Genomic DNA, 224,901 nt, shown 5'->3' with positions numbered 1-224,901 from the left:
GTCAAATGGTAAGGGGCGACGGATGCCCGTGGTTTGAATTTTTTGAAACCTTTGGGTGCAAAAAATTAGTCGACAAAGAAGTTCACGGGTAAACCCGCTACCTCCATGCGCATCGAAAACACGCAGCCCGACAGGGGATAGGTCAGGAGCTCTGATGCACTGCGCTTGTGGCGCGCGCTGGTAATGTACAAGGTTTGCAAATCGGCGCCGCCAAAACACGGCATGGTGGGGCAGCGCACCGGCGTCGAGAATTCGGCCAGCAGGGTGCCACCGGGTGAAAACTTGCAGACGCGGCGTCCTTCGTACATGGCGACGTAGTAGTTGCCCTGCACGTCCACCGCTGCGCCATCCGGACGGCCCCGGTAGGGGGCGAGCCCGTCGGCGGGCTTGGGCTCAAACTGTTGAAAAATGCGCTGCGCGCCCAGGGTGTTGGTTTGCACGTCAAAGTCCCAGGCGTACACCACGTGGCGGGCTGTATCGGCCCAATACAGGGTGCGCCCGTCGGGGCTCCATGCCAGACCGTTGGCCGTGGTGGCCTGGTCGGCCTTGCGTTCGATCAGCGGCGTGCGGCCATGACGGCAATCCAGCGAATACAGTGCCGCATTGTGGGCCAGTTTGGTTTCGTCCAGGGTGCCGATCCAGAAGCGCCCCACGGCGTCGCACTTGCCATCATTGGCGCGCATGTGCGTTGGGTCGTAATCCAGTTGGGCAATGCGTTGCAGCGGCCCCTGCCACCCGGGTGTCCGAAACACGCCGTGGCGCATGGCAATCACAAGTCCACCGCCGGCCGCAGGGGCTATGCAGCCGGGCTCTTCGGGCATGTCCCAGGTGTCGACGGAGGTGGCCCCTGCTTGGGTACGAAGAATCTGCCGGCCCGCAATATCCACCCAGTACAGTCTTTGCTCCTGCGGGTGCCAGAACGGTGACTCACCCAGCGCGCAGGGTTGGGTGGTGACGCTTTGCCACGCCAAACAGTCCTCGCTCATTCAGACTTTTCCACATGGATGCTCATTTCTGCCGACATGGATTCGCCAGGCTGCAACACCCTCACGCCCAGTGCATCGGCACTGGCGCTGCCGGCCCCCATCAGGTTGATCGCATTGTTGACATGGCTGACCGGCTCCATCGTGATGCAGTCGCTGCCGGCATGGGTGAACACCACCAGCCGCTGCAGGCTGGAGGTGACGCGGGTGCTCAGTTGGGCATCGCGCAGACTCGCTGCACCAGCCCAGCCATCAAAACAATGGTCGACGTCGAGTGCTGCGCAATCGGCATCCAGGCCTTGCACTGCTACGCGGTGTGTCGGCAGCTTATCGGCATTCATTTCCCAGCGGCCGCTGGCTTCAAAGGCGATATGGCTGTGGGGCCGTTTGACGAAGCAGGGATGCCAGCCCAGTCCGACCGGTGTCGCCACAGCGGACTGGTTGGTGATGCTCAGCGTCAGTTCCAGTTCATTGGCCCTCAGACGGAAGGCCTGCGAGGTATCGAATGCGAAGGGCCAAGTGTCGTCCGGCTTGTGTTCATAGGCGAGAAGGGCAAATTGAGGGTCCGCTTCCAGAACCGTCCACGGTCGCAGCCAGCCTACGCCGTGAATGGCATGGGGTTCGTCGGCGGTGGTGCGTACCAGCGGGTGGCTGGTGCCTGCCCATTTGAGGGTGGCGTGGCCCATCCGGTTTGAAAAAGGAACCAGCGGGTAGCTTCCCGCTTGTCGCACTGTGGTCAGGAGCCCGGCGGCTGTGGAGCGAAGCACCGGGATGTCGCCCAGCCACAAGCCGGCAATGGAGCCACCCAGGGCAGGGGCAATCTCACATCGAAAAGTATTGCACGATAGTTGGATAGCGGATGTCATGGTTTGGCGGCCTCCTTGACGCCATTGTGCACCCACCGTGAGGCGTAAAAAAGCCCACCGGAGCCTGAGGCTCGGGTGGGCAAAGTCCCTGGAGTAATTCGTGCTTAACGGTTGTAAGCAGTTTCGCCGTGTGACGTGATGTCAAGGCCTTCGCGTTCGTCTTCTTCGCTCACACGCAGCCCGATGGTCAGGTCAACGATCTTGAAAGCAAGGAAGGACACGACGCCGGACCAGATCACGGTGGTCAGCACCGCCTTGGCTTGCACCAGCACTTGCGCACCAATGGAGAAGTCGGCACCGGTCACCATGGTTGCTGTGACCCAGTCGGCCACATAGCCTGGGCCGCCCAGGGCTGGCGAGTTGAACACGCCGGTCAGCAGTGCGCCGACGATACCGCCGATGCCGTGCACGCCAAACACATCCAGCGAGTCATCAGCGCCCAGCAATTTCTTCAGACCGTTCACGCCCCACAAGCAGGCAAAACCGGCGATGGCGCCAATGGCAAGAGCACCACCGATGCCCACATTGCCGGCTGCTGGCGTGATGGCCACCAGGCCTGCAACGGCACCCGAGGCGGCACCCAGCATGGAGGCTTTGCCACGCATCAGTGCTTCACCCACGCACCATGCCAGTACGGCAGCAGCCGTTGCACCAAAGGTGTTGATGAAGGCCAGCGCAGCGAAGCCATTGGCTTCCAGCGCCGAGCCGGCATTGAAACCGAACCAGCCCACCCACAGCAGGGATGCGCCGACCATGGTCAATGTCAGGCTGTGCGGTGCCATGGCTTCCTTGCCGTAGCCGATGCGCTTGCCAACCATGTAGGCGCCAACCAGGCCCGCCACAGCGGCATTGATGTGCACCACAGTGCCGCCAGCAAAGTCCAGCGCGCCGGTCTGCCACAGATAACCCGCCTTGGCGTTCATGGCGTCAACCACTTCCTTGGTGCCGTAAGCGTCTGGACCCATCCAGAACCACACCATGTGGGCGATAGGCGCATAGCTGAAAGTGAACCACAGCACCATGAACATCAGCACCGCGGAGAATTTCATGCGTTCGGCAAAGGCGCCGACGATCAGTGCGCAAGTGATGCCGGCGAATGTGGCCTGGAAGGCGGCAAACACGATTTCGGGAATGACCACGCCCTTGCTGAAGGTCGCCGCGTTGGCAAAGGTGCCCGCTGCGTTGTCCCAGATGTCTTTCATGAACAGCCGGTCAAAGCCGCCAATGAAGGCGTTGCCCTCGGTGAACGCCAGGCTGTAGCCATAGATGAACCACAGCACCACGATCATCGAGAACGTCACCATCACCTGCATCAGGACCGACAGCATGTTCTTGGAGCGAACCAGGCCGCCATAGAACAGTGCCAGGCCCGGCACGGTCATGAGGATCACCAGCAGGGTGGAGACCATCATCCAGGCCGTGTCGCCCTTGTTGGGGACCGGTGCGGGCGCTGCCGCAGCGGTTGTGGCCGGTGCCGCAGGGGCTGCTGAGGCTGCAGCAGGTGCGGCGGGAGCCGCCGCCGCAGGAGCTGCTTCAGCGGGCTTGGCTTCGACCGTTGTGGCAGCAACGGGCGTCGCCGCCGGAGCTTGTGCCAGTGCGGCAGCGCCGCCTGCCAAAAGACTTAAACCGAGCGTAAGAGAGGCTAATAGTTTTTTCATGTCAGTGTTCTCATGTCTGTTGTACGAGGCCTTACAGCGCTTCTTTGCCGGTTTCGCCGGTGCGGATGCGTACGACTTGTTCAAGGTTATAGACAAAAATCTTGCCGTCGCCGATTTTGCCGGTGCGTGCTGCGGCCTCAACCGCTTCAATGACACGGTCAACCAGCTCATCGGCAATGGCGGCCTCGATCTTGACTTTGGGCAAAAAGTCGACGACGTACTCTGCGCCGCGGTACAGCTCGGTGTGACCCTTTTGGCGTCCAAAACCTTTGACTTCGGTCACGGTAATGCCCTGCACACCGATGGCGGAAAGCGCTTCACGCACCTCGTCCAGCTTGAAGGGTTTGATGATGGCGGTTACGAGTTTCATGGGTTCTCCTCAAATTGAAGCGGTGATCAGAAGCTGTACTTCAAACCGACAACCACGGTGCTTTTGCCCAGGTTGTCACGGGGTGCAACCTTGTAGAAGGCGTCTTTGGCGTCGGTGCCAATCGCGGCCACAGAGGCGCTCAGGCCGTTGCCGAAGTCCTTGGTCAGCGTCAGCGAATAGTCTGTGTAATCACCGGCGTTGTTGGCAACATTCGGGATGGTCTGGCGGCCCACGTGTGGTGTCAGCGCAAAGCCATTGCCCAGGTCAAAGGTGGCGGCCAATTCAAAGTAGGCGCTGCCCGCACTGCTGTTGTTGGCGATGAAGTTGCTGGTGGCCTGGCTGTATTTCGCGGTCACGGGGCCGTAGGTCAGGGCGCCATAGACTTCGGTCGTGTTGGCGTTCGTTGTCACGCGTGATGCGGTGTTGCCTGGATACTGGTACATGATGACGCCGACGTCGAAAGACAGGTCCTTGGTTATGGAACCTTTGTAGCCGCCGTACAGGTCGATTTCCAATCCGCCATCGGCCGGGGTACCTACATAGTCCTTGATCCAGCTGATATTGGAACCCCAGACGCCGGCATAGAAGCCGCTCTTGTGGGCAAAGTCGACGCCAGCTTGGACCGCAGGGTCGAATGAGGTCTGCGCAATGCCGCGGAAGCGGTACTCACTGACAACGCCTACGTTATAGGACAGCGTGTAGTCAGGCTCTGGTGCCTTGGTTTGTGCAAACGTGGCGGTGCTGGCAAGCAGGACTGTCAGAGCAAGTGAGGATTTCGATTTTAGGTTCATGAAGTTCTCCAACGGGGTTAAGGAATACAGGTCATACGCATAGACCGTGCCAGCCCGTACTCCAAATGTTGCCTCGCCCCTGTACTTTGCCGTATCGAGATTGCGGTAAGATAGCTGTATAAAAATACAGCTTGCACCGGCGTGGTGCATTTAAGACGGCGTGGGGATGTTTCTCCCGCACCCTTTTGGAGAGGAATCCTTATGAGTCTGTCTTTGGTGCAGAGCCGCGCGTTGATTGGCCTGGGTGCGGCGGCCGTCGCGGTGGAAGTCCATCTGGCCAATGGCTTGCCCAGCTTCACGCTGGTCGGTTTGGCCGATGTGGAGGTCAAGGAAGCTCGCGAACGGGTGCGCTCGGCCATCCAGAATTCCGGGCTGGAATTCCCTGGCAATAAGCGGATTACAGTGAATCTCGCCCCGGCTGACCTGCCCAAGGACTCCGGGCGCTTCGATTTGCCGATTGCGCTGGGCATCCTGGCGGCCAGTGGTCAAATTGATGCGGCCCGGCTGGCGGGCCATGAGTTTGCGGGGGAGTTATCCCTCTCCGGTGAACTGCGCCCGGTGCGTGGTGCACTGGCCATGAGCCTGGCCTTGCATGCGGGTCAGGTCGTGACTCGCTTGGTATTGCCCCCCGATAGTGCAGAAGAGGCCGCTTTGGTGCCTGATGCCCAGGTGTACCGCGCCCGTCATTTGCTGGACGTGGTCCAGCATTTTTTACCGCAAGGGGCCGATGCGCCGCCGCCGGAACCCGTCTCCGGGTGGTCTCGCGTCACCACAATGCCCCAGTCAAGTGCAATGCAGTACCCCGATCTGGCCGATGTGAAGGGCCAATTGGGTGCCAAACGTGCACTGGAAATTGCCGCTGCGGGCGGGCACAGCCTGTTGCTGATGGGGCCACCGGGCTCCGGCAAGTCGATGCTGGCGCAGCGTTTTGCGGGCCTGTTGCCCGCCATGACGACCGACGAAGCACTGCAAACTGCGGCGGTGGCTTCCTTGTGCGGGCGCTTTGCGTTGGGACGCTGGGCGCAGCGGCCTACCTGCAGTCCGCATCACACGGCCAGCGCCGTCGCTTTGGTGGGTGGGGGCTCACCTCCGCGCCCCGGAGAAATTTCGCTGGCGCACCATGGGGTCTTGTTCCTGGACGAAATGCCCGAGTTTCCCCGCGCGGCCCTCGAGGCCCTGCGCGAGCCGCTGGAATCGGGCACCATCACGATTTCGCGCGCGGCCAGGCGGGCCGAGTTTCCAGCACGCTTTCAGCTGATTGGCGCCATGAATCCATGCCCCTGCGGCTATCTGGGATCTGCCCAAAAGTCCTGTCGTTGCACCCCTGACCAGGTGGCGCGTTACCAGGGCAAGCTCAGCGGCCCCCTGATCGACCGGATTGATCTGCATGTTGAAGTGCCCGCGCTGCTGCCTGCTGATTTGATGCAGGCCAGTCCGGGAGAATCTACGGCACTGATCCGCGAGCGTTGCACGCTTGCCCGGGAGCGCGCCTTTGCGCGGCAGGGCAAGTCGAATCAGGCCCTGCAGGGTCGGGAAATCGATACCCACTTATTGCTCGACGATGCGGCCATCAAGTTTTTGAACATTGCTGCGGCCCGTTTGGGCTGGTCAGCCCGAAGCACCCATCGCGCCCTGAAGGTGGCCCGCACCATTGCCGATCTGGCAGGTGCCCGCAACACCCAGGTTACGCATGTGGCAGAAGCCATGCAATACCGCCGCTCACTTGCAAAGGCGGGTGGGGCGTGATTTCTGGGCTGACGGCAGCAACCCTTTGAACATGCCGGTGATGGCATGCACGCGCGTGCGGGCAATGGATTCGCCAAGCCGGCTGGCCAGCAAGGTCATCACGTCACTGCGCAGATACCAAAGTGCCTGGATGTCCGGCGCATAAAGCACGCGCCCCCAGACTCTTGCGATGTCCTCGCTCTCTCCCAAATCCGCGCAGCAGTCCAGCATCGCCTGACGAATATCCTTGATTCGGCCTTCAGTCTTCAAATCCGGTGCGGACTCTCCAAACAGGCTCATCAGGCTGGATGCAAACTTTGACTTTTTCCAACTCATGTATTCAAGGGCTCAAGGATTGTGGGTCTGCGAATTCCCTGCAACCCGAAGCGCCGGGTAGGGCTGGAAAATGGAGGTGACTTCCGCGTGGCAAAGCTCTAGCGCTAAGGATTTCACCATTAAAGCGAAGGTTATTCCGTAATATTTGGTGTTAACTTGTAACAGTGCCTGCTCCGTCGATCTGCGTGCTCTTAAATCAATAGCTGATTGCGTAGATTGGACGAGGGGTGAAGACTGAATTTGCTGTCGAGGTTTGACATAATCCCGTCATGAAAAGTTCTGCTCATTACGATCGGCGTCTCGTTGGCTGGTTGTCGCTTGCACAGCTGATCGGCTGGGGCAGTATTTTTTACACCTTCTCGCTGATCATGGAGCCCGTGGAACGCGAACTGGGTTTGAGTCGCGCCGAGTCCTCACTGGCTTTCAGCATCGCCTTGCTGGTCGAGGGTTTGTTGGCGTATCCGGTTGGCCGCTTGATTGATCGGGGGTATGAGCGCATCGTCATGACCACGGGCTCGGTACTTGCCGGTGTTTGCCTGGCCATGCAGGGTACGGTCAGTGGCGCGGCCGGTTTCTATCTGGCTTGGGCCGGGCTGGGTGCGGCCATGGCTGGCGTGTTGTACTCGCCAGCGTTTGCGGTGGTCACCCGCCGGTTTCCCGGCGATTTTCGCCGCGCCATCATCACGATGACATTTCTTGGCGGCTTGGCCAGCACAGTGTTCATCCCGCTGACGGCTGCTGCCATTGAGGCCTGGGGCTGGCGCCAGGCGCTGATGGGTCTGGGTGTGCTGCATCTGCTGGTGTGTGCGCCCTTGCACGCCATCACCTTGCGCAGGGCGCCGCGAGCCCCGGCCACACCTAAGCCATCGGGCGGCAGGATCGTCCCTCAAGGGGTGTTCGGCATTATTCGGGGTGCTCCGTTTTTGCTGATCGGGTTGTTCGTGATGCTGATGACAGCCGTGTCGGTCGCTTTGCCGGCACATATGGTGAGCCTGCTGCGCGAACATGGAATGAGTGAGCGTTGGGTGATTGCCATCCCGGCCAGTATTGGCGTGATTCAGGTGTTTGGACGCTTGCTGCTGTTTTTCTTTGAGCATCACTTTGATTTGCACCTGGCCAATCGTCTGATTCCCGGCCTTATTCCGATTGGACTGGTCGCATTGCTGGCAGCCCCGCTGCTTGTTGACGGCCAGATGTGGGCCGTACTGCTGTTTGTCCTGATGTTTGGCATGGGCAACGGTATGCTGACCATTGTCAAGGGCACGGCGATGGCACAGTATGTCAATCGCGATCACGTCGCAACCCTCAATGGCGTGATGGGCTTGCCGCTGGCTTTGGCCAGGGCGGCAGCACCGCTTGCCCTCGGACTGATGTGGACAGCTCAATCGGGCTACACCTACGGCTTGTGGATGTTGCTGGCCTTCAGCCTGGTGGGTGTGGGTGCGCTGATGCTGGCGCAGCGGGTTTCCCCGGCCCGTCACGGCTAGGGGCCCGGCGCGCCATCAACGGCTGGCTGGTTGCAGGCTCGTGCCTTCGACAATCACCTTGGCGCCCACCGTTGGGGCGGTGGCTTGCTCCAGGGTGCGTGTGCTGCCGTCTTCCATGTGTACCTGTACCTGAAACACGGTTTCCTTTTTCATCTTCTTCTCGACGGCATTGCCCGCAACCCCACCGCCTACGGCGCCCAGGATCGTGGCCAGGGTTTTGCCTGTGCCGCCACCGACCTGATTGCCCACCACCGCGCCAAGTACACCGCCGGCCACAACCCCCACGCCACTGCCAGCACCGTCGCGCTGGATGGGTGTGACGGACTCAATCGTGCCGCAGTTGCCGCAAATGGCCTTGGGCACGCTTGCCATGGTTTGGTGCCCTGCAACGGACGTGTCAGAAGACGTGGGTGCGGCAACTGGCGTCTGTGATGAACTGGTTGAGGAACCGGTTGTGGCATGGGCAGTTTGGGCGACCGACCTGGCTGCGACGGGCGAATGATTCGCCGAGCCGGCAGGCTTTTTTGATACCTCCGTCTTGACGCTCTGGACGGACATGGCCGGGGCTGACGCTGAAGCAGGTCCTGCCGGCAGGTTGGCGGCCGCAGTCGGTGCCGTTGCGGGCAGTACCGCCAAGTGGGGCTCGCCAGGCGGGGTCTGGATGTAAATCAGTGTTGCACCCATGGCCAAAACGGCGACCGAGAGTACCCCCACAGCGGCCCACAGGCCCTTGGTGGCGGATGTTCCGGTTGGTGAGGTTTGAAGAGTGGCGCTCATCGTGTTTTCCTTGGTAAAGACCCGAAACGGGTGCGGACACATCGCAGTTCTTGCTCATCTGCCAGCAAGTAACGTTCGACAGCGCCAAAGGTAAACCAGACATGGCATGCCAGCATGTCTGGTTTGTAACGATGCGTAAAGCGCCGGGGTCGACGCCATCAGCCAGCCTACAGGTTCGGGGCTAACAGACGCTGCAGTGTGCGCTCGTCCATGCGCCGGCGAGTGGCCAGGTCCTTCAGCTGGTCATCACCAATCTTGCCCACGTTGAAATACACGCTGTCCGGGTGCCCGATATAGAAGCCGCTCACGCTCGCTGCCGGCGTCATGGCCAAACTCTCGGTCAAACCCATTCCGATGTCTTCGCATTGCAGCAAGTCAAACAGGTCTTTCTTCACGCTGTGGTCAGGGCAAGCCGGATAGCCGGGTGCCGGGCGAATGCCTTTGTACTTTTCTGCAATCAGCTCATCAGGGCCCAGCGCCTCCTGTGCGGCGTAGCCCCACAGATCGGTACGCACGCGGTGGTGCAGGTACTCGGCAAACGCCTCTGCCAGTCGGTCGGCCAATGACTTGAGCATGATGGACGAGTAGTCGTCGTGAGCCTCTGCAAAGAGTTTTTCCCGTTTGTCCACGCCGATGCCTGCGGTAACGGCGAATACGCCAGCGTAGTCCGCAATGCCCGTCGGCTTGCCAGCGGCATCGAACTTGGGCGCGACAAAATCGGCCAGGCAGCGGCTGGGCCGCATGACGCCATCGATGACCTGCTTCTCGGTTTGCTGGCGCAGGCCATACCAGGTCATGGCGACCTCGGTGCGGGTTTCGTCGGTGTAAAACTCGATGTCGTCGTCATTGACCGAGTTGGCCGGGTACAGACCCATCACCGCGTTGGCCGTCAGCCAGCGGCCCTCCATCAGGCGCTTGAGCATGCTCTGGGCGTCGGCATAAACGCGCGTCGCTTCGGTGCCGACGACCTCGTCCTTGAGGATGGCGGGGAAGGGTCCGGCCAGATCCCAGGTCTGGAAGAATGGCCCCCAGTCGATGAAGCGGGCCAGCTCGCCCAGATCAAAATTCTTGAAGACCCGACGGCCCAGAAATTTAGGTCGTGTGGGGGTGTAGTGCGCCCAGTCAACCGGCGTTTTGTTGGTGCGGGCCTTGGCCAGCGGCCACATGGGCGTTTGCTTCTTGTTGGCGTGTTGATGCCGCACCCGATCGTAGTCCGCGTTGAGTTCGTCCAGGTACTGCCCCACTTGTTCGCCCAGCAGGCTCTGGGCCACGCTCACACTGCGTGAGGCATCGGGTACATAGACCACAGGGCCTTCGTAGTGCGGCGAGATCTTGACGGCGGTGTGTACGCGACTGGTGGTGGCTCCGCCGATGAGCAGGGGGATTTTCTTGACGCGGAAGTAATCGTCCTTCTGCATTTCGCCAGCCACATACTGCATCTCCTCCAGGCTGGGTGTGATCAGGCCCGACAAGCCGATGATGTCGGCCTCCTCGAGCTTGGCGCGGGCCAGGATTTCGTGGCAGGGCACCATCACACCCATGTTGACCACGTCAAAGTTGTTGCACTGCAAGACCACGGTGACGATGTTCTTGCCAATGTCATGCACGTCGCCCTTGACTGTGGCAATCACGATTTTGCCTTTGGCTTTCGCTTCGCCGCCGGCTTCCACCATCGCGGCCTTCTCGGCCTCGATGTAGGGCAGCAGATGCGCCACGGCGCTCTTCATCACGCGCGCACTCTTCACCACCTGGGGCAGGAACATCTTGCCCTGGCCAAACAGGTCGCCGACCACGTTCATGCCGTCCATCAGCGGGCCTTCGATGACGTGCAGCGGACGGCCGCCCCTGGCCAGAATTTCGCGGTAGGCTTCTTCGGTATCCTGGGTAATGAAGTCGGTGATGCCGTGCACCAGCGCATGGCTCAGACGCGCGCCCACCGATGCAGGGGCTTCGGACGTGCCGCGCCACTCCAGTTTCTTGCTCTCGTCCTTGGCGCCGCTTTTTGCGGTTTCGGCGATCTCCACCAGGCGCTCGCCCGCATCGGGACGGCGGTTGAGCACCACGTCTTCCACGCGCTCGCGCAGCACCGGCTCCAGATCGTCGTACACACCGACCATGCCGGCATTGACAATGCCCATGTCCATGCCCGCCTGGATGGCGTGGTACAGAAACACAGTGTGGATGGCCTCGCGTACCGGGTCGTTGCCGCGAAAGCTGAATGAGACGTTGGATACGCCACCGCTCACCTTGGCGCCGGGCAGGTGTTGCTTAATCCAGCGCGTGGCTTCGATGAAGTCCACCGCGTAGTTGTTGTGCTCCTCAATGCCGGTGGCAATGGCAAAGATGTTGGGGTCGAAGATGATGTCTTCGGCCGGAAAGTCCACCTCGTCCACCAGAATGCGGTAGGCGCGCTCGCAGATTTCGATCTTGCGCTGGTAGGTGTCGGCCTGTCCTTTTTCGTCAAAAGCCATCACCACGGCGGCGGCACCATAGCGGCGCAGCAGTTTGGCCTGGTGCTTGAACTGCTCCACGCCTTCCTTCATGCTGATCGAGTTGACGATGCCTTTGCCCTGTACACAACGCAGTCCCGCCTCAATGACGCTCCATTTGCTGGAGTCGATCATGATCGGTACGCGTGAAATATCGGGCTCGCTGGCAATCAGATTCAGGAAGCGCACCATGGCGGCCTGGCTGTCCAGCATGGCTTCATCCATGTTGATGTCGATGATCTGCGCACCGTTTTCCACCTGCTGGCGCGCTACGGCCAGCGCCTGTTCAAACTCGCCGTTCAAAATCATGCGGGCAAAGGCTTTGGAACCCGTCACATTGGTGCGCTCACCAATGTTGATGAACAGCGAACTGGCATCCACGGTGACCGGCTCCAGACCGGACAGCATCATGGGTGGTAAAGAACTAGAAAACATGGATCTCACCTGTAAAAACAGCAATCAGGTGAGCGTCGTTGGAACATCCAAGCCTGACGGGCAATAAGCTTCCCGCTGCAACGCTCCTTGGATACGGCAGATTTTAAAGCGTTTGCGGCCGATTCCTTCGACCTCTCGCCAAACCCCGAGCTAACGGGGCGGTCCTACGCGGCTTCTTTGTAAAAAAAACTGCGCTGCAGCGATCGTGCGGCCAGTGGCGAGACCGCCTGGCCGATGGCGGCGATGTGTTCGGGCGTGGTGCCGCAGCAACCACCCACGATATTGACCAGACCTTCTGCTGCAAACTCGCGCACCAGACGCGAGGTCACATCCGGGGTCTCGTCAAACCCGGTGTCCGACATCGGGTTGGGCAGACCTGCGTTGGGGTAGCAGCTGATGAAGGTGTCAGGCGCAACGCGGTTCAGTTCCTGGATGTAGGGGCGCATCAGGGCGGCACCCAGGGCGCAATTCAGCCCGATAGCCAGCGGCTGAGCGTGGCGCACGCTGTACCAGAAGGCGGTCACGGTCTGGCCACTCAAAATGCGCCCGGACGCGTCAGTCACTGTGCCGCTGATGATCAGGGGCAGGCGTTCGCCGGAGGCTTCGAAGTATTCATCGATGGCATACAGCGCCGCCTTGGCGTTCAGGGTGTCGAAAATCGTTTCCACCAGCAGCACATCACTGCCGCCTTCGACCAAAGCCTGGACTTGCTCGTAATAGGCGGCACGCAGCTCTTCAAAGCTGACGTTGCGCGCCCCCGGGTCATTGACGTCAGGGCTGATGCTGGCGGTCTTGGGCGTTGGCCCCACAGCACCGGCCACAAAGCGGGGTTTGTCAGGGGTGGAGTATTTATCGCAGGCGGCGCGTGCCAGCCTGGCCGATGCCAGGTTCATCTCGCGGGCGAGGTCGGCCATGTCGTAGTCGGCTTGTGCAACGGTGGTGGCGCCAAAAGTGTTGGTCTCGATCAGGTCCGCACCGGCGGCCAGATAACGCTCATGGATACTGGAGATGACGTCCGGGCGGGTGAGTGACAGCAGCTCATTGTTGCCTTTCACATCCTTGTGGAAATCCTTGAAGCGCTCACCCCTGTACTGCGCTTCGTCCAGCTTGAAGCGCTGAATCATGGTGCCCATGGCCCCGTCCAGAATGGCAATGCGGTTGGCCAGAATTTCCGGCAGGGCTTGGGCGCGGGTGTAATGGATGGGTTTCATAATTAGTCGATTGTAGGGAGCCGGGCCTTGGTGTTCCTGCGACAGGGACATTGAGCCGGAACGCCCGCAGCCAATTTCCCCGGACAATAGGGGGTATGAAAAATCTTCTCCCCAAAGAGACCTGGGCCCTGATCCAGCAGCAGCCCGACGCCCTGTTTGTAGACGTGCGCATGGAAATCGAGTCCCTGTACGTAGGGCGCCCACCGGGTGTTCACACCATTGCCTGGTACGAATACCCCGATTTACACCCCGATCCAGCCGGTTTTGTGGCAGCGGTCGAGCGTGAAGCGGGGGACAAGGCGCGCACGGTCATCCTGATTTGTCGCAGCGGCAAGCGCACTGTTGATGCCGGGCGAGCTCTGGAGGCCGCAGGTTTTACCGACGTTGTCAACGTGATCCATGGTTTTGAAGGCGAACTTGACGACCACTTTCACCGCTCCACCCTGAATGGCTGGCGTTTTGACGGTTTGCCCTGGGAGCAGATGTAGATTGGGTGCATCTTCGACCCTGCCGGCTTGTCACGCCATTCTGCGGGAGGTCTTTGGCTACGGCGATTTCCGCGGTCCGCAACAGGCCATCATTGAACATGTGGTGGAGGGCTGCGATGCCCTGGTGCTGATGCCCACCGGCGGCGGAAAATCCCTTTGTTACCAGATCCCCGCCATTGCCCGCCAGCAAGCTGGCCATGGCATCACCGTGGTGATTTCCCCGCTGATCGCCCTGATGCACGATCAGGTGGGCGCCCTGCACGAGGCGGGGGTGAGCGCAGCGTTTCTCAATTCCACCTTGAGCGGCGAGGAAGCCACACAAGTTGAAAAACGATTGATGCGTGGTGACATCACGCTGCTGTACGCTGCGCCCGAACGCGTGACGACGCCGCGGTTTTTAGCGCAGCTGGATTTTCTGCATGAGCGCGGGCAGTTGAGCCTGTTTGCCATTGACGAGGCCCACTGCGTGAGCCAGTGGGGCCATGATTTTCGGCCCGAGTACCGCGCACTCACCGTGCTGCATGAGCGCTATGGCAGCGTGCCGCGCATTGCGCTCACCGCCACCGCTGACGCGCTCACGCGGGAAGACATTCTGGAACGGCTGCAGCTGCAGGAGGCGCGTCAGTTTGTCAGCAGTTTTGATCGCCCCAATATCAGCTACACCATTGTTGAGAAAAAGGATGCCACGCAACAGCTGCTGCGTTTCATTTCGCGTGAACACATGGGCGACGCGGGCATTGTCTACTGCCAGTCCCGAAAGCGTGTGGAAGATATTGCCAATGTGCTGTGCGATGAGGGCATTGCCGCATTGCCGTACCACGCCGGGCTCGATGCCAAGGTTCGCCAGGCCAATCAGGATCAGTTTCTGCGCAGTGAAGGTGTGGTGATGGTTGCCACCATTGCCTTTGGCATGGGCATCGACAAGCCGGATGTGCGCTTTGTCGCGCATCTCGACATGCCCAAGAATATTGAAGGCTATTACCAGGAAACCGGCCGTGCCGGGCGCGATGGCGAGGCCGCCGATGCCTGGATGTGCTACGGCCTGCAGGACGTGGTGAATCAGCGCCGCATGATCGATGAGAGCCCCGCCGGTGAAGAATTCAAGCAGGGCTTGCGGGGCAAGCTGGACGCCTTGCTGGGCCTGGCCGAGGCGACCGATTGCCGCCGCGTGCGCCTGCTGGCCTATTTTGGCGAGGCCAGCCAGCCCTGTGGCAATTGCGACAACTGCCTGAGTCCGCCTGAGGTGTGGGATGGCACCGAGGCCGCCCGCAAACTGCTCAGCACCATTTACCGCGTCCAGCAGATGGGGGGCATCAGCTACGGCGCAGGTCATATCATGGACATCCTGCGTGGCAAAAGCACAGAGAAGGTGGCGCAGCGTGGTCATGAAGCGCTAAGCACCTTTGGCATTGGCGCTGATTTGAGTGAAGTGCAGTTGCGCGGCGTGCTGCGCCAGCTTATCGCCATCGGTGCGGTCACGGTAGATGCCGAGGCTTTCAATACGCTGCAGCTGACCGATGCGTCGCGTGCCGTGCTCAAGGGCGAGGTGCCGGTTCAGTTGCGTGCGTCAGTCTCCAGTCCGGCCGAGCGCAAGGCCAGGCGCGGCAGTTCCGTTATCGGTGCCGCCGCCAAAGTGCCGGCCTCATTGGATACCGAAGGGCAGGACCGTTACATGGCCCTGAAAGCCTGGCGCGCCGAAGTAGCTCGTGAACACAATCTGCCCGCTTACGTGATTTTCCATGACGCCACACTGGCTGCGATTGCAGAACGTGCGCCGCAATCGCTGGGTGATTTACAGGGTATCAGCGGTATTGGTGCCAAGAAATTGGAAGCCTACGGTGACGAAGTTCTGCGCGTGGTCGGGGGTGCCTGAGCCCGCCAGGCGTTATCACCTGCCTGGCGGGCTATTTTCCCAGTATGGGGAATAGCTTGACCAAGCCATCGGACATCACTTCGACCGCGAGCGCGGCCAGAATCAAACCCATCAGGCGCGTCATCACGTTGATGCCGGTTTTACCCAAGCCGCGGGCAATCGGCTGCGCCAGCGAAAAACACAGCGCAGTGGCCAAGGCGATCACGACACCATAGCCAACCAGGGTGCCCAACTGCAAAATCGAGTTGGCCTTGTCGGCATAAATCACCACGGTGGACATGGTGGCCGGGCCGGTCAGCAAGGGAATGGTCAGCGGCACCACTGCAATGCTGGCACGGGCGGCGGCATCGTGCATCTCTTCTTCATTGGACTTGGCCTCCGCCGGCTGCGCGTTGAGCATGGCCAGCGCCGAGGTGAGCAGCAGCATTCCTCCGCCGACCTGAAAACTTGCCAGAGAGATGCCAAAGAACTTGAGAATGTGCAAGCCCATCAGGGCGCTGATGGCAATCACCACAAAGGCACTGAACGATGAAATCCAGATTGTGCGTCGACGCTGCTCCCGCGTGAAGTCCTGCGTGTAGTGAATGAAAAACGGCACGATCGCCAGTGGGTTGACGATGGCCAGCAGGGTGACGAGCGGTTTGAAGTCCATGGATGCTTTCTACGAGGCTGAAGTCGGCAGTTACACTTATGAAACAAAACGCTGAAACGATTGAGGAGACATTTGGTGCTTCAAAAATTCCGAATTCCTGGCGCATTTGCGCTGCTCATGGCGAGTCTAGTCCTCATCTTGTCGGGCTGTGCCGCCACCGGTCCGAAACATGCGGAAATGGAGCAGCAGCTGGCAACTGTGCCACCCGCCAAAGGCAGGATTTTCTTTTACCGGGAAAGCTCCATGTTGGGCGCTGCGATTCAGCCAAAAATTTATCTCAATGGCAGTCCTGTTGGTGAATCCAAGCCCGGGGGCTTTTTCTACGCGGACGTCGCAGGCGGCACGGTCGAGATCACAGCACAAACCGAGGCAAGCAGCACCATTTCATTTGAATTGCGCGAAGGCGAAGTCTGGTATGTGCGCTCCGCCATCACGATGGGTTTGATGGTCGGGCGTATTCAGTTCACGCTGGTGCATGGGCGGGAGGCTCGGCCAGCGATGGCGGGCCTGAGTTACACCGGACCTGCAGTCCCGGCAAATGGATCACCGGGCACAGGTCGACTGCCCATCATCCCCCCTTCGTCTGATTCAAAGGGCAAGGCACGATCCAATGAGGCGGCCCAGGACCTCACGCTGGATGACCTCGACGCGTTGTTACCGAAGGCTCAATAATCCATGAATTACCAGCAATTCGCGAAAGTTCGCCGGTCATCCGTGAAGCTCCTGGGGCTGTGCATCAGCACCCTGTTCAGCGGCATGGTGTGTGCGCAGAGCATGGAGCCGGACAAATTGTTTGCAAAGATATCACCCAGCATTTGGGTGGTTGCCACATATGACGGTGCTGAAAAGCGATTGGGGCAGGGAAGTGCCGTTGTGATCGGGCCGGGAACGCTGATTACGAATTGCCATGTTCTGGCCAAAGCCAAGGGCTTCGTGATCAAGCAGGACAATGTCCTGTTTGGCGCAAGTTTGGCCTACGCGGATGTGGAGCGCGATCTGTGCCAGATACAGGTCAAGAATTTCACGGCCCCCGCGGTTGAAATGGCGGCAACAGCCAACTTGCGTGTCGGGCAGAAGGTCTACGCCATTGGCAATCCACGCGGGCTGGAGATTACGTTCAGCGACGGGATGATTTCGGGTCTGCGCAAGGGCGAGGACGACAAGACGGTTGTGCGTGTGCAGACTACGGCGCCAATTTCTCCTGGCTCAAGCGGTGGTGGCCTGTTCGATGGACAAGGTCGTTTGGTGGGCATCACCACTTCCATGTTCAGGGATTCACAGAACCTTAATTTTGCAATCCCCGCAGATTGGCTCAGTGAAGTACCCGCCCGGGCCAAGGAAGCGTTGGCGAAGCGATCTGCTGGTGGAAACAGAGTCGCAGCGACGGGTCAGCCGGGGCCACGACAAGGCAACTATTTCCCTGGTCAGATGTGGACCTATTTGGTGGTGGATCGGACCACAAACCTGCGACAACCGGTTGAGCTTCGGGTCGACCGTATCGATGGTGACAGCATCGTTTTCAATGGAGGGCGCCGGGTAGAGAATCCCAGTGGACGCGTGGTACGCGCACAGGATCGATTGTTGTCCGAACTTGATGCGGTGAATGTCATTGGCGGCTGGATTCATGGTGAAAACGTGGCTGCACGATCTTGGTCAGTCGATGCAGCGATGGAGTCATATCGACTCGATCTCAAAGGAGTCTATTCTGGCGATTCGAAAATCACGACCCCGGCGGGTCAATTTGATGTCCAGGTCTTTCGTTTTTCGGGGTATCGCATCAGTCATCCACGAGCCCTGGCATCCACAGCCTATGAGGCCGTGGCCTGGTTCGCTCCATCGATCAATCGAATTGTGAAGTTCTCTGCGAGCAGTCCTGGGGCAAATATGAGCGGGATTGCCAGAATTGACGAAGAAGTGATTCTGGAGCGATACGACAGATAGACCCCAGGCGGGCTACCGCCCACCCGCCACATCCAGCAACGTCCCCGTCGTGTAGCTCGATGCATCAGACAGCAGCCACATGATCGCCTGGGCTACTTCCAGCGCACTGCCAGCGCGTTGCATGGGCACCAGGGGTGCCATCTGGCGCACCCGGTCGGGCTGGCCGCCGGATGCATGGATCTCGGTTTCAATGATTCCGGGTCGCACCGCATTCACCCGGATACCCTCCGTGGCCACTTCCCTGGCCAATCCGGCCGTGAAGGTGTCAATCGCCCCTTTGCTGGCGGCATAGTCGACGTACTGGCCTGCGCCACCCAGGCGTGCGGCCACGCTGGAAACATTGACGATGGCGCCACCCGATCCGCCATGGCGGGTGCTCATGCGCTGGATGGCTTCCCGTGCACACCAGAAGCTGCCCAGCACGTTGATGTCGAACATGCGCCGCAGCCGTTCCCCGCTCATCTCATCGACGCGCGCCGCCACATCCACCACGCCCGCGTTGTTGACCAGCGCGGCGAGCCGTCCCAGCTTGGCGTCGATCCTTTCAAACATGGCTATCACCTGCGCCTCCACGCCCACGTCGGCTTGCACGGTGATCGCGTTGCCGCCGGTCGCCCGGATTTGTCGCACCACCTCGTCGGCAGCCAGGGAGTTGGCGGTGTAGTTCACCGCCACGGCATAGCCTTTTTGTGCGGCCAGCAGGGCAGTGGCTGCGCCAATGCCGCGTGAGGCACCGGTGATCAAGAGAATGGGGTTCAAGGTGACTCCTGCGGGTTTGGAGGATTTGGGGTACAAACAAAGATTCGCGTCGTGCCATGTTAGCCGCAGCTTCAGAAAAATACCAAGAAGGAGATGAATTGAACAAGGTGGTGGATTACTACTTTGCCCCGCAAAGCCCGTGGGCCTATTTCGGACATGCCCGTTTGGCCGCCATCGCCAAGGCATCGCATGCGGTGATCCGCGTGCTGCCTGCGGATTTCGGCAAAGTCTTTGCGATGTCCGGTGGTCTGCCGCTGCCCAAGCGCGCGCCGCAGCGCCGAGCCTACCGTCTTCTTGAGTTGACCCGATTTCGCGATGCTTTGCACGTCCCTTTGGTTGTGCAGCCCCGCTATTTTCCGGTGAGCTCTGACGATGCGGGCAAACTGATCGTGGCGGTGGATCTGCACGACGGTGCCGAGGCTGCCATGCGTTTGAGTGGCGCGGTGTTTGCCGCCGTGTGGGTGCAGGAGCGCGACATTGCCAGCGCGCAGACGCTGGCTGAATTGCTGACCGAGTGCGGCTTGCCGGTCGAACGACTGGCGCAGTCGCGCGGCCAAGCGGTGCTGGACCGATATGAGGCCAACACCCAGGCCGCCATTGTGGCGGGCGTATTCGGTGCGCCCAGCTACTGCATTGATGGTGAAATATTCTGGGGGCAGGACCGGCTTGACTTCGTGGAGCGCGCGCTCCAGGCAGACTGAACACCTATACGAAAGGTACACAAATGGCTTCCTTCATTGAGTTGACCGCCGCTGACGGCTTCAAATTTCCCGCCTATGAGGCCCGACCAAGCGGGCCAGTCAAAGGGGCGGTGGTCGTGCTCCAGGAAATTTTTGGTGTCAACGCGCACATTCGCGCGATCGCTGAAGGCTTTGCGGCAGACGGTTATCTGGCGCTGGCGCCAGCGACCTTTCACCGGGTGAAAGCCCATGTCGAACTGGGCTACACCGCAGACGACATTGCGGCGGGTGTTACCTTGAAGGCGGCGGTGGAGGGGCTGCCAGCGCCTGGTGTGATGCCCGATATTCAGGCTGCAATTGACCATGCGTCCAGTTTTGGCAAGGTGGGCGTGGTGGGCTATTGCTGGGGTGGATTGCTGACGTGGCGCGCCGCTTCGCTGCTGTCAGGCATCAGTGCAGCGGTGCCCTATTACGGTGGTGGCATGACCAGTGCGACCGAGCTGGCCCGCAAGCCAAAGTGTCCTGTGCTGGTGCATTTTGGCGACAACGATCAGTCCATCCCCATGGATGGCGTCAAGGCATTCCAGCAGGCGCAAGCACAGTCAACGGTCGAGGTGAACATCTACGCGGCGGGTCATGGCTTCAATTGCGACCATCGTGGTGCCTATGAAGCTTCCGCGGCGGCATTGGCGCGTCAGCGCACCTTGTCCTTTTTTGCCAAGCATCTGGCCTGACGGCCGGTTCAGCGGCTGGAGCGTTCCAGGTAGTGTTTTCGCCAGAAAAAAATCACCAGACCCAGTGCTGTCAGTCCCATCAGAATCATGGCCAGCCAAAAACCGTTGGAACGATGAAGCAAGGGAATGAACTCGAAGTTCATGCCGAAGATGCCGGCGATCAGGTTCAGGGGCAGGAAGATGGCAGTGAGCACGGTGAGTGTGCGCATGATCTCGTTGGTGCGGTGGCTCTGGGCATTGAAGTGCATCTGAACCGCTGTTTCGGCACTTTGTTCCAAGCGGCGTACGTGGTGAACCACGCGCTCAATGTGCTCCAGTACGTCGCGGCTGCGTACGTGCAGCAGGTCGCGGTCACGCTGCCCGGCCGGCGTGCTGGCGTCAGGCCAGGTTTTGATGGCCTCGATCCAGTCTTGCAGGGCTGCACGCTGGTCCTCGCAGATTTCATCCAGGTGGTGCAGCGACAGCCGGGCGTCCAGCAGAGAACCCCAGTTGTTGAATCTGGTTTTGGGATTCAGCAATTCGGTCTGCCAGTGGTCAAGCTGATGGGTCAGTTCGCGGCGAAGCTCCAGAAAGCCATCCACCATCTGGTTGATGATGCGCAACATCAGGTCCGCCGGGCTGTTTGGCAGGCGAGTGCCGGCGGCGCGTGATTCCACCGATGCGGCATTGATCAATTTGGAAGCATAGGCATCTCGTACCGCGCAGTCAGTAGGGTGCACGGTCAGCAGGATTTGATCGAACACGGCAAACCCGACCGGGCTGGTGTCGATACGCCTCAGGATAGGCGGGCCGCCGCGCGTGGGTCGATGGCGCAGTGGCGTGCCAGGTTCTGAAAGATCGGTCTCGGTGCCGCCCGCGGCCAGCCGGCGAAACACCAGCACATCGTATTGAGATGTGTAGTCGTAGTGCGATGGCAACTGGTTATTCAGCAGATCGGAAATATGCAAGTCGACCAACTGCATGCCACACAGGGTCTGCAATGCAGACTGAATTTGCGCCTGCATCACTTCAAACTCCCGGCGCGCGCAGGCAATCCACAAAACGCCCTGCTCCGGTGGTCCTGCTGTGAGCAGGGTCGCCAAGTCGTCGGTCTCGGTGACGTTCACCCCATTGATGGTGAAAATGCGCATGGCTTGTTTCTTTTCACCAGTTTAGGGACGAAAAATAGGTTTGGCCCTCGTCGATTCAGGGCGATATGCTATCATTTTTGTAGTAATCGGGCGGCATCCCGTGCAAAGTAGGTCAGCACGCCGTCGGCCCCGGCGCGCTTGAAAGCCAGCAGGCTTTCCATCATGACCGCATCATGGTCGAGCCAGCCATTGAGGGCTGCCGCCTTGAGCATGGCGTACTCGCCACTGACCTGATAGGCAAAGGTGGGTACCTTGAATTCATCTTTGACGCGACGCACAATGTCCAGATAAGGCATGCCGGGCTTGACCATCACCATGTCAGCACCTTCGGCGATGTCCAGTGCCACTTCGCGCAGGGCCTCGTCGGAATTGCCCGGGTCCATCTGGTATTCCTTCTTGTTGCTCTTGCCGAGATTGGCGGCTGAGCCTACGGCATCCCGAAACGGGCCATAAAAGGCGCTCGCGTACTTGGCGCTGTAGGCCATGATGCGGGTGTGGATGAAGCGATTGGTTTCCAGAGCCTGACGAATGGCGCCAATGCGGCCATCCATCATGTCGCTGGGAGCCACAATGTCCACGCCGGCGGCTGCTTGCGTAAGCGCCTGCTTCACCAGGACTTCAATGGTTTCATCGTTCATGATGTAGCCGTTTGCCGTCGGGTTGGGGTCCGGCAGGCCGTCCTGCCCGTGGCTGGTGAAGGGGTCCAGGGCCACGTCGGTCATCACGCCAAGTTCGGGAAACTCCCTTTTCAATGCCTGGACCACGCGGGGAACAAGACCGTCCGGGTTCAGGGCCTCGCGTCCGTCGGGGGTCTTGAGCGCCGGATCGATGACCGGAAACAGGGCCATGACGGGAATGCCCAGCTTGACGCAATCTTCTGCCACTGGCAGCAGCAGATCCAGGCTCAGACGCTCCACGCCGGGCATCGACCTGATGGCTTCCCGGTGTTGCTTTCCGTCAACAACAAAGACCGGATAAATCAGGTCATGGGTGCTCAGTGCGTTCTCACGGACCAGGTTGCGTGTGAACGTATCGCGTCGCAAGCGGCGTGGCCGGCCGAAGGGATAAGGGGCATGGTGTGTCATGGAGAAAAGTGTACCGGGGGATGGGTTCTGGTTATGCAACATAATAAATATTTCGTTCAAAAACTTGAAACTGGGCTCTATTTTTGCTAAATTACACACGGGCAGTTCGCTGCTCCCCGCTTTACCTCCCTGAGCGGGGCCTTGATGTGTGACAGCAAATAGGCTTACCACCCCAGCCCTCGTGCTGGGGTTTTTTTTGACTTAGACTGCGCGCATGCTCTGGGTCAAATCCTTCCACATCGTTTTCGTCGCCAGTTGGTTTGCCGGCCTGTTCTACCTGCCGCGCATTTTTGTCAATCTGGCCATGGTGCCGCCGCAATCGGTGGCGGAACGTGAGCGGCTGCTGCTGATGGCGCGCAAGCTGATGCGTTTCACCACCATCCTGGCCGTGCCCGCTCTTGTTTTGGGACTCTGGCTGTGGCTTGGCTACGGCATTGGACGAGGTCCGGGCAACGGATGGCTGCATGCCAAGCTGTTGGTTGTTATCCTAGCTTTGGGTTACCACCATGCCTGCGGTGCAATGCTGAGATCATTTGTGCGTGGTGACAGTCGGCACAGCCACGTCTGGTACCGCTGGTTCAATGAGGTTCCGGTTCTGCTGTTGCTGCTGGCGGTAATTCTGGTGGTGGTCAAGCCGTTCTGACGGGCTGGCTCGCATGCACAAGACTTCAGCCTGGCCCCTGGCACTGATCTATACCGGGCTGATCGTCTACGCCAGCCTGTACCCCTTTGCCGACTGGCGTTACCAGGGCATCGTGCCGTGGGCTTTTCTGAGTAGTCCCCTGCCCAAATACTGGACCGGTTTTGATGTCGCATCCAATGTGGTGGGCTATGTGCCGCTGGGGTTTTTGTTGGTTCTCAGTGCGCTTCGCACTGGCAATGACCGTTACGCCATCGTACTGGCGACGCTGGCCGCGGGGCTTTTGTCGTTGACCATGGAATCACTCCAAAGCTATCTGCCTGTCCGTGTGCCCTCCAATGCGGATCTTGCGTTCAATGTCATGGGGGCGTGGTTGGGCGCGCTATGGGCCTGGGCGATGGAGAGGTTGGGCGTGCTGGATCGTTGGAGTCGCTTTCGTGCGCGCTGGTTTGTTTCTGACGCACGGGGCGGCCTGGTACTGCTGGCCTTGTGGCCACTGGCTTTGTTATTCCCCGCAGCTGTGCCTTTCGGGTTGGGTCAGGTCCTGGAGCGGCTGGAAGCGGCTTTGGCAGATGTCTTGCACGACACGCCCTTCCTGGATTGGCTGCCTGTGCGCGATATTGAACTGCAACCTCTGGTGCCGGGTGCTGAACTGGTCTGCGTCATGCTGGGCGTGCTGATCCCATGCCTGCTGGGCTTTTGCATCATCCGTTCGGTCATGCGCCGAACGCTATTTGTGATGGTGATATTTATCCTTGGCACTGCTGTCACCGCGTTGTCTGCCGCATTGAGTTATGGTCCTGAGCACGCATGGGCATGGTTTGGCTTGCCGGTCAAAGTTGGCATGGTCGCGGCGTTGGTGCTGGTGATCTTGCTGCTCTGGCTACCCAGACGTGCCAGCGCGGCACTGGTGTTGCTGGTTTTGGGGGTCTATCTCAGCTTGCTGAACCAGGCGCCGGCCAACCCCTACTTTGCGCAAACCCTGTCCACATGGGAGCAAGGTCAGTTCATCCGTTTCCATGGATTGGTGCAATGGCTTGGATGGCTCTGGCCCTACGCCGCGCTGGTCTATGTGCTGAGTCAGGTTTGGGGCCCCGAGGTGAAAAACTAGAATCGCCTGTATGACTGAAAACAAACCTGACGCAATGGCGGGCAGCGGCATTCATGCCGCGCCAGAAAAATCCTATTACGAGCGCCATATCTTCTTCTGCCTCAATGAGCGGAAAAATGGCGAGGAGTGCTGTGCTCAGCATCGGGCGCAGGCGGGATTTGATCGCTGCAAGATTCAGATCAAGGCTGCTGGCCTGGCTGGCCCCGGCAAGGTTCGGGTCAACAAGGCAGGCTGCCTGGATCGCTGTGCAGCCGGCCCGGTAGCTGTGGTTTACCCCGAAGCCGTGTGGTACACCTATGTGGACGATCATGACATCGACGAAATCGTGGAGTCGCACCTGAAAAATGGTCAAGTGGTGGAGCGCTTGCGTACACCGCCAACCTTGGGTCGGTAAGCCTCTTTTCTCACGGTCCTTTTAAAATCAGGCTATGGGCTGTCCATGCGACAGCCCATAGTCGCTCAATTATTTCTTGTCCGCTGTCCAGCGGTCTTCTTCCCGATGAAAAAATTTCTCCTCGCTCTCTTTGCCGCCCTGTGTCTTCCGGTTGTTGCCCAAACGCTGCAGCCGCCCGAAATCGCGGCTCGTTCCTACCTTTTGTTTGATGTCACGGCCAATCAGTTGCTTGCGGAAAAGGACATTGATGTACCTGTGGAACAAGCGTCTCTGACCAAGCTGATGACCGCCTATCTGGTGTTTGATGCTTTGCGCAGCAAAAAAATCGACATCCAACAGACGCTGCCTGTGAGCGAGCGTGCCTGGAAAATGCCGGGTTCGCGCATGTTTATCGATCCCAAGATGATGGTGCCGGTCGAAGACCTTATCAAAGGGATGATTGTGCAGAGTGGTAACGATGCCACCATGGCGCTGGCCGAAGGTGTTGGCGGCACCGTCGAGCGCTTTGTGCAACTCATGAATGAGCAGGCCAAGGCACTGGGCATGAAGTCCACCAGCTACAAAAACCCCGAAGGTTTGACGGAGGCCGGCCACACGACCACGGCGCGCGACCTCAGTATACTGTCTGTCCGCCTGATGCGTGACTTTCCTGATTACGTGGCCTATTACGCTATCAAAAAATACCGCTATGCGGGTACCCCGGCAGCCAATGACAGCAATCGAAATCTCCTCTTGTTTCGCGACCCATCTGTCGACGGTTTGAAAACCGGCCATACGGACGCTGCGGGCTACTGCCTCATCGCCACGGCAAAGCGTGATATTGTCAGCCTGGGCACCCCTGGTGCTGCCCCGGGTTCGCCAGGCGCAACCGGAAGCCGGCGCCTCCTCTCCATCGTGTTGGGTGCGGCCAGCGAAAATTCACGTGCCAACGAGTCCCAGAAGCTTTTGAACTGGGGTTACACCGCGTACGAAGCGGTCAAGCTGTTTGATGCCAATCAACCGGTTGTATCGCCAACGGTCTGGAAGGGCAAGGAGGCTACGGTCAAGCTGGGTCGCCCGCAGGCGATTGTGGTGGCTGTGCCCGCTGGCAGCGCGGGTCAGATCAAAACCCAGATAGTTCGCCCGGACCCGCTGGTAGCCCCCTTTGTGAAGGGTCAGCAGATCGCCGTCCTGAAGGTTAGCAGTGGCGAGCGCGCATTGCTTGATGTGCCTTTGCTTGCCCTGGAGGGCGTGGAGCAGGCAGGTGTGCTCGGACGCGCCTGGGATGCCATTCGTTTGTGGATCAAGTAGTTCCATTGTATTTTCGATAGTAAGCGCACGCAAACAAATCAAATTGTGTATGGGTGTGAAAAGAGGATTGCAGGCAAACCCTTGTCCTGCTATAGTTGAAGGCTTTTCGGAAATTCCGAAGGGATTCACGTTTTCGTAGTTTTATAAACGTTTAGGGACGTTTTTTTCTTAGGAGGCTTAAGTGCCAACCATCAATCAGCTAGTACGTCAGGGGCGCGAGGTCGAAACGATCAAGTCCAAGAGCCCTGCGATGCAAAACTCTCCACAGCGTCGTGGTGTGTGCACCCGTGTGTACACCACAACGCCTAAAAAGCCTAACTCCGCTCTGCGTAAAGTTGCCAAAGTGCGCTTGACCAACGGTTTTGAGGTGATCTCCTACATCGGCGGTGAAGGCCACAACCTGCAGGAACACAGCGTGGTGCTGGTTCGTGGCGGTCGTGTCAAGGATTTGCCCGGTGTGCGTTACCACATCGTTCGTGGTTCGCTTGACCTGCAGGGCGTGAAAGATCGCAAGCAGTCGCGTTCCAAATACGGTGCAAAGCGTCCAAAGGCTAAGTAAGCTGCTGGTTCGTTTGAATAACAGGTGTTTGTTTGCTGCGTGGCGCGGTAAATGAGCGTAGTGACCCGCTGTCTGGGTCGAGTAAGTGAGAGTCTTATTGATTAACTCTCCCGGTGTTTGAAAAAACGCCAACTGAAGCAAAGAGGTGAAAAAATGCCACGTCGTCGCGAAGTCCCTAAACGTGAAATCCTGCCGGATCCTAAGTTCGGCAATGTAGAGCTGTCCAAATTCATGAACGTGATCATGGAAGGCGGCAAAAAAGCGGTTGCTGAGCGCATTATTTATGGTGCTCTGGAGCAGATCGAAAAGAAGAATCCGGGTAAAGACCCGGTTGAAGCCTTTACCATGGCTATCAACAATGTCAAGCCAATGGTTGAGGTGAAATCCCGCCGTGTCGGCGGCGCCAACTACCAGGTTCCTGTTGAAGTGCGTCCCGTTCGTCGCCTGGCTTTGTCCATGCGCTGGATCAAGGAAGCCGCTCGCAAGCGTGGCGAAAAGTCCATGGCCCTGCGTTTGGCCAATGAGCTGATGGAAGCCACCGAAGGCCGTGGCGGCGCCATGAAAAAGCGTGATGAAGTTCACCGCATGGCTGAAGCCAACAAGGCTTTCTCCCACTTCCGCTTCTAAGGCGGCTACTGCGCAACGTTTATGCGTCCTTGCATGGGCTTGCCGTGCTAATAGCACTGGCCGCGCCCATGCGCCTAGCCTAAACATTGCTCGCTACGCCGCTGGGGTCACAAGCCTCCGCGGCGTCGTAGTTTGAAATTTACAGATCAACCAAGGATCCATCATGGCTCGCCATACTCCCATTGAGCGTTACCGCAATATCGGTATTTCGGCTCACATTGACGCCGGTAAAACTACCACGACCGAGCGTATTCTTTTTTATACCGGTGTGAACCACAAGATTGGTGAAGTGCATGATGGCGCTGCCACCATGGACTGGATGGAGCAAGAGCAGGAGCGTGGCATCACGATTACCTCTGCGGCCACCACCTGTTTCTGGAAGGGAATGGACACGTCCCTGCCTGAGCACCGCATCAACATCATTGATACCCCTGGACACGTTGACTTCACGATTGAAGTAGAGCGCTCGATGCGCGTGCTGGACGGCGCCTGTATGGTTTACTGTGCTGTGGGCGGCGTGCAGCCTCAGTCGGAAACCGTTTGGCGTCAGGCGAACAAATACAAAGTGCCGCGCTTGGCCTTTGTGAACAAGATGGACCGTACCGGTGCCAACTTCTTCAAAGTCGTGGACCAGATGAAACTGCGCCTGAAGGCCAGCCCTGTGCCGATGGTGATTCCAATTGGTGCTGAGGAAAACTTCACTGGCGTCGTTGACCTGATCAAAATGAAGGCCATCATCTGGGATGAGGCTTCGCAAGGCATGAAGTTCGACTACCGTGACATTCCTGCTGAACTCGTGGAGTTGGCTAAAGAGTGGCGCGAGAAGATGGTTGAAGCCGCTGCTGAAGCCTCTGAAGAACTCATGAACAAGTACCTGGAAGAGGGTGAGTTGACGGAAGCCGAGATCAAATTCGGTATCCGTACTCGTACCATTGCCAGCGAAATCCAGCCGATGTACTGCGGCTCTGCGTTCAAGAACAAGGGTGTGCAGCGTATGCTGGATGCCGTGATTGAATTCATGCCGTCGCCTGTGGACATTCCTCCTGTGAATGGCATGGACGAAGATGAAAAGCCCGTTGTGCGTCAAGCCGATGACAGCGAGAAATTTTCTGCACTCGCATTCAAGCTGATGACGGACCCGTTCGTCGGTCAGTTGACCTTTGTGCGCGTTTATTCAGGCGTGCTGCAAAAAGGTGACAGCGTTTACAACCCGATTCGCGGCAAGAAAGAGCGTATTGGTCGTATTGTGCAAATGCACGCGAATAACCGCGAGGAAGTCAGTGAAATTCGCGCGGGCGATATCGCTGCCTGCGTTGGTTTGAAGGACGTTACCACCGGTGAAACGCTGTGTGATCCGTCTGCCATCGTCATGCTGGAGCGCATGGTGTTCCCTGAGCCGGTGATCACACAGGCTGTGGAACCCAAGACCAAGGTCGACCAGGAAAAAATGGGTATTGCCCTGCAGCGTCTGGCTCAGGAAGATCCTTCTTTCCGTGTCAAGACCGACGAAGAGTCCGGCCAAACCCTGATCGCGGGTATGGGTGAGTTGCACTTGGAAATTATTGTTGACCGTATGAAGCGTGAGTTTGGCGTGGAAGCCAACGTCGGCAAGCCCCAGGTGGCTTACCGCGAAACCATTCGCAAGACGGTTGAAGACGCTGAAGGCAAATTCGTTCGCCAGTCAGGTGGTAAGGGTCAGTACGGTCACGTCGTGCTCAAGATTGAACCCAATGAGCCGGGCAAGGGCATTGAGTTTGTTGACGCGATCAAGGGTGGTGTCGTTCCTCGCGAATACATTCCTGCGGTGGAGAAGGGTATCAACGAGGCGGTCACGCAGGGCGTGATGGCTGGCTACCCCGTGGTGGATGTCAAGGTGACCTTGCATTTCGGTTCTTACCACGATGTGGACTCCAATGAGTTGGCGTTCAAGATGGCTGCAATCTTTGGTTTCAAGGAAGGCTGCCGTAAAGCCAGCCCCGTGATCCTTGAGCCGATGATGGCTGTTGAAGTCGAGACGCCCGAGGACTACGCCGGCAACGTGATGGGCGATCTGTCCTCGCGTCGCGGCATGGTGCAGGGTATGGAAGACATGGTGGGTGGCGGTAAAGCCATCAAGGCGGAAGTTCCTTTGTCGGAAATGTTCGGTTACTCCACCACATTGCGTTCCATGTCGCAGGGTCGTGCAACTTACACGATGGAATTCAAGCACTACTCGGAAGCTCCGCGTAACGTGTCTGAAGCCATCATGGCAGCTCGCGCCAAATAATTTTTGTTGTCTGCGACGGTGTGCCGCCCTGTTCCCGTGCGGGGCGAATCAGCAACATCGTGCAAACATTAAACCAATACACGGGAACCTGCTCTTTGGAGAATTGAAAAATGGGAAAAGAAAAATTCACACGTACCAAGCCCCACGTCAATGTGGGCACGATTGGTCACGTCGACCACGGTAAAACGACGCTGACAGCGGCCATCACCACGATCCTGGCGGCCAAGTTCGGCGGTCAGGCCAAGGCCTATGACCAGATCGACGCGGCTCCTGAAGAAAAAGCACGCGGCATTACCATCAACACCGCCCACGTCGAGTACGAAACGGCCAACCGCCACTACGCTCACGTCGACTGCCCCGGGCACGCCGACTATGTGAAGAACATGATCACCGGCGCAGCCCAGATGGACGGCGCCATTCTGGTCTGCTCCGCAGCTGACGGCCCCATGCCCCAGACCCGCGAGCACATCCTGCTGGCGCGCCAGGTCGGCGTGCCTTACATCATCGTGTTCCTGAACAAGTGCGACATGGTGGACGACGCCGAACTGCTCGAACTCGTTGAAATGGAAGTGCGCGAGCTCCTCGACAAATACGATTTCCCTGGTGACGACACCCCCATCATCCATGGCTCCGCCAAACTCGCCCTCGAAGGCGACAAAGGTCCCCTGGGTGAAGAAGCCATCATGAAGCTGGCGGATGCCCTGGACACCTACATCCCCCTGCCCGAGCGTGCAGTGGACGGTGCCTTCCTGATGCCTGTGGAAGACGTCTTCTCCATCTCTGGTCGTGGTACCGTGGTGACCGGTCGCGTTGAGCGCGGCATCGTCAAAGTCGGCGAAGAAATCGAAATCGTCGGTATCGCTGACACCCAGAAGACCACCTGCACCGGCGTGGAAATGTTCCGCAAGCTGCTGGACCAAGGTCAAGCGGGCGACAACGTCGGCATCCTGCTGCGCGGCACCAAGCGCGAAGACGTGCAGCGCGGCCAAGTGCTGTGCAAGCCCGGCTCCATCAAGCCCCACACCCACTTCACCGGTGAGATCTACGTTTTGTCGAAAGACGAAGGCGGCCGTCACACCCCGTTCTTCAACAACTACCGTCCCCAGTTCTACTTCCGTACCACGGACGTGACCGGAGCGATCGAGTTGCCAGAAGGCAAAGAGATGGTGATGCCTGGTGACAACGTGTCGATCACTGTGAAGCTGATCAACCCGATCGCCATGGAAGAAGGTCTGCGCTTCGCGATCCGCGAAGGCGGCAAGACTGTCGGCGCTGGTGTGGTTGCCAAAATCATCGCGTAATTCGCGCTAATTAACCGAATTACAAGGAATCAACATGGCTACCAAACAAAAAATCCGCATTCGTCTGAAGGCTTTTGACTACAAACTCATCGACCAGTCGGCCGCTGAGATTGTGGATACGGCCAAGCGCACTGGCGCGATTGTCAAAGGTCCCGTGCCTTTGCCAACCCGCATGAAGCGTTTCGACATTCTGCGTTCACCCCACGTCAACAAGACGAGTCGCGACCAGTTTGAAATCCGTACACACCAGCGTCTGATGGACATCGTTGACCCAACAGATAAAACTGTTGATGCGTTGATGAAGCTTGATTTGCCAGCTGGCGTTGATGTTGAGATCAAGCTGCAGTAAGTCCCAAGGGGTTCCGGCGCAAGTCGGGGCTCTTTAAATCGTCGAGTATCGATCGACTTGCGCGAAAGCGCGGTTCGGGATATACTCGCAGGCTCTGTGGAGGATGCCTTGCATTTTCCATGGGGTTTTATTAACAGTCTCTCACATCAAAACGTCGTAGCCAATTGAAGTTGCGGCGGTGGGAGTTACGGAGAAAATAATGAGTCTTAGCAATCGCTTAGGGTTGCTGGGCCGCAAGGTGGGCATGATGCGCCTATTCACCGATGAGGGGGATGCAATCCCTGTCACGGTGGTAGATGTGTCTAACAACCGAGTGACCCAGGTCAAAACTCAAGAGAATGACGGCTATGTTGCCTTGCAGGTAACATTTGGCGCGCGCAAAGCTTCGCGTGTCACAAAGCCAATCGCCGGACACCTTGCCAAAGCAGGTGTCGAGGCAGGTGAAATCATTTCTGAATTCCGCATTACCGCTGACGCAGCTGCGCAGTACAAAGCTGGCGCAACAGTGCCAGTTTCTGCTGTATTTGCTGTGGGTCAAAAGGTGGATGTGCAGGGTACGACCATTGGTAAGGGCTATGCCGGTACCATCAAGCGTCACCATATGAGTTCGCAGCGGGCATCGCACGGTAACAGCCGTTCGCACAATGTTCCTGGTTCCATTGGTATGGCGCAAGATCCTGGTCGTGTGTTTCCTGGCAAACGCATGACGGGGCATTTGGGTGATGACTTGGTCACGACCCAGAATCTTGACGTGATTCGTATTGATGAAGCGCGTCAACTCCTTCTCATCAAGGGTGCAATCCCGGGGTCGGCTGGCGGTTTTGTGACCGTTCGCCCGGCAGTCAAAGTCAAGGCTAAAAATGCCGACACGAAAGGAGCGAACTGATGCAGCTCGAACTCCTGAATGACCAAGGTCAGGCTACTTCGAAATACGAGGCTCCTGAGACCGTTTTTGGTCGTGCTTACAACGAAGATCTGGTGCACCAGGTTGTGGTTGCCTTCCAGGCGAATGCTCGCCAAGGCACCCGTGCGCAGAAAGATCGTGAACAGGTCAAGCACTCGACCAAGAAGCCTTTTAAACAAAAGGGAACTGGTCGCGCTCGTGCGGGTATGACTTCCTCGCCTTTGTGGCGTGGAGGCGGTCGGATTTTCCCGAATATGCCTGATGAGAACTTCACTCAGAAAATCAACAAGAAAATGTACCGTGCCGGTATGGCCTCCATTTTCTCGCAATTGGCTCGCGAAGGCCGTTTGGCAGTGGTTGACTCCCTCAAGGTTGAGTCACCCAAAACCAAGCCGCTTGCCGCCAAGTTCAAGGCGATGAATCTTGATTCAGTGTTGGTGATTGCAGACGAGGTGGATGAGAATCTGTACCTGGCGTCCCGCAATCTGGTGAACATCCTGGTGGTTGAGCCGCGTTATGCTGATCCGGTTTCCCTGGTTCACTATCGCAAAGTGCTGGTTACCAAGGCTGCCATGGATCAACTCAAGGAGATGTTCGCATGAGTCACGGACCAAATCTTTCCAAGTTTGACGAAGGTCGCTTGATGCAGGTGCTCGTGGCGCCTATCGTGTCTGAAAAGGCAACGATGGTTGCTGAAAAGAGCAATGCGGTGACTTTTAAGGTGCTGCAAGATGCGACCAAATATGAAATCAAAGCCGCAGTGGAGTTGATGTTCAAGGTCGAAGTCAAGGGCGTGTCAGTGGTAAACACAAAAGGCAAGACCAAGCGTTTCGGCAAATCGGTGGGTCGTCGCGACAATGTTCGCAAGGCCTATGTGACGCTGAAGCCTGGCCAAGAGCTTAACCTCGGTGGGGAGGCTGCGTAATCATGGCTGTTATCAAAATGAAACCAACTTCCCCAGGCCGTCGTGGCGTGGTGAAGATTTCGCGTGACCATCTGTTCAAGGGTGAGCCCTACGCGCCATTGCTGGAACCCCAGTTCCAGCATGCTGGGCGCAACAACAATGGTCACATCACGACCCGTCACAAAGGTGGTGGCCATAAGCATCACTACCGTGTTGTGGATTTCAAGCGCAACAAGGATGGCATTCCGGCCAAGGTCGAGCGTATTGAGTACGACCCTAACCGTTCGGCTCATATTGCCTTGGTGTGCTACGCCGACGGCGAGCGTACCTACATCATTGCCCCCCGTGGTCTTGAGGTAGGTGCAACCATCATGAGTGGCGCGGAAGCTCCGATTCGTGTTGGCAACACATTGCCAATTCGCAACATCCCGGTGGGCTCCATCGTGCACTGCATTGAGCTGCAAATCGGCAAGGGCGCACAAATTGTGCGTTCCGCTGGTACGTCGGCCACCTTGCTGGCGCGCGAAGGCATCTACGCTCAGGTGCGTATGCGCTCTGGTGAGGTTCGCAAGATCCACATCGAATGCCGTGCGACCCTTGGCCAAGTTGCCAACGAAGAGCACAGCCTGCGCCGGCTCGGCAAGGCTGGCGCCAAGCGCTGGAAGGGCATTCGTCCGACAGTTCGTGGTGTGGTCATGAATCCGGTGGATCACCCTCATGGCGGCGGCGAAGGCAAGACAGGCGAAGGCCGTCATCCAGTCGATCCTTGGGGTAATCTGACCAAGGGTTACCGTACCCGTAACAACAAGCGCACGCAGGTCATGATCGTGTCGCGTCGCAAGAAGTAAGGGGAAGGTAAATGACTCGTTCTCTCAAAAAAGGTCCATTTGTTGACCAACATTTGGTAGTGAAGGCTGATAAAGCCGTTGCCACCAAAGACAAAAAGCCGATTAAGACCTGGTCGCGTCGCTCTATGATCCTGCCCGAGTTCATCGGCTTGACCATCGCGGTGCACAACGGCAAACAGCACGTGCCGGTCTATATCACCGATCAAATGGTTGGCCATAAGTTGGGAGAGTTCGCGCTCACCCGTACTTTCAAGGGCCATCCAGCGGACAAAAAAGTCCAAAAGAAATAAGGAGGTGATCATGGAAACACGTGCAACCCTTCGTGGCGTTCGTTTGTCGGTCGATAAAGGCCGTTTGGTCGCGGATTTGATTCGCGGCAAGAAAGTGGATCAAGCCCTGAACATTTTGCAATTCACACAGAAAAAAGCTGCTGTGATCATCAAGAAGGTTCTGGAGTCCGCTATCGCCAACGCTGAGCATAACGACGGTGCTGATATCGACGAGCTGAAGGTGAAAACCATCTTTGTCGAACAGGGCGCCTCGCTCAAGCGCTTCACGGCCCGCGCAAAAGGTCGCGGCAACCAAATCAGAAAACCCACGTGCCATGTGTACGTGACGGTTGGTAACTGAAAGAGGCCTGGAAGATATGGGACAAAAAATCCACCCAACCGGTTTTCGCCTGTCGATTAGCCGCAACTGGTCCTCTCGCTGGTACGCCAATGACCGTGATTTCGCGGGCATGCTGGCTGAAGACATCAAGGTGCGTGAGTACCTGAAAGCCAAGCTGAAAAACGCCTCTGTGTCGCGTATTCTCATCGAGCGTCCTGCCAAGAATGCCCGTATTACGATTTTCTCGGCACGTCCGGGCGTTGTGATCGGCAAAAAAGGCGAGGATATCGAGAACTTGAAGCGTGAACTGGGCCGTCAATTGGGCGTTCCGGTAGCCGTCAACATCGAAGAAGTGCGCAAGCCTGAAATCGATGCCAAGCTGATCGCCGACAGCATCACGCAGCAATTGGAAAAGCGGATCATGTTCCGTCGTGCCATGAAGCGTGCCATGCAAAACGCCATGCGTCTGGGTGCCCTGGGCATCAAGATCATGTCGTCCGGTCGTCTGAACGGTATCGAAATTGCGCGTTGTGAATGGTATCGCGAAGGTCGCGTGCCGCTTCATACACTGCGTGCCGATATCGATTACGGTACTTCCGAAGCCAAAACAACCTACGGCATCATTGGTGTCAAGGTCTGGGTCTACAAAGGCGATACTTTGGGTCGTAACGACCTGCCTGCCGCCGTTGAGCCCCGTGCTGAAGAAGACCGTCGTCCACGTGGACCGCGTCGTGATGCCCGTCCTGGTACGGATCGTCCTGCGCCTCGTGGTGCACGTCGTCCGCCCTTGGGTGGAAACACGGCACCTGCCGATGGCAGCGACAAGCCCGCCGAGGCCATTGGTGCCGACGCAAATAAACCCGCCGTTAAGCGCGTCCGCAAGGTAGCCGCGCCAGCTGCAGCAGCTGACGGCAAAGGAGAATAATTATGTTGCAACCCGCTCGTCGCAAATATCGCAAAGAGCAAAAAGGCCGTAACACCGGTATCGCGACCCGAGGCAGCTCGGTCGCATTCGGTGACTTCGGTCTCAAATGCACAGACCGTGGTCGCTTGACGGCCCGTCAGATTGAAGCCGCACGTCGTGCGATTTCCCGTCACGTGAAGCGTGGTGGTCGTATCTGGATCCGTGTGTTCCCCGACAAGCCGATTTCCCAAAAGCCTGCTGAAGTGCGTATGGGTAACGGTAAAGGCAATCCCGAATACTACGTGGCTGAAATCCAGCCAGGCAAGATCGTGTTTGAGATCGTGGGAGTGCCGGAAGAGCTGGCTCGTGAAGCGTTTCGTTTGGCAGCTGCCAAACTGCCTTTGCGAACCACATTCGTTGCCCGCATGATCGGCCAGTAATCAGGAGAAAATGATATGAAAACTACTGAACTACGCCAAAAAGACGTTGCAGGCCTGCAAGCTGAAGTCAAAGAACTGCAAAAAGCACACTTTGGCCTGCGCATGCAAAAAGCCACGCAACAACTCACTAACACCGCTACGCTGCGCTCTGCGCGCCGCGATATTGCTCGCGCCAAGACGATTCTTGTCGAGAAGCAAAGCGCTGAAAAATCCGCCAAATAAGGAGCGATAAATGACGGAAGCTAAAAAATCCCTCAAGCGCACCTTGGTTGGCAAGGTGGTCAGCGACAAGCGTGCCAAGACAGTCACAGTGCTGATCGAGCGCCGTGTCAAGCATGAGCTTTACGGCAAGATCGTTGGCAAGTCCAGCAAGTACCACGCCCATGACGAAAAGGGCGAGTACAAGTTGGGTGATGTCATCGAAATCACCGAAAGCCGACCCATCTCCAAAACCAAGAACTGGGTTGCTACCCGCTTGGTTCAAAAGGCGGCAGCGGTTTAAGTCTTTGCAGTCCCAAGACTGCAGGATTCGCAAAAACGGCTCACAATGTGAGCCGTTTTCATTGGTGAATTCAAATCAACTATTTCAGGAGCATTAAATGATCAAAGTAGGCGACAGCGTTCCCGCAACCACCCTGATGGAGTTCTCGGAAGTCGAAGGTGGTGGCTGCAGCATTGGCCCCAACCCGGTTGACGTCGCGAAAGCCAGCGCGGGAAAAACCATTGCCTTGTTTGCGCTTCCAGGCGCCTTCACGCCAACATGTTCAGCCAAGCACGTTCCTGGGTACATTCAAAACTATGACGAACTGAAAGCCGCTGGCGTTGATGAAATCTGGTGTGTGAGTGTCAATGACGCGTTCGTCATGGGCGCCTGGGCTAGGGATCAAAAAACCGATGGCAAGGTCCGCATGCTTGGTGACGGCGATGCCGCCTTCACCAAGGCCACAGGCCTGACGCTGGACCTGACGGGTCGTGGAATGGGATTGCGTAGTAATCGCTATTCCATGTTGATCAAGGATGGCAAAGTTGCAGCCCTTAACATTGAAGGCCCGGGAAAATTCGAGGTTAGTGACGCCGCTACCTTGCTCGCGCAAGCGAAAGCCTAAGCACTGAGGCACCTTGGATCAAGGTTGCCGTTGTCGTCCTGGTGGCGACAACGGCTAAAGATCCACTTTGAGATAGTGCGCACCCTCAATCGGGTTGTGATAGTAGGGGGGGATTTCTGAAAAGCCCAATTCCTCATAGAGTGCCCGAGCGCTTTCCATGTCGTCCAGTGTGTCCAGTAAAACGCTGTTGTAGCCCGCAAGACGTGCCTGATCCAGAATGGCCTCAGCCAACTGTCGTCCGAGGCCTGATTTGCGAAACAAGGGGCGTACATAAAGTCTTTTCATCTCGCAAGCGTTGATGTAGTCGACGTTATCCAGTGGGCGCAAAGCGCAGCACCCCGCCACTTCTTCATTGACCAGCGCCATCAACAAGGCGCCACGTGGCTCTGCATATTCGCCAGGCAATGAGGCGAGTTCAGCCTCGAAGCCCTGAAAGCACAAATCGACTGCCAGACTGTCAGCATATTCGCGAAAAATACCGCGCAGGGCATCGAGTTCCGACGAGGAAGTTGGGGTTAAGAACCGAACCGATGGACTTTTCAATATCGAAGGCTGCGAAGACAAGGTGCGAACAGTCTATCGGAAGATTTCACAAACCGTGCATCGCGGCATGTTTGAAGGCCTTGTGCCTTCTAGACTTCGGTCAACAACTTCTCAATGAGTGCGTGCAGCTCGACGAAGTTAGGCTCGCCGACATACCGTTTGACGATATTTCCTTGCTTGTTAACAAGATAGGTCGTCGGGGTGAGTTGTACTTCACCCCAAGCCTTGGCGACATTGCCCGTATTGTCAATGGCCACCTGGAAAGGAAGTTTGCGGGTCTGTGCAAAATTCACGACATAGCTGGGTGGGTCGTAACGCATGGCGACGGCGATCGTGTCAAAGCCACGAGACTTGAATTTTTCGTGCGTCTTGACTATGTTGGGCATCTCGGCCACGCAGGTGGTGCAACTGGTTGCCCAGAAGTTCACCAGCATCACCTTCCCTTTGAAATCTGAGGTATTTTTTTGCGATCCATCAAGCATGACGAAAGTGGATTGCGGTGCCGTGGAGACGCCCGAGTTAAGGTACACGCCTAAACTGATTGCCAAAACCGTCACGGCTACGGCAAGATAGAGACTTCGTTTCATTTCAAAGGTGCGTCCATGGATCGTCGACAGTTTAATTCCATTCCGGTGCCCCTGCTGGCGACCGTGATCATGTTTGCGCAACAGCAAGCCCTTGCACTTTCGATCAATGATCTGAGCAATGCCGAAGCCTCACAAGGCTTGAAGGCTGCGCTGGAGAAGGGAGCTATCGCAGCGGTCAACCTGTTGGGCAAAACAGATGGATTCCTTGGCAACGAAAAAGTTCGAATTCCTTTGCCCCGGTATCTGGAGGATGCTTCCAAATTGCTCAGGACCTTGGGGCAGGGTGCTCGCATCGACGAGCTTGTAACCTCTATGAACCGTGCCGCAGAGGCCGCTGTACCGATGGCGAAAGATTTGTTGGTGGGTGCCGTCAAGTCCATGAATGTGACTGATGCTAAGAAAATCCTGGCGGGTGGTGAGACCTCCGTGACCAACTTTTTTTCCGAGAAAACGCGCGCGCCTCTCGGCGTCAAGTTCTTGCCGATCGTCACCAAGGCCACGGCCAAGGTTGGGCTGGCGGAAAAATACAACCAGGTGGCTGGGCGGGCCGTTGAGTTCGGCATGATGAAAAAGGAAGACGCCAACATCCAGCAGTACGTGACAGGCAAATCACTGGACGGTCTCTACCTGATGATTGGCGAGGAAGAGAAGAAAATCCGCCAGGATCCTGTAGGTACCGGCAGCGCCCTGCTGAAAAAAGTGTTTGGAGCTTTGGGCAATTAGCGCTGCGTCTGTATTGGCCCGAGGTGTGCGAGCGCTGCTCGGGCTCTCAAATAATCTTGGCAAGCTCCAGGGTAAGGGCTTGCGGCAATTGCGCACTCAGGTCGTCCCGGCTGACCCGGGTCATGTTTTCACTCATCCAGCTCGCCATGGACAGGGTGTTGTTGTCGTAGCCAATCTCGACAAATGGGAAATTCGGCTCGATGCGCAACAGGTCTTTGCGCAGTTCGTCAAATTTTTCATCCTTGAATCTCTCGTCGACGATGATCAATTGCGGCCTCTCCATTTCGCAAAAGCGCACCGCCATCATGGACGATGGCACCGTGTCCACGATCAGGCCCATGCCTTTGCAGATCAGTTTGATATCTTCGCGCAGGGGGATGTCGCTGGTGACGATCAGAGCCCGGTGACCTGCCAGTGCGCGTGACTGGCTGCTCATCCATGACTCGGCGCCCAGGTCGACCTCGGTGGCGGTCAGGCCATCTATTTCACGAACGGTGCGCGGAAATTCGATCATGACCAGCGTCTCTTCTGCTGACTTGAGTCGATCCACCGTGACGCCAATGGCTTTTGCAATCTCGATCACCAGATGCCATTCCAGGGGCTCTGGTGCAAGTTCCGCATCAGGTTTGCTGTGACCCGATACCACGGCACGTGTGGTTTTGAGCATCAAGACAGCGTGGGCCGGCCAGTTCTTCACGTCAAGCGACACCAGAAGATGTCTGCCGGGGGCCGCGGCATAGTCGATCGCGGCGCCGACCAGGCTGGTGACGAGGTCCAGGTCAACAATCACGGCCACGGACTTGATGCTTCTGAAAACCTCGACACCACGTTGTTTGAGCAGCGCGGCGTGTTCCTCCAGGGCCCGCTTGACGACCGAATCCAGGTTCAACTGTTCATGCGACTGGCGCAATCGCCCGCCCGCTACTTTCAGCAGCAACTGGCTTTGCAGTGCAATTTTGTGGGCAGCATCCAGTGCGTCGCTGATGGGCTTTACCTGCAGCGGCGTGAGCGTACCCGATGCCGTAAAGGCATTGATGGCCCGGCGCATGACGGTCAGGGGCGCATCGAGTTGTGCCCCAATGGCTCCTGCCACTGCGTAGTCGGCGCTGGCCCCTTCTTCGGACGCTGAACGGGGGTCCTTGCCAGACCTGTCCTGATCCAGGGCAGAAGGCAGGGTGCTGGAGTAACGGCTGTCTGATGTCACGGTAACCTCTGTCAACGTTGTGTGCCTTCGGATTAAAACCCATACTTACCGTTGTGCACAGCCCTTTTGATCAAAACTGATAATCGATCCATGCGCTATTACCGGTTCCTTGTCCTGTCCTGCATTTCTTACCTCCTGTGGGCCTGCAGTCCGACCTTCAATTGGCGGGACATCCCGCCCGGCAGCGTACCCCTGGCCTCCCTGTTTCCGTGCAAACCCGATCAGGCATCGCGCGTGGTGCGTATGGCTGATCGGGAAACCACGATTGCCATGCTGGGATGCGAGGCCGGTGGGGCCATGTTTGCCCTGGCCTACGCCGATGTCAAGGACGCAGCCAGCGCTGGTGCCGCGCTGGCCCAGTGGAGAATCGCCACACTGGCCACGATGCGGGCGCAGTCATCAAGCGAAGCCCCCTTTGTGATCAAAGGTGCCAACCCTTGGCCCCAGTCGGTACAGGTTCAGGCCCGCGGCAGCCGGGCCGATGGGTCGCCTGTAGCTGTACAACTGGTATGGTTCGCTGCGGGTACGCTGGTTTTTCAGGCGCTGGTGTATGCTGACGTTGCCAAGCCGGCTGAGTCAGACACCTTCTTTTCGGGTCTGCGATTTCCATGAATACTTTGTCCCGGCGTGACTGCATTGTGGTGTTTCTCGCTTTTGCATTCGCTTACTTCCTCTCCGCCCTGATCCGGGCGATCACCGCCACCTTATCCCCCACGCTGACCGCCGAATTTGCACTCAATGCGCGCGATCTGGGCTTGTTGGCGGGCGGGTATTTTTTGGGATTCGCCGCGACCCAGCTGCCCTTGGGCACGTGGCTGGACCGTCATGGCCCCAGGAAAGTCATTCTTTATTTCCTGGCCGCCGCAGTGCTGGGCTGTGTGGCATTCTCTTTGGCCACCAGTTTTTCAGGTCTCCTGGCGGCACGAATTTTGTGTGGCGTGGGTGTCAGTGCCTGCCTGATGGCGCCCTTGACCGGCTACCGGCGCTGGTTTGCGGCCACCGCACAGATGCGAGCGAACTCCTGGATGCTGATGACCGGTTCCCTGGGCATGGTGGCTTCCACCTTGCCCGTGCAGTGGTTGATGCCCCTCGTGGGCTGGCGAGCCTTGTTTGTGGCCTTGGCGGTGCTGGTGCTGGGCGCCATGGTGCTGATAGCCTGGAAGGTGCCCCAATGGCATGCCACGGTGCCTGCGACGCAGGATGAGGCCCCGGTCAATGCCAGTTATGCCGAGGTCTGGCGGCACCCCTATTTCCGCAAAATGGCCCCGCTGGGATTTTTTTGCTATGGCGGATTGGTCGCCATGCAGACGCTGTGGGCGGCGCCCTGGATGATCAAAGTGGCGGGCTACAGTCCGCTTCAGGCGGCCACCGGTTTGTTCTGGATCAATGTGGCCATGTTGCTTACTTTCTGGACCTGGGGCATGGTGAACCCGTGGCTGACCCGGCGCGGCATTCATGCGGATCGCCTCATCGCGCTGGGTCTGCCAGTCAGTTTTGTCTTGCTTGCTATTATTATAGGAGCATCCGATGATTTGTCGACGGGGTCGGGGGCCCTGTGGGCCTTGTATTGTGTGAGTTGCACCTTTGTTTCCCTGGCGCAGCCGGCGGTGGGCATGGCCTTTTCACCTTCACTGGCCGGTCGCGCGCTTTCGGCTTACAACCTGCTGATATTTGCCGGGGTTTTTACAGTCCAGTGGGGTATTGGTCTGGCGATCGATGGCGCCAAGGCATTGGGCTGTACGGAGATTGCGGCCTTCCAGTTGGCGATGGGGGTATTTTTACTGTGCTGCATCGCGGCGTATGCCTATTTTCTGACAGCAAAAAGCCATAATGCGTCGAAGTGCTAAGGACCTTATGAACAACGGCATTCTCATCATCGCTCATGCTCCATTGGCCAGTGCTCTGCGCCAGTGTGTGTTGCATGTCTTTCCCGATGATGCGCCGGGCGTGGCTGCGTTTGATGTACAGCCCAACGTACCGCCCGAAGAGACGCTGGCCAGCGTGGCGCAGGCCCTGGCCTTGCTCAACACGCCTCAGACGCTGGTGCTGACCGACGTCTTTGGCGCCACCCCCTGCAATGTGGCGCAGAAGCTGGTTGACGGCTTGAATTCAAAATTGATCGCAGGGGTCAATTTGCCCATGCTGCTGCGTACAGTCACCTATCGACGCGAGTCGCTGGATGCGCTGATCGCACGGGCCTTGGCTGGTGGTACGCAGGGAGTTATGCAGGTGGCGGTCACAGCCCCTCAAAATCAGGTAAAAAGAAGCAATGATCAAGACAACCACTACCATCAACAATAAGCTGGGCCTGCATGCGCGGGCGTCTGCCAAGCTGACCAAGCTGGCCGGGAGTTTCCCGTGCGAGATCTGGATCGCCAAGGGCGAGCGGCGCGTCAACGCCAAGAGCATTATGGGCGTGATGATGCTGGCGGCAGGCATTGGCACGACGGTTGAGATTGACACGGATGGTGAGCGCGAGCAGGAAGCCATGGAGGCCCTGCTGGCACTGATTGCCGACAAGTTTGGAGAAGGTGAGTGACATTCGCCATCCACGGTCTTGCGGTTGCCCGCGGCATCGCCATCGGGCGTGCCGTGCTGGTGGCTTCAAGCCGGGTTGATGTTGCGCACTATTTCATCGAACCCTCGCGGGTGGACGCCGAGATCGACCGGGTTCGCCTGGGGCGCAATACGGTGGTGGAGGAAATCCAGCGGCTGCAAGCCAGCATTGCACATATGGGGCCGAAGGAGGCACCCCATGAACTGAGCGCCTTGCTGGACGTGCACCTGATGCTGTTGCAGGATGAGGAACTGGTGGGTGGCGTCAAGCACTGGATTACCGATCGGCTGTACAACGCCGAGTGGGCGCTGACCACGCAGCTGGAGGTGATCGCGCGCCAGTTTGACGAAATGGAGGATGAGTACCTGCGGGAGCGCAAGGCCGACCTGGAACAAATCGTTGAGAAGGTGCTGCGTGCCATGAAGGGCGTTGCCTCCCCGGTGGTGGCGCCAGTCCGTGCCAGCCGGACCTCACAGCAAGACCTGCTGCTTGATGACACGGTGGATGTCCCGTTGATCCTGATTGCGCATGACCTGTCGCCGGCCGACATGCTGCAGTTCAAGAAAAGCGTGTTTGCCGGTTTTATCACCGATGTGGGGGGCAAGACCTCGCACACGGCCATTGTGGCGCGCAGCATGGACATCCCGGCTGTCGTGGGCGCCCGCGTGAGCAGCCAGCTGGTGCGTCAGGACGATTGGGTCATTATTGACGGAGATGCGGGCGTGGTGGTGGTGGATCCTTCCCCCATCATTCTGGCGGAGTACGGTTTCAAGCAGCGTCAGCTTGAATTGGAGCGCGGGCGTCTGACCCGGCTGCTACACACCCCGGCGGTCACCATGGACGGGCAAAAGATTGAATTGCTGGCCAACATCGAGATGCCTGAAGACGCCTTGAGTGCGGTCAAGGCCGGCGCGGTGGGCGTGGGTCTGTTTCGCAGCGAATTTCTGTTCATGGGGCGCCAGGGCAAGCTGCCCAATGAAGAGGAGCAGTACCAGGCCTACAAGCGCGCCATCGAAGGCATGCAGGGCTTGCCGGTGACGATTCGCACGGTGGATGTGGGGGCGGACAAGCCGCTGGACAAATCCCTGCAGGACGAAGCACACTTGAACCCGGCCCTGGGCTTGCGCGCCATTCGCTGGAGCCTGGCCGACCCGGCCATGTTCCTCACTCAGTTGCGCGCCATTTTGCGTGCTGCGGCCCACGGGCAGGCCAAGTTGCTGATTCCCATGCTGGTCCATGCCAGTGAAATACGCCAGACGCTGGCCCTGATTGACCATGCCCGGGCTGAGCTGGACAACCGCGGCATTGCCTACGGCGCGGTCAAGATCGGCGCCATGATCGAGATTCCCGCCGCCGCGCTCACGCTCAAGGTGTTTTTGAAATATTTCGATTTCCTGTCCATTGGCACCAACGACCTGATCCAGTACACCCTGGCCATCGATCGTGCCGATGAATCCGTGGCGCACCTGTACGATCCCCTGCACCCTGCCGTGCTTCGCCTGGTGGCGGGCACCATTGCCGAAGCGCAGGCCCAGGGCAAGGAGGTCAGCGTGTGTGGCGAAATGGCGGGTGACACCACCCTGACCCGCTTGCTGCTGGGCATGGGCTTGCGCAGCTTTTCCATGCATCCGGCGCAAATCCTGGCGGTTAAGCAGGAAGTGCTGCGTGCCGATGCGGGCAAGCTGGCGGTGTGGGCCGAAGAAGTGATGGCTGATGACGAGCCGGGTCAACGCATGACGCGGCACTAGCGTCTAAAGCCATCGAAACACCAGCGGAATCAGCAGCGAGGCCAGCACCACTTGCAGACCCAGCGCCAGCCCGGCGTAGGCGCCTGCATCCGCATTGACTTGCAGCGCCCGCGCTGCCCCAAGGCCGTGGGAGGCCGTACCCAGGGCAAAGCCGCGAGCCATCCAGCCGGACGATGTGGTCGGGATTTTGAGTGCGCTGAACAGGTATTTGCCGCTCAGTGCGCCCACCAGGCCGGTGATCACCGCAAACACCGCGGCCAGGGCGGGAATGCCGCCAATCTTGTCGGCAATGCCCATGGCCACCGGCGCGGTAACCGATTTGGGCGCGAGCGATAGCACCACATCGGTAGGCAATCCGATCATCCAACCCAAGGCCAGGGCCGTGCCGCTTGCGGCAGTGCCGCCTAGAAGCGCTGCCACGAGCAGCAAACGCCAGCGCTCGCGCAGTTCGGCGCGGCGCTCCCACAGCGGCCAGGCCAGCGCCACCACGGCGGGGCCGAGTAAAAAGTGGATGAACTGCGCGCCTGCAAAGTAGGTGGGGTAGTCCACTTTGGTGGCCAGCAACATGCCGGCCAGCACGATCACGGTCCACAGTACCGGGTTGGCCCAGGGTGCCTTCTGCAACTGGGCATAGACGGCTTGGGCCAGCACATAAACCACCAGCGTGGCGGTCAGGCCAAACAAAGGCGTGGCCGAAAGGTAGACCCAGAGTTCAACGAACTTGGGCATCGTCTTTTCTTCGGAGCAGGTGCAGCGTCAAGGCTGTAACGGCCAAGCCGATCCAGGTGGACAGGATGACGACCATCAACATGCGCCCGCCATATTGACCTAACAGCCCCAGATGGGTAATTACCCCCACGCCCACCGGAACAAACAGCAGGGAGAGGTGCGACAGCAGGAAGTTGGCGCAGGCCGCGACCGGCTCGCGCACACCGGGCCACCGCAGGGCGAACAACAACAGGATCATGCCGATTACCGGGCCCGGAAACGGGAGGGCCAGGCCACGGGCCAGCAGCTCACCGATAGACTGCAGTGCCAGCAGCCAGGCCAGTCCGCGCAATCCGTTCATACCGCGTCAAAACCGGGGCAAATCCGGGTGCGACTGGGCCCCGCCACGCACCAGCTTTTTGCCATATTCGACGCAGCGCTGCAGGGTTGGAATCACCTTGCCGGGGTTGAGCAGGCCCTTGGGGTCAAACGCCCGCTTGATGGCAAACATTTGCTCGTTTTCCGCGGCAGAAAATTGCACGCACATGGAGTTGAGTTTCTCCACGCCCACGCCGTGCTCGCCGGTGACGGTACCGCCCATGGCCACGCTCGTTTCCAGAATCTCGGCACCAAACAGTTCGCAGCGGTGCAGCTGGTCGGGGTCGTTGGCATCGAACAGAATCAGTGGGTGCAGGTTGCCGTCGCCGGCATGGAATACGTTGGCGCAGCGCAGTTGGTACTTCTTTTCCATTTCCTGGATGGCCAGCAGGATGTCGGCCACGCGCTTGCGCGGAATGGTGGAATCCATGCACATGTAGTCCGGGCTGATACGGCCGCTGGCGGGAAAGGCGTTTTTGCGCCCGCTCCAGAACTTCAGCCGCTCGGCTTCGTCCCGGCTGACAGCGATGGCGGTGGCGCCGTGATGGCGCAGCACATCGGTCATACGGCCAATTTCTTCTTCCACCTCTTCCGGCGTGCCGTCGCTCTCACACAGCAGAATGGCTTCGGCGTTCAGGTCATAGCCTGCGTGCACGTAGTCCTCCACGGCGGCAGTCATGGGCTTGTCCATCATTTCCAGACCGGCGGGGATGATGCCGGCGGCAATCACGGCCGCTACTGCGTCACCGGCTTTGCGAACGTCGTCAAAGCTGGCCATGATGCAGCGCGCCAGCTGCGGTTGGGGCACCAGCTTGACCGTCACTTCTGTGGTCACGGCCAGCATGCCCTCAGAGCCGATGACGATGCTCAGGCAATCAAAACCGGGGGCATCCAGCGCGTCGGAGCCGAACTCGATGGCCTCGCCCTCCATCGTGAAGCCCTTGACCTTGAGCACGTTGTGCAGGGTCAGCCCATATTTAAGGCAGTGCACGCCGCCCGAGTTCTCGGCTACGTTGCCGCCAATGGTGCAGGCGATCTGACTGGAAGGGTCGGGTGCGTAGTACAGACCATGGGTTGCGGCGGCTTCGCTGATGGCCAGGTTGCGCACGCCGCATTGCACCACAGCGGTACGGCTTGCGGGGTCGACCTTCAGGATTTTGTTGAACTTGGCCAGCGACAGCGTGACACCCAGGCGGTGTGGCATGGCCCCGCCCGACAAGCCCGTGCCAGCGCCGCGCGCCACGACCGGCACATCCAGGGCGTGGCAGGTGCGCAGCACGGCCTGCACTTGCTCCAGGGTTTCCGGCAAGGCCACCACCAGCGGTCGCTGCCGGTAGGCCGTCAGCCCGTCGCATTCGTAGGGCGTCGTGTCTTCTTTGTTCCAGAGTAATGCATGTGAAGGCAAAATGGCCTCCAGCCCTTTGACTATCTGGGCTTGTCGCTCTGTTCTTTGTAGCAATTCCTGCTGTTCAGGAGAAGCGGGTGCGTTCATGGGCGTATCCGGCGTGCGTGATGGGAGTAGGTCAACTGTAGGGCGAAGCGGCGCTGGCTGGCGTGAGGAATTTTGCAAGCACACGTGAAAAGCGGTGACCTACAGAACGCTCTTTTTCAGCCATTCCGCAAATGCCGCGCATTCCCAGCGGTCCATCATGCCGGTGCGCCAGCACAGGTAATGCGCATGGGGACTGGGCACATTGAGGTCGTACAGCCGTACAAGGGAGCCATCCTCCAGCCAGGGGGCACCCAGCTTCAGACGCACCAGCGCCACGCCCATGCCTGCCGCTGCACCGTCGCAAAGCAGGCCGATGTCATTGAACTGCGAGCCGTCCACAGGCTCGGGCCAGTCCAGCTGGTTGGCAGCAAACCAGGTGCGCCAAGGCTCCAGCGGGCTGCGCAGGAAGCTTTCGCCCTCCAGGTCTTGCGGTACCACAAAAGGGCCGTGTTCGCGCACGTAGGCGGGCGATGCCAGCGGTGTGACCTCGTCCTTGATCAGGCATACGTGTTCCATGTCGGCATAGCGGCCGCTGCCAAAACGGATGATCAGGTCGGCGTCTTCCGCCACCACGTCCAGCAAGGGGATGGACACCTGCAGGGTGAGATCGATCTCGGGGTAGGCGTCGGTGAATTGGCGCAGGCGCGGCAGCAGGATGGAGCGTGCAAACGTGGGCGTGACGGCCAGACGCAGCTTGCGCTTGCCCGGTGCCATGGCCGAGGTCGGGAATTTTTCCAGCATGGCGAGCCCCTCGCGCACATGGGCCAGGTACTCGATGCCCTCGGTGGTGAGCGAGAAATCGGCCCGCCCGAACAGCTTGGTGCCAATGATCTGTTCGAGCTGCTTGACGCGGTGGCTCACGGCACTGGGGGTGACGCACAGTTCTTCGGAGGTCTGGGTCACGCTTCGCAGGCGCGCCAGGGCCTCGAAAGTCAGCAGGCATTGAATCGGGGGGATGCGGGCGGCGGTCATGCTGACATTGTTACACCGCAGGCACCGCGATGCGCTGGGTACAATCCCGCCCATTCTCAACTCAGGTAGCCATCCATGTCCGACCGTCTTGCCGTGCTGCCGCAATATGTGATTCCCAAGCAGGCCTTGACGGCCCTGGCCGGGCGGATTGCCTCGGCCCGTGGCGGACACCTGACCACGCGCCTGATTGAATGGTTTGTGCGACGCTACGGCGTCAACATGGCGGAAGCGGCCAATCCGGACCCTGCCAGTTACCCCACCTTCAACGAATTTTTCACACGTGCTTTGAAGCAGGGTGCCCGGCCCTTGGCGCGCGCCGACCTGATTTGCCCCGTTGATGGTGCGATCAGCCAGTTTGGCCTGATTGAACAGGACCAGATATTCCAGGCCAAAGGGCACAGTTATTCCACTGCCGCATTGGTGGGTGGTGATACGGCACTGGCGGCCCGCTTTCAGAATGGAAGCTTTGCCACGCTGTATTTGAGCCCCAAGGATTACCACCGCATCCACATGCCTTGCGACGGACGCCTGACCCGGATGATCTATGTGCCGGGCGCCTTGTTTTCAGTCAACCCGACCACCGCGCGCGGCGTGCCCGGTCTGTTTGCGCGCAATGAACGCGTGGTGTGCGTTTTTGAGTCAGCGCGCGGTCCGTTCGTGCTGGTGCTGGTGGGGGCCACCATCGTGGGCAGCATGGCCACTGCGTGGCATGGCGTGGTGAACCCGCCGCGCAGCCGTGCGGTGCGGGAGTGGCGCTATGACGAAACACCCCTGCTGTTGGCGCAGGGCCAGGAGATGGGACGCTTTTTGCTGGGCTCCACGGTGGTGATGCTGTTCCCGAAGGGGCCGGTGCAATTCAATCCGGCATGGGCGCCTGGCGGAGCCATTCAGCTGGGCGAGGAAATGGCCAGTCAGCGCTAGGCTGGGCGCATCTGCCACAATATTTGGATGAACTACGAACACCTGTTGATTTCGTCCAATGGTGCGATAAGCACCATCACCTTGAATCGCCCGGAAAAGCGCAATGCCTTGGCCATGCCCATGATGCTGGAGCTGACGCAGGCTCTTCGCGAGGTGGGCCGGAGCGACGCCCTGGGGGTGATCCTGGCGGCCAATGGCCCGGTGTTCAGTGCAGGGCATAACTTTGGCGACATGGTGGATGCTACGCTGGAGCAAGCGCGTGAGCTGTTCGGTGCCTGCACCGAGATGATGAATGCCGTGCAGGCCATGCCGCAGCCGGTGATTGCGAAAGTGCATGCGTTGGCCACGGCGGCGGGTTGCCAGCTGGTGGCCTCCTGCGATCTGGCCATTGCGGCCGATACCGCTTCTTTTGCCATTCCGGGTGGCAAGGCCGGTCTGTTTTGTCACACGCCGCTGGTGGCCGTGGCGCGCAGCCTGAGCCGCAAACGGGCGTTGGAAATGGCCCTCACGGGGGATGCCATTGATGCCGCCACCGCCGCCGACTGGGGCTTGATCAACCGGGCCGTGCCGGCGGACCAGCTGGATGCCGCGACGCTGGATCTGATCACCCGCGCCACCCGTGGCAGCGCCTTGTCCAAAGCCATGGGCAAACAGGGTTTCTATCAGCAGATCGGCTTGCCGCAGGACCAGGCCTATGCGGTCGCGGGGGAATTGATGGCGCAGGCAGCCATGACGTCCGATGCGCAGGAAGCCTTCAAGGCGTTCCTGGAAAAACGCCCGGCCAAGTACAAGCAGCGGCCGTCCGCTACTTGAAAATAACGGTCTTGTGGCCGTTGATCAGCACACGGTGTTCGCCGTGCCATTTCACCGCGCGGGCCAGTACCTGGCTCTCGGTATCACGGCCTAAGGTGGTCAGGTCTTCCACGGTTTTGCTGTGATCCACTCGCGCCACGTCCTGCTCGATGATGGGGCCTTCGTCGAGGTCGGCGGTCACGTAATGGGCCGTGGCGCCAATCAGCTTCACGCCCCGGTCATGTGCCTGGTAGTAGGGCTTGGCCCCCTTGAAACTGGGTAGAAACGAGTGGTGGATGTTGATGGCGCGGCCCGACAGTTTTTTGCACAGGTCGTCGCTCAGGACTTGCATATAACGGGCTAGCACCACCAGTTCAGCTTCTTCGGCCTGAATGATCTCGTACTGCTTGGCCTCGGCTTGCGCCTTGGTGGCGGCTGTCACCGGCAGGTGGTGAAAGGGGACGTTGTAGCTGGCGGCCAGCTGGTAAAACTCGCGGTGGTTGGAGATGATGGCGCGGATGTCCAGCGGCAGCAGGCCGCTTTTCCAGCGAAACAGCAGGTCATTGAGGCAATGGCCTTCCTTGCTGACCATGATCACGGTGCGCATCGGCTGCGCCCGGGCGTGCAGGCTCCACTGCATCTCGAAGGGTTGCGCAAACCAGGTGAGTTGTGTCGTCAGATCCTCGTGCGTCAGCTGCGAGCAGGCAAACTGCACGCGCATGAAAAACAGGCCGGTATCCACGTCGTTGTACTGGGCTGCTTCTTCGATGTTGCCCCCGCGCTCCAGCAAAAACCCCGATACCGCGTGGACCAGACCCAGTCGGTCCGGGCACGACAAAGTCAAAATGTAAGTAGGCTTCATAGGGTGTGGATTGTCGCAGGCCCAGGTGGACTTCTGCGGGGCAGTGTTTTGAGCTTTGTCATCGCAAAGGCTTGTCGAATTGCCGGGCTTGGAGCTTGGCGCAGTAGTCCGTTGCAGGCGCTGCGTCGGCGCGCCAGCGGTGATCAAACCCGGTGGCGCTCGGGTTGGTATCCAGGGATGGTGTGGTGTGCAGCAGGACCGTTCTGACCTTCAAGCCCGGTGGCAAGTGCAGTGGCACGCCCAGGGTGCGATCCACATGGGCACTGCCGGCCAGAAGCAGAACGGTTTTCCCGGGCCGAGTCGCTGCGGCCAGGACTTGGGCCATGGAGACGTCGCGTGCGATCTGGATGCGGGTCATGGGTGAAATCTGGCGCTGCGGCAGCAAATCGCAGTGGCCCAGGCGAATTTGCTGTTGCTGGGCCTTCAATGCCGGGCCCGAAAGGAGTCGGTCCAGGTTGGTATCTGCCATGGCCTCGCGCAGACGCGCCGTGGGCAGGTTGGCGCCGATCACCGGCACACCGGCGCGCACTGCGGCCATCACCACCGGGCCATAGGCCGACCAGGGCCACAGGTCGTTGTTCCATTGCAGGGTGGCTTGCACTTGTGTCTCGCTGGCCGTGGATGCCAGTTTTTCCGTGGATTGGCCGGCGCTGACCATTTCAATCGCTACCGCAGCGAGCAATTGCTGGCTCGCCAGGGTTTCGACGGCGAGGCGGTGAATGCGTTGATGGTCCGGTGCGTCGTGTTGTTCACCCAGCAAAATGGCATCGGCCGGCAGCAACTGCTGCAACTGGCTGAGGCGCTCGGCCTGGGCCGGGTCAGGAGGCGGGGCGGGTGTGGCACAGCCCCACAAGGCCAAGAAGGCGGCGAAGGCCCAAAGACGATTGACCATCATCAATAGGCCCGGGGTGGGTGCACCGGGCTGTCTTAGTGAACGACGACCGGGTTTTGCGCCAGTTCGGCGTACTGCTCCAGCGTGTCTTCAACTTCTTCCTGGGTTGGCGTGTTTTGCTGCCAGGCCGAAATGTGCTGTTGAAACAACTCCGCCCAAGACCCGTCCAGATAGACCTCTTTGTTGGCTCGTTTGTCCACAATCTCAAAACCGTGGCGCGCCAATGTGGGCACTGGCTTCGCTGCTTCTGCCTGCGCACCTTTGATGCCGGAGGCCTCAACTTTCGGTTCGGCATTGGCCAGCATGTGCGTCACAGAGTAGGTGTCAGAGTCGTAAAGCGTGTGCATGTTTCAATTATCCCTTAATCGTCCTTTGCCTGCAGGTGGCAGCGCGCGGTGTCATTTCAAGGGGCAAGTGTTTCCCGGTTGCGGTGATTGGTTCAGGCTTGGGGCTCGAAAGTCAGCAGCTTTTGATCGATGAAGTCCCCATTGGACTCAGTGATGCGAAGGCGGGCTGGCAAATACCCCAGATTGGGGGCCAGCCACAACTCAACCTTCTGATCGAACTCCTTGCGCGGATTGCGAATCAGTTTCACGGTGGAGAGTTCGCCACCCGGCAGTGCAATTTTGTCTTCGCCCTCGACGGTGAATATCCAGGTGTCTGCATCGCGTGGACCGATGGTTTGAATGGCGATGGTGGTGGCGGTCGGGAAATGGGTGGGGGCGCCTGCGATCATGGTCCCGAGCTGTATCAGGACGCTCAAACGGTCTTGCGCGCCAGGTAGCAGGGGGGCATCCGGCGTGTTGGCGCTGAAGGTGACCTTGCCTTGTTCCCGATTGAAGTGGGCCGCGACTTCACTGCGAAATTTGTCGGAAAACCGGATGGGCAGCAAGCCCTGGGGGCCGATGTCCCCGCGGCTGGTTTGTGCGCGGCTTTGTCCGAATGCACTGATTTCGAGTCGCGCGTCGTAAGTTTTTCCATCCTGTTTCCACAGCAGCTCTGCATGGAGGCTGAATGGGAATTTGTTGGTTTCCACTTTGTATTTGAAACGCATGGAATCGGGCACGGTGTAGGCCATGACGGGAAGCGCCGGATCGCGTGGAACGGGGTCCAGTTTGGCCACTTCGGTTGCCGGTGTGCTGGGCGGTATCAGCGCGGGGGCTGCTGCGGGGAGGGGCTCAGGCACTGTCGCTACCGGCTGAGCCCCGGCGTCTGGCCCGTGGGGTGTTTCGCCGGGCTCGCTGCGTTCCTGTCGGGCTGGCGTGGGGTGTGGCCGTGTCGTTTGCGCGGCTGGTGTCACTGGCGGTTGTGCCGGGGGCCGTGCGATGGGTGTTGCTTCAATGGTGCGGGTATTGAATGCCAGATTCGGTTGGGGTTGGTCCAGTCCCAGAGTCATGGGGGTACCTTGCAACAGTGCCAGGTGCGCAAGCAGCACGACGGCCGTCAGGGCCAGGAGGGTCCTGAGTGGCAAGGTGAAGGAACTCGGCGCGGGCATCAGGCCGTCTGCCCCAGGTCCCGTGACAATTGCGAGGCGGCCGCGCGCAGGGCGGTGGCCACGGTACCGTCCCACGCAGCGTCGATGGTGGCGACCGAACCCATGGCGACGATGCCCAGCACCATGTGACCATCAAAATCGAACACCGGGGCACAAAAGCCCGCAACGCCCGGCAACAGCGTGTTTTCCACCCGTGCCAGACCGCGTTGACGCACCTCGTCCAGCACGTCGGCGAATTCGCGCTGTGTGCGCGGCAAGTTGCCCTGCCCCGCCTTTTGAGCCTGTGCCAGTTCAACCGCCAACATGGGGGCAATCGCTTCTCTGGGCATGTGCGCAGCAAAGCAGCGCCCCGTCGCCGAGGACAGCAGGGGCATGACATCGCCCAGCCGCAGGTTGACGGTGACGGCGCGCGGGGACTCTTCCCAGTGCACGATGGTGGGGCCCTGATTGCCCCAGACGGCCAGTGCCAGTGTGTGGCCGATCTGAAGCATGAGCGGGCCCACGCGTTCGCGCGCCAGTTTCACCGCGTCGAGCCGGGCCAGCGAAGCCAGCCCGAGCTGGAGTGCGGCGGGTCCCAGGTCATAAAGCGTTGTGGCGGCGTCTTGCACCACCAGGCCAAGGCGTTGAAAGCTCACCAGATAGCGATGCGCCTTGGCCGCACTCATGCCTGCGGTGGCGGCAAGGTCGCGCAGCATCAGAGGGCCGCCCGCCCGGGCCAGCACATCGAGCAGCCCGAAGCCGACTTCAACCGACTGGATACCTGCGCGAGTCTTTTCGGTGGCCATTAGAATTTCACGCATTATGTTTAGGTAAACTAGTTTAACAATACGTAATTGCTTCAACCGGCTTTTGAACTGCCATTTTCCAGGATTTGATATGAAACTTGCCACTTACAAAGACGGGTCCCGTGACGGGCAACTGGTCGTCGTTTCGCGTGACCTGAGCACCGCGCATTATGCGACGGGTATTGCCAGCACGATGCAGCAGGTGCTGGATGACTGGAACTTCATTTCCCCTCAGCTCCAGGATCTTTACGAGACGCTCAATCGCACTGCTGAAGGCTCGTCCAGCGCCAGTCGAGCCCGCCATGCCTTTCCCTTTGATCCCAAGCAATGCATGGCGCCACTGCCGCGCGCCTACCAGTGGGCCGATGGCTCAGCCTATATCAACCACGTGGAGCTGGTGCGCAAGGCCCGCGATTCGGAAGTTCCCGCCAGTTTCTACACCGACCCCTTGATGTACCAGGGTGGCAGTGATGATTTCATCGGTCCCTGCGACGATGTGGTCTGCGCCAGTGAAGCCTTTGGCATTGACTTTGAAGCCGAGGTTGCGGTCATCACCGGGGATGTGCGCATGGGCGCTACGCCTGAGCAGGCGCTGGATGGCATCCGTCTGGTGATGCTGGCCAACGATGTGAGTTTGCGTAACCTGATTCCGGCGGAGTTGGCCAAGGGCTTTGGATTTCTGCAGAGCAAACCGGCCACGGCCTTCAGCCCGGTTGCCGTCACGCTGGATGAGCTGGGTGAATCCTGGGATAAGGGGCGTTTGCACCTGACCCTGCAAAGCACCTGGAATGGCCGCAAGGTGGGGATGTGCGATGCCGGCCCCGAGATGACCTTCCATTTCGGTCAGTTGATTGCGCACATCTGTAAAACGCGCAATGTCCGTGCCGGTTCCATCATCGGCTCAGGCACGGTCAGCAACAAGGACTGGACGCATGGCTACAGTTGCATCGCTGAAAAGCGTGCGATCGAAACCATTCAGGATGGCAAGCCTGCCACCGAATTCATGAAATACGGCGACACGATCCGGCTTGAGATGAAAGGCCGCGATGGCCTGAGCATGTTTGGCACGATCGAGCAGGAAATCGTCGCGCCCGATACGCCCGCTGCACGGGCCAAACGCTAGGCCTTGACGTGGTCTGAGCCGCCCTGGATCGCTTTACTCTGTCTTCTCCTGGCAACTGATGCAGCGGGGCGCTTCTGGCGCCGCATGCAGGCGCGCCGCAGGAATTTGCACGCCGCAGTCGGTGCATTGACCATAGGTTCCGGCTTCGATGCGGCTCAAGGCAGCCTCGACGAGATCAAGCTCGGCTTTTTCACGCTCGTCCAGGGCGAATTCCAGTTCGCGCGCCGTGGTCACCTGTGCGGTGGAATCCTGCTGTCTTTCAAAATGATCTGCCGAGGCCTCGGCGCGGCTGACATCGCCACCGCGCAGGGTGTGCAATTGCTCCAGCAGGCTGGCTCGTTGGGCGAGCAATTGTTCCTTGAAGGGAGCGGTCAATTGTGTTGTCATGGGGGAGCCTCCGGGTAAAAGATGCCTCATCATGCGCTGGCCCACGGCACTCGTCTTTGATCAAAGTCAAGACTCTGGCGCAAACGGGAGGCGACATCTCTGCACAAAGCGGGGAAAATGAACCGTCCGGAACCCCCACAATTGAGAGAGACTGTCATGGACTATTCACGCTATAAAACACTGAACATCACCCGCCGCGGTGTGAATGACGCAGTCCTTGACATCCAGATGCGCGCCGAGAATGGCAAGCTGCCGACCTCGGGGCACAAGGGGCATTGGGAATTGAGTGAAATCTGGCGCGATGTCGGGGCGGACGATACGGTGCGCTGCGCCGTGCTCCGTGGGGAAGGCATGGGCTTTTCGGGCGGCGGTGATCTGGCGCTGGTGCAGGACATGGCCAGTGACTTCGAGATCCGCAGCCGCGTCTGGAAAGAGGCGCGCGACCTGGTCTACAACGTCATCAACTGCGACAAACCCATCGTGAGTGCCATGCATGGCCCGGCGGTGGGCGCGGGCCTGGTGGCGGGCTTGCTGGCCGACATTTCCATTGCTACCAAAACGGCCAAAATTGTCGATGGCCATACCCGTCTGGGCGTTGCCGCCGGTGATCATGCGGCGATCGTCTGGCCCCTGTTGTGCAGCATGGCCAAGGCCAAGTACTACCTGCTGCTGTGCGAGCCCATCAGCGGGGAAGAGGCTGAACGCATCGGACTGGTTTCGCTGGCCGTGGAAGAAGATCAGTTGTTGCCCAAAGCCTATGAAGTGGCCGACAGGCTGGCTGGCGGAAGCCAGACCGCCATTCGCTGGACCAAATATGCGCTCAACAACTGGTTGCGCCAGGCTGGCCCATCGTTTGACACCTCACTGGCGCTCGAATTCATGGGTTTTGGCGGACCCGATGTGCACGAGGGGCTGGCCAGCCTGCGCGAGCGCAGGGCGCCGGAGTTTTAAGACATGGCCGACGCGCCTGGCTTTGACCCCGGTGATCCTCGTCTGCCCGAGCGCTTGTGGCGCAAGGGCTTGCAGTGGCTGTCAATGGGCGGAGAACACACACTGGTGTCGAGCCAGCAACGCAAGATCACGCAGGTCAACCTGGTGGCCTTGCTGGGCGCAGCCCTTGCGTTGGTGACCAGTTTGGCGTTCTGGAGCAGCGGCAACGCCGCGCTCCTGAGGGGGGGCTGGCTGCACAGTCCATTCGCCGTGCTGTACCCGCTGGTGTGGCTGCTCAACCGGCAGGGGCGGCCGTTCCTGGCGCAGTGGGTGTTCTTTTTGCTGGCAATGGCACAGATCCTGCTCAACATTTTCTGTGTTCAAGGCACGGCGCTTGCGCTTCATTACTATTTGCTGGCGCTGGCCATCATGACGCCCCTGATCTTCCCTGCCGGCCAATGGCGCTCCGGCGCTATCCTGTTCATCGTCAACGTCAGCTTGTTCATCTATATGGATCTGCGAGGCGTGGCGGCATTGCCTGCGTTGACACTCATTGACCTTGGCACCCAGGCCCTCTTGCGTGAGGTGGTCGTGGGGAGTTGTCTGATTCTTTTCGTCCTCTTGCTCAGTGTCAGCGAGTACGCCGCCGCCATGAGCGAGTGGCGACTACAGCAGCTGGCCAGCTCAGATGCCTTGACGGGTCTGCCCAATCGCCTGGCCTTGCGCGAGGCGTTTGCCCGCGAAGTAGCCCGGCGCAAGCGCGAGTCGGGGGCGATGAGTTTTGCCACGGCCGACATTGACTTCTTCAAGCGTGTGAACGACGAATGGGGGCACGACGCGGGCGACCGCGCCCTGTGCCATGTTTCATCCATCCTGCGCGCGCAGGTCCGGGCGGGGGAACTCGTCGCCCGCACCGGGGGCGAAGAGTTTGGAATTATTTTGCTTGCCGAGCCGGAGCTGGCGGAGCGGGCGGCCGAACGGATGTGCCGCGCGGTCGAGGCAAGTCCTTTTGAATACGACGGCAAAAAACGCACCATCACGATCAGCATCGGGCTGGTTCATATGGATCTCGCGGATGACGAGCGCTCGGCATCGCGCAGGGCTGATGCTGCGCTGTACGACGCCAAGCACCGTGGTCGAAACCGCGTGATTGTGGCCCCTGCCGAACCGCCTGCGCAGGCCTGAACCAGTCATCACGCATAATCCAGCCCATGCAAACTTTGCGCAACGCCCACCTGATCGCCCGCTTCGTGCTGGTGTGGTTTGCGTTGTCCATTGGGGTGGCCATCGCCTCGCCCATCGTCAAGCCGCAGGCCATGGAGCTGATCTGCTCGGGTTCGGGCGTGATGAAGTTGCTGGTTAAAACCGACGACGGCACCAAGGAAGTCTCCAGTCGCTCCATGGATTGTCCGCTCTGTGTTTCTGTGAGTGCCCCACCCCCAGCGGTGCGCTTGAGCGTAGAACCGGTGCAGCCCCTGGCCTATGTGCTGCAAAGCATTCCGGCGGCCCATCTTGCTTCCCTCATTGCCCCGCCCTTGCCGGCGCGCGGCCCTCCTGCTTTCTCCTGAGCTATTGAATTCATAGCGCCTTAAACCCCTTGCAAAAGGGCTGGCGGCTCGCTTCTTTGGTTTTCTGGAGATCTTTCGTGCGGAAAATTCGTCTTGCCCTGGCGCTTGCCGTGGCCTTTCCTGTCTCGTTTCTCGCGGCATTTTCTGCTGCTGCGCAAGCGCAATCGAACCCTGTTGACCACGCTTTCGCCAATGCGCCAGCGAAGTCTTTGGGCGTTGTCACTATCAACAGCGGCCAACCGACCTCGCTGCCGACCCAGATACCCACCACCATTGAAGGCATCACGCGTGAACAGATCGAGCAGACCATCAACGCCACCGACAGCGAAGACGCGCTCAAGTACTTTCCCAGCCTGTTGGTGCGCAAGCGCTACATCGGTGACTACAACCACGCGATCCTTTCCAGTCGCGCCTCGGGTACCGGCAACAGCGCGCGTTCTGCGGTGTATGCGGACGGTATTTTGCTGTCCAACTTCCTGGGCAATGGCGTCGGGGGTTTGAGTTTTCCGCCGCGCTGGGGGTTGGTGACGCCAGAGGAAATTGAGCGGGTGGATGTGATGTACGGCCCCTTCTCTGCGGCCTACGCAGGCAATTCGGTGGGGGCGGTGGTGGACTATGTCACCCGCATGCCGACGAAATTCGAGGCTCATGCCAAGATGGGCTATGTGTCACAGCCCTTCGACCTGTACCACACCAACACTACCTACAGCGCCACGCAGGCTAGCGTCTCCTTGGGCAACATGCATGGCGACTGGGCCTGGTTTGTGAACCTGAACCATACCGACAGCCATGGACAGCCGCTGACTTTTCCGACGCGACTGCTGAGTGCCGGTGTGGCGGGCTCGGCTGGGACGGCCGTCAAGGGCGCGGTGGCTGAGCGCAACAATGCCAACGCGCCGATCTACATCATGGGCACCGGCACCGAGTACCACACCCTGCAGGACCATGCCAAGCTCAAGCTGGCTTACCACATCACGCCCAGTGTGCGGGCCAGCTACACCCTGGGTATCTGGCAAAACACGTCAGAGGGGCGCCCGGTTTCGTACCTGCGCAATGCCGCCGGACAGCCGGTGTACAGCGGCAGCATCAACATCAACGGCCTTGCCTTCACCGCCGCCCAGGCTTTGACAGGGGCTGATTTTCCGCTGACCAACGAAAGCCTCATGCACACCATGCACGGCCTGTCGGTCAAGAGCCACACCCAGGGCGTGTGGGACTGGGAAGTTGCCGCCAGCCTGTACGACTACGGCAAAGATACCAAGCGCCAGAACGCCGCCGCCAACCCCTTGCCGACTGCCGCGACAGGGGGTGCCGGCACGATCGCCGATGGCAGCGGCACCGGCTGGAGCACGCTGGCGCTCAAGGGCATCTGGCGTCCCCAGGGGGCCAGGGGTGAGCACGTTGTTGATCTGGGTGTCCAGCAGGACAGCTATGTTTTGAAGTACCTCACGTCCAGCATCACGGGCAATTGGCTCAATGACGCCCCCGGCACACTGGCCAGCGAGGTGGGGGGTCGAACGGCTTTGCGCAGCCTGTATGCGCAAGACGCCTGGGCGTTCGCTCCCCGCTGGAAAACTGTATGGGGTGCCCGGCTGGAAAACTGGACCGCCTCCAACGGCTTCACCACCTTTGGCATTGGCAATCCCGCCAATGCAGCCTACGCCAGACGCAGCGAAAACTTCCTGTCGCCCAAGGCGGCCTTGTCTTACCAATGGGCGAGCGACACGGTGCTGAAGGGCTCGCTGGGGCGGGCCGTGCGCATGCCTACGGTGGCTGAGCTGTATGGCGCCACTTCCACCACGAACTCGCAGTACCTCAACGATCCCAACCTGAAGCCGGAGAAATCGTGGACCACCGAACTCAGCGTCGAGAAAGACCTCGGGCACGGCGTATGGCGCTTCACCTTCTTTGCCGAAGACACGCGGGATTCGCTGTATTCGCAAACCACGTTTGACCCGCTGGCCAACAAGAACATCAGTCGTGTGCAAAACATCGGGCGCATCCGGACGAATGGCCTGGAAGTGGCGTACAGCGGCAATGACGTCTTCAAAAAAGGTTTGGACCTGTCGGGTAGCGTCACCTACGCCGATTCCCTCATCAAGGAAAACACCGGGTTTGTAGCGGTGGCAGGTGACACCCTGGGCAAACAGCAGCCCAATATTCCGACCTGGCGCGCCACTGCGCTGGCCAGCTACCGCTTCGATGACCATTGGAGTGCGTCGCTGGGCGTACGCTACAGCGGGCCGCAGTTCCGCACCCTGAACAACGCGGACGTGAATGGCAGCACTTACCAGGGTGTGAGCGCGTATTGCACTGCCGATGTGCGGCTGCGCTACGTGGTGAGCAAACAGTGGACCGCCTCCTTGGGGATCGACAACGTGAACAACGACGCCTACTGGAACTTCCATCCCTATCCGCAGCGCAGCTACGTGGCTGAGTTGAAGTTTGATTTGTAAGGCTGATCGCGCACGCCTGTCCTCCCCCCGTTTAAATTCCTACCCATGAAAGACATGATGAAAACTTCAATTGCTACGAAAATAATAGCTGCCAGCGCCATTTTGATGGGAGGCCCCGCTGCTTTTTCCCACGTGGTTCTGGATGAGCCCGCGGCCTTGGCCGGGCGCGGCTACAAGGCTGCATTGCGCATCAGCCACGGTTGCGAGGGCTCGCCCACCACGGCTGTCAAAGTGATCATTCCCGCTGGATTTCAGGGTGCCAAGCCGATGCCCAAGGCCGGGTGGACCCTGAGCACGAGCATCGCCAGGCTGGACAAGCCCTACGACAGCCACGGCAAACGCATCAGCGAAGATGTGGCAGAGATCACCTGGAGCGCCAACAGCCCAGACAACTGGTTGCCCGATGCCTGGTTTGATGAATTCGTGTTGCGTGGCACCCTGCCGGCCCAAGCTGGCCCGATGTGGTTCAAGGTGTTGCAAACATGCGAGAAGGGGCGCCTGAGCTGGACGGAGGTGCCGGTGAGCGGAACTTCTGCTGCGGGCCTGAAATCACCCGCTGCCCTGCTGGAGATCATTGAATCCGCGACCGTGGGGCATCAGCACTGAATGGTTTTGTCAGTTTGTTAATTTTTTAGGAGAAACATATGAAATTGAAGACATTGGCCTTGATGGCTACGTTGGCTTGCGGCACTGCCCATGCCCAAACCGTGGAAGTCAGGGATGCCTGGGTTCGCGCATCGGTGCAGGGCCAGATGGCTACCGGCGCCTTCATGAAAATCACCGCCAGGGATGGCGCCAGGCTGGTGGGTGTGACGTCCCCGGTGGCCGGCGTGGCCGAGGTTCATGAAATGAAAATGGAGGGCGACATCATGAAGATGCGCGCGATGCCTGCGCTGGACTTGCCAGCGGGCAAGACCGTGGAGCTCAAACCCGGTGGCTACCACCTGATGCTGATGGACTTGAAGGCGGCTTTGCCCAAGGACAGCACCGTGCCCCTGACCCTCGTGTTCAAGGATGGCAAAGGAGCAGAGAGCAAGGTGGATCTCAAGGTGCCCGTGTCAGTGACGGCGCCCAACGCCAAGGCCGAGGGCAAAGCCGCCATGGAAGCGCACAAGCATTAGTCGGGCCGGGGCTCAAAAGGGCATCGCCATTCGCTTCACATTGCGGTAAGCTGTCGGCAGTTCAATGTCGGCAACCCCTTTGGAGACAATATGAGTGATTCAAAAGACTCTGGTTTCGGTAAATTCGTTCCCGGTTTTGACTTTCTCCAGAATCTGGCCAAGGGGGCGTCGCAGAACATTCCGCAGATGCCCAATCTGTCCAACTGGGTGGCCCCCACGTTCAATGTGGAAGAACTGGAAAAGCGCATTGAGGAGTTGAAAGCGGTGCATTTCTGGCTTGATGCCAATGCCAAAGCCCTGGGCGCCACGGTACAGGCGCTGGAAGTGCAGAAGATGACGCTGGCCACGCTCAAGGGCATGAATTTCAACATGGGCGATGTGGCCAACGCACTGAAGCTCAAGGCCGCGGATTCGGTGGCAACCGGCGTGCAGCGCGTCACTGAAAAAGCGGCTTCGACTGCCAAGACTATTTCGGGTGTGGCCAGCGGCGCGGGCGATATTGCCAAATCCGTGCGCAATGCGGCCAAGCCGGCGGGCGTGTCCGGGATGATTGATCCCATGCAGTTGTGGGGTTCCCTGACACAGCAGTTCCAGCAAATCGCCGCCAGCGCCATGAAAGACGCGGGCAAGAATACGGCGATGGACGTCACCAAGAACATGGCCACAGGCTTTGCCAAGGAAGCGGTCAAGGCGACCAAGCGGGCCGCCGGTGGTGCGGTCAAGGCACGCGCCCCAGCCAAAAAAGCAGCGCGCAAAACTGGTAGCCGCAACGGCTGAAGGCCGACCTGCGAGCCCCGCCGATGAAGCTGTTTCCCTACGGGCACGCTACGCACCCGCAGTGGCGCATGGCGGCTGGTCTGGTTTTGGCGCAACTGCGCGCCCAGATGGCGCTGCACGGCTACGCCAGCAACCCCACACTGGCGCTGCTGTACATCACTGACCATTACGCCGCACAGGCCCAGGACATTCTGGATCACCTCAGCGCCGAGTTGCCGGAAATCACCGATTGGTCCGGTACCGTGGGGGTGGGCATCGCGTCTAACAACGTTGAGTATTTTGATGAGCCGGCGCTGGCCGTGATGTTGTGCGAACTGCCCAGTGACCAATATCGGGTGTTCTCCGGCGTGGCGCCGCTGGGGCTGGGGTTTGAGGCGCATACGGCCTTGATTCATGCGGACGCTGCGACGCAGGACCTGCCTGAACTCATCGTGGAGATGGCTGCTCGCACCTCCTCGGGCTATCTGTTTGGGGGACTGTCCGCCAGCCGGTCCCGATCGGTTCAGTTTGCCATCGGCGGCAATGGCAACATCAGCGGGCAAGGCGCTGCGGGTGGTGTATTTACCGGTGGTCTGAGCGGGGTCGCGTTTGGCGAAGGTGTGAACCTTGTGTCCCGAGTCACGCAGGGGTGCCTGCCGGTTTCCAGGGCCTATACGGTGACCGCAGCCGAAAACAATGTGGTGACTTCATTGGATGGCCAGCCGGCGCTGGATGTGATGTTGCGCGATCTGGGCGTGTCTCTGGATCAACCCGAACAGGCACTGATGGTGGTGCGCGCTACCCTGGTGGGCCTGATGCAACCGGCTGACAGTGGGGGGCTGGCCAGTGATGGTGTTGCGGTGGGGCGCACGGGCAATTTTGGCGCTGACGTGACCGTGCGCCACATCATCGGTCTGGACCCGGCACGTCGTGGCGTTGCGGTATCCGAACAGCTGACAGTGGGCATGCAACTGGCGTTTTGCCAGCGCAACGCCCAGGCTGCCAAGGCAGACTTGATGCGGGTGTGTGCCGAGATTCGGGAAGAACTGGAACCCGAAGAACTGCCGGTCGAGGCTGCCATGGCACTGGCCGCCTCGGAGGCTGAGTCTGCGCCGCATCCGGCGCGCGGTATTGCGGGCGCTATTTATGTCAGTTGCTCGGGCCGGGGTGGGGCGCATTTTGGTGGGCCCAGTGCGGAGTTGCAAATTGTGCGCCGGGCGCTGGGCGATGTCCCCCTGGTTGGCTTTTTTGCCGGCGGCGAGATCGCCCGCAATCACCTGTATGGATATACCGGCGTATTGACGGTATTTACAACACAGGATTAGTATGAGTTCGATTTTCATTTTTAATTCGTCTGGGGAGAGACTGCCATGAAAATTTCTACGCGATTGATGCTTTTGGTGGGGTTGATGTCCGTCTTGCTCATTGCTGTCGGCGGATTGGGCTTGCGCGGAATCTCTGCCAGCAATGCGGCACTGCAGACGGTTTACGAAGACCGCACCGTGGCGTTGGGGCAATTGGCCGAGATCCAGCGCCGCATGCTGACCAATGGCTTTCTGGTAGCCGCTGCGACCCTGGACGGTACGCCTGAGGTGGTCGCCAAGAACGGTGCGGGTGTGGAAGCCAATATTGCCGGCATCACCAAGATCTGGGAGGCCTACATGGCGACCCAACTGACCGCGGACGAAGAACAAACTGCCAAGCAGTTTGCCGTGGCGCGGGGTCGTTTTGTTGCTGAAGGTCTGCGTCCGGCCCTGGTTGCCCTGCGCGCCAATGACTTGAAAGAGGCACAACGCATTGCCAATGTGGTGCTTCCCGCGCTGTACGGTCCGACGTTCGAGAAAATGACAGCCTTGATCAAGATCCAGCTCGACGAGGCCAAGGCCGAGTATGGCGGCGCACTGAGTCGCTATGACACCATCCGGCTGGCGTCGTTTGTATCCATCGTGCTGGGTGTGTTGTTGGCCGGAATTGCCGGGTTTTACCTGATCCGCGGGATCAGCCGGGCCTTGGCGCAGGCGAACGAACTGTCGCATGCCATTGCGCAAGGCGACCTCACTACGCAAGTGAACGCGACGGGCAAGGATGAGATCGCAGAACTGCTGAACTCACTGGTTGAGATGAAGGACAGTCTGACCAGGGTGGTGTCCAATGTGCGGGAGGGCTCGGAGAGCGTTGCCACGGCCAGTGCGGAAATTGCGCAGGGTAACAACGACCTGTCCGCCCGGACCGAGCAACAAGCCAGCGCACTGGAAGAAACCGCTGCCTCGATGGAGGAGCTCAGCTCCACCGTCAAACAAAATGCCGACAGTGCGCGTCAGGCCAACCAGTTGGCCATGAGCGCGTCCACCGTGGCGATCCAGGGGGGTGAAGTGGTCGGCCAGGTGGTGGAAACCATGAAAGGCATCAATGAGTCTTCCCGCAAGATCTCTGACATCATCAGCGTGATTGACGGTATTGCGTTCCAGACCAATATCCTGGCCTTGAATGCCGCGGTGGAAGCAGCCCGCGCCGGTGAGCAAGGCCGGGGCTTTGCCGTGGTGGCCTCGGAAGTGCGAAGCCTGGCGGGACGCTCGGCCGATGCCGCCAAGGAGATCAAGTCCCTGATCAATGCCAGTGTGGAGCGGGTCGAGCACGGCACCACGCTGGTGGACCAGGCCGGCAGCACCATGACCGAGGTGGTGACCAGCATTCGCCGCGTGACCGACATCATGGGCGAGATCAGTGCGGCCAGCAATGAGCAGGCCTTGGGCGTGGCCCAGGTCGGTGAGGCGGTCACCCAGATGGACCAGGCGACACAGCAAAATGCGGCGCTGGTGGAGGAGATGGCGGCAGCGGCCAGCAGCCTGAAATCGCAGGCGCAGGATCTGGTGGGTACGGTGGCGGTGTTCAAGTTGTCGCCGGCACAGGGCAGCAGTGGCTTGCGTCGCTCGGCACCGCCTGCGCAGAGCGCCGCTCCAAGGGTTGCTGCACCAGCGGCTGCTCGCTCCAGCCTGGCACCTGCCAAGAAGCCGGCCATCGCAGGCAAGCCACAGGCCTTGGCCGCACCGGCCAAGTCTGCTGCGCCGCCAGCGGCCAAACCCTCACCCAAGCCAGCAGCCAAGGCCGCTGCCGCAGGTGGCGACGACGACTGGGAAACTTTTTAGTCAGGACGGCGCGTTCAGACGCCGCGCGCCCGGTCCGCCTTGAATTGCTGGCGGAACTGGCCAAAGGTGCCGGTGTCCAGCGCGGCGCGTACCTCGCGCATCAGGTTCAGGTAGTAGTGCAGGTTGTGGATGCTGGCCAGCATCGGGCCCAGCATTTCCCCACAGCGGTCCAGATGGTGCAGGTAGGCGCGGCTGAAGCCACCGCGACCGCCCTGCGCCCAGTTGGTGCCGCTGTCACTGGAGGATCTTCCCGCGGGGCTGCCCGCGCAGGCGTAGCAGGTGCAGGTGGCGTCCAGCGGCTGTTCGTCGGTTTTGTGGCGCGAGTTGCGAATTTTCAAATCCCCGAAGCGGGTGAACAGGGTGCCGTTGCGCGCGTTGCGCGTGGGCATGACGCAATCAAACATGTCCACCCCCTGTGCCACACCTTCCACCAGGTCTTCCGGTGTGCCCACGCCCATCAGGTAGCGGGGCTTGTGGATGGGGAGCTGGTGCGGCGTGTGCGCCATGATGCGCAGCATCTCGTCTTTGGGTTCACCCACGCTCACGCCACCCACGGCGTAGCCAGGAAAGTCCATCGCCACCAGTTGTTCCAGTGACTCCTGACGCAGGTGCTCGAACATGCCACCTTGCACAATGCCAAACAAGGCGTTGGGATTCTCCAGCCGGGCAAACTCGGTGCGGCAGCGCTGCGCCCAGCGCAGGCTGAGTTCCATGGAGTAGCGTGCCTCGGCCTCGGTGGTGAGCTGGCCCTTGGTCTTGGGCTCGACCGATATGTAGGGCGTGCACTCGTCGAACTGCATGACGATATCGCTGTTGAGCGTGGTCTGGATCTGCATCGAGATTTCGGGCGTCAAAAACAGCTTGTCGCCGTTCACGGGTGAGGAGAACTTGACGCCTTCCTCGGAAATCTTGCGCATCTCGCCCAGGCTCCAGACCTGAAAGCCGCCCGAGTCGGTGAGGATGGGCTTGTCCCATTTCTCAAACTTGTGCAGGCCGCCAAAGCTTTGCATCACATCCAGGCCCGGGCGCATCCACAGGTGAAAGGTGTTGCCCAGGATGATCTGCGCACCCATGTCTTCCAGGCTTTGCGGCGTGACGCCCTTGACCGTGCCGTAGGTGCCCACCGGCATGAAGACCGGCGTTTCGACCACGCCATGGTTGAGGGTGAGCTGGCCGCGGCGGGCGTAACTGGCGGGGTCGGTGTTGAGCAGGTCGAATTTCAGCATGGGGGGTTCCGGAGTGGCCCGTGTGGGCAAGCGTCGATTTTAGAAGGCTGCCTGAGCCCCCATGGATGTGGGACTGCTCCCCTCGGCACCAAAAGTGCTGGCAATGAGGCCGCGCAGCCACTGGCAGCCCGGGTCGCGGTGCAGACGGGCGTGCCAAAGCTGGTGAATGGCGGTCTCGGGCAGGCTGGCTGGCAGCGCCCGGGTGCTCAGGCCGAAAGGTTGGGTGGCCTGCTGTGCAAAGCGCTCAGGCACGGTGGCGATCAGGTCGGTGCTGGCCAGCACATGGCCCAGCGCCACATAGTGCGGTACCGTCAGGCGGATGCGCCGGTGCAGGCCCTGTCGGGTCAATGCCTCGTTGACCTGGCCGTGTCCGGTGCCGGAAGACAGCACATGCACATGGTCGGCCAGGCTGAAGCTCTCGCGACTCAACAGGGGCTGGCTGGCCAGCATATGGCTCTGGCGCATCAGGCAGACATAGCCCTGGCGAAACAGCACTTGCTGAAAAAAACCGGCCTGCAGTTGTGGCAGCAGGCCCAGCGCCAAATCGACCTGCCCTGAGGCCATATCGTCCTTGAGCAAGGTGTCCGTCACGCGCACCGTGCGCACCGTGACGCCGGGTGCCCCATGGGCCAGGATGCCCATGAGCCGCGGCAGGAAATAGATTTCGCCCACGTCTGTCATGGCCAGCGTGAAGGTGCGCTTGCTGGTGTGGGGGTCGAAAGAGGCACGCACGTTCAGCGCGCTGTGCAGCGTGCCCATGGCCAGCGTCACAGGTTCGGCCAGTTGCAGGGCGTAGGGCGTGGGCTCCATGCCTCGGGGGGTGCGCAAAAACAGCTCGTCATTGAGCAACTGGCGCAGGCGGCGCAGCGCGTTGCTGGTGGCGGGCTGGCTCAGGCCCAGGGAGGCGGCGGCCCGAGAGGCGCTGCGGTCGATCAACAGCTGGTTGAAGACCACCAGCAGGTTCAGGTCAATCTCGGACAGTTCCATGGCGGCTCATTATTTATGTGGTGAATACAGATTATCCGGTTTGCTTGATTTACAAATATAGCCATCCTGGTCATGATGGCCTTCGAACAATGAGGAGACTTTCATGACCCTGGCATCCACCCCGGAGGCAGAAACGCAAGCCGCACCGGACGCCTTGCAGTGGGAAGCGGGCGGCACCAGCCGCATTCCGTTTGCGGTGTACACCGACGAAGCGCGCCACAAAAAAGAGCTGGAGCGCTTTTTTTATAAAAACCACTGGTGCTATGTGGGGCTGGAAGCCGAGATTCCTGAATCCGGTGACTTCAAGCGCACGGTGGTTGGCGAACGCTCGGTCATCATGACGCGCGGCACGGACGGCACGATCCACGTGGTGGAAAACGTCTGTGCCCACCGCGGCATGCAGTTTTGCCGCGAGCGCCATGGCAACAAGAAGGAATTTGTCTGCCCCTACCACCAGTGGAGCTACACGCTGCAAGGCGATTTGCAGGGTGTGCCCTTTCGCCGTGGCGTGCGCCAGGACGGCAAGGTCAACGGTGGCATGCCGGCTGATTTTGACCCCAAGGACCATGGCCTGACGCCTCTGAAGGTGGCGGTGCGCGGTGGCGTGGTGTTCGCCTCGTTCGATCACGCTGTGGAGTCGCTGGAGGACTTCATGGGCCCCACCATTCTGGGCTATTTTGACCGGCTGTTCAGTGGCCGCAAGCTCACCATTCTGGGCTACAACCGCCAGCGCATTCCCGGCAACTGGAAGCTGATGCAGGAGAACATCAAGGACCCCTACCACCCCGGCCTGCTGCACACCTGGTTCGTGACTTTTGGCCTCTGGCGGGCCGACAACAAGTCGGAGCTGCGCATGGATGCCCACCATCGCCATGCGGCCATGATTTCCACGCGGGGTGCCGCCGGGCAGGGCGGGCAGGTGACGCAGGTCAGCAGTTTCAAGGAAAGCATGCAGCTCGAAGACCCGCGCTTCCTCGATATCGTGCCTGAGCCCTGGTGGGGTGGCCCCACGGCGGTGATGACCACCTTGTTTCCGAGCGTGATCTTTCAGCAGCAGGTCAACAGTGTGTCCACGCGCCACATTCAGCCCGATGGGCATGGCGCGTTCGACTTTGTCTGGACGCACTTTGGCTTTGAAGATGACAGCCCCGAGATGACGGAGCGCCGTCTGCGCCAGGCCAACCTGTTTGGCCCGGCCGGCTTTGTGTCAGCGGATGACGGCGAGGTGATCGAGTTCTCGCAGCAGGGCTTTGAGCAAAAGCCCTTTCACCGCGCACTGGCCGAGTTGGGTGGGCGCGATGTCGGCGAGACCGACCACATGGTCACCGAAACCTTGATCCGAGGCATGTACGAATACTGGCGCAAGGTGATGGAGGCGTGATGATGAAGCACCCGATGGACTTTTCAGAATACCTTGAGTTGACCCAGTTGCAGGCCGACTACGCCAGCGCCGTGGACTCGGGCAACTGGGACCTGTGGCCCGAGTTCTTTACCGACAAGGCCATCTACAAACTGCAGCCACGCGAAAACCATGAACGCGGTTTCCCCTTGGCCACACTGGCGTTCGACAGCAAGGCGATGCTCAGAGACCGCGTGTACGGTATCAAGGAAACCCTGTTTCACGACCCCTACTACCAGCGCCATGTGGTCGGCGCGCCGGTGATCCGCCAGCGGGACGAGGCCGGCATCCACTGCGAGTCCAACTACGCGGTCTTTCGCACCAAGCTCAATGGGCTCAGCACAGTGTTCAATGTGGGCCGCTATCTGGACATCATCGTGCGCACCCCGCAGGGGCTCAAGTTTGCGCAAAGGCTGTGCATCTACGACAGCGAAATGATCCCGAACTCCATCATTTACCCGATTTGAAAGCCAACTGATGAGCACCACCTGGACCGATGTGGCCGCCGAGACCGACCTGTTCGATGGCGCCGCCATTGCCGTGACGCCCGCTGGCCACGACATTGCCCTCTACAGCCTGGACGGCGCGGTGTACGCCACGGACAACCTGTGTACCCACGGCCACGCCAAACTGTGCGATGGCTTTCTCGAAGGGCATGAAATTGAGTGCCCGTTCCACCAGGGGCGCTTCGACATCCGTACCGGCGCCGCGACCTGCGCCCCTGCCACCGAGGCGGTCAAAACCTGGCCGGTGAAGATGGAGGCCGGACGGGTCTACCTGGATCTGGGCGGCTGAGGCAGGTTCAGACCTGGCGTGCCAAAAGCATGGCGTCGCCATAGCTGAAAAACCGGTACTGCTGTGCAATCGCGTGGCGGTACAAGGCCATGATGTGCTCGTAGCCGGCAAAGGCGCTGACCAGCATCATCAGGCTGGATTTGGGCAGGTGAAAGTTCGTCACCAGCATGTCGATCAGCTGGAACTGAAACCCCGGCGTGATGAAGATGCGGGTGTCGCCCGATGCCTGGCCGCTCTGTGCCCATGACTCCAGGGTGCGCACGGTGGTCGTACCCACCGCCACAATGCGGCCGCCACGCGCCCGGCACTCGGCGATAGCCTGCTGGGTCGCAGCAGGCACCTCGTACCACTCGCTGTGCATCTGGTGTTCGGCCAGGTTCTCGGTCTTGACCGGCTGAAAGGTGCCGGCGCCCACATGCAGGGTCACACTGGCGCGTTGCACACCCATGGCGTCGATGCGCTGCAGCAGGGCTTCGTCAAAATGCAGCGCTGCTGTCGGCGCAGCGACGGCGCCGGGGTTTTTGGCGAAAACGGTTTGGTAGCGTGCCGCATCTTCTGCCGAATCGGTGTGGGTGATGTAGGGCGGCAGCGGCACATGGCCATGGCGCTCCATCAGCGTGTGCGGGTCATCGCCGGCATCGTTGGACAGCACAAAACGAAACAGCGGGCTGTCGGCATCAGGCCAGCGGCCCAGCAGCGTGGCGCTGAGGTTGTCGTGGGTGCCCGGTGCTCCGACCAGGGCCAGGGTGGTGCCGACTTCGGGCTTCTTGCTCACGCGCATGTGGGCGGCCACCTGATTGCCACCCAGCACCCGCTCGATCAGCAGTTCCAGCTTGCCGCCGGTGGGCTTTTCGCCAAACAGGCGCGCTTTCACCACCTTGGTGTCGTTGAACACCAGCAGGTCGCCGCTGCGCAGCTGGGTGGGCAGGTCGCGGAAAGTCCGATCGACGGGAGTGTTTTGAGTGCCGTCCAGCAGGCGCGAGCCACTGCGCTCGGGGGCCGGATGCTGGGCGATCAGGGTCTCGGGCAATACGAAGTCGAAATCGCTGAGCGTGAAGGCGCGCGTGGCGCCGATGGAAGTCGTGGACATGGTGTGGGCGGGTTCAGATCGGCTGCTTGTCGCCGGCGTGCACTTCGGCCCAGCAGTTCGGTGTTTCGTACAGGGTGATTTTGCTCAGGGACAGGCCGGTGCCGTAGGTGTCCTGGTACACATTCTTCAGGATATCGAAGGCGGTGCTGGCCAGGTTCTCGACCGTGGGGATGCAGTCCAGCACCACGGTCTTGTGATCGGGCAGGCTGTCCAGAAAGGTGCGGATCACGCTGTCATGGCGGTAGACCAGAAAGGCATGGTCCCAGAGGTCAACCAGATGGGCCTTGGCCAGCGCCTTGATGTCAGAGAAGTCCATCACCATGCCGGCATCCGAGGCGCCGTCTTTTTCAATCACCGCGCCGGTCAGCGTGATCAGCAGGGTGTACCGGTGTCCGTGCAGGTTGCGACACTGGCTTTTGTGGTCGGGAATGCGGTGGCCGGCGTCGAATTCAAGCTTGCGGGTAATCGTCAACATGGTGTGGATTTCAATCAGCGGATAGGTAACAGGTCATCGGTCGGCAGGTCTGGATCGCCCATCGGGGTTGGCGACAATTGCTGGCCTCTGCTCGGCGGGGAAAAAGCGGTGTGTTCGCGGTGTGCATGGCACGCCAGTGCTGCGGATTTCCGGGTCCGGGGGGTGTCTGCCGCAATCGTGCAATTGTATCGGTGGCGTGTAAACGGGCAAAATCGGCGCATGACCCCGCCACCCGTCAAGCCGCCCGCCAAAGCATTGTCCGGCCCGCAAAAAGCCCTGCACAAGCTGGGCCTGGCGCGCGATATCGACCTGGCACTGCATTTGCCCCTGCGCTACGAGGACGAAACCCGCATCACCCGCCTGGCCGATGCGCGCGAAGGCAGCGTGGTGCAGATTGAGGCCCGGATAACGGCGTGTGAGGTCAGTCCGGGCGGGCGGCGCCAGTTGCTGGTCACGGTAGACGATGGGTCGGACACCTGCACCCTGCGGTTTTTCACTTTTTACCCGGCGCTGAAAAAAGCGCTGGCCGTGGGCAACACCATCCTGGCGCGTGGCGAAATCAAAGGCGGCTTCATGGGTTGGACCATGATGCACCCCAGCTTTCACGCCGCAGGCGGTGATTTGCCCACGGCGCTGACGCCGGTGTACCCCACGGTGGCGGGTTTGCCGCAAGCCTATCTGCGCAAAGCGGTGATGGGGGCTTTGAAGCGCACCGATCTGTCGGAGACCATTCCTGCGGATATTTTGGATAAAAATAGCCCCTGGCCCTCGTGGAATCTGCGCAGTTCGCTATCATTTTTGCATCACCCGACACCAGCGGTAGCGCTGGCCACGCTGGAGGACCACAGCCATCCCGCATGGCAGCGCCTCAAAGGTGAAGAGCTGCTGGCCCAGCAGTTGTCTCAGTTGCAGGCCAAGCGCGAACGCGAGCGTCTGCGCGCGCCGGTGCTGCACAGCCTGCGTGACACGACCCAGCCCGCGCAGCGACGGCCGCTGCATGAACAACTGCTGGCTGCGCTGCCCTTCACCCTCACGGCGGCGCAGCAGCGCGTGAGCGAGGAAATCGCACGCGATCTGGCGCGGCATATTCCGATGCACCGCCTGCTGCAAGGCGACGTGGGCTCGGGCAAGACCGTGGTGGCCGCGCTGGCTGCGGCGATTTGCATCGACGCCGGGTGGCAGTGCGCCCTGATGGCCCCCACCGAGATTCTGGCGGCGCAGCACTTCACCAAGCTGGTCGACTGGTTGAAGCCCCTGGGCGTCAAAACCGCTTGGCTCACCGGCGGGCAAAAAGCCAAAGAGCGGCGCGAAACGCTGGCGCTGATTGAAAGCGGCGAGGCCGGACTGGTGATTGGCACGCACGCCATCATCCAGGACAAGGTGGTTTTCAAAAACCTGGCGTTGGCCATCATTGACGAGCAGCACCGGTTTGGTGTGGCCCAAAGGCTGGCCCTGCGCAGCAAGCTCGCCGATGCCGAGCAGGAGCCCCACTTGCTGATGATGACGGCCACCCCGATTCCCCGCACCCTGGCCATGAGCTACTACGCCGATCTGGATGTATCCACCATCGACGAGCTTCCGCCGGGGCGCACCCCCATCATCACCAAGGTGGTGAACGACGCCCGTCGTGACGAAGTCATTCAGCGCATCCGCGCGCAACTGGCCGAGGGCCGACAGATCTACTGGGTCTGCCCCTTGATTGAGGAGAGTGAGGCGCTGGACCTGACCAACGCCACCGAAACCCATGCGCACCTGAGCGCCGCCTTGCCTGGCGTGCTGGTGGGCTTGCTGCACTCGCGTATGCCCGCGGCTGAAAAGAAAGCGGTGATGGCGCTGTTTTCCAGCGGACAGATGGGTGTGCTGGTCAGCACCACGGTGATTGAGGTGGGGGTGGACGTGCCCAATGCCTCGCTGATGGTGATCGAGCACGCCGAACGCTTTGGCCTGTCGCAGTTGCACCAGTTGCGGGGTCGGGTCGGGCGCGGTGCCGCCGCGTCGGCTTGTGTGCTCTTGTATTCCACCGGCGATGCCCCGCGCCTGGGCGAAACCGCCCGTGCCCGCCTCAAGGCCATGGCGGACACGAATGACGGCTTTGAGATCGCCCGTCGCGACCTCGAGATTCGCGGCCCCGGCGAGTTTCTGGGCGCCCGTCAGTCGGGGGCGGCCATGCTGCGCTTTGCCGATCTGGCCACCGACACCGCCTTGTTGGAGTGGGCGCGAGAGGCGGCGCCGCGCATGCTGGACCAGCACCCCGCGCTGGCGGATCAGCATGTGCAGCGCTGGCTGGGCGGGCGGGCGGCGTATTTGAAGGCCTAGTTGGTAGGGGCATACAAAGTCGTCGAGACCGCATTCAAGAATGCCATGGTCATATGGCATCTGGGAGAACCGTGGCATTGATTGCGTTGAGCCGGTTGCGACCCCAGAGAACTGTGGCGATTGACCAAAATAATTGACTCTTTTCGCCCTCAACACCAAGACATGATCTCAACCGTTGCCTGCCGGGCGTCAGAGCAGGCCAACATGCCGATCAGTTCGAGCAGCTTGGCGCGGTGATTTCAACGGTTACGATTGCCGTGATTTCCCCCTTCTGTTTAACAAGTGAGCTGATGAAAAGATTTGCCTCTCCGTCTTGGCACTCTGTTGCCATAAACCGCAACCCCCACCGGTCGCGGCTCGCCGGGGACGGGGAACTCCCTTTCATTCGTTAAGACTTATATGGTGCGGATGCTTTTTATATCTGTCCTTGCTGTACTCCTTGCGGCTGGTTGCGAAAGCGCCGATAGCAACCGCACTGAAGAGACCCGTAACAAGCTAGTTGGTACCTGGCTTCGAGAGGATAGTGCCGAAAGTGAAAAGTTTCATCGCGTGCTTACGCTAGGCGCCGACGGAAAATTTTTTGATCGCATTTTGACTTCGTCGTCCGAGGGGCGATCTGAGCGCAGCGAATTCTCTGGAGAGTGGTCGTATGACGGCACAAATCTCAAGCGCCGCTTTTTGCAAGAGAACGGTCGCCAATTCTCTGGCGGAAGCATGCGGTACGCGACCTTTGCGCTCGTCTCAGTGGGGGTATCCGAGTTCGTAGTCAACGACAACCTCGTTGGTCGCAAAGTCAGGTATCGAAGGATCACCGAGGGCACGTAGCCGTGAATCCGAGTCTTAACATTGCAGTTGACCGGACCGCCTTCGGAGTCCGGTCAACTAAACGCTAGAGATTAATAAATGCGTCGTTTGCTACCGCTTCTGGCTCTCTTCGCGATGTCGTTCTCGCTAAATGCCGAGTCCGTCCGTCCGCCGACTGGTGTGGATATCAATGAAACATACACGGTACCCTTGCGGACCGAGTTGCCATCGAGTTGTATCTTGCTTCCATTAAATGGCGTCGAGGTCATTCTTGCACGAAAGGAGCTCGTCCGTATCGTCGACGCGAAGCCAAGCTCGTGGAATTCCGAATCTGAACGGCTTGCGCTAATTGCCGGTAACCGTGCCGCTTCGATTCTCGAATCCGCTGCACCCGCCAACACACACACCGATTGCGTTCAGCTTCGACAACCGCTAAAGGACGATTCCCTTTACCTGATTATTAACTTGCTGGAAAAGGGGACTGCCGCGGTGCGGAATCTCCGGACTGGCCAACTCGTCTCCGCCGTTGAGGTCCGTTACGTCGGCGTGCGTTGTGGACCAACTTGTGGAAATGGCGCAATTCTCGTCTACTTGCCACAGCATAATGGGCCGTTTCTATCGGTGGCGTGGTGGTCATCGTGACCGCTAACCGTTCCTATATGGACTCACCCACAAGCGCAAGAGACTGACTGATGTTTTGGCTGTTGGGAATGCGCCTGCTTCTCGTTTTTCGGCATCTAAAGTGGATTCTCCTGAGGTCCGTGTCGACATGGAATCTGCGTCACCGATACGCCAGTTGCTGCGACACAAAATTGTCGAACGCAGCGAGCAAAGGGGCGTATCGCTCAGTACAGCCCTCCAATTGTGTCAATGCAGCACAGGTCGCCTCCAGCGTAGAGAGTTGATCGGGGCGGTGCGCTTGGCGAATCAGGTAGCGCGAGGTTCCGGTGTCTTGCAGCGACAGGCGTGGCAAGCTCTGCAGCAGTGGATTGCGGTACAGCATCTTGCGACTTTTGCGCCAGGTGCCGTCCAGTACGATCAGGCGCAACTGCGAGGGCTCCCGCAGCAGTTCAGGGGGCAGCCTGGGCGGCGCTGGCAGGCCCATGGCCTGGTCTTGCGGCGTCTGCGGGTACAGCAAGACAGGGTGCCTGGCCTGGCGCGTCGGCGCCGGATGCGGAAGTGGATCGGTCAGCAGTGCCTGCAGGGCCTGCGGGGCAAACACTTCACCCGTGACCAGGCGGCTGTGCGGCAGGCTCAAATGCAATAAGCGCGCGCTGCCTTTGGCATGGCTTTCTTCCATGGGGTGCTGCAAAATGAGCACTTCAACGAGGTGCGGCGTCGGCACAACCCAGTGACAGATGCACGCACTCTGCGCTCGCAAACAGCATGCGCAGTGCGGGCGTTTGGTGTGTGGGGCGGCTGTCATGCACGGATTCTAGGAAGATAATTGTGCGTAGCGCCCACCCCGTTCTGATAGGACAATAGCGCCATGACTCTCACCGAACTCAAATACATCGTGGCTGTGGCGCGCGAGCGGCACTTCGGCCGGGCTGCCGAGGCCTGCTATGTGTCGCAGCCGACCCTGTCGGTCGCCGTGAAGAAGCTCGAAGAAGAGCTGGACGTCAAACTGTTCGAACGCAGCGCCAATGAGGTGACGGTCACGCATCTGGGCGAAGAAATCGTGCGCCAGGCGCAGTCGGTGCTGGAGCAGGCGGCCAACATCAAGGAGCTGGCCAAGCGCGGCAAGGACCCGCTGGTCGGGCCGCTCACGCTGGGGGTGATCTACACCATCGGGCCCTATCTTCTGCCTGATCTGGTGCGCCAGATGATCACGCACACGCCGCAAATGCCGCTGATGCTGCAGGAAAATTTCACGGTCAAGCTGCTGGAGATGTTGCGCACCGGCGAGATCGACTGCGCCATTCTGGCCGAGCCCTTCCCGGATGCGGGCCTGGCGGTGGCGCCGCTGTATGACGAGCCTTTCCTGGCAGCCGTGCCCGCCAACCATGCGCTGGCGGCGCAGGACGAAGTGACCACCGAAGAACTCAAGAGCGAGACCATGTTGCTGCTGGGCAGCGGCCATTGTTTTCGCGACCACGTGCTGGAGGTTTGTCCGGAATTTGCCCGCTTTTCCAGCAACGCCGAAGGCATTCGCAAGAGTTTTGAGGGCTCGTCGCTGGAAACCATCCGGCACATGGTGGCCGCCGGGATGGGGGTCACGCTGGTGCCGCGCCTGAGCGTGCCCAAGGAAGCGATGGAGGCCAAGCCCCGGCGCAAGCGCGACGAAGATGCCCTGGTGAAATACCTGCCATTCGCGGGCGATCCGCCCACGCGCCGGGTGGTACTGGTCTGGCGCCGCAGCTTCACCCGGTACGAGGCCATTGCCGCGCTGCGCAATGCGATTTACTCCTGTGGGCTGCCGGGTGTAGCCCGCCTGTCCTGAGGTGCTTGCCATGGAAGTGCACAGCCGCCGCCTCGCGGTTTACCTTGATCTCATCCGCTGGAATCGCCCCGCCGGATGGCTGCTGCTGCTGTGGCCCACCTTGAGTGCCTTGTGGATTGCCGCGCATGGATTCCCCGGCTGGCATTTGGTGGCGGTCTTCACGCTGGGCACGGTCCTGATGCGCAGCGCCGGTTGCTGCACCAATGATGTGGCCGACCGCGAGTTCGACCGGCACGTCAAGCGCACTGCGGGCCGTCCTGTGACCACCGGGGCCGTGACCGTGCGGGAGGCGCTGTTGTTGGGCGCCGTGCTGGCGTTGCTGGCCTTCGTGCTGGTGCTGAGTACCAACAACGTCACCATCGCCTGGTCGTTTGCGGCGCTGGCGGTGACGCTGGTCTACCCCTATGCCAAGCGTTATGTGTCCATGCCACAAGCCGTGCTCGGGGTGGCGTTCAGTTTCGGCATTCCCATGGCGTTTGCCGCCGTGCAGTCCCGGGTGCCGTTGCTGGCCTGGGTCTTGATGCTGGGCAATTTGTTTTGGGTGCTGGCCTATGACACGGAATACGCCATGGTCGACCGGGATGACGACCTGCGCATTGGCATGAAGACTTCGGCCATCACGCTGGGGCGGCTGGATGTGCCGGCCATCATGGCTTTTTACCTTGTTTATGTGGCTATTTGGGCTTTGGCCCTCGCAGAATATGCGCTGGGCGCTATGTTTTATGTGGCGGTTGGTGTGGCGTTGGGGCAGGTGGCCTGGCACTACACCCTGATTCGCACGCGTTCACGGGATGGCTGTTTCAAGGCGTTTCGCCTGAATCACTGGCTCGGATTCACGGTGTTTGCCGGGATTGCTGTCAGCTATGCCCTGAAATAAAAAAACCGCCGGGGTGTCGGCGGTTTTTTTGGGGGTGCACGGTATTCAGCGCGTGCTGTGCCAGCTTATTGGCTAACGGCTTTCTTTTTCTTGGCGGCTGTCTTTTTGTGTTTTGCCTTGGCTTTGGCCTTGGCCTTGGTTTTGGCGCTGCCAGCTTTTTTCTCGCTCTTGACCTGGGTGGCGGTCTTGGCAGCGGCGGGTGTGGAGATCACGGCCAGAGGCATGGCAATCAGGGCGGCGCTGATCAGCGCGGAGAGCAGTTTTTTCATGGATAGGTCCGGTGGAGTGAAGGTGAATGTACCGACATATAACGCTCTTTGATGGGCCCCCGTTGACACTCAGGAGCCCCCAAACTCATCGCCCAATTCCTTGGCCCTTCGGTTGGCGGCGTGCATGGCCCGGATGAATTGGGTTTTGACATGGTCATCTTCCATGGAGGAAATGGCGGCATAGGTGGTACCGCCCTTGGAGGTGACGCGTTGGCGCAGAATTTCGGGGGGCTCGCCGGAACTGCGGGCTAGTTCGCCCGCGCCAATGAAGGTCGCCATGGCCAGGCGGTAAGCCTGCTCGCGGGTCAGGCCCATATCGGCACCGGCTTCCGTCATCGCTTCCATGAAATAAAACATGTAGGCCGGCCCTGAACCTGACAGGGCCGTGACGGCGTCCAACTGCGGCTCCTGGTCCATCCAGAGAAACTCACCGGTGCTGGAGATCACCTGACTGACCCAGTCCCGGTCCTCCGTTGTGACCGCCGGGCGCGCAAACAAGGCGGTGATGCCCTTGCCAATCAGTGCCGGGGTGTTGGGCATGGCGCGCACGACGCGCTCGGAACCCAGCCAGCGCGCAATGCTGTCACTGCGAATGCCAGCGGCCACACTCAGGTGCAGGGCGTTCTTGGTGTGAAACCTGACTTGCAGGGCCGCTTCCTTGAAAGTTTGCGGCTTGACGGCCCAGATCACCAGGGCGGCCTGTGTCAAAAATGCACCGGGCTGCGCCTGGGCCACGATGCCGTAGAGTGACTTGAGCTTGTCCTGGGCTTCGGGGAAGGGCTCCACCACGTCGATGTTTGGGGCGGTAAAGCCCTGGCTGATCAAGCCGCCGATGATGGCGCTGGCCATATTGCCGCCGCCGATGAATGCAATGCGCTTGCTCATGGATGTTCCTGCAGTTTGGGGGATGCCACAAGCAAGGTGGCCAAGCGCTTGAGTCTACTCAAAAAGTCGGGCGGCCCCCCGTCAAAGCACGGTCTGGCGCACCGCATGTTCCCACTTCTCCATGAGCTCCCTGGCGCGATGGGTTTCCAGCGTGGGCAGGAAGCGGCGCTCGGAACGCCACAACTGGCTGAGCTCATCGGTGCTTTGGTACACGCCGGTCGACAGCCCTGCCAGGTACGCCGCGCCCAGCGCCGTGGTTTCCGTTACGGCCGGACGAACGACCGGGATGCCCAGCAGATCGGCCTGGAACTGCATCAGCAGGTCGTTGATGCAGGCGCCGCCATCCACCCGGAGTTCCGCCACTGACGCGCCGCCTGCTTCCACCGCATCGCGGCTCATGGCCTGTAGCAGTGCGGCACTTTGGTAGGCAATGCTTTCCAGCGCCGCACGCGCGATGTGCGCCACCGTGCTGCCACGTGTGAGTCCGGTGATCGTGCCGCGCGCATCCGGTTTCCAGTAGGGCGCGCCCAGCCCGGTGAAGGCCGGAACCACGATCACGCCCCCGGAGTCGGGCACGCTTTGGGCCAGGGCCTGAACTTCGCCGCTGCCCTTGATGGCGTGCAAGCCATCGCGCAACCATTGCACGACCGCGCCACCGACAAACACGCTGCCTTCCATGGCGAATTCGGTCTGCGTCGTGGCTTGTGCCGCACTGGTGGTGATCAGCCCGTTGTGCGAGGTCTGAAACTTGGTGCCGGTGTGCATCAGCATGAAGCAGCCCGTGCCATAGGTGTTTTTGACCATCCCCGCCTTGAAGCAGGCCTGGCCAAACAGGGCGCTTTGCTGGTCACCGGCCACGCCGCCAATGGCCACGGCATGCCCCAGCCACTCGGGCTTGATCTCGCCGTAAATGGCGCTGGAGGGCTTGACCGAGGGCATCAGGTTGACCGGAATGTCCAGCGCCTTCAGCAGTTCGGCGTCCCACTGGTTGGTATGCACATTGAACAGCATGGTGCGCGAGGCGTTGCTGACATCGGTGGCATGTACGGCGCCGCCGGTCAAGCGCCAGATCAGCCAGCTGTCCACGGTGCCAAAAGCCAGTTCTCCATTGGCAGCCTGTTCGCGGGCGTTGGGCACATGGTCGAGGATCCACTTCAGTTTGGTGCCGGAAAAATAGGCGTCGACCAGCAAGCCGGTTTTGGCTTGAATCGTTTCGGCCAGCCCCTGCTCGCGCAGCTGGATGCAAGTGGGTTCTGCGCGCCGGTCCTGCCAAACGATGGCGTGGTGTATGGGCAGGCCGGTCGCACGGTTCCAGACGACGGTGGTTTCCCGCTGGTTGGTGATGCCGACGGCACGCACTTGATGGGCCTTGATGCCTGCCTTTTCCAGGGCCTCGCGGGCCGTGGCGAGCTGGGTGCGCCAGATCTCCTCGGGGTCATGTTCCACCCAGCCTGGCTGCGGATAGATTTGTGTCAACTCCCGCTGCGCCAGGGCAACGGTTTGACCGTCGGCGTCAAAAACAATGCTTCTGGAGCTGGAAGTGCCCTGGTCCAGGGCTAGCAGATAGGTCATGGGGTCACCATAGAAATAAGAATGGGATACGAAAACAGGCGTTTGTGCATGGGTCAGCCCAACGCGGCATGCCCGTCAACTGGGCGCAACCTCGTAGCGTACCTGGGCCTCGGCCAGCAGGGCCGGAAAGGGCTCGGGGGGTGGTGCGTCTGTGAACAGGCGGTCAATCTGCGACAGGGTGGCGACTTCCACCATCGCGGGGCGATTGAACTTGCTGATGTCGGCAGCCAGCCATACCTCCCGTGAATGGGCAATGATGGTTTGGGAAACCTTGACTTCGCGGTAATCGTAGTCGCGCAAGGTGCCGTCGGCTTCAATCCCGGAAATGCCGATCACGGCGATGTCCACTCTGAAACGTCGAATGAAATCGACTGCCGCTTCACCCACGATGCCGCGATCCCGGCCCCGTACGACGCCACCGGCCACGATCACCTCACTGGTGGGACTGGCGCTCAGGATGGTCGCCACATTCAGGTTGTTGGTAATGACACGCAGCCCCGTGTGATGCAGAAGTGCCCGGGCAATGGCCTCGGTGGTGGTGCCGATGTTCAGGATCAGCGAGCAGTCGTTGGGTATGGCTGCAGCCACCGCGCGGGCAATGCGGGATTTGCCTTCTGCGTTTAGGTTTTCGCGTTGCTGATGGGCAATGTTTTCGATGGTCGAGCTCGGAACACGCACGCCGCCATGAAAGCGTGCGAGCAGGCCTTCATCTGCCAGGCGTTGCACGTCGCGGCGCACGGTCTGCAGGGTAACGCCCAATTTTTCTGCCAATTGTTCGACCGTGACGGAGCCTTGAGCGCGCACGAAAGTCAGCAAAGTGAGTTGTCGGGGGTTGGGGTTCATGCTTCTATTTTCAACCTGAATTCGGGATGCTGCGACTTTAAAACGAACAAAAAAGAACATCCATAGGGTTATTACTGACGATAAAGGAATAAAAACGAACAATAATAACGGCCGTTGGAATCAAATCCGACTCCAAGTACATCTGAACAAAGGTAGCGTGATGCAACTCAGCCTTGAAGGCATCAACAAGAAGGTGGGGCCACAGACCTGGCTCTATGACATGAGTCTGGCCCCGCGCAGCGGTGCCGTGACCGTGCTGCTGGGTGCCACCCAGGCCGGCAAGACCAGTCTTATGCGCATCATGGCGGGGCTCGATGTTCCGTCGGGTGGCCGGGTGCTGGTGGATGGCCAAAATGTGGTGGGCATGCCCGTGCGCGAGCGCAATGTGGCCATGGTGTACCAGCAGTTCATCAATTACCCGTCCCTGAAGGTGCGCGACAACATCGCGTCCCCCTTGAAGCTGCGTGGAGAAAAGAATATCGACCAACGCGTGCGCGAACTGGCTGAAAAGCTCCATATCGACATGTTTCTGGACCGCTTGCCAGCGGAGCTCTCGGGTGGTCAACAGCAGCGCGTAGCCCTGGCACGCGCGCTGGCCAAGGGCGCGCCCCTGATGCTGCTCGATGAGCCGCTGGTCAACCTGGACTACAAGCTGCGCGAAGAATTGCGGGATGAACTGAGCGCCTTGTTTGCAGCCGGTGACTCCACGGTGATTTATGCCACCACCGAGCCCGGCGAAGCACTGCTGCTGGGTGGCTACACCGCCGTCATGGATGCGGGTGAGCTGCTTCAATACGGCCCCACTGCGGACGTGTTTCACAAACCGGCATCGCTGCGGGTGGCGCGCGCGTTCAGCGATCCGCCCATGAACCTGTTGCCTGCCATGGCCGGCGCCGAAGGCGTGCAGCTTGACGGCGGGCCACTGTTAAAAATAACCCTGCCTGCCAGATCGTCAGGGAAATTGACGGTTGGTATGCGCGCCAGCGCCTTGCATGTGAGTGCCAGAGACGGTGATGTGGCATTGCCGGGCAAGGTGGAACTGGCCGAGATATCCGGCTCTGACACCTTTGTTCACGTGCACACCCTAGTGGGCGAATTGGTGGCGCAACTCACGGGTGTGCATCACTTTGACCTGGGTGCGCTGGTGACCTTGTATTTCAACCCTGCACAGGTTTATGTGTTTGACGCCGAGGGGACGCTTGCACTGTCTCCGGTGCGGGGCGGAGGACGCTGACATGGCACGCATTGAACTTGATCTGGCCCACGCTTACAAGCGGGACCCCAAGCAGGACAGCGACTACGCCTTGCTGCCCTTGAAGATGACATTTGAAGATGGCGGCGCGTATGCCCTGCTCGGACCCTCGGGCTGTGGCAAGACCACCCTGCTCAACATCATGTCGGGGCTGGTCACTCCCTCGCAGGGCAATGTCCTGTTTGATGGCCGTGACGTCACCAAGGCATCGCCGCAGCAGCGCAACATTGCCCAGGTGTTCCAGTTCCCGGTGATCTACGACACCATGACAGTGGCGGAAAACCTGGGCTTTCCCCTGCGCAACCGCAAACTCCCCAAAGAGCAGATCAAAAAGCGGGTGGGCGAAATCGCTGAAATGCTGGAGATGAGTGGGCAGTTGAACCAGCGCGCCGCAGGGCTGGCCGCTGACGCCAAGCAAAAAATATCGCTGGGTCGCGGCCTGGTTCGCCCTGACGTGTCGGCCGTCCTGTTTGATGAGCCGCTGACCGTCATTGACCCTCACCTCAAGTGGCAATTGCGCCGCAAGCTCAAGCAGATTCACCACGAACTCAAGCTCACGCTGATCTATGTGACACACGACCAGGTTGAAGCGCTGACCTTTGCCGACCAGGTGGTCGTGATGACCCGGGGCCGCGCGGTACAGGTTGGTTCCGCTGCCGATTTGTTCGAACGGCCAAGCCACACTTTTGTGGGTCACTTTATCGGTTCTCCGGGCATGAATTTTCTGCCGGGTCAGGTGGATCAGGACGGTTTTCATCTGGCGGGTCGTACGCTGCCATTGCCTGCGGGGCGCATTCTGTCATCCGGGGATATCAAGTTGGGGATACGCCCGGAGTACGTGGCGCTGTCATCAGCCCATGACGCCGGCGCCCTGGAGATGAAGGTGTCGCAGGTTCAGGACGTTGGAACCCATGTCATGTTGACTGCCGGCGTTGGTGGTCACACGCTCAAAGCCCGCTTGTCCGCCGATGCCGCGCAGTTGCTGCCAGGTGACCTGGTCTGGCTCAAGGTCATGGGCGAGCACAGCTGTTTCTATAAAAACGAGGAGATCGTGGCATGAGCACCACCACCAAACCGGTGAACCAAAAAGCCTGGTTTTTGATTCTGCCCATGTTGATCTGCGTGGCGTTCTCGGCCATTTTGCCCTTGATGGTCGTGGTCAACTATTCCGTGCAGGACATCATCTCGCCGGAGCGCCGGGTTTTTGTCGGCACCGAATGGTTCGCTGCCATCATGCGCGATGAGGAGCTGCATGGAGCCTTGTGGCGACAGCTCATTTATTCTTTCTCGGTGCTTGCCGTCGAGCTGCCCCTGGGCATTCTTCTGGCGCTGTCCATGCCGGCCCACGGCTGGAAGTCCTCTGCCGCTTTGGTGATTGTTTCCCTGTCCTTGCTGATTCCCTGGAACGTGGTGGGCACGATTTGGCAAATCTTTGGGCGCACCGATATCGGCTTGATGGGTGCGGCGCTTCTGGGCCTGGGTATCGACTACAGCTACACCGGCAATCCGATCCACGCCTGGCTCACTGTGCTGCTGATGGATGTGTGGCACTGGACGCCTCTGGTTGCCCTTCTGGGGTATGCGGGTCTGCGCTCCATCCCGGACGCCTACTACCAGGCCGCCAGCATTGACGGCGCCAGCAAGCTCGATGTGTTCTGGTACGTGCAGCTGCCCAAGATGCGCGGCGTGTTGATGATTGCTGTGCTCCTGCGCTTCATGGACAGCTTCATGATCTACACCGAGCCCTTTGTGCTGACCGGTGGCGGACCGGGCAACTCGACGACCTTCCTGTCGCAGTTCCTGACGCAAAAAGCCGTGGGGCAATTTGATCTGGGCCCTGCAGCGGCGTTCTCCCTGATCTATTTCCTGATCATCTTGCTGATGTGTTTTATCTTGTACAACTGGATGCAGCGCGTAGGCACCCAGGAGAAGGAGGGTGGCCATGAATAAGCCCAAATTTCAGAAGCGCTCGCTGTTCATGCTGGCGTATGTGGTTTTCGCCCTGTTGCCCATCTACTGGATGGTCAACATGTCTTTCAAGACCAACAACGAGATCCTGGCCGGGTTCTCCCTGTTTCCCGAGCACTTCACCTGGGACAACTACAAGACGATCCTGACTGACCCCGCGTGGTACTCGGGCTACATCAACAGCCTGATCTATGTCGGCATCAATACCGTGATTTCCCTGACCGTGGCCTTGCCAGCGGCGTATGCGTTTTCGCGCTACAGCTTCCTTGGCGACAAGCATGTGTTTTTCTGGTTGCTGACCAATCGCATGACGCCACCCGCCGTGTTCCTGTTGCCATTTTTTCAGCTCTACACCTCGGTGGGTCTGATGGATACCCATATCGCTGTGGCCCTCGTGCACCTGTTGTTCAACGTGCCTCTGGCGGTCTGGATTCTGGAAGGATTCATGAGTGGCATCCCGAGGGAAATTGATGAAACCGCCTACATCGATGGCTATTCATTCCCCCGGTTTTTTCTCACGATCTTCCTGCCTTTGATCAAGGCCGGTGTTGGCGTCGCGGCATTTTTCTGCTTCATGTTCAGCTGGGTCGAATTGCTCCTGGCCCGTACCCTGACCAGTGTGAACGCCAAGCCGATTGCCGCCACCATGACCCGCACGGTATCCGCTTCAGGCATGGACTGGGCCACCCTGGCTGCAGCCGGTGTTCTGACCATTGTGCCGGGCGCGATCGTGATCTGGTTTGTTCGTAACTACATCGCGAAGGGTTTCGCGATGGGACGCGTTTGAGAGGAGATCAACATGTTCGATTGGATGGCGTGGACCACCCCTGTGGCTGTATTTTTTTCCTGCATCGTGCTGATGCTGTTCGGTATGACCGTCTGGGAGATGAAATCCCCCACCACGCTACGCCGGGGATTTCTTCCCATGGAAACCACCCGTGGTGACCGGCTGTTCATTGGTTTGCTGGCAGCCGCCTACGTCAACCTGACGTTTGTCGGGCTCAGTGGAAAGCTGATGCAGTGGATGAGCCTGGAGACGGAACCGTCGATCTGGATCAGTTTTCCGATCTCCATGGCCCTGCTCGCGCTGATCATGCGCAAAGGCTAGCGCGATTTCACTTTTATTAACAAGGACCGGCTTGTTTCCCCTGGAGCCGTAGCAGCCTTTCACACAGGGGTTTATTAGACCTGAGGAGATTGACAATGAAATTGAGATATTCCGTATTGGCGGTGGCTGTCGCCTGCGCCGTGGGCAGTCAGGGTTGGGCTGATGAAGCCGCTGCGAAGAAATGGATCGATAGCGAGTTCCAGCCTTCGACCCTGTCCAAGACCCAGCAGGCCGCAGAGATGAAATGGTTTATCGATGCTGCGAAAAAGTTGCAGGCCAAAGGCGTGAAGGAAATCTCGGTGGTGTCCGAGACCATCACCACGCACGAATACGAGTCCAAGACACTTGCCAAGGCGTTTGAAGAGATCACCGGCATCAAGGTCAAGCATGACCTGATTGGCGAGGGCGACGTGGTCGAGAAGCTGCAGACTTCCATGCAATCCGGCAAGTCCATCTATGACGGCTGGATCACGGACTCTGATCTGATTGGAACCCACTACCGCTACGGCAAGATACTGAACCTGACCGACTACATGACCGGCGCAGGCAAGGAGTGGACAAATCCTGGGATTGATATCAAGGATTTCATCGGCACCAGCTTCACGACCGCACCCGACGGAAAACTGTACCAGTTGCCTGACCAGCAGTTCGCCAATTTGTACTGGTTCCGTGCCGACTTGTTTGATCGCGCCGACCTGAAAGCCAAATTCAAGGCCAAATTCGGATACGACCTGGGCGTCCCCTTGAACTGGAGTGCCTACGAAGACATCGCTGAGTTCTTCACCAATGACGTCAAGAACATTGACGGCAAGCCAATCTATGGCCACATGGACTACGGCAAGAAAGATCCATCGCTGGGCTGGCGTTTTACCGATGCCTGGCTGTCCATGGCCGGCTCTGCCGATATCGGCATCCCGAATGGCAAGCCGGTTGACGAGTGGGGCATCCGTGCCTCGGCTGACGGCTGCACCCCACAGGGCGCTTCGGTTGCACGTGGTGGCGCAACCAACTCGCCGGCAGCCGTCTATGCCCTGACCAAGTACATCGACTGGATGAAGAAGTACTCGCCCAAGGAAGCCATTGGCATGACCTTTGGTGAAGCGGGTCCCGTGCCGGCACAGGGGCAAATTGCCCAGCAGATCTTCTGGTACACCGCGTTCACGGCCGACATGGTCAAGCCAGGCCTGCCCGTGGTCAATGCAGACGGCACACCCAAGTGGCGCATGGCACCGGGCCCGAACGGCCCGTACTGGAAACAAGGCATGCAAAACGGTTACCAGGACGTGGGCTCATGGACTTTCTTCAAGGACCACGACGCCAACAAGGTGGCTGCGGCATGGCTGTACGCCCAGTTCGTGACGGCCAAGACCACCTCGCTCAAGAAAACCACCGTGGGCCTGACCCCGATCCGCGAAAGCGACATCAAGTCCGCCGCCATGACCGCCATGGCTCCCAAATTGGGTGGACTGGTGGAGTTCTACCGCAGCCCGGCCCGTGTGGCCTGGACCCCTACCGGAACCAACGTGCCTGACTATCCCAAGTTGGCACAGCTGTGGTGGAAAAATGTGGCGGTGGCTGTCACGGGCGAAAAAACTCCCCAGGCGGCCATGGACAACCTGGCCAACGAAATGGACGACGTGATGGGTCGCCTGGAGCGCTCAGGTATGGCCGTGTGCCCACCCAAACTCAATGCCAAGTCGGACCCCAGCAAATGGCTGAGCGACAAGGGTGCACCATGGAAGAAGTTGGCGAACGAAAAGCCCAAGGGCGAAACCATTGCCTACGACACACTGCTGAACGCGTGGAAAAACGGTAAAACACGTTAATCGGCTCTGTGAAAACTTAAATGCTCTAAAGGTCGGCCGTGTGAGCAAATCTGCCACACGGCCTTTTCTTTTACAAGACAAATGGCTACAAAAATGCTGCCCCAATTGACCCGTCGTGAAGACCTTATCTCCCAGTTGGCAAAGGGAGAAACCTATGACATCGCCGTTGTCGGGGGCGGGGCGACGGGCCTTGGCGTGGCTTTGGATGCCGCTGCTCGCGGCTTCAGGGTGATATTGGTCGAGTCCCATGATTTCGCCAAAGGTACCTCCTCACGTGCAACCAAGCTGGTTCACGGCGGTGTGCGCTACCTTGCCCAAGGGAACATTTCGCTGGTGCGCGAGGCCTTGCACGAACGAACGACCTTGCTGAATAACGCGCCACACCTGGCGCAACCGCTTCCTTTCATCATGCCCTCCTACAAGTGGTGGGAAACCCCCTTCTATGGCATTGGCCTGAAGATGTATGACGCTCTGGCAGGCAAGGCCGGCTTGGGCAAAACCGAATTCTTAAATCGCGATGAGACCCTGGATTTGTTGCCTACCGCGCGCCCCTTGGGCCTGCAGGGTGGCGTCAAATACTGGGATGGGCAGTTCAACGATGCCCGGTTGGCATTGGCGTTGGCGCGCACAGCGGCGTCCAAAGGTGCTTTGCTGGTCAACTATTGCCGTGCCGAAGATCTTCTCTACGAGGCGGGCAAGGTAGCGGGGCTGGTCTGCGAAGATACGCAGACGGGCCAGCAATACCCCGTCAAGGCACGTTGTGTTGTCAATGCCGCTGGCGTCTGGGTCGATGAACTCCGTCAGAAGGATGGCGCGGTCAGTGGCGCCATGGGCAATCGCCCCACCAAACCGATGGTGGCGCCCAGCCAGGGCGTCCACATCGTGGTGGACCGCGAGTTTCTGGGGGGCGATGTCGCCCTGATGGTGCCGAAAACAGCTGACGGACGAGTCTTGTTCGCAGTTCCCTGGTTGGGCAAGGTCATCCTGGGAACGACCGATACACCGCGCAACGATTTGGCCCGCGAGCCACTTCCATTCAAGGAGGAGGTGGAGTTCATTCTGACTGAATCGGCTCGCTATCTGAGTCGAGCCCCCAAGCGTGCCGATGTCAAAAGTGTCTGGGTGGGCCTGCGCCCGCTCGTCAAGCCGCAGGACGACGACGGTGACAGCACCAAAGGCATCAGCCGCGAGCACACGGTGTTGGTCAGCCGCAGTGGGCTGGTGACGGTGACCGGTGGCAAGTGGACCACCTACCGCGCCATGGCCGAGGATGTACTGGACAAGTGCGCAGAAAAATCATTGCTCGAAAAACGCAGGAAAGGCGTCACCACCCATTTGAAGCTGATCGGCGCCAACATTCCCCAGGCGCAGATCCGCTCCATCTGCATGCCGCCAGGCCTGCATTCTTATGGAGATGAGCAGCCGAAGGTGATGGAGATGCCGGGCTCGCGCAATACCTTATGTGAGGGCTTGACCGAGGGAATGGTCCGTTTTGCCGCCCGCTATGAATACGCCATCAAGGTCGAAGACGTTTTGGCGCGCCGCTCACGGTTGTTGTTTCTAGACGCCCGCCTGGCCAGTTCAGTCGCAGCCAAAGTGGGTGAAATACTTTTGCAGGAAACCGGCATAGACCCTGAGGTGAATCCGTTTCTGGCGCTGTCCGAGCACTATTTGCGCCTTCCGGAATAGTCGAGGCGACGCGTTTTTGAACGAATTTCCTAGAAAAATCCCTCAATTCGCCCGATGGCGGAGTCCATGAGGCTCAAATATCCACATATTTCGGTCTCTGGTGCGTTTTATTTGCAAATGCCGCACTAAATCTTGTTGACGAGGGATTTAAAGTTCGGCATAATCGTGGGCTTCGCTTGAAAAAGTATGAAGTATCTGCCCAAAGGATGCAATGTGAGTGGTTCATGTTGCGGACGACGGGCCCAAGACTGATTGGGAATTTTGATCGCCGGCTTAATGCGGGTGGGTTGATCTTCCTGGTGCAAGTTGGGAATAATTGAAATGATCCAAGCTGAATCTCGATTAGAAGTTGCCGACAATACTGGCGCAAAGTCCGTCCTGTGCATCAAGGTGCTGGGTGGGTCCAAGCGTCGCTATGCAAGTGTTGGCGATCTCATTAAAGTGAGTATTAAAGAGGCTGCTCCGCGTGGTCGCGTCAAAAAAGGCGAGATCTACAGTGCGGTAGTGGTTCGTACGGCCAAGGGAATTCGCCGTGGCGATGGCTCTTTGGTTAAATTTGACGGCAATGCGGCAGTGTTGCTGAATGCCAAATTGGAGCCGATTGGCACCCGTATCTTTGGACCGGTTACGCGTGAATTGCGTACTGAAAAGTTCATGAAGATCGTGTCTTTGGCTCCTGAAGTTTTGTAAGGACGCGCCATGAACAAGATTCGCAAAGGCGACGACATCATCGTGCTGACTGGGCGCGACAAGGGAAAGCGCGGCAAAATTGCCTTGCGCAAGGATGATTCCTATGTGCTCGTCGAGGGTGTCAATGTTGTAAAAAAACATACCAAACCAAATCCTCTCAAGGGTGCGGTTGGTGGCATCGTTGAAAAATCCATGCCGATTCATCAGTCCAATGTGGCCATTTTTAATGCTGCTACTGGCAAGGCTGATCGTGTGGGCATCAAGTTGCTGGCTGATGGTAAGCGCGTGCGCGTTTACAAATCCAGCGGTGAAGAAATCAAGGTGGCATAAGCATGGCTCGTTTGCAACAACACTATCGCGAAAAAGTCGCGCCAGATCTGATGGCCAAGTTTGGCTACACCTCTGTGATGCAGGTTCCGCGTCTTACCAAGATCACCCTGAACATGGGTGTCAGTGAGGCCGTTGCCGACAAGAAGGTTATGGATCACGCTGTGGGTGATCTGACCAAAATTGCGGGCCAGAAGCCTGTGGTTACCAAATCCAAGAAGGCTATTGCGGGTTTCAAGATCCGTGAAGATCAGGCCATTGGTTGCATGGTAACTTTGCGTGGCGTGCAAATGTTCGAGTTTCTCGATCGTTTTGTGACGGTTGCGTTGCCGCGTGTTCGCGACTTCCGTGGTATTTCCGGTCGTGCGTTTGATGGCCGTGGTAACTACAATATCGGCGTCAAAGAGCAGATTATTTTCCCTGAAATTGAATATGACAAGGTGGATGCCTTGCGTGGTCTCAATATCAGTATCACCACAACGGCCAAGACCGATGAAGAGTGCAAGGCACTGCTCGCGGGTTTCCGTTTCCCGTTCAAGAACTGAGGTGACCCGTGGCTAAAATGGCTTTAATTCAGCGCGAACTCAAGCGCGACAATCTGGTTGCCAAGTACGCGAAAAAACACGCGGAGCTCAAAGGCATTGCCAATGACGCAAAGCGTAGCGATGAAGAGCGTGCCGCAGCCCGTTTGGGCTTGCAAAAGCTCCCGCGCAATGCAAATCCGACGCGTCAGCGTAACCGTTGTGCAATCACTGGTCGCCCTCGCGGCACGTTCCAGCACTTTGGTCTGGCGCGCGCAAAAATTCGTGAAATGGCTTTTGCAGGGGAAATCCCCGGCATAGTCAAGGCCAGCTGGTAAGCGGTAGGAGACATATATATGAGCATGAGTGATCCCATCGCCGACCTGTTGACACGCATCCGCAATGCGCAAATGGTGGCAAAAACTACTGTGAGCGTGCCCTCTTCCAAAGTGAAGGTGGCGATTGCGCAAGTGTTGAAAGACGAAGGCTACATTGATGGCTACAAAGTGAAAACCGAAGGCGGAAAGCCTGAGCTTGAAATCGCTTTGAAGTACTACGCTGGTCGCCCTGTTATTGAGCGTATTGAGCGTGTGAGCCGTCCAGGCCTGCGTGTATACCGTGGCAGTGATGCCATTCCCCAAGTTCAAAACGGTCTTGGTGTGGCAATTGTCACAACACCCAAGGGCGTCATGACTGATCGCAAAGCGCGCGCATCCGGTGTCGGTGGCGAAGTGCTCTGCTACGTCGCCTAAAGCGTGACATTGAGGAGAAACTGAAAATGTCACGTATTGGAAAAATGCCCGTTGCCGTCCCCGCAGGTGTGGACGTGTCGATCAAGGATGATCAGATCAGTGTGAAAGGTACCGGCGGTACTTTGCAACTGACCCAGAACTCCTTGGTGAAGGTGAGCAGTGATGCAGGCAAGCTGAGCTTCTTGCCTGCCAATGACTCCCGTGAAGCCAATGCCATGAGCGGCACCATGCGTCAGCTGGTGAATAACATGGTTATCGGTGTCACCAAGGGCTTCGAGAAAAAGTTGAGCCTCATTGGCGTGGGTTACAAGGCCCAGGCGCAAGGTGCAAAGCTGAACCTCACCGTTGGTTACTCCCATCCTGTCAATAAAGACATGCCGGCCGGAATCACTGTCGCAACCCCCACCCCCACGGAAATCGTGATCAAAGGTGCGGATCGTCAGCGTGTGGGTCAGGTGGCTGCCGAGATTCGTGCAATTCGTCCTCCCGAGCCTTACAAGGGCAAGGGTATCCGCTACGCGGACGAAAAAATCACGATCAAAGAAACCAAGAAGAAATAAGGAGCTGCAAAATGTTGACCAAAAAAGAGCAGCGTCTTCGCAGAGCGCGTCAAACCCGAATTCGGATCGCCACTCAAGGCGTTGCCCGCTTGACGGTAAATCGTACCAATTTGCACATTTATGCCAGCGTGATTTCTGGCGATGGTGGCAAGGTCCTCGCAAGTGCATCGACGGCAGAAGTCGAAGTGCGCAAGGCTTTGGGTGGTTCGGGCAAGGGCGGCAACGTCGCTGCAGCCCAGGCCATCGGCAAACGCCTGGCTGAAAAAGCGAAGGCAGTTGGCGTAGAAAAAGTCGCATTTGATCGAGCAGGTTTTGCGTACCATGGCCGCGTTAAAGCGTTGGCTGATGCGGCACGTGAAGCTGGCTTGCAGTTCTAAGCAGATCGGAAATAAAGATGGCTAAAGTACAAGCGAAAATGCAGGGTAAGGCTGAAGGGCCTGAAGACGGTCTGCGTGAGAAAATGATCGCGATCAATCGCGTTACCAAGGTGGTCAAGGGTGGCCGTATTCTTGGTTTCGCCGCATTGACTGTGGTGGGTGATGGCGAAGGCCGCGTTGGCATGGGTAAAGGCAAATCGAAAGAAGTGCCTGCAGCTGTGCAAAAGGCGATGGAAGAAGCCCGCCGCAACATGACCAAGGTGTCGCTCAAAAATGGTTCGATTCACCACAAGGTGATGGGTCAGCATGGTGCTGCTGCTGTCATGATGGCGCCGGCCCCCAAAGGTACGGGCATCATTGCTGGCGGTCCAATGCGCGCAGTCTTTGAAGTCATCGGCATCACAGACATCGTGGCGAAAAGCCATGGTTCAACTAATCCCTACAACATGGTTCGTGCCACTCTGGATGCGCTTTCCCATGCTACGACTCCGTCGCATGTGGCAGCCAAGCGTGGCAAGACGGTTGAAGAGCTCTTCGTTTAAGCGGGAGTTTGAAAATGACGACACAACAAACAGTCAAAGTGCAATTGGTTCGTAGCCCCATCGGCTGCAAGGAATCGCACCGTGCCACAGTTCGTGGCCTTGGTCTTCGCAAGATTCGCAGCACAAGCGAACTCGTGGATACGCCCGAGGTCCGCGGCATGATTAACAAGATCAGTTACCTGGTCAAAGTGCTCTAAGAGGTTGATGATGGAACTCAATGGCATCAAGCCCGCTGATGGTGCAAAGCACTACAAGCGTCGCGTCGGTCGTGGTATCGGCTCTGGCATCGGTAAGACAGCTGGTCGTGGCCACAAAGGTCAAAAGTCCCGCGCCGGTGGTTATCACAAGGTTGGTTTTGAGGGCGGTCAAATGCCCATGCAGCGTCGTCTGCCAAAGCGTGGCTTCAAATCCCATTTGCTGAAGTTCAATGCAGAGGTAACTCTGACGGCATTGGAGAAGCTGGGCGCTGCTGAGGTGAATCTGGTGAGCCTTAAACAAGCTGGCTTGGTTGGTGAAATCGCGAAAGTCGTGAAGATCATCAATACAGGGGCTATCACCAAAGCGGTGAAACTTACGGGTATTGGTGCAACGGCTGGTGCTAAAGCTGCTGTTGAAGCGGCTGGCGGAAGCTTCGCCTGAACTGCGAACTGAAAGACTTTAAAAGTGGCAACTAACACGGCACAACTGGCAAAAACTGGAAAATTCGGTGATCTTCGTCGCCGTCTTGTCTTTTTGTTGCTCGCGCTGGTCGTGTACCGTGTGGGTGCGCATATTCCGGTTCCTGGAATTGACCCTGCACAGTTGCAGCAGTTTTTCAAAGGTCAGCAAGGCGGTATCTTGGGCATGTTCAACATGTTCTCCGGTGGTGCCTTGTCCCGTTTCACAATTTTTGCATTGGGAATCATGCCGTACATATCGGCGTCGATCATCATGCAGTTATTGACCTATGTCCTCCCTGCTTTTGAGCAGTTGAAGAAGGAGGGCGAGGGTGGTCGTCGCAAGATTACGCAATACACGCGTTACGGAACTTTGGGTTTGGCTTTGTTTCAGTCCATGGGTATCGCTCTTGCGTTGGAAAGCTCGGCTGGACTGGTGATTGCTCCGGGATTTGGATTTCGCATGACTGCGGTCGTGACCTTGACGGCAGGCACACTGTTTTTGATGTGGTTGGGCGAGCAGATTACCGAACGTGGTTTGGGTAATGGAATCTCGATCCTGATTTTTGGTGGTATCGCTGCTGGCTTGCCGAATGCGATTGGTGGTTTGCTGGAGTTGGTGCGCACCGGTGCAATGAGCATCATTGTTGCGCTGTTCATTGTGATCGTTGTGGCGTTGGTTACCTACATAGTTGTTTTTGTAGAGCGCGGGCAGCGAAAGATTTTGGTGAATTACGCCAGGCGTCAGGTTGGGAACAAGGTTTATGGTGGGCAGTCTTCCCATCTGCCTTTGAAGCTGAATATGGCAGGCGTCATTCCTCCCATCTTTGCATCTTCCATCATCCTTTTGCCGGCGACCGTTGTAGGTTGGTTCAGTACAGGTGAGTCAATGCGTTGGTTGAACGACATTGCCAGCTCCTTGTCGCCAGGACAGCCGATTTACGTGATGTTTTATGCGGCCGCGATCATATTTTTCTGCTTTTTTTATACCGCCCTGGTGTTCAATAGCCGCGAAACGGCAGACAACTTGAAGAAAAGCGGTGCTTTTATTCCAGGCATTCGTCCGGGTGATCAGACGGCCAAATACATTGACAAAATTTTGCTTCGCCTCACATTTGCTGGTGCGATTTATATAACGCTGGTTTGCTTGCTGCCCGAGTTTTTGATTCTGAAATACAACGTTCCGTTTTACTTCGGTGGTACCTCTCTTTTGATCATTGTGGTCGTGACCATGGATTTCATGGCGCAAGTGCAGAACTACATGATGTCGCAGCAGTATGAATCGCTGTTGAAGAAGGCAAATTTCAAGTCTTCATAAGGCGGTTTATTAAAAGTATGTCAAAAGACGATGTTATTCAGATGCAGGGAGAGGTGGTCGAAAACCTGCCAAACGCGACATTTCGCGTGAAGCTTGAAAACGGCCATGTTGTGTTGGGTCATATTTCCGGAAAGATGCGCATGCATTACATCCGTATTCTTCCTGGTGACAAGGTCACCGTAGAATTGACCCCCTACGATTTGACCCGGGCACGGATTGTATTCAGGGCTAAGTAACAGTAATGGCTTGTGTTCCTCGCGATGTAATGCAGAGGACGCAGCGAACAGTTTTAGGAGAATGAAATGAAGGTTTCGGCTTCGGTCAAGAAAATTTGCCGTAACTGCAAGGTAATTCGGCGCAAGGGCGTTGTGCGCGTGATCTGTACAGATCCGCGTCACAAACAGCGCCAGGGTTAATTGCAAGAGTTTTAGAGGACGAAAATGGCACGTATCGCTGGCATCAATATTCCGCCGCAACAGCATTCCGAAATTGGCCTGACAGCCATCTTTGGAATCGGTCGCACCCGCGCACGCAAAATTTGCGAAGCTTGTGGCATCGCTTATTCCAAGAAGGTCAAAGATTTGACTGACGGGGATCTGGAAAAAATTCGCGACCAAATCGCGCAGTTCACTATCGAAGGTGACTTGCGTCGTGAAACAACAATGAACATCAAGCGTTTGATGGACATTGGTTGTTATCGCGGGTTCCGTCACCGTCGTGGGCTGCCCATGCGTGGTCAACGCACGCGTACGAATGCCCGCACCCGCAAAGGCCCCCGTAAGGCTGCTGCTTCACTGAAGAAATAACAGGCATTGAAAGACGACTATGGCAAAAGCTCCCGCCAATAACGCGGCCCAACGTGTCCGTAAGAAAGTTCGCAAGAATGTTGCAGATGGCGTAGCGCACGTCCACGCATCATTCAACAACACCATCATCACGATTACGGACCGTCAGGGCAACGCTTTGTCGTGGGCCTCATCGGGTGGTCAAGGTTTCAAGGGTTCACGCAAATCCACACCATTCGCAGCCCAAGTGGCTTCGGAAGTTGCTGGTCGCGCCGCCATTGAACAGGGTATCAAAAACCTTGATGTTGAAATCAAAGGTCCTGGCCCCGGTCGTGAATCTTCGGTTCGCGCCTTGGCAGCCTTGGGTATCCGTATCAACATGATTGCAGATGTGACGCCGGTGCCGCACAACGGTTGCCGTCCACAGAAGCGTCGTCGCATCTAATTTTTAACAAGCCCACCGCCACTGGTTCTGCGCCGGTGGCTCCCGCATTAATGTGCGGCAGATGACATAAAGGAAGTTCAAGTGGCACGCTATCTAGGCCCCAAAGCCAAATTATCCCGCCGTGAAGGCACTGACCTGTTTCTGAAGAGCGCCCGTCGCGCCATCGGAGACAAGGCCAAGTTCGATTCGAAGCCAGGCCAACACGGCCGGACTTCTGGTGCTCGTACATCTGACTACGGTCTGCAGCTTCGCGAGAAGCAAAAGGTCAAGCGCATGTATGGCGTTTTGGAGAAACAGTTCCGACGTTACTTTGAAGAGGCTGATCGCCGCAAAGGAAACACTGGTGCGAACTTGTTGTCTTTGCTGGAATCCCGTTTTGACAACGTTGTCTATCGTATGGGTTTCGGTTCTACCCGTGCTGAAGCGCGTCAGCTGGTTTCCCACAAGGCCATGACGGTGAATGGAAAGAGCGTGAATATTCCGTCCTACATGGTTAAAGCCGGTGATGTCATTGCTGTTCGTGATAAGTCGAAGAAGCAAAATCGTATTGCCGAGGCGCTTCAATTGGCTCAACAAGTCGGTATGCCGGCATGGGTTGAGGTAAGCATCGACAAGGCCGAAGGTACATTCAAGTCCGTTCCGGATCGTGACCAGTTCGCAGCTGACGTCAACGAGTCCCTGATCGTTGAGTTGTACTCGCGTTAATCGCTGGTCGCACGTTTTTTCAATCGAAATCGTTCCTGAGGCGTGGGGCACTGCGACTCAGGTGCTTCACCAGCCTTACCGGTGTAACGAGCCGGGGGTATTGAGAGGAAGTCTGCATGCAAAATAGTCTACTGAAACCTAAAGCAATCAATGTAGAGCAGTTGGCACCTAATCGCGCCAAAGTTGCTCTGGAGCCGTTCGAGCGCGGCTACGGCCATACGTTGGGTAATGCATTGCGTCGGGTTTTGCTGTCGTCAATGTCGGGTTACGCCGCTACTGAGGTCACGATTGCGGGTGTGCTTCACGAATACTCTTCGATCGACGGCGTGCAGGAAGATGTCGTCAACATCTTGCTGAATCTCAAGGGTGTGGTGTTCAAGCTCCACAACCGTGATGAAGTCACGCTGAGCCTGCGCAAGGATGGCGATGGTATCGTCACCGCCAGTGACATCCAGACCCCCCATGATGTCGAGATCATCAACCCTGATCATGTTATTGCTCATTTGTCGCAAGGCGGCAAGCTTGACATGCAAATCAAGGTTGAAAAAGGCCGTGGCTATGTTCCTGGCACCATGCGCCGTCACGCCGATGAGCCAACCAAGTCAATTGGTCGTATCGTATTGGACGCCTCGTTTTCTCCCGTGAAGCGTGTTAGCTACACCGTCGAGAGTGCACGCGTCGAGCAGCGTACCGATCTGGACAAGCTGGTGGTTGAAATTGAAACCAACGGCGCAATTTCGGCTGAAGATGCAGTTCGTGCATCTGCGCGAATTTTGGTGGAGCAACTGGCTGTGTTCGCGCAGTTGGAAGGCAGCGAGCTTGCCGCATTTGATGCGCCAGCACCTCGCGGCAATACGCAGTTTGATCCAATCCTGCTGCGTCCTGTTGACGAACTCGAATTGACAGTTCGTTCTGCGAACTGTTTAAAAGCCGAAAACATCTATTACATTGGTGACCTCATCCAGCGTACAGAGAACGAGTTGTTGAAGACTCCAAATCTGGGGCGCAAGTCACTCAATGAAATCAAGGAAGTTCTTGCTTCCCGCGGTCTGACTTTGGGCATGAAGCTCGAAAGCTGGCCTCCAGCAGCGCTCGAAAAGCGTTGATTTTTCAGAGTCTCCCAAAGAGGGACTCAGTGCCACGGGCAGTACCTGATACGGCTGCCTGTTAAATATCTAAAGGAAAGCACCATGCGTCACGGACACGGACTACGTAAACTCAATCGCACAAGCTCGCATCGCTTGGCGATGCTTCGCAACATGATGAACTCGCTCATCGAGCATGAAGTCATCAAGACTACAGTTCCAAAAGCCAAGGAACTACGTCGTGTCATCGAGCCGATGATCACTTTGGCTAAAGAGGCTACTGTAGCTAATCGTCGCCTGGCTTTTGATCGTCTGCGTGACCGCGATAGCGTGGTCAAGTTGTTCGACAATCTGGGCCCACGTTTTAAAACTCGCCCAGGTGGCTACACCCGCATTTTGAAAATGGGTTTCCGCGTTGGTGACAATGCGCCGATGGCTTTGGTGGAATTGGTTGATCGTCCTGTTGCAAATGAAATTGCAGCGGATTCTGCACCAGCAGCATAAGTAGGTTATAATTCAAAGCTTGACGCGGAGTGGAGCAGCCTGGTAGCTCGTTGGGCTCATAACCCAAAGGTCGTTAGTTCAAATCTAGCCTCCGCAACCAACAAGTAAGCGGTTTCCGCTGACAGCAAACGCCCACTTAATGTGGGCGTTTCGCTTTCTGGCCCAGACTTGGCCCAAAACTGGCCCATATTTGGCCCATACATTTCAGACCCTTTGAATTTTGACCATTGGGTAATGGCCCACGATGTCGAACGCAAGAATGATCCATAAAAGATGGGTTTACTCCATCTGACGCAAAAAGCGTAACCTTGCTCGGCAGCCAGCGCTCCAAGCCATCGGACCGAGCAGTGCCCTGGGATCAATTTAAGCTCTAGCCACCGGAATATCCTCCCACTTGGTCGTGTACCCCGGCGTTCTGCGCTCTTGCTTCACCGACCAAACCCGTCGATCACCCTCCAATCCAGCACTGCCCATCAGCACGGTGCCCTTGCCGTACGTTGGTTCAGTCCATCCAGCGCCGTCATCAGCTGGGGGCGGTCCTCGCCATGGTCATCCTCCAAGTCGAGTTCACCCTGTTGTTGATGATCCGCTTGCAGGTCCAGCAATATGACACCCGCCTTGGCGTACTTGAACCCATCCCGGTAGATGCTCTTCAAGGCGTTCAGGGCCGCATGGACGATGGCTGCGGTATCTGCACTGGGGCGTCGCAGCGGTAGCACCGCCGAGCGGCTGTATTGAGGTTCCGACCTGAATGGGCTGGTGCGGATAAATACCAATACCTGGCCGGTCTGGCTGTGCTGCTTGCGAACCTTCTCTGCCGCTCGGGACGCAAACTCGGTGACCGCCTCGCAAAAACGATTTGTAGGACCTAAAACCAAACGTGTAAAACGTCTGGTTTGTAGTCTCATAACCCAGCATCATAGAAATTCAAGACAAGGGAAGTGGGAAAAAATACTTGAGACAATAGCGCACTGGTGAAATTTTGAAACCAGTGACATAAAAAGGAAATTTGAAAATGGCAATTGCGAAAAAAACGGCCGCCCCCAAGGCTGCAACAGCGTCCAAAAAAATAACGACTCCTGCGAAAGCAATGAAGCCAGTTGCCAAAGCGTTGGTGAAGAAGGCTCCTGTCTCCAAGTCGGCCAAGGCGATTGCAAAACTCAGTGCAAGCATCGCCAAGCTGACTGAGCGCAAAGACAAAATCAATGCAGAAATCCAGGCTTTGCGTGATCAGCGTGCTGCCTTGAAAGCTGTGCCAGTGACCACCGCACCAGTGGCCCCAAAGGCCAAAGCTGCTGCGCCCAAGAAAGCGGCCAAGGTTGCCAAGAAGAAATAACTTTCTTTGGCGTCGCTGCTTCGCTACAGAAAAGACCCTTCGGGGTCTTTTTCAATTGAGGGATCCATGGTGAGTTGTTGAGCTGCGCAAACACCTCCAGAATGAAGCGGCATGAGCCGTACGGCGCATATTTTTGGGATCAGGCTGCAATAGCTATGAAACACTGACTTGATATCGTTGTCCACGTTAGCTGCTTGAATTCGGTACAGGCGCAACTTATTCACGTTAAAGGATCTTGTTCATGAAGTTAAAGAAATTGTCGCTCGTCATGGCTATGGCGCTAATCGGTTCGGCCGCCTTCGCGGACGGCACCGCATTTGGTAATTTCAAACCGATGACTGGCGATGTTGGAGCCGGCACTCTGCCTGAAGCCGCGCCTTACAAATTGTCATCCCCTCACTTCAGTCAAATGACCATCGTGGCCCGCGATGTGAACCAGACGGATCGGTTCGACAGCGGCAACTACGACATGCACACCGCGAACGAGAACGGCCCCGATGCCGGCCGCTACCTGTTCACCGTGTACGAGACCGGCCAAGCTGGCATTCAGCGCACCGATTTGCGCACCATGCTCACTACCACCATCTGGTCAGCACCCGCACCGGGCAGCCACGTGGCCTTCGATGCCTCCCGTTGGACTCCATGGGGCAGCTTCCTCACGGCGGAGGAGTCCTGGAGCGATGCGGGTGGCCCCGTGAGCAAGTACGGCCGCTTGTTTGAAGTGACCAATCCGCTTGCCAATCCGGCGGATATCAACATGGTGCATCGGGACATCTTGCCGCGTGTATCGCACGAAGGCTTGGCATTCGACAAAAAGAACAATCTGTACTTCATCGACGAGCGCAACAACAGCCACATTTTCAAGTTCACATCTGCCAACCCCCATGCATCCAACGGGGACGACTTCTTCGCGGCTGGCCAGACCTTCGTGCTGCGCGTTGGTGACGGATCGGTTAAGGAGGCCACCGGCGCTGCCACCTGGATTGCGCTGACCAATGCCAACGGTGTCGCTCTGCCCGGTGCGGTGATCGTGACCGATCCAAACGGACTGACTGCCATCGACGGCCGTGCCACTCCGAAACTGCCAGCCTTTCTGGGTACCAAGTTTGATCGTCCTGAAGACATTGAAATCAAGACCTTGAAAAACGGCAAGCAGATGCTGTTCGTGGCGACGACCACCAACAACAAGGTATTTTCCATTGATCTGGGCAATGACATGGTCAAGCTGTTCGTCAGCCGTGACACGAAGGACATGGCCACCGGCCAGCCGGTTGGCAGCGCCTTCAGTAGCCCCGACAACCTGGCAATCGATGCCGATGGCAATATGTACATCGTCGAAGACCAACCCGGTGGCGTAGAAGACATCTGGTTTGTGAAAGATGACGACAATGACGGTGTGGCCGAAGCCGTTGGCAAGTGGGCCAGTCTATCGACCGTCGGGGCGGAAAGCACCGGTTTGTACTTCGACAAATTCAAGCCGAATGTCGCTTACATCAACGTGCAGCATCCTGACAGCGGGGTTGATCGAACTATCATGATCACTGCGCCGTGCCCGGATAAAAAAGGCAATAACGGCCACCATTCTGGCCATGACAAGGGTCACGACAAGGACTGAATGAGCCCCTCAGTTCAGAGTATTCCCTTCGTCGTCGCCAGGACTGATGGCGCATGAAACCAAGCCCTGCAGGCGCAAACTTGCAGGGCTTCTTTTTTGACTACACCCAGCTCAGGCGCCAGCCGCGCCTGCCTGTTGATGTCGGGCGGCCATCAGTCGGGAGGATTGTCACACTGTTGACACAAATAAGGCGAATAATCGACTGTATTTTTCGACGATTGAAACTAGTTTTGTTGATTCCCGCGTCACCCTCCTCGTCGTCTGCCGCTCCTCCGATAGTCAAACTTCTTGACCGCGACCATAGCATCCTTGCGTTCAATGAGCGGGTGCTGGATTGGGGCTATCGCAAGGAAGTTCCTCTTCTGGAGAGACTGCGCTTCCTGTCGATTGTGTCTTCCAATCTGGATGAGTTTTTCGAAGTTCGAGCCGAGCCGCACCTGGTGGCTAACCAGCGCAGAGATGACAAAGGGCTTTTCACTGCCGAATCGTTTGACCGGCTTGCACGCGCTGCGCACAATTTGGTTGCACGCCAGTATGCGCTGTACAACGATGATCTGCTGCCCGCCCTTGAAAAACAGGGCATCAGGATCATTTCTCACGGTGAGCGCAATTCGTCACAGCGGCGTTGGGTCAAACAGTATTTCGAACGTGAAGTGCGTCCCTTGTTAATTCCTGTTGGACTGGATCCCTCCCATCCGTTCCCGCAGGTGGCCAACAAGTCGCTCAACTTCATTGTGCGCCTGGGTGGCAGGGATGCGTTTGGGCGCGAAAACGACATTGCCATTGTCAAAGTCCCGCGTGTACTGCCGCGAATGATTGGCATGCCGGCCCATGTTGTTGGGAGTGGCAATGCGTTCGTTTCATTGTCCAGTGTGATTCGCGCCCATCTGTCTGAACTATTTCCCGGTCGCGAAGTGGGGCAGTTCTCGCAGTTTCGGGTTACCCGCCATTCTGACTTGGCTGTGGACGAGGACGATGTGAAGAATTTGCGCACGGCATTGCGACAAGGTCTGGAGCACCGCCATTTTGGTCAGGCGGTGCGGCTTGAGGTGTCTGCCGGGTGTTCTGAGCACCTGTCGGCTTTTCTTCGCAAGCAATTTGATTTGCCAGAGCAGGCCCTGTTTCGTGTTCCCGGACCGGTGAATCTGGTCCGCTTGGCGCAATTGCTGGACCTGGTGCATGCTCCGCACCTTTGTTTTCCTTCCTATCGTTCATGCTACCCGACGCAACTCACGCCGGGGCTATCGGTCTTTGATCAACTGAAACGTGGCGATGTATTGATTCATCAGCCTTTTGAGAGTTTCGGTGGGGTATTGGCGTTTTTGCGTGAAGCGGTGAACGACCCCCAGGTGCTGGCGATCAAGCAGACCATTTACCGCACAGGTCGTGACTCCGAGCTCATGGACCTTCTCCGGGAGGCTGTGCGTCGCGGGAAAGAAGTGACCGTGGTTGTGGAGTTGAAGGCCCGGTTTGATGAGGAGGCCAACATTAACTGGGCTGAGATGCTGGAGTCGATTGGGGCGCAGGTCCTCTACGGCGTGGTGGGACTAAAAACCCACGCCAAGATGATGGTGATTACCCGCCGCGAGGGGCATCAGCTTAAGCGCTACGCTCACCTTTCCACCGGCAATTACAACCCCAGCACCGCGCGCCTATACACGGACTGGAGTCACCTGACGGCTGATGCAGCACTCACTGCTGATCTGGAGAATGTATTCGTTCATTTGGCCAGTCACAGCCGCTTGCCCAGACTGAACCGGGTGCTTCTGGCGCCGTTTTACCTGCATCGCAAGTTGGTCGAAAAGATCGGAAGTCTGGCCGCTGCAGCAGCTTCTGGCGGGGTGGGACGCATTGTTGCAAAGATGAATGCGTTAACGGATGAGGCACTCATTCATGCACTGATTCGTGCCGGCCAGAGCGGCGTCAAAATTGACCTCATCGTGCGGGGTGCCTGTATGTTGCCGGCGCAAGTGCCGGGGGTCACAGACAACATCCGTGTGCGATCGGTGATTGGCCGTTTCCTGGAACACTCGCGCGTTTTTTACTTCCGGCGTGATGATGTGGAAGAGCTCTATCTCTCCAGTGCAGACTGGATGAATCGCAACATGATGCGTCGGGTCGAACTCGCCTGGCCGGTGACGGACCCGATGCAGCGCCAGCGCATCGTGGATGAGGAGCTGGTTGCGTATCTGCATGATGGCGTGGACGCCTGGGATTTATTGCCCGATGGAACCTATGCACGTGTCAAGCCCGATGGCGGTCGACCGTCGCATGGTGCGCAAGCGGCTTTGATGGCGCGTTACACCGCGCAAGATGATGATGGGCAATTCGGTGGGCGAGGGAGTTGATATGGACCTCATCTTGTGGCGACACGCCGAGGCGCACACATTGCTTGAGGGTGGCAATGAAATGGCGCGCTCGCTTACCTCACGCGGAGAAAAGCAGGCCGCACGCATGGCGAGTTGGCTTGATCGCCAGTTGCCTGAATCGACGCGTATTTTGGTTAGTCCGGCTCGTCGTACCGAGCTGACTGCTATGGCGCTGAGCCGAAAATACAAAATATGCCCCGAACTGGCGCCTGATGGCAGTGTTGCCCAATTGCTTGAGTTGGTGCAATGGCCTGAGGCGAAAGGGTGTGTACTGGTTGTGGGCCATCAGCCCACGACAGGCCAGACCATTGCCCAGTTGCTGGGCTTGAACAGCTCCGAATGCACGGTGAAAAAAGGAGCTGTCTGGTGGCTGCGCCATCGGGAGCGAGAGGCGCACTCACAAACAGTGGTAGTCACCGTGCAGACGCCGGAAATGCTTTAACCCCGATGTGTTTGATCAGTTCGCTTTGGTTTTTGTAGGGCGACCGGTCTTGATCACTGGCACGGCCTTTAACGCGGCTTCAAACGCCGAGTCCGACATCGCAGCCAATGCCTTGATTCCTGCCCGGATCAACTCACTTTTTTTCGCGGAACTGGCCAGCTTGCCTGCGCGTTGTTTGAGCTCATCCAGCACCGCGTATTCAGCCTTTGGGATGGTGAAGCTGTCGCGGACCAGCTTCGGCTTTTTCACCTTGATTGGTTTTTCGGTTTTGGGCTGTACGGCAACCGCGATTGCCCGTTTGGCGGGCACTTTAACGACCACAGGTCCCGCAGGCGCAGTCCCGCTTCGGGATGAAGCGGGGGTGGGTGCAACTGCCTTTTTTGCCTTGGCAACGGCGACTGATTTTGCTGTTGTAACCATAAGAGATACCTTTCAAAATAAACTGTATATACAGTTTATATCGTTTATCCGAGTGTCGTCAAGGCGTGCTGTCGACGCGCATCTCAGACAACCCCAATCGCGCGCCATCCAATCCGTTACTTTGCCGCCGCGATGGGCTTGAAAGGTGTGTCAAATCGCTCGCGCAGCGGCTCATGGCCAAGCGGCGGGAAATCAATGCGAATCTCTGGAACCTGCCGCTCCGGGATCTGATCGAGCAGGTGGCGGATCAGCGTGAGTCGACCACGCCGCTGATCGTTAAAGTCAACCAGCGCCCAGGGCGCGCCCTCTTTATGTGTGGCTTCCAGCATGGTGTCTCGGGCAAGGCCGTATTCCGCGTATTTCTCACGCGCCTGCACGTCAATGGGACTGAGTTTCCAGCGCTTGAGCGGGTCGGCCAATCGTTCAGCGAAACGTTCTTCCTGATGCACTTGGTCGACGGTCAACCAATACTTGAAGAGAAGAATACCGTCGTCGAGCAGCATCTTTTCAAATACCGGGGCTTGCGCCAGGAAGACCTTGGCTTCGTCTTCCGAGCAGAAGCCCATGACCCGTTCGACACCGGCGCGGTTGTACCAGCTCCGGTCGAAAAGTACGATCTCACCGGCCGACGGCAAGTGTGGCACGTAGCGCTGGAAATACCATTGTTTTTCCTCTCGGTCGCTTGGTTTTGCGAGCGCCACGATACGGCACTGGCGTGGGTTCAGCGTCTCAGCCATTGCCGTGATGACACCACCTTTGCCGGCGGTATCACGCCCCTCAAACACCACTACAAGGCGCTTGCCTGTGTGCTGCAGCCAGCGTGCCAAGTCATTGAGCTCAAGCTGCAACGCGGCGAGCTTCTCGTAGTATTCATTCTTGCCGAGCTTGTCGGACTTGTCATTTTTCGACTTTGTCATCGACCAATCGTACCGGAGTCGGATAGTTTCAACAATCTCTGACGTGTCCAGCATGCGCCACACTCGGCATGCGTTGGCGATGAGATGAGCACCAATCGAATAGATCCGCAGCTGGCATGGGGCGAGCGTGAAAGTATCCCTGTATTTCATCGCATTCACATGCACTTGTCTGCGCATGCTCGGCTGCAGTCTCAACGCCCTCGGCAGTGACTTCCAGCGAGAGACTTCTTGCAAGCGATACGATAGCTTGCACGATGGATTTATTCGCGGGCATATTTTCGATTTCGCGAACAAAGGACTGATCAATTTTCAGGCGATCAAAAGGAAAGCGTTGCAGGTAGCTGAGGTTTGAAAAACCTGTCCCGAAATCGTCGATGGACAGTTTGACCCCGATTCGCTTGAGTTCGCGCAGCGTGTTCAAAACACCGTCTGCATGATGCATGGCTATGTTCTCTGTCAACTCAAGCTCGATGCAGCTCGGATCAACTTCTGTTTGTTGAATCGTCGTGCGGACTATGTCGATGAAATCATCGCGTCTAAACTGCATGGCAGAAATATTGATTGCCATGCGTAGCGGCGGCTCCCGGCGCAAAGACCAGGCGCGTTGCTGGCGGCAAGCCTCATGCATGACCCAGTTGCCAATGTCCACAATCATCCCGGTATCTTCAGCTATGCCAATAAAGGCCGAAGGTAGCAGCAGGCCGCGTGTTGGATGTTGCCAGCGTACCAGTGCTTCAACGCCGACAATATTCCCGTTTGCCACGCTGATTTGCGGTTGGTAGTGCAAGACCAGTTCCTGGCGTTGAACGGCTTGTCGCAGGTCTGCCTCAAGCGACAAGTGGTCCATGGAATGCATGGAAAGTCCTGGTCTATAGGCTTTGTATGAATTCCGACCAGTTGTTTTCGCTTCATACATCGCAGCATCAGCTTTTGCCAGTAGATTGCCACTTTCCTGCTCATCGCGGGGATATATAACAATGCCAATGCTGGCCGTGATGAACAGCTCCCGATCAAGAATTCTGAAGGGGATTGCAAAGGATTCAACGACTCTTTGTGCGGTAATGTCAGCGTCGCCGGGATGATCCAGCTTCTGCAAAAGAACCGCGAACTCATCGCCGCCCAGTCTCGCCACGGTGTCATTGCCACGAATACAGGATTCCAGGCGCTCCGCTACTGCTTGGAGGAGGATGTCGCCAAAGCTGTGCCCCATGGTGTCGTTGATTTGCTTGAAGCGATCCAGATCGATAAACATCACTCCGACCAGGTGTTCGCCGCGATCGGAATGGCGGCAAGCCATTTGCAAGCGATCGTTCAGCAGCATGCGATTCGGAAGGCGCGTGAGCTGATCGTAGTGCGCCAAGTAATAAAGTTCTGCCTGTTTGCGTTGCGTAATTAGATTGAGCAAGCCATGTCCATTACCAACACCCAGGTACTTTCCATCCTCGGTAACAATAAATCCGCTGACCATGTGCTGCATACCCGCATCAATGATGATCGCCGCCACGTCATCTATGCTGGTAGCGGAGTCAACCACGATGGGTTGCTTGTTGATTCCCGCTGTCGACTCGCCCAATTGATCGAGCCGCTTTCTTCCAAATAGCTCATTGGAATACAGGCGACTGAAGTATTCCGTATACGCATGCCGTTCGATCAGTGCGCATGGCGAACCAGCCGAATCGATTACCGGGAGGGCGCGAAGATTCGCGTCCTCCAGAAACAAAGTCAAAACGTCGCCGCACAGCATGCTGCCAAGCACCGGTATCAGAACCTGATGCAACTGCCTCACAGAGGTTGCGGTGTGCATATCTCTGGACTCTAAAAAGGCGGATTTCGAAAAGACGGGTCTTTTGGGGTGAACCCCAGATGGCGACGTCGCCGGCTCATTGAGCAATTGCACGAGATCGGATTCTTTTATAGACATGGGTGAATGGAGCATGAGGGGAAAGTATTGCAGGCCAATCATGAGGACGACCCGATGCTCTGTGCTGCTGTCCAGCACTTTAGTTCTTTCAAGTGACATGAAGATGAACCACCACATTAATTTTCGTAGGCCGTTTGGATGTTGATGAGTGCAGATCGCTTTGGGGTGACTTCGGGAATAGGCGTCTGCGTGTGCGCAGCAAGTGCAATGTGACAGTTGATGCCCTGCGCGATACGCGTCCATTCGGACTACCAGATTTTCATTTTTAGATGAATTGATTTAACTTTCCCGGGTTAACTTCAGTCGACAGGCAAGCGCATTGAAAAGCGGCGTTCTTCTCAATCACCAATTTTTCGGCTCAACTTCAAGGATCGATCATGGGTAAAGAAACTATGAGTGTTGCAGCCTCTGTCGCTGCTGCTGTATTGGCCCTTTTCAGCGGCGACTCCTTTGCGGCCAATCCTGTGGCAACGCTGCACATTCAGCAGTCGGATGGACGGAGTTGGACGGAGAACGTCACGGGTCTGCTGGTGGTGGATGCGCAGAATAATTTTTCCTTGAAACAAGGGGGCGGTACAACAGATTTTTTCCAGAATGGGCAGTTTGTGAATGCCGTCGACACGGCGAGTCATCCCGACTACTGGCAATGGAAATCCGATGCCGCAACGGGTGTCAATTACTGGGGGTGGCACAGTGCTGAAACGCTCAACGGCAGCACGCCTGTCAGCACCGACGCAAGCAACCCATGGATGTCGGTTTTGCGCCTGAACAACGTCAGTGGCCATGGGGACCCGGATCTGTCTTATGCAGTTTCGGCGGTAAACAACAACACATACACCCAGACATACACATTCGCCGTGGGGGAGGAAATTTTCCCAACCGTCAATTCGGCAAACATTGTGCATGCGGACATTGCGGGGGGGCTGACGACCAAAGACGGCAACGTTACGATTTCTCCGTTTGGCAGCAGCACGGCCATTCAACAGTTTCAACTCTCAGCTGACAACGGTGCCACATTTTTCACTGCAGGTGTGGATGTAGGGCCTCAGGCTTCTGCGGCCGGTACAGCGACTTACGGAACCTATGCCGCTGATGCGTCTGGCCCCACGGGGCAAACATGGAATTACATGCAGATCGTCAGCAAATTTACTTTGACGGGAAAGGATAGTGCCAGCCTGGTTGGGTTTGCCTCAATCACCCCCGTGCCGGAACCAGAATCCTACTCCATGCTACTGGTTGGCCTGGGACTGATGGGCTTTATGGCGCGCCGCTGCAAGAGAGCGTGAATTTGACGTTGGCTTGTAAAGGGGCATATGCGATTTTCAATGGAAAAATATCCACATTCGATCTGGCGATGCATTTTGCTTGCCACCCTCGCGGCGCCGTTGAGCGCATTCGCTCTTGTGGGAGGGGCTGGCGTGGCGCCCAATACGACGGGTTCGCCGTGGTCCGGTGTAGGCAGCTTGAGTGTTGGTGGCAGCACGTTCACGGGTACGCTCATTGCGCCTGGTTACGTACTGACCGCAGCACACGTGACTGCAGGTGCCGATATTTCAAGCATCAGCTTTCAGGTCAATGCGGGCACCAGTTATGCCATTGCCGCGAGTCAGGTTTTCGTCAATCCCGGCTACACCGGCAATGCATCGGGAAATGTTGCGGGTGACCCCAGCGTTCACGCCGATTTGGCCATCATCAAATTGGCCTCAGTGGTGTCTGCCGATGTGCCCGTCTACAGCCTCTACACAGGCAATCTTCAAAGCAAAGACCTGACGTTTGTCAGTTTTGCGGGCAGCGTCGCTACCAAAAAAACAGGAGAGAATCGCGCCGACGTTCTGTTCTCTGACGCAGCGGGCATCAAGCAAACCTATCTTTTCGACTACGACGGACCGGACCTTGCGACCAACCGTATCGGTGCCAATATTGCCGTCAACGGCACGCTCGGTGCAAACCGGGAAGCCTCTCTTGTCAGTGGAGACTCAGGCAGTTCCGCATTCATCAAAGTCGGTGGGCAATGGCAACTGGCGGGGATCAATACTTTTGAGGCTATGTTCTCAGCAGGACCGACCATCAGTGGTCAATACGGAACGGGCGGGGGCGGGATTGTTCTGTCTTCGTATTCATCGTGGATCAACAGCGTTGTCGCCACGCCAGTTCCTGAGCCGGAAACCTGGCTTATGTTTCTTGTCGGGCTAGGTTTACTGGGCGGTCTTCGTGGTCGTAAAGAGCTTGCCCCGACGACGCCCCAGGGCGCAAACGACGCCTAAACCAGCAAGCAGCATTGCAAAGGTCTCAGGCTCTGGGACGGGGGTGACTGTGTACTGGGCGCCAATGAAGTTGCTTCCCATCAGGGATCCGCTTGCCATGAACTTGTAAAGGCCTGAAGATAGACCAGAAAACACAAACGCGTCTCCAGCCAGCAATCCAACTGTTGTGACTGCCTGCGCCGAGTTGTACGCTGAGATGGCACTAAAACTCACCGACGGCAAGGCAATTTGAAAGCCGGGTGCGATTAAAACGTAAGGTGCAAAACCCAGGGTGCCCACCACGTCAGACGTCCCAGTCAGGTTGAACGAGCCCAGCTCGATATCGGCGAATGCAGGCCCCGCCACCTGGACGGGGCTGGTGCTCGCTGCGTTGGCTGTAAATGAACTCAGCGCAATCAGTACCGCGCCCGTGATTTTTTTGATACCCATGGTTTACCCTGATGAATTTAACGTGTGACGTATGGATGCTGATGGTATTCATGGACTCAGCGCACGTCCATAGTCCGTTCGGCCCAGTGGGATGTCATGTTTTTGAAACAAGGCAACTCATGCCCTGGCATCACCCCAGCGCAACTGGGCGGTGTCGTCGCCGCGGTAAAGGGTGTCGCCGTGGCGGTCAACACAGTACTCGGGGGAAACAATCATCTCGCTGAAACGCATATCGGCGGCGATGCGGGTGTACTCAAACAGAATGCTGCGTACCACTTTGGCGCCGGTGCGGATATGGCTGCCATGCCCGATCCAGGCCGGCCCTGTGATGGTGGCTCCGGGTTCAATGCGTACGCTCGAACCAATGTAAACCGGTCCTTCAATCTTGACCTTGTCCCAGGGGATGGCGGTGTTGAGTCCCACCCAAATGCCAGGTTTGACCTGGTTCCCCGGCATTTTGATCTCTGCAACTTCGCCCCGCAACACACGCTGCAAGACCGACCAGTAGTCGCTGACCCGACCGATGTCGATCCAGTTGAAGGGGCGGCTCTGGGCGTAGAAAGGCAGATTCTTTTCCACCAACTGGGGAAACAACTGCGAGCCAATGTCATAGATGGTGGCGGGCGGTATCAGGTCCAGCACCGCAGGCTCAAAAATGTAAATGCCGGTACTGGCCAGAGTGGACTTGGCCGCTGCCGGTTCAGGTTTTTCCTGAAACGATTGAATCCGCCCATCCGGTGCAGCGACAACGATGCCGTAGTTCGGCACATCGGCCAGCGGTACATCCAGTGCCACGACACTGGCAATCGCGCCTTTTGCGTGATGTTCGGCCAGTGCCGCCGTGATGTCCAGGTCAATCAAGGCATCGCCGCACAGCACCAGGGTCGTTTCATCAAAGAAACCGCTGAAGTCCTGAATGCGGCGCATACCGCCAGCCGAGCCTTTGGGGCGGGGCAGGATGTCGCCATGGTCACGAATGCCTTCGTAGGAGTAACCAATCTGCACGCCCCAGCGCCGACCATCGCCAAAATACTTTTCAATCTTTTGGTGGTAATAAGCCACGTTAACCATGATCTCCGTGACACCGTGGCGCGCAAGATGTTCAATCAGGTACTCCATCACCGGTTTGCCCAGGATCGGCACCATCGGCTTGGGCAGGTCTTTCGTGAGGGGCCGTACCCGGGTCCCTTGCCCCGCCGCCAGAATCATCCCTTTTGCCATTTCTAGTGCACTCCGTTTTTGCTACGTTTGTTGTCGATCATTTCAAACTCGCTTTCCAGGGAAAGCTTCTTTGATAAGCAGCCAGAAAAACGCCATGTCATCTATAAAGTAGCGTTTGAACATGCGGCGGGGCTCCTGCAAGAACCGATAAAACCACTCCAGGCCAGACTTCTGCATCCAGAGCGGAGCCCGCTTGACCTTGCCCACGGCCACGTCAAAAGTGCCACCCACGCCCATGGCAAAGGGAATCTTCATTTCTGCCTGATATCGTCCCAGAAAGTGTTCTTTTTTTGGAGAACTGATGGCTACAAACAGCAAGTCCGCCTGCGCCGCCTTGATTTGCTCCACCACGCCAGCCTCCTCGCTGGGAGTCCAGTAGCCATTGCGGTAGCCCGCCACCACCAAGCCAGGATATTTGCGTTCGTAGACGGCCTTCACCCCCAGAACAACTTCTTCCCGGGCGCCCAGCAGATAAACGCGCCAGCCCCTATCGGCGGCACGCCGCATCAGTGATTCAAAAAGATCCACGCCAGCCACGCGCTCCTTCAATGGCTTGCCAAGGAGGCGCGAGGCCCATACGACCGGCATGCCGTCCACATTGATCAGCGCACAGTCATTGATGATGCGGCGTAACTCCGGGTCCTCATTGGCCTTGACCAGCTTGTCCACGTTAACCACCACATGCTGATGCGGTTGGCCTGAGTGGATGAAGCCCTCCACAGTCTGCAGGGTCTCTTCCATCGTCAGGTTGTCGATCTGGCAGCCCATCATCTCGATGCGGCTTCTTTTGTTCATGACAGCTCCCTTGCCAGCACCGCAACAATTCGCTCTGCGGCCATGCCGTCCCACAAGTGAGGCCTGCGGCCCTCTTTGCTTTCGCCACGCAGTACCTTGCGGGCCTCGGCAACGATGCGCGACGGATCAGTACCTGCCAAGACATTGGTGCCTTCTTCTACGGTGACCGGGCGCTCGGTGTTCTCGCGTATCGTGATGCACGGCACGCCAAGTGCGGTGGTCTCTTCCTGCAAGCCACCGCTGTCGGTCAGCACCATCGCAGCGTCTTTCCACAAATTGAGGAACGCCATGTAGGCCTGAGGTCCCACCAGTGTGATGTTGGGCCCCAGATCGATGCCGAACTTCTCCAGATTGCCCCGTGTGCGAGGGTGTACCGGGAAGATCAAGGGCAGATCGGTCGCGATATCCTTCAGCGCGCCGCCAATGCGCGTCATCATTTCAGCGCTGTCCACATTGCTCGGCCGGTGCAGCGTGATGACGCCGTAGCGTGCACCGTTGGCCGTATTCGCCGCCTTGAAGGCGCTTGTTTCAAAACCTGAGGTATCGGTGCGGGTCAGTTTCTCTGCCTGAAACAGCGCGTTGTCCACCATGACATGCCCGACATAATGAATCGCCGAGTCCGCCTTGCCCTCACGCTGCAAGTGCGCAACCGCACTTGGCTCCGTCACAAAGAACCAATCTGAAATGCTGTCGGTGACCAGTCGGTTGATCTCCTCCGGCATGTTCATGTCGCCACTGCGCAAACCGGCCTCCACATGTGCCACAGGAATGTTCAGTTTCTTGGCCACAATCGAGCAGGCCAGGGTCGAATTCACATCGCCGACCACCAATACAGCGTCAGGGCGTTGGGCTTTGCAGAGATCTTCAAATGCGATCATGATCCTGGCCGTTTGTTGCGAGTGGCTGCCGCCACCGGCCGCCATGAACACATCGGGCGCTGGAATCCCCAGTTCCTCAAAAAAAACATCGTTCATCTCGCGGTCGTAATGCTGACCGGTATGAATGATCTTGAAGGCCAGGCCACCATGCGCCTGCAAGGCACGCACGATCGGGGCGATCTTCATGAAGTTGGGGCGCGCACCGGCGACCAGATAAATTGTTTTCATTTCTCTTCCAGGAAGAAGTCGTTCAAAGGACGCGTCAGGATCATGCTGATGTCAGCTTGGGAAGAGATCAAGATAAGCACCATACCCGACGAATTTTTCAGTTTTATGTCTTTCCAAAAAGTTTTCCAACATTTGCAGTGAATAGCGTGAAAGAGCTTTGGGGTGGCCAATCACGACAAAGTCAGTTTTCTCTTCCTTCTTGTATTGCGCAAAGGCGTGCTCAAGGAAACTCGCTTTATAGCCATCCATGGAAACGACGCTGGTCGTCCAGCGACTCATCTTGCGCAGCATGTCATTGCGACTGAGCGCGATGGCCTTCCCATCACCGATGCTGTGATGCAAGGCACCTCCCAACTTCTTCGCAAGGGCAAGGCGCCAATAGAAAAGGGGAGACAGTTGAATGCTTGCGATCGGTACTTCCAGCAGGTCGCCGGCTGGGGTTGGTACTAGCGGGTCATCCTTGAAAAACCATCGACTGTCATTGGGGCAGCGCGAGAAATCGAATTGATGTGTTTCGCTATCCGACGTACCACCGGCAAACACTGTGCTGTCAATGCAAATCCCCACTTCACGCAATTGGGTGCCAATTTGGGTAAACGGCTGGATAACCCAGCCACCCGCCCGAAACGCAAAGACATCTCTGCCGCCCGTCAACTCACGCAAGCCATGGGTGTAACGGCGAAGAATGTCGAGAACTCCAGCGCTATCAAAATCATGCAAGCGATAGCGCCGAGTATCAACATCCCAGTTTTCACCGTTCCATCGCGAGTCTTCCCAGTGGGAATGAACATGCAATTGCAACTCGTGCCCGGAGGCCACGAAGTCCTCAAGTTGTTTCATTACGGCATCGTATTGCCGCATCAGCGGCGGAAACCTTTGGCCTTCCTCATAAAGGCGCAACACAAAGCCAATGTCTACAAAAAAAACCAGTGGCACGCCATACCGGCGGGCAATCCGACAAAGCGCGTCAGACGGTTGCAGCAGCGTGCGTTCGATGGTGCCGGTATTTCGGCCAAAGAAGACTTCATAGTCCAGCGTTAAGAGAATGTTCAACTCAGTCTCTCCAGGCATTCATGAATGCGTTTTTTCTGCGCAGCATTTACCACAACAGGGCCGTAAATTGATTTGCCGCTTGCCAACATATTCAGCAGCGTTACTGTGAAGCGTTTTGCATCAATGATCGATAGTTCCGATTCGCCCAAGGGGTAGCTCACAATCGCGCCAGCGTCAATCAGTGCGCTTCGCGCCCGCTCGCATTCTCGAATCGCGGAAAAACTCGGGTTGTGACAAGTTGTTGTCACACTCAGTGTGTTGCCACTCCTTCCAATGCATGAAACATCGAAGCTTTGACCAAGGTACACGGATAGCGGCATGAATTCCTCCAACATGTCCTCGTAGACATGGAAACAGGTAACGGAGTTAAGACCCACACCAAACATCAAAATCTTTCCGTGGCGCTCTGTCAGTTTTCGATAGGGGCTGTTGGGCCCAAAAGGAGTGCGATCAAGCTCGTGCCCATTCACGTAAAAATCCGCGTTTGCGCCGAGCGCCACAACCGAATGCGTCGGATGAATGCTGCGTCTAGCTTCTGGAATTGCCATGACGATGTTGGAGATGGCGCCCATTGCATTCTTTGCGGAACGTACGTCAAAGTTCGGCTTGCCTTCAAGGTATTCGCGCATGGTCGTGTTGTAAGGCAGTGCCGGTACCAATAAGGTTTGGTTCTGCAGATCAAGTTGTTCAATCCATGCGCTCACCAACACGCCTACGGGTTTGTCGAATTTCCCAATGTTGGAGATCGAGCCGTGGACCATGAGATCGCCGCTCAGTCTCAAGTTCGCCAGGCGTGCCAGGACATCCGCAATTTCAACTTGGGTGCGCTCCTTGCGAGCAGCCGTTTGCTGTTCACGTCGCAAGGCAGCCCTGGCTCGCAAAAACCGTTGAACATAGGGGGGCAGCAGCGGAAGTAGCCGCTTGAGCGTGGTCTTGAGCTTCATGGTGTTCACTCGCTCACATCGAAAGTGAAATCTTGAACTTCGCCTGGATACGCGCCTCGGTTGCAAGACATGAAATTCTGAGAACAGAACATGCTTGCTTCGATTCATACGCGCTGGAATACCAGCCGAGGGGTGGATTTTCATGGCCCCGGATCAATTCGAGCTTCAGGTCACCGCCAGTAAAAAGCAGATTAACCGAAAAGGTCTTTCCCTTGATTTTCGCGCTCAGCGCGTGTTCGGCGACTTCAACTTGGATATCTGGCGCGAAGTGCCAAAACTGTTCAATCTGATGGGCAACGCGGCCAGAAACCGTGTCGTCAACTGTCAAAAGCATATTCTGCTCTTCGAAAGTGACCGCACGAGCGTGCTGAACCGGATCCTTTAAGCGGAGATACCCGTCGTGATTTCCTTCGAAGTCGAACTGCCCAGTCGATAGCGGCATTTTCACAAGGCGCGTATTCGCTTTGCGTGTCCACATAAAACGACCACCGCTGCTTGACTGATCAAGTCCATCTACGCGGATCGTATTGTGAGCCGAGGTTCCGCGGAAATAGTCACGCCACTTCAACTCGCTCCGATAGGAATAGGTTCCGGGATCGACCAGGCACTCTTCACCGCCAATAGACAGTGTCAGAGATAGTGCGTCAGCGTGTCCATGTGCTGCAATTCCAAGGTATCCGAGAGGCCCACAGTCGACCTGCCCCTTGATTTCCTGATCGTTACCGAAATTGGTGCCGAAAAGGAAATAGCCACCTTGCGGAAACTGCCAGCTTGGCTTTTGACAACGAGTCTTAAAGGGGCAGAAAGACCTTAGATCAGCCAAGAGCCACTGTGCTGTCAGCGGTAACGGCTGCTGTTCATCAGCATTTTCCAGTGTGGAGCCAAGGGCGAGCAATAGCGCGTGCCGGTCGGGCCCCGCGCCTGGCTCAAGAAGGAAAACGGCGCCATCGTCGGCGTCCCCCACCATTGGAATTTTCCCGCTGGAATTCTGAATGGCATGAACGAAGTTGATGGCGCGTTGCAATGTTTCCCAAAACGCTGTTGAGAAAGGATCCCGAGCGCGTTGTCCGGTGATTCCTGCAATGATGAGAAATTCTGAAACGAAAACATGGTACGAGAATGCCTGCTCACGGTTGACGCCATCTGTAGAGAATTGCAGTTCTGCCTGGCATTCCAATTCTGATTTGGCCTGTTCGCCCCATTGAGCGGATTGGTGCCAGCAAGGCCAGGTCAATGCCGCCACGTAGAGGCCCGACAGCTCCCCAATCAAATGATTATTTGCAGAGGAGTAACGCGATAAATGCAAATTGACATACGTGCAGTGGAAAAAAATACTCTCTAGCCACCTGCTCCGAAAAAGTGCGCCGTCTTTCGTGGTGAATGCCGCACTGCTCCAGCCGCCAATCATGTTCCATATGAGGCTCCAGTTGATCAAACGGATTGATGCCTCAAGTGAGCTCGCCCAGTTGGGGCCCATGAATGGCGGACATTGCGCCAGCCATGAGTCAAGTTGACGGATCAGAGCATCAAGATAGTGCTGGCTACCGCTCAGGGCAAAAGCCTGTGCCAATCTCACCAGGTGCAATTGCCGGTTCAATTCCCAGACGTATTTGATATCACCAACTACGGCCCGGTCCGTGAGCATGATATCGCCCGAAAATGTATCCGGACCCACGACACCTGTTAGCGGATCCCGGTTCCAGTTGGGAATAGATCCAAGCTCAAACCTGTGACTCGTGAACAGCTTGACTGTCCCTGCAATGACTTCATCGGCCTCGTGAAGATATTGTTGGCGAACCCGGTCGGAGACACGGATTGATGGAAGCGGGACGCCAGCCAGCACACGTGGTTTTTCGGATGACCGCACTGAAAGCAAACCATATTTGACGCGACGCTTCGTAAGTACTTGTCGTGCGCGATACAGCACTTCTCCCGCTGACATGCAACTTAGCCTATTCAAGAGCCAGGTCAATTTTCCAGTTGATTCAATACTGCTCATCGCTGCGGGTGCTTAAAACTTGTCACCCATTGCAAGATAACTTCCGTACAGAAAGAGCGGGAATTTGCTACCCAAATACCGGGTGACCTTGCCGCTACCGTACACTTTTACTCTGGAGAAGCCCGCCATCCTGAGCTTAAGTGCGAGAGTGTCTGCAAAGTGTTGGGACACATGAGCCCCACCCAAAATGCTTTGCCCCCGAAATTTTCTCTTGATATCGCTCGGGTTGGGTGTCGTCAGCAGGAACCGGCCGCCAACTTTCAATACCCTGAATATCTCCCCCAGTGTTTGATCGACATCGGCCTGGTAGATGTGTTCGATAAACTCTCCCGCCACCACAACGTCATAGGTGCAGTCAGCATTCGGGATCTTTGTCGAATAGCAGTGAACACCTTCTTGATAGACATCTTTGGGCAAGCGGTCTAACCTGTCCTTGACGGCGTCAAGTCCATGAATGGCCATCTGTGGCTTCAGCCGCTTGAGTACACTTCCCCCCCTTCCTGTATTGCATCCCACGTCAAGAACGCGAAGCGCATTTTCAGGGAAAAGACGGTAAAACTGTCGATATCGATCTTCTGTAAATGGGTCGTGCTCGCTACCCGTTTGCGTCAAATTCAGTTCTTCGTAGTTCCCGATAGATTCCATTATTTTCTCCTAGCGTTGTCTGTAGATTTCAAAATTCACGTATCAAAATGCGTCAAACTTTTGTAAAGCAGGTCGTATTTCCTGGCGACAAACTCCCACGAGAAATGGGTGCGAACCCGTGCCATGGCATTGATCGCCATCTGCTCCCGGAGCGCCTTGTCATCAATGAGTTGCTGAATTCTGGCGCCCATGTCGTTAACGAACTGCTCAGGGTCGGTCGGTATTACCTTGAAGCCGGAGATTCCGTTTTCCACGATGTCGGATGGACCGCCCCAATCCGTCACGATGACAGGCTTGCCAGCAGCCATGGCTTCCAGATTGACATGACCGAATGCTTCGTTCAAGGCCGGGAATACACAAAACAAGGACCCCGCCATCAATTCATAATTCCGCTCTCTGGAAACGCGTCCAAGTAACTTGATGCGCCCCTCCATCTGGAGTTCTTTGACCAACTGCATGAGTCGACCGGTCTCTGGCCCGTCGCCAGATATCCGCAATTCCACATTGCCGGACCGACATTGTTGGGCGAAGGCCTTCACGAGAAACTCCATACCTTTGTAGGGCACAAGCCGGCCACTCGAGAATACATACTCGATGTCATCGGAAGGCGACGCTGGCGGTACGCTGGCTGCTTCAAATGCTTCGGGGATCACCGAGGATTTTTCGCGATATCGCTTGGGCAACATAGCTGCTGTTGCGCTGCTGGTGAGCACAATTGCGCTGGCCCGCTTCAGGGTATTGACCAACAACGGATCCAGGAACAAGCGTAGGCGGTCAAGCGCTCTCAGTTGGTATATCCAGGGCTCCCTTTTCTCCACATCCCGGAACGCGGTCGGATACGGCACGCCTCCTCCAACCGGTCCCCAAATGAAGGGTTTGGGTAGATTGCACAGGATGTTCGGATAGCGCAGACTGATAGGCGATATGTGATGCACGATATCGAAGTCACCGACGATCTTGCGAGCCAGGCGGTAGGCCTTCCACATGAATACGAAATAGTCCAATTTCAGGGCGCGGTAGTACTGGGTGCCAGCCAGGGTGGGTGCGACTGGAATGCAGATGGCATCCGGGTCGTCCACTGCGTCTTTGGTCATTACCGTGACCTGATGATTTTGCCGCAAGGCGCGAACCAGCTGAAAGGAGGAATAAGATTCCGATACGTCGCTCCCGGAATAGCCATAGGCGATGACGAGAATTTTCATGGGATACCTGCTGTTTTTTGGTAGATGGCTTCAAACGTAAGCCTCAGCTTTTCAATGGAGAAGTTTGCAGCGACCTGCTGTTGGGCGCAGATACCCATTTCGTGAATTGCCGCTGGGTTCTGGATGGCGAACTTCATATGCGCGGCCAAAGCCTCGACATCCCGGATTGGCACCATGAGCCCGTTCCGGCCGTTAACGATCACATCGGGTATGGCTCCCACTGGTGTTGCGATGATCGGCATGCCAAATGTGGCAGCTTCAAGCAACGCATAGGGAAAGCCCTCCGAGTGTGTGGAGGGTAGCAGCATGATGTCGGCATTTTCCAACGCCACTTGCTTTTTCTCGCCGTAGGCAACTCCCGCATAGGTCAGGTACAGGTTTGTTCTTGAGAGTTCAGCGATTTCATTTTGCAGCCAGCTCTTGAGCGGTCCGTCGCCGTAAAAATTGACTTCGAATTTGAAGCCCTTGTCCGCAAGCATGCGGGATGCGGCGACAATTTCCTTAATACCTTTGTGTTCGTGTAATCGGCCCATGAACATAAAGCGCATGGGTGTGGACAATTCAGTCGTCGCGCGAGGCGCTCTTTGGATGCAGTCGATGTAATTGGGCACCACGGCATAGCGGACTCGGGGATACAGTTCCGCGAATTGGTCACTTTGGACTTTGGACAGAATAAGTACTTGGGCGGCCCAGCCCAGAAAGACGCCAAAGAGCTTTGCAACAATTGTGGTCTGTGTCAGGCGAACATGTTTCGGCAGACCGCCGTGGAATTGCAGTACGACGGGTGTTCTTGCCACCCAGCGGGCAAGCAGGAGATAGACGCTGTCGCGGATCAACGAGCGATTGTCGAAGGTCGAGTTGATATGAACGACGTCGACAGTGCGCGCAGCCTGAAAAAATGGCCACAAGGAACCCACGAAGCGGCCAGCTTTCGTGGCCCAGCTCTCTCTGTCGTAGAGCCCTGGCGTGACCGGGAAGAAGCGAAGTTCGATGGTGGTGCTGTTCGAAAAGGCACCAATAAAGTTTTGCACATGGGTCTGAATCCCCCCGGGCTGCTCCGTCAGGAGGGGCCCGGTCATTAAAACGGCAAGTTGTTTCTGCTCAGGCTGACTCATTCATCTTCCAGTGGCTTCGGTTACTTGGCGATCCAGCGCAAGACATCCATCACTCGGAGTCCGGTTGTCGAATTCAGCGTGTGCATGCGTCGGACTTGCGATCGCTGATCGGGTGCGATGCAAGCGACCTCAGTCTCCCGGAAGCTGTTTTCCGAGAGTTCATCCACGCGCTGAAGTACAACGGCTTCTCCGTATACGCGGGAGCAATCCTGGGTGGGACGATAGAGCGAGCCTTCATGCCAAAACATGGCCCCAGCTGGTCGGGTACCGCGTGCGTTGGATTTCACCGGATTGTTGGCGTGGGGTTCGAAGGGACCTAGAGGTGTTTCGGCCCGGTACAAATAGAGATCTTCGTTGAGGCCCTGTCCCTGCGTTGCCTGGGTCATGAACATCCACCAGACGCCCTCGTACTCAATCAATGTGGCGTCAGCCGATCGAATGTCGGACAACAGCACCCTGTCTGGTACCCATTGGTCAGGAAAACTTGTGCAACGATACAGCTCGACGGTTCTGTTTTCACCACTTTCGGGGAGCATGTAGAGTGCGCCATGCCACTCGAAGAGAAAGGGGTAGGAGAGATGGTAGGGGCGCTCAAGTACCGTGCGAGCGCTGCGTAGCCTGCCGTCGTGTGAAACTTCCAGCACCGCAATGTGCCCCTTGCCGGTGGCAAACGGAAGCTCCTCGACAAAGAGGTAGTGGCCGTCCGGCGTTGACCTGACAAAGGGATCTGCCCAGAGCCTGTCTGACGGGGGATAGATAGCTTTGACCCGCTGTTGGTCCGGCACGATGCTGCCAGCCGCAGGTATTTCCAGCCAAAGAAACCACTGTTCTCGACAGAGCAGCTTGCGCCACAACTTGGCCGCCAGCCGAAGTAAGCGGGAGTCGGTCTCTTCACGCAGAAATGTCCAGACGCTTGCTTGTGTGTGGGGACGCATAAATTGGGTTGCAGTCATTTGAGGTCAAGCGCAGATTCATTGTTGGCAACGTGCATTCGTCCGGCTTCAATTTGAGTCAGTGTGAGCGTGCTGCCTGTGCAGCCAACGCGAATCCCCATCCATAGTTCGGTGCTGTTGACGGATTCCCTGGTGGACATGCGCAGCGCGTGGGCTGCAGCTGGTTTGAGACCATCCGGTGGAACTGGATAGCCGGAGGAGACGATGCCCTGTGCCAGCTGCTGCGGTGACAAGACGTCAATGCATGCGCTGACTCCGTCATTGGTTACCCGATAGCCAGAACCATTCTCGACAAATGGGGCGAGTGCATGCAGATTGAGTTCGAATCGATGTGGTAGCGGTGCCGCAAGCTGGTCGCGAATGATGACCCAGCCCAAGGCGGGTGCGTACCACAAGGTGCGTCGGGCTTTGGTCAGCGCACCGGTATAGGCCTGCGTTGCGTCGCCCTCTACCCGATAGAGGGGCGGGGTCAGCACGGCAGACTGGATATTGCCCACTGCGGCGAAAGAGCCGTCTGCGGAGTCTCTGGAGAATTGCCCTTGCCCACCGTCAAAGGTGACCGCGTTGTGTGCTTCGGTACGGCGATACCAGCCGGTAAAGTGGGCTGATCCGTACCAGTCATATACCCCGGAGTCAGTTAAAAGAGCACGCCCTGCGCTATGGATGACGAATGAGTTCTGGTCTGCATGGCTGTGTCCGTACGAGCCAAACGGGCTGGATTTGAAATACACCGAGGTACGACCCCGGTCAGGCAAACTGCTGTGCATGGCTACCCAGCCGATGCTGCGAACCCAAGCGGCGCTGGGTGGGGGCACGGCGAGCGGTATCGCGTCAACCGGCAGCGGATACGGAGCCTGCAAATACATCAAGGCATCTTCTTCACCAATCAGATTCCTGACATACCATTTGGCTGCTGGCGTTCCTACTCGCGATGCGAAGGCTTTCAGCAGCCACGGCACGGGGCGGGACTCGGCGTCGCTACCAAACATGTGCGTAGGGGTTCCTGGTGGAACAAACCAGGAAAAATAATTGACCATGCCCTCAGACCATGGCTTGGCGAATAGATTCACGCCAGTGGCATTGTGCAAAATAGGCCAAATGCGCAAGGCGTCATGAATGATGTATTGCGCATAGGCAGTGCCGTCGGCATAGCCTCCTTCGCTGCCCGAATACGGCCAGGCATGGTGAAAATGCTGCCTGACTGAAAAATCAAACCATTGACTGGCTGCGGTCTGCTCCCCAAGGCTCAGTGTTGCCATGGCGGCCAGATAGGCCAGATTGACGCCAGCGTGAGATTGGTAGGGATACTGCGCCAGGTGCCCACCGTCTTTTGCCAAATCGGCATAAATGAAGGCAGCGCGCTGGCCCACGGCATTCCACCAGGCCGCGCGCGTGGCGGCACTCAGGGTGTCGCTCAACTGGTCCGCCACAATAGCCAGTGAAAGGCCAATGCGTCGCGATGTCTGGTCGTCCTTGGTGTGCGCCGTGACGCCCGCCGGGTCGAGCGCGGCCAGTTCTGCAGCACGACGGGTGGCCTCAGTGAGGTAGGCTTGATTACGAGTCAAGCGATACAGAAGCGCAGCCGATTCGGCTTGCTGGCCGACTCTGGTGATCCGGGTATAGGCCTTGCGAATCTGGACAAGTTTTGTCCAATCGATCCGACCGGAAATGTCCAGAGGGAAGTCGCGGTCAGAAACCGATGGCAATTGCAACTCATTGGTAACCTGTTCCTGTAACCGCTTCAGCGCAGCAGGACGCTGGGCGGTCGCCATGGCTGCCCAGTCGTCTGCGCCACCGGCCACAATCTGCAAACTTCGTGGACGTGCGTGTTCCAAAACGCGTTTTCTCAAAATGGGTGTTTCGGGTACCAGGAAGAGGTTCGCCTCTGTGCTCAAGGTGAAATGTCGCAAGTCCGACCAGGTCGTGCTTGCACTGGGGCGAACCCGCCAGGCCCAGCGCCCCACGGCCAGCGAAGAATCCGGCAGGTACCAGTTGGTGCTTGACTGAACCAGCTTGCGCTGGCCGTCCGGTGCGATCAGCTCCAGCTCATATTGCGGGGGCAGACTGGGATGGCGCGACCAGCGAAAGCTGGGTGGATTTTGCGCCATGACTTCTGCTTCGTTTGGCGAAGGGCGTACTGCACGTTGGCTGGCGGCTACCAGCCAATCTGCGAGCGAAGGGAAGGAGATCAGACCGAAGGCGATGACGCACAGATAACGAATCACTGCAGAAGTCATGACTTGCTTGCTCTTGCCAGTCGACGATAAACATCCGCCACCTTGGCCGCGATGGCCGAATAGGATCGTTCAGCGGCAATGAAATCCGGTCCGCGTCTACCGAGACTTCGTGCGCGTTCGGGGTCGGCGAGCAATTCCGCTACAGCCTGCGAAAAAGCAGGGACCGTCATCGGCACACACGATCCGGCGCCGCTACTGTCAAGCACGTATTTCTGGTCTGGAATATCGTTGCCCACGCAAGGTACACCCAGAGCAAGGTACTCCAGGGCTTTGGTTGGGGACGAAACGTCATACAGCGTGCCACGCGGAATGGGGGAGAGTCCTACTTCTGCCCGTTTGACCAGTCGCAAGGCCTGAGCCTGGGGTAACCAGCCGGTCAGCCAAACGTGGCTTTGCAAATTCAGATCCGTTATGCGCTTGCGTATCCATGCCTGCTCATCGGGTGCAACACCATCGCCAGCGAGTATCAACAATACATTGGGAAACCGTTGGCGCAGATCAGCAACCACTTCCAGCATGAACCCGGGCTCCCGGGATTTGGTGAGGGTGCCGAGATAGATGACCACACGCCGGCCAACCAGTCGTGGATCGTCTGAAGTCTCAAGGGTGTGTTTGGAAAAAATTTCAGTGTCCACACCCATGGGGACCGCCGTCATTCGCTCTTGGGGAATGCCTTGGGCGTGCATCCATTGCAGCATGGCGTCACTTTGCACAAACAAGTGGTCTGCCTGTTTGGCAATGAAGCCGTAGTAGACGATCCGCGACAACTTTGCACGCAAATGGTTGGCCAGCCAGACGATCAAACCATGGTGGCGGCCGACCTGCTTGGCCCGCATTTCATAACCTTCAACAATCGGGAAGGACATCCAGACCACAAAAGGTTTTCGGCGCAGCTTGGCGATCAGCCAGGTGACCAGCGCCGAGAATGTGCGATCGCGAACCTGCACGATATCGTGATTCGGAACCAGCTTTTTGACGCCGATGAAATCACGCAATCCCATGACTGCGGTGGCAAACAGACCACCAGCCTGACCGGTCGAAACCATTGCACCGGCTGGCCAATCGGAGTTGGTTGCATCAATGCGGGCAGATGTCGGGCCAACCAGGTCTGAGCCAATACCCTGTCTCAGAAGGTAGGTCCCGAACAATGCGTGAACGTCCGGCCTTGTCGGCGGCAGTGGGTCGCGCATGACATACAGAATGGAGATCGGTTTCATCTATCTTCTGCCAAGATGCTGGGCCAGAAAACGGGCGAGACTTTTTGCCAAATAGGGCGCTTCGGTGACTGCCCGCAAATAGATACGGAAAATGTCACGCAAGGGCGAATAGAGAAGGGGCAATGCGAGGACGGTCAGGGCCTGCGCTGTCAGGATCCCGATGGCAGCGCCTTGCGCCCCATAGGCAGGAACCAAAAGTAGCGCCAGCGAAAAATTTAGCAGCAAGAGCACTACCGATTTCACAATTAATTGGGCCTGTCGGTTGGTCGCCACAAGGTACTGATTCACTGGCGCATCAATGAACACCAGAACGGCAGTCCAGATGTGGATCATGAGCACGGTCGAGGCGCCCTGATATTGCTGGCCGAGAACCAGGTCGATCAGGTTTGTTCCGACCACCGAAAGCAGAATGCAGGGAAGCAGGGACAGCATGGCCATGCCAGCCACAATGCGGGCAATGTTGGTCTGAAGCTGCACGCCTAGATCTTTGGGGTAGATGTAGCGGGCGGCCAGGGTTTGCACGAGCATGGGCGGTACAACCCACCAGATTTCGGAGAAGCGCAGAGCGGCTGAATAGATGCCAACATCGGCCATGCTGGTCAGATGGCCAAGCATGAGTTGATCAACGCGAGCATTGAGGGATACGACCAGGGCGCTGAGGATGATGGGTAAGCCCGTGCGCAGCATCTTCCAGGCGTGATCAAGGTCAAAGCGCCAACGGGAAAAGCGCTGACCTTGGAGGTAATACGCGCCGAAAAGAAATCCGCCCATTAGCACCGACTCGAAGGCCAGCACAGCGGACAGCGCGATCAATCCGGCCCCGAGCATGATGACGCCAACTTTTGCAAGGGCACCCAGAATCATGGCCAAATTTTTACCAATGACGACCGGCCGTATGTTGGTATGTGAAGCAAACCACATCCACACGCCGCCCGATGTTTCGGCAAAAGGTACGCCAATGCAAAGAATGGCGAGCAACACCATCTGGGTGGAGTCGAAGCTGCCGACCCACTGGGCCGCAATCAGGGCAGCGCTGACCGCAAGGACTGAACCGCACAAACGAATCAGGAAAGCGCTACCCAGAATTCGCCCCTCATCTGCACGATCGCGCACCATGTCGCGCATGACGGTTTCCCCGACGCCGAGCCAGGCGATCGCATTGAACATACCCAGCCAGGCCATGACGTAGTTAAGGCTGCCATACTGCTTGGGCCCCAGATAGCGGGCCAGCCAGAGCCCGACCAGAAAGCCGGTGATCATGCGCAAAATTTTTTCACTGGAATGCCACGCAATATTGCGCAGAACTTGAATCAAACCCGGTTTGCTTGGCATCTGATCAGGCCCGGTGCATTCGGTGGCGACCAGGCGTCAACAGGCGAGCGGCCAGTTTGAAGTGATCGGTCAGCGCCATGGCCTGGGCATGCCAAAGAGGGCTGCGGTAGAACGCCAACCATCCTGAGCGGCAGCCCTTGCGCAGGGCATCTTCACAAACCGCATGCCAGCGGCTGGCAGCAGCCTGGCGCAATGCTGCCTGGTCGTAGATCACGTGCTGCTCATTTTGATTGATTAGACGGAGCAGCCAGGTTGACATTTCGACCAACAAGGCTGGACTCGGCGTCATGTCCAACCATTCAATATGGCGATGCAAACGCAACTCATGGTCGCTGGCTCTGACGCCGAGGGCTGCGAGTTGACGCCGGTTGATTGCAGAGAGCGACTCGCGTAGCGCCTGCCGTTTGGTCGCTGTGGTGCTGTGGGGGTGAACACGAAACTTGATTAGGGTTTGCGGCAGATTTAACAGGCGATATTGTTCGCACAATCTGTTGTATAGATTGAAGTCTTCTGCCAGTGCAATGGCAGGATCGAAACTGTAGGCGTGAAGCACGGAAGCACGTGCAGTGAAGGACGAGGTAACGAGATACGCCTTGAATAACAACATTGCCTTGCAAAATGCAGCATCGCCTGGGCAGCGCCAGTCTGTGCCGATGACCTTACCTTGGGCGTCGATGGGTTGGACGGATGCACCCACTGCGGCGATGTCCGGATGCGTGTCAAGAAAATCAGTTTGCAGCTGCAGACGGTGTGGTAGTGCAATGTCATCGCTGTCCAGAAAAGCGATGTACTCTCCAAGAGCTGCATTCATGCCACGATTGCGCGTCAGGGGTAGTCCAAGGTTGCATGAATTCTGCAGAAAACGGACACGCGGATCCTTGTAGGCATTGGCGATTGCTGCTGAGTCATCAGTCGAGCCGTCGTCGATGACGATCAGTTCCAGGTCCGGCAGGCTTTGAGCCAGGATGCTGTCCATGGCCTGTGCAAGATAGGCCGCCCCGTTGTAGACGGGCATGACGACCGAGACTTTCGGAAAAGTGGAGGGCATACCGGTCTTCAGGCGCGCAGCATACGCAAGAGCTTGCGGCGTGCCCGCGTCAGCAGACTGCGGTCTGACTCTCCCCAAGAGTGGGCCCAGCGATGAATTGCGTAGGCCTCAGGAAAGTCTTCAGTGGCGCGGTGGAGTTCGTTCCAGTTGTAAGGGTAGAACCACGTCTGGGGAAAGAGAGTGAAATCACCTGCCAAGCCACCACCGAGTAGAACGCGAGTCATCAAACCGGGACCAGTTTCATCAGCAGTAGTGGTCTGCCCTACGCATTTGGGCAGTGCGTCTAAGCAGCGCTCCATATAAATCGAGTTCGGTTCAGCGCCAAGGATTCCAATAGAAATGCTGCGACCATCTTCCGAGCAAGAAAAATTACGAACGCCATCAACTATGGACTCAATATTTCGGAGACATTCAAAATCAGTGTCAAGATAGATGCCACCGTGTCGCAGCAATATTTCGTAGCGCAAAACATCTGCCATTTGCGCATAGTTCGACGCAGAATTCACAAGATCCATGCGACGAGGTGTGAAGTCGAGATTTTCGAGGTTCCACAGCTTGTATTCCCAATTTGGATGCAACGCTAACCAACTGTCTCTGTAGGTACGAAACTTGTCGGGTAACTCAGGATTGCTGTGATTAATCCAAATCTGATGAAAGACACGAGGGATCATTTTGCTTTAGAAAGTGAGGTGTGTTTTTGCCAGCGGTAGTTGCCATGAGCCTCTCAAAAGGCTTCTGCGGCACAGCAGGACATAACCAATCCAGAAAGCGACCAGTGTTTGCATCACGGCTGAATCAATTAAGTCGCGGTTATACACACTCAGTGGCACGCTGAGCAGCAGCATTACACCGATGGCTTCTAGAGTCGCTTTCTCCTTTGGGGGGGCGTAGGAGGCAAGACGTAGAGCGCCAAGTCCTGCTACGGAAAACACGGCAATAAAGAGTGAGTAGCCTATGAATCCCACATCCCAAAGTAACGTGGAAGCGGTCGATGTAGTCAGTGTAAATCGGTACTTACGTGCAGCAACACCGCTTCCCAGTGTTTGACTGACACGGCTTGCAGCAGGGCCATGTCCTACATAAAAACGAGGGTCCGAGAGATCGTTATAACGAAACCAACTGAGTATGGCTCCAATGCGTGATACCTCCTTGGTTAGTGGGTTGACAAAGTAGGGGTCTGACTCGGAATCGATGGTATTTTCAATATACGTTCCGAGTGTTTTTTTCTTGCCCAAGTCACTGGATGCCGTTTGCTGGTATGAAAATAGCAGTAGAGCTAGGATCGCGGCGCCTGTTAAACCATAGCCAATGGCTTCTGTTGGATGAGCAATCAAATCCCATCGAAAGAGTAGCACGAGAGCCAATGGAAGAACGAAGAAGAAGATTTTGACTTCAGCTAAGGCGATGGTGACCAGCGCAGCAACGAGGATCCCAAGCAGCGTTTTTCTTCCAATTTGGTGACGCCGAAAAAAAGCTACGGCCAAGACGATTCCGAATACCAGGAATACAGCCATGGCACCACTCGCTCCGCCGGTTAAATAGTTCCCGCCAAAGCTGCCCACGACAGCATCTAGGCTGGCACCATTTCGTTTTGCAAAATAAAAGTGCTGGGGTATCGCAAATGGAACCTGCACAACAACCATCCACAGGAAGAACTTCCATACCCCGTCAAGATCGCCTGTTTGTCTAATCTGGGAGGCGACGAAGAGGGTCAAAATCCACGGCAAGAGATAGTTTTTTGCAGCCACAGCGAACGAAGTCACATCGGTGCTGTTTGATAGAGCGGATAGAAAAAATAGGATGCAAAACAGACAAATGAGCACTGAAATATTACTCAAGCTCAAGGGTCGTAAAACGCGGCTTGTAAACCTAAGTTTTTCAATCAAATATTTGATTCCCAAAAGGAGCAGTAGCAAATAGGGAAGCCAAAACGCCTGTTGAATCCCAAAAAAGAACGTTAGCTGCCCCACTATCAACATTACCAGTCCTAGCATGAACTTAACTACTACGTGGGCGGGCAATGCAAGCACAACCAGGCAAAGCAGCATTGCACTGATAACGGCGGGCACTATGGCGCCGAGAATTGGAATGGCGTACCCGCAAACCATGGCCACGAGGAGCGTGGTCAGCGTTGTTAGCGTGGTGGTCCAGTCGATCTTTTTGGCCCATTGCAGGGGCGCGAACCACAGGGCCCGCGGCACGTTGATTCTGGACAGGGCGAGAGCCGTCATCGCGGACCACCCTGGCCGTACAGAAGTGCTCGGAGATTCTTTGGCAAGGCGGCTTCGAAGTCGTTTATGAAGCGGCCATGCAAGGTGTAGGCGTTGGCCGTGTCTGCACTGATGGACGACACGCGGACCAGCATGCCGTCGGGGATGTTGCCACGGATGGCGTTGCGCATTTGTTCAACCTTGCGATCAGTTGAACTGGCAACAAGACTGTCTCCCACAGTGACCCAATAAGAAATGGGTTCAACTCTCGCACCGAGTTTCGCGACCATTCGTCCGACCGGGATCGAGCGGTCAGCAGTTTTGACCTGAGTGGAGAATCGGTCACTGATCTGAAACCCTTGCGCCGGATAGCAGACTTCGGGCAAATGTACGCCAAACGAGTCGGACTGGTTTTCCACATAGGCGAGTGACAGCATGATCCGGGCACCGGAGGCGTTGACATAGGTCCGGGTAAGCGTTTGCTTGTAGATCTTCTCGATGAATTCCCGTTGTTTCGGGTCGATGATCTGCGCTGTAGCTTGTTGCAACTCCTGCCATTCACCAAATGATTTCGGGATCATTGTTTCGAAGTTGATGGCGGGCCGCTGATCGGCTAATTTGTTCGTGGGCCGCAGTGCGGTGGCCAAGCCCGCGGACAACAACATCAGTGCCAGCAGAATCAAGGATTTAACAGAGAGTCTCATGGTGTCAGGCTCCGGCCAACTTGGGCTGGCGTCGTTGGCGGTACTCGTCCAAGGTTTGCAAGACTGTGTCGAAGCCAATGATGAGAAGCAGGGCACTTAAAAATAGCACCATGCCTGCAAAGCCATGTAAGAACCCCTGACCGGCGGCGTCGCCAAAGTGATAGGTAATCAGGCTAAGTGTCATGACACGAATGACGTTGGCGGTAAAGGAGATGGGCACAATCAATATGGCCAGCCCCACATTTCTGACCAGGGAATCGCGCCGAACCAAGTTGAGGTACAGAAGGCCGAGGGCTTCCAGAGTTAGCAGTGTGTGCAAACCGGCACAGGCATCGGCTACGAGCAACATGTATTGCCCGATTTGCAAAATGACGCCGCTGCGGCCAATGGGGTAGCCAGCCAAGAACAGAATCTGCTCCGCCGCGTAAGAGACGGCCATCTTCATAGGCATGGTCACCATGTCCACGATCTGCCCTGGCAGCGGTACCATGAACAGCATGAAAAACAGGGCAAACCATTGCGCCTTGAGCGCCGCAACACCGCGCTGCAGCAGCAAGAGGCCGACCAGCAGCCATACGATGGACCCAATCTCAAACATCAGGATGTCTTGTGATCGACCTATTGCGTACAGAGCTACGCCCAATAGAAATACAGGCCAACCCCATGAGTTGGTAGGCTCCCAGTGGCTGGCTGCTTCCATGGCTGGCCATTTGCGGTAAAGAAGCCACACCGTTATGCCCAACACAATGGGGCCATGCAATTGCTCGTCCTGGCTCCAGATACCCGTGAATAGATCCACCAGACTTGGCCCGTACATCACCACCAGTCCGATAATGATGGGCAGCCAAGTCAACAATTCTGCGCGCCAGTGCGGGACAGGCTTGCCACGATAAATGTTGGGGGTGTGGGTGTTCACAAAAATCTCGATTCGCTGGTTAAGGCGTGCTTTGAAAATGGTGGCGGTGCTGCTGACCGTTGGATTGCTACTGGGCATCTTTATGGGTGGAGCCCAGCCCATGGCGGTGGGGCTGGTGCCCGCCCCGTGGGACAAGCTGGTGCATGCAGCGGTGTTCGCCGTGTTGGCTGGCGCCATAGGCTTTGCCAGTGGCCTCTACGGCTGGCGCATGCTGCTGCTGTCCTTTTGGGGTGCTGTGCTCGTGGGTGCGTTGGACGAGTGGCATCAGATGTACTTGCCCGGCCGCAGCGCCGGGCTGGACGATCTGGCCTCCGATGCGGCAGGTGCCGCACTGGGCGCTGCGGCCCTGCTGCAGCGTGAGCGTTTTCAAAAATGGTTTTTCAGTCATCATTGAGCACCGATCCCACCAAGGCCACGCCGCAGTCCTGCAGTCGGCGCGCCATTTGTGTAGCCTGCGGAACCAGACTTTTGTTTTTGCGGGCGACCATCAGTGCCGCACCAGCTCGCGAGGCGATGATTTCCGCATCGGCGTATTCGTTTCCGCAGGGCGTGTCGAGAATGATCACATCAAATTTTTCGCCGGCGCAGAGTAACAACTGATCAAAGCTGGGGCGTCCCAGCAGTTCCTGCGGATTGGGCGGCATTGCGCCCGATGGCAGCACGGACAGGTAGGGTAATCCGGGTACAGGCAAGGCCGCCTCCAGGTTCGCCCGATCGGCCAGAATGCCTGACAGTCCAGCCCCCTTGCCAAGTTTGAACAAGGCATGCTGGCCCTGGCTGGACGACGCCCGCAAGTCGCCATCAATCAACAAGGTGCGTTGACCCTGCTGGGCGAACACGATGGCCAGATTCGCTGAAACAAAGCTGCGACCATCGCCCCGACCAGGACTTACCACGGCCAACGCTTTGTGCATTGGGGCACCATTGAACCAGCGCAGCATGAGCTGGCTGCGTACTGCGCGCAAATTTTCACCCACAATGCTGAAAGGCTTGTAGGCTGCAACCAGCGCAGGACTCAGGCTGGCGTCCTGCTCGGACAGATAGGCGTAATCAAACTGTTTGGACAGGGCAAAATCGATGTCAGCTTTAGTCAACAGCTTCAGAGCCAATGCGGCATCGCCAAACTGAAGATTGTCTTTTTGCTGACGCAGCAAGATGCGGGCGGCATCTTCCGCGCTGAGACGGCCGGTGGCTACCAGAATATCGCCAATGGACCGTGCCGCTCCCGTAGCAGCGTGAAGATGCGGGGTGATGCTGGTGACAGTGTTCATGCGGGTGCCTTGGGTGTGGCGGTTTGGGTCAATGTGCGTTGTGTGACGTGCTTGAGCATGCCGCGCGCCGAGCTGATCGAACCCAGCACCGGCAGGCACAGCGCATCTGCCATGTCTTGTGCCGAGCGGACACGGCGGTTGAGCAATTCCAGTGTCAGTGCCAGACCCACGCCCAGCAGAGTGCCTAAAAAGACGGCAAGCAAAACGTTCAGAACGACGCGGGGCCTGGATGATTCGGTTGGGGCGGATGCGGGATTGAGAATCGCGATGTTGGTCTGGTTGGTCTGGCTCTCAATATTGCTTTGCGAGGCCCGCATGCTCATGGATTCAAAGGTGCGCTGGGCAGATTCGATGTCGCGGCGCAGCACATTGAGTTCGTCGCGTTGCTTGTTAAGCACCAGTACGCGCGTCTTTTGAGCGCCCAGTGCGCCCTGCAATTGTTGTTCGCGCTGTTTGCTGACTTGGTAAGTTGTTTCGATCGAACTGGTGATCTTCCGGGTCTCGGCATCCAGCTGCGCCCTCAGGGTGGACAACTCTGCCTCGGTGCGCTGGGTTTGTGGGTGGTTCTTGCCCAGATTGACATTGCTTTCGGTTAGCTTGGCATCAAGCCGTGCAATATCGGATTTCAAGCCATTGATGAGCGGGCTTTGCATGACCTCTGCCACGGTGTCGGCTTTGGCGTTTTGCCGCTTGCTCTGACTATCGGTAGTTTGACCCTGTATGCCGGTGAGTTGACTGGAGGTTTCGTTCAGTTTGGCGGTTTCGTAATCGAGCCGATCATCAGCGGAGGTAATTCCATTTTTCTGTTGATAGTCAGAAAGTGCCTGTTGAGCTTTTTCCAGTTTGCTGCGTGCGGCCTTGGTTTGCTCGTCAAAAAACGAGGCGTATTGGCGTGCTGGCGCCAGTCGAAGGTCAAGATTGACGCTGATGTAAGCCTGTGCAAATGCGTTGGCCACAGCAGCCGAAAAATCGGGATCCGTGAGCGTAAAGCTGATGTTGATGACGTTGCTTTCACGTGAAGGCTTTGCGTCCAATGTCTTTTGCAGCGAGTTGGCAATCCAGTCGATCATCTGGCCTTTGCCTTGCGTTGCTGCTTCCCAGCGTTCGCGCATGATGGGGCTCTCATCCATGCGCAGTGCCTTGACTACAGCTTTGGCCGTGCGATCGCTGTTGATGATGTCAAGTTGCGTTGCCATGTAGCTTGGTGTCATCAGACCCTGGAGCATGAGTCCGCTTACCGGGTCTGGCGACTTGACGTCCAGCACCACCGAAGCACTTGCGGTGTATTGCTTGGGCAGCAGCAGACTGATGATGAGGGTAGTGGCAACGGTCACCAGCAAGGTAAGCAACGCCACTTTGTAGCGCGCACGCAGGATGAGCAGGAATTGTTGGAGAGTCATGGCATGGAGCTCAGGTCAAAAAATACTTTCTTTGACGTAAATAACGTCATCGGACTGCACGGTGTCAGTTAATTCGGGTGCGATTTGCTGGGTACTACCGTCAGCGGCCTTGCGGTGGAGGCGCAGTCGCTTTTCGCTGCCACGCGCTGTGGGGCCACCACCTTGCGCCAGAGCCTGCATGATGGTCATGCCGCGCTCAATGCGAAACGATCCGGGACGTTGCGCCTCTCCGTAGATGTAAAACACAGGAGCCCGGTGCACGTAGATGCTGTCGCCTCCCTGTAGAACAATGTCGTCCTGCAGCTTGTCAGACAGATAAATCGCGGGAATGTCAATTTGCTTGCGAAACGACTTGCCCTCGCGAATGCCCGTCACGATCGCGATATCGTCGCCGCTTGGCGTCGCCCCACCAGCGTTAGCCAGCATGTCACTCAGGCGCGTGTTGGCGGTTTCCAGCGGAAAGCGTCCTGGACGCAACACCTGCCCCAGCACCGCCACTTGATTGCCGCGGACCTGTAGCAGCACCAGATTGACCTGGGGCTTTTGAAGAAAACCCCCTTTTTGTAGTGCATCGGCAATTTTTCTCTCTGCGGAAGCAATCGATAAACCCCCCAGATCGACGGCGCCAATCAGGGGGTAGGTGATCGAACCATTTTCCGATACGCGAGTTTCAATTGTGAGGTCGGGATTTTGGAACACCTGCACGCGAATGGCGTCGCCCGCGCCCAGCGGGTAATCAGGCTTGGCCTGAGCGTGGGCATTGAGGCCGCAAAGTGCGACAAAGACCGCCACCAAAAGATGCGGGATGCGAAACAGGCGCTGAGTCATAGGGGGAAGTCCGGGTTGAAAAGCGGGGGGTGATCGGAAATGGAAGTCGCCTTACTTGAGTCCGGCCAAACCCTTTTCCATGGCAGATTTGGTTTTGTCTTCGGCGGCAGCAGATTGAACAGCAGGGGCTCCCGCCGGCGCAGCAGCGGCGTTGCCCTCTGTCTTGACGAACTCGCCCATGTACTCAATCTTGGCGGTGCTTCTCAGTTGCTTGATGCTCGCCGTCACGGCTTCGCTGGCGCGCTGATTAGTCAGAAATTGTTCAATGCGTGGCAGACCAGCCGCTTCAGCGACAGGTGATAGCTGTGACGACACCACCCGGATCAAGGTGATGCTTTGTGGCGCTTGAACGACCAGGCTCTGGCCGTCCTTGAGGGCATGAATTTTGGACAACAATTCAAGTGGAATCTGTTCGGCGGCACGGGTGGCGCTACCGCCGCCAAACTTAATGTCTTTGCTCTTGAGCCAGGCTGCAGTTTCCTCCATCGGCTGGCCGGAAGACGCAAAGCTCTTCAACTGCTCTGTCACGCCGGCAGACGATGGCACGAGAAGTTCCTGTACGTTGAAAATGCGACGTTCAGCAAATAGCTGGGGGTGCTCAACGTAGTATTTTTTGATTTCTTCAGGCGTGGGTTTGGGCAGGGCCGTCGCAACTTTTTGCATGTAAGCGCGAGCCAGGATCTCGCGGCGTGAGGCTTCCAGCAGCGACACAATCTCAGGAGACCGGTGCAGTTTGTTTTCGGTGGCCTGGTCAACCGCGAGTTGTTGATCGATGAGTTTCTCCAGTACATCGCGGCTCATGGCCTGGACGGCCTGTGGTGTTGCCCCCGCGGTGTTGGTGCGACTAAGAGCCTGGTTGATCTGGTGAACCGAAATTTCTTCGGAGCCAACTTTGGCAGCCACCTGGGTGGCCACTTTTTTGTCGTCCTTGTCGCCGCAGGCTGAAAGACCCAGCGTCATGGCAGTGGTCAAAATTGAAAGTGCAAAACGGGTTTTGAATGAGGTCATGGTGTTGAAAGGTCAGTAAGTGAATTGGGCGGAAAGAGTGGCCATATGGCTGTCGTAGTCAAGTCCGGGCAAGGTTGAGGCGCGCTTTGCGTTTTGTAGCGTTGCGCTGAACGTAAGGTATTGGTTGGGCTGCCAGTCGAGTGATACGCTGGCATCTGTTGTTGTGTCGCTGCGTTGAGGTGCCACCAGACCCGAGGGGGAGCCCAGGTATTCGCGGCGGGCCACTTCATAGCGCGCACGTGCGACCATCTTGGGACTGAGTTGCCAGACGGGGCCAATGAACAGTCGATCGGTTTGGCTGTAGTTTGTGCTGGCGGTTTGATAGCTTGAGAGATCGCGCGCCCAGCCCGCAGACAGCGCAGACTTGCCCGAGATATTCCAGTTGAGGTTAACGGCGGAGTTGAGTCCGCTGTAATCGCGCTGGGAGAAATGCGCGTGAGTTCGGTTAATGTAGGCGGTAGTCAGATCGGCAGTGCTGTTGCCACTGATGGCCCAAAGAAATTTCAGCGCATGATCGACCTGCTTGAAGCCATCGTCGTAAAGGCCCGCTGGGGAATACGCACGGTTAATGTTTTGACCGCTGGCGTTTTTCAGTGTGTAGGCAAGCGAACTCCCCGAGGCCTGTGCAAAGCGCAGACCGGCCTCGGCTGAATTTGCCGCGTAGTCACTTTCCGCCAGAAGGGGTTGCAGATTGGTTTGCGTTGTCCGGGATACGCCGCCAAACACTTCCCATGGACCACCGAGTTCATAGATCGCGTTAAATCGGCTGCTGGTGTTGGTGCGCTGATTGCGCAAATTGAAACCCTGAAAGTCAGAAAAGCTGTTGAGCGTTTCACTGCGATCGGCGTTCAGATTGCCGTGAAGACGTGGCGTAAAGCTCCAGCGCCAAGCCGCGTTGTAATTGTGTGCGGTAAAACTTAAATAGTTGAAATTCTGGTAGCGGTAGTCGATCAGGTTCACAGCCAGCTCGAAGCGTTGCAGGCTGTAGGCTTTGCTGAATTTGAGCGTTAGCGATGTTGACTCGATCTGTTCCGCTGCACTGGACTTGCCGATCAGTGCCATCGTGTTGGCATGGGCGGGAAGCCGAAACAGGTTGCTGTCGGTGGACAGGGATTGGCTCGCGATAAGCGTTAACGTGTCTTGTGCCTGCGCCCAGGCTGGCGCAGCGCCGAGTGTGCCGAGCAGGGCTGTAAGCAGCAAGGAGTCGCGACGCACCAACATGGTCAATAGGCCTTCTGATCCTTGAGGACCAAACGGATGGTCTTCAGAATGATGTGGATGTCCAGCCGTAGCGACCAGTTGCGCAGGTAGTCAAGGTCAAAATCAATACGCCCCTGCATTTTGTCCAATGTGGCTGTTTCACCGCGGTAACCATTGACCTGTGCCCAGCCAGTGATGCCTGGCTTCACCTTGTGCCGCACCATATAGCCCTTGATGAGCTTGCGATAAAGTTCATTGTGGGCAACTGCATGAGGCCGGGGACCAACAATGCTCATGCGGCCTTGAAGTACGTTGATGAACTGTGGCAACTCGTCCAGCGAGGTTCGTCGCAATACCGCGCCGAGGGGAGTGATGCGCAGGTCATTCTTTTGCGCCTGCTGGATGGCGCCGCCATCTTCCGTGACGGTCATCGAACGAAACTTGTAGACGAGAATTTCCTGGCCGTCCAGCCCGTATCGACGCTGCTTGAAGATGATGGGTCCGGGGGACCCCATCTTCACCGCCACGGCAATGATGAATAGCAATGGGAACACCAGGGCGAGGATCAGCGCCGACAAGACAAGGTCACTGATGCGTTTGAGAAACCCGTCGGTACCTTTGAACGGTGTCTCGCATACCGAGATGACGGGCATGCCGCACACTGATCCAGGATGCCCCTGGATGAGGTCTGTGACGAACATGTCGGGAACGAAATAGATGGATGCCGTCGTGTCTTTGAGTTCGTCCAGAACCTGCAATATGCGCGGCTGCGACGCCATGGGAAGGGACAGGTAAATCAGCTGGATTCGGTTTGCTTTGACCAGCGCAGCCAGGTCGCCCAGCTTGCCCAACAGCTTTTGCGGAATGGGCGATGTGAGACGTTCAGCACTCCGACTGTCGACGAAGCCGGCGAGTTCGATGCGGGCGTAGGGAGATTCCTTGATCTTGCTGGCCAATGCCATGCCTTGCTCATTCATCCCGACAATAATGGCCCGTTGCCTGGGGCCTTGCAGTTTGAGCAGCAAGGGCGCGGAACTGCGCAAAACGAGGCACGCGGCGAGCTCGGTCAGCGGGGCCACCCAGAGCCATGTCGTCACCGCCAGTTTTGAAAATTCCTTGATATAGCCCGTGGCGATGCCCGTGATCAGAAGCAAGCCCGCAATGCCGGCCCAGTTCACGGCAACATCGATCACCACCGCCATCAACGACGATTGCAGCCTTGCCTGCCCGGGAAAAGTCAGAGCGAAAACAAGGGTTGAAAGAATCAGATACGGCGGGGGAAGTTCACCTTCGAAGTGGTAGGCCAGGGCCCATAGAGAGAAGACAAACGCCGCTGGCCCAATGATGGATTCCAGCAGGCTGAGCAGGTTGTCCCTACCCAGCGATGCTGGCACCGGCTGCTTGTTCAAAGCAGCGGCCGACAGGGTGGCATGGGTCTTGGACATGGGAGATGCGGGTTCTACTCAAAGCGACGGATCGCATGGTTTCAGCTAAGCGTTGGAGTAAATCATGCGCATGTGACAGCGGTGTGTCATTGGAATGGCACAAGGGCCGCAGCAAGCTGCGGCCCTCGGTATCAGGGGATGGGGCGACGCCCCAAATCAGGCTTATTTGCGGTTGCGACGGCGGCGCGCGATGCCACCCAGCATGCCCAGGCCGGCAAGCATCATGGCGTAGGTTTCAGGCTCTGGCACCGGGGTGGTTGACATCACCAGCATTTGGCCACCCTGGACCAGGGCCGCTGGGTTGCTCAGGCCCAGCGATGTGGCGCTTGCGTGGTCTTGTGCGACCAGCAGGCTGTATTGCTTGCCGTCGTTGCGACCCAGGATGTCGGTGATGTCGATAATGCCGGACGACTCTTCGTCCTTGGTGTGAGTGCCTGCGGTGAAGGTGCCGCTGATGCTGACATCACCAAACAGCGCCGGATCGAATTTGGCGACCAGGGTCATGCTGCCGTCTTTAGGGTTGTATGCCCAGATTTTGTCGTTGTGCTCGTTGTTGCCCACATCTTCCTGGATGTACACGACACCGTCTTTCCCGACGCCGATGTTGTCCCCCATGTTGAGCTTGGCAATGCCCAGACCGCCGGGCAGGGTACTGGAGTCCACCAGCTTTTTGATGCTGCCGCCACCATCTGGATTGCTGATGTCGTCAAAGCTCAGCTCCCACAGGCGCGAGCCGCCCTTTTGTGTGCCGCCAGCCAGATTGGTCTTGTCGATCTGGTCCGTGGTGACGAAGTAGAACTTGCTGCCGTCTGCGCTCCAGGCGCCGTCTTCAGGGCGTGAGAATGCAGTGGACGTCGTGGCACTCAGGCTGAAACGGGTGCCGTCAGCAATGCCGGTTGTGCGGGTCGTCGCATTGTTGATTTCGCTGGTGATGCCGGCAACGTTAATGAATTTGGTCACGCCGTTGGTCAGGCCGGCTTTGTCGATGTCGGAGCCGGTGGCCAGCTTGGTGCCCACATAAACGGCCAGCGAGTTGGCCATCATGCCCGTGCCGCCATCGTTGCTGCCAATGACCACGGTCTTGTTTTGCGCAATCGGGTTGGCCAGCAGGTTTTCCCAGCCGCCAGTTGCCGCGATGCCGGAGCCATTGGTCGCTTGATTCATCTTGCCCAGCACGTAGGTGTTGCCCTTCGCCAGGCCAGTGGCCACAGTTGCTATGGCGTAGCCGTTGGTGCCGCCTTCTTCGCCCGACAGGAATAGTCGGGATTGTGTGCCCAAACCAGTAATCGGATTGTAGAAAGCAGAGCTTGGTGCCAGGTCTGCGGAGCAAAAACGGTTGAATGAGGTTGCCGCACTGGCAACGGTATTCGAGGCCTGCGTGGTGGAATTCCAGCCATAGACATTTTTGATCAAGTCACCACCGGAAACCACGCTGAGGTTGGCCTTGTTGACGATCCATTCAGAAACGAATGCACCCTTGCCGCCGTGCGCACGAATGATGCCGTCGGCACTGCCGAGTTCATGGTTCATCAGCACGGTGAAGGTGCCGTTGCCGTTGTCATAAGCACCCAGGCCGTCGGGGATGCCGGCCATCTGATAGCCGGCGACAGTGTCGCCGGTGGTCAGGATGGATGTGAAATTGACACCTGCAGCGATGCCCTGCATATAGGGGGCCGCACTGGTGCTGGGGCCTGTGGTTTGCGCAACGGCAGCGTGGGACATGGCAGCGAGGGCGGCAGCGATAGCGATTGCCATAAGCGATTTGTGAATCATATGAAAGTCCTGACAGTGATTGAAAATTGGGCTTGGGTGACAGCAGGACTCCATCGTCCACTTTCCGTGTTACAGGCGTTTGTTGCGATGGCGCCAAGGGCATAGTCCGTTTGTCCGCAAGAGATCATTCCTGTTGTGTTCGGGATACTGGTCGTTAGACCAGGCTGCAGATTCATGAAACCGTCATGTGGATGCAATAGGCTCAGCATTTTTCCAGCAAAAGAACCATCAATGGCAGCGCAAATTCTTGTTGTGGAAGACGATCCCAACATTCAGGAGTTGATCTCGGTAAATTTGTCGCGCGCCGGCCATGTGGTCCAGCGAGCCTGCGATGCCGAAGTGGCACACGGATTGGCGCGTGCCGCATTGCCTGACCTGGTGTTGATCGACTGGATGCTGCCGGGCATGTCGGGGGTGGACCTGGCGCGCCTGCTTCGCTCCGAGCAACGCACACGTGAGGTGTCCATCATCATGCTCACGGCACGCGACGATGAGCGTGACAAGATAACCGGACTTGAGAGCGGTGCGGATGACTACATTACCAAGCCATTTTCTCCGCGCGAGCTGCTCGCACGGATAGCTGCTGTGCTGCGCCGCCGGGTTCCACTGGCGAGTGAAGATGCGGTGGAGGTGGGGGGGCTGCGCCTGGACCCGGCCGCTCAGCGCGTGACAGCTGCTGGCGTCAGCTTGGCGCTGGGGCCCACGGAATTTCGCCTGCTTCATTTCTTCATGACGCACGCGGATCGCGTCTACAGCCGCACGCAATTGCTCAATCAGGTGTGGGGTGATCACTATTTCGGCGAAGAGCGTACGGTGGACGTGCACATCCGGCGTTTGCGGGCAGCAATGGAGCAATGTGGCCATGACGTGTTGATTCAAACAGTCAGGGGCAGTGGTTACAGCTTTTCTGTGACCCAGAGGTAGGTTTTCCGAAAGTCAGTCAGCTGGATTCAGATCGGCTTTGCGCTGGCGTTTGTAGAGCTGCATCACTGCAGGCACATAGCGGCTGGTTTCTGCATAGGGCGGAATACGTCGTCCGTGGGCCAATACAGCACCGGCCCCCGCGTTGTAGGCCGCCAGTGCAAGTTCCTTGTCGTCGGAGAATTGATCAAGCAGATCGCGCAGAAGGTGGGCGCCGCCTCGCAGGTTTTGCGCAATATCCAATGGGTTGGAGACGCCATAGCGACGTGCGGTGGCCGGCATCAGTTGCATCAAGCCCAGAGCGCCCTTGGGTGAGACAGCTTGGGGGTTGTAGCCAGATTCGATCTCGATCACCGCATGCAGAAATTCTGCTTCCACACGGCTGGCCTTGGCCGCCAATGCAACTGCTGCATCAAAGTGTTGCCTAGCGTGGCGCAAGCCCTTGCGAGGCGGCTTTTCGGCAAGCGATGCACGTGGCGCGTCACCGCTACGCAATAGCAAATGAAAGCGCGCGTCTGACGGCCTGTCGCTGAAATGTGAAGTGCCGTCCTCAGCGGTGAAATGGTAGATGTCGGCCACCGCCGCCGGTGTGACGACAAGTCCGCAAGTCAATACCGCAACCGCCAGCAGGGCGCCCATTTGCGATGCTTGTTTCTCTGCTCGCGGGCGCCGGTTATGGGGATTGTTCACCGAACAGATTCTCGCTCCGGGATGTTGCGGAAATATTTCAAAGACCAGTCGGGGTATGTAACGTCGCTGTCACACAAGGTACATAGACTGCCCTTCAGCGTTTGTGAATCTTTCCTGGTTCATTCGCATGGCCCGGTTTCCAGCAAAGCGGAAATCCTCTGACATGACAACACCCCCTATGACACTGAAGCGCCCCATTGTCGCAAGACGAAGCTCTGGATTTACCTTGCTTGAACTGCTGGTGGTGATGGTGATCATCGGCATGCTGGCTGGATTTGTGGCCCCTAAATTCTTTGCACAGATTGGCAAGTCTGAAACCAAGACCGCACGCGCACAGATAGACGCATTGGAAAAAGCCCTTGATCAGTATCGGCTGGACCTGGGTCATTACCCCACCAGCGAGCAGGGCTTGTCTGCGCTGAACGAGCGTCCAGCCGCAGAGGCGAAGTGGTCTGGTCCCTATCTCAAGAAGGGCGTGCCACTGGACCCATGGCAACATGCCTATGTGTATAAATTTCCGGGCGAGCACGGTGAATATGATTTGCTTTCCTACGGCAAAGATGGTCAACCTGGTGGCACTGGCGAAGCCGAAGACATCGTCAGTTGGTGAGCATGCAATTCCTGGTCAAAACCCTGAAGCCGGATACCGGTGTCGGTACCACGATGCTGGAGGCCGCTACCGCCGCGGACGCTGAACGCCAGGTGACGGCCCTGGGTCATGCCGTCCTGTCGGTTGTGCCTGCGCCATTGCTGAGTCGCTTGCGCACACCGGGCGCAGCGCGTTTCCCGCTGCTGCTTTTCAGTCAGGAATTGCTCTCCTTGCTGAACTCTGGCATCACCATCGTGGAAGCCATTGAAACGCTTGCTGAAAAAGAAAATCGCCCTGCGGTGCGAGCGGTCCTGGACGGGATTGTGTCGGCTTTGCGGGAGGGGCGGACGTTTTCTGCCACGCTGGAAGATACACCGCAGGCATTCCCCCCGCTTTATGTGGCGACGGTTCGCGCCAGTGAACGCACCAGTGGCCTGGGTGAGGCGCTGGGTCGGTACATTGCGTACGCGACACAACTCGAGACCTTGCGTGGACGGCTCGTGAGCGCGGCCATATATCCGGCCTTGCTGGTGGCGGTCAGTGGGTTGGTGATTCTCTTTTTGATGGGCTATGTGGTGCCACGCTTTTCCCATATTTATGAAGATATGGGTGGCGACCTTCCGTTTCTCTCCCGGCTGTTATTGCAGTGGGGGCTGGTGGTGGAGAAATACTGGCCGCTGTTGCTTGGTGTTGCTGCGGCATTGCTCATGGGCGCGGTGCATGGCGGTGGCCGCAGGTTGGCGCAGCGCTTTCTTGGCGTGATGTGGCGCATCCCCGCCGTGGGCGAGCGCATGCGGGTTTTCCAGTTGGCGCGCATGTACCGTACTTTGGGTATGTTGTTGCGCGGCGGCATTGCCATCGTGCCCGCGCTTGACATGGTGGTGGGGCTGCTTTCTGCGGCATTGCAGGCGCGTCTCGCAGGTGCCACGCAGACTATTCGCGAAGGCAACGCGATCTCGCACGCTTTTGAAAGCAGCGGCCTGACGACGGCGGTTGCATTGCGCATGCTGCGGGTCGGTGAACGCGCCGGCAACATGGGGGAAATGATGGAGCGCATTGCCGCGTTCCACGACGAAGAAATGGCGCGCTGGGCGGAATGGGTAACACGTCTGCTCGGTCCGGTTTTGATGCTGTTGATGGGCCTTGTGATTGGCGCCGTTGTGATCCTGATGTACTTGCCTATTTTTCAATTGGCTGAAAGCATCCGATGAACGGACCGCGCGAGGCCGATTTTTTTGCTGCACCGTATTCATCGTCGGAAATCGGGGCGGCCCGAACGCTTGCCAAGGCGCGGGGTAGCCGATTGATCGAGGTGCTTGATGAGGGCGAGGGTGCTTTTTCGGAGGTATTGACAAGCCGGCTGGCGGCCACCGTGCATCTGCGCGTGGCAGGGCTTTCTGACATGCATGCCATGGAGCCGGCTTTTGACTTGTTGCCCTACGGGGAGGCCTTGCAACGCGACTGCCTGTTGTTTCGCGGTGGTGCGCAGGGGCTGGTCATGGTGCTCGCCGATCCATTTGACCTGGGCTTGCGCGATTGGGCCGAGGAGCGTCTGCGTGCCCCGCTGAACATTCGCCTGGCACATCGGGGTGACATCGCAGCTTACCTGGCCCGCCATGAAGAAACCCTGCGCGCCATGGACGGCATGGTTTCGATGCAGCAGTCCACACAGCAGGGCAGTGCTGCTGAAGACATTTCGCTCAAAAGCATCAGTGAAGACGCCAGCCCTGTGGTGCGGCTGGTCAATTCAACGCTGTATGACGCTCTCAAGGCCGGCGCCAGCGACATTCATCTGGAGACTGCACCGGATGGCATCTTCATCAAGTACCGCATCGATGGCGTTTTGGCCAGTGTGGGCGGGACGCAAGGTACGGAGAACGCCGAGCAGATCATCTCGCGCATCAAGGTCATGGCCGAACTGGATATTGCGGAGCGTCGTGTGCCGCAGGATGGGCGTTTCAAAGTCGCCGCCAATGGGCGCGAAATTGACATCCGGGTCTCCATCATGCCAAGCATTCATGGTGAGGATGCGGTGCTGCGTATTCTGGACAAGCAGCGCCTCTCTGACAAGGTGGTTGGGCTGCGACTGGAGTCGCTCGGATTTGATGCGGCAACCATGTCGGCCCTGCATCGGCTTTCCGCCGAGCCCTATGGCATGTTGCTCGCTACAGGCCCTACCGGCAGCGGCAAAACCACCACGCTCTACGCCGCCATCAATGAGATCAACCATGGGCACGACAAGATCGTCACCATCGAGGACCCGGTTGAATACCAGTTGCCGGGGGTGCTGCAGATCCCGGTCAACGAAAAAAAGGGGTTGACCTTCGCGCGCGGACTGCGCTCCATCCTGCGCCACGACCCGGACAAAATCATGGTGGGTGAGATTCGTGACGGCGAGACGGCGCAGATTGCCGTTCAGGCGGCGCTGACCGGGCACCTGGTTTTGACCACGGTGCATGCCAACAACGTGTTTGATGTGCTGGGCCGATTTACGCACATGGGTGTAGACCCCTACAGCCTGGTCGCGGCACTGAATGGCATCGTGGCACAGCGCCTGGTGCGCGTCAGCTGCCTGGAATGTGTGGCCGATGATGTGCCCGACGCGGCCTTGCTGGCCGTATCGGGTATCAGCGATGTGACCGGCTTTAATTTCCGGGCCGGGCGCGGCTGCGCACACTGCCGTGGGACTGGCTTCAAGGGCCGCAAGGCGGTGGCCGAAGTTTTGATACTGGATGACGAACTGCGCGAAATGATCGTTACACGGGAGCCTGTGCGTCGCATCAAGGAGGCCGCTTATCGCAAAGGCACGCGGCTTCTTCGCGATGTCGGCCTTGACCTTGTCCGCCATGGTGAAACCACGCTGCAGGAGCTCAATCGTGTGGTCGCCTAAATCTCAAACCTTGCGGGTGGGCCTGTCGACGCAACATCTCATGCTCGTCAAGGCGGAGGGTATATGGTCGCGCACGCCTGCGAGCTGCGCCCGAATCGAATGCGAACCAGCGGCGCAAGCCGAGCCTTGGCGGCCGGTTGTCAAGGCCTTGGCCGGTGTGCTTGCTGCGCAGAGTCCCACCAAGATCACCTTGCACATTGTGCTGTCGGGGCGTTTTGTTCGCTGGCAGCTATTGCCGTGGCGAGCCGGACTGACCCAGGCAAGTGAACTGACTGCCTACGCCTCGCTGCGTTTTCGCGAAATCTTTGGCAAGGCTGCCGAAGACTGGCAGATGTTGTATGCACCGCAACCGCCGGGCACAACCATGCCTGCCTGCGCCATCGATGTCGCCCTGATGGATGCGCTGCGCAGCACCTGTGAAACTGCCGGCGTGCGACTTGCCTCTGTAACGCCCTATTTCTCCTCGGCCTTTGACCAGTGGCGCAGGTCCCTGGGTGGCGGGGCCGCCTGGTTTGGCTTGATCGAGTCGGATTGCATCTCGCTTGGCCTGTTGCAGGGAGGGCGCTGGGCCGGACTGCACACCCAACGTCTCGATGGCGACTGGCGTCGCATACTGCCGGGCATGATGGCGCAGATGGGCATCGCAGCCGGTCTCACCGAGTCCTCGCCGCCCCTGTACCTGGCGGGCAGCGAGGAGGCTCCTCAGCCCACCGGAGACCTGCCGTTTATGTGGCTCAAGCCGAAGCTGCGGTTTGGCCAATCCCTGGTTGGCCAGCGTCTGGCGTTGGGAGTCTGAGGCTGATGCAAGCACTCAATCTCAATTTCATGGCGCACCGTCGCCTCGGCTCGCCACTGGACCTGTTGGTATTGGCTGTGGGCATGGTGGCGGCCAGCGTCGTTGCGGTTGACTATGTCGAAGTACGTGCAGAGCTGGAACGCCTGCAGATGCGCCAGGCCCGTCAGCCCAAGCCGGATGCCCCACGTCAGCGCACAAGCGCATTGCCTGCGACGCAGGATGATGCAAAAGCCATGGGCCGCGTCAGCTCCCAGTTGCGTTTGCCCTGGGATGCGGTGCTGCGCGAGATGGAGTTGATGATGGATCCGGCGGTCGGAATTCTGAGCGTCGAGGGTCAGGGGCAAACGCGCACGCTGCGCATCACTGGCGAAGCCAAGGCGATGGCCGATGTGGTGGCCTACGTGAATCGCCTGCGCCAGTCGAGCCTGATTGAAACCGCATACCTGTCGGGTCATGAAGAAAAGCAGGCGGGTGCCGTCAAGGTCATTCGATTTTCTCTGGATGCGGTGTGGAGACTTCCGTCGTGACGCCCCAGCACGTCATTGCCCATATGCACTATCAGCTGTATCGCCATGGCTGGGGAGTGGTGCTCGGGCTCGCGCTGCTGGGCGGCGCCATCGGTTGGCACTTTGGGGGAGTGGTACAGACGCGCACGCAAGTTGCGGAACTGCGCGCGCAAGCTTTGGCGCAGCGGCAGCGTCTGGTGCAGAAGCCCAATCAGGATGAGTTGGCCGCCAAGCGTTTGCTGGCCTTCCATGCCGGACTGCCCGCCAGCACGGGTGCGATGGAGGCCATTGATGCCATTCACCGCGCCGCTGCCGCCAATGGCGTCAAGCTGGCCAACGGAGAGTACCGCCTGGCCCGGGACGGTGGCGCACGCTTGCTGCGTTACCAGATCACGCTGCCCGCGCGTGCCAGCTATCCGCAACTGCGGGCCTGGATCGGTGAGGTCATGAACGCGGTGCCTTCGGCTGCGCTGGACGAAATCAGCTTTCGCCGCGATGACGTGGGTAGCGATTCGGTCGAGGCGCGTGTGCGCATGACGCTATTTTTGAGAGCATCCTGAATGCCATCCCTGCGCAACATCCTGCTGGCTGCCGCATTGGTTGCGACCCTGGGTGCATCGCTGTTCGACGTGCCAGGCCTTGATGTGCCACAAGTCGAGCTGGCGGATCCGGCTCGCAATGCCACTGCTACGACGGTCGCGCACACACCGCCGAAGGACCAGGAAACGCCTCTGGTGCGCGACCGTTTTGAAGCGCCGGTTGCGGATCTCCTTTCATCCCGAAGCTGGCAGCCGCCACCACCAGCGCCGTCAAAACCGCCACCACCCAAAGCCCCGCCCTTGCCCTTCCGGTATTTGGGCAAGGTGCTGGACGAGGGGGTCGTGATGGCCTTTGTCGGCCAGGATGTCCGTACGCATCTGCTGCGGGCGGGCGACCTCTTGGCGGACTACAAGGTTGAAGAAATTACGCCGGCGGGCATGACGTTTGTCTATCTGCCGCTCAATGAAAAACAACGCCTGACATTCGGAAGCGCAAATTGAAAATCGCCACACCCATCGCCCGGCTTGCCACGCTGTTTGCCGTACTCCTGTTTCTCGGGTGCGCCGGCAACCCGGCCATCAAGGAAAGCCGTGCCCTGCTCGCCGAGGGTCGTATTGACGACAGCGTGATCCGCCTGGAGAAGGCCCTGAGAGATGCGCCTGACGACCGTGAATTGCGTGCCCACTATTTTCGCCAGCGTGACCTGGCGGCGGGCCAACTGCTGATAGCGGCAGACACCGAGCGTGTCGCCGGGCGGATTGAGGCGGCGCAGGCCCTCTACTTGCGTGTGCAAAAGCTCGATGCCAACAACCCGCGCGTGCGCGATGGGCTTGCCGAGATTGCCGCCCAGCAGCGGCATGAGACGCGTGTGCGCGAGGCTGAGGCCTTGCTTGGCAAGAGGGACAACGCTGGCGCAGAGCGAATCTTGAGAAGCGTGCTGGCAGAAAACCCGACGCATGGCGAGGCTCGCCGCCTGTTGCAAAAACTGCGCGAGCAATTGACGCGTGCCGAGGTGCCGGCACAGTCGCTCAAGTCGGCCCACAGCAAGCCGGTGACCCTGGAGTTTCGTGACACGCCCCTCAAGACTGTGTTTGAAGTCATTGCGCGTAGCTCAGGACTCAACTTTGTTTTTGACAAGGATGTCAAGACAGACACCAAGGTCACGATCTTTGTGCGCAACACCGGCATTGATGAAGTGGTGAAACTGATTCTGGTCACCAACCAGCTTGAGCGGAAGTTGCTGAACGAAAACTCGGTATTGGTCTACCCGAACACGCCCGCCAAAGCCAAGGAGTACCAGGAGCTGGTGACGCGAAGCTTTTACCTTGCCAATGCCGATGTGAAGCAAGCCCAGGCGCTGGTGAAGTCATTGGTCAAAACCAAAGACATCTTCACTGATGAGAAACTCAATTTACTGGTGATCAAGGACACGGTCGAGGCGGTGCGCCTGGCCGAGCGCTTGCTGGAATCGCTGGACATGGCCGAGCCGGAGGTCATGCTTGATGTGGAAGTGCTGGAAATGTCCCGCAGCAAGCTGCTGGAATTGGGGCTGCGCTTTCCGGACCAGATTGGCTACGGTCAGTTGCAACCCACCAGCAATTCAACCATCGTTAACAACGGCGTGACCGAGACCACCACCAACCTCGGCGGCGCACTTGCGGCGGGCTTTGTTGACTTACGAAACCGCGCTGGCCTGACCTCGTTTGTCTCCAACCCGGCCTTGATGCTGAATCTCAAGAATCAGGTGGGGGATGGCAACATGCTGGCCAACCCGCGTATCCGCGTCAAGAACCGCGAAAAGGCGAAGATTCATATCGGTGACAAGTTGCCGGTTTTCACAACCACCTCCACGGCCAATGTCGGTGTTGCAGCCTCGGTGTCCTATCTGGATGTGGGCCTCAAGCTGGACGTCGAGCCCAATATCTATTTGGACGACGAGGTGTCCATCAAGGTTGGGTTGGAGGTCAGCAGCATTGCCAAGGAGATTTCCGGCCCTGCCGGCTCGCTGGCCTACCAGGTGGGAACGCGCAGCGCATCCACCGTGCTGCGCCTGAAAAATGGGGAAACCCAGGTGCTTGCCGGTCTTATCAGTGACGAAGAGCGCAGCAGCGCCAACCGCCTGCCGGGGCTGGGCGACATCCCCTTGCTGGGGCGTCTTTTCAGCAGCCAGAGGGACAACAGCAGCAAGACGGAAATCGTGTTGTTGATCACGCCGCGCATCGTACGCAATCTGGCGCGCCCCGAAGGCTTGTCGGCCAACGTAGCGGCTGGTTCCGAGCTGTCGGTGGGGGCGCCTGCATTGCAAGTGAAGACGGCGGAGCCGCGCGGGCTTTCGCTGTCGTTCTCTCGCTCGGCCGGGGCGCAGCCCACACCTCCGGCAACGCCGCCGACACCTGCAGAACTGGCGACCAACCCGGCTGCGCCTGAGGGAGCCCTCATCCCCGCGCCCCCGTCGGAAGCCAGGAGGCCCTGATGCGGCGCGCTCGCGGCTTTACCTTGATCGAGCTGGTGGTGACGGTGGCAATCGTCGGCATCCTTGCCTCCATCGCCGTGCCGCTGGGTGAGATCAGTTTGCAAAGAGCCAAAGAGTCCGAGCTGCGCAGCGCGCTGCGGCAGATTCGTGAGGCACTCGATACCTACAAGCGTGCGGCGGACGAAGGCCGCGTGCAGCGTCGGGCTGGTGGCTCGGGCTATCCCCGCTCTCTGGACGAGCTGGCAGGCGGCGTGGAGGATGCCAAGAACCCGGCGCAAGCCAAGATATTCTTCCTGCGCCGTTTGCCGCGTGACCCCTTTCATCCGCAGCCCGACGTCCCCGCTGCCGACACCTGGGGCAAACGCGCTTATGCCAGCCCGCCAGATGCTCCTGCAGAAGGGGACGATGTGTTTGATGTGTACTCGCGCTCCGAGCGCGTCGGGCTCAACGGCACGGCCTACCGGGAGTGGTGACATGCGCCGCGGTTTTACCCTGATCGAACTGCTGGTGGTCATGGCCATCATCGCCACGCTGCTCAGCATCGCCACGCCGCGTTATTTCGCTCACCTGGAGAAAGCCCGGGAAGCCGCACTGATGGAGACGCTGTCGGTGGTGCGCGATTCAATTGACAAGTTCCATGCCGATACCGGCCGCTATCCGGCCGAGCTGGAAGAGCTGGTGACCAAACGCTACCTGCGCAAATTGCCGGTGGACCCCGTGAGCGAGACCGCCGCCACCTGGATCATTGTGCCGCCGCCAAGCGAGCTCACGGGTGTGTGGGATGTGAAAAGTGGCGCCGGCGGCGAAGGGAGACCCTATGCGCAGTGGTAGCGCACAGCACAGTCACCGCCGGGGTCAGCGCGGCTTTGGGTATCTCCTGGTCTTGTTCGCACTTGCCGCCATGGGGCTGCTACTGGGCAGTGCTGGCCAGGTCTGGCATACGGCGGCTCAGCGTGAGAAGGAAGCCGAACTCCTGTTCATCGGCAATCAGTTTCGCCAGGCCATTGGTTCCTACTACGCCTCGTCGCCCGACGCGGCGAAGCAGTATCCGCTCAAACTCGAAGACCTGCTGGAAGATCAGCGTTTTCCGGTTCCACACCGTCACCTGCGCCAGCTCTACCGCGACCCGATCACCGGCAGCGCGCAATGGGGCTTGGTGAAGGTGGGCGACCGCATCGCAGGCATCCATAGCCTTTCGGAAAGCCAGGCGCTCAAGACAACGTTTGCCGGACCTGATTCGACCTTTTCCGGTGCGACGCGCTACGAGCAGTGGGTGTTTCGGTTTGAGCCTGGCGAGGCTTTGCGATGAAAAAGCCAGTCCGTTTGAATAACCAGGACTTGGAGCATTTGATCGTCACGATCGAAACGTCGTTGACGATCAACAAGCGGCATCAGTTTTTCCTGTGGGCCCAGGGTGCCTTGCAGGGCTTCATTCCCCATGAGACCTTGTTTTGCGCCTATGGCGATATTGCCCGCATACGCTTCAAGCACGAAACTTTTTCCCGCAACGTACTCAACGCCCAACTGGAGCAGTCCGTTGGTGATCCCGCCAATGGGCTGCTGCCGCGCATTGTGGACGACTGGTTGCGCGCCGGCAGTGTGCCTTGGCTACTCAGCCCGGAGGGTGGCGGCCATGTAGGGCGGCGCCAGCTTCTGGCAGATTTGAATCGCTACGAATTCGGGCACGTGGCGGCCCATGGTGCCAAGGAAATCAAAGGTGAGTTCGGCAGCTTTTTCGTGTTCGTCGGCTTGGCTGCCTCGCCAGGCGCACGCGAGGCCTATTTGCTGGAGCTGCTGATGCCCTACCTGCACATGGCTCTGTACCGCATGCTGGCCAAGGAGAGCAGCGGAAAGCCCGACGACGTCGCCGCCGTCACCCTGCTGTCCAAGCGCGAGATCCAGGTGCTGCACTGGGTCAAGGGCGGCAAGACCAACCAGGAGATCGGGCAGATTCTGGACATCAGCCCACCCACGGTCAAGAACCACCTGCAGAACATCATGCGCAAACTCAATGTGAACAACCGGGCCCAGGCTGTTGGCAAGGCCACCACCCTGCGCCTGGTGGCGCACGGCGACCTCACCTGATTTTTGCTGATTCATGCAGCAGTGTCGAAACGCTATTGTTTTTATGGCTAACTTTTCATGTTTCACGCTGGGATTGACCTGTTTTTATGGGTCAAGGTGAGTGAAGACCCGGTTCTTCGATGTCTGAACGGACTACGAAATGCAAGCCAAGACACATAACGCCTGAAATGTTGGGAAATTAAATTAGTTCCCGTCGACTTAAATTTATTTTGAGTTGATTTGAATCTGGGAAACCAAAAGCAACTCTTCACTAATTTAGCAACTTGACAGGATCAAACACATGAAACTCAAACTTATCGCATTGGCAGCTTTGCTGGCCACTTCCGCATCGTCGTTCGCTGCCATGGACGGCGCGACTTCCGGCAACGGGAGCCTGCTGGTCAACTTCATCTCCCAGGGCGGAACTTCCGCTACTGCGGGTGGCGACGACATGTCCGCCGTGTTCGACCTGGGCGTCAGCATGAATGATTTTCTGACGCACAAGAACGAGGCTGGTTATACCCAGACCTGGAACTTGACCAGCGCCAACTACGGTTCCGCCTGGAACGACCTGCTGGCTTTTTCCACCAACGATGCCGCCATCGAATTCAACGTGATTGCGCTGGATAACGTTAATACGCGTTACCTGACCACCAACGATGTGGCGACCTATACCAGCCTGACCAACGCTAATCTGGGTGGCTTTCAGAACATGAATTCCTACGTCACCGCTAACAATTTGCGTGGCACCCATGTCACGGAAGCCAACGGCGCTAGCACGGCTCTCTCGACCGATGTTGCCAACAGCTACTTCCGTGCGGTCAATGGCGCTACTCAAGGTGACACCTGGCTTACAAAGACAAGCGACACCACCAAGACCCTGGCCACGGCACAAAACTTCTGGTCTTTGTCCGTTGGTGCAGGCAATGGTTCAGCGCAGGCTGCCAAGTCCGCTTTTGGCGTTGACTTGGACGGCAACGGCAGCATCGGTACTGGTGAATTCGGCGAATGGTCGGTGAATGCCGCCGCCGGCACGATTACTTTCGCAAACGTTGCTGCCGTGCCGGAAGCTGAAACCTACGCCATGTTGTTGGCTGGTCTGGGCTTGATGGGTGCGATCGTGCGCCGCCGCAATGGCCGTGGCGCTTAAGTCAATCAATCTCTTCGCACTTGTCTTTAATCCTCAAGGAACTCTCATGAAACTGAAACAAATCGCTCTGGCTGCTGCTGTACTGGCAGGCGCCCCCGCTGCTTTCGCCCTGACTCCCGCCCAGGCGGACGGCAGCACCGTTCGCCTGTGGCTGTCCGGCGCTTCTGCCCCCACCGCTTCGGTGTACAAGGGTGCACTGACCCTGTGCCAAGGCATGACCTACAAGGATGCGCTGGGTGCCACTCACACCAATCCCGGCACGCGCGACGCCCACCTCTATCTGGAAAGCGCCAGCGCCGGCAAGCTGCCGGGCGGCGCGGGTGACCGCATGGCCTATACCTGCACGGTCGACACCGATGACGACCGCGCCGGTTCCCTGGAAGGCCAGAAAGTCGTGGTGTTCCACACGGTTGAGGGCGGTTCCTTCAACTATGTGACGCCGCATATCTCGATTGCTGGTGAAATCAACCCCAACCTGCCGGGCAACCTCAAGCGCACCAGCAACATCGAAGGCCTGGCTGCTGCCGGCCAGTGCGCCAATGGCGCCGCCGAATTGGTGAGCATCGATCTGTCCGGTCTCGCCAACCCCGGCGTTGGCGTCTACCGTGGCTGTGCTACCACCACCCAGACCTTCACCGCAGGCCAAGCGCTGCGCGCCAGCGTATTTGCCGCGCCGGATCGCCCCGAGGGCGGCTTCTCCGACACCGAATACGTGATCAACAAGCTGAACCTGGACGTCACCACGGATATTTCCGCCATCGGCAGCGAAGTCCCGACCAACATCGGCCAGGCGTTTGGCGTGGGTGTGAGCTACCCGCTGTATTACCAGCTGCAGAAGAACGACATCGCCGCCGGCAAAATCGCCGCCACTTGTGACGATGCACCCTTCACCTCGGCCAGTCCCAACCTGACCGGCGCCTGCCAGCCCAACCTGGCCGCTTCGACCTACACTGCGATCGCCAATCTGGACAACATTCCTTATGTGGATGGCACGCTGTTCGGCGCTGTTGCTACCCCGCCCGGTACTTCCGGCAAGATCCAGCTGGAGCGCCGCGCCATTACTTCCGGCACCCAGTCGGCTTCCAACCTGCGTTTCCTCAACAAGCCCTGTGCAATCGGCATTGCCGGTGGCGCGCTGAACCCGGCACGGCTTGCCAACAGCACGACCAAGGTGGACGTGGCTGAAAACTCCTCGACCGGCGGCGTAAAAACCGGCCTGACCAACGCCACCAACGCGGGTGAGTTCGGCCTGGGCATCGTATCGATGGAAAACGTGCCGGTGGTGGGTACCGACAAGTGGGCGTTTGCCAAGCTCGACGGTGTGTCGCCGAATTTCACCGCCACGGGTACAGCCGATGCCAAGCAGCGCGCCAACGCGATCGACGGCACCTACACCATGTGGTACGAGCTGGTGGCCTTTACCGCTGGCACCGCGTTCCCCGAAGGTCAGGAATTGATCACCGCGATCAACTCCTCGCTGGGCAACCCTGGTATCACCGACCTGACCGGTTTGTTCATCACCCCGGTGGCGGGCGTGACCGGTTCCAACGTCGGTAAGACTGCACGTGCAGGCAATTCCTGCCAGCCTGCATTCTGATAAGTATCGGACTTACGGGCGGCGCAAGGCCGCCCGTTGCAACGTGTTCGGGACAGTCCTTCGGGGCTGTCCCATTTTGCATTTTTTCAGATGATTCTTGATGTGATGAACGATGAATAAGACGTTGTGGAAGCTGTTGGTGGTGCTGGCCGGAATGGGCGTGAACGGCTTGGGTGCGGCTCACGCGCAGGAGGCCGCTTTTGATGTTTTCGAATACCGGGTGGAGGGCGCGACGCTGTTGCCGGTCACCGTGGTCGAAAAAGCGGTGTACCCGCACCTCGGCGAAAGGAAGACACTGGCCGACGTGGAGCGCGCGCGCGAAGAACTGGAGAAGGCCTACCACGGTGCTGGCTACCTGACTGTGCTGGTGAGCATTCCGCAGCAAAAGGTGGATGGTGGTGTGGTCAAGCTAGCGGTGACTGAAGCCGCGGTGGACCGGCTGCGCGTGGTGGAATCGCGCTATTTCAGCCTGGGCGCCATCAAGGCGGGTGCACCCGAACTGGCCGAAGGCAAGGTTCCGAATTTTCCGCAGATGCAGGAAGAGCTGGCCGCGCTGAATCGCAGTGGCGACCGCCGGATAACGCCTGTGCTGCGTCCAGGCAGGACACCGGGCACGGTGGAAGTGGATTTGAAGGTGGAAGACAAGTTGCCGCTGCATGGCAGCGTGGAGGTCAACAACCGCTACAGCCAGGACACCACGCCTACCCACCTCAGCGCCAGTCTGCGTTATGACAACCTGTGGGACAAGCAGCACAGCCTGGGTTTGACCATGCAGACCGTGCCTGAAAATCCCAATGAGAGCCGCGTGCTGTCGCTCAACTACACCTGGCCACTGGCGTCTGGCAACTACCTGGCGTTCTACGGCGTCAAGTCAGATTCCGATGTGGCCGCGCTGGGCACGCTGAACGTTGTCGGCAAGGGGGTAATTCTTGGCGCGCGTTACATCCGGCCGCTGCGTGGTGACAGTGGCTTTTTCCACACTGCCACGGCGGGTGTGGACTACAAGGACTTTACCCAGGCAGTGAATTTGATCGGCAGTGGTGGCTTCAATACGCCTATTACCTACATGCCATTCACCTTGGGATGGGACGGTACTTGGCTGGGTGAGGGCCGCAGCACCAAGCTGGGCATGGCTTTCAACTTTCACTTGCGCGGGCTGGTAGGCGAAGAGCAGCAGTTTGCCGACAAGCGTTTCAAGGGTCGCTCGGGCTATGCCTATTTGCGCGGCAACGCATCGCACAGCGATACCTTTGCCAGCGGCTGGGGCGTCAATGCGCGAACCACCTGGCAGCTGTCCCCACAGCCATTGATCTCAAACGAGCAATTCACCATTGGCGGTGTGGATACGGTGCGTGGTTACCTTGAATCTGCCGCATCGGGTGATACCGGCATCGCCGTCAGCCTGGAGGCGAGCACCCCCAATTTTGCCAAACGCCTGAGTGATTCGCTGGAGGAGGCGCGCATGGTGGCGTTTGCCGATGCGGGCACGGTGAATGTGCTCTCCCCCATCACCGCGGACGATCACTTCACCCTGGCGGGTGCCGGGTTGGGCTTGCGCATCAAGGGTTGGCGTGGCATATCGGCGGCAGTGGATTGGGCGGTGGCGCTGAATGAATTGGGTAACACCAAACAGGGCGACAGCCGCGTGTATTTCAAATTGGGCTACGAGTGGTGAACGGAATCTGGAGAACGGTATGAATCGCAATTGTTATCGACTGGTATTCAACACGACCGCAGGCATGCTGGTGCCGCTGGCGGAAATTGCGCGTGGGCGGGGTAAGGCTGCAAGCAGTTCGGTGTTGGTCGGCGCGCTCATCGCAAGCGTGGTGTTGGCCAATGTGGCACAGGCAGAAATACCGGTGGCCAGCACCGGTGGGGCAATTCCGAATTTTGTAACCTATGGGCAAGCGGGCTACCAAGTCAACGGCAATCAGGCATTCGTCAACCAGGTTGGCAACAAGTCCATCCTCAACTGGCAAAGCTTTAACCTCAGTGCTGGCAACAATGTGCAGTTCCGTCAGGTGGATAGCTCGGGTAATCTGGTGGCGGGTGCAAGCTTCACCTCGCTCAACCGTATTTGGGACAACAACCCCAGCGTGATCGCGGGCAGCATTACCCAGGGCGCAGGACAAAAAGCGAATGTGATCCTCGTGAACACCAATGGCATTGCTTTTATGGGTGGATCGCAGGTCAATCTGAATAGCTTCACCGCTAGCAGCCTGGATATTGACAACGATTTCATTCTCAAATCTTTTCTGACCAACAACACGTTGACGCCGCAGTTCTCAGGCACGGGCGGCTTCATCAAGGTGTTCGAAGGCGCACGCATCACGGCAGGCAGTCAGGGCAGGGTGATGCTCATCGCGCCCACGGTGGTCAACAAGGGAGTGGTCGAAGCGCCTGACGGGCAGGTGATTGCGGCGGCGGGCACCAAGGTGTATCTGCGCTCGGCATCGGGGCAGGATGCCAACGTGCGCGGCCTGCTGGTCGAGGTAGACAGTCCGGCCGGGTTGAATGATTTCGTTACGCCCAACGCCAGTGTGAAGGACGGCGTGCTCGCTGGTAAGACCGTCGCACTGACGGACCCCGCTACTGACAAGCTGGGCCACGCGACAAACCTGGGAGAGCTTACCGCCGCGCGCGGCAACGTCACCATGGTCGGCTACGCGGTCAACCAACAGGGCATCGCCCGTGCGACCACCTCGGTGGTGGCGAATGGCTCCGTGTATCTGCTGGCAAAGGATCGTGCGGTGAACAACGCCCAGTCGGATCGCGGTGGGCGGGTGACGCTGGCTGAAGGCAGCCGCACTGAGGTACTGCCGGAGGTGACGGACATGACAGGCACTCTCGACCCGGTGGACGACACCGGCAAGCTGGACAGGGCGACTCTTGCCGGACTTGCCAATAAATCGCAGGTGCTGATATTGGGTCAGGACGTGCGCATGGCCAGCGGTGCGGTAATTGACGCACCGTCGGGGGAAGTCAATTTCATCGCGATGGACAATCCCGGCTTGATGGGGGGGGCTGGCGACCCGTTCAGGATTGCAGCGTCTCCTATCTCAAGCGTTGCGCGTATTCACATTGCCGATGGGGCACGCATCAACGTGGCCGGTCTTGAGAATGTGCAGGTCTCCGTAGCGCGTAACAGCGTAGAGGTTGAACTGCGTGGCGACGAACTGAAGGATTCGCCCATCAATCGCGTCGGGCCGCTACGCAGCGAAAAAGTCTACGTCGATGTCAACCGAGCGCTGGCCAATGCCAATGCGGGCAAGTCCACCTTGATTGCAAAGGACAGTCTGGAGAGTTACCAGGGGCGGCTTGAACGTACTGTGGCCGAGCGCTCGACGGCGGGCGGCACCGTCACCATCCGTTCACAAGGCGAGGCCATTCTTGAATCGGGCGCAGTCATTGATCTGTCCGGCGGCAGTCTGCGATACACCCCGGGCACCGTAAAAACCACCCTGCTGTTCTCTGGCGCGGCGCTGACCGATATCGCCGACGCCAGTGCCGAGACGCGCTACAACGGCATCGCCACCCGCTACGTGATTGACTACGGACGCTGGAACCAGAAAGAAGTGATCGACTTGCCGCAGAGTTATCGCTATGACGCCGGTTACAGGGAGGGCAAGAACGCGGGTGTTCTGAATGTGATTGGCATGGGGCCGACTGTGCTGCAAGCGGCTGTTCAAGGCCGAACCACAGTAGGTGAATTGCAGCGTGAGAGTGGCATCCTCCCCGCCGGCGCGACCTTGAGGCTGGGCACGGATGCTGTGGCAGGTGACTATAAGCTCAATCAACGGGTTGACCTTACCAGCACGGCCGCCACGCTACCGGCCGGTTTCGGTTTGGGCGATATTTTGCCGGCCGGGCTGAAAGACACGATTGCGATCAACCCGGCACTGCTGGGCAAGGACAAGGTCGCGAATTTGCAGGTGTTCAGCAACCAGGCGGCGGTTGTGCGCGAGGCGCTGCGCACGCCGCAGGGTGGCAGCGTGGCGATTACCGCCAAAGGAATTCTGATCAATGCCGATATTCAGGGTGCAGCGGGGAGCTTGAGCTTCAACGCCCGCACCAATACCGTTGATCCCTCCACCGTACCACTAGATGTGACGGTCGCTGACGGCGTATCGCTGTCCGCGCGTGGTGGATGGGCGAACGACCTGCCGACGGCAACAGGGCGTTCGCCTGACGCAATGCTGGTCAATGGCGGCTCCATTACCCTCTCGGCGGTCGGCGATGTGAATCTGGGTGACGATACCCTGCTTGACGTGACCGGCGGCGGTCGTGTCAAGCCGGATGGCAAGCTCACCAACGGCAACGGTGGCAATGTCACGCTGGAAGCGGGTGCCACCGCATCGACCGCTGGCACGCATACGGCAGCGGTGCGGCTGGGCGGCGATGTGCGCGGCCAAGCGCCGGGCAAAGGAGGCACGCTCACCATCAATACTGGGAAAATCCAGATTGGTGGCACGCCGGATGCAACAGCACTCAATCTGGATGCGGACTTCGTGGCGCGCGGTGGCTTTGCCAACTTCAAACTCAGCGGGCGCGATGGCGTCACCGTGAAGGCCGGAGCGGTACTGAAACCGACGGTGGAGAGTCTGGAATTCCAGCCAGGATTTCAGTTGCAGCAGACCGGTAGCCACATCGAAAATTTCACCCGCAAGGAAAAGCGTGACGACCGTAGCCGCCAGACGGCCAACCTTACTTTGAGCGCTGATGGTGCCCTGCTGGGCAATGTATTGCTGGAAGCCGGCGCGCAGATTCTGGCGGATGATCGCGCCGCAATCACCCTCAATGCAGGTAGCCGAATCGAAATTCAAGGGCAGGTGCACGCAGCGGGCGGCACTATCTCGGCAAACCTCACGCCAGTGGTTCCCGAGGAAGGTCAGGAACAGCGCAGTGCGATCTGGCTTGGGCAGCAGGCGGTACTTGATGCAGCCGGTGCAGTGCGCACCTATGCTGACAACAAAGGCGGGCAAATTGGTGAGGTGCTGGCAGGTGGCACCGTGAATTTAAATGCACAGCTAGGCTATGTGGTAACTGAAGCGAATTCACGGGTGACGGTGAGCGGTGCAGCGCCTGTGAGCCTGAATGTGCTCAATGAAGCAGGCGGTGTCGGGCGTATGGTGGGCAGTGATGCCGGCACGGTCAACATCACGGCGCACGATGGCCTGCTGCTCGACGGCACACTGCAGGCACAGGCCGGTGGCGCGTCGAACCGTGGGGGCAGCTTCAACTTGCGCTATGTCTTGGGTGACGACTTGGTCAATGGCGTCATTTCGCCGGTGGAGCGGGTGCTGAGCGTTGCCCAGACTGTCGCGCCGCAGGCCACCGGGTTGAGCCCCGGTGCAGGGCCATCCACAGGCCTGGCCGCGCAGGCCAAAGTGAGCGCACAGGCATTGGAAACAGCAGGGTTTGAGCGTATAGCGCTGAAAAGTCGCTACGCAATTCGGCTGGAAAATGACTTGAACATGGGCGCTGGGCGTGCGCAGTTGCTGAAGGAAATTCAGCTGGACGCGCCCCGCCTTGAAACCGCCGGTGGTGAGTCGACGGTGCACGCACACACCGTGCGTCTCGGGAATTTCGACGAGGAACGTCAGGCGGTTGTGAACGTGCCTGTATCTGGCAGCGGTACCTTCAAGGCCGATGCCCAGTTACTGGAATTGGCGGGCAATCAAACATTTACCGGCATGGCGCGGGCCGAACTCACTGGCGTGCAGGAAGTACGGCTGGCCGGCGTGAGCACGCCCTCCCAGGCGCAGCCCCTCGGTGCACTCAAAGTGGCTGCGGACCTCTTGATACATGGTGCGCTGGTCGCGCCAGCAACTTACAGCGCCTTTAGCATAGACGCGGCAGGCCACACGGTCGAGTTTTCCCACGATGCCAGCGCACCGGTACAACCGCTGTCGGCACTGGGCAGTGTCACTGTGAAAGCGCAGGACATTGTGCAAGGCGGCAGTTTGTGGGCGCCTTTTGGGCAGATTGACTTGCAGGCAAGCAACAGTCTGGTTTTCAAGGATGGCAGTCTGACCTCGGTCGCCGCCGCACCGGGTAGCCTCACGCCGTTCGGCAAAGTAGAGAACGGGAGCACTTGGCTCTATGACGCGGGCGGCACCAAAATTGAAATAAAATCTTTGCCCGAAAAATCGATTCGCACCTCGGGCTCGTCGATCAATATGCAGGCCGGCTCGAAGATTGACCTGGCCGGCGGCGGTGACTTGCAGGCCTACGAATTTACGGTCGGTCCGGGCGGCTCGAGAGATATCCTCGCTGACAAGAATACCTATGCCGTCCTGCCGGGTTATGCAAGCGGCTTTGCCGCCCGCGACGTGCAGGAGAGCTTTGACCGAGCGAGCGGCCAAGCGGTGTATCTGTCGGGCGTTCCAGGCCTGGCCGATGGTGTGTACACCTTGTTGCCCGCGCACTATGCTCTGCTGCCAGGGGCATATGCGGTCAAACTCAACACCGGCATCAAGGACCTGCTGCCAGGGCAGGCCTATAGCCGCCAGGACGGTGTACGCATTGCCGCCGGCTACGTCACTGACAGCCGCGCTAACGCACCAAAAGACGCGAGTTGGACTGGCATTGAGGTGCTCACCCGCGACCAGGTGCGCGCACGGTCGGAGTTCACGCTCACCCGTGCCTCAGATTTCTTTGTTGATGGAAAAAACAGGCCGCAGGATGCGGGTCTGTTGTCGATTGCCACCACTGGCACGGACAGAGACAGCCTGAAACTTGATGCCAGCTACAACCTGGGCGCGAGCAGCGGCGGCCGCGGCGCGGCAGTGGATATCAGCGCACTGAAGCTGGCAATTACCAGTGGCTCGCCGTCTGGCATTGACCCGACCGCGACGCAAATTGATGTGGACAAGCTCAATGCCCTGGGTGCGCAAAGCCTGTTCATTGGCGGTACGCGCAGCGCTGTCATCGACGGTGCAACGACTGCTGTTACCACGACCTTGAAGGTCGACGCAGAATCACTGACGCTTGCCAACGACACTGTCCATGCCTTGAAGGCTCCCGAGGTTATTCTTGCGGCTACAAAAACCCTCACTCTCAGATCGGGTAGCGTGATCGACGCGCAGGGCGACGCAGGTGATGCCGGGCGCTACACCACGGCGGGAAATGGTGCGCTGATGCGCGCGGCTTCCACGAACGCCACGTTTGAGCGCAGCGGCAGTCCAGATCGCACCCAGGGCACACTCGTCGGCGACGCAAGCAGTCTGGTTCGTGCAGCTGATTCCATAACGCTGGATGCGACCCAGGAAAACGCATTTAAGGGCGTGGCCGAGTTCAGTAAAAACGGTGTAACCGTAGCGGGGAATCTGGCGGTGGGCGCGACGCGTGTCAACTTCGGAGCGGCCCCATCAGGCAGCGAGGGTATCACCTACGGGCAGGCCGGTCTGGATGGTTTGAACAGTCTCAAGAGCCTGGCGCTGACCAGCTACAGCACGTTCGATCTTTACGGCGATGTCAAGGTCGGCGGCGTCGACGCCAGTGGCAAGCCGACACTGCAAAACCTTACCTTGCAAGGTGCCGGGCTGGCCGGGCTGGACAACAGCGGCAAGACGGCTAACCTGCGTGCGAAAAACCTCACAGTCACCAACCCATCGTCGGTGAATTTTGTTGCTGGCGGCACAATGGGCAATGGCGCGTTAGCGATTGTTGCCGACACGCTCACCTTGGACAAAGGCGACAAGGCGATCAAGGGCTACAGCAATGTGAGCATCACTGCCAATGAGATGGTTGGCGAGGGTGCAGGCGTCGGTGCAAACGCCGGCAAGACTGCAAACACCACCATTTACGCGCCAACTGCGATCAAGGTCGCGCGCATCAGCGGCGGCGTCAAGTCAGATCAAACGCTGACCAGCACCGGCATGCTTACCGTGAGTCAGCAAACGGCTGACCGGGCGCTGGTGTCGGCCACCGCGCTTGGCGCGAAATGGGCACTCGCTGGCACCAGTGTGGATTTCAACGCCCAGGCAGTGCTGCCGTCGGGTAGTGTCAAGCTCACGGCCAGCAGCGGCGATGTCAGACTTGGCGCGGATGCCGTGGTCGATGTCGCCGGACGTACCGTGCAGTTCTTTGACGTGAGCCGCGCTGCCATGGCAGGCAAGGCCGAGTTCGTGAGTGACGCTGGCAATGTGGGTATTGCCGCGGGGGCGAGAGTGGATGTGTCAGCTGCACCTGGCGGTGATGCGGGCACACTGATGTTCAGTGCGGTCAACGGTACGGTCACGCTCGCCGACGGCAGCGTGCAAGGCGTGTCTACTGCGGACGCAGAGGGCAAACGCGGGGACGGCGCGCGGATCGACGTTGATGTGAAAAAACTCGCCAGCTTCTCGGCGCTCAATGCGGCACTCAACAGCGGTGGCTTTGATTTTGAACGTCAGCTGCGCGTGCGCGATGACAACGTGAGTGTGGCGGCTACCGATACGGTGCAGGCTAAAGCGATCCACGTTGCAGTCGACAGTGGCCGGCTTGACGTGGCAGGTCAACTCAACGCCTCGGGCGAGGGTGGCGGGCGCATCGCGCTGTTCGCGAAAGACGACGTGAACCTCATGGCGGGCGCGACGCTTGACGCCGTCTCGACCGGGGCTGAAAAGACAGGCGGCCGCATCGAGATTGGCACCAGCGATGGCAGCCTCAATCTGGCTGCAGGGAGCGCGCTGAATGTGGCGGGTGGCCGTGGTGGCGAGGGCGGCAAAGTGCTGTTGCGTGCGCCGCGAATCAATGGCGATACCGACGTGGCGGTGAGCGCGCTGCAAAGCACGGTGACAGGTGCAAGTTCAGTGGCGGTGGAAGCGGTCAAGGTGTATAGCGGGAAAACGACGTTGACTGTGACCGGCGCCAGCGCCGGCACGACGCTGTCGCTGGCCACTATCAGCACCGACAACGACGCGTTTGCGACCAATCACAGCAGCATCATCAGCAACTTGAGTGCATCCACTGCTTTCGACATCCTCTCCGGCGTGGAAGTGCGTTCTACTGGCGACCTGACATTGGGTACTGGCACGGCGGCCACCGACTGGAATCTGGCGACCCGTCGCGCGGGCGGAAATCCGGGTGTGCTGACACTCCGCGCGACGGGTAACCTGTTCATCAAGAGCAATCTGTCAGACGGTTTTGATGTGGCGACCACAAGCGGTCTATACGACCACGACAACGATGCGTCTACCCCCAAGGTCAGTGGTCCTGCTATGTTGCTGGGTGGTCCGTCATGGTCCTACCGCCTGATCGCAGGCGCCGACAGCACGGCCGCCGATCCGTTGGCGGTGAAAGCGGGTAGCACCGACGTGACACTTGCCGCTGGCAAACTGATGCGCACTGGAACCGGCGACATTCGTATTGCGTCTGGTCGAAATATCGTGTTGGCCGACAACAAATCGGCGATCTACACCGCTGGACGCCTGGCTGATCAGGCGATTGGTTTTACCGCACCACCGGACCCGAGCGGGGCGGTGAACCTTGTCCAGTTCAGTGAAGGTGGTGGTGACGTCAGCATGGCAGCTTTGGGTGACATCAGCAGTAGCAAGCGATCTACGCAGCTCTATTCGAACTGGCTCTTTCGTCAGGGCAGGTTGAATGCCGATGGCTCGGCCTATATCGTGCAACCGGCCTGGTGGGTGCGCTTCGACCAGTTCCAGCAGGGCGTGGGCGCGTTGGGCGGCGGCAATGTGAACATCAAGGCGGGCGGCAAGGTGGAAAACGTGTCCGCCAGCACGCCCACTCAGGCCCGCATGGCGGCTGCCACACCGAATGCCACCCAACTGGTCACAACCGGTGGGGGTGATGTTCGGGTGGAAACCGGTGGCGATTTGTTGGGCGGCCAGTATTACGCTGATCGCGGCAATCTGAATCTCAAGGTGGGTGGCAGGATGGACAGCGGGGAAAAAGTGGGTACGGGCGCCAACGCAAAACCTCTCTACACCATCCTGGCGCTCGGAGATGCGCAGGCGCGGGTACAAGCGCTGGGCGATGTCAACATTCATGCTGTCATCAATCCGCACCTGGTCGTTCAGTCGTCGGGCAGCGGCAATAACGTCAACATTGCCAATGGCTCCAGTACGGGCTGGAGTCTGTTCTCCACCTATGGCCAGGACAGTGGGGTCAAAATGGAAAGCGTGGATGGTGACGTGACCCTGCACAATGTCACCGGCACGGCTACGGTGGCGGGGGTGCAGACAGCATACACAACGCCGCTCTCCTTGTGGAGCAACACCAATTACAGTACGGCACTGCTTTCATATCTGCCGCCCAGCCTATCGGCTACTGCTTTGCAGGGTGATGTGACTGTAGGCGGCACGCAGGCCATATTGAGTCCAGCGGCCGAGGCGAATTTGACCTTGCTGGCGGCAAAATCGGTCAACATCCCAACGAAGCTGACCATGAGCGACATGGACCCCGCACTGATTCCGGATGCGATCAGGCCAGGCATCAAATTTGCTCAGTTCAACCCCGCTCTTACGGCCACGATGCATGCTGTCGTTCCGGTCCATACCGGTGACAGAACGCCGGTGCGCGTATATGCCGTGGCCGGGGATGTGGCTGGCATGCCCAACACAACGAGCCTGACGCTCCCTAAAGCGGTCTGGGTGCGCGCCGGCCAGGATGTGCGCAATCTCGGCATCTTGACGCAGCATGTCAACGCAGGGGATATCAGCCGGATCGAGGCTGGTCGGGATGTAGTGTTCTCGGAAAGCAGCACCCGAAATGCAGGCTCCTACATTTGGGTCGGTGGGCCGGGACGGCTGGAGGTGACTGCCGGGCACAGTATTGATCTGGGCACATCGGCAGGGATTGCGAGCAGGGGGGGGCTTGACAACGCCGCGTTACCGAAAGAGGGTGTAGACATCCAATTGACGGCTGGCGTGGGCCCGGGGGGGATTGATTACCTCGCAGCGGTTGATCGCATTATTGAAAAGCTGGAAGCAGGCAGCACGGACGATGCCACCTTGTGGCAAGCGCGTTGGTTGACCGGCGATGACGGACTCAACGCTGGTACCGCGCTGGTGGCGGTGAGGGCGGTGGATGCGTTGGACACCGAGGGCCAACGAGGACGCGTGCGTGAAATGATTTATACCGCGTTGCGCACCACCGGGCGCGATTCGAACAAGCAGGAAAGTACCTATGCGACGGATTACGCGCGTGGCTACGCGGCGCTGGAACTGGTTTTTCCCGGAATAAGCGAAAAAAATCCGGACGGCAGTTTCAAAAATTACCAGGGCGGGGTAAACCTTTTCGCCAGTCGCATCATGACCGAGCGTGGCGGCAACATCGACTTCATGATCCCGGGCGGAGGCTTGGTCGTGGGTTTGGGCAATACGCGAAAAGAAGTCCTGGCCACGCAGAAATTTGTTACTGGCCAGGAAGTGGGTCTGACAGACAGTGGTCCCTTGGGAATGGTGACGGTAGAAGCTGGCGACATACGCGGGTTTTCCCGGGACAACATTCTGGTCAATCAGTCGCGCATCCTCACGGTGGGTGGCGGGAATATTCTGTTGTGGTCGAGCGAAGGCGATATCGACGCCGGAAAAGGCAAGAAGACAGCAAGCTCGGTTCCTGCGCCCATCATCAGGGTTGACAGCCAGGGCAATGTCACCCAGGAACTGCAAGGCGCGGCCTCTGGCAGCGGCATCGGCGCGCTATCCAGCGGTGGAGTCAAGGCTGGTGACGTCGATTTGATTGCCCCCAAAGGCACTGTCAACGCTGGCGATGCGGGCATTCGCGCAGGTAATCTCAACATCGCGGCTGCTGTGGTTCAGGGGGCGGACAACATCTCTGTATCCGGCAAATCGTCCGGCACGCCAGTGGCAGATACCAGCGCGGTCTCTGCAACGGCTTCGGGTGCGACGACAGGTGGTGACGATCTTTCCAAAACCACGGCTGCGCTGAGCCAGTCTGCGGCCGATTCCGCCAAGAATGCGCAGGCATTGAAGGATTCCTTCAAGCCTTCATTCGTGCGGGTGGACGTGCTCGGGTTTGGGGAGTAGTTCCCCGCCTGGTTCGTTGTCACGGTATTGCCACAGATCGTTCGTAAGCTTACAGGGCTGGCGGCTTGAGTCCGCCGGTCTCTCTCTTTTCTCACATAAATCAAATGAAACGTTTTTTTGCGATTGTTGCGCTGATATTGGTCTTGCCCGCTTCTGCCCATGCATGGTGGAACAAGGATTGGACGATGCGCAAACAGCTCACGCTGGATACTCAGGCTGCAAGTGTGCCGGCGGAGGCGTTATCGGTGCCCGTGCTCGTGCGGCTGTCTACCGGCAATTTTGATTTTCTCTCGGCCAAGGAAGACGGCTCGGACATCCGCTTTGTGGCGGAAGACGACACGACGGCGCTCAAGTTTCATGTCGAGCGCTTCGATAAGGCGAATGAGCTGGTTTTTGTGTGGGTGCAAGTGCCGAAACTGGCCGCAGGCAATGCCACCCAGCATATATGGCTGTATTCCGGGAATCCAAAGGCCGAGCCTGTAGCCGATAGCAATACCAGTTACGACGCGCAACAGTTGCTGGTGTATCACCTGAGTGAAGCGCAGGGATTGCCACAGGACGCCACAGTCAATGGCAACCATGTCAGCCAAGCCAACCTTGTTTATGTGCCGGGTGGTCTGGTGGCCGGGGCCGCCAAGCTTGCCGGTGATGGTGGCATGGTGGTGGGTAGTGCAGCCCTGCAGGCGGCCAAGGAGCTTACTTTCTCTGCCTGGATAAAGCCGCAGCAGCCTGATGGCGAGTTGCTGGCGCTCGGCGGCCTGACGCTCAGGCTTGTTGCCGGTGTGCCGGTGTTGGCTGTCAATGGGGTTGAGACACGCTCTGCTGCACCGGTTGCTATCAATGAGTGGCATCACGTGGCAGTCACCGTGGGGCAGGGGGTCGCCTTGCATGTAGATGGCAAGTCAGTGGCTGCGGCAGCGGGTACCTTGACGTCAGCGGCGAGCATGCGCATTGGTGGCAGTCTGGTCGGTGAGATTGATGAGGTGCAGGTTTCCACGGTAGTGCGTTCAGCTGCCTGGCTGGCCGCTCAAGTCGAGTCACAGGGTCAGGCGGGCCGGCTCGTCAAGTATGGTGAAGACAAGACGACCAGCGGTGGTGAGGGCACATCCTATTTCACGACCACAATGAACAACCTGACCGTGGACGGCTGGGTGGTTGTCATCATCTGCGTGTTCATGTTTTTCATAGCCATATGGGTCATGGTCAGCAAGGCGATGCTGTTGGCTCGTGCAGAAAAAGCCAATGAGGCGTTCGCAGAAGCCTTTGGCAAGATGTCACGCGGTTTGGCGGAACTCGATGATGTTGCGAGTTCACACACCGGCCAGATGGACAAGCTGGCCACCATGCTGGATGCGTTCAAGCATTCGCCCTTGTACCGGATTTACCACGTCGGTGTGACGGAGTTGAAGCATCGTTTTCCTGCCGCCGGTGGCGAGCAGGGATTGCCGGTGATTTCGTCAAGGTCTTTCAATGCGGTGCGTGCCAGCTTGGACACGCAACTCATCCGCGAGGGCAATCGCCTGAACAAGGGCATGGTGCTGTTGACTATTGCCATTTCGGGGGGGCCATTTCTTGGCTTGCTGGGCACGGTTGTGGGGGTGATGATCACCTTTGCGGCGATTGCAGCAGCCGGCGATGTCAATGTGAATGCGATCGCACCCGGTATTGCCGCGGCGCTGGTGGCGACCGTGGCTGGCTTGGGGGTTGCGATTCCGGCGCTGTTTGGCTACAACTATCTGACCACGCGGATCAAGACCGTATCCAATGACATGCATGTTTTTGTGGACGAGTTCGTCACCAAAATGGCCGAGAACTACGGGGGCTGACCATGTCAAAAGTTCAAGATGATGGTGCGGTCTATGACGACATCAACATCACGCCGATGCTGGATCTGTCCTATGTGTTGCTGGTCATATTCATTTTGATGACAACCGCCTCTGTGCAGGGCATCAAAGTGAATTTGCCCAAAGCCAGCAATACGCCGAGTCTGGCCAAGCCCTCGACCAAGGCGATCACCATCACGCAGAACGGAGCGCTTTACCTCGATGCCTTTCCCGTGGCTTCCCTGCAGGAGCTGGAGTCGCGGTTGATCGCCTACAAGGCCAGCTTGAAAGAGTTCCCTATTGTTGTGAAGGGAGATTCAACGGTGCAATACGAGAAGGTTGTGGAGGTGCTCGACTTGCTGGGCAAGCTGGAGCTGACTCAGATCGGGCTGGTCACGCAGCGGCTGGTCAAGTGAGCGCGTTGGGCAGCATAGGGCGGCGCTGGCGCCGCACGCTGTTGGCTGTTGTCGGTGTGCTGGTGCTTGGAGCGCTGATCTGGGTGTTGGTCGACGAACTGGCGACGCCAAGTCAGGTCAAGAAAAAACGTGCGATTCAGGAAATTGCGCTGCTGAAACCGCCACCACCGCCACCACCACCGAAGGTTGCGCCACCACCGCCCAAGGTTGAGGTACGGGAAAAGATGGAAGTGCCCAAGCCCGATCAGCAGCCGGACAAGCCTGCTGATGCACCACCGCCCGGACCTGATTTGGCGGTGGATGCGGCCGGTGGTGCGGGGGGCGATGGATTTGGTTTGGTGGGCAAAAAAGGCGGAGCCGATTTGGTCGGTAGCGGCACAGGTGGAGCGGGCAGTCGTTTTGCCTGGTATGGCGCACTGGTGAAGGATCGCATTCAGGACGCGGTGTCCAGGGAAAAGAAGCTGCGCGAGGCGGATTTTCGGATCATGGTCCATGTATGGGTTAGTGCCAGTGGCGCGGTGACGCGGGTTGAGTTGATTGATTCCGCCGGCAATGCTGACCTGGACAACGCTTTGAAGGCGGCATTGCGCAACTTGCCGCCGATGCGTGAAGGTGCCCCTGGGGATATGCCGCAGCCCATCAAGTTACGTATTACGGCTCGTTGACGGGCAAATTTTGAAGAGATGACGAATGAGTAAGAAAATGCAAACTCGACTGAAAACGATGAGCTTCGCGGTCGCAATGGCGCTGGGCGGAAATGCTGTCCATGCCGATGAACGTGCGGAGATGGAGACGCTGCGCCAGACGACCTTGAACCTGATTCAGATACTGGTTCAGCAGGGGGTTCTTAGCCAGGACAAGGTTGATCTGCTGATTAGCCAGGCCGAAACAAAAGCCAAGGAAACCGTTGCGTGGCAAAAGAAAGCCGATGCGGGTGTCGTGCGGGTCCAATACGTGCCCGAGGCCGTGAAGAAGCAGATAGCTGATCAGGTGCGTGAAGAAGTGGTGGCGCAAGCCAAGGTGGAGCGTTGGGGTGATGCCAATGCGGTGCCTGAGTGGGTGGATCGGCTCAAGTGGGAGGGCGATTTGCGCATGGGCTTCCAGGGCGACCGGTTTTCGAAGAACAATGCACCGGAATTCTTTCAGCAGGTTCAAGGGCAAAACGTCACGAATACGACCATGGATCGTGATCGTTTCCGGTTGCGCGCCCGGCTTGGACTCAACGCCAAAATCACACCGGAGATTTCCGCTGGTCTGCGCTTGGCAACAGGCAGTGTGAATGACCCGGTGTCAGCCAACCAGACTTTGGGTCAATACGGCACCAAATCCAGTTTTTCACTGGATCGCGCTTACCTCAAGGTTCATTCAGATGACACCCTGTCATGGGGAACCCTGTCTGCTGGACGCATTCCCAACCCCTGGTTCAGCACCGATTTGATGTGGGATGATGACCTGAATTTTGAAGGTGCGGCATTGCATCTTCAATCAAAAGATCAGTCGGCCAAAACCTGGCGTCCGTTTGCAACGCTGGGGGCGTTTTCCTTGCAGGAGCTGGAGCAATCCGGCTCTTCCCGGGTCCCGAGCAAATGGTTGTTTGGTGGGCAGGTTGGCGTGGAATGGGTGCCCAGCAACAAAACCCGTGCCAAATTCGGTCTCGCGTACTACAACTATCGAAACATCAGCGGCACACGAAATCCTGCACTTAATGATGTGCAGTTCAATGGGACGGCCGCAAACGTCAGGCAAAAGGGCAACACCTTGTTCAATATTGACAATGATGGCAACGTGAACACCAATTTGTATGCCCTGGCTGGAGATTACCAACTGCTGAACCTGACCGGCATGGTGGATCTGAATTTGTTCAATCCGGTTCACGTGATGCTGGGTGGCGACTATGTGAAAAACATCGGGTTCAGTCGCAGCAAGACGTTGGAGCGCACAGGATTTGATGTCACCCCTCAGACGACCGGATACATGGCGCGTGTCGCAGTCGGTATGCCCAACATGCTGCTCAAGCATGACTGGCAACTGTCCGTTGCCTATCGCTACCTGGAGGCCGATGCGGTGCTGGACGCCTTTACAGATTCGGATTTCCACCTGGGCGGCACCAACAACAAAGGCTTTATCCTGGGCGCGCAATATGGTCTGGGGAAAAACACCTGGCTGAGTGCGCGCTGGTTGTCCAGCAATGAAATTCGTGGCTTGCCCCTTTCTATTGATGTGTTCCAGTTGTATTTCAATGCCAAGTTTTAATCCGTTGCGGGTGACTGCCTTCAGTGCAGTCTCGATGCTGATGGTCACTGTGCTGGGGGCGTGCGCCATGAGTCCCCAAAAGCTGGCTTACCGTGACCGGCTGGAAGCGGGAATTTCCTCACCCGAGGACATCGAGAGATTCAAGACAACCGAGCGTGAGCAGTCGGCACTGATTGCCGATGCACGAAGCATGCCGCCTCGTCGTGCACAGGCAGGAGATATTCAACTCATTCAGGCGGCCGCGACCGGGGACACCGTTCGCATGGCGGCATTGCTGACAAGCGGAGCGCATGTGAATGCCGTGGACGCACAGAACCAAAACGCCCTCCTGGTTGCAGCGCGTGCAGGCGAAGTTGAAGGCGTGCGGCTATTGCTGAAAGCCGGAGCTTATGCAGATGGCCGTGGCGGCACGATGCCGCCCCTTGCTGCTGCCGCTTTGCGGGGCCACACGATGGTGGTGCGCTTGCTGATTCGCAATGGGGCCGATGTAGATGGCGTAGGTGAAAACGCTCAGTCTGCACTAATGAATGCGGTCAAACTGAAGCACCTGGGTGTTGTCCAGGTTTTGATCGAGGCCGGAGCAAGTCAACAAGTGCTTGACCGCGCGGGCGACAATTTGCTGACCGTTGCGGTCACCGAAAACAATCCGGAGATGCTGGCCTTGCTGTTAAGACTGGGAGTGAGCCCGGACCTTGCGGATAGCAATGGTCTCACCGCCCTGTATTGGGCGGAGTATCTGAAACGCCCGGAATTGGCGCTATTGCTGCGTAAGGCGGGCGCAGATCCGCTGCGGAAAAAAACCGAATTGATTGTGAGTCAGCCCTATAACTTTGGAGAATTTTGATGTCGCGTCTACCAGGCGTTCTGATCCTGTTGGCTTTGGTGAGCAGCTTCGTGACTGGAAATGCATGGAGTGAGGAAAAAGGAGCCATCCGCGAACGGGAGGCCCTGCGCCGCGTGCAGCAGCAGGTACAACAGCTCCGTCAGGAAAAGACAGCTTTGGAGGCAAAGCTGGCCAGTTTTGAGCAAGAGAAGGCGACATTGGGACAGGAGCGGGATAAATTGGTGAACGGAGCCCAGGCCCGTGCCAAATCAGAAAGTGTGAAGCGCGAACAGTTGCAACTGGCCCTTGATGCCATGACGCAGGAAAAGCAGGCGCAGAAGGGCGAATTTGACCAGCGCTTGACTGAACTGACGACGAAGCAGACCAACACCGAGCGGGAACTGGCCAAAACCTTGGCTCAAAGGAAGCAGGCTGAATCCATGATTGTGGCGCGCGATCAGCAGGTGGCCAGTTGTCAGGAAAAAAACGTCATGCTTTACCGGCACGGACGTGATTTGATCGAGCAGTGTCGTGACCGCAGTGCTACAGACGCGGTATTGCGCCTGGAACCATTTACCGGCATCAAGAAGGTAGCGATCGAGAATCTGCTGGAGGAATACCGCGACAAGCTGGATGCGGGAAAAGTCAGCTCTACTGAAAACAGAAAATAACTGCGTCGCCTCGGATCGAATACCCCTTCGATTCTTGGAGAAGGAAAGCGTAAGAGTCTGTCAGAAATTTGGTGTGTGGCATTTATCATCAGGGCATGAAAACAACCTACATTCTCGGCGCCATACTCGTTTGCAGCGTCATCGGATCATTGGTCGGCGCTCGCTCAACCAAGACGGCCCTTCTGGTGGTCACTGGCATTCTCTCTGTCTATGGGCTGGTTCGCCTTTTGGGTTAAGTTCAGTTGCTGGCATTGGACGCACGCCTGTCATACCGCCATTTCAGCGCAAAAGTGAAGAGCGTTTCCGTGGTTTTTCAAGCCTTATGCGCGCGCCTGGACAACCACAATCAGTCCCTTCACATCGGAATACACGGACGGACTCGCCATGGAACTGCAATACCAACTTAAAGAAGGCGCCTACAACCTATACGACATGAGCACGCCGGCCAGCACGGTCACCGGCGAGCGGCGCTTGCGCCTGCGAACGGACACCGTCGCGATTGCGTTTGACGTGAGGACTGGTGTCTTGCATGAGCATGGCAGCCCCCTGCGAATTCACTCCTGGGCGCTCAACACCCGCAGGCGTCTGCGTTCCAGCGGCGCGATCGACCAAGCCAATGACCTCGTGGTGGTGTCTGGCCCCCTGCCGGTAGACGAGATCAACAAGTGCCTGACGATCACCGGCTACTGCCGCCGCATGTTTACACGGTTAAGCACCTTGCCTCACGGGAAAAGGTTGCGTCATTGATCTGAGTTGATCTGCATGGCAATGGATTGCGGCACTGCAACCGCAAGGTCCAGAAGCATTTGCCCCATACCCTTGCCCAGTGGGTCCATGCGCCTGGACGCAGGGCCACCACCATCCAGGGCCTCGTTCATCAGGTAATTGATCGCACCTATGCCGGGCAGGTGAAAGCGCTCCACATCACCCTTCACCAGATGGGCAAAGTACTGCTTCACGACATCAGGTGTCACTCGCGCCCAGATCAGCGGCAACCATTCGGGGCGTCGCGCAATGACCCCGATGTTGGATATGTTTCCCTTGTCACCGCTGCGCGCCCAGGCAAGCTTGATCAGCGGCACTTCGGTCATCGGCTCGTTCGGCTCCACCCATGCGCAAGGGGGTGGTGTCACGGTCTGGGGCGGTAGGCCACCCGGACGCGGGATGGCGACCTCCGAACGCTGGCCATCAACTACAAAGCCAACAGCGACTTCACGCTTGTCCAGCAGGAAGGCCAACGGTTTGATCAACGGCGAAACCGAAGGACGACCGCCCCCCGGGCTGGTCGTACCCGGCGACCAGGACGTGCCGGACGGGGCGATCTCGCGCGCGAACATCTCCAGAGCCTGCCTGGACGGGTGATCGACGGTAACGCGAACCATGACTTCCCGCGATTGAGCGGTTCGCGCGTGCGAGCCGTAAAGCGACTCAGCCCCCAGCAGCGCGATGCCGACGGCGCTGAAGTCCGGGAAGCCGGCCGCTGCCAGGATCGTGCGCGTGCGCGCCACGATGGCCTCCCCCGTTCGGCGCGCCTTCGCGGCAGCGTCGATGCCGATGATGACCATCGTGCCGGCGCAGCGGTACCCGTCCATCGCCGTCGCAGACACCTTGTAGCGGTCGCCCGGTGCAAACCCCCGTGCGCCACTGACCTGAACGCGGTTGTCGGAGATTTGCTCGATCAGGACTTCCCGGAAGTCACAACTTACGTCGGGCAACAAATAGGCTGCGGGATCACCGATTTCGTAGAGCAGTTGTTCGGCCACCCCTGCACGCAGCACGATACCGCCCGTGTTGGCGGGCTTGGTGACAATGAAACTGCCGTCTTCCTTGCATTCGATGATGGGGTAACCGATGTTGGGCCAATCGGGAACACTGGCCCAATCTGTGTGCAACCCTCCTGTGGCCTGACAGCCGCATTCGATGATATGGCCAGCCAGGCTGCCACCCGCCAGGCGGTCATAGTCCGTGGCGGACCAGCCGAACTCATGAATCAAGGGCCCGAGTGTGGTGGCACTGTCCACCCCGCGACCTGTGATGACGATGTCGGCGCCGGCATCGAGTGCCTGCGCCACGGGCAGTGCGCCGAGGTAGGCATTGGCGCTCAGGATTTTCTCGGGCAGTGGCTCCCCGGTAAACATGTCCCGTGTACCCGCTGCACGCAGGCCAGCCATCAACGGCGTGATGTCATCGCCTTCGACGACTGCGATGCAAGGGGAAAGTCCCATCCCCTGCGCCATCACGCGAAGGGCTTCGGCGCAGCCACGGGGATTGATGCCACCTGCATTCGCCACCACCCTGATACCGCGCTGCATCACCTGTGCCAGAACCGCCTTCATGGCGACGTCGACGAAATCGGTGGCATAGCCGAATTCGGGCTTGCGTGAGCGCGCCGACGCCAGGATGGCCATGGTGGTTTCCGCCAGATAGTCGAAAACCAGATACTCAATTTGCCCCGAGTTCACCAACTGCGGTGCGCCGATCATGCTGTCGCCCCAGAACCCCGATGCGCCTCCAATGCGCACGACCTTGCTCTTGTTCAACGTAGTCTCCTTGTTCGCCGGCCCGATTCGCGGTGCTTACTGCAACGCCCGTAGCAAAGCGTCGCCTCCAAAGGCTTTGTGTGGGCCTGCCTCGGCAGTCCGAATCAATGCAATCATTCGCCGATTCACCGGGGCGTCCCGGCCACATGACTCAGCCAGTTTGACGACCGCGCCATTCAGGTAGTCCACCTCGGTGCGACGGCCAGCCTGCAGGTCTTCCCACATGGACGACCGTGCTTCGGGGTCCATGCGAAGCATGGCCGCGGCCACTCGGCGAAACAGCAGGTCAGGCAAGCGCAGCAGTGAGGGCAGCATGCGGGGCCCCACGCGCCCCACTTTGGCCGGCTGGATGCCCGCTGCGCGCAGAACCTGCAAGGCCTCCTCAATCAGGAGGGTAAGGCTGCGCCGGTAAGCGCGTTGCGATAACTCGGTTTTCAGAGGCAGGTCCGACAGGGCGTTGACTGGATTGTTCAGATTCAGCAGCAGTTTTCCCCACTGCACGGCAGCAAAATCGGCATGCATCACCAGCGGCAAATGGGCTGCGGCGAAAGTCTTCTGCCAAACTTCCAGCGCGGGGGATGCCTCCACAACCATTTCTCCTTCGGTTCCCCGGTGCAGTCGACCATCTGGCAATTGCACGACATTGAATGGAACCATGCCCGCCAGCACCGTGCTGTCAGGCAGAAATTCACGCAAGGTGTCTGCATTGCCAATGCCGTTTTGCAGACTGATGACCATTGCCGTCGGCTTGGCATGGTCGCGAATAAGCTGCCCGGCTGCAGCGGTATCGGCGCTTTTGACGGTCACCAGGATCAGATCAGCGCTGTCCAGAGCCGCAGGATCTTCTGCATAGGCGATTTGGGCACCCGTGAGCTCGCTGCGATGGCCGTGCAAATCCGTCAGGATCAGGCCCAGGCGAGCAAGGCGCTCGCGCATGCGGGCGCGTCCGATCAGAATGACGTCAGCACCGCTGGCGATCAGGCTTCCTCCTACATAGGCGCCAATCGAACCGGCGCCAAAAATGGCAATTTTCATCGGGATGGTGCAGGTGTCAGTACGCAATGTGCAGGCGACGATACAAAAAGCTGAGTACAAAGAGCGGACCGATCAGCAAAAACCGCAAATCATCGAAGAACGATGGCTTCTTGCCTTCGATCTTGTGGCCGATGAATTGCCCGATCCACGCCACGACGAAAACCGAAATCGAGATGCCCAGGATCTGGCCTTGCGGCAGGATGGACAGGATGCCCAGCATGGCGCCCGACATCAACAGCATGCCCAGCGCAAAAGGCGTGGACAGTGTGACGTAATACACCAGCGATAGCAATGTGACTGCCACCGCAGCCAGCGGATGAAGTGCCCAGATCAGTCCCAGAAATGAAAAAACAATCACGGGGACACAAATGAAATGAATCACTTCATTGGTCGGGTTGAGATGGCTTTCAGAATAAGTGGCGATAAGGCGGGTCACTTGTCGAGTGTCGGAACTCTGCTCCATGTCGTGCTCCTGTGGAATTTGTAGGGAAGGCCGGCGCATCTTACTTCGGGTGATGGGGTGTGCATTAAACTGGACTTACCGCGAACCCCAACGGCATCTTACTGAAAACTGTCTCTATCCAGCCGGCATACCCATGACAACTGATCAAGTGAATCCGGAGTCCACTGACGTCACCACAGACTTGTACAAGGCGGCCATTGGCGTCAGAAATCAAGACTACTACTTGCGTTGCTTCGCCAGGTTTGATGCGGCCGGCAAGACGGGTGTGACCTGGAACTGGTCCGCCTGTTTGGCCAGCTTGAACTGGCTGGTTTTCAGAAAAATGTGGGGGCTGGCCCTCTGGTATGTGAGCCTCTTGATCACGTTCGCGCTGCTGATTTTTGGTATCGGCAAGCTGGTATTCAACTACTCCGAGATGACGGAGATGGGTCTTGGCGTCCTCTTTGTGCTGATGATCTTTGTCCCACCGGGTCTGTACGCGAATGCGGCGTATTACAGATTTTGCGAGAGACGCATCACCAAAGCCTTGGTGTCGGATGCTGGCGTGCAAGGAGCCTGTGAATTGCTCGCCAAGGATGCCAGTTCCAGCCGGCGCTGGTATGTGCTGGCGGTGCTCAATGGCGGTCTTTTGGCGCTGCTGGTCGGCTTCATATGGCTTGCGCCCGGCCTGAAAGTGCTTGAGAAACTGCAGGTGGCGCCGGTGGGCTTGGCTTCGTCCGACGCCAGCGTTTCAATGGAGACCAAGCCGGCAGTCCCAACCCCCCGCCAGTTACCCGCTGACCTGCCCGCCAGTGCTCCGGCAGTGATCACAGGCGTGAGCGATCTTGTCGCCGTTGCCCCGGCTGTACAGGCCGCTTCGAGCAGTGCGCCAGCGCCAATCGCCGGCATGGCAGAACAGGTGATTGCATCCGCCAAGCCCGCCGTGATCGAAGAAGTGGCGCAGCCTGCTGTGGCGCACAAGCCGGTCAAAGGGAATAAGGCAGAAGTAGCAGAAGTGGCAGGCAAACCTGCTCAGCACTATTTCATTCAGGTGGGGGCATTTGCCGATGAAGGCAATGCGCGCAAGGTAACCGAGAAGCTTGAAGCGATTGGCCTCAGTCCGGTTGTCCAGACCCTGGACGGCGCACATGGCAAATTGACACAGGTTCGCGTCGGGCCTTTTACGCTCAGGTCTGAGGCCAGAAAGGCCGCCGCCAAAATTGAGGCGCTGGGGTTGCCAGCGCTGTTTGTCAAGGTTTAACCGGTGTCGCCCGGGCAATGATCGCTGCGGCGTCCACGCCGCGCGGCAGGGTGCCATAGTTGTGGTGACCCACCTGCGTCAGGCGCGAGTGGCAGAAGGCATCGCTGACAAACGCGGGCGCATGGCGCACCAGCAATGACGCCTGCATGGCCAGGGCCATGCGGTCCACCACGTCACGAGCCCGGTACTCGAAATCGCGCAAGTCTTTCAGGTCTGCGGCCAGGGTGGCGACGAAACTATCCAATGCCGGATGTGCACCTTTGGCCCTGGCCACTTCGGTAAAGAAGGCCTCCAGCACTGCCGGCGTTTTGGAGAGCGCGCGCAATACATCGAGGCACTGCACGTTGCCGCTGCCTTCCCAGATGGCGTTCACCGGTGCCTCCCGGTACAGGCGCGGCATCATGCTGTCTTCCATGACACCGCTGCCGCCAATGCACTCCATGGCCTCATAGGCGTGGCCAGGCGTGCGTTTGCAGATCCAATACTTGCCAACGGCGGTGACCAGGCGCACCAACAGGTCTTCGTGCTCGTCGGCCCGGTTGTCCATGGCGCGGGCCATGCGCATGGTCAGCGTCAGCGCGGCTTCGCTCTCCAGTGCCAGATCGGCCAGCACGTTTTGCATCAGGGGCTGCTGGTTCAGCACCTTGCCAAAGGCCGAGCGGACCGCGCAGTGGTGCAGCGCCTGCGAGGCGGCCATGCGCATGCCTGCGCTGGAGCCGATCATGCAGTCAAAGCGCGTCATGCTGACCATCTCGATGATGTTGCGCACGCCCCGGCCTTCTTCACCGACCATCCACGCCAAGGCGCCGCGCAGTTCGGTCTCGCTGGAGGCGTTGGAAGCGTTGCCCATTTTTTTCTTGAGCCGTAGCACCTGCATCGGGTTCTTGCTGCCGTCCGGCCGCCAGCGTGGCAGCAAAAAGCAGGAGAGGCCGCCGGGCGCCTGCGCCAGCACCAGGAAGGCATCGCACATGGGGGCTGACACAAAGTACTTGTGCCCGACCAGCTCATAGGCCTGGCCGGGGCCGCCCGTGCCTATGGGGTAGGCGCGTGTGCTGTTGGTGCGCACATCGGAGCCGCCTTGTTTCTCGGTCATCGCCATGCCGATGGTGACGCCCTGCTTTTGTTCGACGGGAACATTGCGCGGGTCATAGACGCGGGCCGTGATCTTGGGCTCCCACACACTGGCCAGTTCGGGCTGCAGGCGCAGCGTGGGCACGGCGGCAAAGGTCATGGTGATGGGGCAGCCGTGGCCTGCTTCCACCTGGGTGTGCATGTAGGTCCTGGCCGCGCGTGCCACATGGGCGCCGGGGCCGGGCGCTGTCCAGGGCGAGGCATGCAGGCCATGTTCGATGCTGGTCTTCATGAGCTGGTGGTAGGCCGGGTGGAACTTCACCAGGTCGATGCGGTGGCCGAATCGGTCATGGGTGTCGTATTCGGGCTGAAACTTGTTGGCCAGCTGGCCCAGTTCCAGGTAGTCTGCCGAGCCGGTCAGCTGGCCGAACTCGGTGAGTTCGCGCTCAGCCCATTGACCTCCCTCGCGCTGCACGGCTTCACGCAGGGCTGGATCTTCGGTGTACAGGTTGTAGTTGCACAGCTCGCTGGACAGGTTGCTCACTTCATGGGTGTCGGCCAGATAAAGCGAACCAGGTGCGGTTTCAATACGGGTGTTCATGAGGTCATCTCCAATGCGATAGATGTAAAAAAATGATTCCAGATGGCACGGCCGGCGTCATCAAACCGTTGGACACACTGGATGAACGCGTGGCGCTCGGCAGCGTCGACAAAAGGCTCCGGCAGCAGGGGGTCAAACACCAGTTGATGGATGGCCTTGCCGCCCAGCAGCAGCGATTCACGCGCCGCCGTGTCCAGTGCCAGTCGGTGCGCGTTGGCCAGCCAGGTTTCCATTTGCAGACGCAACTGGCGGTAGGTTTGGGTCAGCGCCTGACCGTCCCACAGGCTGGCGATTCGTGCTTCACGCGCGGAATCGAAACCACTGGCCAGGAATACGGGCGCATCCCGGTCCAGCCCGAGTTTGTACAGGCGCTGACACACGACGTCGATATGGGCTTCGATGTTGTCAGGGCGAATATGCAGACCACGCTCCAGCTCCTGGAAGCCCAGCATCTGCAAGGCGCGCTCGCGCTGGCGCAGTGCCACGCGGTCGCTGCGCCCCAGCGCGCCGCAATGCACAGCGATGTAGCCGCCAGTCCAGGGTCGCAGCCGTGCCTCGGCCTGGCGCCAGCTGGCCACTTCGCCTGCGAGGTCGGTGGCCGCCGGCCCCAGGCGGTAGGACCCACGGCCTGCGACCTCGATCAGGCTCGCGGCAGACAGGCGGGCCAGCGTGACGCGAAGGCTGTTTTCGCTGATCCCGAAAAGCGAGCCTGCCAGGATGGCATCGCGTGCACTCATGGGCTTGTCACCCACAGCGAGCATCAGATCAAGGATCAGGTTTTTGGGGTTGATCACGGTATTTAAATATTACTAATTTAATCAAATAATGATTTATTTGGTAATAAAGTATGACGTGACTGTGGCGTGATGTCAATGGCGGTGCAGCGCCATGGCAGGCTTGGCGGGGTTTACCAGTCGATCAGGCTCAGGCCAACACTCAGCACGGTGCGGCGGCGGTTGTAGTCCAGCAGGGAGTCGCCATAGCCGGTGAACAATTGGGTGTGAAAGCGCAGGCCGTGGTAGCCACCCACGGTGTTGCCATTGCCAATGTTGCGCAGCCATTCCAGGCGGACCGAGCCATTGGCATCTGCATTGAGGGAATGGCGCACGGTGATGCCCAGGGTGTTGTCTTTGTTGACGTTCCAGAAGCCCGCCACCTCTGCCCGGCCGACCATGTCGGTGATGCCGGGGTTGTCGTCATCTGCCGAGTCTTCGTTCAGGCGTTTCCATACCTTGGCCTGCAAACGGAATCGATCGTCCTTTTCCATGCCGGCCATCAGCACGGCCCGGTTCCAGCTGCGCGACAGTGGCAAGGACTGGCCGTTGGACTGGTGCACCAGGCTCAAGCCGCTGTAGCGCAAGCGCCATCCCAGTGGCAGGGGCGCATCGGTGGGGTAGACATACGTGATTTCCGGTTCATGATCGGTATTGCGAAACGGGCGGGAGAGCTCGCCTGTGAACAATTGCCAGTAGGACTGCTGGGTATAACCAAACCACAGTGAATCGCGCAGCAGCGACTCCTGGTGGGTCAGCAGGCCCTGTGCAATCTTGGTGCGAACCGAGAGCTGGATGCGGGTCTCGTTGGCGCTGTAGGGCTGTGCCGTTGCCACCGTGTGACCGGGTGTGGCCGAGGACGGCTGGCTGTTGGTGCTGTCTGATCCGATCCACGACAGGCTGATGGGTTTGTAGCCCCGAATCATCAAGGTACCGCAGTCGCTTCCGGCCTCCAGTTCCCAAAACCGGGAAAGCTCGGAGTACCGGGGGTTTTTGCAGTCGCGGTCGGTTTGCGTGCTTGCGGTGTCGATGGGCGCGGGTTCGGGTGCTGGGGTCGGGGCTGGCGCGGAAAGCGACGCCATGCCCGGGGGCTGCTGTTGTGCCGCCCAACGGTCAAAGCAACGCAGCCGGGCCTCACTGTCCGCGCTCAGCTTCGCGCAGTGCTGCCAGCCGCTGTCGCTGGCTGGCGTGAGGGCCTGGGCCTGCACACTGCCTGCCGGCAGCGCCAAGGCTATTGCCAGCCCGGCACTTTGCGCAAGACGAAGGGGTATGAGGTCTGGGTTGAATCCTTGTGCCATGTTCCTCGAATCTCCTTGCCGCATGAGTTTTCCACCACCTTGCCGAGCCAGGTGGCTGTGATGCGTTGTCCGTCGCTGGATTCTTCCAGTGTGAACTCACCATTGTCCACGTCGCCCGCGACCAGGGCCTTGGCGCCATTCCGATTGACGCCACCGCTGACACTACCGCTCAGTTCGGGATGTCTTTCAAACAGCACAGTCGCGCCCTGGGCTTGGCCCTCAAACTCGGCACGCCACAAACCATAGAGGTGCAACGGCGTGATTTGAGAGGGCGACGGGCAACTGGCAGGCGATGATGTTGGGGCATCATTCTGGGCTGAAGCCGTCGTCGACATTGCCAATAGCGCTATCAAAAATACAGCATTCAGGGGTCTCATGAACGTTGCTGTCCTCAAGTCGGGCGCCCCAGGGCCTGTGCGGCAGCCGAGTCCTGGGCTTTCTTGGCAAACTCGGCGCGCAGTGCCTTGAGCTTTTCGCGCGGGTCTTCGCGCACCGTGGTCTTGTCCAGCCCCATCTCGGCGATGAAGCGGCTGGGTTGGGCGGCAATCATCTCGCGTCCCTTTTTTCGTTTGCGGGTCCAGCTCACCGTCAGGCTGCGCTGGGCCCGGGTGATGCCTACATACATCAGGCGGCGTTCTTCCTGCAGATGCGTGGCCACGGTTTCATTGGCCGCCTCGTCTTCGCGCTTGGAGCCTCCCACCGACGCGGCACCTTCACCGCTGTCCTTGAGCTTGAACGGCAGCATGCCTTCCGTCACGCCGACCAGCATCACGTGCGGCCACTCCAGTCCCTTGGCGGCGTGCAGGGTGGAGAGTGTCACCACGTCCATGTCCTTTTCGCGCTCGCTGATGGTGGAGAGCAGGGATACGGTCTGCGCTACCTCCAGCAGCGACTTGACCTCGTTCGTGGTGCTGACCCCGGCGGCATCATCAATCTGCCCGCCGCAGCGCGCCGACATCCAGTCGCAGAAATCCATCACATTGGTCCAGCGGGCGGCCGCCACTTTTTCACTGTCTTCGCCGTCGTACAGGTACTTTTCGTAACCAATTTCCTTGAGCCATTCCAGCAGAAAGGCCCGCGCATCTTCGGCGCCCAGGGTACGCCGGGCGCGAAACTCCAGGTCGTTCACATAGCGGCCAAACTCATGCAGGCTGCCCACGGCCTTGGCGTTGAGCAGGCTGCCCAGCGAGGCGGAGAACAGGGCCTCGAACAGGCTGACTTTGTACTTGCTGGCGAAAATTCCCAGCTGCGCCAGTGTCTGATGGCCAATGCCGCGCTTGGGCGTGGTGACGGCGCGCAGAAAGGCCGGGTCGTCGTTGTTGTTGATCCACAAACGGAACCAGCCACACAAATCCTTGATCTCAGCCCGGTCGAAGAAGCTGGTGCCGCCCGAGACCTTGTAGGGAATCTGGGCTTTGCGCAAGGCTTTCTCAAAGGTCTTGGCCTGGTGGTTGGCACGGTACAGGATGGCGAAATGCCGGAACTCCTGAAACTGCGGTCCGCCACTGCTGGTGCCACTGGCACGCAGGCTCTGGATGCGCGCCACCGTGCGCTCGGCTTCGTGTTCCTCGCTGTCGGCGTCCACCACCCGCACCGGCTCGCCTTCGCCCAGGTCGCTCCACAGGTTTTTCGGGAACAGTTTGGGGTTGGGGCCGATCACATTGTTGGCCGCGCGCAGGATGGCCGAAGTTGACCGGTAGTTCTGCTCCAGCTTGATGACCTTGAGCGCGGGGAAGTCGATGGGCAGCTTCTTCAAGTTGTCCAACGTGGCGCCGCGCCAGCCGTAGATCGACTGGTCATCATCACCCACCGCGGTAAAGCGCGCGCCAGCGGCTGCATTGCCGCCCACCAGCAGCTTGAGCACCTCGTACTGCGTGGCGTTCGTGTCCTGGTATTCATCCACCAGCACATGGCCCATCAGCCCCTGCCATTTCTGCCTGACCTGCTCGTGGTCGCGCAGCAGCTTGAGGGGCAGGGTGATCAGGTCGTCAAAGTCCACGCTTTGGTAAGCGCTGAGGCGTTCTTCATAGTGCGCCATGACGCGGGCAATGATGCGTTCGTTGTCGTCCTTGGCTTGTCCCGCTGCTTGTTCCGCATTGAGTCCCTGGCCTTTCCAGCCACTGATGACCCATTGCCAGGATCGTGCCGTGGCCGCGTCGACCGTGCCGCCTGCATCTTTCAGGATGCTGGTGATGTCATCGGTGTCCAGAATCGAGAAAGTCGGCTTCAATCCCAGCGCTTCGCCGTCCTGGCGCAGCATGCGCACACCCAGCGCGTGAAAAGTGCAAATCACCACCTCTTTGGCATCGCGACCAATCAGGCCCTTGGCGCGTTCGCGCATCTCGGTGGCGGCCTTGTTGGTGAAGGTGATGGCGGCAATGCGCTTGGGCTCCAGTCCGGCCTGAATCAGGCGACCTATCTTGTGAGTGATTACTCGCGTCTTTCCCGAGCCAGCGCCAGCAAGCACCAGGCAGGGGCCATGCATGAAATTGACGGCTTCTTGTTGGGCCAGATTCAGGCCATGGGAGGGGGGGGAGGACATTCAGATATTCGAGGCGAAGCCGGGAATCATACAGAGGCACCCGCACCGCGATGAGCGCAGCCGCAAACGCGGGGACAATACCGCCTGTGCTGCAAATTCTTCTGGTCACCTTTCCCTTCTTTGCCCTGGTGCTGTGCGGCTACGTCGCCGCGCGTCGGCGCATGCTGCCGCTGGAGGCTATTCCGGGGCTGAACACTTTTGTGCTGTTCTTCGCCTTGCCCTGCATGTTGTACCGGTTTGGCTCGACCACGCCGCTGGCCCAGTTGCTTGATGCGGGGGTCTTCATGACCTACCTGTTGTGCGCATTGGTCATGGTTGGTTTTGCGGTGGCGGTCAGCCTGAATCAGCGAATTCGATGGAACGATGCCTCTTTTGGCGCCCTGGTGGCGGCATTTCCAAACACGGGCTTCATGGGTGTGCCGCTGCTGGTGGCCTTGTTGGGCCCGAAGGCCGCCGGTCCTGCCATCGTGACCATCGTCGTGGACATGGTGCTCACCACCTCGCTGTGTATTGCGCTCTCGCGGCTGGATGGGGCTGACAAGCACGGGTTTTCGCATGCCGCGAAAAATGCACTCAAGGGTATGTTGTTCAATCCCATGCCCTGGTCCATCCTGCTGGGCACGGTGGCCTCGGCCGTGAGCCTGGAGTTGCCCAGGCCGGTGATGCAAACCGTGGGGCTGCTGGCTGATGCCGCCTCGCCCGTGGCCCTGTTCACCATTGGCGCGGTGCTGGCGCGCTCGCAGATGCTGGCCGCGGCCAACCAGCATGCGCCTATACCGCTGCGTGATTACCTGCCTGTTGCGGGACTGAAGTTGTTTTTGCATCCGGTGTTGGTGTTGGTGGTCGGGGCCGGTGCCATCCGGCTGGGCATGCCGCTGGACCGCTTTGCCCTCACGGTGCTGGTGCTGGTGGCGGCGCTGCCAAGTGCCAGCAACGTCTCACTGCTGGCCGAACGTTTTGGGGCGGATAACGGGCGTATTGCCCGCATCATTCTGGTGTCGACGGCGGCGGCATTCCTGACTTTCTCACTGGCGGTGAGATTGCTGACCTGACACCCTGCACCGCAAGGCGAACGCGCCCGGCCGATCAGGGTAGGCGAGGCTCGTGCAGCCTGGCCTGTTCCAGTATTTGATCTTTCAGCAGCGCTGCTGCATCGTCCTCATGCGCATACAGCGCAAACTGGTAGTCATGCAAAGCCAGGGACAGATGGACCAATGCGTCCCGTAAATCCGTCAGGCCCTGGATCACCTCGGTCATCGTGGGAGTATCCGCTCCGTCGGAATAAGGTGTTGCCATATCAAGTGCCATAAATCCGATTGGCACATGCGCAGCCCGGCATCAGGGCTACCCTTGAATTCAAGTTTTTCATCAAGCATCCTCCAGGAATTGACAGTACTGTGTACCCGTCAGAACCCGGAATTGTTGCGAGATGTCAAAAACGTAAAAAGTTGGCGACTCAGGTGTAGGTGATCCAGCTGTTGTAGTCCGCATGCTCCAGATGCGGCAGGGTGTTGTAGGTCAGCAGGGTGTGGCGCTTGGGATTGAAGGCAAATTCGGTGATGGCGCTGTTGCGGATGCGCATATTGAGTTCGATGGTGGTCTCGGGCATGGTGCCCAGCACATGACCCACCGCTGTTGAAATCGGCCCGCCGCTGGAGACGATGAGCACATTGCCTTCGCAATGCTTGCGCACATGCTCCAGTGCGCTGGTCACGCCATGCTGGAATTCGGGGTAGCTGGGCATGCCCTTGGGGCTGACCACGCCGTTCATCCACTGGGTCAGGCCGTCGCGCAACAGCCGAAAGTGGTGGCGGTACATCTCGGGCGTGTCCGGTTTCTCCAGCTTGTGGTCGTGCATGGTGGCGATGACGGCCTCGCTGTCGTATTCGTTCAGGCCCGGCCAGACCAGGGCTTCCAGATCAAAGCCACCGCCTTGGCGGATACCAGCGTAGGTTTGTACCTGACGGCGCAAGGTGCCGGTAAGCACAGCATCGAAAGTGATTCCTTTTTGGCGAAAGTATTCGCCAAGGCGCACACTTTGCTGTTGGCCCAGCGGGCTCAGGTTGTCGTAGTCTTCGGCGCCAAACGAAGCCTGGCCATGGCGTACAAGATAAAGGGTTCCCATGCCGAGAATCTAAGGCAAGTGGCGCTGGCGTCCTTGTCGCAAAAGCGACGAAAGCTAGAAACGAGATAGCGCTTCAGCGCACAGTGTGGCGTCCCTGCATGATGATCCGGATTCATGCGTGAATGTAAGTTTCGTGAATGGTGTTTGGCGTGCTCAAAGCTCGACTTGCCCGCTGATGCAGGTGACCGATTCACCGCCAACCCAGACCTGCCCCTGGCCGTCCTGCTCAATGTGCACGCGGCCGGCGCGGCCCAGACAAACGCCTTGCGATGCCACGTAGCTGCTGGTGGCCAGGCCTTCTGCAATCAGCCACTGTGCCAGGCTGGCGTTGAGGCTGCCGGTAACCGGGTCCTCCGCGATGCCTGCCGGCGCGGCAAAAGCCCGCACTTCGAGCGTGCAGCTGTCCGTGGCGGGGGCTTCTGCCGCCACCGAGCGGGGTCCAAAGGCGCGCGCCTCGCGGTTTGATCGGGCTATTAAAACAGTAGCAGATTGCGTGAATTCCACGCTGGCGACGCCTACTTTTTGCCCCATATTTTTGAGTGCAAGATGATCTGGTGTGAGTTGCAGCACGGTTTGACGGCTGTCCAGCAGCAGGCTGAGCCAAACGGGTCCGTTGTCCAGTATTTGCGCGGCCACGATCTGGTGCGCGCTGAGTCCCAGTGCGCCAGCCACCTTGGCCAACAGCGCCGGGCTGGGGTTGCTGCGTTTCAGTGGTGGCGCGGCGAAGGCCAGGCGGGTGCCGTCGCGGCGTATGCGCACCAGACCGACCTGGCACTCCTGCACGATTTCCCCTTGTGCCCGGACTTGGCCGCCCGCTTGCAGCCAGGCGTGGCAACTGCCCAGCGTGGGGTGACCGGCAAACGGCAGTTCACCGCCGGGTGTGAAGATGCGCACACGGTAGTCGGCTCCGCCCGCGCTGCCTTGCGCGCTGGGTGGAAGCAGAAAGCAGGTCTCGGAAAGATTGGTCCAGTGCGCGAAGTGCTGCATCTGCGCGTCGTCCAGGCCCGTGCCATCCAGCACCACGGCCAGCGGGTTGCCGAGGTAGGGCTCGCCTGTGAAAACGTCAACCTGTTTGAAGGGGCGGGTTTTCATGGCGTGCGGCCCTTTGTCTCACGAATTGCTGCGGCCAGCATCGCAATGCCCGCATTGATCTGCTCCACGCTGGCGGTGACGAACGACAGGCGCAGCGTGCGCGGGTCGGCGTTATCGGCATAGAAGGCGGCGCCGGGTACGAAGGCCACACCTTTGTCCACGGCGCGGGACAGTAGCTCAATGGCACTGACACCTTGTGGCAAGCGTGCCCAGAGAAACATGCCGCCCACGGGGGTGTTCCACTGAACATCCAGTCCCTGCATTTCGCGCTCAAGTGCTGCCAGCATGGCGTCGCGTTGTGTCTTGTACAGCGCACGGATCGTGGGCACGTGGCGCTCCAGAAAGCCACCTTTCATCACGTCGGCAATCATGCGCTGGTTGAAACTGGGGCTGTGCAGGTCGGCGGCTTGTTTGGCTTGCAGCAGTTTGGGCATCAGGGCAGGTGGGGCCACCATGAAGCCCAGGCGCAGACCCGGTGCCAGCACCTTGGAAAATGAGCCCAGGTAAACGCAGCCTGCGGGGTTGCGAGCGCTCAGTGGCAGCGGCGGGGGCGCATCAAACCAGAGGTCGCCATAAGGGTTGTCCTCCACGATGGGCAGACCCATCTCGGCAGCGGCCTGAGACAGCGCGGCGCGGCGCGCTTCGGACATGGTGCGGCCGGTGGGGTTCTGGAAATTGGGCAGCACATACAGAAAGCGCGGCGCCGTTCCGTCACGATGCACCCGTCGAAGATCTTGTACGTCAATGCCCTCGTCATCGCTGGCCACGCTCACGACAGTGGGTTCCATCGGCGTGAAGGCCTGCAGCGCGCCCAAGTAGGTGGGTGTTTCCACCAGAATGCGGCTGCCCTCATCAATCAGTACCTTGGCGATCAAGTCCAGGCCTTGCTGCGAACCCGTGGTAATCAGGACCTGGGATGCATCCACTGTCCATGGCAGCATCGCCGCAACCATCTCGCGCAAGGGTGCATAGCCCTCGCTGGCGGCGTATTGCAGGGCGGCTTGGCCATAGGCTTCGCCCTGGCCGTGCAAAACGGATTCGCAGGCGGCGGCAAACTCGGCGATGGGAAAGGTCTTGGGCGAGGGCAGGCCACCGGCGAAGCTGATGATGCCGGGCTTCTCCGTGACCTTGAGGATTTCGCGGATCACCGAAGGGTTCATCTTCTCGGCGCGCCGGGCCAGCGTCCAGGGCGAGGACTGCGCGGGCGTTGTGTTCATGTGGTTTCTTTCTTGTGTGAATGTTTCATGTCGCATTGTCATCGCATCAAAACGTGGCCATCCAGATGGCTGTCGCAGCCAGCACGAGCGCCATGGCGCGGTTGAACCAGCGCAGGCGCAGGCCCGAGTTGTCTGGCCCACTGAGCCAGTCTCGCAGCAGGGCGCCGATGAGTGCGTAGGTCAGGTTGCTCAAACCGCCAAAGAGCAGCACGACGGGCAAGATGATGGCAAACCGGTTCGGCCCGTCCGCATGACCCACCAACCAGCCAGCCACGATGGTGAGCATCAGCATCCAGGCCTTGATGTTGACGAATTGCAGCATCACGCCCTGCCAAAAGGTGATATTCAATTGCGTTGCTTGGGCCTGGTTCAGGGCGCTTGAACGGGCCAGTTTGAACGCCAGCCAGAGCAGATAGGCAATGCCCACGGCCTGGATGGCGAGGCGCAGCGGCGGCAGTGCCACCACCAAGGCGCCGACGCCACCGGCACACAGGGTGAGAAGCAGGCCCCAGCCCAGCGGGACTGCCAGGACAAAATGCAGTGACCGTCTGAGGCCCAGATTGGCCGCCAGCGCCGTGGACAGTGTGGTATTGGGGCCGGGCGTGAAGGTGGTGGCGGTGCTGAGCAGCAGCAAGGCAGTGAATTCTGCGGCGGTCATGAGAATCTGCTTGAAGTGTTCATGGATGCAACTGTATAGTTGAAAGCAGCACACTGGCAGTACAGTTATCAAGACATTTTGCATATCTGTATTGCTGGTTTTGACAGCACAGCCCGGCGCGAAAGGTCCCCTCATGTTGATGAAAACAGCTTCGCAATCGCTGGCAGAGCAACTTTCCGGTCGCTTTGCCGAGCGCATCCGCACGCGTCTGCTGGCCCCCGGTTCGCGCTTGCCCTCGGTGCGCCAGTGCGCCCAGCAGCAAGGGGTGAGTCCATCCACGGTGGTGGCTGCCTACGACCAGTTGCTGGCGCAGGGCCTGGTGGAGGCGCGCCGAAACCGTGGATTTTTTGTGCGGGAACTGGCAATACCCTCCGAATTTATTGCCGAGACAGCTATTGATTTAATAGCGAATGCCCACCCGGCCCGGGTGCAGGCGGGCTTTCAGACCCAGCATGTGCCCGTCAGTGCAACGGCCTTGATCCGCGGCATGTTTCAGGGCAGCAGCGACAAGCCCCAGCCGGGTACGGGCGTGTTTCCGTCCGATTGGCTGGAAACCACTTTCCTGCCGGCGGCGGTGCGCCGGGTTACCAGCACGCGTGCGCTGCATGCGTTTTCCCTGCACTACGGTGAACCGGCCGGGGACCTCGGTTTGCGCAAATCGCTGTCGCAAAAACTGGCCGGCCTGAACGTGCAAGCCACACCTCAGCAAATCATCACCACGGTGGGGGCAACGCACGCACTGGACATCGTGAGCCGGACCCTGTTGCGAGCCGGGGATTATGTGATGGTGGAAGAGCCCGGCTGGGCGATCGAGTTTGCGCGTCTGGCGGCGTTGGGCATGCGCATTCTGCCGGTGCCGCGTCGTGCCGATGGTCCGGATCTGGAGGTGATGGCGCGCTATTGCGAGATTCACAAGCCCAAGCTGTTCGTCAGCGTGAGCGTGTTTCACAACCCCACGGGGTACTGCCTCACGCCAGGCAGCGCGCATCGGGTACTGCAACTGGCCAATGCGCATGACTTCTCGATTGTCGAAGACGACACCTACAGCCACATTGCGCCCGAACATTCGACCCGTCTGTGTGCGCTGGATGGACTGCAGCGAACGATTTACGTCAGTGGCTTTGCCAAGATTCTGGCGCCGGGCTGGCGGGTTGGTTTTCTGGTTGCCCCCACTGCGCTGGTGGAGCGCCTGACCGATACCAAATTGCTGGGCACGCTGACCACGCCTGCGCTGCTGGAAAAAGCTCTGGCCTGGTGCATTGACCAGGGGCAGCTGCGCCGCCATGCACAGCGTATTCGCACCCGGCTTGATTTGGCCCGTGCCCGCAGCGTGAAGCTGGCGCTGGCCGCCGGCTGCACTTTTGCAGCACCGCCAGCGGGCCTGTTTGGCTGGGTGGATACCGGCGTGGATACCGATGCACTGGCGCAGCGCATGCTGGATCACGGCTACCTGCTGGCCCCGGGGGCGCTTTTCCATGCCAGTCGCCAGCCCAGCACACACATGCGCATCAACTTTGCAACCACGCAGGATGCGCAGTTCTGGAAAGTGTTTTCGACAATACGCAGCGAGATGTGAGAGCCCGTCCGCTCTGCCCCTGCGTGCCAGCTAGGCCAGCAACGCGCCCTTGGCCGGATGGTGCCGTACCGCAGACAGTGTGCGCAACAGGGCCCGGTTGACGGATTCATGGTTCATCTGGTGTGAGTCGCACAGCAGGCGCGTGGCGTGGGTGGCGGGGGACTCCAGCGCGGCGGCCATGTCAAGGTAAGGGGCGTAGGGGCCGCTATGACTCAGGATCGCCGAAATCAGGCGTTCCGGTAGGGGAAAGCCTGACAGGGCGGATTTCAGGGACTCTCCCAGCATCACGTCAATCTGCGACAGCAGTCCGCAGAGATAGATCTCCCGTCGCAGGTCGTCGCCATCGCCCGCATCCAGCAGATGCTCCATCAAGCGGGCACGCACCACCATGGCGGTACGCACGGGCTGCAGGTTCATGTCGCTCGTGGCATGGGGCAGCTGTTCCAGCAACCATGACCGAAGCAATGAATAGCCCAGCACCATCAATCCTTGGCGCAAGGATTCAATCTCGGTGCGCAAACCCAGGCCTGCAGAGTTGGCATAGCGCAAGAAACGGTAGGTCAGGATCGGTTCCTCGCTCAGGATGTGTTCGATCAGTTCCACCGACTGGTCAGCGTCAATGGCTTCGATCAGACCGACGATGGCACGGTGGCCGGGCTGGATTCTTTGATGCCTGTACCCGTGCAGAACGTCTTCCATGGGCCAGCCAGCCACGGCCCACGCAGCTTGTTCGTCCAGACAGTGCTCGATCAGGACACGACTGGCCACCGACTCGTAGATTTGACCTGCCAGCACCGGACTTTTCACCCGGCCCGCCTGGGCGGACTCCGTGCCACTGTGTTTGCGCAAGGACACCCGCAAGCCGGCCAATGCCTCGTCCGCCGTCAGTGTCACCATGGAGCGTAAAAAGCAGGGGGCCATGGCGGCGTTTGGCCGCAGGCCGGGCTCGCCCCGCCATATCAGTTGCAGGCCTCGTTGATGGGCTTGGTGCACGCGTTGGGCCATGGACGGGTCCCGCAACTGCTGGTCGTCGACGGCAATCCATGGACTGTCAATGGGGGCATGAGCCAGCATGTCCGACAGCAGTCGGGGAGACTGCACCGACAGCAGAAGTCTGGGGGCCTGCTCGGGCCACAGTTCGCCCAGCACTTTCAGCAGATGGGTTGCGTCCAGATGGCTTGTGTCGTCTGTACCGATGAACAGCTGAACACCGCTGATCTGGCGCAACTGATTCCAGAGCAACTGGTAGCCCAGAGAGACACTGCCAAGAACAGTTTGCGCCATGATGTCAGTTGATGAAGTTGAAGAGGGACAGATTCTGGACCTTGGCGTAGGACTGCAAGGCAGCCTGGTAACCCGTGTTCAGTTTCTCGAAATCCGAGATGCCTTTCACCATGTCCATGTCTTCGGCCTTGGCTTTGTCGGCAGTCAACTGGATGGTGCGGCCCTTCTGCGAGTTTTCAATGGTGTCGCCGCGGTTCAACCAGTCACCGGCCTGCCCGCGTGCGGACTGGATGCGGTCCATGCTGGCGTCAATCTGGTTCAGTGCCAGTGCCACGGCATGACTGAGCCGGTTGTCCCCCGGCGCATTGTTGATGCTGGCGATGGCGTCGTCCAGTACCTTGAACACATTGGTCTGCGTGCTGGCACTGAGTTGCAGGACATCGCCATTGGCCGGTGCACCGCTCGCGACAAATGACATGCCGTCGAACTGGATGGTCTGGCCGCTCACGTAGGGCTGGCCCGAGGCGATCGTGGCCGATGTGGTGGTGTCCACCACATCGTAGGTGGTCACGCCAGCGGCCACCGTGAACGTGACGCTGTAGTTGTCGCCCGTCACGGCCGCAGGAGATACCACCTGACCTTGAGTCGCCCATGCCGAGCCCGTGTTGGCGCCACCCAATGCAACGTTGAACGTGCCATTCCCGGTGGGAACAGCCATCCAGATGGCCTGGCCGTCCATGGCACCCGGCAGGGTGATCTCGGTGCTGGCGCGCTGGCCTGCGATTCCGTTGAAGACGATCCCGGTTGTGGCATCGGTGAATGGCGTGCCGGAGCTGCCCAGCCCGCCGAAAAGAGGGATGCCATTGGAGTCGGTGCGGTTCGCCAGCGAAAAAAGCTGGTCTCTCAAGCCCCTGATCTGATTGGCGATGGTGGTGCGATTGGTCGGGTTGTACCCGCCGTTGGAGGCTGTGAGAACCAGCTCCCGGATTTTTTGCGACAACTCCCCCGCGTCGCCGAGGGTGGACTCAGCCATTGCAATCGCATTGCGCTGCACATCCAGCGCGCGCTGCTCGGTGGCCACGCGTGTAATACGCGTGAGCGCGCGCTCCGCGACTGCTGCAGCCGTGGGATCGTCGCTGGGGCGATTGACCCGTTTGCCAGAGGTCAGGCGTTCCTGCTGGCTGGAAAGTTCGGACTGCCGTGTCAACAGGTTTTCCAGTGCATTGTCGTAAGCGTTGGCCGAGCCCAGTCGCATGATTTACTCCTCTAGGTGGCGCTCGAATTAACGGCCGATGGTTTGGGTCAGCGTGTCGAAAAGACTTTGGGCAATCTGCAGCATTTTGGCGGAGGCCTGATAGGCCTGCTGGAACTGAAGCAGCGTGGCAGCCTCTTCGTCAAGGTTGACGCCAGACACACTGGCACGGTCTTTCTCGATGTTGACGGCGATGGATTTGGATACGTCCGCGGCAAAACCGGCGCTTTGTACGCGCACGCCAATTTCCGACATGGCGCCCGCGTAGCCATCGGTCAGGGTGGCGCCATCAAACATGGTGATGTCGCGCAGAGCCATCATGGCCTCGGCATTGCCCGCATTCAGCCGGGGATAGGCATTGGCTTGCACGGTGAATGTGTCGCCCGCCTGGGCCGATCCCTTGAGTGTGAGCGACCAGCCACTGGCGCCCGGCGTCACCAGGTCATATTCGATGGGCTGACTGGGGGTGTAGGTGTAGGTGGTGGCCCCTGTGTCCGAGCGGGTGTAGGTGCCCGGTGCGGTGAAAGTCAGTGTCACGGCAGCCGGTGCAGGTACAGACCTGGCGGCCAGACTGTCGAGTGTCAGTGTGCCCAGGTTGGCGCCACCGGCGCTTGCCGCCACCGGATTGGCCATGGCCAGCGCACGTGGCGATGAAAATGCGGTGGAAATAGTGGCGGATGCGTCACTGAACGGGGTAATCAGAAAGCGGTCGCCAGCTGCCGCACCGGCGCCGATGGCAATGTCCAGCCCGTCAATTTGTATCGGCGAGGCGGCAAACACAGTGACCACACCATCGGACAGGCGGGTAATGCTGCCGGCGGTCGCGCCGGTAAAGTTGATTTCGTAGTTGGACGCAGCCATTGACGCCGTCCCCGAGGTCGGCGTGGTTTGAATCGTGACCTGCAGGGTGGCGCTGCCGGTGTTGCTGGACGAGGGCAGTCCGTCGGGTATGGGGTTAAGCTGAAACAGGTCGCCCCCTGCTGCCCCATTCAAGTCAATGCCCAGGTGGTGTTGGTCGTTGACGGCGGTACCAATCGCCAGTGCCATGCGTCCCAGCAGGTTCTCGGCATCGACCAGGTCACTATTCTGGAATCTCAGCAAGCCCGCAATCGTGCCACCGCCCAAGGTGGCCTCATCCAGGACGATGGACGTGCTGCCGCGTTGCATGGTCAGCTTGGCTTTGGCGGGGTCGCTGAATTCGTCGCTGGACAAACTCAAAGGCGTGACCGTATTGCCCAGCACCAGTGGCAGACTGCCGGCTACAAAAATTCCGACGGAGCCATCGTCGGCAGCCACTGTCGTGGTCTGGATGTATTGGCCCAGTTCCGAGATGAGCCGGTCCCGGTGGTCCAGCAGGTCGTTGGGGGACTGTCCCGTTCCCTGCGCCCGGGCGATTTCATCATTCGCTTCAGCAATGCGTATCGCCAGGTTGTTGACGGCGGTTACTGAATCGGCCAGCTGGCTTCTGACGCCCAACTTGAGGTCGTCCATTCGACTTGATGCCGCCCGAAAGCGTGCCGCCAGTTCGTCCGCCCGTGTCAGCGTCACGGAGCGCGCGGTCAGGTCGCTGGGTGCACCGACGACATCGGAAAATGAGTTGAGCATGTCGCTCACACCGGCGCCCAGACCGGTTGATCCACCCTGGAAGATGTCCTGCAACTGTTTGAGCTGGTCCAGCCGGACGGTGTCCGATGCGGAGACAGAGCTGGAGATGGCTGCCTGGCGGGTGAGGAAGTCGCTGTGCGCCCGCTGCACCGTCAGTACCTCGACGCCTTTGCCATAGTAGCCATTGCCGGAAAACTGCCCGGCAACACTGTTCAGGATGACCGACTGGCGCGAATATCCCGGCGTATTGACGTTCGCAATGTTGTTGCCGGCGGTTTGCAGCGCCGCCTGGTTGGCGATCAGAGCCCGGGTTCCGATATTGAGAATGCCGCTCATACAATTTCCATTCAGGCCTGTGCGCGTTGCAGGCGCAGCGTGGTGTTAATGGCCTTGCCGAGCTTGGAGGCGTAATCCGGATCGGTGGCGTAGCCCGCTTTTTGCAGGCCTGCGGCAAATGCCTGCACGGAGCCTGTTTGCTGGCTGGCCTGGGCGTAGCGAGGTGTTTGGGTAATCAGACGGGCATAGTCGCGAAATGAGTCTTCGTAAGAGTCATAGGCGCGAAACTTCGCCACGGTTTTTTTGGCAGCGCCGTTCACGTATTCGGTGGTGGTGACTTCGGCCACCTTGCCGGTCCAGCCTGCACCGGCCTTGATGCCAAACAGGTTGAAGGAAGGCGCGCCGCCCTTCATCTTGATTTCATGCTTGCCCCAGCCGGTTTCGTGCCCGGCCTGGCCCACCATGTAGCCGGCGGGAATGCCGCTGGCCTTTTCGATCTTGGCAGCGGCTTCGGTATGCCGGCGCACAAACTCGGTTTGACCTGTGGTGGCCTTGGGGCCATGGGCGCCATACGCGGCCAGCGATGCTGCACTGGCCCTGGCGCTGATTGGCGGTGTCGCTGCGGGTTTACTTCCCACATCCGTGGCACCGGCTTCAGCGACCCCCATCTGGCGTGAAAGTTGTTTGGCAATCAGGTCCGAGAGTCCGCCGGGCTGGCCGGACATCTGCACGGCAAACTGTTGGTCCAGCAGGTCCGCGCCCAGGTCGCCGCCGGGGCTGTCCATCAGGCCGGATTTCATGGTGGCTTCGCGCATGCTCTTGATGAGCTCGCGCATGAACAAGGACTCAAATTGTTTGGCGGTTTCCCTGATGGCTGCGGGCGTGTTTTGTCCAGCCTGCAGTTTCAGGTCGCCCAGCGAGCGTGCATCTGCCGCCAGCGCACTGGATGCGGAGGGGAGGTACCCGTAGCCCATCCTAGATAACCTCCAGCTCCGCGTTCAGCGCCCCTGCGGCCTTGATGGCTTGCAGGATCGCCAGCAGGTCCTGCGGCGTGGCGCCCAGCGCGTTCAGGGCGCGCACTACGTCAGACAACTGCGGAGAAGCAGGCACCTGAATCAGGATGCCCGGCTCCTGTTTGATCTGGATATTGCTTTTCTCTGCCACCACGGTTTGCCCACCCGTTGACAGGGGGTTGGGCTGGCTGATCACCGGCGTTGAACTGATACTGACCGACAAATTGCCATGCGCAATGGCACAGGGCCCCAGCGTCACGGCCTGGTTCAGCACAATCGAGCCGGTGCGGGAATTGATGACGACCTTGGCCGAAGGAACCGAGGATTCCAGTGGCAACTCTTCCATCTCGGCAATGAACGACACCCGTTCGTCAGAGGCGGTTGGGGCGTTGACTTTCACGGTACGTCCATCCAGCGCCTGGGCTGAGCCAGCGCCGAAGCGTTTGTTGATCGCCTTGGCTACACGCTGCGCAGTTTGAAAGTCCGAGGCTTCGAGCCCCAGGTTGATGCTGGTGCCTTCCAGCAAGGGGGTGGGGACCACCCGTTCGACCTGCGCACCACTCGGAATGCGTCCCGCGCTGAGGTGGTTGATTTGAACCTTGCTGCCACCGGCGGCAGCGCCTGCGCCTGCCACGATCAGGTTGCCTTGCGCCAGCGCGTAGACCTCTCCATCGGCGCCTTTGAGAGGGGTTGCGATGAGTGTGCCGCCTTTGAGGGACTTGGAGTTTCCCATGGACGACACATTCACATCGAGTGTCTGGCCAGGTCTGGCGAAAGCGGGCAGTTGCGCTGTGACCAGCACGGCCGCAACGTTCTTGAGTTGCAACTGGGCAATGGATGCCGCAGGCAGCGTAATGCCGAGTTGCTTGAGGTAATTGGTGATGCCTTGCGAGGTGTAGGGCATCTGGGTGGTCTGGTCGCCCGTGCCGTCAAGTCCGACCACCAGGCCAAAACCGGTGAGTTGATTGCTGCGCACGCCTTCCACGGCCGCCACTTCCTTGATGCGGCTCGCATGCGCCAAGGGGGCTGCAAACAGGCCGGCCATCAGACACAGTGCTGCCATCGACCAGAACGGTCGGGTTTTCTGTATGGTGTGGCTGGCTTGCATGTTGGTTACCCCTCGGCACTATTCTGGATAGCTTTAGAAAGGTAAAAAGCTGAAAAAGAACCGGGTTAACCAGCCAACTGTCTGTGCTTCGCCTTGGGCGCCCCGTCCTTTGGACTCAATGCGCGCATTGGCCACCTGGGTGGAGTTGACGATGTTGCCCGGTTGCATCAGACGTGGATCAATGGTTCCGGAGAATCGCAGGACATCGACATTCTGGTTGACGCCAATTTGCTTCTCACCGGTAACGACCAGGTGGCCGTTGGGCAGTACGTCGACGACGGTGGCGGTAATCGAACCGGTGAAGGTATTGGCACTTTCTGTGCCACCTTTGCCGGAGAAATCGCTGGCCGATGAGGTGCCCACGCTCAGCTTGGGCAGCTCGGAGGTTGGCAGAACGTCCGAGACAAAAGGAATCGTGAAAGCAGAGATACCGGCCGAGCTGGCGGATGTACGGTTCGCTGTGGATTTGGAGACCTGGCTGGCCGTCACTGTTTCGACAATCAGGATTGTGACAATGTCGCCCAGCGCACGTGCGCGCGCATCTTCAAATGCCGGCCGGTAGCTGACCTTGCTGAAAAGGCTGCCGGTGGCGGGCCGGTCGGCCGGGATGGCGGCGATGGGTTGTGTGGCTTTGGGCTCGACAAAATCCACTTTGACGGGTTGCGGCAATGACCCGCATGCAGAGCACAGCAAGCCAGCGCTCACTGCCGCAGCACAGCCTTTGAGGGTTCGGCCGAACGAAGTGGCCAGATTCATGAGGTAGTTCACAGTTGCCCCAGTTTCTGCAACATCTGGTCAGAGGTCTGGATCGCCTTGGAGTTCATCTCATAAGCGCGCTGGGTTTGAATCATGGTGACCAGTTCCTGCACCACGTTCACGTTGGAGGTCTCGACGAAACCCTGCATCAATGACCCCAGCCCGTTGGCGCCAGGCGTGCCACTGTTGGGTTGGCCTGAGGCGGTGCTCTCCGCATACAGGTTGCCGCCTTTGGGGTCCAGGCCAGCCGGGTTGATGAAGCTGGCCAGGGCGATGGTGCCAATGGACTGTGGTGCCGCATTGCCGGGCACTTGCGCGGTGACTGTGCCATCGGCGCCAATGGCAATGCTGGTGGCATTGGCCGGAACAGTCACGCCATTGGCAATTGGCAGACCGGTGGCTGTGACCAGTCGCCCTTGCGAGTCCACCTGGAACGCGCCGTCCCGTGTGTAGTTGGTCGTGCCATCCGGCATGGTGACCTGGAAGAAACCATTGCCTTGAATGGCCACGTCAAGCTTGTTGCCGGACTGTTGCAGATTGCCCTGGGCGAATGAACGGCTGGTCGCCACGGTCCGCACGCCCAGACCCAACTGAAGGCCAGTGGGCAGTTGGGATTGTTCCGAGCTGTTGGAGCCCACCTGGCGCAGGTTCTGGTACATCAGGTCTTCAAACACGGCATTCGCCCGCTTGAAGCCGTTGGTGGACACATTGGCCAGGTTGTTGGATATCACGTCCAGCTGAGTTTGCTGGGCTTCCATGCCGGTCTTGGAGATCCACAGGGAGTTGATCATGATTTAAGTCCTTGACGATTGCGTTGTATTCGAAGTGAGGGACCGCCTTGGCGCCCTACGCGGTGGCCTAGCCCTGCAGGCCCAGCAGTTGGCCGGCGGATCGATCGTTGGACTCGGCGGTTTGAAGCAGACGCATCTGGACCTCAAACTGCCGGGCGGTCTGGATCATGCCGACCATGGTTTCAATCGGGTTCACATTCGAGCCCTCCAGCACGCCCACCTGAACCCGTGCGTTGGTGTCGTTGGGCAAGGGGTCGCCGGAGGCGGCGCGAAACAGTCCATCGGTGCCGCGCTTCAAGGGATCTTCTGCCGTCGGCGTGATCAGTTTCAGGCGGCCGATGCCGGTAGGCGGTTGGCCACCGACTTTGGCGCTGAGGTTGCCATCAAAGCCGATGGCGACTTCAGCACCGGTAGGCACGGAGATGGGGGATCCGCCGTCACTCAGCACGGTCAGGCCGTTGCTGGTCAGCAGGATTCCTTCAGGGGAAACTTCAAAGGAGCCATTGCGGGTGTATGACTCGGCGCCATCCAGGCCCTGCACCGCAAACCACGAATTGCCCGTGGTCATGGCATCGAGGCTGCGCCCGGTTCGCTGGGGTGAGCCCGGTGTATCCAGGTGTCCGGCAGTTGCTTCCAGCGCGAAGACGCGGGTGGTTGCGCCTTCGCCCCGCAGCGGCACCGCGCGAAACGTGGACAGCTCGGCCCGAAAGCCATTGGTGGACGCATTGGCCAGGTTGTTTGACAGGACTGCCTGGCGGTGGGAGGCCGCGTTGGCGCCAGTCATCGCGGTATAAATGAGACGGTCCATGGCGGCTCCTGTTCAATGCGTTAGGCGTGCGTGGCCGGGTTCAGCGCAGGTTCACCAGTGTGGAGAGCACTTGATCCTGCGTCTTGATCGTTTGCGCATTGGCTTGGTAAGCCCGCTGCGCTGTCATCATGTTGATGAGCTCTTCGGTGACATCCACATTGGATTCTTCCAGTGCGCCAGCATTCAAGGCGCCGAGCTTGCCCTGGCCAGGCGCGCCCTGGATCGGTTGCCCGGACGCGCTGGATTCAATCCAGTTGCCTCCGCCGGTTGGGGTCAGGCCCTGCACATTGCGGAAGTCGGCCAGCGAGACTTGTCCGCCCGCTTGGGTTTCCCCGTTGGAGTAGCGAGCGACGATGACCCCGTCCGGACCAATCTTCAGGCCCACGAATTCACCGGGGGCGTAGCCGTCCTGCGTCAGGTTGGAGACGGAAAATCCGGCGCCATACTGGGTGGCGTTGGTGACGTCGACCGTGGGGGAAAAAGCGGGAACGATGCTGGGCGGCAATGGCGTCAGGGTCAATGTGGCGAGGCTGGAGCTGACCAGTGTGCCGGTTGCATCGAAATTGAGCTGGCCTACGGGCGCGCCACCGGTGGCCACGTCATAGACGTCCCAGTTGTCGGTTCCGGTTGTCGCCACGCGCTCGAAATACAGGTTGACAGGCAAGGCCACGCCTTGTGAGTCATAGGCCGTCAGCGAGGTACCGTAAGTGGTTCGCGGTGTGGGGGGCACGACTGAGGCTGCCACAGGTGCCCGCGCATCCAGATTGAACTCGGCGACGATGGCCGTGGTCTGGTTGGCCGCAATGGGGGCGGAAGTGGGAAGCTGCAACCTCTGAATCGTGGTGCTTGTGGCGACGCCCAGCAGATCTGTCGGATAGCCCATCACGTGGGCTCCTTTGTTGGTGACCAGATTCCCGGTCTTGTCGAGCTTGAACGAGCCGTCTCGCGTATAGGCGGCCGTACCGTCGGGCATCTCCAGCTGGAAAAAGCCACCGCCGTTGATGGCGAGGTCGAGATCCCGCCCGGTAATATTGATGTTGCCCTGGGAAAACTGTTGCGTCACGGCGGCAACTTCAACGCCGATTCCAGCTGCATTACCGCCCGTTCCCCCCGTGGAAGCGGCAACAATGTCCGCGAATTCAGTGCGCGAAGCCTTCATTCCCGTCGTGTTGGCATTGGCAATATTGTTGCCAATCACGTCGAGATTGCGGCTGGCGGCGTTCAAGCCGGAGAGACCTGTTTGGAATGACATGGTGTTTTCCTTTCAAAATGCGCGGCAGGGTGATTGCTGCGAAAGTGTTGTTGCCGTCGCTGATACCTAGAGAATTGCCTTGACGTCGCTGTAGGCTACAGCACTGCGTCCCTGCAGTTGAACCATCATGGTGCCGTTTTCACTGCCAACCGACACAACAGTATCGCGTGCCAGTGCCGTGCTGCCAATGGTCTTGGTGCCCAGTGTGGCCGATACCCTGAAGCTGGGTTCTCCGCTGCCCGTGTAGGCAGATGAATTCCAGTCGAATGTATGTCGACCCGCGCCAAGCGCTCCCAAATTGAGGGTGTCCAGGACTTGTCCGCCGGGCGACAGGATGTCCACCTTGACCGCATCGGTATTGCCGTCGAGATCAATGGCGCCGCTGGCGATGCCGGCTTTGCGGGTCAGGGTGTTGCTTTCCACCAAAACGTTGTGGCCCACCATGGATGAACCCTGCATCACTTGAAGCGAGGTGAACTGCGCTGCCATGCTCTTGAGGGTTTCATTGACCTGCTGAATGCCTGTTACGGTATTGATCTGCGCCATCTGACTGGTCATTTGCGCGTTGTCCATCGGATTCATGGGATCCTGGTTGTTGAGTTGCGCAACCAGGAGTTTCAGAAAGCGGTCCTGCGCCGCCGTCGTGTCCGATACGCTCGCAGAGCTCGTCAGCGAGCTGGTGTTTGACGTGGCCGTAGAGGCGCTTGTGGCGGATATCATGAAAAATCCTTTTGTGTTTACTGACCCATTTGCAGCGTCTTAAGCAGCAATGTCTTGGCAGTGTTCATGACTTCGACGTTGTTTTGGTAGGAACGTGACGCAGAAATCATATTGACCATCTCTTCGACCGGATTCACATTGGAATGGGTGACATAGCCTTCGGCATCGGCCGATGGATGACTTGGGTTGTGAACTTTTCGAAGCGGCTCATTGCTTTCGCGAATGGCGTTGACCCGCACCCCGGACGAGGCATCCGATCCCATGGGGGTTGTCTCAAACACAACCTGCCGGCTTTTGTAGCCTTGTCCATCCGGGCCGGCCACGGCATCGGCATTGGCCAGGTTGCTGGCCACCACGTTGAGGCGCTGCGACTGTGCGCTGATGGCGCTGCCGGATACATTGAATATCGAGAACATGGACATGGTGGGTCTCCGCGGCTAAGGCTTTTTACTGGCCTTGAATAGCACTCAAGATAGTCTTGGAATGGCCGTTAATAAAACGAAGCGTGGCTTCATAGCGCACCGAATTGTCAACAAAATTGGCGCGTTCCCGGTCAAGGTCGACGCTGTTGCCATCCATGCTGGGTTGGCTTTGCGTGGCATAAGCCAGGGCAGAGGAGCCGCCCAGAGATCCGTTGGCATTGCCTGGGATCGGAATGTGTTTGGCATGCGCCGCTGTGCCTGAATTCTGGCTGGCTGAGCTGAGTCCGCTGCCCATGGCATTGTTCATGGCGTCTTTGAAATTCAGGTCGCGGGCTATGTAACCCGGCGTGTCGGCATTCGCGATGTTGCTGGCAATGAGACGTTGTCGTTCGGCGCGCAGTACCAGGGCCTTCGACTGGAAGTCCAATCCATTGGTCATATTTGCGAACATGAGAACCTCAACTTTCGGTTATCCAACCCGATGGCAAGGGCCTCCGGATTCGATGTGAGGCAATTATGGGAAAAACTTTAATTTTCTATACGTCTAATAACGGGGCAAATACCCCTTACTTGAGGCATTTATGGTGTTGTGCGCTGCCTATAGTCCAGATTCACGATGACGGAAAGGGCGCCATGTTCAACAAGTATTCATCTCCAACTCATCTGATGCATTGGGCATTGGGCTTGGTCATGGCCTGCTTTTTCTCACTGTCGGTGCACGCTCAGGAAGTGGGTGTCGGCCCTGAATTTTTTGCCGGCGCACAGCGCTGGCTTGACAATGCCGTGTCCAGTGTCCGTCCGACTGGCGCGGCGCCGCTTCGCATGGAGGTGGCATTGGGTGCGCTCGACAGCCGCCTTCGGCTGGCTCCCTGCCCAAATATTGAGCCCTATATCCCGGTTGGGACGCGCCTGTGGGGGAAAACGCGGCTGGGCTTGCGTTGCCTGGACGGGGCGACAAAATGGAATGTGTTTTTGCCTGTCACGGTGCGGGCCTACGGGTCCGCTTGGGTGGTCAAGGGTAATGTTGCCCCGGGTACTGTTTTGACGGAGGCCGATGCCATGGAGGCTGAAGTCGATTGGGCCGAGGATGCAAGCCCCATCGTTGGCATGCCTGCACAGTGGTTGGGGCAGGTTGCATCCAGGGCATTGACCACCGGTCAGGCATTGCGTCAGGCCATGATCAAGCCGGCGCAGGTTTTTCAGGCGGGCACCCAGATTCGGGTGGTCGCTCAAGGCCCGGGTTTCCAGATTACCTCGGATGGACAGGCCTTGTCAGCCGGTGTGGTTGGGCAGGCTGCCAGGGTTCGCATGGACAATGGGCGCATCATGTCCGGGGTTGTACTGGATAACCGTACAGTGAAGTTGGAAATATGACACCCCATCTTTCTTTGTCACGGTTGGAAATAGGCCTAAAGTCAGCTTGGAATGAACCGATAACACTCGTACGAGGCTACATTTGTAGTAGTTTTGGAGAGCATGATGAAAATAGGCACACCTTCTGACAGTTCAATTCCAGTCGGTTCGACTGCTTCGCCCCAGGCCCCCAAGGCAGGCGAGAGTGCGAGTTCGACTGCCAATGCCGCTGCTGCCAAGAGTACGCAGTCTGCGGGCGTTGCCGTCACGGTATCGACTTTGGCACGCACGCTGGAGGCGGCAAGCGCCAGCGAGGCTGCAGATGTAGATACAGCCAAGGTGGATGCGGTGCGGACGGCCATCCAGCAGGGTACGTACGTGGTAAATCCGGAAGCTATCGCCGACAAATTGCTGGCGAATGCTCAGGAAATGCTCAATCGCACCCGTAATTGATTTGCGAATTTGCTTGTTTTGAGGTTGCCATGAATTTTCCCGCTCATATTGAAAAAGCACTGACCGACGTTGAACTTTGTTCTACCGAGGTATCTTCAGCGCTTGTGAGCGGAGAGCCTCTGGCGCTGGTCTCCGCCAGTGCTGCCCTGCGGCAGGCGGCGCTGGATTTTTCACAGTTGTTGCAAGACATCACACAGGTTGACCTGAAGAGCAAGAATCTGAAGCTGCGTTTGAAAAGAATCGCAGACATCATGGCTTTTCAGCGGGAAAGCCTGATCCGACGGACTGTTTTGGTGGAACGGGCGTTGAACGCCATGGTTCCGGCTACTCAAAGCACGACGTACGCGCAAGTTGCTGGCCCCTATGGAAGTCCCGGCAAGCAAACCGGTGCGTTCAAATTGTTGTCGGCCTGAGCGGCGGCTGATCCCCTGTCTGGCCGGTTTGGTCAGCCCTCACTTCTTGCTTGTGATATTTCGGATCAGGTCCGGGATCCTGGACACATCTTCAATGCGAGCGCATCTTCGCCCGCAACCGGGCAATGGACTGACTGTGCAACTGGCATACACGTGACTCTGTCACGTCAAGCACTGCTGCGATCTCTTTCAGGTTCATGTCTTTTTCGTAATACATGCTCATGATGTATTGCTCACGTTCGGGCAGGTTCTTGATGGCCGCGATCAAGGCTTGCCGAAATCGATGATCGCGCAGCATGTTCATCGGGTCGGCATCAGTGTCCGCGACATGGCGATCCAGAAAATTGTCTTCTTCCTCGTTGCCGCGGGCCATATCCTCCAAGTACACAAGCTGCGTGCCTCGAACCTTGCCAAGCAGGGTCTGGTATTCCGTCAAGCTCAGGCCCAGTTCTGAAGCGACTTCCCCTTCCAGTGGACTGCGGCCCAGCCGATGTTCCAGCTTGCGCAAGGCCTGTTCGATTTCCTTCTGGCTTTTCCGGGAGCCGCGAGACATCCAGTCGTTTTCGCGCAGCTCGTCCAGCATCGCTCCGCGAATCCGCTGGGTGGCAAAGGTTTCAAACTGAACGCCTTGGGTGACCTCATAGCGCGTCAGGGCCTCAGACAAACCGATCAAACCCACCTGGATCAAGTCATCCACCTGCACGTTGGCGGGCAACTTGGCCATCATGTGATGTGCCAGCCGCCGAACCAGTGGCTGGTACTGCTTGATCATGGCGTTGCGGTCCAGTTGGCCCTTGGCTGTGTACATCATCAATGGCTCCCCACATTGGGATTACGGTGAAGTGGCATTGCATTTTCGAGAAGTCTCAGCGCGAGTCGGCTCATGTCATCAGACCGGCGTTCACCAGGCTGCGGCGTATGTACAGCCAGGGAATCAAGACGGTAACCCAAAAACGTCATTGCGCATTCCTGTAAATTTTTGATCGGGGGCGATTCGGTCATGGATGCGTTCAAAAACGGTTCACTCACTATAGAAGCCATAGTAGGGCGAAGCTTGGCGTTTAGCAACATCTGTTTCAGGGCGCGGTAGGCGCTGACGGGTGACGTTTTGAGCGGCGACACGGTGAGCAGCGGCTCGATGTCGCTCCCGGGCAGCAACAGGGTGAGTACATCCGCGCAGGCGTAGATGACGATCACGCCAAAATTCTGCAACAGACCGCCCAAGGGGTTCAGGAGCGCGCCCTGTGCAGGATTCTGGGTACAAAGCCGCTGGAGTCCAAGCGCTGCCGGTATGACCGAGCATGAGCGCAGGCTGTCGTGATCTTCGCCATGCCAGCCACCATGGTCCAAAAGCTGAGCCAGTCCGGGGTTGTCGGCGGATTCGGTGGTCGTGGCATCCAGCACGGCCACAGGGTAACCAAAATCAACCAGGGTCGAGCAAAGGCTCCAGAGCAGGGGCAACTCACCCTCCTGGCTGCCATGACTGGCCATCGCAATAACGCGTGGCGCCGCATGCAAGCCAATGCCCTGCAGTCCGACTCCCTGATTGACGCAGGTTTCAAGCATCGAGTCTCACCGAATGTGACGCATTGGGCTGGGTAAAGAAAAATCCCAAGTCCGCCGCAGTGGGGTCAAACGCAGATTTGACCGGCGCGCGCATGGACTGGCGAACCAGTTTGGCCGCATCCGCCGACTCCCAGTCCTCGGGAACTTTCTGGCCCATGGTCACGCCCCGCAGGACCAGCTGGTGACGGATGGCCGCATCCAGTGCAGGGCCCAGTTTGGCCGCTTCGTCAATCTTGGAGAGTACCGCTTGTTGAACCCCATTGGACTTGAACGACGAAACCACGTCGTCCAGCGTATCGCCATGTCCGCCGGCATTGAGCACCAGCAGGCGGTTGACCTTGGGGAGATCGAGGACATCCAGCATGTCCCGCTTGCGGGGGTCGCTTGGAGCGAGTCCTGTGGTGTCTACCAAAATCATCTTTTTGTTGGCCAGCAGGTTCAGAAGGTCTTGCAGAGCCGCCCGGTCATGCGCGAGGTGGGCCACAACGCCCAGCATGCGGCCATAGGCCCGCAACTGCTCATGGGCACCGACGCGATAGGTGTCCAAAGTGATCAGTCCTACACTGCTGGGACCATGTGTTCGCGCGCACAGTCCGGCCAGTTTGGCTGCGGTGGTTGTTTTTCCAACGCCGGTGGCGCCCACCAGTGCATAGATACCGCCTTCTTCATGCAAGGGGCGTGACGCCGCGTCGGTTTTCAGGTTGCGTTCCAGAACATCCATGACCCAGCGCATCGACTCTGCAGCGCCGATTTCTTCCGGCATGCGCTCCAGGATGGTTCTTGCAAGGGTTGGTGAATAGCCTGCGCGGATCAGCTTGAGCATCAAGTTGGACTGGATCGGATGCTGGCGCGCTTGCCCCAGCCATGTAAGGGTGTTGAACCGGTCATCGATCAATGCCTTCATCGCCTGCAACTCGTCCACAATGCCTTGGGAAAGATTGGGCGCATAAGTGGTCGGCGTGGAGGTCGACGGCATCTTTCTTGCCGCGATCGGTTTGGTGGCCTGCGGCCGAATTTCGAAGGGAATGGGTTCGATCGGCGCGCTTTCGACCTGAGGCCGGGGTGGGGCGATGTCCTGAACTGACGCAGCTTCAGGTTTCGCGGCGATGGCCTCTTGACGGCGGCGCAGCATTCTTTCCCGCACATAGTCTTGAAACGACAAGGTGCTCATGGCGAGTTGGGTGGCATCATCCTCGACCTGGTTTCTGGATTCTGGCAGGCTCTGGTTCTGTGGTCGGCGCAGGGGTGCCTGGTCTTTGCTGCGGTTCGCCAGATCAGAGCGATCCAGCGCCGCCAAAGTGTCTTCGCCGGTAGCCACAACCTCAACACCGGATGCCGTAGGGCGGTTTGACAGGATCAGTGTTCCGTCGCCAAAGGCGAGCCGTGCCTTGGCCAGTGCCTCTCGGGCTGTTGGTGCGGTAAAGCGTTGAATGTTCATGATGAAGCACCTCTGAGAATCGGACCTATGCGGATAGTGTGGGATTCAGGGATTTCGCTATGCGCGAGAACCTGAAGCCGTGGCGCAACGCGACGCACCAAACGGGCGATGGCGCTGCGAATTTGATCGGGGACCAGCAGGCACGCAGGAATACCAATTTCCTCCTGCTTGAGTGCGACTTCTGCGGCCGTTCGTGTCAGGATGTCGGCGACGCCAGGGTCCAGAGCGGGTCCTGCTGCATTGCCCAGTGCCTGGACGAGAAGCCGCTCCAGGGAAGGGTCAATGGCGATGACGTTGAGTTCACGCGTTGAGCCGTAGATTTGTTGCACGATGGCGGGAGACAATGCGATCCGGACGCGCCGCGCCAGCTCAGCCGGATCTGTGATGGTGCCCGCATGCTCGGCAATGGATTCGATGATGGTGCGTATGTCTCGGATATGCACCGATTCATCCAGCAGCAGTTGCAGGACCTTTTGGAAAACAGCGACGGAAACCATTTTCGGGACCACTTCTTCAATCAGTTTGGGCGCCTGTTTGCTCACATGTTCTACCAGTTGCTGCGTCTCTGTTCGACTCAGTAATTTCGAAGCCTGTACCTGCATCAAGTGTGACAAATGGGTCGCCATGACAGTCTCGGAATCAACCACCGTAAAACCGGCCATTTGCGCCGCTTCCTTCTGCCGCTCGTCGATCCAGTGTGCCGGCAACCCAAAAGCCGGGTCTGTTGTGGCGGTGCCGATCAAGGGGCTTGTGATGCCCCCTGGATTGATCGCCAGGTACATGCCGGGAAAGGCCTCGCCTTCTCCCGCAATAACGCCACGAAGGGTGATGCGATACCCGCTGGGTTTGAGTTCCAGGTTGTCCCGCACATGGACCGGGGGTGGCAGAAACCCCACCTCCTGCGCGAATTTGCGGCGCACGCCCTTGATGCGGGTGAGCAGATCGCCTTGGCGATTCTTGTCGACCAGGGCGATCAGTCGATATCCCAACTCCAGTCCCAACTGATCGACGGGTTGCAGGTCATCCCAGCTAGCTTCGCCATCGGAGGTTGGGGCTGGCACAATGGAGGCTGGATCGATCGGTAAGGGCTTGTGCGCAAGAACCCAGGCGCCATAACCCAGAACGATCGATATGCCAATGAACACGACATGTGGCATGCCAGGAATCACGCCAAGTATTCCCATGATGGTTGCCGTAATTCCCAGAACGCGTGGTGAGACAAACATTTGCTGGACGATCTGGCGACCAAGGTCATGATCCTTGCCCACGCGAGAAACCACCATCGCAGCGGCCACCGAGATCAGAAGTCCAGGAATTTGTGCCACCAGGGCATCACCGACCGCCAGCAAGATGTAGGTGTCTGCAGCCTGCGAGGCGCTCAAGCCATGCTGCAAGACGCCGACCGCAAAGCCGCCAAAAATATTGATCAGCAGGATCAGAATACCGGCCACCGCATCACCGCGAACAAATTTGGATGCGCCGTCCATGGAGCCGAAAAAGTCAGCTTCTTCGGAAACCTCGGCGCGACGCCGTTTGGCTTCCTTCTCGTCAATCAGGCCCGCATTCAGATCCGCGTCGACCGCCATCTGTTTTCCTGGCATGGCGTCAAGCGCGAATCGGGCAGAGACTTCGGCGATACGTTCAGCACCCTTGGTCACCACCACGAAATTGATCACCACCAGGATGGAGAAAACAATCAATCCGACTGCGAAGTTGCCACCAATAAGAAAGTGACCAAATGCCTCGATCACTGCGCCCGCAGCGCCGGCGCCCGTGTGACCTTCCAGTAATACGACGCGTGTAGATGCCACGTTCAGCGACAGCCGCATCAATGTGGTGAGCAAAAGCACGGCGGGAAATGCCGCAAAGTCCAGTGGACGAATCATGTAGGCCGCCACCATCATCACCATCAAGGCGACTGAGATGTTCAGCGTAAAGAAGGTATCCAGAAGCCATGGCGGAAGGGGCAAAACCATCATGGCCAGAATTGCCACGACCAGCATCGGCGCTGCCGCTCCTTGAATCAGCGACGCGTTGCCGCCAAACCATTGTTGAACTGCTTTGAGTTGTGGGTTCATGTGGCTGGCGTGTTGGCGACGACCTTGGACAAGGGGTCTAGTTCAGCAGGAATAAATGGCTGTGGTGGGTCGCCCGGCATGGGGCCATCACCCCGCATAGCTGCCTTGAGCCGGTAGATGTAGGCCAGCACCTGTGCCACAGCGGTATACAAACTTGCGGGGATATCCTGGTCAAGCTCTGCATTGGCATAGAGGGCGCGTGCCAGCATGGGAGATTGCAGTACCGGAATTGAATGGAGTTTGGCGACATCTCTGATCTTCATGGCAAGAAGATCAGCGCCTTTGGAGATGACCTGGGGGGCGCGCATCGTCTTGTCATCGTATCGGATGGCCACCGCAAAGTGGGTCGGATTCATGAGAACGAAATCAGCCTTTGGAACGGCACCGACACTGTTGCCCTGAGAAATTTCACGCTGCCTGCGGCGCAGCTTGCTCTTCATCTGCGGATTGCCGTCCGACTCCTTGTGTTCCTGTTTGACCTCCTGGTGAGACATCTTCATTCGCGACTTGTGAAGAAAGCTTTGCAGGGGGACATCCACCATGGCAACCAGCAGCAGCACAAGCAACAGCAAGCCCATGCCAGCCTTTAGCCAATCTGTCAGGTGATGGATAGCTGCTGCGGAGGGTTGCATGACCAGAGAGGCCAGGGAATGCATGCTGGAGCTCAAATACGTCGTGCCGATTGCAATCAGCACAGCGGTGATAAAGCTCATCTTTACCACTTCGGACAATTTGTCTTTGGTGAACATGCGACCAAAGCCCTTGAGCGGATTGAGTCGGCTGAAGTCCGGCATGATCGGTTTCAGACTTGCAACCCAACCACCTGCTGCCACTGCGCTCAGCGCTGCAACCGTCATGGTGATGGCTGCAAAGACCACACAGCCCAGCAGTCCGACCATGGCCATGTCTTGCAGTCGAGTCAACATCATGCCTGGCTGCGTGATCGCTGACGCATCGAAGGCGAGCTGCTGACTCAGCTGCAGCTTGAGCCGCTCAAACATGAGGGGTGCCAAGGCCATCAAGCCCAAGGCGCCTGCGCCCAGAACGGCCAGGTGAGACAAGTCCCGCGAGCGTGTGACTTGCCCGTCATCCCGCGCCTTCTTAAGCTTTCGCTCAGAAGCGGGTAAATTTCGATCCTGACTGCTTGATTCCATGACGGGGAGACTGTTAAGTTCTCCCCATTGTCGTGACGGGATTTGCTAACTAAAGGCTGAAAAGAGGGGCTTTAGCCCCTCACTTTGACTCTGTCGCCGTGGCCGGCGGTAAAGTGAGTTCAGAAACCCAGACTTGCCAGGAGGTCATCAACTTCAGATTGACCGGTCACAACATCAGGGTTGCCTGCGGGGTTGACTGCGGGACCGGATAGCGCAGGTTGGTACTCGGCCACAGGTGCCGGTGCTTTGACAACGATGTCAGGAGGAGCTGTCTGGATCAATAGCTGGACCAGTTGCTCTTCAATATTTGCCGCCAGATTGACAACCTTGGCAATCACCTGACCCGTTAGATCGTGGAAGTCCTGCGCCATCATGATTTCCGTCAGGTGCTCGTCGATCTGCTTGGTGGAATCTTCAACATCGGTCAAAAAATTCATGACATGGCCCTTGGCCACGGCTGCCACCGGGTCCTTGACGATCAGTGCACCAATGCGCCGTGTTTCGGAAGCGATATGGTCATGCTGAGCCTTGGCCTGGTCAACCCGGTTAAGCACTTTTTCGGCGGCCTCACCTGTGAGTCGGGCGATATAAGACAGGCGACTTTTGGCGTCAGGAATTTCACCCGCCCAGCCTTTGACCTTGTCGGTCAGTCCCAGTCCATTGAGCGAGTCATGTAATTGACGGGTCAGAACGCCGATGCTGTGATGAATATCCGACGGGGCTACAGTGCTCACAGTAGGTGTTGGGGTATTGCTTTGCATGGTAATTACTTAAGGCCCATTTTGGCGAGGATAAGGTTGACTTTGTCTTCTAGTGTGGCCTTGGTAAAAGGTTTCACGATATAACCGGCGGCGCCTTGCTGCGCCGCAAGCACAATGTCTTCTTTTCGGGCTTCAGCCGTCACCATGAGAACGGGGAGATGTTTCAGCTTCTCATCCTTTTTGATTTCACCCAGAAGCTGAAACCCGTTCATGTTCGGCATGTTGATATCGCTGACAACGAAGTCAAACTTGCTGTTTCGAAGCTTTTGCAGCGCCACCACACCATCTTCTGCCTCATCGGCCTCCGAATAGCCGCATTCTTTGAGAAGATTGCGCACGATCCGGCGCATTGTGGAAAAGTCATCAACAACCAAAAACCGAAGCTCATTTGCCATGGGGCACCCTTTCAATGGCGTTTTTCCAAACTGACACTAGTATGTACTAAATCATCGTGCTTTACAGCGCGCTTGTCTATTGTCTATTGTCCAATTTTCCCGCATTTGCGGGAGTTTCGGAGCCAGTGCCAATCGGCGCGCGCCCTGTTCCCATAAGTCGCTCTTCAGCTTCTCGCGTCATGACGATGATGCTGATGCGCCGGTTTGCGGGGCTTAAGGGATTGGCCTCATCCAGCAAATAGCCAGAGGACAATCCGACCACACGGGCTAACTTGTCATCCGGCATGCCTGCGGCAACCAGCTCCCGTCGTGAGGCATTGGCGCGGTCAGCGGACAATTCCCAGTTGCTGTAGCCGCGTTCTGCGTTGCTGTATGGGGCCCGGTCCGTATGCCCATCCAGACTGATTTTGTTTTCGACCCCGTTCAGGGCGGCACCAATTTCCCTCAAGATATCACGCATGTAGGGTTTGACCACGGCACTGCCGCTGTCAAACATCGGACGCTTCTGATCGTCTACGATTTGAATTTGCAGTCCATCGGGCGTGGTGTCAAGTCTGATCTGGGAGCTGAATTCCGCCAGCTTTGAACTGTTGGAGATGACGGCGCTGATTTTTGCGCTCAATGCCGCAAGCTTTTTGGCGTCCTGTTTGGCGACTTCAGCTTTCATGGCTTCACTTGCCATTTTCTTGTTGATAGGGTCTATGCCTTCGCCACGCCGCGATTGTCCACTGCGTTGCGTCAGGTCTGCACCACCACCTGGAAGGATGCTGTTGCTGGCCCCGGCGCCACTCCCCCCTTGCATGGAGACCTTGAGGGGCGCTGAAAAAAAATCAGAAAGTCCTTTCTTGTCGCCCTCTGACGTGGAGCCAAGCAGCCACATCAACAGGAAAAAAGCCATCATGGCCGTCACAAAGTCGGCATAGGCGATTTTCCATGCGCCGCCATGGACTGCATGGCCGCCTTTTTTGACCTTCTTGACGATGATCGGCTGCAGTTTTTTAGCGTCTCCAGCCATTTCAGTCTGTCTCTCGCTTATTTTTTCCCGCGCACATGGCTTTCCAGTTCGGCAAAGGTGGGCCGCTCTGTCGAAAACAGGACTTTTCGGCCAAACTCAATGGCTGTTGAAGGGTTGTAGCCCTGCATGCTGGCTAATAATGTTGTCTTGATGCACTGCAATTCCTTGCTGCCATCCTCTGTTTTTTGCTCCAACAAACCGCCCAGAGGTTCGACAACCCCATAGGCCAGCAAAATCCCGAGAAAGGTGCCGACCAAAGCCGATGCAATCATGCCGCCAAGGACTGCCGGTGGCTGACCCACTGAACCCATGGTGTTCACAACCCCCAATACTGCGGCAACGATGCCGAAGGCCGGCAGAGCCCCAGCCAGCCTGGCAATAGCGGCAATCGGTGCATGAGCTTCTGCATGGTGAGTGTCAATCTCACTGTCCATCAAGGATTCGATTTCATGGGCATTGAGGTTTCCTGAAACCATCATGCGAAGGTAATCAGTCATGAACTCCACCACATGATGGTCATTCCCAACGGTCGCATACTTCTTGAAAATTGCAGATTCATGCGGGTCTTCGACATCTTTTTCGATGGCCATCAAGCCCTCTTTGCGGGCTTTCTGCAGAATGTCATACAGAAGCGCCATCAGTTCAAGATATCTGGCCTTGGTGTACTTTGAGCCTTTCACGGCCTGCGGGATTAGCTTGATGGTCGCCTTGAGAACCTTGGGTTGGTTATTGACTGCGAAAGCTCCCAATGCACCACCAAAAATTGTGATCAATTCGAAAGGCAGGGCTTCAAGAATGACTTTGATGTTGCCGCCATGGAAGACGTAAACACCGAAGATGCAACCCATGGAGACCACATAACCGATGATTACTATCATGTTCGTGCCGAGTCAATGTGAGGGGTCGCAGCCATAGTTAGAGCGTCAACTATAGCTTGCGTTGATTCATTTTAGGGAACATAAATGATCGCCATAAACAAGAAAAGAGCCCCAAAGGAGCCCTTTTATGCTGGCTTTTCGGCTCGAAGAGCTTAGTGCAGAAAAATTCCGCCGGCGCTGGAGCTTTTCCCGGCACGTGCGGGGGGGGTGCACAAGCCGCATTCAAAGTGCCGGGAATTTTCGTAGGCGTCGGTAACAAAATGGCCGCCGCATTTGGAGCATTTGGTCCGCCCCAGCATGTTGTTGTCCACGAATTTAACCAGACGCCAGGCCCGCGTGATAGACAGCAGTGGTTCGACGCCGCATGCCGCGATTTGCTCCGTGTAGAGTTTGAACGCCTTCATGACTGCATCAATGTCATCCAGAGCGCTGACCTTGCCGATGTACTCATACATGTTCAAAAACAGGGATGAGTGGATGTTGGGCTGCCAGGTCAGAAACCACTCGGTTGAAAACGGCAGTTGTCCTTTGGAGGGGGACCGGCCGGCCACTTCCTTATAGAGGCGGAGCAAGCGCTCATAGGATAAGTCGGTTTCGCTTTCCAGCACCTGCAGCCGGGCGCCCAACTGGATCAGCGCAACGGCGCGCTCTACTTGCTTGGAATCGTTCAAAACGCTTTTCGTGGCCATGGTCGTGCTCCCTTACATTGCTTCTGCGAAACGACCCGCCATCAAAATGCTGGCATGCAGTTTGGTGGTGGCGTCATTGTCTACCTTGCTGACAGAGTGGTTTGTCAGCAGATTCCAGACGACATCATCATCAATGCGGAAGCGGCACAGCAACATCGTGCCTGATGCGATCTTCAGGATTTGTGCGGGGGAAAGGGTGGCCACCAGACTTGCGGACTCTTCTGAAATTCCAAGACGGAAAAGTGCTTGAGCCTTGTCCTTGCGAATCAGGTTCTGCGCCAGCATGAGGTAAGTCAGGTTGGCATCACGGATTTCTGCGGACAGTTGTTCATCAGTCATGTTCGGCTCCTTCGTTGGTTAAGATCCCATGGGGATCGCGATGAAGTCAATTCTGAGCGGATGTCGCAGAAACTTGAATTGGAAAAGGGCTGTTTGGGCTGTAGGTTCGCAGGTCACTTGCTGTAAGGGAAATGCCTACAGGCGGATCATTGACAAAGGCTCTGCATACCGCTCGACGTCGAATGACGTGCGGTCGCTGGCCTATCTCGCGCAGACGCGAAGATAACGCGGCGACTGGCTTCTGCCGGTCAGCGTGAAGGGAATTGAAAAGGCGGATGTTACTGGCGCAGCAATGACAGCACGCTCTGCGGCAACTGATTGGCCTGTGCAACCATTGCTGTTCCCGCCTGTTGCAATACTTGCGAGCGTGAAAGGCTGGCGGTTTCTTGCGCGTAGTCTGCATCCATGATCCGACCGCGGGCGGCGGCCGAGTTCTCGGCTGCGACTCGCAGGCTGGCGATCACACCTTCAAACCGGTTCTGCGAGGCGCCCCAGGTGGCCCGGATCGAGTTCATCGTATTCAGGTCTGTGTCGATGACAGTAAGTTCTGCGCTGGCGGTTGCATTGGTTGCGCCGAGGGTCGTTGCCGTCTGAGTCGCGATAACGGAGCTGATGGATATGGTGTCAGCCGCATTCGCCCCTACCTGGAATTGGAACGAAGCGGGCGCCGCCGCACTCAGGAGTGGTTGGCCATTGAACGAAGTCGTGCTGATAACTCGTGCGTTCTCGGCAACCAGCAACTGGTATTCTGCGTCGAGGGCGGCAATGTCGGTTGCGCCGTTGGTGCCGTTGGCCGCCTGCACTGCCAACTCACGCATGCGTTGCAGATTGTTCGAGACGGCTCCCAATGCACCCTCTGCCGTCTGCGCCAGGGAGATGGCGTCATTCGAGTTGCGGATGGCGACGTTCATGCCGCGGGTCTGTGCATTCATGCGCTCGGCAATCGCCAAGCCGGCCGCATCGTCCTTCGCGCTATTCACGCGCAGGCCGGAAGAGAGTCGCTGCATGGCGGTAGCCAGAGAAACGGAGGTTCCCGCCAGATTACGTTGTGCGTTCAGCGACGTTATATTCGTGTTGATCGTGGTCATGTTGATCTCCTGTAAAGCTGAATAAATCCGGCATTGCTGCCGATCATTGCCAGCACGTCGCTGACTTGGTTGAACAGTGGATAAATTGTGATGAAAGCAGGCAAGGTCTAAAGCCCAATGAACCGACCACAATCCGGTCATTTCTTGCCTTTGACTGGGTTTTTGCCCCTTTTTGCCGGTTTTTTGATGAATGACCGACGACGCGGGACAGGTGCGAAGTTCTCGGCGCGAGAATTTTTTTGAATTCCGGCTCAAGTTTCAGGTGATGTGATCCGAAAACATCTTCAACGGGTTTCAGCAAAGACCCGCCGTCCGGTAGGTGCCCAGCAGTGCTCCGGTCATAGGGGCTAACCAATTGGTTGGCGTTGACGTAGGCAGCAATGCCGGATTTATTCAGCTTTACAGGAGCTTTTCATGACCTCGATTAATACCAACATCAACTCGATCAACGCACAGAGGAATTTGTCGGGAACGAGTATCCAGCTCACTCGAGCCATACAGCGACTCTCTTCCGGGATGCGCGTGAATAGCGCGAAGGACGATGCGGCCGGCCTGGCGATTGCCGAGCGTATGGATGCGCAAACCCGCGGCATGAACGTCGCCATTCGCAACGCCAATGACGCTATCTCTCTGGCTGCTACGGCTGAGGGTGCACTGGGTGCCATTTCTGCGAATTTGCAGCGTATGCGTGAGTTGGCTGTTCAGGCTTCGAACGGTACCAACGGCGCATCTGACATCACTGCGCTTGATGCCGAGTTTGCGTTGCTGGTTGCTGAAAACACCCGGGTGACGACTGCCACCAAGTTCAATGGAACCGCTGTGATTGCTGCGACCACCTATGCTTTCCAGGTCGGTGCCAACACGGCTGACACGATCTCGGTTACTGGGGCGGCTTACACCGGTACATCCACCACCCTGGGTACCACCAATGCCACAGCGCTTGCTGAACTGGCCAAACTGGACGTGGATATTGATGCGGTTACAACGGCCCGTTCGACATGGGGTGCGACGCAGAACCGGTTTGAAGGTGTGATTGCCAATTTGCGAGTGTCTTCCGAGAACTCAGCTGCGGCACACGGCCGCATCGTGGACACCGATTACGCCATGGAAACTGCCAATCTTTCCCGGGCTCAAGTGTTGCAGCAGGCGGGAACGGCGATGGTCGCACAGGCCAATCAAGCTCCGCAGGGTGTACTGGCACTGCTGCGATAACAGTGGTTCGAGCTTGCCGCCAGCCTGTGGTTGGCGGTGCTTTTCCTGGCGGCGATGGGGCATTGGCCCTCGTCGCCATTTGGCATTTTGTGATCCGTCGGTATACACTTAACCGATCTTAGGAGCAACTCATGGCAATCTCCGCCCCAGGTGTTGGCAGTGGCCTTGATGTCAACAGTATCGTTACCCAATTGGTTGCAATTGAAAAGCAGCCACTTCAAGCGCTTCAGGCCAAGGCTTCGACTTTTCAGTCGCAACTCAGCCTGTACTCGAAGGTCAAGTCCCAGACTTCCGCCCTCGGCGATGCGGCTGCAGTTTTGGCAGGCGCCACTGGCTGGAGCACTCAAAAGGCTGTGTCGTCCAATCCTGCCGCTGTGGGCGTTACTGCTGGTTCTGCTGCGGTGGCTGCCGCCCTGACCATTGAGGTGCAGCAGCTTGCCCGTGCCCAATCGGTTGCGTCTGTCGGTGTTGCGACTGGTGTTGCAGTGGGCTCATCCGGTTCACTGAATATCGAACTTGGAAGTTGGTCCGATGATCCTGTGCCCGTGTTTACACCGGGCACCAGTGTTCAGGTGGCAATCGGTGCAGCCGATACGGTCGCGACCATTGCCAGCAAGATCAACGCAGCGGGCGCAGGCGTTACCGCAACGGTGTTGCGTGACGGAACGAATGAGCGCCTGGTGATCCGTTCAAACAGCTCTGGTGTGGCGGCTGGATTTCGTCTCAATGTGCCTGCGGACCCGGGATTGACCGCGTTGGGATTGACCAATCCTTCGGATGGCGTTGGGTTTGTTGGCCAGACCGCCTTGGATGCCAAGGTCAAAGTCAATGGCGTTAGCGTCCAGTCAGCTACCAACAAGATGACGGATGTGATTCCCGGTGTAACGCTGCAATTGAATCAGGCGACGGTTGCGCCGGTGGAGATCACGGTCGCCAACGATTTGGAGGCAACCCAAAAGAATATTCAGACTTTTGTGGATGCTTACAACGCACTCAATCAGACGCTTGCCGACGCTACAAAATATGATGCAGCAACCAAAAAGGCCGGACTGTTGCAAAGCGATTCCACCACAGTAGGCCTGCAAAATGCGCTGCGGTCCATCTTGGGCTCCAGCAGTGTCGGATCGACCATGACCAGGCTGTCCGATGCAGGCCTTGAACGGCAGACGGACGGATCGTTGAAAGTCAACTCGACCAAACTTACGAGCGCCCTTCAGGATGTGGATAACCTCAAGAAACTGTTCACCACCGATAACAGCAATCCTTTGACGAATGGTTTTGGCTTGAAAGTTCGGGATTTTGCGCGAGGGTTGGTCGCATTTGACGGTCTTGTTACGAACAAGTCGACTGCCTTGCAGGGGTCGATTAGCAGAAACTCCAAAGATCAGGACCGGGTGAACGACCGGGCATCCCGGATCGAAGTGCAATTGCGCAAGCAGTACACCGCGCTGGACGCCCAGATGGCTCAAATGAGTGGTCTGAGTTCTTATGTGACAGCGCAACTGGCGCAATGGAATAAATCTACAGGGTAAGGTTTATTTTTCCGTCCACTTGCCGATATATAAAACATACGGCACTCAAGGAGATGGTCAAAATGTTTACCCCTGTTAGCACGCGCTCCGCAAATTCCTACCGAAATGTTGGTTTGGAAACTTCTGTTTCCATGGCCAATCCACATCAACTGGTCAGTTTGCTTTTTGAGGCGTTATTGCAGTCGCTGGCTGCTGCAAAGGGGGCCATCCTGAATGGTGATATTCCTACCAAAGGACGCTCGATTGGTCGAGCCGTGCGTATCCTGGAGGAGGGCTTGAAGGCTGGTTTGGATGATGCCCGTGGGGGTGATTTGGCTGCCAATTTGCGGGGCTTGTACGATTACTGCATATTTCGTACGACAGAAGCAAACCTGCGAAATGACGTGGCGATCATTGAAGAGGTGATTCGACTGATCCATCCGGTGGCGGATGGATGGAATCAAATCAAGGGCGAGGTTGCGGCCCAATCTCAAAGTGTTGGAAGCCTGTAACAGGAACATACTTCAAATGTTAATCGACTACTACAAGGCCATTGAGGATAGCAGCGCCAAAATGCGGGATGCCGCCCAGGCCGAAGACTGGGACGAGGTGATGCGCTTCGAGGGTGCGTGTGCGGTGCTGATCGAGCAACTGCGTCACAAATCGAAAAGCGAAAATTTACTTCCAGAGCAGCGATCCGAAAAACACAGGATCATGCAACGAATTTTGCAAAACGATGCCCAAATCCGTATTCTGGTTGAGCCTTGGCTGACCTATGTTGAGCGAAAGTTGGACGGACAGCGTCAGCTACTCCATTAGTCCGTTCTGCTGCGCAAGCCATCTGGCGTTTGCCGCGCAAGGCTTGGAGAACTAAGGGGGTAATCGGCCGCTAATCTGCGCTTCCTGGCCTTGGTCCCCATGTTGAAATGCCTGACATCCCGTCGGGAATTTCAACAATGGCAGAAAAATTTCCCCATACGACCATCCAGTGCCTCTCCGCGATTGCCCAGCATCATCGTTTGCCGGTCAACCCTGAGCGCTTGATTGAAGACTACGCGCTGGTCTCGGAAGAGCCGAGTCCGGCCACCTTGCTGCGCATTGCTTCGGACATTGGTTTGAAAGCCAAGTTCGACAAACTTTCGTGGGAAGGCCTTCAGGCGCAAGGAGGCGTGTTTCCGCTGATTGCCCGGATGAGCGATGGGAATTGCGTCATTGTCATGGGTGCATCCGCAAAAGATGGGGGTCAAGTAGCCATCTTGAACCCTCTGGCTGATAACGCCACAGAAGTCCTGCTGATAGATCGTGAAAAGTTTTGCACCCGCTGGGAAGGCGAAGTCTTCTTTGTAAAGCGCTTGTATGCGTTGCCTGAACAAAATCAGCCATTCGGCTTTCGTTGGTTCATCCCGGAGATACTGAAGCAAAAAGCGGCGCTCCGGGACATTGCAATTGCGGCGATTGCTATGCATTTTCTGGCATTGGCATCGCCCATGTTTTTTCAGTTGGTGATCGACAAGGTGCTGGTTCATCAAAGTCTGTCCACCCTGTGGGTGCTTGGTGTGGGCATTGTCATTGCGCTGGTGTTTGATTCTCTATTCGGCTTTCTTCGCCAGATCCTGACGCTCTCTGCGACTAACAAGATAGACATGCGGCTGACACGCCGCACGTTCGCACACCTTCTTTCTTTGCCAATTGACTATTTCGAGACCACTACGGCAGGGGTCATTACCCGTCACATGCAGCAGGTGGAAAAAATCCGGTCATTTCTAACCGGGCGCATGTTTTTCACTGCGTTGGATGCCACGTCGCTCCTGATTTTTCTGCCGATTCTGTTTACCTATTCAGTCAAGCTGGCGTTCATAACCCTGGTGTTCACTTTTTTAATCGGTGGAATCGTTGCCGCCATGGTTCCGACTTTTCAACGCCGACTTAATGATCTCTACAGTGCAGAGGGGCAACGGCAATCCATGATGGTGGAAACCATTCATGGCATGAGAACAGTCAAGGCACTGGCCATTGAACCAACCCAGCGTCGACTGTGGGATCAGCGCTCAGCGCAATCCATCAATATGCATTTTCGGGTGGGGAAAATCTCCATCACCGGCAATGCGATCACCGACTTCTTGGGCAAGCTCCTGCCGGTTGTCATTATTGTGGTTGGCGCGCAGGAAGTCTTTGATCAGACGCTCACTGTGGGGGCGCTTATCGGCTTCCAGATGATCACGAACCGCGTGGTCGCACCACTGATCGCCATCGTTGCATTGGTGAATGATTATCAGGAGACTGCGCTGTCGGTCCGCATGTTGGGAGAAGTCATGAATCGGCCATCGGAGGGCCGCGCCAGCGCGGGCGGATTGCGTCCCGACCTGGCTGGGGAAATTTCTTTTGAAGAAGTTACCTTTCGTTATCCCGGCGCCAGTGCGGCTGCGCTGGATAGAGCCACATTGACCATCCCGGCGGGCGCGGTCGTTGGTATCGTTGGCCGTAGCGGCTCCGGCAAGACCACCCTGACAAAGTTGATCCAGGGTCTCTATAGCGTGCAAGAGGGCATCGTTCGCTTTGATCGGACCGACGCGCGTGAGATCGAGCTGTCCCACCTGCGCCGCCAAATCGGTGTGGTTTTACAGGAAAACTTTTTGTTCAGAGGTACGGTCCGTGAGAATATCTCTGCTGCCAAGCCGGAAGCCACGTTTGAGGAAATCGTGGCCGCTGCCGATGCCTCTGGTGCCGCTGAATTTATTGAAAGACTTCCTCAAGGCTACAACACTTTATTGGAAGAGAATGCGGCGAATCTTTCGGGTGGACAGAAGCAGCGCCTGTCAATTGCGCGCACCCTTCTTACCAAGCCCCGCATCCTGGTTCTCGACGAGGCGGCAAGCGCACTTGATCCAGAGAGTGAGGCCATTTTTATTCGCAATCTGTCGCGGATCGCGGTTGGGCGAACAGTCATCATGATTTCCCATCGACTGTCAACGCTGGTCAATGCCAATGCCATCCTTGTCATGCAGCATGGACGTTTGATGGACAGTGGCCGACATGATGAATTGCTCACGCGATGTGAAACCTACCAGCAGCTATGGAACCAGCAAACAAGCCATCTCTAAGGCGAGGGCTTTTCTCCAAGGGGACTAAGCGCGCGAAGGCTAAGACAGTCGTCGAGTACTTGCCTGACGCGGATGAAATTGAACGCAGTCCTGTGCCGCGATTTGCTCAAATTACCATGCATGTTTTGCTGGCCAGTTTCGCATCATTTGCAATTTGGGCCAGCCTTTCTCAGTTGGATCAAGTGGTTGTGGCGCAGGGGCGTCTGGTGAACCCGTTGCCAAACGTCGTGGTCCAACCCCTGGAAACTTCAATTATCCAGAGTGTGGATGTGCGAGTCGGGCAAGTCGTCAAAAAGGGTGAGAGTTTGGCAACGCTTGACGCTACCTTTATCCAGGCAGACGAAACGCAGCTCAGGCTTCGCCTGACGAGTTTGGAAACTCAAATTGAAGGCTTTGGGCTGGAATTGTCTGGCGAAAGCAGCCGAAGTACGCCCGCTGTCAATGCGGATACGCAGTTGCAAGCGAATCTGTTACTGGAAAGAAAGGCGAATTACAAGGCCCAGCAGATGAAAATGCAGGAAACCGCTGCCAAGCTGCGGGCCGCTTTGACCACGAATAAGCACGATCAGCAACTGGTGGCGTCTCGTCTTCGGTCGCTGAAAGAAATTGAAGCGATGCAAGAAAAGATGGTGGCTCAAAAGTTTGGTGCACCTATTCAGTTGCTTGAGGCGCAGCAAAGGAGCAAGGAGGTCGAGCGCGATCTGGAGCTTACGGTTAGCCGTGAGCAGGAAATCAAGAGAGAACTGGCCGCCTTTGAGTCGGAGCGAACCGCTTTTGAAAAAGGCTGGCGGCAAAAAACAATGGAAGATTTACTGGCCTTGTCGCGGGAGCGGGATTCTGTGAGGGAGCAATTGCAAAAGGCTGACAAACGTCACAAGCTCGTGACATTGGTGGCACCAGTTGACGCTGTTGTGCTGGACATTGCCAAGCTGTCGCCGGGGTCTATTGTCAAGGAAGCGGAAACGTTTTTTACACTGGTTCCCCTCAATGTCGCACTTGAAGCAGAGGTCCATATCGATTCTGTCGATGTCGGGTACATCAAACTCGGACACCCCGTTCATTTGAAGCTGGATGCCTATCCATTTCAAAAACACGGCACACTGGATGCCAAAGTTCGCACGATCAGCGAGGATGCGTTTCGACGGGATCCATCAGCCAAGTCCGGGGCGGATGCCTATTACTTGAGCCGTATTTCCCTGGACAAGACGACACTCAAAAACATGATTGAGAGTTCGCGGCTCTTGCCTGGTATGACCTTGTCGGCGGAGATCGTTGTGGGCAAGCGTTCCGTGATTTCTTATCTGGCCTGGCCGCTTACCAAAGGGATGAACGAAGCGATTCGGGAGCCATGAGGGCAAGAATTGCAAATGAAAGGAAACCATGGCCACAAAGATAGTTGCCAAGGACAAGCGGGCATTCAGCAGCACGTTGAAGTCAGCTCGGCTCGGGCTTCTGGATGCTCAATACGAAGTTGGTTTGATGTATGCCAATGGCGTGGGCGTAGCGCAAGACTTCGAGAAGGCGCTGCTCTGGATTCGTCAAGCGGCAGAAAGAGGCTTGGCTGCGGCTCAGTATTTGCTGGGTACGAGATACGCGAATGGCGTGGCGGTTGAGCAGGATGATCACAAAGCCTTCTTTTGGTACCTGAAGGCTGCGGAGCAAGGGCATCCCAAAGCAATTTTCAGACTTGGCAAGTTCTACGGCGCGCTTCATTCAGAGTCTGCAAACGCCTGTTTTTTCAAAGCTGCTGAACTGGGCCTGACCGAGGCTCAGTTCACGGTCGGTGCTGCGTTTGAAAATGGCAAGGGCGTGGTGCAGGACTATCGGCAGGCCCTTTACTGGTATCAGCGTTCGGCGGAGCAGGGGCTGGCGGCTGCCCAATGTGCTTTGGCCGATTTGTACGCCAATGGCCACGGGGTTCCCTGTGATGTCGAGCTCGCGCTGGACTGGTACCGCAAAGCCGCTCAACAGCACTTCGCTGCTGCTCAGGTTGCTATGGGGCTCATTGATGCGAACGGCGACGGGCGCTCCTTGAGGCGGACGCGGACCCGCCGCAAGGCCGGGACTGTCGAACGCAGACGTGATGCATCAGGATGGATCAAGGCGGCAGAGATGGGCGATGCTGATGCGCGTTACAACTTTGCATTGATGTGTCATTTTGGCTTGGGTGTTCCCGAGGATCTGGTTCAGGCGGAAGCTTGGTATCTGAGTGCGGCAAAGCAAGGCGAAGTGCGCGCACAGCTTGCTTTGGCAAGACTGTATGAGGGTGTGCATGATGAGCAAGCCTGGGTTTGGTACCACAAGGCAGCGGAACAAGGTGATCTTGAGGCGCAGTTCTTTCTTGGGCGCCATTATTTGTCTGGGCAAGGTGTGGAGCAGGATCCGTTGGCAGGGTGCTCGTGGTATGTCAAGGCGGGCGAGGCCGGAGACCCCCGCTCACTGCTTACCCTTGGGCATCTATTCAGCGGCGAAATGGAGCATGCCGCATCGGCATGTTTCAAGAGGGCGGCGGAGCAGGGTATCGCGGAGGCCCAATTTCTCTTGAGTCAGCACTATGCTGCCGGAAAAGGGATTTCTCATGATCTCGGACAGGCTTTTTATTGGTGTCGTCTGGCTGCAGAGCAGGGGTATGCGCTGGCGCAATGCGCGCTGGGCATCACCTACTTGAACGGCAGAGGGGCTCCTCGGGACTTTGCGCAGGCCTTGTTTTGGTTTCAGAAAGCTGCCGACCAGGGGGATGCCAAGGCCCAGTGGAACCTGGGAGCCATGTATGCCAGTGGCGGTGACGGCGTGGCGCAGGATTTGCGACAAGCGTTCATTTGGTGTCAAAAGGCTGCAGATCTTGGTTTTGTGGCGGCGCAAGCAACCTTGGGCGTACTTTTTGCGCTCACCCAGAATATGGATCAAGCGGTGCATTGGTGGAGCAAAGCCGCGCATCAGGGAGATCCGGAGGCGCAATACAACCTGGCGTTGATGTACAGCAAGGGTCAGGGTGTTAAGCAAGATTCGGCCCTGGCTTTCCATTGGTTTGTTGAAGCCGCTGGACAAGGGGTTGTCAGTGCGCAGTCACGTCTAGGGCTCATCTATGCAACCGGTGATGCGGTAGCACTTGATCTTATCGAGGCGCATAAATGGTTTATTCTGGCGGCCAAAGGGGGTGATGCCGCAGGGAAAGCCAATCTTGTCAGATCCGAAGAACGGCTTGGTTTGATGCAAATTGCCGAAGCACAGCGTCGGGCCAATCAATGGCTGCAAGCAGCATCGAATTCCAGATCCTTGAAAGAAGTGTAGGTACTAACTTCCATGGTTTTTCAGTTATGGAAATCGGAGTGCTCGACTGACTTCGACCATTTGGAGCTCCAAATATGCGAAATAGAACCGGGTTCCCATTACTTTTTGACTTGTTCCAAGGTGGGTGGTGTGAGATAAACCGAGACAGCACTTGGCATATCTCAAAAATATAAAAAATAGTTCAAATATTTCCTCAAGATTTCAGTAGAAGTGCCGTTGACAGGGAACGGGTGTAATCCACAAGCAGTGTTGTGATCGTGGTTTCCTTAGCTGTTGGCTGTCGATGGTTGGTCGTTTTGTGCGTGGATTGGCTCTGTCAATGAGGTGTCAATCCACAAAAGTTGCGCATTCTATATACGTGTGGACTGAGCAGTCCTAAAGGGTTTTACTATGAGTAATATCAGCGGTTTTTCAACAACGCAGATTGCGTCTTTCTCCACGGTTCAAGTTCAAGCGTGGACAACCGCTGATATAGCTTCCCTGACTACCAGTCAGGTGGCGGCCCTGACCACCGACCAGGTGGTGGCCCTCAAGACGGCGCAAGTCCAGGCTTTGACCACCAGTGGCGTGGCGGCCCTGACCACCACCCAGGTGGTGGCGATGGAAACCGTGGATGTGGCGGCACTCAAGACTGCCCAGGTCGCAGCCCTGACCACGAACCAGGTGGCGGCACTGATCACCGAGCAGGTGGTGGCCTTGACCACCGCCCAGGCGGCAGCACTGAGCACGGCCGCAGTGGCCGCGCTGACCACCACCCAGCTGGTGGCGATGCAGACCGTGGATGTGGGCGCGCTCAAGACCGCCCAGGTCGCGGCTCTGACCACCACCCAGGTCGCATCCCTGATCACAGAACAAGTGGCCGCGCTCACCAGCAGCGTGGTGGCGGCCCTGACCACCACCCAGGTGGTGGCCCTGACGACTGACCAGATCGTAGCCCTGACCACCAGTGGCGTGGCGGCTTTGACCACCAGTGGCGTGGCAGCCTTGACCACCACCCAGTTGGTGGCGATGCAGACCGCGGACGTGGCGGCGCTCAAGACCGCCCAGATTGCAGCCCTGACCACCACCCAGGTGGCATCCCTGATCACCGAGCAGGTGGCAGCACTGAGCACGGCGGGTATTGCCGCGCTGACCACCACCCAGGTGGTGGCCTTGACCACCGACCAGGTGGTGGCGCTGACCACCAGTGGCGTGGCGGCTTTGACCACCAGTGGCG

226 protein-coding genes, 1 tRNA gene, 1 pseudogene and 1 riboswitch are annotated in these 224,901 nt (G+C 58.2%); of the genes and pseudogenes, 124 read left to right on the top strand and 104 right to left on the bottom strand.

Going from position 1 to position 224,901, the window contains the following annotated elements; translation table 11 throughout:
* Positions 1-65: 65 nt before the first annotated feature.
* The 5 genes from IV109_RS15090 to IV109_RS15070 form a co-directional block, all read right to left on the bottom strand.
* Positions 66-986 (bottom strand): SMP-30/gluconolactonase/LRE family protein, encoded by a 921-nt coding sequence (locus IV109_RS15090; protein WP_296698151.1) that lies wholly within the window; start codon positions 984-986, stop codon positions 66-68.
* Entirely contained in the window at positions 983-1,849 is an 867-nt protein-coding gene (locus IV109_RS15085; protein WP_296698148.1) for an aldose 1-epimerase, read from the bottom strand. Before IV109_RS15085 ends, IV109_RS15090 begins: the two co-directional genes overlap by 4 nt.
* A 104-nt stretch (positions 1,850-1,953) precedes the next feature.
* Positions 1,954-3,507, bottom strand: a complete 1,554-nt coding sequence (gene amt, locus IV109_RS15080; protein ID WP_296698145.1) for an ammonium transporter — start codon at positions 3,505-3,507, stop codon at positions 1,954-1,956.
* Positions 3,508-3,538: 31 nt separating this feature from the next.
* Positions 3,539-3,877 (bottom strand): P-II family nitrogen regulator, encoded by a 339-nt coding sequence (gene glnK, locus IV109_RS15075; RefSeq protein WP_296698142.1) that lies wholly within the window; start codon positions 3,875-3,877, stop codon positions 3,539-3,541.
* Between the two features lie 26 nt (positions 3,878-3,903).
* On the bottom strand, positions 3,904-4,668 hold the full coding sequence (locus IV109_RS15070; protein ID WP_296698139.1) for a TorF family putative porin: 765 nt from the start codon (positions 4,666-4,668) through the stop codon (positions 3,904-3,906).
* A gap of 201 nt (positions 4,669-4,869) precedes the next feature.
* On the opposite strand from IV109_RS15070, the gene IV109_RS15065 reads away from it, so the two are divergent.
* A complete protein-coding gene (locus tag IV109_RS15065; RefSeq protein WP_296698136.1) occupies positions 4,870-6,414 on the top strand; it encodes a YifB family Mg chelatase-like AAA ATPase in 1,545 nt (514 codons plus the stop codon).
* On the opposite strand, the gene IV109_RS15060 is transcribed toward IV109_RS15065, so the two are convergent.
* The gene (locus IV109_RS15060; protein WP_296698135.1) at positions 6,388-6,729 is read right to left on the bottom strand and encodes a hypothetical protein; all 342 of its coding nucleotides are present in this window, start codon (positions 6,727-6,729) and stop codon (positions 6,388-6,390) included. The genes IV109_RS15065 and IV109_RS15060 overlap by 27 nt on opposite strands.
* A gap of 269 nt (positions 6,730-6,998) precedes the next feature.
* Between IV109_RS15060 and IV109_RS15055 the strand changes: the two genes are divergently transcribed.
* Positions 6,999-8,216 (top strand): MFS transporter, encoded by a 1,218-nt coding sequence (locus tag IV109_RS15055; protein ID WP_296698133.1) that lies wholly within the window; start codon positions 6,999-7,001, stop codon positions 8,214-8,216.
* Positions 8,217-8,231: 15 nt separating this feature from the next.
* Here IV109_RS15055 and IV109_RS15050 read toward each other — a convergent pair whose 3' ends face one another.
* The 3 genes from IV109_RS15050 to IV109_RS15040 all read right to left on the bottom strand — a co-directional run bounded on the left by IV109_RS15050 (position 8,232) and on the right by IV109_RS15040 (position 13,128).
* Positions 8,232-8,993 carry a glycine zipper 2TM domain-containing protein gene (locus IV109_RS15050; protein ID WP_296698131.1) on the bottom strand — a complete coding sequence of 254 codons (762 nt, stop codon included), beginning with the start codon at positions 8,991-8,993 and terminating at the stop codon, positions 8,232-8,234.
* 167 nt (positions 8,994-9,160) lie between these two features.
* On the bottom strand, positions 9,161-11,917 hold the full coding sequence (metH, locus tag IV109_RS15045; protein WP_296698128.1) for a methionine synthase: 2,757 nt from the start codon (positions 11,915-11,917) through the stop codon (positions 9,161-9,163).
* A 23-nt stretch (positions 11,918-11,940) separates the two neighbouring features.
* Positions 11,941-12,012, bottom strand: a riboswitch (S-adenosyl-L-homocysteine riboswitch).
* 69 nt (positions 12,013-12,081) lie between these two features.
* Positions 12,082-13,128: a homocysteine S-methyltransferase family protein gene (locus IV109_RS15040; protein ID WP_296698125.1), complete on the bottom strand. Its 1,047-nt coding sequence runs from the start codon at positions 13,126-13,128 to the stop codon at positions 12,082-12,084.
* 95 nt (positions 13,129-13,223) lie between these two features.
* Between IV109_RS15040 and IV109_RS15035 the strand changes: the two genes are divergently transcribed.
* The gene (locus IV109_RS15035; protein ID WP_296698122.1) at positions 13,224-13,616 is read left to right on the top strand and encodes a rhodanese-like domain-containing protein; all 393 of its coding nucleotides are present in this window, start codon (positions 13,224-13,226) and stop codon (positions 13,614-13,616) included.
* A 1-nt stretch (position 13,617) separates the two neighbouring features.
* Positions 13,618-15,489, top strand: a complete 1,872-nt coding sequence (gene recQ / locus IV109_RS15030) for a DNA helicase RecQ (RefSeq protein WP_296698119.1) — start codon at positions 13,618-13,620, stop codon at positions 15,487-15,489.
* Between the two features lie 31 nt (positions 15,490-15,520).
* Here recQ and IV109_RS15025 read toward each other — a convergent pair whose 3' ends face one another.
* Positions 15,521-16,141 carry a MarC family protein gene (locus IV109_RS15025; RefSeq protein ID WP_296698116.1) on the bottom strand — a complete coding sequence of 207 codons (621 nt, stop codon included), beginning with the start codon at positions 16,139-16,141 and terminating at the stop codon, positions 15,521-15,523.
* Between the two features lie 75 nt (positions 16,142-16,216).
* Here IV109_RS15025 and IV109_RS15020 point away from each other — a divergent pair, with 75 nt between their 5' ends.
* Together IV109_RS15020 and IV109_RS15015 are read left to right on the top strand one after the other, a co-directional pair.
* Complete coding sequence (locus IV109_RS15020) at positions 16,217-16,813, top strand: DUF2846 domain-containing protein (RefSeq protein WP_296698113.1); 597 nt, start codon at positions 16,217-16,219, stop codon at positions 16,811-16,813.
* Between the two features lie 3 nt (positions 16,814-16,816).
* The gene (locus IV109_RS15015) at positions 16,817-18,082 is read left to right on the top strand and encodes a serine protease (protein ID WP_296698109.1); all 1,266 of its coding nucleotides are present in this window, start codon (positions 16,817-16,819) and stop codon (positions 18,080-18,082) included.
* 12 nt (positions 18,083-18,094) lie between these two features.
* On the opposite strand, the gene IV109_RS15010 is transcribed toward IV109_RS15015, so the two are convergent.
* The gene (locus IV109_RS15010; RefSeq protein WP_296698106.1) at positions 18,095-18,841 is read right to left on the bottom strand and encodes an SDR family oxidoreductase; all 747 of its coding nucleotides are present in this window, start codon (positions 18,839-18,841) and stop codon (positions 18,095-18,097) included.
* Between the two features lie 98 nt (positions 18,842-18,939).
* On the opposite strand from IV109_RS15010, the gene IV109_RS15005 reads away from it, so the two are divergent.
* Positions 18,940-19,542 (top strand): 2-hydroxychromene-2-carboxylate isomerase, encoded by a 603-nt coding sequence (locus IV109_RS15005; RefSeq protein WP_296698103.1) that lies wholly within the window; start codon positions 18,940-18,942, stop codon positions 19,540-19,542.
* A gap of 23 nt (positions 19,543-19,565) precedes the next feature.
* Complete coding sequence (locus tag IV109_RS15000) at positions 19,566-20,255, top strand: dienelactone hydrolase family protein (protein ID WP_296698101.1); 690 nt, start codon at positions 19,566-19,568, stop codon at positions 20,253-20,255.
* Positions 20,256-20,263: 8 nt separating this feature from the next.
* Here IV109_RS15000 and IV109_RS14995 read toward each other — a convergent pair whose 3' ends face one another.
* Together IV109_RS14995 and hemB are read right to left on the bottom strand one after the other, a co-directional pair.
* Positions 20,264-21,385: a magnesium transporter CorA family protein gene (locus IV109_RS14995; protein WP_296698098.1), complete on the bottom strand. Its 1,122-nt coding sequence runs from the start codon at positions 21,383-21,385 to the stop codon at positions 20,264-20,266.
* 71 nt (positions 21,386-21,456) lie between these two features.
* Entirely contained in the window at positions 21,457-22,470 is a 1,014-nt protein-coding gene (gene hemB / locus IV109_RS14990; RefSeq protein WP_296698094.1) for a porphobilinogen synthase, read from the bottom strand.
* Between the two features lie 214 nt (positions 22,471-22,684).
* Between hemB and IV109_RS14985 the strand changes: the two genes are divergently transcribed.
* From IV109_RS14985 to IV109_RS14890, 20 genes are all read left to right on the top strand, one after another.
* On the top strand, positions 22,685-23,113 hold the full coding sequence (locus IV109_RS14985) for a CopD family protein (protein WP_296698090.1): 429 nt from the start codon (positions 22,685-22,687) through the stop codon (positions 23,111-23,113).
* A gap of 13 nt (positions 23,114-23,126) precedes the next feature.
* Positions 23,127-24,221: a VanZ family protein gene (locus tag IV109_RS14980; RefSeq protein WP_296698087.1), complete on the top strand. Its 1,095-nt coding sequence runs from the start codon at positions 23,127-23,129 to the stop codon at positions 24,219-24,221.
* A 34-nt stretch (positions 24,222-24,255) separates the two neighbouring features.
* Complete coding sequence (locus tag IV109_RS14975) at positions 24,256-24,615, top strand: (2Fe-2S) ferredoxin domain-containing protein (RefSeq protein WP_296698557.1); 360 nt, start codon at positions 24,256-24,258, stop codon at positions 24,613-24,615.
* Between the two features lie 105 nt (positions 24,616-24,720).
* On the top strand, positions 24,721-25,905 hold the full coding sequence (locus tag IV109_RS14970) for a D-alanyl-D-alanine carboxypeptidase family protein (protein ID WP_296698084.1): 1,185 nt from the start codon (positions 24,721-24,723) through the stop codon (positions 25,903-25,905).
* 181 nt (positions 25,906-26,086) lie between these two features.
* On the top strand, positions 26,087-26,464 hold the full coding sequence (gene rpsL / locus IV109_RS14965) for a 30S ribosomal protein S12 (RefSeq protein ID WP_142813793.1): 378 nt from the start codon (positions 26,087-26,089) through the stop codon (positions 26,462-26,464).
* Between the two features lie 153 nt (positions 26,465-26,617).
* The gene (rpsG, locus tag IV109_RS14960) at positions 26,618-27,091 is read left to right on the top strand and encodes a 30S ribosomal protein S7 (protein WP_114968651.1); all 474 of its coding nucleotides are present in this window, start codon (positions 26,618-26,620) and stop codon (positions 27,089-27,091) included.
* Positions 27,092-27,254: 163 nt separating this feature from the next.
* Entirely contained in the window at positions 27,255-29,357 is a 2,103-nt protein-coding gene (fusA, locus tag IV109_RS14955; protein ID WP_296698074.1) for an elongation factor G, read from the top strand.
* A gap of 110 nt (positions 29,358-29,467) precedes the next feature.
* A complete protein-coding gene (tuf, locus tag IV109_RS14950) occupies positions 29,468-30,658 on the top strand; it encodes an elongation factor Tu (RefSeq protein ID WP_296698071.1) in 1,191 nt (396 codons plus the stop codon).
* Positions 30,659-30,692: 34 nt separating this feature from the next.
* Positions 30,693-31,007 (top strand): 30S ribosomal protein S10, encoded by a 315-nt coding sequence (gene rpsJ, locus IV109_RS14945; RefSeq protein WP_028250951.1) that lies wholly within the window; start codon positions 30,693-30,695, stop codon positions 31,005-31,007.
* A 199-nt stretch (positions 31,008-31,206) separates the two neighbouring features.
* Positions 31,207-31,893, top strand: a complete 687-nt coding sequence (rplC, locus tag IV109_RS14940; protein WP_296698068.1) for a 50S ribosomal protein L3 — start codon at positions 31,207-31,209, stop codon at positions 31,891-31,893.
* Complete coding sequence (gene rplD / locus IV109_RS14935; RefSeq protein ID WP_296698065.1) at positions 31,893-32,513, top strand: 50S ribosomal protein L4; 621 nt, start codon at positions 31,893-31,895, stop codon at positions 32,511-32,513. Before rplC ends, rplD begins: the two co-directional genes overlap by 1 nt.
* Positions 32,510-32,836 (top strand): 50S ribosomal protein L23, encoded by a 327-nt coding sequence (gene rplW, locus IV109_RS14930; RefSeq protein ID WP_296698062.1) that lies wholly within the window; start codon positions 32,510-32,512, stop codon positions 32,834-32,836. The genes rplD and rplW overlap by 4 nt, the downstream gene beginning before the upstream one ends.
* Positions 32,837-32,838: 2 nt before the next feature.
* Positions 32,839-33,663, top strand: a complete 825-nt coding sequence (rplB, locus tag IV109_RS14925) for a 50S ribosomal protein L2 (RefSeq protein WP_296698059.1) — start codon at positions 32,839-32,841, stop codon at positions 33,661-33,663.
* Between the two features lie 11 nt (positions 33,664-33,674).
* On the top strand, positions 33,675-33,953 hold the full coding sequence (rpsS, locus tag IV109_RS14920; RefSeq protein ID WP_296698056.1) for a 30S ribosomal protein S19: 279 nt from the start codon (positions 33,675-33,677) through the stop codon (positions 33,951-33,953).
* 7 nt (positions 33,954-33,960) lie between these two features.
* Positions 33,961-34,293 carry a 50S ribosomal protein L22 gene (gene rplV, locus IV109_RS14915; RefSeq protein ID WP_296698554.1) on the top strand — a complete coding sequence of 111 codons (333 nt, stop codon included), beginning with the start codon at positions 33,961-33,963 and terminating at the stop codon, positions 34,291-34,293.
* A gap of 16 nt (positions 34,294-34,309) precedes the next feature.
* Complete coding sequence (rpsC, locus tag IV109_RS14910) at positions 34,310-35,197, top strand: 30S ribosomal protein S3 (protein WP_296698053.1); 888 nt, start codon at positions 34,310-34,312, stop codon at positions 35,195-35,197.
* A gap of 2 nt (positions 35,198-35,199) precedes the next feature.
* Positions 35,200-35,616: a 50S ribosomal protein L16 gene (rplP, locus tag IV109_RS14905; protein WP_029708121.1), complete on the top strand. Its 417-nt coding sequence runs from the start codon at positions 35,200-35,202 to the stop codon at positions 35,614-35,616.
* 15 nt (positions 35,617-35,631) lie between these two features.
* The gene (gene rpmC, locus IV109_RS14900) at positions 35,632-35,838 is read left to right on the top strand and encodes a 50S ribosomal protein L29 (protein ID WP_296698050.1); all 207 of its coding nucleotides are present in this window, start codon (positions 35,632-35,634) and stop codon (positions 35,836-35,838) included.
* Between the two features lie 10 nt (positions 35,839-35,848).
* Positions 35,849-36,118 carry a 30S ribosomal protein S17 gene (rpsQ, locus tag IV109_RS14895; protein WP_296698047.1) on the top strand — a complete coding sequence of 90 codons (270 nt, stop codon included), beginning with the start codon at positions 35,849-35,851 and terminating at the stop codon, positions 36,116-36,118.
* Positions 36,119-36,215: 97 nt separating this feature from the next.
* On the top strand, positions 36,216-36,722 hold the full coding sequence (locus IV109_RS14890) for a peroxiredoxin (protein ID WP_296698045.1): 507 nt from the start codon (positions 36,216-36,218) through the stop codon (positions 36,720-36,722).
* A gap of 54 nt (positions 36,723-36,776) precedes the next feature.
* Here the strand turns inward: IV109_RS14890 and IV109_RS14885 are convergent, their stop codons facing one another.
* Together IV109_RS14885 and IV109_RS14880 are read right to left on the bottom strand one after the other, a co-directional pair.
* Complete coding sequence (locus tag IV109_RS14885; protein WP_296698043.1) at positions 36,777-37,265, bottom strand: GNAT family N-acetyltransferase; 489 nt, start codon at positions 37,263-37,265, stop codon at positions 36,777-36,779.
* Positions 37,266-37,354: 89 nt separating this feature from the next.
* Positions 37,355-37,852, bottom strand: a complete 498-nt coding sequence (locus IV109_RS14880; protein WP_296698040.1) for a TlpA disulfide reductase family protein — start codon at positions 37,850-37,852, stop codon at positions 37,355-37,357.
* A gap of 15 nt (positions 37,853-37,867) precedes the next feature.
* On the opposite strand from IV109_RS14880, the gene IV109_RS14875 reads away from it, so the two are divergent.
* Positions 37,868-38,575 carry a DUF4197 domain-containing protein gene (locus tag IV109_RS14875; RefSeq protein WP_296698037.1) on the top strand — a complete coding sequence of 236 codons (708 nt, stop codon included), beginning with the start codon at positions 37,868-37,870 and terminating at the stop codon, positions 38,573-38,575.
* Between the two features lie 46 nt (positions 38,576-38,621).
* Here the strand turns inward: IV109_RS14875 and IV109_RS14870 are convergent, their stop codons facing one another.
* The gene (locus IV109_RS14870; RefSeq protein WP_296698034.1) at positions 38,622-39,779 is read right to left on the bottom strand and encodes a hypothetical protein; all 1,158 of its coding nucleotides are present in this window, start codon (positions 39,777-39,779) and stop codon (positions 38,622-38,624) included.
* A gap of 90 nt (positions 39,780-39,869) precedes the next feature.
* On the opposite strand from IV109_RS14870, the gene IV109_RS14865 reads away from it, so the two are divergent.
* Genes IV109_RS14865 through ptsP form a run of 5 tightly spaced genes read left to right on the top strand, consistent with a single transcriptional unit; the run spans position 39,870 to position 44,084 of the window.
* The gene (locus IV109_RS14865; protein WP_296698031.1) at positions 39,870-40,391 is read left to right on the top strand and encodes a hypothetical protein; all 522 of its coding nucleotides are present in this window, start codon (positions 39,870-39,872) and stop codon (positions 40,389-40,391) included.
* Positions 40,388-41,626, top strand: a complete 1,239-nt coding sequence (locus IV109_RS14860) for an MFS transporter (protein ID WP_296698028.1) — start codon at positions 40,388-40,390, stop codon at positions 41,624-41,626. The genes IV109_RS14865 and IV109_RS14860 overlap by 4 nt, the downstream gene beginning before the upstream one ends.
* Before the next feature lie 7 nt (positions 41,627-41,633).
* Positions 41,634-42,080 (top strand): PTS fructose transporter subunit IIA, encoded by a 447-nt coding sequence (locus IV109_RS14855; RefSeq protein ID WP_296698025.1) that lies wholly within the window; start codon positions 41,634-41,636, stop codon positions 42,078-42,080.
* Complete coding sequence (locus tag IV109_RS14850; RefSeq protein ID WP_296698020.1) at positions 42,049-42,318, top strand: HPr family phosphocarrier protein; 270 nt, start codon at positions 42,049-42,051, stop codon at positions 42,316-42,318. Before IV109_RS14855 ends, IV109_RS14850 begins: the two co-directional genes overlap by 32 nt.
* The gene (ptsP, locus tag IV109_RS14845) at positions 42,315-44,084 is read left to right on the top strand and encodes a phosphoenolpyruvate--protein phosphotransferase (RefSeq protein WP_296698017.1); all 1,770 of its coding nucleotides are present in this window, start codon (positions 42,315-42,317) and stop codon (positions 44,082-44,084) included. The genes IV109_RS14850 and ptsP overlap by 4 nt, the downstream gene beginning before the upstream one ends.
* A gap of 3 nt (positions 44,085-44,087) precedes the next feature.
* Here the strand turns inward: ptsP and IV109_RS14840 are convergent, their stop codons facing one another.
* The 4 genes from IV109_RS14840 to IV109_RS14825 form a co-directional block, all read right to left on the bottom strand.
* Complete coding sequence (locus tag IV109_RS14840) at positions 44,088-44,813, bottom strand: LrgB family protein (protein WP_296698015.1); 726 nt, start codon at positions 44,811-44,813, stop codon at positions 44,088-44,090.
* Positions 44,797-45,153, bottom strand: coding sequence for a CidA/LrgA family protein (locus tag IV109_RS14835; protein WP_296698013.1), 357 nt, complete (start codon positions 45,151-45,153; stop codon positions 44,797-44,799). Before IV109_RS14835 ends, IV109_RS14840 begins: the two co-directional genes overlap by 17 nt.
* A 6-nt stretch (positions 45,154-45,159) precedes the next feature.
* Complete coding sequence (locus IV109_RS14830; protein WP_296698010.1) at positions 45,160-46,662, bottom strand: FAD-linked oxidase C-terminal domain-containing protein; 1,503 nt, start codon at positions 46,660-46,662, stop codon at positions 45,160-45,162.
* 99 nt (positions 46,663-46,761) lie between these two features.
* Entirely contained in the window at positions 46,762-47,634 is an 873-nt protein-coding gene (locus IV109_RS14825; RefSeq protein WP_296698006.1) for a LysR substrate-binding domain-containing protein, read from the bottom strand.
* A gap of 75 nt (positions 47,635-47,709) precedes the next feature.
* Here IV109_RS14825 and asd point away from each other — a divergent pair, with 75 nt between their 5' ends.
* Both asd and IV109_RS14815 read left to right on the top strand, forming a co-directional pair.
* On the top strand, positions 47,710-48,555 hold the full coding sequence (asd, locus tag IV109_RS14820) for an archaetidylserine decarboxylase (protein WP_296698003.1): 846 nt from the start codon (positions 47,710-47,712) through the stop codon (positions 48,553-48,555).
* Between the two features lie 27 nt (positions 48,556-48,582).
* Positions 48,583-49,368, top strand: coding sequence for an enoyl-CoA hydratase-related protein (locus IV109_RS14815; protein ID WP_296697997.1), 786 nt, complete (start codon positions 48,583-48,585; stop codon positions 49,366-49,368).
* Here IV109_RS14815 and purU read toward each other — a convergent pair.
* The 5 genes from purU to IV109_RS14790 form a co-directional block, all read right to left on the bottom strand.
* Positions 49,361-50,209, bottom strand: coding sequence for a formyltetrahydrofolate deformylase (gene purU, locus IV109_RS14810; protein WP_296697994.1), 849 nt, complete (start codon positions 50,207-50,209; stop codon positions 49,361-49,363). The two genes, IV109_RS14815 and purU, sit on opposite strands and share 8 nt — an antisense overlap.
* A 58-nt stretch (positions 50,210-50,267) precedes the next feature.
* The gene (locus tag IV109_RS14805) at positions 50,268-51,101 is read right to left on the bottom strand and encodes a ChaN family lipoprotein (protein ID WP_296697991.1); all 834 of its coding nucleotides are present in this window, start codon (positions 51,099-51,101) and stop codon (positions 50,268-50,270) included.
* Positions 51,102-51,136: 35 nt separating this feature from the next.
* Positions 51,137-51,448, bottom strand: coding sequence for a DUF3567 domain-containing protein (locus IV109_RS14800; protein ID WP_296697987.1), 312 nt, complete (start codon positions 51,446-51,448; stop codon positions 51,137-51,139).
* 92 nt (positions 51,449-51,540) lie between these two features.
* Positions 51,541-52,572, bottom strand: coding sequence for a DUF3108 domain-containing protein (locus IV109_RS14795; protein ID WP_296697983.1), 1,032 nt, complete (start codon positions 52,570-52,572; stop codon positions 51,541-51,543).
* Positions 52,573-52,595: 23 nt separating this feature from the next.
* Positions 52,596-53,396, bottom strand: coding sequence for an IclR family transcriptional regulator (locus IV109_RS14790; protein WP_296697978.1), 801 nt, complete (start codon positions 53,394-53,396; stop codon positions 52,596-52,598).
* Between the two features lie 76 nt (positions 53,397-53,472).
* Here IV109_RS14790 and IV109_RS14785 point away from each other — a divergent pair, with 76 nt between their 5' ends.
* Positions 53,473-54,504 (top strand): fumarylacetoacetate hydrolase family protein, encoded by a 1,032-nt coding sequence (locus IV109_RS14785; RefSeq protein WP_296697975.1) that lies wholly within the window; start codon positions 53,473-53,475, stop codon positions 54,502-54,504.
* Between the two features lie 33 nt (positions 54,505-54,537).
* On the opposite strand, the gene IV109_RS14780 is transcribed toward IV109_RS14785, so the two are convergent.
* A complete protein-coding gene (locus IV109_RS14780; RefSeq protein ID WP_296697972.1) occupies positions 54,538-54,891 on the bottom strand; it encodes a TraR/DksA family transcriptional regulator in 354 nt (117 codons plus the stop codon).
* A 156-nt stretch (positions 54,892-55,047) separates the two neighbouring features.
* Here IV109_RS14780 and IV109_RS14775 point away from each other — a divergent pair, with 156 nt between their 5' ends.
* The 9 genes from IV109_RS14775 to IV109_RS14735 all read left to right on the top strand — a co-directional run bounded on the left by IV109_RS14775 (position 55,048) and on the right by IV109_RS14735 (position 64,868).
* Positions 55,048-55,842 (top strand): enoyl-CoA hydratase/isomerase family protein, encoded by a 795-nt coding sequence (locus IV109_RS14775; protein ID WP_296697970.1) that lies wholly within the window; start codon positions 55,048-55,050, stop codon positions 55,840-55,842.
* A gap of 3 nt (positions 55,843-55,845) precedes the next feature.
* The gene (locus IV109_RS14770) at positions 55,846-57,006 is read left to right on the top strand and encodes a GGDEF domain-containing protein (RefSeq protein WP_296697966.1); all 1,161 of its coding nucleotides are present in this window, start codon (positions 55,846-55,848) and stop codon (positions 57,004-57,006) included.
* Between the two features lie 26 nt (positions 57,007-57,032).
* A complete protein-coding gene (locus IV109_RS14765; RefSeq protein WP_296697964.1) occupies positions 57,033-57,389 on the top strand; it encodes a DUF2946 family protein in 357 nt (118 codons plus the stop codon).
* Positions 57,390-57,466: 77 nt separating this feature from the next.
* Complete coding sequence (locus tag IV109_RS14760; protein ID WP_296697961.1) at positions 57,467-59,845, top strand: TonB-dependent receptor; 2,379 nt, start codon at positions 57,467-57,469, stop codon at positions 59,843-59,845.
* 57 nt (positions 59,846-59,902) lie between these two features.
* On the top strand, positions 59,903-60,451 hold the full coding sequence (locus tag IV109_RS14755; RefSeq protein WP_296697955.1) for a YcnI family protein: 549 nt from the start codon (positions 59,903-59,905) through the stop codon (positions 60,449-60,451).
* Positions 60,452-60,489: 38 nt separating this feature from the next.
* Positions 60,490-60,966, top strand: coding sequence for a copper chaperone PCu(A)C (locus tag IV109_RS14750; RefSeq protein ID WP_296697951.1), 477 nt, complete (start codon positions 60,490-60,492; stop codon positions 60,964-60,966).
* 90 nt (positions 60,967-61,056) lie between these two features.
* Positions 61,057-61,743, top strand: coding sequence for a PhaM family polyhydroxyalkanoate granule multifunctional regulatory protein (locus tag IV109_RS14745; protein ID WP_296697949.1), 687 nt, complete (start codon positions 61,057-61,059; stop codon positions 61,741-61,743).
* A gap of 23 nt (positions 61,744-61,766) precedes the next feature.
* Positions 61,767-63,047, top strand: a complete 1,281-nt coding sequence (locus IV109_RS14740; protein ID WP_296697946.1) for an FIST C-terminal domain-containing protein — start codon at positions 61,767-61,769, stop codon at positions 63,045-63,047.
* Between the two features lie 45 nt (positions 63,048-63,092).
* A complete protein-coding gene (locus IV109_RS14735) occupies positions 63,093-64,868 on the top strand; it encodes a methyl-accepting chemotaxis protein (protein ID WP_296697943.1) in 1,776 nt (591 codons plus the stop codon).
* Between the two features lie 14 nt (positions 64,869-64,882).
* Here the strand turns inward: IV109_RS14735 and tgt are convergent, their stop codons facing one another.
* Together tgt and IV109_RS14725 are read right to left on the bottom strand one after the other, a co-directional pair.
* Positions 64,883-66,094 (bottom strand): tRNA guanosine(34) transglycosylase Tgt, encoded by a 1,212-nt coding sequence (tgt, locus tag IV109_RS14730; RefSeq protein WP_296697940.1) that lies wholly within the window; start codon positions 66,092-66,094, stop codon positions 64,883-64,885.
* Between the two features lie 39 nt (positions 66,095-66,133).
* Positions 66,134-67,081, bottom strand: a complete 948-nt coding sequence (locus IV109_RS14725; protein WP_296697937.1) for a LysR family transcriptional regulator — start codon at positions 67,079-67,081, stop codon at positions 66,134-66,136.
* A gap of 103 nt (positions 67,082-67,184) precedes the next feature.
* On the opposite strand from IV109_RS14725, the gene IV109_RS14720 reads away from it, so the two are divergent.
* From IV109_RS14720 to IV109_RS14710, 3 genes are read left to right on the top strand one after another with little or no spacing between them, the layout of a single operon-like run.
* Entirely contained in the window at positions 67,185-68,462 is a 1,278-nt protein-coding gene (locus IV109_RS14720; RefSeq protein WP_296697933.1) for an aromatic ring-hydroxylating dioxygenase subunit alpha, read from the top strand.
* A gap of 2 nt (positions 68,463-68,464) precedes the next feature.
* The gene (locus tag IV109_RS14715) at positions 68,465-68,947 is read left to right on the top strand and encodes an aromatic-ring-hydroxylating dioxygenase subunit beta (RefSeq protein WP_296697930.1); all 483 of its coding nucleotides are present in this window, start codon (positions 68,465-68,467) and stop codon (positions 68,945-68,947) included.
* 10 nt (positions 68,948-68,957) lie between these two features.
* The gene (locus IV109_RS14710; protein WP_296697928.1) at positions 68,958-69,275 is read left to right on the top strand and encodes a non-heme iron oxygenase ferredoxin subunit; all 318 of its coding nucleotides are present in this window, start codon (positions 68,958-68,960) and stop codon (positions 69,273-69,275) included.
* A gap of 7 nt (positions 69,276-69,282) precedes the next feature.
* Here the strand turns inward: IV109_RS14710 and queA are convergent, their stop codons facing one another.
* Both queA and queD read right to left on the bottom strand, forming a co-directional pair.
* Positions 69,283-70,365, bottom strand: coding sequence for a tRNA preQ1(34) S-adenosylmethionine ribosyltransferase-isomerase QueA (queA, locus tag IV109_RS14705; RefSeq protein WP_296697926.1), 1,083 nt, complete (start codon positions 70,363-70,365; stop codon positions 69,283-69,285).
* Positions 70,366-70,378: 13 nt separating this feature from the next.
* Positions 70,379-70,840 carry a 6-carboxytetrahydropterin synthase QueD gene (gene queD, locus IV109_RS14700; RefSeq protein ID WP_296697924.1) on the bottom strand — a complete coding sequence of 154 codons (462 nt, stop codon included), beginning with the start codon at positions 70,838-70,840 and terminating at the stop codon, positions 70,379-70,381.
* A 219-nt stretch (positions 70,841-71,059) separates the two neighbouring features.
* On the opposite strand from queD, the gene recG reads away from it, so the two are divergent.
* A complete protein-coding gene (gene recG / locus IV109_RS14695) occupies positions 71,060-73,156 on the top strand; it encodes an ATP-dependent DNA helicase RecG (RefSeq protein WP_296697921.1) in 2,097 nt (698 codons plus the stop codon).
* A 1,585-nt stretch (positions 73,157-74,741) separates the two neighbouring features.
* On the opposite strand, the gene IV109_RS14690 is transcribed toward recG, so the two are convergent.
* A complete protein-coding gene (locus tag IV109_RS14690) occupies positions 74,742-75,386 on the bottom strand; it encodes a tRNA-uridine aminocarboxypropyltransferase (protein ID WP_296697918.1) in 645 nt (214 codons plus the stop codon).
* A 63-nt stretch (positions 75,387-75,449) separates the two neighbouring features.
* Here IV109_RS14690 and IV109_RS14685 point away from each other — a divergent pair, with 63 nt between their 5' ends.
* Positions 75,450-76,403, top strand: coding sequence for a LysR substrate-binding domain-containing protein (locus IV109_RS14685; protein ID WP_296697915.1), 954 nt, complete (start codon positions 75,450-75,452; stop codon positions 76,401-76,403).
* Positions 76,404-76,413: 10 nt separating this feature from the next.
* Positions 76,414-77,280 carry a 4-hydroxybenzoate octaprenyltransferase gene (ubiA, locus tag IV109_RS14680; protein WP_296697913.1) on the top strand — a complete coding sequence of 289 codons (867 nt, stop codon included), beginning with the start codon at positions 76,414-76,416 and terminating at the stop codon, positions 77,278-77,280.
* Between the two features lie 65 nt (positions 77,281-77,345).
* Here ubiA and IV109_RS14675 read toward each other — a convergent pair whose 3' ends face one another.
* The 4 genes from IV109_RS14675 to IV109_RS14660 form a co-directional block, all read right to left on the bottom strand.
* Positions 77,346-77,549: a hypothetical protein gene (locus IV109_RS14675; protein ID WP_296697911.1), complete on the bottom strand. Its 204-nt coding sequence runs from the start codon at positions 77,547-77,549 to the stop codon at positions 77,346-77,348.
* Between the two features lie 69 nt (positions 77,550-77,618).
* Positions 77,619-78,434, bottom strand: a complete 816-nt coding sequence (gene proC / locus IV109_RS14670) for a pyrroline-5-carboxylate reductase (protein ID WP_296697908.1) — start codon at positions 78,432-78,434, stop codon at positions 77,619-77,621.
* Between the two features lie 81 nt (positions 78,435-78,515).
* Complete coding sequence (gene glpK / locus IV109_RS14665) at positions 78,516-80,006, bottom strand: glycerol kinase GlpK (protein ID WP_296697903.1); 1,491 nt, start codon at positions 80,004-80,006, stop codon at positions 78,516-78,518.
* A 75-nt stretch (positions 80,007-80,081) separates the two neighbouring features.
* Positions 80,082-80,849 (bottom strand): DeoR/GlpR family DNA-binding transcription regulator, encoded by a 768-nt coding sequence (locus tag IV109_RS14660; protein ID WP_296697899.1) that lies wholly within the window; start codon positions 80,847-80,849, stop codon positions 80,082-80,084.
* A 160-nt stretch (positions 80,850-81,009) separates the two neighbouring features.
* Between IV109_RS14660 and IV109_RS14655 the strand changes: the two genes are divergently transcribed.
* From IV109_RS14655 to IV109_RS14530, 26 genes are all read left to right on the top strand, one after another.
* The gene (locus IV109_RS14655) at positions 81,010-82,083 is read left to right on the top strand and encodes an ABC transporter ATP-binding protein (protein ID WP_296697895.1); all 1,074 of its coding nucleotides are present in this window, start codon (positions 81,010-81,012) and stop codon (positions 82,081-82,083) included.
* 1 nt (position 82,084) lies between these two features.
* Positions 82,085-83,161 carry an ABC transporter ATP-binding protein gene (locus IV109_RS14650; protein ID WP_296697891.1) on the top strand — a complete coding sequence of 359 codons (1,077 nt, stop codon included), beginning with the start codon at positions 82,085-82,087 and terminating at the stop codon, positions 83,159-83,161.
* On the top strand, positions 83,158-84,051 hold the full coding sequence (locus IV109_RS14645) for a sugar ABC transporter permease (protein ID WP_296697888.1): 894 nt from the start codon (positions 83,158-83,160) through the stop codon (positions 84,049-84,051). The genes IV109_RS14650 and IV109_RS14645 overlap by 4 nt, the downstream gene beginning before the upstream one ends.
* Positions 84,044-84,856 (top strand): carbohydrate ABC transporter permease, encoded by an 813-nt coding sequence (locus IV109_RS14640; protein ID WP_296697885.1) that lies wholly within the window; start codon positions 84,044-84,046, stop codon positions 84,854-84,856. The genes IV109_RS14645 and IV109_RS14640 overlap by 8 nt, the downstream gene beginning before the upstream one ends.
* A 12-nt stretch (positions 84,857-84,868) precedes the next feature.
* Positions 84,869-85,177: a DUF2160 domain-containing protein gene (locus IV109_RS14635; protein WP_296697881.1), complete on the top strand. Its 309-nt coding sequence runs from the start codon at positions 84,869-84,871 to the stop codon at positions 85,175-85,177.
* Positions 85,178-85,272: 95 nt separating this feature from the next.
* The gene (locus IV109_RS14630) at positions 85,273-87,003 is read left to right on the top strand and encodes an ABC transporter substrate-binding protein (RefSeq protein ID WP_296697878.1); all 1,731 of its coding nucleotides are present in this window, start codon (positions 85,273-85,275) and stop codon (positions 87,001-87,003) included.
* 93 nt (positions 87,004-87,096) lie between these two features.
* A complete protein-coding gene (locus tag IV109_RS14625; RefSeq protein ID WP_296697874.1) occupies positions 87,097-88,692 on the top strand; it encodes a glycerol-3-phosphate dehydrogenase/oxidase in 1,596 nt (531 codons plus the stop codon).
* 321 nt (positions 88,693-89,013) lie between these two features.
* The gene (rplN, locus tag IV109_RS14620) at positions 89,014-89,382 is read left to right on the top strand and encodes a 50S ribosomal protein L14 (protein WP_296697870.1); all 369 of its coding nucleotides are present in this window, start codon (positions 89,014-89,016) and stop codon (positions 89,380-89,382) included.
* Between the two features lie 9 nt (positions 89,383-89,391).
* Complete coding sequence (gene rplX, locus IV109_RS14615; RefSeq protein ID WP_296697865.1) at positions 89,392-89,712, top strand: 50S ribosomal protein L24; 321 nt, start codon at positions 89,392-89,394, stop codon at positions 89,710-89,712.
* 2 nt (positions 89,713-89,714) lie between these two features.
* A complete protein-coding gene (gene rplE, locus IV109_RS14610) occupies positions 89,715-90,254 on the top strand; it encodes a 50S ribosomal protein L5 (protein WP_296697862.1) in 540 nt (179 codons plus the stop codon).
* Between the two features lie 8 nt (positions 90,255-90,262).
* Positions 90,263-90,568, top strand: coding sequence for a 30S ribosomal protein S14 (gene rpsN / locus IV109_RS14605; RefSeq protein WP_296697858.1), 306 nt, complete (start codon positions 90,263-90,265; stop codon positions 90,566-90,568).
* A gap of 18 nt (positions 90,569-90,586) precedes the next feature.
* Positions 90,587-90,982 carry a 30S ribosomal protein S8 gene (rpsH, locus tag IV109_RS14600; RefSeq protein ID WP_296697854.1) on the top strand — a complete coding sequence of 132 codons (396 nt, stop codon included), beginning with the start codon at positions 90,587-90,589 and terminating at the stop codon, positions 90,980-90,982.
* A 26-nt stretch (positions 90,983-91,008) separates the two neighbouring features.
* The gene (rplF, locus tag IV109_RS14595) at positions 91,009-91,542 is read left to right on the top strand and encodes a 50S ribosomal protein L6 (RefSeq protein ID WP_296697850.1); all 534 of its coding nucleotides are present in this window, start codon (positions 91,009-91,011) and stop codon (positions 91,540-91,542) included.
* Positions 91,543-91,553: 11 nt separating this feature from the next.
* The gene (gene rplR / locus IV109_RS14590; protein WP_296697847.1) at positions 91,554-91,919 is read left to right on the top strand and encodes a 50S ribosomal protein L18; all 366 of its coding nucleotides are present in this window, start codon (positions 91,554-91,556) and stop codon (positions 91,917-91,919) included.
* 17 nt (positions 91,920-91,936) lie between these two features.
* Complete coding sequence (gene rpsE / locus IV109_RS14585; protein ID WP_296697843.1) at positions 91,937-92,461, top strand: 30S ribosomal protein S5; 525 nt, start codon at positions 91,937-91,939, stop codon at positions 92,459-92,461.
* 14 nt (positions 92,462-92,475) lie between these two features.
* Positions 92,476-92,658: a 50S ribosomal protein L30 gene (rpmD, locus tag IV109_RS14580; RefSeq protein ID WP_296697839.1), complete on the top strand. Its 183-nt coding sequence runs from the start codon at positions 92,476-92,478 to the stop codon at positions 92,656-92,658.
* 10 nt (positions 92,659-92,668) lie between these two features.
* Complete coding sequence (gene rplO, locus IV109_RS14575) at positions 92,669-93,100, top strand: 50S ribosomal protein L15 (protein ID WP_296697836.1); 432 nt, start codon at positions 92,669-92,671, stop codon at positions 93,098-93,100.
* Positions 93,101-93,124: 24 nt separating this feature from the next.
* Positions 93,125-94,435, top strand: a complete 1,311-nt coding sequence (gene secY, locus IV109_RS14570) for a preprotein translocase subunit SecY (RefSeq protein WP_296697833.1) — start codon at positions 93,125-93,127, stop codon at positions 94,433-94,435.
* Positions 94,436-94,452: 17 nt separating this feature from the next.
* On the top strand, positions 94,453-94,671 hold the full coding sequence (gene infA, locus IV109_RS14565) for a translation initiation factor IF-1 (protein ID WP_066705322.1): 219 nt from the start codon (positions 94,453-94,455) through the stop codon (positions 94,669-94,671).
* 66 nt (positions 94,672-94,737) lie between these two features.
* Positions 94,738-94,851: a 50S ribosomal protein L36 gene (gene rpmJ / locus IV109_RS14560; RefSeq protein WP_084795560.1), complete on the top strand. Its 114-nt coding sequence runs from the start codon at positions 94,738-94,740 to the stop codon at positions 94,849-94,851.
* 24 nt (positions 94,852-94,875) lie between these two features.
* Positions 94,876-95,241 carry a 30S ribosomal protein S13 gene (gene rpsM / locus IV109_RS14555; RefSeq protein WP_296697827.1) on the top strand — a complete coding sequence of 122 codons (366 nt, stop codon included), beginning with the start codon at positions 94,876-94,878 and terminating at the stop codon, positions 95,239-95,241.
* Between the two features lie 19 nt (positions 95,242-95,260).
* On the top strand, positions 95,261-95,665 hold the full coding sequence (rpsK, locus tag IV109_RS14550; protein WP_114972515.1) for a 30S ribosomal protein S11: 405 nt from the start codon (positions 95,261-95,263) through the stop codon (positions 95,663-95,665).
* 81 nt (positions 95,666-95,746) lie between these two features.
* Positions 95,747-96,370 (top strand): 30S ribosomal protein S4, encoded by a 624-nt coding sequence (gene rpsD / locus IV109_RS14545; RefSeq protein ID WP_296697824.1) that lies wholly within the window; start codon positions 95,747-95,749, stop codon positions 96,368-96,370.
* Positions 96,371-96,486: 116 nt separating this feature from the next.
* Positions 96,487-97,476, top strand: a complete 990-nt coding sequence (gene rpoA, locus IV109_RS14540; RefSeq protein ID WP_296697820.1) for a DNA-directed RNA polymerase subunit alpha — start codon at positions 96,487-96,489, stop codon at positions 97,474-97,476.
* Between the two features lie 84 nt (positions 97,477-97,560).
* A complete protein-coding gene (gene rplQ, locus IV109_RS14535) occupies positions 97,561-97,959 on the top strand; it encodes a 50S ribosomal protein L17 (protein ID WP_296697814.1) in 399 nt (132 codons plus the stop codon).
* Between the two features lie 23 nt (positions 97,960-97,982).
* A tRNA-Met gene (locus IV109_RS14530) sits at positions 97,983-98,059 on the top strand.
* 263 nt (positions 98,060-98,322) lie between these two features.
* Here IV109_RS14530 and IV109_RS14525 read toward each other — a convergent pair.
* Both IV109_RS14525 and IV109_RS14520 read right to left on the bottom strand, forming a co-directional pair.
* The gene (locus IV109_RS14525) at positions 98,323-98,433 is read right to left on the bottom strand and encodes a DUF4113 domain-containing protein (RefSeq protein ID WP_296697813.1); all 111 of its coding nucleotides are present in this window, start codon (positions 98,431-98,433) and stop codon (positions 98,323-98,325) included.
* Positions 98,433-98,867 (bottom strand): hypothetical protein, encoded by a 435-nt coding sequence (locus tag IV109_RS14520; RefSeq protein WP_296697810.1) that lies wholly within the window; start codon positions 98,865-98,867, stop codon positions 98,433-98,435. The genes IV109_RS14525 and IV109_RS14520 overlap by 1 nt, the downstream gene beginning before the upstream one ends.
* Before the next feature lie 182 nt (positions 98,868-99,049).
* Between IV109_RS14520 and IV109_RS14515 the strand changes: the two genes are divergently transcribed.
* The 4 genes from IV109_RS14515 to IV109_RS14500 all read left to right on the top strand — a co-directional run bounded on the left by IV109_RS14515 (position 99,050) and on the right by IV109_RS14500 (position 103,721).
* Positions 99,050-99,295 carry a histone protein gene (locus tag IV109_RS14515; RefSeq protein WP_296697808.1) on the top strand — a complete coding sequence of 82 codons (246 nt, stop codon included), beginning with the start codon at positions 99,050-99,052 and terminating at the stop codon, positions 99,293-99,295.
* A gap of 241 nt (positions 99,296-99,536) precedes the next feature.
* Positions 99,537-100,910, top strand: a complete 1,374-nt coding sequence (locus IV109_RS14510) for an alkaline phosphatase PhoX (RefSeq protein ID WP_296697804.1) — start codon at positions 99,537-99,539, stop codon at positions 100,908-100,910.
* Between the two features lie 236 nt (positions 100,911-101,146).
* Positions 101,147-103,258: a polyphosphate kinase 1 gene (gene ppk1 / locus IV109_RS14505; RefSeq protein ID WP_296698552.1), complete on the top strand. Its 2,112-nt coding sequence runs from the start codon at positions 101,147-101,149 to the stop codon at positions 103,256-103,258.
* A 1-nt stretch (position 103,259) separates the two neighbouring features.
* Positions 103,260-103,721 (top strand): histidine phosphatase family protein, encoded by a 462-nt coding sequence (locus tag IV109_RS14500; protein WP_296697801.1) that lies wholly within the window; start codon positions 103,260-103,262, stop codon positions 103,719-103,721.
* Between the two features lie 15 nt (positions 103,722-103,736).
* Here IV109_RS14500 and IV109_RS14495 read toward each other — a convergent pair whose 3' ends face one another.
* The 3 genes from IV109_RS14495 to IV109_RS14485 all read right to left on the bottom strand — a co-directional run bounded on the left by IV109_RS14495 (position 103,737) and on the right by IV109_RS14485 (position 107,096).
* Entirely contained in the window at positions 103,737-104,141 is a 405-nt protein-coding gene (locus tag IV109_RS14495; RefSeq protein ID WP_296697797.1) for a hypothetical protein, read from the bottom strand.
* Positions 104,142-104,257: 116 nt separating this feature from the next.
* Positions 104,258-105,058: a polyphosphate kinase 2 gene (ppk2, locus tag IV109_RS14490; protein WP_296697792.1), complete on the bottom strand. Its 801-nt coding sequence runs from the start codon at positions 105,056-105,058 to the stop codon at positions 104,258-104,260.
* Between the two features lie 28 nt (positions 105,059-105,086).
* On the bottom strand, positions 105,087-107,096 hold the full coding sequence (locus IV109_RS14485) for an EAL domain-containing protein (protein ID WP_296697789.1): 2,010 nt from the start codon (positions 107,094-107,096) through the stop codon (positions 105,087-105,089).
* A gap of 347 nt (positions 107,097-107,443) precedes the next feature.
* On the opposite strand from IV109_RS14485, the gene IV109_RS14480 reads away from it, so the two are divergent.
* The gene (locus IV109_RS14480) at positions 107,444-108,265 is read left to right on the top strand and encodes a PEP-CTERM sorting domain-containing protein (RefSeq protein ID WP_296697786.1); all 822 of its coding nucleotides are present in this window, start codon (positions 107,444-107,446) and stop codon (positions 108,263-108,265) included.
* A gap of 39 nt (positions 108,266-108,304) precedes the next feature.
* Positions 108,305-109,243: a trypsin-like serine protease gene (locus IV109_RS14475; protein ID WP_296697782.1), complete on the top strand. Its 939-nt coding sequence runs from the start codon at positions 108,305-108,307 to the stop codon at positions 109,241-109,243.
* Here IV109_RS14475 and IV109_RS14470 read toward each other — a convergent pair.
* From IV109_RS14470 to xrtB, 19 genes are all read right to left on the bottom strand, one after another.
* Entirely contained in the window at positions 109,175-109,672 is a 498-nt protein-coding gene (locus IV109_RS14470; RefSeq protein ID WP_296697778.1) for an FxDxF family PEP-CTERM protein, read from the bottom strand. The genes IV109_RS14475 and IV109_RS14470 overlap by 69 nt on opposite strands.
* Before the next feature lie 117 nt (positions 109,673-109,789).
* Entirely contained in the window at positions 109,790-110,881 is a 1,092-nt protein-coding gene (locus IV109_RS14465) for an NDP-sugar synthase (RefSeq protein ID WP_296698548.1), read from the bottom strand.
* A 54-nt stretch (positions 110,882-110,935) separates the two neighbouring features.
* On the bottom strand, positions 110,936-111,688 hold the full coding sequence (locus IV109_RS14460) for a WecB/TagA/CpsF family glycosyltransferase (RefSeq protein WP_296697776.1): 753 nt from the start codon (positions 111,686-111,688) through the stop codon (positions 110,936-110,938).
* Positions 111,685-112,794: a UDP-N-acetylglucosamine 2-epimerase (non-hydrolyzing) gene (wecB, locus tag IV109_RS14455; protein WP_296697773.1), complete on the bottom strand. Its 1,110-nt coding sequence runs from the start codon at positions 112,792-112,794 to the stop codon at positions 111,685-111,687. The genes IV109_RS14460 and wecB overlap by 4 nt, the downstream gene beginning before the upstream one ends.
* A gap of 51 nt (positions 112,795-112,845) precedes the next feature.
* Positions 112,846-113,847 carry a hypothetical protein gene (locus tag IV109_RS14450; RefSeq protein ID WP_296697768.1) on the bottom strand — a complete coding sequence of 334 codons (1,002 nt, stop codon included), beginning with the start codon at positions 113,845-113,847 and terminating at the stop codon, positions 112,846-112,848.
* Complete coding sequence (locus tag IV109_RS14445; protein WP_296697764.1) at positions 113,844-114,791, bottom strand: AAC(3) family N-acetyltransferase; 948 nt, start codon at positions 114,789-114,791, stop codon at positions 113,844-113,846. Before IV109_RS14445 ends, IV109_RS14450 begins: the two co-directional genes overlap by 4 nt.
* A 13-nt stretch (positions 114,792-114,804) precedes the next feature.
* Positions 114,805-116,790 (bottom strand): alginate lyase family protein, encoded by a 1,986-nt coding sequence (locus tag IV109_RS14440; RefSeq protein WP_296697759.1) that lies wholly within the window; start codon positions 116,788-116,790, stop codon positions 114,805-114,807.
* Between the two features lie 12 nt (positions 116,791-116,802).
* Complete coding sequence (locus IV109_RS14435) at positions 116,803-117,435, bottom strand: class I SAM-dependent methyltransferase (RefSeq protein WP_296697757.1); 633 nt, start codon at positions 117,433-117,435, stop codon at positions 116,803-116,805.
* A 35-nt stretch (positions 117,436-117,470) separates the two neighbouring features.
* A complete protein-coding gene (locus IV109_RS14430) occupies positions 117,471-118,637 on the bottom strand; it encodes a glycosyltransferase family 4 protein (protein WP_296697753.1) in 1,167 nt (388 codons plus the stop codon).
* Entirely contained in the window at positions 118,634-119,752 is a 1,119-nt protein-coding gene (locus IV109_RS14425) for a glycosyltransferase family 4 protein (protein ID WP_296697748.1), read from the bottom strand. Before IV109_RS14425 ends, IV109_RS14430 begins: the two co-directional genes overlap by 4 nt.
* Positions 119,753-119,772: 20 nt before the next feature.
* Positions 119,773-120,687, bottom strand: a complete 915-nt coding sequence (locus IV109_RS14420) for a hypothetical protein (RefSeq protein ID WP_296697745.1) — start codon at positions 120,685-120,687, stop codon at positions 119,773-119,775.
* Between the two features lie 14 nt (positions 120,688-120,701).
* A complete protein-coding gene (locus IV109_RS14415; protein ID WP_296697742.1) occupies positions 120,702-122,942 on the bottom strand; it encodes a heparinase II/III family protein in 2,241 nt (746 codons plus the stop codon).
* Positions 122,939-124,159, bottom strand: coding sequence for a glycosyltransferase family 4 protein (locus IV109_RS14410; RefSeq protein WP_296697738.1), 1,221 nt, complete (start codon positions 124,157-124,159; stop codon positions 122,939-122,941). The genes IV109_RS14415 and IV109_RS14410 overlap by 4 nt, the downstream gene beginning before the upstream one ends.
* Positions 124,160-125,473, bottom strand: a complete 1,314-nt coding sequence (locus IV109_RS14405) for a flippase (protein ID WP_296697734.1) — start codon at positions 125,471-125,473, stop codon at positions 124,160-124,162. It lies immediately after the preceding gene.
* Between the two features lie 22 nt (positions 125,474-125,495).
* Positions 125,496-126,539 (bottom strand): glycosyltransferase family 2 protein, encoded by a 1,044-nt coding sequence (locus IV109_RS14400; protein ID WP_296697730.1) that lies wholly within the window; start codon positions 126,537-126,539, stop codon positions 125,496-125,498.
* An 8-nt stretch (positions 126,540-126,547) separates the two neighbouring features.
* Positions 126,548-127,210, bottom strand: coding sequence for a glycosyltransferase (locus IV109_RS14395; RefSeq protein ID WP_296697728.1), 663 nt, complete (start codon positions 127,208-127,210; stop codon positions 126,548-126,550).
* Positions 127,211-127,216: 6 nt separating this feature from the next.
* Entirely contained in the window at positions 127,217-128,770 is a 1,554-nt protein-coding gene (locus tag IV109_RS14390; protein WP_296697723.1) for a hypothetical protein, read from the bottom strand.
* Entirely contained in the window at positions 128,767-129,453 is a 687-nt protein-coding gene (gene epsI, locus IV109_RS14385; RefSeq protein WP_296697720.1) for an exosortase-associated protein EpsI, B-type, read from the bottom strand. The genes IV109_RS14390 and epsI overlap by 4 nt, the downstream gene beginning before the upstream one ends.
* A gap of 4 nt (positions 129,454-129,457) precedes the next feature.
* The gene (gene xrtB / locus IV109_RS14380; protein WP_296697714.1) at positions 129,458-130,369 is read right to left on the bottom strand and encodes an exosortase B; all 912 of its coding nucleotides are present in this window, start codon (positions 130,367-130,369) and stop codon (positions 129,458-129,460) included.
* Here xrtB and IV109_RS14375 point away from each other — a divergent pair.
* The gene (locus tag IV109_RS14375) at positions 130,362-130,763 is read left to right on the top strand and encodes a VanZ family protein (RefSeq protein WP_296697711.1); all 402 of its coding nucleotides are present in this window, start codon (positions 130,362-130,364) and stop codon (positions 130,761-130,763) included. The two genes, xrtB and IV109_RS14375, sit on opposite strands and share 8 nt — an antisense overlap.
* On the opposite strand, the gene epsG is transcribed toward IV109_RS14375, so the two are convergent.
* The 7 genes from epsG to IV109_RS14340 all read right to left on the bottom strand — a co-directional run bounded on the left by epsG (position 130,750) and on the right by IV109_RS14340 (position 139,276).
* Positions 130,750-131,640 carry a chain length determinant protein tyrosine kinase EpsG gene (epsG, locus tag IV109_RS14370; RefSeq protein ID WP_296697709.1) on the bottom strand — a complete coding sequence of 297 codons (891 nt, stop codon included), beginning with the start codon at positions 131,638-131,640 and terminating at the stop codon, positions 130,750-130,752. The genes IV109_RS14375 and epsG overlap by 14 nt on opposite strands.
* Positions 131,637-133,040, bottom strand: coding sequence for a chain length determinant protein EpsF (epsF, locus tag IV109_RS14365; protein ID WP_296697707.1), 1,404 nt, complete (start codon positions 133,038-133,040; stop codon positions 131,637-131,639). The genes epsG and epsF overlap by 4 nt, the downstream gene beginning before the upstream one ends.
* A 15-nt stretch (positions 133,041-133,055) precedes the next feature.
* A complete protein-coding gene (gene epsE, locus IV109_RS14360) occupies positions 133,056-133,868 on the bottom strand; it encodes a polysaccharide export protein EpsE (protein WP_296697703.1) in 813 nt (270 codons plus the stop codon).
* A 51-nt stretch (positions 133,869-133,919) separates the two neighbouring features.
* Positions 133,920-134,876 (bottom strand): EpsD family peptidyl-prolyl cis-trans isomerase, encoded by a 957-nt coding sequence (locus tag IV109_RS14355; RefSeq protein WP_296697699.1) that lies wholly within the window; start codon positions 134,874-134,876, stop codon positions 133,920-133,922.
* 12 nt (positions 134,877-134,888) lie between these two features.
* Positions 134,889-136,097, bottom strand: a complete 1,209-nt coding sequence (gene epsL, locus IV109_RS14350; protein WP_296697695.1) for an XrtB/PEP-CTERM-associated polysaccharide biosynthesis outer membrane protein EpsL — start codon at positions 136,095-136,097, stop codon at positions 134,889-134,891.
* 2 nt (positions 136,098-136,099) lie between these two features.
* Entirely contained in the window at positions 136,100-137,521 is a 1,422-nt protein-coding gene (locus IV109_RS14345) for an undecaprenyl-phosphate glucose phosphotransferase (RefSeq protein ID WP_296697690.1), read from the bottom strand.
* 162 nt (positions 137,522-137,683) lie between these two features.
* Positions 137,684-139,276, bottom strand: a complete 1,593-nt coding sequence (locus tag IV109_RS14340) for a PEP-CTERM sorting domain-containing protein (protein ID WP_296697686.1) — start codon at positions 139,274-139,276, stop codon at positions 137,684-137,686.
* A 249-nt stretch (positions 139,277-139,525) separates the two neighbouring features.
* Here IV109_RS14340 and phoB point away from each other — a divergent pair, with 249 nt between their 5' ends.
* The gene (phoB, locus tag IV109_RS14335; protein WP_296697681.1) at positions 139,526-140,218 is read left to right on the top strand and encodes a phosphate regulon transcriptional regulator PhoB; all 693 of its coding nucleotides are present in this window, start codon (positions 139,526-139,528) and stop codon (positions 140,216-140,218) included.
* A 12-nt stretch (positions 140,219-140,230) separates the two neighbouring features.
* On the opposite strand, the gene IV109_RS14330 is transcribed toward phoB, so the two are convergent.
* A complete protein-coding gene (locus tag IV109_RS14330; RefSeq protein ID WP_296697677.1) occupies positions 140,231-140,905 on the bottom strand; it encodes a lytic transglycosylase domain-containing protein in 675 nt (224 codons plus the stop codon).
* A 163-nt stretch (positions 140,906-141,068) separates the two neighbouring features.
* Here IV109_RS14330 and gspG point away from each other — a divergent pair, with 163 nt between their 5' ends.
* The 24 genes from gspG to IV109_RS14210 all read left to right on the top strand — a co-directional run bounded on the left by gspG (position 141,069) and on the right by IV109_RS14210 (position 172,239).
* Positions 141,069-141,515 (top strand): type II secretion system major pseudopilin GspG, encoded by a 447-nt coding sequence (gspG, locus tag IV109_RS14325; RefSeq protein ID WP_296697673.1) that lies wholly within the window; start codon positions 141,069-141,071, stop codon positions 141,513-141,515.
* A 2-nt stretch (positions 141,516-141,517) separates the two neighbouring features.
* Complete coding sequence (locus IV109_RS14320; protein ID WP_296698547.1) at positions 141,518-142,705, top strand: type II secretion system F family protein; 1,188 nt, start codon at positions 141,518-141,520, stop codon at positions 142,703-142,705.
* On the top strand, positions 142,702-144,384 hold the full coding sequence (locus IV109_RS14315) for a GspE/PulE family protein (RefSeq protein ID WP_296697670.1): 1,683 nt from the start codon (positions 142,702-142,704) through the stop codon (positions 144,382-144,384). Before IV109_RS14320 ends, IV109_RS14315 begins: the two co-directional genes overlap by 4 nt.
* Positions 144,371-145,180, top strand: coding sequence for a hypothetical protein (locus tag IV109_RS14310; RefSeq protein WP_296697663.1), 810 nt, complete (start codon positions 144,371-144,373; stop codon positions 145,178-145,180). The genes IV109_RS14315 and IV109_RS14310 overlap by 14 nt, the downstream gene beginning before the upstream one ends.
* Before the next feature lie 5 nt (positions 145,181-145,185).
* Positions 145,186-145,707, top strand: a complete 522-nt coding sequence (locus IV109_RS14305; protein WP_296697658.1) for a PilN domain-containing protein — start codon at positions 145,186-145,188, stop codon at positions 145,705-145,707.
* Positions 145,704-146,246: a hypothetical protein gene (locus IV109_RS14300; RefSeq protein ID WP_296697654.1), complete on the top strand. Its 543-nt coding sequence runs from the start codon at positions 145,704-145,706 to the stop codon at positions 146,244-146,246. The genes IV109_RS14305 and IV109_RS14300 overlap by 4 nt, the downstream gene beginning before the upstream one ends.
* Positions 146,247-146,726, top strand: a complete 480-nt coding sequence (locus IV109_RS14295) for a hypothetical protein (RefSeq protein WP_296697652.1) — start codon at positions 146,247-146,249, stop codon at positions 146,724-146,726.
* Positions 146,723-148,699: a secretin N-terminal domain-containing protein gene (locus tag IV109_RS14290; protein WP_296697646.1), complete on the top strand. Its 1,977-nt coding sequence runs from the start codon at positions 146,723-146,725 to the stop codon at positions 148,697-148,699. Before IV109_RS14295 ends, IV109_RS14290 begins: the two co-directional genes overlap by 4 nt.
* Positions 148,699-149,172 (top strand): type II secretion system protein, encoded by a 474-nt coding sequence (locus IV109_RS14285; RefSeq protein WP_296697643.1) that lies wholly within the window; start codon positions 148,699-148,701, stop codon positions 149,170-149,172. Before IV109_RS14290 ends, IV109_RS14285 begins: the two co-directional genes overlap by 1 nt.
* A gap of 1 nt (position 149,173) precedes the next feature.
* Positions 149,174-149,530 (top strand): type IV pilin protein, encoded by a 357-nt coding sequence (locus IV109_RS14280; RefSeq protein ID WP_296697640.1) that lies wholly within the window; start codon positions 149,174-149,176, stop codon positions 149,528-149,530.
* A complete protein-coding gene (locus tag IV109_RS14275) occupies positions 149,517-150,008 on the top strand; it encodes a type II secretion system protein (protein WP_296697637.1) in 492 nt (163 codons plus the stop codon). The genes IV109_RS14280 and IV109_RS14275 overlap by 14 nt, the downstream gene beginning before the upstream one ends.
* Complete coding sequence (epsA, locus tag IV109_RS14270; RefSeq protein WP_296697634.1) at positions 150,005-150,784, top strand: XrtB/PEP-CTERM-associated transcriptional regulator EpsA; 780 nt, start codon at positions 150,005-150,007, stop codon at positions 150,782-150,784. Before IV109_RS14275 ends, epsA begins: the two co-directional genes overlap by 4 nt.
* Positions 150,785-151,064: 280 nt before the next feature.
* On the top strand, positions 151,065-151,913 hold the full coding sequence (locus IV109_RS14265; protein WP_296697629.1) for a PEP-CTERM sorting domain-containing protein: 849 nt from the start codon (positions 151,065-151,067) through the stop codon (positions 151,911-151,913).
* A 46-nt stretch (positions 151,914-151,959) separates the two neighbouring features.
* Entirely contained in the window at positions 151,960-153,510 is a 1,551-nt protein-coding gene (locus IV109_RS14260; protein ID WP_296697624.1) for a hypothetical protein, read from the top strand.
* A gap of 112 nt (positions 153,511-153,622) precedes the next feature.
* On the top strand, positions 153,623-155,185 hold the full coding sequence (locus tag IV109_RS14255) for a ShlB/FhaC/HecB family hemolysin secretion/activation protein (protein ID WP_296697621.1): 1,563 nt from the start codon (positions 153,623-153,625) through the stop codon (positions 155,183-155,185).
* A gap of 19 nt (positions 155,186-155,204) precedes the next feature.
* Positions 155,205-165,506, top strand: a complete 10,302-nt coding sequence (locus IV109_RS14250; protein WP_296697617.1) for a filamentous haemagglutinin family protein — start codon at positions 155,205-155,207, stop codon at positions 165,504-165,506.
* A gap of 104 nt (positions 165,507-165,610) precedes the next feature.
* Positions 165,611-167,332 (top strand): DUF2341 domain-containing protein, encoded by a 1,722-nt coding sequence (locus IV109_RS14245; protein ID WP_296697614.1) that lies wholly within the window; start codon positions 165,611-165,613, stop codon positions 167,330-167,332.
* Positions 167,333-167,334: 2 nt separating this feature from the next.
* A complete protein-coding gene (locus IV109_RS14240; RefSeq protein WP_296697611.1) occupies positions 167,335-167,745 on the top strand; it encodes a biopolymer transporter ExbD in 411 nt (136 codons plus the stop codon).
* A complete protein-coding gene (locus tag IV109_RS14235) occupies positions 167,742-168,410 on the top strand; it encodes a TonB family protein (protein ID WP_296697606.1) in 669 nt (222 codons plus the stop codon). Before IV109_RS14240 ends, IV109_RS14235 begins: the two co-directional genes overlap by 4 nt.
* A gap of 37 nt (positions 168,411-168,447) precedes the next feature.
* A complete protein-coding gene (locus IV109_RS14230; RefSeq protein WP_296697602.1) occupies positions 168,448-169,998 on the top strand; it encodes a putative porin in 1,551 nt (516 codons plus the stop codon).
* Between the two features lie 34 nt (positions 169,999-170,032).
* A complete protein-coding gene (locus IV109_RS14225; RefSeq protein ID WP_296697599.1) occupies positions 170,033-170,842 on the top strand; it encodes an ankyrin repeat domain-containing protein in 810 nt (269 codons plus the stop codon).
* Positions 170,842-171,492, top strand: coding sequence for a hypothetical protein (locus IV109_RS14220; RefSeq protein WP_296697596.1), 651 nt, complete (start codon positions 170,842-170,844; stop codon positions 171,490-171,492). Before IV109_RS14225 ends, IV109_RS14220 begins: the two co-directional genes overlap by 1 nt.
* A 95-nt stretch (positions 171,493-171,587) precedes the next feature.
* Positions 171,588-171,728 (top strand): hypothetical protein, encoded by a 141-nt coding sequence (locus tag IV109_RS14215; protein WP_296697593.1) that lies wholly within the window; start codon positions 171,588-171,590, stop codon positions 171,726-171,728.
* Positions 171,729-171,876: 148 nt separating this feature from the next.
* Positions 171,877-172,239, top strand: coding sequence for a hypothetical protein (locus IV109_RS14210; RefSeq protein ID WP_296697590.1), 363 nt, complete (start codon positions 171,877-171,879; stop codon positions 172,237-172,239).
* On the opposite strand, the gene IV109_RS14205 is transcribed toward IV109_RS14210, so the two are convergent.
* Genes IV109_RS14205 through IV109_RS14195 form a run of 3 tightly spaced genes read right to left on the bottom strand, consistent with a single transcriptional unit; the run spans position 172,233 to position 175,530 of the window.
* Positions 172,233-174,032 carry an acyclic terpene utilization AtuA family protein gene (locus IV109_RS14205; protein ID WP_296697588.1) on the bottom strand — a complete coding sequence of 600 codons (1,800 nt, stop codon included), beginning with the start codon at positions 174,030-174,032 and terminating at the stop codon, positions 172,233-172,235. The two genes, IV109_RS14210 and IV109_RS14205, sit on opposite strands and share 7 nt — an antisense overlap.
* Before the next feature lie 36 nt (positions 174,033-174,068).
* Positions 174,069-175,067 (bottom strand): 2-dehydropantoate 2-reductase, encoded by a 999-nt coding sequence (locus IV109_RS14200; protein ID WP_296697584.1) that lies wholly within the window; start codon positions 175,065-175,067, stop codon positions 174,069-174,071.
* Between the two features lie 16 nt (positions 175,068-175,083).
* Complete coding sequence (locus tag IV109_RS14195) at positions 175,084-175,530, bottom strand: Mpo1-like protein (protein WP_296697580.1); 447 nt, start codon at positions 175,528-175,530, stop codon at positions 175,084-175,086.
* 133 nt (positions 175,531-175,663) lie between these two features.
* On the opposite strand from IV109_RS14195, the gene IV109_RS14190 reads away from it, so the two are divergent.
* Positions 175,664-176,770, top strand: a complete 1,107-nt coding sequence (locus IV109_RS14190) for an SPOR domain-containing protein (protein WP_296697579.1) — start codon at positions 175,664-175,666, stop codon at positions 176,768-176,770.
* Here the strand turns inward: IV109_RS14190 and IV109_RS14185 are convergent.
* The 5 genes from IV109_RS14185 to IV109_RS14165 all read right to left on the bottom strand — a co-directional run bounded on the left by IV109_RS14185 (position 176,760) and on the right by IV109_RS14165 (position 183,055).
* Positions 176,760-178,442, bottom strand: coding sequence for an isovaleryl-CoA dehydrogenase (locus IV109_RS14185; RefSeq protein ID WP_296697576.1), 1,683 nt, complete (start codon positions 178,440-178,442; stop codon positions 176,760-176,762). The two genes, IV109_RS14190 and IV109_RS14185, sit on opposite strands and share 11 nt — an antisense overlap.
* Positions 178,439-179,236, bottom strand: a complete 798-nt coding sequence (locus IV109_RS14180; protein WP_296697573.1) for a PaaX family transcriptional regulator C-terminal domain-containing protein — start codon at positions 179,234-179,236, stop codon at positions 178,439-178,441. The genes IV109_RS14185 and IV109_RS14180 overlap by 4 nt, the downstream gene beginning before the upstream one ends.
* 113 nt (positions 179,237-179,349) lie before the next feature.
* A complete protein-coding gene (locus IV109_RS14175) occupies positions 179,350-180,513 on the bottom strand; it encodes a phospholipase A (protein WP_296697571.1) in 1,164 nt (387 codons plus the stop codon).
* Positions 180,447-180,890, bottom strand: coding sequence for a hypothetical protein (locus tag IV109_RS14170; RefSeq protein ID WP_296697570.1), 444 nt, complete (start codon positions 180,888-180,890; stop codon positions 180,447-180,449). The genes IV109_RS14175 and IV109_RS14170 overlap by 67 nt, the downstream gene beginning before the upstream one ends.
* Before the next feature lie 14 nt (positions 180,891-180,904).
* Positions 180,905-183,055, bottom strand: a complete 2,151-nt coding sequence (locus IV109_RS14165; protein WP_296697568.1) for an ATP-dependent helicase — start codon at positions 183,053-183,055, stop codon at positions 180,905-180,907.
* An 86-nt stretch (positions 183,056-183,141) separates the two neighbouring features.
* Here IV109_RS14165 and IV109_RS14160 point away from each other — a divergent pair, with 86 nt between their 5' ends.
* Entirely contained in the window at positions 183,142-184,107 is a 966-nt protein-coding gene (locus IV109_RS14160) for an AEC family transporter (RefSeq protein WP_296697566.1), read from the top strand.
* A 34-nt stretch (positions 184,108-184,141) separates the two neighbouring features.
* On the opposite strand, the gene IV109_RS14155 is transcribed toward IV109_RS14160, so the two are convergent.
* The 5 genes from IV109_RS14155 to IV109_RS14135 form a co-directional block, all read right to left on the bottom strand.
* The gene (locus IV109_RS14155) at positions 184,142-184,351 is read right to left on the bottom strand and encodes a hypothetical protein (protein ID WP_296697564.1); all 210 of its coding nucleotides are present in this window, start codon (positions 184,349-184,351) and stop codon (positions 184,142-184,144) included.
* Between the two features lie 160 nt (positions 184,352-184,511).
* Positions 184,512-185,180, bottom strand: a complete 669-nt coding sequence (locus IV109_RS14150) for a histidine phosphatase family protein (protein ID WP_296697561.1) — start codon at positions 185,178-185,180, stop codon at positions 184,512-184,514.
* 153 nt (positions 185,181-185,333) lie between these two features.
* Positions 185,334-186,272: a PhzF family phenazine biosynthesis protein gene (locus tag IV109_RS14145; RefSeq protein ID WP_296697558.1), complete on the bottom strand. Its 939-nt coding sequence runs from the start codon at positions 186,270-186,272 to the stop codon at positions 185,334-185,336.
* The gene (locus IV109_RS14140) at positions 186,269-187,489 is read right to left on the bottom strand and encodes a PLP-dependent aminotransferase family protein (protein WP_296697554.1); all 1,221 of its coding nucleotides are present in this window, start codon (positions 187,487-187,489) and stop codon (positions 186,269-186,271) included. The genes IV109_RS14145 and IV109_RS14140 overlap by 4 nt, the downstream gene beginning before the upstream one ends.
* A gap of 46 nt (positions 187,490-187,535) precedes the next feature.
* Entirely contained in the window at positions 187,536-188,147 is a 612-nt protein-coding gene (locus tag IV109_RS14135; RefSeq protein WP_296697552.1) for a LysE family translocator, read from the bottom strand.
* A gap of 133 nt (positions 188,148-188,280) precedes the next feature.
* Between IV109_RS14135 and IV109_RS14130 the strand changes: the two genes are divergently transcribed.
* Complete coding sequence (locus tag IV109_RS14130; protein ID WP_296697550.1) at positions 188,281-189,723, top strand: PLP-dependent aminotransferase family protein; 1,443 nt, start codon at positions 188,281-188,283, stop codon at positions 189,721-189,723.
* A 30-nt stretch (positions 189,724-189,753) separates the two neighbouring features.
* Here IV109_RS14130 and IV109_RS14125 read toward each other — a convergent pair whose 3' ends face one another.
* The 12 genes from IV109_RS14125 to flgB form a co-directional block, all read right to left on the bottom strand.
* Positions 189,754-191,007 (bottom strand): HDOD domain-containing protein, encoded by a 1,254-nt coding sequence (locus IV109_RS14125; protein ID WP_296697547.1) that lies wholly within the window; start codon positions 191,005-191,007, stop codon positions 189,754-189,756.
* Positions 191,008-191,011: 4 nt separating this feature from the next.
* Complete coding sequence (gene flgL, locus IV109_RS14120) at positions 191,012-192,202, bottom strand: flagellar hook-associated protein FlgL (protein WP_296697545.1); 1,191 nt, start codon at positions 192,200-192,202, stop codon at positions 191,012-191,014.
* A 27-nt stretch (positions 192,203-192,229) separates the two neighbouring features.
* On the bottom strand, positions 192,230-194,140 hold the full coding sequence (gene flgK, locus IV109_RS14115) for a flagellar hook-associated protein FlgK (RefSeq protein WP_296697543.1): 1,911 nt from the start codon (positions 194,138-194,140) through the stop codon (positions 192,230-192,232).
* An 11-nt stretch (positions 194,141-194,151) separates the two neighbouring features.
* Complete coding sequence (gene flgJ / locus IV109_RS14110; RefSeq protein ID WP_296697541.1) at positions 194,152-195,054, bottom strand: flagellar assembly peptidoglycan hydrolase FlgJ; 903 nt, start codon at positions 195,052-195,054, stop codon at positions 194,152-194,154.
* A gap of 1 nt (position 195,055) precedes the next feature.
* Entirely contained in the window at positions 195,056-196,201 is a 1,146-nt protein-coding gene (locus tag IV109_RS14105; protein WP_296697538.1) for a flagellar basal body P-ring protein FlgI, read from the bottom strand.
* A 33-nt stretch (positions 196,202-196,234) separates the two neighbouring features.
* A complete protein-coding gene (locus IV109_RS14100) occupies positions 196,235-196,957 on the bottom strand; it encodes a flagellar basal body L-ring protein FlgH (RefSeq protein ID WP_296697535.1) in 723 nt (240 codons plus the stop codon).
* Between the two features lie 8 nt (positions 196,958-196,965).
* Positions 196,966-197,748 (bottom strand): flagellar basal-body rod protein FlgG, encoded by a 783-nt coding sequence (gene flgG / locus IV109_RS14095; protein WP_296697533.1) that lies wholly within the window; start codon positions 197,746-197,748, stop codon positions 196,966-196,968.
* Positions 197,749-197,815: 67 nt separating this feature from the next.
* Positions 197,816-198,556, bottom strand: coding sequence for a flagellar basal body rod protein FlgF (locus IV109_RS14090; protein WP_296697530.1), 741 nt, complete (start codon positions 198,554-198,556; stop codon positions 197,816-197,818).
* A gap of 40 nt (positions 198,557-198,596) precedes the next feature.
* Positions 198,597-199,808: a flagellar hook protein FlgE gene (flgE, locus tag IV109_RS14085; protein ID WP_296697528.1), complete on the bottom strand. Its 1,212-nt coding sequence runs from the start codon at positions 199,806-199,808 to the stop codon at positions 198,597-198,599.
* A 66-nt stretch (positions 199,809-199,874) separates the two neighbouring features.
* Positions 199,875-200,528, bottom strand: coding sequence for a flagellar hook capping FlgD N-terminal domain-containing protein (locus IV109_RS14080; RefSeq protein ID WP_296697525.1), 654 nt, complete (start codon positions 200,526-200,528; stop codon positions 199,875-199,877).
* Between the two features lie 17 nt (positions 200,529-200,545).
* The gene (gene flgC, locus IV109_RS14075) at positions 200,546-200,950 is read right to left on the bottom strand and encodes a flagellar basal body rod protein FlgC (RefSeq protein ID WP_296697522.1); all 405 of its coding nucleotides are present in this window, start codon (positions 200,948-200,950) and stop codon (positions 200,546-200,548) included.
* A gap of 25 nt (positions 200,951-200,975) precedes the next feature.
* On the bottom strand, positions 200,976-201,401 hold the full coding sequence (gene flgB, locus IV109_RS14070; protein WP_296697520.1) for a flagellar basal body rod protein FlgB: 426 nt from the start codon (positions 201,399-201,401) through the stop codon (positions 200,976-200,978).
* Positions 201,402-201,583: 182 nt separating this feature from the next.
* Between flgB and flgA the strand changes: the two genes are divergently transcribed.
* The 3 genes from flgA to IV109_RS14055 all read left to right on the top strand — a co-directional run bounded on the left by flgA (position 201,584) and on the right by IV109_RS14055 (position 203,169).
* Positions 201,584-202,324 (top strand): flagellar basal body P-ring formation chaperone FlgA, encoded by a 741-nt coding sequence (flgA, locus tag IV109_RS14065; RefSeq protein ID WP_296697519.1) that lies wholly within the window; start codon positions 201,584-201,586, stop codon positions 202,322-202,324.
* A 105-nt stretch (positions 202,325-202,429) separates the two neighbouring features.
* The gene (gene flgM, locus IV109_RS14060; RefSeq protein WP_296697516.1) at positions 202,430-202,756 is read left to right on the top strand and encodes a flagellar biosynthesis anti-sigma factor FlgM; all 327 of its coding nucleotides are present in this window, start codon (positions 202,430-202,432) and stop codon (positions 202,754-202,756) included.
* 29 nt (positions 202,757-202,785) lie between these two features.
* Positions 202,786-203,169, top strand: coding sequence for a hypothetical protein (locus IV109_RS14055; protein WP_296697514.1), 384 nt, complete (start codon positions 202,786-202,788; stop codon positions 203,167-203,169).
* 91 nt (positions 203,170-203,260) lie between these two features.
* Here the strand turns inward: IV109_RS14055 and IV109_RS14050 are convergent, their stop codons facing one another.
* From IV109_RS14050 to IV109_RS13995, 12 genes are all read right to left on the bottom strand, one after another.
* Entirely contained in the window at positions 203,261-203,977 is a 717-nt protein-coding gene (locus IV109_RS14050) for an RNA polymerase sigma factor FliA (protein ID WP_296697511.1), read from the bottom strand.
* A gap of 2 nt (positions 203,978-203,979) precedes the next feature.
* Positions 203,980-204,735, bottom strand: coding sequence for a hypothetical protein (locus IV109_RS14045; protein ID WP_296697508.1), 756 nt, complete (start codon positions 204,733-204,735; stop codon positions 203,980-203,982).
* Positions 204,728-206,173 carry a flagellar biosynthesis protein FlhF gene (flhF, locus tag IV109_RS14040; RefSeq protein ID WP_296697506.1) on the bottom strand — a complete coding sequence of 482 codons (1,446 nt, stop codon included), beginning with the start codon at positions 206,171-206,173 and terminating at the stop codon, positions 204,728-204,730. The genes IV109_RS14045 and flhF overlap by 8 nt, the downstream gene beginning before the upstream one ends.
* Entirely contained in the window at positions 206,170-208,251 is a 2,082-nt protein-coding gene (gene flhA, locus IV109_RS14035) for a flagellar biosynthesis protein FlhA (protein ID WP_296697504.1), read from the bottom strand. The genes flhF and flhA overlap by 4 nt, the downstream gene beginning before the upstream one ends.
* Positions 208,248-209,405: an EscU/YscU/HrcU family type III secretion system export apparatus switch protein gene (locus tag IV109_RS14030; RefSeq protein ID WP_296697501.1), complete on the bottom strand. Its 1,158-nt coding sequence runs from the start codon at positions 209,403-209,405 to the stop codon at positions 208,248-208,250. Before IV109_RS14030 ends, flhA begins: the two co-directional genes overlap by 4 nt.
* Positions 209,406-209,524: 119 nt before the next feature.
* The gene (locus IV109_RS14025; RefSeq protein WP_296697499.1) at positions 209,525-210,166 is read right to left on the bottom strand and encodes a protein phosphatase CheZ; all 642 of its coding nucleotides are present in this window, start codon (positions 210,164-210,166) and stop codon (positions 209,525-209,527) included.
* A gap of 5 nt (positions 210,167-210,171) precedes the next feature.
* On the bottom strand, positions 210,172-210,561 hold the full coding sequence (gene cheY / locus IV109_RS14020) for a chemotaxis response regulator CheY (RefSeq protein ID WP_296697497.1): 390 nt from the start codon (positions 210,559-210,561) through the stop codon (positions 210,172-210,174).
* A gap of 76 nt (positions 210,562-210,637) precedes the next feature.
* Entirely contained in the window at positions 210,638-211,576 is a 939-nt protein-coding gene (gene motB, locus IV109_RS14015) for a flagellar motor protein MotB (protein WP_296697495.1), read from the bottom strand.
* Between the two features lie 17 nt (positions 211,577-211,593).
* Positions 211,594-212,454, bottom strand: a complete 861-nt coding sequence (gene motA / locus IV109_RS14010) for a flagellar motor stator protein MotA (protein WP_296697493.1) — start codon at positions 212,452-212,454, stop codon at positions 211,594-211,596.
* Between the two features lie 152 nt (positions 212,455-212,606).
* Positions 212,607-213,143, bottom strand: a complete 537-nt coding sequence (gene flhC, locus IV109_RS14005; protein ID WP_296697491.1) for a flagellar transcriptional regulator FlhC — start codon at positions 213,141-213,143, stop codon at positions 212,607-212,609.
* 12 nt (positions 213,144-213,155) lie between these two features.
* Positions 213,156-213,482: a flagellar transcriptional regulator FlhD gene (flhD, locus tag IV109_RS14000; protein WP_296697489.1), complete on the bottom strand. Its 327-nt coding sequence runs from the start codon at positions 213,480-213,482 to the stop codon at positions 213,156-213,158.
* Between the two features lie 278 nt (positions 213,483-213,760).
* Positions 213,761-214,570, bottom strand: coding sequence for a flagellin (locus IV109_RS13995; RefSeq protein ID WP_296697486.1), 810 nt, complete (start codon positions 214,568-214,570; stop codon positions 213,761-213,763).
* Positions 214,571-214,984: 414 nt separating this feature from the next.
* Here IV109_RS13995 and IV109_RS13990 point away from each other — a divergent pair, with 414 nt between their 5' ends.
* From IV109_RS13990 to IV109_RS13955, 8 genes and pseudogenes are all read left to right on the top strand, one after another.
* Positions 214,985-215,782, top strand: a complete 798-nt coding sequence (locus tag IV109_RS13990) for a flagellin (RefSeq protein ID WP_296697484.1) — start codon at positions 214,985-214,987, stop codon at positions 215,780-215,782.
* Positions 215,783-215,913: 131 nt separating this feature from the next.
* Positions 215,914-217,314 (top strand): flagellar filament capping protein FliD, encoded by a 1,401-nt coding sequence (gene fliD / locus IV109_RS13985; protein ID WP_296697482.1) that lies wholly within the window; start codon positions 215,914-215,916, stop codon positions 217,312-217,314.
* 62 nt (positions 217,315-217,376) lie between these two features.
* Positions 217,377-217,805, top strand: coding sequence for a flagellar export chaperone FliS (gene fliS / locus IV109_RS13980; RefSeq protein WP_296697480.1), 429 nt, complete (start codon positions 217,377-217,379; stop codon positions 217,803-217,805).
* 7 nt (positions 217,806-217,812) lie between these two features.
* Positions 217,813-218,112 (top strand): flagellar protein FliT, encoded by a 300-nt coding sequence (locus IV109_RS13975; protein WP_296698544.1) that lies wholly within the window; start codon positions 217,813-217,815, stop codon positions 218,110-218,112.
* A gap of 107 nt (positions 218,113-218,219) precedes the next feature.
* A complete protein-coding gene (locus IV109_RS13970) occupies positions 218,220-220,394 on the top strand; it encodes a peptidase domain-containing ABC transporter (RefSeq protein WP_296697478.1) in 2,175 nt (724 codons plus the stop codon).
* Positions 220,367-221,746 (top strand): HlyD family type I secretion periplasmic adaptor subunit, encoded by a 1,380-nt coding sequence (locus IV109_RS13965; RefSeq protein ID WP_296697476.1) that lies wholly within the window; start codon positions 220,367-220,369, stop codon positions 221,744-221,746. Before IV109_RS13970 ends, IV109_RS13965 begins: the two co-directional genes overlap by 28 nt.
* A 28-nt stretch (positions 221,747-221,774) precedes the next feature.
* On the top strand, positions 221,775-223,685 hold the full coding sequence (locus IV109_RS13960) for a hypothetical protein (RefSeq protein ID WP_296697474.1): 1,911 nt from the start codon (positions 221,775-221,777) through the stop codon (positions 223,683-223,685).
* Between the two features lie 390 nt (positions 223,686-224,075).
* Positions 224,076-224,901: pseudogene (locus IV109_RS13955) on the top strand (heme utilization protein); the annotation flags it as partial.

It is taken from the genome of Rhodoferax sp. (assembly GCF_018780565.1).
Classification (GTDB): Bacteria; Pseudomonadota; Gammaproteobacteria; order Burkholderiales; family Burkholderiaceae_C; genus Rhodoferax.
Note: the sequence above shows the minus strand (reverse complement) of the source record. Positions and strands in the feature narration are given on the sequence as shown.

What these genes read in the sequence shown, in the direction of transcription:
- IV109_RS15090 (WP_296698151.1), bottom strand. Translation starts at nt 986, where the DNA reads ATGAGCGAGGACTGTTTGGCGTGGCAAAGCGTCACCACCCAACCCTGC.
- IV109_RS15085 (WP_296698148.1), bottom strand. Translation starts at nt 1,849, where the DNA reads ATGACATCCGCTATCCAACTATCGTGCAATACTTTTCGATGTGAGATT.
- amt (WP_296698145.1), bottom strand. Translation starts at nt 3,507, where the DNA reads ATGAAAAAACTATTAGCCTCTCTTACGCTCGGTTTAAGTCTTTTGGCA.
- glnK (WP_296698142.1), bottom strand. Translation starts at nt 3,877, where the DNA reads ATGAAACTCGTAACCGCCATCATCAAACCCTTCAAGCTGGACGAGGTG.
- IV109_RS15070 (WP_296698139.1), bottom strand. Translation starts at nt 4,668, where the DNA reads ATGAACCTAAAATCGAAATCCTCACTTGCTCTGACAGTCCTGCTTGCC.
- IV109_RS15065 (WP_296698136.1), top strand. Translation starts at nt 4,870, where the DNA reads ATGAGTCTGTCTTTGGTGCAGAGCCGCGCGTTGATTGGCCTGGGTGCG.
- IV109_RS15060 (WP_296698135.1), bottom strand. Translation starts at nt 6,729, where the DNA reads ATGAGTTGGAAAAAGTCAAAGTTTGCATCCAGCCTGATGAGCCTGTTT.
- IV109_RS15055 (WP_296698133.1), top strand. Translation starts at nt 6,999, where the DNA reads ATGAAAAGTTCTGCTCATTACGATCGGCGTCTCGTTGGCTGGTTGTCG.
- IV109_RS15050 (WP_296698131.1), bottom strand. Translation starts at nt 8,993, where the DNA reads ATGAGCGCCACTCTTCAAACCTCACCAACCGGAACATCCGCCACCAAG.
- metH (WP_296698128.1), bottom strand. Translation starts at nt 11,917, where the DNA reads ATGTTTTCTAGTTCTTTACCACCCATGATGCTGTCCGGTCTGGAGCCG.
- IV109_RS15040 (WP_296698125.1), bottom strand. Translation starts at nt 13,128, where the DNA reads ATGAAACCCATCCATTACACCCGCGCCCAAGCCCTGCCGGAAATTCTG.
- IV109_RS15035 (WP_296698122.1), top strand. Translation starts at nt 13,224, where the DNA reads ATGAAAAATCTTCTCCCCAAAGAGACCTGGGCCCTGATCCAGCAGCAG.
- IV109_RS15025 (WP_296698116.1), bottom strand. Translation starts at nt 16,141, where the DNA reads ATGGACTTCAAACCGCTCGTCACCCTGCTGGCCATCGTCAACCCACTG.
- IV109_RS15015 (WP_296698109.1), top strand. Translation starts at nt 16,817, where the DNA reads ATGAATTACCAGCAATTCGCGAAAGTTCGCCGGTCATCCGTGAAGCTC.
- IV109_RS15000 (WP_296698101.1), top strand. Translation starts at nt 19,566, where the DNA reads ATGGCTTCCTTCATTGAGTTGACCGCCGCTGACGGCTTCAAATTTCCC.
- IV109_RS14995 (WP_296698098.1), bottom strand. Translation starts at nt 21,385, where the DNA reads ATGCGCATTTTCACCATCAATGGGGTGAACGTCACCGAGACCGACGAC.
- hemB (WP_296698094.1), bottom strand. Translation starts at nt 22,470, where the DNA reads ATGACACACCATGCCCCTTATCCCTTCGGCCGGCCACGCCGCTTGCGA.
- IV109_RS14985 (WP_296698090.1), top strand. Translation starts at nt 22,685, where the DNA reads ATGCTCTGGGTCAAATCCTTCCACATCGTTTTCGTCGCCAGTTGGTTT.
- IV109_RS14980 (WP_296698087.1), top strand. Translation starts at nt 23,127, where the DNA reads ATGCACAAGACTTCAGCCTGGCCCCTGGCACTGATCTATACCGGGCTG.
- IV109_RS14975 (WP_296698557.1), top strand. Translation starts at nt 24,256, where the DNA reads ATGGCGGGCAGCGGCATTCATGCCGCGCCAGAAAAATCCTATTACGAG.
- IV109_RS14970 (WP_296698084.1), top strand. Translation starts at nt 24,721, where the DNA reads ATGAAAAAATTTCTCCTCGCTCTCTTTGCCGCCCTGTGTCTTCCGGTT.
- rpsG (WP_114968651.1), top strand. Translation starts at nt 26,618, where the DNA reads ATGCCACGTCGTCGCGAAGTCCCTAAACGTGAAATCCTGCCGGATCCT.
- fusA (WP_296698074.1), top strand. Translation starts at nt 27,255, where the DNA reads ATGGCTCGCCATACTCCCATTGAGCGTTACCGCAATATCGGTATTTCG.
- tuf (WP_296698071.1), top strand. Translation starts at nt 29,468, where the DNA reads ATGGGAAAAGAAAAATTCACACGTACCAAGCCCCACGTCAATGTGGGC.
- rpsJ (WP_028250951.1), top strand. Translation starts at nt 30,693, where the DNA reads ATGGCTACCAAACAAAAAATCCGCATTCGTCTGAAGGCTTTTGACTAC.
- rplC (WP_296698068.1), top strand. Translation starts at nt 31,207, where the DNA reads ATGAGTCTTAGCAATCGCTTAGGGTTGCTGGGCCGCAAGGTGGGCATG.
- rplD (WP_296698065.1), top strand. Translation starts at nt 31,893, where the DNA reads ATGCAGCTCGAACTCCTGAATGACCAAGGTCAGGCTACTTCGAAATAC.
- rplW (WP_296698062.1), top strand. Translation starts at nt 32,510, where the DNA reads ATGAGTCACGGACCAAATCTTTCCAAGTTTGACGAAGGTCGCTTGATG.
- rplB (WP_296698059.1), top strand. Translation starts at nt 32,839, where the DNA reads ATGGCTGTTATCAAAATGAAACCAACTTCCCCAGGCCGTCGTGGCGTG.
- rpsS (WP_296698056.1), top strand. Translation starts at nt 33,675, where the DNA reads ATGACTCGTTCTCTCAAAAAAGGTCCATTTGTTGACCAACATTTGGTA.
- rpsC (WP_296698053.1), top strand. Translation starts at nt 34,310, where the DNA reads ATGGGACAAAAAATCCACCCAACCGGTTTTCGCCTGTCGATTAGCCGC.
- rplP (WP_029708121.1), top strand. Translation starts at nt 35,200, where the DNA reads ATGTTGCAACCCGCTCGTCGCAAATATCGCAAAGAGCAAAAAGGCCGT.
- rpmC (WP_296698050.1), top strand. Translation starts at nt 35,632, where the DNA reads ATGAAAACTACTGAACTACGCCAAAAAGACGTTGCAGGCCTGCAAGCT.
- rpsQ (WP_296698047.1), top strand. Translation starts at nt 35,849, where the DNA reads ATGACGGAAGCTAAAAAATCCCTCAAGCGCACCTTGGTTGGCAAGGTG.
- IV109_RS14890 (WP_296698045.1), top strand. Translation starts at nt 36,216, where the DNA reads ATGATCAAAGTAGGCGACAGCGTTCCCGCAACCACCCTGATGGAGTTC.
- IV109_RS14880 (WP_296698040.1), bottom strand. Translation starts at nt 37,852, where the DNA reads ATGAAACGAAGTCTCTATCTTGCCGTAGCCGTGACGGTTTTGGCAATC.
- IV109_RS14875 (WP_296698037.1), top strand. Translation starts at nt 37,868, where the DNA reads ATGGATCGTCGACAGTTTAATTCCATTCCGGTGCCCCTGCTGGCGACC.
- IV109_RS14865 (WP_296698031.1), top strand. Translation starts at nt 39,870, where the DNA reads ATGCGCTATTACCGGTTCCTTGTCCTGTCCTGCATTTCTTACCTCCTG.
- IV109_RS14860 (WP_296698028.1), top strand. Translation starts at nt 40,388, where the DNA reads ATGAATACTTTGTCCCGGCGTGACTGCATTGTGGTGTTTCTCGCTTTT.
- IV109_RS14855 (WP_296698025.1), top strand. Translation starts at nt 41,634, where the DNA reads ATGAACAACGGCATTCTCATCATCGCTCATGCTCCATTGGCCAGTGCT.
- IV109_RS14850 (WP_296698020.1), top strand. Translation starts at nt 42,049, where the DNA reads ATGATCAAGACAACCACTACCATCAACAATAAGCTGGGCCTGCATGCG.
- IV109_RS14840 (WP_296698015.1), bottom strand. Translation starts at nt 44,813, where the DNA reads ATGCCCAAGTTCGTTGAACTCTGGGTCTACCTTTCGGCCACGCCTTTG.
- IV109_RS14835 (WP_296698013.1), bottom strand. Translation starts at nt 45,153, where the DNA reads ATGAACGGATTGCGCGGACTGGCCTGGCTGCTGGCACTGCAGTCTATC.
- IV109_RS14830 (WP_296698010.1), bottom strand. Translation starts at nt 46,662, where the DNA reads ATGAACGCACCCGCTTCTCCTGAACAGCAGGAATTGCTACAAAGAACA.
- IV109_RS14825 (WP_296698006.1), bottom strand. Translation starts at nt 47,634, where the DNA reads ATGACCGCCGCCCGCATCCCCCCGATTCAATGCCTGCTGACTTTCGAG.
- asd (WP_296698003.1), top strand. Translation starts at nt 47,710, where the DNA reads ATGTCCGACCGTCTTGCCGTGCTGCCGCAATATGTGATTCCCAAGCAG.
- IV109_RS14815 (WP_296697997.1), top strand. Translation starts at nt 48,583, where the DNA reads ATGAACTACGAACACCTGTTGATTTCGTCCAATGGTGCGATAAGCACC.
- purU (WP_296697994.1), bottom strand. Translation starts at nt 50,209, where the DNA reads ATGAAGCCTACTTACATTTTGACTTTGTCGTGCCCGGACCGACTGGGT.
- IV109_RS14805 (WP_296697991.1), bottom strand. Translation starts at nt 51,101, where the DNA reads ATGGTCAATCGTCTTTGGGCCTTCGCCGCCTTCTTGGCCTTGTGGGGC.
- IV109_RS14800 (WP_296697987.1), bottom strand. Translation starts at nt 51,448, where the DNA reads ATGCACACGCTTTACGACTCTGACACCTACTCTGTGACGCACATGCTG.
- IV109_RS14790 (WP_296697978.1), bottom strand. Translation starts at nt 53,396, where the DNA reads ATGCGTGAAATTCTAATGGCCACCGAAAAGACTCGCGCAGGTATCCAG.
- IV109_RS14785 (WP_296697975.1), top strand. Translation starts at nt 53,473, where the DNA reads ATGAAACTTGCCACTTACAAAGACGGGTCCCGTGACGGGCAACTGGTC.
- IV109_RS14780 (WP_296697972.1), bottom strand. Translation starts at nt 54,891, where the DNA reads ATGACAACACAATTGACCGCTCCCTTCAAGGAACAATTGCTCGCCCAA.
- IV109_RS14775 (WP_296697970.1), top strand. Translation starts at nt 55,048, where the DNA reads ATGGACTATTCACGCTATAAAACACTGAACATCACCCGCCGCGGTGTG.
- IV109_RS14770 (WP_296697966.1), top strand. Translation starts at nt 55,846, where the DNA reads ATGGCCGACGCGCCTGGCTTTGACCCCGGTGATCCTCGTCTGCCCGAG.
- IV109_RS14765 (WP_296697964.1), top strand. Translation starts at nt 57,033, where the DNA reads ATGCAAACTTTGCGCAACGCCCACCTGATCGCCCGCTTCGTGCTGGTG.
- IV109_RS14755 (WP_296697955.1), top strand. Translation starts at nt 59,903, where the DNA reads ATGAAAACTTCAATTGCTACGAAAATAATAGCTGCCAGCGCCATTTTG.
- IV109_RS14750 (WP_296697951.1), top strand. Translation starts at nt 60,490, where the DNA reads ATGAAATTGAAGACATTGGCCTTGATGGCTACGTTGGCTTGCGGCACT.
- IV109_RS14745 (WP_296697949.1), top strand. Translation starts at nt 61,057, where the DNA reads ATGAGTGATTCAAAAGACTCTGGTTTCGGTAAATTCGTTCCCGGTTTT.
- IV109_RS14740 (WP_296697946.1), top strand. Translation starts at nt 61,767, where the DNA reads ATGAAGCTGTTTCCCTACGGGCACGCTACGCACCCGCAGTGGCGCATG.
- IV109_RS14735 (WP_296697943.1), top strand. Translation starts at nt 63,093, where the DNA reads ATGAAAATTTCTACGCGATTGATGCTTTTGGTGGGGTTGATGTCCGTC.
- tgt (WP_296697940.1), bottom strand. Translation starts at nt 66,094, where the DNA reads ATGCTGAAATTCGACCTGCTCAACACCGACCCCGCCAGTTACGCCCGC.
- IV109_RS14725 (WP_296697937.1), bottom strand. Translation starts at nt 67,081, where the DNA reads ATGGAACTGTCCGAGATTGACCTGAACCTGCTGGTGGTCTTCAACCAG.
- IV109_RS14720 (WP_296697933.1), top strand. Translation starts at nt 67,185, where the DNA reads ATGACCCTGGCATCCACCCCGGAGGCAGAAACGCAAGCCGCACCGGAC.
- IV109_RS14715 (WP_296697930.1), top strand. Translation starts at nt 68,465, where the DNA reads ATGAAGCACCCGATGGACTTTTCAGAATACCTTGAGTTGACCCAGTTG.
- IV109_RS14710 (WP_296697928.1), top strand. Translation starts at nt 68,958, where the DNA reads ATGAGCACCACCTGGACCGATGTGGCCGCCGAGACCGACCTGTTCGAT.
- queA (WP_296697926.1), bottom strand. Translation starts at nt 70,365, where the DNA reads ATGTCCACGACTTCCATCGGCGCCACGCGCGCCTTCACGCTCAGCGAT.
- queD (WP_296697924.1), bottom strand. Translation starts at nt 70,840, where the DNA reads ATGTTGACGATTACCCGCAAGCTTGAATTCGACGCCGGCCACCGCATT.
- recG (WP_296697921.1), top strand. Translation starts at nt 71,060, where the DNA reads ATGACCCCGCCACCCGTCAAGCCGCCCGCCAAAGCATTGTCCGGCCCG.
- IV109_RS14690 (WP_296697918.1), bottom strand. Translation starts at nt 75,386, where the DNA reads ATGACAGCCGCCCCACACACCAAACGCCCGCACTGCGCATGCTGTTTG.
- IV109_RS14685 (WP_296697915.1), top strand. Translation starts at nt 75,450, where the DNA reads ATGACTCTCACCGAACTCAAATACATCGTGGCTGTGGCGCGCGAGCGG.
- ubiA (WP_296697913.1), top strand. Translation starts at nt 76,414, where the DNA reads ATGGAAGTGCACAGCCGCCGCCTCGCGGTTTACCTTGATCTCATCCGC.
- IV109_RS14675 (WP_296697911.1), bottom strand. Translation starts at nt 77,549, where the DNA reads ATGAAAAAACTGCTCTCCGCGCTGATCAGCGCCGCCCTGATTGCCATG.
- proC (WP_296697908.1), bottom strand. Translation starts at nt 78,434, where the DNA reads ATGAGCAAGCGCATTGCATTCATCGGCGGCGGCAATATGGCCAGCGCC.
- glpK (WP_296697903.1), bottom strand. Translation starts at nt 80,006, where the DNA reads ATGACCTATCTGCTAGCCCTGGACCAGGGCACTTCCAGCTCCAGAAGC.
- IV109_RS14660 (WP_296697899.1), bottom strand. Translation starts at nt 80,849, where the DNA reads ATGAACCCCAACCCCCGACAACTCACTTTGCTGACTTTCGTGCGCGCT.
- IV109_RS14655 (WP_296697895.1), top strand. Translation starts at nt 81,010, where the DNA reads ATGCAACTCAGCCTTGAAGGCATCAACAAGAAGGTGGGGCCACAGACC.
- IV109_RS14650 (WP_296697891.1), top strand. Translation starts at nt 82,085, where the DNA reads ATGGCACGCATTGAACTTGATCTGGCCCACGCTTACAAGCGGGACCCC.
- IV109_RS14645 (WP_296697888.1), top strand. Translation starts at nt 83,158, where the DNA reads ATGAGCACCACCACCAAACCGGTGAACCAAAAAGCCTGGTTTTTGATT.
- IV109_RS14640 (WP_296697885.1), top strand. Translation starts at nt 84,044, where the DNA reads ATGAATAAGCCCAAATTTCAGAAGCGCTCGCTGTTCATGCTGGCGTAT.
- IV109_RS14635 (WP_296697881.1), top strand. Translation starts at nt 84,869, where the DNA reads ATGTTCGATTGGATGGCGTGGACCACCCCTGTGGCTGTATTTTTTTCC.
- IV109_RS14630 (WP_296697878.1), top strand. Translation starts at nt 85,273, where the DNA reads ATGAAATTGAGATATTCCGTATTGGCGGTGGCTGTCGCCTGCGCCGTG.
- IV109_RS14625 (WP_296697874.1), top strand. Translation starts at nt 87,097, where the DNA reads ATGCTGCCCCAATTGACCCGTCGTGAAGACCTTATCTCCCAGTTGGCA.
- rplN (WP_296697870.1), top strand. Translation starts at nt 89,014, where the DNA reads ATGATCCAAGCTGAATCTCGATTAGAAGTTGCCGACAATACTGGCGCA.
- rplX (WP_296697865.1), top strand. Translation starts at nt 89,392, where the DNA reads ATGAACAAGATTCGCAAAGGCGACGACATCATCGTGCTGACTGGGCGC.
- rplE (WP_296697862.1), top strand. Translation starts at nt 89,715, where the DNA reads ATGGCTCGTTTGCAACAACACTATCGCGAAAAAGTCGCGCCAGATCTG.
- rpsH (WP_296697854.1), top strand. Translation starts at nt 90,587, where the DNA reads ATGAGCATGAGTGATCCCATCGCCGACCTGTTGACACGCATCCGCAAT.
- rplF (WP_296697850.1), top strand. Translation starts at nt 91,009, where the DNA reads ATGTCACGTATTGGAAAAATGCCCGTTGCCGTCCCCGCAGGTGTGGAC.
- rplR (WP_296697847.1), top strand. Translation starts at nt 91,554, where the DNA reads ATGTTGACCAAAAAAGAGCAGCGTCTTCGCAGAGCGCGTCAAACCCGA.
- rpsE (WP_296697843.1), top strand. Translation starts at nt 91,937, where the DNA reads ATGGCTAAAGTACAAGCGAAAATGCAGGGTAAGGCTGAAGGGCCTGAA.
- rpmD (WP_296697839.1), top strand. Translation starts at nt 92,476, where the DNA reads ATGACGACACAACAAACAGTCAAAGTGCAATTGGTTCGTAGCCCCATC.
- rplO (WP_296697836.1), top strand. Translation starts at nt 92,669, where the DNA reads ATGGAACTCAATGGCATCAAGCCCGCTGATGGTGCAAAGCACTACAAG.
- infA (WP_066705322.1), top strand. Translation starts at nt 94,453, where the DNA reads ATGTCAAAAGACGATGTTATTCAGATGCAGGGAGAGGTGGTCGAAAAC.
- rpmJ (WP_084795560.1), top strand. Translation starts at nt 94,738, where the DNA reads ATGAAGGTTTCGGCTTCGGTCAAGAAAATTTGCCGTAACTGCAAGGTA.
- rpsM (WP_296697827.1), top strand. Translation starts at nt 94,876, where the DNA reads ATGGCACGTATCGCTGGCATCAATATTCCGCCGCAACAGCATTCCGAA.
- rpsK (WP_114972515.1), top strand. Translation starts at nt 95,261, where the DNA reads ATGGCAAAAGCTCCCGCCAATAACGCGGCCCAACGTGTCCGTAAGAAA.
- rpoA (WP_296697820.1), top strand. Translation starts at nt 96,487, where the DNA reads ATGCAAAATAGTCTACTGAAACCTAAAGCAATCAATGTAGAGCAGTTG.
- rplQ (WP_296697814.1), top strand. Translation starts at nt 97,561, where the DNA reads ATGCGTCACGGACACGGACTACGTAAACTCAATCGCACAAGCTCGCAT.
- IV109_RS14525 (WP_296697813.1), bottom strand. Translation starts at nt 98,433, where the DNA reads ATGGGCAGTGCTGGATTGGAGGGTGATCGACGGGTTTGGTCGGTGAAG.
- IV109_RS14520 (WP_296697810.1), bottom strand. Translation starts at nt 98,867, where the DNA reads ATGAGACTACAAACCAGACGTTTTACACGTTTGGTTTTAGGTCCTACA.
- IV109_RS14515 (WP_296697808.1), top strand. Translation starts at nt 99,050, where the DNA reads ATGAAGCCAGTTGCCAAAGCGTTGGTGAAGAAGGCTCCTGTCTCCAAG.
- IV109_RS14510 (WP_296697804.1), top strand. Translation starts at nt 99,537, where the DNA reads ATGAAGTTAAAGAAATTGTCGCTCGTCATGGCTATGGCGCTAATCGGT.
- IV109_RS14500 (WP_296697801.1), top strand. Translation starts at nt 103,260, where the DNA reads ATGGACCTCATCTTGTGGCGACACGCCGAGGCGCACACATTGCTTGAG.
- IV109_RS14495 (WP_296697797.1), bottom strand. Translation starts at nt 104,141, where the DNA reads ATGGTTACAACAGCAAAATCAGTCGCCGTTGCCAAGGCAAAAAAGGCA.
- ppk2 (WP_296697792.1), bottom strand. Translation starts at nt 105,058, where the DNA reads ATGACAAAGTCGAAAAATGACAAGTCCGACAAGCTCGGCAAGAATGAA.
- IV109_RS14485 (WP_296697789.1), bottom strand. Translation starts at nt 107,096, where the DNA reads ATGTGGTGGTTCATCTTCATGTCACTTGAAAGAACTAAAGTGCTGGAC.
- IV109_RS14475 (WP_296697782.1), top strand. Translation starts at nt 108,305, where the DNA reads ATGGAAAAATATCCACATTCGATCTGGCGATGCATTTTGCTTGCCACC.
- IV109_RS14470 (WP_296697778.1), bottom strand. Translation starts at nt 109,672, where the DNA reads ATGGGTATCAAAAAAATCACGGGCGCGGTACTGATTGCGCTGAGTTCA.
- IV109_RS14465 (WP_296698548.1), bottom strand. Translation starts at nt 110,881, where the DNA reads ATGATTCTGGCGGCGGGGCAAGGGACCCGGGTACGGCCCCTCACGAAA.
- IV109_RS14460 (WP_296697776.1), bottom strand. Translation starts at nt 111,688, where the DNA reads ATGAACAAAAGAAGCCGCATCGAGATGATGGGCTGCCAGATCGACAAC.
- wecB (WP_296697773.1), bottom strand. Translation starts at nt 112,794, where the DNA reads ATGAAAACAATTTATCTGGTCGCCGGTGCGCGCCCCAACTTCATGAAG.
- IV109_RS14445 (WP_296697764.1), bottom strand. Translation starts at nt 114,791, where the DNA reads ATGAAGCTCAAGACCACGCTCAAGCGGCTACTTCCGCTGCTGCCCCCC.
- IV109_RS14440 (WP_296697759.1), bottom strand. Translation starts at nt 116,790, where the DNA reads ATGAGCAGTATTGAATCAACTGGAAAATTGACCTGGCTCTTGAATAGG.
- IV109_RS14435 (WP_296697757.1), bottom strand. Translation starts at nt 117,435, where the DNA reads ATGGAATCTATCGGGAACTACGAAGAACTGAATTTGACGCAAACGGGT.
- IV109_RS14430 (WP_296697753.1), bottom strand. Translation starts at nt 118,637, where the DNA reads ATGAAAATTCTCGTCATCGCCTATGGCTATTCCGGGAGCGACGTATCG.
- IV109_RS14425 (WP_296697748.1), bottom strand. Translation starts at nt 119,752, where the DNA reads ATGAGTCAGCCTGAGCAGAAACAACTTGCCGTTTTAATGACCGGGCCC.
- IV109_RS14420 (WP_296697745.1), bottom strand. Translation starts at nt 120,687, where the DNA reads ATGCGTCCCCACACACAAGCAAGCGTCTGGACATTTCTGCGTGAAGAG.
- IV109_RS14415 (WP_296697742.1), bottom strand. Translation starts at nt 122,942, where the DNA reads ATGACTTCTGCAGTGATTCGTTATCTGTGCGTCATCGCCTTCGGTCTG.
- IV109_RS14410 (WP_296697738.1), bottom strand. Translation starts at nt 124,159, where the DNA reads ATGAAACCGATCTCCATTCTGTATGTCATGCGCGACCCACTGCCGCCG.
- IV109_RS14400 (WP_296697730.1), bottom strand. Translation starts at nt 126,539, where the DNA reads ATGCCCTCCACTTTTCCGAAAGTCTCGGTCGTCATGCCCGTCTACAAC.
- IV109_RS14395 (WP_296697728.1), bottom strand. Translation starts at nt 127,210, where the DNA reads ATGATCCCTCGTGTCTTTCATCAGATTTGGATTAATCACAGCAATCCT.
- IV109_RS14390 (WP_296697723.1), bottom strand. Translation starts at nt 128,770, where the DNA reads ATGACGGCTCTCGCCCTGTCCAGAATCAACGTGCCGCGGGCCCTGTGG.
- epsI (WP_296697720.1), bottom strand. Translation starts at nt 129,453, where the DNA reads ATGAGACTCTCTGTTAAATCCTTGATTCTGCTGGCACTGATGTTGTTG.
- epsG (WP_296697709.1), bottom strand. Translation starts at nt 131,640, where the DNA reads ATGAACACTGTCACCAGCATCACCCCGCATCTTCACGCTGCTACGGGA.
- epsF (WP_296697707.1), bottom strand. Translation starts at nt 133,040, where the DNA reads ATGACTCTCCAACAATTCCTGCTCATCCTGCGTGCGCGCTACAAAGTG.
- epsE (WP_296697703.1), bottom strand. Translation starts at nt 133,868, where the DNA reads ATGACTCAGCGCCTGTTTCGCATCCCGCATCTTTTGGTGGCGGTCTTT.
- IV109_RS14355 (WP_296697699.1), bottom strand. Translation starts at nt 134,876, where the DNA reads ATGACCTCATTCAAAACCCGTTTTGCACTTTCAATTTTGACCACTGCC.
- epsL (WP_296697695.1), bottom strand. Translation starts at nt 136,097, where the DNA reads ATGTTGGTGCGTCGCGACTCCTTGCTGCTTACAGCCCTGCTCGGCACA.
- IV109_RS14345 (WP_296697690.1), bottom strand. Translation starts at nt 137,521, where the DNA reads ATGTCCAAGACCCATGCCACCCTGTCGGCCGCTGCTTTGAACAAGCAG.
- IV109_RS14340 (WP_296697686.1), bottom strand. Translation starts at nt 139,276, where the DNA reads ATGGCAATCGCTATCGCTGCCGCCCTCGCTGCCATGTCCCACGCTGCC.
- phoB (WP_296697681.1), top strand. Translation starts at nt 139,526, where the DNA reads ATGGCAGCGCAAATTCTTGTTGTGGAAGACGATCCCAACATTCAGGAG.
- gspG (WP_296697673.1), top strand. Translation starts at nt 141,069, where the DNA reads ATGACAACACCCCCTATGACACTGAAGCGCCCCATTGTCGCAAGACGA.
- IV109_RS14320 (WP_296698547.1), top strand. Translation starts at nt 141,518, where the DNA reads ATGCAATTCCTGGTCAAAACCCTGAAGCCGGATACCGGTGTCGGTACC.
- IV109_RS14315 (WP_296697670.1), top strand. Translation starts at nt 142,702, where the DNA reads ATGAACGGACCGCGCGAGGCCGATTTTTTTGCTGCACCGTATTCATCG.
- IV109_RS14305 (WP_296697658.1), top strand. Translation starts at nt 145,186, where the DNA reads ATGCAAGCACTCAATCTCAATTTCATGGCGCACCGTCGCCTCGGCTCG.
- IV109_RS14295 (WP_296697652.1), top strand. Translation starts at nt 146,247, where the DNA reads ATGCCATCCCTGCGCAACATCCTGCTGGCTGCCGCATTGGTTGCGACC.
- IV109_RS14285 (WP_296697643.1), top strand. Translation starts at nt 148,699, where the DNA reads ATGCGGCGCGCTCGCGGCTTTACCTTGATCGAGCTGGTGGTGACGGTG.
- IV109_RS14280 (WP_296697640.1), top strand. Translation starts at nt 149,174, where the DNA reads ATGCGCCGCGGTTTTACCCTGATCGAACTGCTGGTGGTCATGGCCATC.
- IV109_RS14275 (WP_296697637.1), top strand. Translation starts at nt 149,517, where the DNA reads ATGCGCAGTGGTAGCGCACAGCACAGTCACCGCCGGGGTCAGCGCGGC.
- epsA (WP_296697634.1), top strand. Translation starts at nt 150,005, where the DNA reads ATGAAAAAGCCAGTCCGTTTGAATAACCAGGACTTGGAGCATTTGATC.
- IV109_RS14265 (WP_296697629.1), top strand. Translation starts at nt 151,065, where the DNA reads ATGAAACTCAAACTTATCGCATTGGCAGCTTTGCTGGCCACTTCCGCA.
- IV109_RS14260 (WP_296697624.1), top strand. Translation starts at nt 151,960, where the DNA reads ATGAAACTGAAACAAATCGCTCTGGCTGCTGCTGTACTGGCAGGCGCC.
- IV109_RS14255 (WP_296697621.1), top strand. Translation starts at nt 153,623, where the DNA reads ATGAATAAGACGTTGTGGAAGCTGTTGGTGGTGCTGGCCGGAATGGGC.
- IV109_RS14250 (WP_296697617.1), top strand. Translation starts at nt 155,205, where the DNA reads ATGAATCGCAATTGTTATCGACTGGTATTCAACACGACCGCAGGCATG.
- IV109_RS14245 (WP_296697614.1), top strand. Translation starts at nt 165,611, where the DNA reads ATGAAACGTTTTTTTGCGATTGTTGCGCTGATATTGGTCTTGCCCGCT.
- IV109_RS14240 (WP_296697611.1), top strand. Translation starts at nt 167,335, where the DNA reads ATGTCAAAAGTTCAAGATGATGGTGCGGTCTATGACGACATCAACATC.
- IV109_RS14230 (WP_296697602.1), top strand. Translation starts at nt 168,448, where the DNA reads ATGCAAACTCGACTGAAAACGATGAGCTTCGCGGTCGCAATGGCGCTG.
- IV109_RS14225 (WP_296697599.1), top strand. Translation starts at nt 170,033, where the DNA reads ATGCTGATGGTCACTGTGCTGGGGGCGTGCGCCATGAGTCCCCAAAAG.
- IV109_RS14220 (WP_296697596.1), top strand. Translation starts at nt 170,842, where the DNA reads ATGTCGCGTCTACCAGGCGTTCTGATCCTGTTGGCTTTGGTGAGCAGC.
- IV109_RS14215 (WP_296697593.1), top strand. Translation starts at nt 171,588, where the DNA reads ATGAAAACAACCTACATTCTCGGCGCCATACTCGTTTGCAGCGTCATC.
- IV109_RS14210 (WP_296697590.1), top strand. Translation starts at nt 171,877, where the DNA reads ATGGAACTGCAATACCAACTTAAAGAAGGCGCCTACAACCTATACGAC.
- IV109_RS14200 (WP_296697584.1), bottom strand. Translation starts at nt 175,067, where the DNA reads ATGAAAATTGCCATTTTTGGCGCCGGTTCGATTGGCGCCTATGTAGGA.
- IV109_RS14195 (WP_296697580.1), bottom strand. Translation starts at nt 175,530, where the DNA reads ATGGAGCAGAGTTCCGACACTCGACAAGTGACCCGCCTTATCGCCACT.
- IV109_RS14190 (WP_296697579.1), top strand. Translation starts at nt 175,664, where the DNA reads ATGACAACTGATCAAGTGAATCCGGAGTCCACTGACGTCACCACAGAC.
- IV109_RS14185 (WP_296697576.1), bottom strand. Translation starts at nt 178,442, where the DNA reads ATGAACACCCGTATTGAAACCGCACCTGGTTCGCTTTATCTGGCCGAC.
- IV109_RS14175 (WP_296697571.1), bottom strand. Translation starts at nt 180,513, where the DNA reads ATGGCACAAGGATTCAACCCAGACCTCATACCCCTTCGTCTTGCGCAA.
- IV109_RS14170 (WP_296697570.1), bottom strand. Translation starts at nt 180,890, where the DNA reads ATGAGACCCCTGAATGCTGTATTTTTGATAGCGCTATTGGCAATGTCG.
- IV109_RS14165 (WP_296697568.1), bottom strand. Translation starts at nt 183,055, where the DNA reads ATGTCCTCCCCCCCCTCCCATGGCCTGAATCTGGCCCAACAAGAAGCC.
- IV109_RS14155 (WP_296697564.1), bottom strand. Translation starts at nt 184,351, where the DNA reads ATGGCAACACCTTATTCCGACGGAGCGGATACTCCCACGATGACCGAG.
- IV109_RS14150 (WP_296697561.1), bottom strand. Translation starts at nt 185,180, where the DNA reads ATGGGAACCCTTTATCTTGTACGCCATGGCCAGGCTTCGTTTGGCGCC.
- IV109_RS14145 (WP_296697558.1), bottom strand. Translation starts at nt 186,272, where the DNA reads ATGAAAACCCGCCCCTTCAAACAGGTTGACGTTTTCACAGGCGAGCCC.
- IV109_RS14140 (WP_296697554.1), bottom strand. Translation starts at nt 187,489, where the DNA reads ATGAACACAACGCCCGCGCAGTCCTCGCCCTGGACGCTGGCCCGGCGC.
- IV109_RS14135 (WP_296697552.1), bottom strand. Translation starts at nt 188,147, where the DNA reads ATGACCGCCGCAGAATTCACTGCCTTGCTGCTGCTCAGCACCGCCACC.
- IV109_RS14130 (WP_296697550.1), top strand. Translation starts at nt 188,281, where the DNA reads ATGTTGATGAAAACAGCTTCGCAATCGCTGGCAGAGCAACTTTCCGGT.
- IV109_RS14125 (WP_296697547.1), bottom strand. Translation starts at nt 191,007, where the DNA reads ATGGCGCAAACTGTTCTTGGCAGTGTCTCTCTGGGCTACCAGTTGCTC.
- flgL (WP_296697545.1), bottom strand. Translation starts at nt 192,202, where the DNA reads ATGCGACTGGGCTCGGCCAACGCTTACGACAATGCACTGGAAAACCTG.
- flgK (WP_296697543.1), bottom strand. Translation starts at nt 194,140, where the DNA reads ATGAGCGGCATTCTCAATATCGGAACCCGGGCTCTGATCGCCAACCAG.
- flgJ (WP_296697541.1), bottom strand. Translation starts at nt 195,054, where the DNA reads ATGGGCTACGGGTACCTCCCCTCCGCATCCAGTGCGCTGGCGGCAGAT.
- IV109_RS14105 (WP_296697538.1), bottom strand. Translation starts at nt 196,201, where the DNA reads ATGCAAGCCAGCCACACCATACAGAAAACCCGACCGTTCTGGTCGATG.
- IV109_RS14100 (WP_296697535.1), bottom strand. Translation starts at nt 196,957, where the DNA reads ATGAATCTGGCCACTTCGTTCGGCCGAACCCTCAAAGGCTGTGCTGCG.
- flgG (WP_296697533.1), bottom strand. Translation starts at nt 197,748, where the DNA reads ATGATCAACTCCCTGTGGATCTCCAAGACCGGCATGGAAGCCCAGCAA.
- IV109_RS14090 (WP_296697530.1), bottom strand. Translation starts at nt 198,556, where the DNA reads ATGGACCGTCTCATTTATACCGCGATGACTGGCGCCAACGCGGCCTCC.
- flgE (WP_296697528.1), bottom strand. Translation starts at nt 199,808, where the DNA reads ATGTCATTCCAAACAGGTCTCTCCGGCTTGAACGCCGCCAGCCGCAAT.
- IV109_RS14080 (WP_296697525.1), bottom strand. Translation starts at nt 200,528, where the DNA reads ATGATATCCGCCACAAGCGCCTCTACGGCCACGTCAAACACCAGCTCG.
- flgC (WP_296697522.1), bottom strand. Translation starts at nt 200,950, where the DNA reads ATGTCCATGTTCTCGATATTCAATGTATCCGGCAGCGCCATCAGCGCA.
- flgB (WP_296697520.1), bottom strand. Translation starts at nt 201,401, where the DNA reads ATGTTCGCAAATATGACCAATGGATTGGACTTCCAGTCGAAGGCCCTG.
- flgA (WP_296697519.1), top strand. Translation starts at nt 201,584, where the DNA reads ATGTTCAACAAGTATTCATCTCCAACTCATCTGATGCATTGGGCATTG.
- flgM (WP_296697516.1), top strand. Translation starts at nt 202,430, where the DNA reads ATGAAAATAGGCACACCTTCTGACAGTTCAATTCCAGTCGGTTCGACT.
- IV109_RS14055 (WP_296697514.1), top strand. Translation starts at nt 202,786, where the DNA reads ATGAATTTTCCCGCTCATATTGAAAAAGCACTGACCGACGTTGAACTT.
- IV109_RS14050 (WP_296697511.1), bottom strand. Translation starts at nt 203,977, where the DNA reads ATGTACACAGCCAAGGGCCAACTGGACCGCAACGCCATGATCAAGCAG.
- IV109_RS14045 (WP_296697508.1), bottom strand. Translation starts at nt 204,735, where the DNA reads ATGCTTGAAACCTGCGTCAATCAGGGAGTCGGACTGCAGGGCATTGGC.
- flhF (WP_296697506.1), bottom strand. Translation starts at nt 206,173, where the DNA reads ATGAACATTCAACGCTTTACCGCACCAACAGCCCGAGAGGCACTGGCC.
- flhA (WP_296697504.1), bottom strand. Translation starts at nt 208,251, where the DNA reads ATGAACCCACAACTCAAAGCAGTTCAACAATGGTTTGGCGGCAACGCG.
- IV109_RS14030 (WP_296697501.1), bottom strand. Translation starts at nt 209,405, where the DNA reads ATGGAATCAAGCAGTCAGGATCGAAATTTACCCGCTTCTGAGCGAAAG.
- IV109_RS14025 (WP_296697499.1), bottom strand. Translation starts at nt 210,166, where the DNA reads ATGCAAAGCAATACCCCAACACCTACTGTGAGCACTGTAGCCCCGTCG.
- cheY (WP_296697497.1), bottom strand. Translation starts at nt 210,561, where the DNA reads ATGGCAAATGAGCTTCGGTTTTTGGTTGTTGATGACTTTTCCACAATG.
- motB (WP_296697495.1), bottom strand. Translation starts at nt 211,576, where the DNA reads ATGGCTGGAGACGCTAAAAAACTGCAGCCGATCATCGTCAAGAAGGTC.
- motA (WP_296697493.1), bottom strand. Translation starts at nt 212,454, where the DNA reads ATGATAGTAATCATCGGTTATGTGGTCTCCATGGGTTGCATCTTCGGT.
- flhC (WP_296697491.1), bottom strand. Translation starts at nt 213,143, where the DNA reads ATGGCCACGAAAAGCGTTTTGAACGATTCCAAGCAAGTAGAGCGCGCC.
- flhD (WP_296697489.1), bottom strand. Translation starts at nt 213,482, where the DNA reads ATGACTGATGAACAACTGTCCGCAGAAATCCGTGATGCCAACCTGACT.
- IV109_RS13995 (WP_296697486.1), bottom strand. Translation starts at nt 214,570, where the DNA reads ATGACCACGATCAACACGAATATAACGTCGCTGAACGCACAACGTAAT.
- IV109_RS13990 (WP_296697484.1), top strand. Translation starts at nt 214,985, where the DNA reads ATGACCTCGATTAATACCAACATCAACTCGATCAACGCACAGAGGAAT.
- fliD (WP_296697482.1), top strand. Translation starts at nt 215,914, where the DNA reads ATGGCAATCTCCGCCCCAGGTGTTGGCAGTGGCCTTGATGTCAACAGT.
- fliS (WP_296697480.1), top strand. Translation starts at nt 217,377, where the DNA reads ATGTTTACCCCTGTTAGCACGCGCTCCGCAAATTCCTACCGAAATGTT.
- IV109_RS13970 (WP_296697478.1), top strand. Translation starts at nt 218,220, where the DNA reads ATGCCTGACATCCCGTCGGGAATTTCAACAATGGCAGAAAAATTTCCC.
- IV109_RS13965 (WP_296697476.1), top strand. Translation starts at nt 220,367, where the DNA reads ATGGAACCAGCAAACAAGCCATCTCTAAGGCGAGGGCTTTTCTCCAAG.
- IV109_RS13960 (WP_296697474.1), top strand. Translation starts at nt 221,775, where the DNA reads ATGGCCACAAAGATAGTTGCCAAGGACAAGCGGGCATTCAGCAGCACG.